Here is a 222,927-nt window from a genome sequence, read left to right as displayed (position 1 = left end):
CGCGACAGAATTGGACCGCCGGGAAGGGATGGCAAGGCATGGGAGTCATGCCCAGGGCGCGCGGCCCGGCAGCGCCGCTCCGGTACCATCCGATACAATCTTAGGGCATCGTGGCAACCGGCTCAACCACCCGGCAAGCGCCTCGCAATCGGGGAACACCGCGTCGGGCAGAGCGTTGGCGATCCCGCCGTCATGGCGGGCATCGCCGAGCAGCACGGCGCTGAGGCCGGAGGCGCGCGCTGCCTGCATGTCGAGCGCGGTGTCGCCGACATACCACACCCGCGCATCGCCTTCCGCGCCGCAGGCGCCGAGAGCCAGCCGGAACGGGGCCGGGTCGGGCTTGTCCGCGGCCGCGTCCCCGGCGCCGATGAGGGCACGGAACAGCCCCTCCCAGCCGAGATGCGCCGCCTCCGCCCGCAGCAGCGGCCCCTGCTTGTTGCTCACCACCGCCTGCGGGATGCCCGCGCGGGCGGCGGCGCGCAGCGCCTGCTCCGCCTCCGGCATCGGTGCGAGCACCGCAAGGTGGCGGGCGCGCACCTCGGCGTAGAAGATGTCGCGCGCCCTCGTCCACTCCGCGCCGAAGATCTCCGGGAAGCTCTCCCGCAGGGAGCGCCGCACCCTCGCCCGCACCTCCTCGAGGGTCCAGCGCGGCAGGCCGAAAGCGGCGAAGGCGGCGTTCAGCCCGGCGGCGATCGCCGCCCAGCCGTCCACCAGCGTGTTGTCCCAGTCCCAGAGGATCGCGGCCGGCGGGGGCAGCCTCTCCGGCGTCACGGCGCGTTCCTCGGGGCGCCCTGCACATGACGCGCGAACAGGTCGAACAGGCGCCGCACCACCGGGCCCACTTGGCCGTCGCCCACCGGCCGGTCGTCGATGCGCGTCACCGGCTTCACGAAGGAGGTGGCGGAGGTGAGGAAGGCCTCGCGGGCGCGGCGCAGCTCCTCGAGCGAGAAGGCGCGCTCCTCGAAGCCGATGCCGGCCTCCCGCAGCCTGGCCAGCAGCGCGTCGCGGGTGCAGCCCGGCAGGATCACCTGATCGAGGTGGTGGGTGCGGATGGTCCCGCCCTCGTCCACGATCCAGAAGGTGGTCGCCGCGCCCTCCGTGACCATTCCCGTGGCCTCGTCGAACAGGACGGCCTCGGCCGCCCCCCTCTCCCGCGCGGCCTGGCGGGCCAGGACGTTGGGCAGCAGGTTCACGCTCTTGATGTCGCGCCGTGCCCAGCGCTGATCGGGCATGGTGATGGCCGCGACCGCCCAGCGCTCCACATCGGTCGGGTAGGGCGGGATGCGCTTGATCGTCACCACCAGCGCCGGCGGCACCGCCGGCTCGGGGAAGGCGTGGTCGCGGCGGGCGACGCCGCGCGTCACCTGCATGTAGAGCAGCCCCTCCGCCACCCGGTTGCGCCGCGCGACCTCGCGCAGCACCACGCGCAGCGCGGCGCGGGGCAGCGGCATGGGCAGGCGGATCTCCCGCAGCGACCGCTCCAGCCTGTCGAGGTGGCGCGCCTCGTCGATGAAGCGGCCGCCATGGAGGTGGATCACCTCGTAGACGCCGTCGCCGAACTGGTAGCCCCGATCCTCGATGTTCACCTCCGCCCGGCGCTGGGGCAGGTAGCGGCCGTTGACATAGGCGATGCGCGACATGTGCTCTCCTGCGGAGGCGCCGGGCAGCGGCGGCGCGGGACGGATCCCGGGCGGATTCCCCCGGCAGATTACGGCCAATCGCCGAGCGCCGGAACCGCCGGCGGGCGGTACGGCGTCAGCGCGGCGGGCGGCGGCGCTCGCGCAGCGCGGCCTCGTAGTCGAAATCGCAGTGGCGGCCGACATGCGCGGACAGGATGCCGGTGGCGGCGGCGGCGTCGCCCCGCTCCAACGCCTCGACCAGGGCGAGGTGCTCGCGGGAGGAGACGGCGGCGTCCGGGCGCTGCCGCGCCAGCCCCCAGATCACCGCGAGCTGGCGCGCGAGGCTCTGCCACAGGGCAAGCAGTGGTGCGTTGCCCGAGGCGCGGCAGAGCTCGGCGTGGAACTGCTCGTTCGCCGCCACCCCTTCGGCCGGATCGGCGCTTCCCGCCGCCACGGCATGCGCCTCGGCGGCGCGGCGGAGGGGGGCGAAGCGCTCCGCGCCGCCGGGGGCGCGCAGCGCCTCCGTCACCGCCAGGGTTTCCAGCGCGAGGCGCACCCGCATGACCTCGGCGACACCGCGGTTGCTCACCTGCATCAGGCGCATGCCCTTGTAGGGCGTGCTGACGACGATGCCCTGGGATTCAAGCAGCCGCAGCGCCTCGCGCACCGGGACGCGGCTGATGCCGAGGTCGCGCGCGATCTCGGCCTCCACCAGGCGGTCTCCGGGCAGGAAGACGCCGCGGGCCGCGGCGGCGACGATGGCCTCGGCCGCCTGCTCCACCATGGTCCGCGGCTGCACGGGCAGCAGGCGGCGGGGCTCGGCCAGGGATGCCGTGCCCGCCAGCGCGTCCTCCCGCGCCCATCCCCCCCGAACAGCCACGGCCATGAATCCTTCCATCCTCGCGAACTGCTGAAAATTAGATTCGGATCCGTCATTTAGGAAGGGGGCCGAGGGCAAGATGGGCTATCCGTTCCGCCATTTATTGTTTCGATTACATTTCATTATCCGGCGGCAAGGGCTTGCCCCCGGTGCCGGGATGCCGGGCCTCCCGCCCTTCCGGCCCCGTCGCGCAGGCGCGACAATGCGCGGCGAGGCATCGGAGATCGCGCATGACACCGGATGAGCGGGACGCCTTCGGCGTGGAGGGGGAATGGGCGGTGGCGCGTCGCCACCGCATCCGCTGGGCGGAATGCGACATGTACGCCCATGTGAACCACGCCGCCTACCTGACGCTGTGCGAGGATCTGCGCGTGGCGCACTGGTCCTCGCTCGGCGGGCGCTTCCTGCCGAGCGAGCCGGGCCCCGTGGTGGCGCAGCTCGAGGCCCGCTACCTTCGCCCGCTCGGCTTCGAGGACGAAGTGCTGCTGACGCTGCGCGTCCCGAGCGTGCGCCGCACCAGCTATACGCAGGAATACGCGGTCTGGAAGCAGGGGCTGGTGTTCCGCTGCGCGGCCGTGCTGGTGCTGGTGCGCCAGGACAGCGGCGCGCGCATTCCGGTCCCGCCCGAGGTGCGGCGCGCGCTGCTCGCGCAGGGGGCGCGGGACGAGGCCGCCGGATGAGGCCGCCCCCAGCCGCGCCGTGAGGCTCTGGGCGATCAGCGACCTGCATCTCGGCGCCCCCGCGAACCGCGAGGCGCTGCGGGCGCTGCCCGCCTTCCCGGAGGACTGGCTGATCCTCGCCGGCGATGTCTGCGAGGACGAGGCGCTGTTCGAGGAGGCGCTCGGCTTCCTCGCCGGGCGCTTCGCGCGGGTGATCTGGACGGCCGGCAACCACGAGCTGTGGCTGACCAGGCGCCACCGCGGCGGTGCGCAGACCAGCCTCGCCAAATACGCGGCCCTGGTCGAGGCGGCGCGGCGCCGCGGCGTCGCCACGCCGGAGGATGCCTATCTGGTCTGGCCGCTGACCGGGGCGGTGATCGTGCCCCTGCTCACCCTCTACGACTACAGCTTCCGCCCGCCGGACGTGCCGCGGGAGCGGGTGCGGGGCTGGGCGGCGGAAGCGCGCTGCGTGCCGGCCGACGAGCACCTGATCCATGCGGCGCCGCTCTCCGGCATCGAGGAGTGGTGCCGCCGCCGCTGCGAGGCGACCGAGGCGCGGCTCGCGCGTGAGCTGCCGCCCGGAGCGGTGACGGTGCTCGCCGGCCATTACCCGCTGCGGCAGGACCTGGTGCGGCTGCCGCGCCTGCCCCGCTTCGCCCCCTGGTGCGGCACACGGCGGACCGAGGCGTGGCACCGGCGCTTCCGCGCCGTCGCCGCCGTCAGCGGCCACCTGCACCTGCGCCGCACCGACTGGCGCGACGGCACGCGCTTCGAGGAGGTCTCGCTCGGCTATCCGGCGCAATGGGACCGGCGGCGGGGCATCGCCGCCTATCTGCGGCAGGTGCTGCCGGAGCCGTCCGCCGCCTGAGCGGCCGCCTCCGAAGCCCCTTGCGCGCCGGTGGCGAGAGACGCGAGCATGGGCGCAACCGGGCCAGGACCCGGGCCGGGAAGGAGGATCCGAGAATGGAATTCGGCTATTTCGCCATGCCCTCCCATCCGCCGGAGCGGGGGCTGAAGGCGGGCCACGACTGGGACCTGCAGGTGCTCCGTTGGCTCGACGAGCTCGGCTACACCGAGGCCTGGATCGGGGAGCACCACACCGCGCCTTGGGAGCCGCACCCGGCGCCGGACCTTCTGGTCGCGCAGTCGCTGATGCAGACGAAGCGCCTGCGCATCGGTCCCGGCGGCTTCCTGCTGCCCTACCACCACCCCGCGGAGTTGGCGAACCGCGTGGCGATGCTCGACCACCTCTCGGAGGGGCGGCTGATGTTCGGCGTCGCCGCCTCCGGCCTCCCCTCCGACTGGGCGATGTTCAACGTGGACGGCATGTCGGGCCAGAACCGCGACATGACGCGGGAGGCGCTGGAGATCATCCTCCGCCTCTGGACCGAGGACGGCCCCTGGCACCATGAGGGCAGGTACTGGAAGGTGGACAAGCCGGACACGATGTTCGGCTTCCTCAAGCCCCACATCCGACCGCTGCAGCAGCCGCACCCGCCGATCGGCGTCGCCGGCCTGTCGAAGAACTCCGACACGCTGAAGCTCGCCGGGGAGCGCGGCTTCCTGCCGCTGTCGCTGAACCTGAACCCGGCCTATGTCTCCTCGCACTGGGACAGCGTCGAGGCCGGGGCACGCAAGACCGGGCGCACCCCCTGGCGCGGCGACTGGCGCCTGGTGCGCGAGGTGTTCGTCGCCGAGACGGATGCGGAGGCGTGGAAGCTCTCCGTCGGCTCCATGATGGGCCGCATGATGGGCGAGTACTTCCTGCCGCTGCTCTCCAACTTCGGCTTCAAGGAGTACCTGAAGCACAGCCCCGAGGTCGCCGACAGCGAGGTGACGGTCGAATACTGCGCAAGGCACAACTGGATCGTCGGCTCGCCCAAGACCGTGATCGAGAAGCTCGAGAAGGTGTATGAGGAGGTGGGCGGCTTCGGCCAGATCCTGGTGTTCGGCTTCGACTACGCCGAGAATCCGGAGGCGTGGCGCACCTCGCTCGGCCTGCTGCAGCAGGAGGTGCTGCCGAAGGTGAAGCATCTGGTGCCGCCGAAGCCCGAAGGGGCGCGGGCGGCAGCGGAATAGCGGGCCACGCCCGGTCGCCGTCGGGCGCGGCCGCCGCCTCCCGGAGGTGTTGACGGCCGCCCCGCACTGGCGGAGCCTCCCCGGCGAGGAGGAACGGCCCATGCGCATCACACCGAACAATGCCGGCCTCGGCGCCAGGGTGGAGGGGGTGGACCTCGCCCGCCCGGTCTCGCCGGGCGAGTACCGCACCATCCTGCGCGCCCTCGGCCAGTATGGCGTCCTCTGCTTTCCGGGCCAGGATTTGGACGCGGCGCAGCTCTCCGCCTTCGGTGCCCGCTTCGGGGAGCTGGAGGTGAACGTCGCCAACCTGTTCCACGCCCCGGGCCACCCGGAGGTGATGATCCTCTCCAACAAGCGCGACGCGGAGGGCAGGCCGGTCGGCCTCTCCGACGCCGGCCAGGGCTGGCACACCGACATGTCCTATTCGAAGGACATCGCGCTCGCCAACGTGCTGCACGCCAAGGAGGTGCCGCTGCGCGACGGGAGGCCGCTCGGCGACACTCAGTTCCGCAACATGCACGCCGCCTATGACGACCTGCCGCGCGAGGTGGTGGCGCGCCTGGAAGGCCGCGTCGCCATCCACGACTTCGAGAAGTTCTGGGACATGATGCGCATCCGCCCGGGCAGCATCCGCGGGCCGCTGACGCCAGAGCAGCGGGCGAAGAAGCCGCCCGTGCCGCAGCCGATCTTCCGCACCCACCCGATCACCGGGCGGCGCGTGCTCTACTGCAACCCCGGCTATGCCATGCATATCGAGGGGCTGGAGCGGGCGGAAAGCGACGCCCTGCTGGAATTCCTGTTCCGCCACCAGGCGCAGGAGAAGTACCTCTACTCCCACGCCTGGACGCCGGGCGACGTGCTGATGTGGGACAACATCGGCACGGTGCACAATGCCGTCGCCGACTACCGGCCGGACGAGCCGCGCTACATCCTGCGGGTGCAGGTGATGGCGACGCTCGACTACGCGGCGCTGGCGGCCTGAGATGCGGCTCGTCACCTTCCGCGCCGAGGGCGCGGAGCAGGTCGGCGGCGTGATCGGCGATGCGGTCGTGCCGCTGCGCCCGGCGCTCGCCGCCGCGCAGGCGGCGGCGGGCGAGCCCGACACCGCCGCCACGCTTCCTGCCGACATGGCGGCGCTGCTCGCCGCCGGCGAGGCGGCGCTGGTCGCCGCCGCCCGCGCGCTCGCCTTCGCCGCGCGTCCGGAGAGCACGGCGCTGCGCCGCCCGCTCGCCGCCGTGGAGCTGCTGGCGCCGCTGCGGCCGGGCAAGATCCTCGGCGTCGGCCGCAACTACCGCGACCATGCGCAGGAGGTCGGGGGGCCGCGGCCGGAGGCGCCGCGCATCTTCCTCAAGCCCGCCTCCTCGGTCTGCGGCCCGGGCAGCGTGGTGCGCCTGCCCCCCGCCGTCGCCAAGCCCGACTGGGAGGTGGAGCTCGGCGTGGTGATCGGCCGCCCCGCCTGGCAGGTCTCCGAGAGCCACGCGCTCGACCATGTCGCCGGCTATACGGTGCTGAACGACCTCACCGACCGGGCCCTGCAATTCGACCACCCCTTGCCGATGACGAGCTTCGCCAAGGGTCTCGACGGCTTCTGCCCGATGGGTCCCTGGATCGCCACGCCGGAGGAGGTGGGCGAGCCCTGGCGCCTCGGCCTGCGCTGCTGGCTGAACGGTGAGATGGTGCAGGAGGGCAACACGCAGGAGATGATCCACAGCGTGGCGGCGCTGATCGCCCATCTCAGCCGCTACCTGGTGCTGCAGCCGGGCGACGTGATCGCCACCGGCACGCCCGCCGGCGTCGGCCATTTCCGGAAGCCGCCGCGCTACCTGAAGCCCGGCGACCGGCTGCGGCTGGAGGTGGAACGCGTCGGCGTGCTGGAGCATTCGATCGGCTGAAACTGAAGACCGGGGGGAGACGATGCGACGGATGGCGATTCTCGGGGCCGCGGCGCTGGCCGCGCTCGGCCTCGCCGGCATGGCACAGGCGCAGCCCCGCGCGCCGGGGACGGACTACCCGAACCGGCCGGTGCGGGTGATCGTGGCCTTCGCGCCCGGCGGCAACGCCGACATCAACGCGCGGCTGGTCTCGACCGAGCTCGGCCAGCGCCTGGGCCAGCAATTCGTGGTGGAGAACCGCCCGAGCGGCGGCGGCACCGTGGCCTTCGAGACGGTGGCCCAGGCCCCGCCCGACGGCTACACGCTGCTGGTCGGCGCGCTCGGCTCGCATGCGCTGAATGTCGGCCTCTACGGCGAGCGGCTGCGGGTGCATCCGCTGACCGGAGTGGACCACATCACCATCAGCAGCCACTCCCCGATCGCGGTCGCCGTGCATCCCTCGCTCGGGGTGCGGACGGTGGCGGAGTTCCGCGACCTGCTGCGCGCCAACCCGGGCAAGTACGAGTTCGGCTCCTCCGGCAACGGCTCCACCGGGCACATCGCCGGGGTGATGCTGGTGCATCTGCTCGGCGTGCAGGCGCTGCACGTGCCCTACCGCGGCTCGGCCGCCGCCTTCACCGATCTCGCCGCCGGCCGCACCGCCTTCCAGGCCGACACCATCTCCTTCCTCGCCGAGCATTTCCGCGCCGGCACGGTGCGCGGCCTGGTGATCGCGGCGCCGGAGCGCTCGCCGCTCGCGCCCGAGGTGCCGACCAGCGCCGAGGCTGGCATCCCGGAATTCCAGGCCACCACCTGGACGCCCTGGTCCACCACGCTCGGCACGCCGCAGCCGATCCGGCAGTTCCTCTACGAGCAGATCGCCGAGGCGCTGCGCACCCCCGCGGTGCGGGACCGGCTGCTCGGTCTCGGCAACACCATCCCCGAGGGGATGACGCCCGAGCGCACACGGGCGTTCATCGCCGCCGAGATCGAACGCTGGGTGCCGCTGGTGCGCGCCACCGGCGCGCGCGTGGACTGAGACCGGCCATGGCGCGGAACGTCACCCAGGGCAGGCCGGTCGCGGCGGAGACGATCCGCGCGCAGATCCTCGCCATCCTCACCGCCTGGGGAATGCCGGGGGACATGGCGGAGACCACCGCGGACATCATGGTCGAGACCGACCTGATGGGCGTGGACAGCCACGGCCTCTCCATGCTGATGACCTACGAGGAAGGAGTGCGCGCCGGACGCATCAGACTCACCGCGCGGCCGCGCCTGGTGCGCGAGGCCGGGCCGACGGCGCTGCTCGACGCGGGCGACGGGCTCGGTCACCCGGTCTCCGTCATGGGCATGACCCTCGCCGTGGACAAGGCGTTGCAGCATGGCGTCGGCGTGGTGGGGGTGGTGAACAGCCACCATTTCGGCGCCGCCGGCGCCTATGCGCGCCTTGCTGCGGCACGCGGCGTGATCGGCATGGTGGCGAGCTCGACGCGCGGCGTCACCATGGTGCCGACTCGCGGCGCCGCCCCGGTGCTCGGCACCAACCCGCTCGCCTTCGCCGCGCCGGCGCGGCGCAACCCGCCCTTCGTGCTCGACATGGCGACCACCACCGTCGCCGCCGGCAAGGTGAAGGTGCATCACCTGAACGACGCGCCGCTGCCCGAGGGGTGGGTGGTGGACGGCGCCGGCCGCCCGGTCACCGACCCGCATGAGGCCAACGCCTTCGTCTTCCAGCGGGCGGAGGGCGGCATCACCCCGCTCGGCGGCACCGAGGAGGGAGGCAGCGCCAAGGGCTATGGCCTGGCGGCGATGGTGCACATCCTCGGAGGCACGCTGGTGGGGGCGAGCTTCTCGCCGATCCGCAACCGCACCCACGGGCCGGACCAGCCGCACAACATTGGCCATTTCTTTCTTGCCCTCGACCCGAGAGCGTTCCGCGAGGCGGGCGCCTTCGAGGGCGACCTCGACGATGTCATCGACGAGCTGCACGCCACGCCGCCCGCGAACCCGGCCGAGCCGGTGCTGGTCGCCGGCGAGCCGGAGGAGAGGATGCGCGAGCGCCGGCTGCGCGAGGGGGTGCCGGTGCCGGACAGCCTGGATGTGCTGATCCGTGGCATCTGCGAGCGCAGCGGCGCGCCCTACCTGCTGCGGCCGGGCGGCTGAGGGATGGCGGAGGAGGCCATGACGGGCGCGGCGGCGGTGATCGCCGCGCTGCGCGCCGCGGGGGCGGAGCGCCTCTTCGGCGTGCCCGGCGGCGGATCGAGCCTCGACCTGATCGCCGCGGCCGAGGCCTGCGGCCTGCGCTTCGTCCTTGCCCGACAGGAGACGGCCGCCGTGCTGATGGCGGCGGCGACGGCGGAGCTTTCCGGCCGCCCCTCCGCCGCCCTGGTCACCCGCGGCCCCGGCGTCGGCAATGCCGCCAACGGCATGGCCCATGCCGCGCTCGACCGCGCTCCGGTGCTGCTGCTGGCGGACGCCTTCACCGAGGCGGAGCGCGGCTTCGCCACCCACCAGTTCTTCGACCACGCCGCCATGCTGGCGCCAGTGACCAAGGCCGCGGCGCGGCTTCCCGCGCCGGGGATGGCAGCGGGCGCGGCCACCGCCGCTTTGCTCGACCAGGCGATGGCCGCCCCGCGCGGGCCGGTGCTGCTCGAACTCTCCGGCGCGGCGGCGCGCGCCCCCGCCGCCCCGCCGCCGCTCGCGGGGCAGGCGCCGCGCGCCGCCCCCCATCCGGAGGCGCTGGCCGCGGCCCGGCGCCTGCTTGCGAGGGCGCATCGCCCGGCGCTGGTCGCCGGGCTGGAGGCGGCGGAGCCGGCCGCCGCGGCCGCCCTGCGCCGCCTCGCCGAGGCGCTCTCCTGCCCGGCGCTCGTCACCTACAAGGCGAAGGGGGTGGTGCCGGATGCGCACCCGCTGTTCGGCGGCGTGTTCACCGGGGGCGAGGCCGAAACACCGCTGCTTGCGGAAGCCGACCTGATCCTGCTCGCCGGCGCCGATCCGGTGGAGTTCATCCCCCAGCCCTGGCGCTATGCCGCGCCGGTGCTCGACATCGCCGCCGCGCCGCGCCCCCTGCCCTACCGCGCCCCGGCGGTGGCGCTGCACGGCCCGCCCGCCCCGGCGCTGGCGGCGCTGGCCGAGGCGGCCGCCCCCTCGGCCTGGGAGCGCGGGGCGATCGCGGCGCACCGCGCCGCCTGGGCCGGACGGGTGGCCAACGCGCCGGGCGGCAACCGCGGCCTCTCGCCCCAGGCGGTGGTGGAGATCGCGCAGCGCGCCTGCCGCCGCGCCGGCGCCGATCCGCGCGTCACGGTCGACGCCGGCGCGCACATGTTCCCGGCGACCAGCTTCTGGCAGGCGGAGCGGCCGGGCGACCTGCTGATCTCGAACGGCCTCGCCACCATGGGCTTCGCGCTGCCCGCGGGCATCGCCGCGGCGCTGCACGATCCGGAACGCGGCGCGCTGGCCTTCACCGGCGATGGCGGGCTGCTGATGGCGCTCGGCGAGCTCGCCACCGCCACCGCCCTCGGCGCGAGGCTGGTGGTGGTGGTGTTCAACGACAGCCTGCTCTCCCTGATCGACATCAAGAAGGACCGGCGCGCCCTGCCCGAGGACGCGCTCGGCTGGCCGGAGGCCGATTTCGCGGGCGCCATGCGCGCCCTCGGCGGACTCGGCCTGCGGGCGCGGGACGAGGCGGAGTACGCGGCAGCGCTCGATCAGGCCCTCGCCGCGTCCGGGCCGGCGCTGGTGGATGTGCGCGTGGATCCCGGCAGCTATCCCGCGCAGATCAGGGCGCTGCGCGGGTGATCCGCGCGCCGCGCCGCCTCACAGCGGCGGGGCACGGCGGTGCCAGTCGGTCTCGCGCTGGAAGGCATCGGCGGCGCGCAGCACCGTCGCCTCGGCGAAGGGCCGGCCGGCGAGCTGCAGCCCCACCGGCAGGCCGCGATCGTCGAAGCCGCAGGGCACGCTGACGGTCGGCAGGCCGAGATAGTTGAACGGCCGCGTGTTCGCCGACACCGCCATGAAGCGCGACCAGTTGGCCGGGTCGGCATCCACGTTGGTTTCGGCCAGGGTCGGCACGCGGGTGCGCAGCGTGGGCGTTGCCACCAGGTCATGGCCGGTCAGCGCCTCGGCGACGAATTGCCGCAGCAGCGGGCCGCGGCGCGACAGCGCCTCCACGTAGTAGTGCGCCGGGATGGCGTAGCCGGCATAGAGCCGGGCGCTGAGATGGGCGGCATAGTCCGCCGCGCGCTCGCGCATCCACGCCGCGTGGATGGTCGCCCCCTCGACGCGGCTGATGATGGCCGTGTAGGCGTTCACCGCGGCGAGGCAGGGCACCCGGATCCGCGCGATGCGCGCGCCGCGCGCCCTCAGCGTCTCGAGCGCGGCCTCGAAGGCGGCGAGCACCGGCGCATCGGCGTCTTCCAGGAACCAGGTCTCGCAGACGGCGATGGAAAGGCCGCGCAGGTCGCCGGTCAGCGCCGCCTCGTAGTCCGGCACCGGCTCCCGGCTGCTGGTCGGGTCCTTGGGGTCGTGGCCCGCCGTCACGCGCAGGAAGCGCGCCGCGTCCCGCGCCGTCCGCACGAGCGGGCCGACATTGTCGCAGGAGAAGGAGAGCGGCATCACCCCGTGTCGGGAGACGCGGGTCTGCGTCCCCTTCAGCCCCGTCACGCCGCAGAGCGTCGCCGGCAGGCGGATGGAGCCGCCGGTGTCGGAGCCGAGCGCGGCATGGAAGAAACGCGCCGCCACCCCCGCCCCAGAGCCCGAGGAGGAGCCGCCGGGACAATGCTCCGGGTTCCACGGATTGCGGCAATGGCCGAAATGCGCGTTGTGGCCGGTCGGGTTCTGCGCGAACTCGGCCATGTTCAGCGTGCCCATGTCGATCGCCCCGGCCGCGTCCAGGCGCTGCAGCACGGTGGCCGTCGTTTCCGGCACGAAATCCCGGCGGATCCTCGAACCGCAGGTGGAGACCCTGCCGGCGCGATAATACATGTCCTTGTGCATCATCGGCACGCCGGCGAGCGGGCCGAGCAGCGCGCCGGCGGCGCGCTGGCGGTCGAGCGCCGCCGCCCGCTCCAGCGCCTCCTCCCGGTCCAGGCGGATGACGGCGTTCACCCGGCGATCATGCGCCTCGATGCGGGCAAGGCAGGCGCGGACCAGCGCCTCCGCCGTCACCTCGCCGCGGGCGAAAGCCTCCGCCGCCTCGGTCATGGAAAGGAAGGCGGGACCGGTGTCAAAGGCGGTCATCGGCCAGGCTCCTTGGTGTCGCGCAGCGCCGCCTCGAAGCCGCTCGGTTCGTCCTCGAAGGCCATGCCGGCGCGAACCTTCTCCACCTCGGCGATGATCGCCGTCAGGTCGGCGAGGCTGCGCCGCGCCGCCTCGTTGGGCATGGCGATGCCCGACCAGCGGCGGATCGCCTCCGCCGCCGAAGTGACGAGATCCGGTTCCATCATCCCCGCTCCCTCGCTGCGCATGCTGCGGCCAGCATGCCCCCTTCGCGCCGGGCGCGACAGGGGGTGCGCTTGCTCCCTCCCCGTCCGCGTGGCAGCCTGCGGCGGGCAAGCGGAGGAGCGTCCCATGAAGGTGACCGGCGTCGCCTGCCACCTGCTGCAGGCGAAGGTGGACAGGCCCTTCACCTCGGCGCGCGGGTGGCTCTACACCACCCGCTCCTCCTGCATCGTCGAGATCGCGACCGACGAGGGCATCACCGGCTGGGGCGAGTGCTACGGCCCGGCGGCTGTGAACAGGACACTGATCGAGACGCAGTATGCGCCCCGCCTGATCGGCCGCGACCCCTTCGACGTCGAGGTGGTGTGGGAGGAACTCTACAACCGCATCAAGGATTACGGGGCCCAGGGCTTCGCTATCACCGCGCTGTCCGGCATCGACATCGCGCTCTGGGACATCATGGGCCGCGCCACCGGCAAGCCGATCCACAAGCTGATCGGCGGCGCGCAGCGGGGGGAGATCGTCGCCTATGCCACCGGCCTCTACTTCACCGACATGGACCGGCTGGTCGAGGAGGCGGTCGAGGAGGCGCGGAGCTACGTCGCGCAGGGCTTCCGCGCCATCAAGATGAAGATCGGCCTCGGCGATCCGAAGCTCGACCGCCGGCGCGTCGCCGCGGTGCGAGAGGCGATCGGCCCCGACGTGGCGCTGGCGGTGGACGCCAACCACTGCCTCTCGGTGCCGCAGGCGATCCGCCTCGGTCGCATGCTGGAGCCGCTCGACATCCTGTGGTTCGAGGAACCGATCTCGCCGGAGGACCATGACGGCTACGTGGAGGTGACGCGCGCCCTCGACATGGCCGTCGCGGGCGGGGAGAACGACTTCACCCGCTGGGGCTTCCGCGACATCATCGCGCGGAAGGCCATGGACATCGTCCAGCCCGATGTCTGCGCCGCCGGCGGCATCAGCGAGATGCGCAAGATCGCCGCCCTGGCCAGCGCCTTCGGCGTGGAATGCGTGCCCCACGCCTGGGGCAGCGCCATCGGCCTCGCCGCCACGGTGCAGTTCCTCGCTGCCCTGCCCGACCAGCCGCCGGCGTTCCGCCCCATGCCTCCGATGCTCGAATTCGAGCAGACGCCGAACCCGCTACGCGATCTGCTGGCCAGGGAACCGATCGTGCAGCGCCGGGGCATCGTGACGGTGCCGCAGGGACCAGGCCTCGGCATCGAGGTGGACCGTACGGCGCTCGACCGCTTCCGGGTGGCCTGACATCGGGCCGCTATCCCCTCTTCGCCGGCATGGAGGCGTCCATGAAGATCCGCGAGATCAAGGCCTATCCCTCCAGCTTCCCGCTGCCCCAGGGTGGCGGGCCGCGCCTCGGCATCGGCCAGGCGGTGAAGCGCGACTGCGTGATGGTGAAGGTCATCACGGAGGACGGCATCGTGGGCTGGGGCGAAAGCCACCATGGCCGCGCCCACACCGCCATCGCCAAGCTGATCGAGACCACCCTCTCCCAGCTCGTCCTCGGCATGGATGCGGCGGACGTCACCGGCATCTGGGCCAGGATCTACAAGTACCAGCTCGGCAGCCACGGCATGGGCGCCGCGACCGCGATGGCGATGTCGGGCATCGACATGGCGCTGTGGGACATCCGCGGCAAGGCGGTGGGCTGGCCGCTCTGGCGCCTGCTCGGTGGCGCGCGGCGCCCGGTCGCCGCCTATGCCGGCGGCGTCTCGCTCGGCTTCCAGCCGCCGGCCAGCCTGATCGACGAGGTGCAGCCGCACATCGAGGCCGGCTACCGCGCGGTGAAGCTGCGCATCGGCGACACGGTGCGCGACGACATTGCGCGCATGGAGGCGGTGCGCAACGCCTTCGGAGACTCCCTCACCATCCTGGCGGATGCCAATACCGGCTACTCCATCGCCGATGTGCGCCAGGTGATGCCGGTGATGGACGGTCTGAACATCGGCTGGCTGGAGGAGCCCTTCCCCGCCCACGACCACCGCCTCTACGCCCAGGCGCGGGGCTGCGGCCGCACCCCGCTCGCAGCCGGGGAGAACCACTTCACCCGGTTCGAGTTCACCCGCGTGCTGGAGGACGGCGTCATCACCATCTGGCAGCCGGATCTCTCCAAATGCGGCGGCATCACCGAGGCGTTGCGCATCGCGGCGATGGCCGGCGCCTTCAAGATCCCGGTCAACCCGCACTCCTCCATGACCGGGGTGAACCAGGCGGCCTCGATCCACCTGCTCGCTGCGATCGAGAACGCCGGCTACTTCGAGGCCGACGTGTCGCGCAGCAACCTGTTCCGCGACGCGCTCGGCAGCGAGCCCTGGCGCATCCGCCCCGACGGCACCGTGCTGCCGCTCGACGCGCCGGGAATCGGCGTGGAGGTGGATGAGGCGTTCCTCAGGGCGCATCCGCCGATCGAAGGGCCGGGCTACGTCTAGAGCCGCCACCGCTCGGCCGTGCCCGCGGCAGCGCCTCCAGGCCCCACCACCCTCGCCAGAAGGGAGAAACCAGGGATGAGACGCCACCTGCTCGCCGCCCTCGCCGTGCTGGCCTTCGCCGCCATGCCGGCCAGGGCGCAGGAATTCCCGGGCCGCGAGGTCAGGCTGATCTGCCCCTTCTCGCCCGGCGGCACCTGCGACCTGCTCACCCGCATGCTGGCGGAATACCTGCAGCCGATCTTCGGCGTTCCGGTGGTGGTGGAGAACCGCACCGGCGCCTCGGGCATGATCGGCGCCGATCTCGTCGCCAAGTCGCCGCCAGATGGACATGCGGCGGTGCTCGCCACCATGGGCATCATGACCATCCTGCCGGAAATGCCCGGCGTGCGCATGCCCTTCGACCCTGACCGCGACCTGACGCCGATCACCAATGTGGTGAACGTCTACAACATCCTGGTGGCGGCGCCGAACGCGCCCTTCGATACGGTTTCCGGGCTGATCGAATATGCCCGCGCCAATCCGGGCCGGCTGAGCTACGCCAGCGCCGGCAACGGATCGAGCCAGCACCTTGCGGGCGAGCTGTTCAAGCGGCTGGCCGGTGTGGATCTCCTGCATGTTCCCTATCGCGGCGGGGCGCCGGCGATCATCGACATCGTCGCCGGCCGCACCACGATGATGTTCGGCAACCTGCCGGAGTTCATGGGCCAGATCCGCGGCGGCGGCCTGCGGCCCATCGCCTATGGCGCGCCGCGGCAGAGCCCGCTGCTGCCGGACCTGCCGCTGATCCGCGACACGCTGCCGGAATTCGCCATCCGCAACTGGTTCGGCCTCGCCGCCGCGCCCAACCTGCCGCGGCCGGTCCGCGACCGCTGGGTGGAGGCGATGCGGCGGGTGGACGCCAATCCGGACTTCCGGCGGCGGCTCGCCGAGAACGGCATGGAGAGCCTGATCGAGGGGCCGGAGGCCTTCCGCGCCATCATCGCCGAGGACCGCCGGCGCTGGGGCGAGGTGATCCGCGCCGCCGGCATCCGCGCGGACTGACGGGAGCACTCCGCGCCGCGGCGCGATCCGCACCGAAGGGTCATGCCGCCACTGCCGCCGGGCGGCCGCTTCACCGCCCCGGCAACCCTCCTCCGCCGGCCGGGTGCCGGGCCTCAGCTTGCGATCGCATAGGCGGGCCGGCGCGGATCGGCGCCGGCGGCGAGCATTCCCCGCCGCGGATCGGCCAGCACCACCTCCACCGCGCCGGCAAGCCATGTCCGGTCCGGCCAGTCCGTCACAGCGTGGCCGCGGGCGGCGAGCGCCTCGCTCGTGGCGCGGGGAATCGCGCCCTCCACGGCTAGGCGGCCTGGGAAATGCTCGAAGGGCGCGAAGGAGGAGGGGAAGGAATAGCTGGCGATGCGCGGCGCCTCGATCGCCTCCTGCACCTCCATGCCGAAATGCAGGATGTTCAGCAGCACCTGCAGCATGGCCTGCACCTGCACGTCCCCGCCCGGGGTGCCAAAGGGCATCACTCCGCCCTCGCGCGTCACCACCATCGCCGGGTTCGGCGTCAGGCGCGGGCGCTTGCCGGGCGCGACGCCGGCGGGGTGGGCAGGGTGGGGCCGGCTCTGGCTGCCACGCGGCGAGGGGATGAGGCCAAGGCCAGGCACCACCGGCGCGTTCCAGGACCCGTCCGAGGGCGTGGCGCTGAAGGCATTGCCCCAGCGGTCCACGGCGCAGCAGTAGGAGGTGTCGGCCTCCGCCGGAGGCGCGGCGGCAGGGGCGGAAGCGGGCGCCGTTGCCGCAGTGGGCAGCAGCGGCGGCGGCATGTCCGGCAGGGCACGGTCGCGCCGGATGCCACGCAGGCGCGCCGCGAGATGCGCCTCGGACAGCAGATGCTCAAGCGGCACCTCCACGAAGGCCGGGTCGCCGAAATGGTATTCGCGGTCCGCCATCGCCGCCTTCAGGCATTCGGCGAGCAGGTGCAGGTAGTCCGGGCCGTTGTGGCCGAGCCCGTCGAGCCCCGCACGCTCCAGCAGCAGCAGCGCCTCGAGCAGGGCCGGCCCCTGGCACCAGGGGCCGCAGGTGAGCACCTCATGCCCCCGCCAGCGCCGGCGCACCGCGGGCTCGAGCCGGGAGCGGAAGCCCTCCATGTCGCGCATGGAGAGGAAGCCGCCCTCGCGACGCACGAAGGCGGTGATCTCGCGCGCGATGTCGCCGCGATAGAAGGCGGCATGCGCGGCGGCGAGGCCGGCGAGCCGCCCTCCCCTGGCCGCCGCGCGCGCCTCCTCATCGGCCATGAACCGCAGGGTGCGGGCCAGATCAGGCTGCACGAAGCGCTCCCCCGGCTCCGGGCAGCGCCCCTCGGGGAGGAAGATGGCGGCATTCGCCGGCCAGCGCGCATATTCTGCCGCGTGGTCGCGGATGTTCGCGGCCAGGATGGCATGCACCGCGAAGCCGTCCTCAGCGTGGCGGATGGCGTGGCCGGCGACCTCGCCGAAGGACATGGTGCCGTGCCGCTCCAGCGCGGTGATCCAGGCATCCGGCGCGGCGGGCACGACGCAGCGCAGCACTCCCTGAGGAATCCGCCCGCCATGCGCGCGCAGGAACAGGTCGGGCGGCAGGTCGCGCGGCCAGTGGCCGAGGCCGGCAATGGTCTCCACCGTCCCGTCCGCCTTGCGGATCATGATCGGCGCCACGCCCGCGACATTGACGAGATCGGGCAGCACCACGCCGAGGACGAGGCCCATGGCGCAGCCAGCATCCACGGCGTTGCCCCCGGCCTCCAGCACCGAGAAGCCGGCGGCGGCGGCCAGGTAGTGGCCAGCCGAGACGGCATGGCGCGTGCCGTGCAGGGTAGGGCGGGTGGCAGGCATGGGCAGCGTCCCCGAACCGCGAGCGTGCCAGCCTCCCCGCCCGTGCGCCCCCCTGTCAACGCCGCGCGCACGGGGCGAGAATGCGGCGCCAGGAAGAAGGAAAGCACCATGGCCGAGGAGCCTGTGCTGATCGCGCGTGACGGGCGCGGCATCGCCACCGTCACGCTGAACCGGCCGCGGGTGGGCAACGCCTATGACGCGGCGCTGCTCGAGGCGCTGATCGCGGGGCTCGCGGACCTTGCGGGAGACGCCTCGCTGCGGGCGCTGGTGCTGCGCGGCGCGGGCCGGCACTTCGCCGCCGGCGCCGACCTCGACTGGCTGGCCAAGGTGGCGGAATACCCGCCGGAGCAAGCCTTTCAGGCCTCCCTCGCCACCACCACGGCGATGCAGCGGCTGAACGAGTTCCCCCGCCCCACCATCGCGGTGATCCAGGGTGCCTGCTTCGGCGGCGGCTGCGGCCTCGCCTGCTGCGTGGACGTGGCGCTGGCGGTGCCGGAGGCGGTGTTCGGCCTGACCGAGGTGCGCGTCGGCGTCGCCCCGACGCCGATCTCCACCCAGATGGTTCAGGCCATGGGGGTTCGGCACGCCCGGCGCTACGCGGTGACCGGGGAGCGCTTCGGCGCCGCCGAGGCGCTGCGCATCGGCCTGGTGCACGAGGTGGTGCCGGCGGCGGAGATCGAGGCCCGCCTGGAGGCGATCCTTGGCGAGGTGCTGCGGGCCGCCCCGGGCGCGGCAGCGGTGGCCAAAGCCTCGCTGCTCGGCGCCAACGGCCTCACGCTGGATGCCCGGCAGATGGCCCTGCTCGCGCATGAGGGCTGGATGCAGCGCGCCTCGGCCGAGGGCAAGGAAGGGCTGCGGGCCTTCCGGGAGAAGCGCCCGCCCACTTGGTGCGGCTGAGGGGGCGGACTGTCATGGAAGCTTCACCGGGCTGCAACATGGCTGTCGTGGCGAAGGTCTAAGCAGGGCGCCGCCGGCGGGGTCCGCCCCCCGGCCACCTCGTGCCGGAGAGAGACGCGTGAACCGACGCACCCTTCTTGCTGCCGCCGCGGCGGCCACGACGCTTCCCCTCCTGCCCCGCGCCGCACGGGCGCAGCAGGCGCAGATCACCGGGGCCGGCGCCACCTTCCCGCGTCCGCTCTACGAGCGCTGGGCGCAGGCGGCGCGTGAGGCGATTGGGATCCAGCTCAACTACCAGTCCATAGGCTCGGGAGGTGGCATCAATCAGATCACCAACCGTACTGTGGATTTCGGCGCTACCGATGCGCCATTGACTGTTGAGCAGCTCGCCGAGCGTAATCTGTTGCAGTTTCCAACTGTGCTGGGTTCGATTGTGCCGATTGTGAACCTGCCGGGCGTGCAGGACAGCCAAGTGCGCCTCTCGCCGGAGCTGTTGGCGGAGATGTTCCTTGGCCGCGTGCGTCGCTGGAACGACGAGCGGCTGGTTGAGCTCAACCGCGACCTGCGGCTGCCGAACCTGCCGGTGGCGCCGGCCTACCGCGCCGATGCTTCGGGCACAACCTGGGGCTTCACCACTTATCTCGCTCGTGTCTCCGAGGCATGGCGAAGCGGCCCTGGTGCTGGCACCTCGGTAAGCTGGCCGGCTGGCCAAGGGGCGCGAGGCAATGAAGGAGTATCGAACACGGTCCGAAACACCCCCGGCGCTATCGGCTATGTCGAGAACGCTTATGCGGTGGTGAACCGTCTAGTGCGCGTACAGCTTCGCAACCGCGCCGGCACCTTTGTGCGCGCCGAACGGGATGCATTCATCGCTGCAGCAGCGGCGGCCGACTGGTCGGTGCCGAACATGGCGCCTGATACCATTGACCTTCAGGGTGAGAAGGTGTGGCCGATCACCACCGGCACCTACATCCTGCTGCCGACCAACCCAACCGCGGAGCGCGTCGAAGCCAGCCGCAACACCATGCGTTTCTTTGACTGGGCTTTCCGTGAGGGTAGTCGCGCAGCGGAGCAGCTTGAATACATCCCGCTGCCTTCCGAAGTGCATGAGTTGGTGCGCAAGGCGTGGCGCGAGCGGATACGGACACCGGACGGCACCCCGGTCTGGTCTGCCTGAAACGACCGAGGTGGGGCGCAACCTCGATTTGCTGATCCCGGGAGTGCGCAGTGAGCCAAGCCACGATTGGCGCCATCACCCCCCCTACGGCGGTGCGACGCCGCGGGAGAGCCAGCACAGGCGATATTGTTTTTGAGGGTCTTTGCAGGGCAGCCGGCTTGGTCGTGCTGGTCCTGCTTGGTGGCATCATCGTCACGCTTTTTGTTGGCGCACTCCCGGCTTTCCAGGAGTTTGGTGTAGGCTTCATCACTAGTACGGAATGGGACCCTGTGGAAGGACGAGAGCGCTTCGGCGGCTTCGTTGCCATCTTCGGTACCCTGATCTCATCGCTCCTGGCCATCATTTTTGCGGTGCCGGTGGCTTTCGGCATTGCCTTCTTTCTGACCGAGCTCGCGCCCCTCTGGCTACGACGTCCAGTCGGCACTGCGATCGAGCTGCTGGCGGCAATTCCCTCCATCATCTACGGCATGTGGGGCCTGTTCGTGCTGGCCCCCTTCGTACAGCTGCGCATACAGCTCACTTTCGGCGACACTCTGGCCTCTCTGCCCCTGATCGGTTTCCTATTTGACAGCGTAAGCTTCGGCGGCACCAATTTGTTTACGGCGAGCTTGGTGCTGGCGATCATGATCCTACCCTTCATCGCAGCCACCATGCGCGACGTTTTCGAGCAGGTGCCACCGGTGTACAAGGAGAGCGCCTATGCTGTCGGTGCCACGCGTTGGGAGGTGGTGCGCAGCGTGGTGCTACCCTATACGCGCATCTCAGTCGCCGGCGGTGTCATGCTCGGCCTCGGTCGAGCGCTGGGGGAGACCATGGCTGTTACCTTCGTGATCGGCAACGCCAACCGCCTGCCGCAGTCGCTGTTTGATCCGACCAATACTATCGCTTCGGTCATTGCCATGGAGTTCCCTGAGAGCCTGATGGGCAGCCTGCAGCAGAGCGCGCTGTTCGCCCTCGGCTTCCTGTTGTTCGTCCTTTCCTTCCTCGTGCTTGCCCTGTCGCGCTGGCTGCTGCGCCCGCGCCTGAAGGTCTAAGACCCCTGATGAGCGCTGCCGCCACTGCCCTCGCTCCGGCCAAGGACCTCACTGTCGCCCGTGCGCTCGGGCGCCGGCGCCGGCGCACGGATGCCGCGATCCGCTGGCTGTGCATCGCCGCGACGTTGGTCGGGCTGTTCTTCCTGGCCTCGATCCTCGTCACCCTGCTCTGGCGGGGCCTGCCGATGCTCGACTGGCTGACGCTGACTACGGAGTTCCAGCCGACCCGCTACGGCGACGAGACCCTGCCCCGCGGCGGCCTCTCCCACGCCATCGTCGGCTCGCTGATGCAGGTCGGGCTGGCGACGCTGATCGGCACCCCGATCGGCCTCTTGGTCGGCACCTACCTCGCGGAGTATGCGCGGGATTCCGCCTTCGGCAGCGCGGTGCGTTTCGTCTCCGACGTGCTGCTCTCCGCGCCCTCGATCCTGATCGGGCTGTTCATCTACCAGCTCGTGGTGCTGCCCATGGGCGGCTTCTCCGGGCTTGCGGGGGCGCTCGCGCTCGCCATCATCGTCATTCCCGTGGTGGTGCGTACTACGGAGGACATGCTGCAGCTCATCCCGAACACGTTGCGCGAGGCGGTGATCGCGCTTGGCGCGCCGAAATGGAAGATGATCCTACTGGTCTGCTACCGCGCCGCGCTGTCCGGCATCATCACCGGCGTGCTGCTGGCGGTGGCCCGTATCGCCGGCGAGACGGCGCCGCTGCTGCTCACCTCCTTCGGCAACAACGTGATGAGCACCGATCTCGGCCGGGCCATGGCCAGCCTGCCGATCGCCATCTATCAGCAGGCCAACTCCGGCTTCCCCGACCTGATCCAGATTGCTTGGACCGGTGCGCTGCTGGTTACCCTGGGAGTGCTGGCCATCAACATCGCCGCCCGCATACTGTTGCGGCGCCGCCACTGAGGGAGCAGGCCATGAGCTCGACCACGGCAGAGACTGGCGCCCGCACGACGGGCAGCTTCGGCGGCATGCAGGCTCGCTCCGAAGCTGCCATCAACACGATCTCCCGCATCTCCATCCGCAACCTCGACTTCTATTATGGCGACTTGAAGGCCTTGAAGGGCGTCAGCCTCGAATTACCCGACCGCCAAGTGACCGGCATGATCGGTCCCTCGGGCTGCGGCAAGTCCACCCTGCTGCGGGTGCTGAACCGAATGTACAGCCTCTACCCTGGTCAGCGGGCGGAGGGGGAGGTGATCATGGACGGGCGTAACATCATCGCCCCCGACGTGGACCTGAACGAGCTGCGTGCGAAGGTGGGCATGGTGTTCCAGAAGCCCACCCCCTTCCCGATGACGATCTATGAAAACATCGCCTTTGGCGTCCGCTTGCACGAACGACTGTCCAAAGCACAGATGGACGAGCGCGTGGAATGGGCGCTTTCCCGTGCCGCCATCTGGGACGAGGTGAAGGACCGGCTGCAGCGCTCCGCCCTGGGTCTTTCGGGTGGGCAGCAGCAGCGGCTGTGCATCGCTCGCACTATCGCGGTACGACCGGAGGTGATCTTGTTCGATGAGCCAACTTCGGCACTTGACCCTATCTCCACCTTGAAAATCGAGGAACTGATAGACGAGCTGAAGCGCGACTTCACCATCTGCATCGTTACCCACAATATGCAGCAAGCGGCGCGCTGCGCTGATCAGGTGGCATTCTTCTATCTGGGTGAGCTGGTCGAGGTAGCACCTGCTGCGCAGCTATTCACTGCACCTCGTGAGCAGCGGACACAGGAATACATCACCGGACGCTTTGGCTGAGTCGACAAAAGGGAGGCACGCCAAGATGCCCGCGCACACTATCCGTAGCTACGAAGAAGAATTGAAGCGCCTCCGAGACATGATTGTGCGCATGGGTGGCCTGGCCGAGCGTCAGGTGGCAGACGCTACCGAGGCCCTAGTGCGTAGGGACACCGAGCTCGCCACTGAAGTCGTGCAGCGCGACGCCGAGCTCGATGCCATGGAGCGCCAGGTGGACGGATTCTGCGTCCGCCTGCTGGCGCTGCGCCAGCCGGTGGCCAGCGATCTGCGCCTCATCATCGCCGCGCTGAAGATCGCGCATGACCTCGAGCGCATAGGCGATTATGCGCGCAATGCCGCCAAGCGCAGCATCGTGCTCGCCGAACAACCGGCAATCGGGAGCCTGAACGGATTCCAGCGCATGGCCCGGCTGGTGCAGGAGAACCTTAAGGGTGCGATAGACGCGCTGGTTCATGACGACTCCGAAAAGGCCGACGAGATCTGGGCCGCTGACGAGCCGGTGGACGACATCTACAACGGCATCTTCCGCGAGATGCTGACCTTCATGATGGAGGATCCGCGCAACATCACCGCTGCGACCCACCTTCTGTTCGTTGCGAAGAACCTGGAGCGCATCGGTGACCACGCCACTAACATCGCCGAGACGGTCCACTTCGCGGTGCGCGGCGACGTGCTGGAGGAGGAGCGCCCGAAGGGCGACACCTCCGCCTACGCCGTGGTCCGCCCCCCCGAGTGAGACGCCTCCTGCTCTGGACCATCCGATGCCCGAGCTGATCACAGGCAGCGCCAAGCCCCTCATCCTCGTGGTCGAGGACGAGGCGCCGCTGCTGACGCTGCTGCGCTACAATTTGGAGAGACAGGGTTTCCGCGTCGAGGAAGCGGCGGATGGGGAGGAGGCGCTCGTTCGGGTTGCCGAGGCACGGCCTGATCTCGTGCTGCTCGACTGGATGCTGCCCTCCCTCTCCGGCCTCGAAGTGTGCCGCCAGATACGCCGTCGCCCGACGACGCGGGACTTGCCCGTCATCATGCTGACCGCGCGCACCGAGCAGCAGGATGCGGTACGCGCCCTCGATACCGGGGCGGATGACTACATCAGCAAGCCCTTCGACATGGAGAATCTGCTCGCGCGCATCCGCGCGCTGCTGCGCCGTTCCGGCACCATCGCTAGCAAGGGCGTCCTCGCCTACCAAGACATCCGCATGGATCAGGACGCGCATCGCGTCTTCCGTGGCGGGAGGCCGCTGCACCTCGGCCCCACCGAGTACCGGCTGCTCGAGTTTCTGCTGCAACATCCGGGACGGGTCTTTTCGCGCGAGCAGCTCCTCGATGCGGTTTGGGGCCGGGACATCCATGTCGAGCCGCGCACCGTGGACGTGCATATCCGCCGCCTGCGCAAGGCGATCAACGGGCCAGACGAGCCGGACCTGATCCGCACCGTGCGCTCTGCCGGCTACGCGCTGGATGCCGAGAGTCCCTGAAGGGGCGCGCGGGCGTTTCCGTTCAGAAGTCGGGGTCGGCGTAGTGCGGAGGCGGCGTCAGGCCGCTGACGCGCTCGGCCAGCAGGGCACGAAAGCAGGGGCGGGACTTCATCCTCGCGTACCATTCCTTCGCCGGATCGCTGAGCGACCAGTCAACATCGCCGATGTAGTCGAGCGCGGAGAGATGCGCCGCGGCGGCAAAATCCGCCAGGCTCACCCGCGGTCCGGCGAGCCAAGCCCGCGTTTCCGCCAGCCAGCCGAGATAGTCGAGGTGCGGGCGCAGATTGGCATAGCCCGCGCGGATCGCCGAGGCGTCCGGATTGCCGCGACCGAGCAGGCGCTTCATCTGCTTCTCGTAGAGAAGGTTCGCAGTCACCTCCTGGCCGAACTTGCCGTCGAACCAGGCGACTAGGCGCCGCACCTCGGCTCGCTCCGCGAGGGTGCGGCCGAGAAGGTCTATATCGGGATAGGCCTCCTCCAGGTATTCGCAGATGGCGTAGCTGTCGGAGATGGCAAGGCCATTCTCCTCGACGAGCACCGGCACGGTGCCGGCGGGGTTCAGCTCGAGGAACTCCGGCCGCCGCTCCCAGACTTGCTCGATTCGCAGCTCGTAGGGGATCCGCTTCTCGGCCAGCGCAAGCCGGACCTTGCGGGAGAAGGGCGAGAGCGGGAGATGGTAGAGGATTCGCACGGCGCGCGCTTATGGCACGCCGTGCGCCCGGGGCCAACCAGGAGTTGGCACAAAGGCGCCTCGGCGGCCGCTTCCTTGCCTACTCCGCCGCCACTGCCGCCGCTTCGCGCATCGGCACCGGCAAGTACTTGGCATACTCCCTGGGCACCACGTGCCAGAAGCGGCCACGCTCCTGGGTCCAGTCGTTCAGCAGCCGCGCCGCAAGGCGCGAGCCGGTCTCCCGCACATGGCGCGCGACAAGATCCCTCAGCACGCCCTCCCAATGGGCGGAGGCAAGGCGCGCCCACAGCAGCGTGTCGGGGTTCACCCGCCGCTCGAAGGTCTCGTCCGGGTCATAAAGGAAGGCCATGCCACCGGTAAAGCCGGCGCCGAAATTATCGCCGACCGGTCCAAGGATGACAACGGTGCCACCTGTCATGTACTCGCAGCCATTGGCGCCGCAGCCTTCCACGACCGCTACCGCGCCGCTGTTGCGCACGGCGAAGCGCTCACCCGCCTGGCCAGCGGCGAACAGCTCGCCGCCCGTGGCGCCGTAGAGTACGGTGTTGCCGATGATGGTGTTCTCGTTCCACACCAGGGTTGAGGAAGGCGCAGGGCGCACCACGATGCTGCCGCCCGAAAGGCCCTTGCCGACGTAGTCGTTGGCATCCCCCAGCACCTCGATCTTCAGCCCGCGCGCCGCGAAGGCGCCAAGAGACTGCCCGGCGCTGCCGCGCAGGCGCACCGTGAGGTGACCGGGCTGCAGCCCCTCCGCGCCGAAACGGCGCACGATCATGCTGCTGATCCTGGTACCGATGGCGCGATGAGTATTGCGGATGTTGTACTCGAGCTGCATCTTCTCGCCACGCTCGAACAGCGCCGCGGCGTCGCGGATCATGTCGGCGTCCAGCGTCTCCGGCACCTCGTTGCGGCCCTCCAGCGTGCAGTAGGGCGCGTAGGGGCCGGGATCGGCTTGCACCAGCAGGGGGTTCAGGTCGAGGTCGTCGAGATCCTCCGAGCCGCGGCTCACCTGGCGCAGGAGGTCGGTGCGCCCGATCACGTCGGTGAGGCGCCGGAAGCCAAGGGAGGCCAGGATCTCCCGCACCTCCTCGGCGACGAAGGAGAAGAGGTTGATCACCTTCTCCGGCGTGCCGGAGAATTTCTCGCGCAGCTTCTCATCCTGGGTGCAGACCCCGACCGGGCAGGTGTTGGAGTGACACTGCCGGACCATGATGCAGCCCATGGCGATCAGAGAGGCGGTGCCGATGCCGAATTCCTCGGCGCCCAGCATGGCGGCGATCACCACGTCGCGCCCCGTCTTGATGCCGCCATCGGTACGCAGCTTCACCCGGTGACGCAGGCGGTTTAGCAGCAGCACCTGATGCGCCTCGGAGAGGCCCATCTCCCAAGGCAGGCCGGCGTACTTGATGGAGGATTGCGGCGAGGCGCCGGTGCCCCCGGAATGACCGGAGACCAGGATGGCATCCGCCTTCGCCTTGGCGACGCCAGCCGCGATCGTGCCGATGCCCGAGCGCGCCACCAGCTTCACGCAGACCGTGGCATCCGGATTGATCTGCTTCAGATCGTAGATGAGCTGCGCCAGATCCTCGATCGAATAGATGTCGTGGTGCGGCGGAGGAGAGATCAGCGTCACCCCCGGGGTGGAATGGCGCAGCTTGGCGATCAGCCCCGTCACCTTGAAGCCGGGGAGCTGCCCACCCTCGCCGGGCTTCGCGCCCTGTGCGATCTTGATCTCGATCTCGCGGCAGTTGTTCAGGTACTCGGCCGTCACCCCGAAACGGCCGGAGGCGATCTGCTTGATCGCGCTGTTGGCATTGTCGCCGTTCGGACGCGGCCGCGCGCGCGCCGGATCCTCCCCGCCCTCGCCGGAGTCCGAGCGGGCGCCGATCCGGTTCATGGCGATGGAGAGCGTCTCATGCGCCTCCGGGCTCAGCGCGCCGAGCGAGATGCCGGGAGCGACGAGGCGCTTCCTGATCTCGGTGATGCTCTCCACCTCCTCAAGCGGCACCGGCACCCGCCCTTCGCTGCGAAAGTCGAGCAGGTCGCGCAGCGCCACGGGGGGCATGCGCCGCACGGCCTCGGAATACTTCTTGAAGGTCGAGTAGCTGTCGGTCTCCACCGCCTTCTGCAGGGTATGGATCAGCGCCCCGTCGAAGGCGTGGGTCTCGCCGCGCAGGCGGCGCTTGTAGAGCCCGCCCACGGGTAGCGTCACCACCTCGGCATCCCAGGCGGTGCGGTGCAGGGTGAGAACACGCCGCGCGATGCCGGAAAGCCCGATGCCGGAGATGCGCGAGGGCACGCCGGGGAAGAATTCCGCCACCAGGGCGCGGGAGAGGCCGATCGCCTCGAAATTCATGCCGCCGCGGTAGCTGCTCAGCACGCCGATGCCCATCTTGGACATCACCTTGAGCAGCCCCTTGTCCACCGCCTTCTTGTAGCGGGCGACGCATTCCTCGAGCGACAGGCTCCCGAACAGGCCGCGGCGGTGCCGGTCGGCGATGCTCTCCTGCGCCAGGTAGGCGTTGACCGTGGTGGCGCCGGCGCCGATCAGCACGGCGAAGTAGTGCACGTCCAGGCATTCGGCGACCCGGACGTTGAGCGAGGTGAAGGTGCGCAGGCTGTGCCGCACCAGATGCGTATGCACGCCGCCCACCGCCAGGATCATCGGGATCGCGGCGCGCTCCGGCCCCTGATGCTCGTCGGTCAGGATGACGTGGGTGCAGCCGGAGCGCACCCCCTCCTCCGCCTCCCTGCGGATGCGCTCGATGGCCCGGCGGAGCCCGGCCTCACCCTCGGTGGCGGGGAAGGTGCAGTCCACGACACAGGCGGTCGCGCCCATATAGTCGCGCATCGCCGCGAATTCGGCATTCGACAGCACCGGGCTGTCGAGCATCAGCATGTCGCACTGCGTCGGGTCCTCGTCGAGGATGTTGCCGAGATTCCCGAGGCGGGTCTTCAGCGTCATCACCCGCGTCTCCCGCAGGGAGTCGATCGGCGGGTTGGTGACCTGGCTGAAGCTCTGGCGGAAATAGTGGTGCAGGCCGCGATACCGGCCGGAGAGCACGGCGATCGGCGTGTCGTCGCCCATGCTGCCCACCGCCTCGTTCGCCTCCTCCACCATGGGATGGAGGATGGCTTCCAGCTCCTCCAGCGTATAGCCCACGGCGAGCTGGCGGCGGCGCAGCTCCTCGGCGCCGAACTGCACCGGCTCCCCGGTGCCGGCCTTGACGATTTCGTCGATGCGGGTGGTGCGCGCGGTCCATTGCCCGAAGGGCCGGCGGGCGGCGAGCATGTCCTTCAGCTCGCGGTCTCGGTAGAAGCGCCCCTCCTCGAGATCCACGGCGATGCACTGGCCGGGTCCGACGCGCCCCTTGGCGACGATCGTCTCCTCGGAGAGCTTCACCATGCCGGTCTCGGAGCCGACGACGAGCAGCCCGTCATTGGTCACGGTGTAGCGCATCGGCCGGAGGCCGTTGCGGTCCATGCCCGCGATCACCCAGCGCCCGTCCGTGGCGCAGAGCGCGGCCGGCCCGTCCCAGGGCTCCATCACCGCGTTGCAGTAGAGGAAGAGGTCGCGGTGCGCCTCCGGCATGGTGGCGTTGTTGCCGATGCTCTCCGGGATCAGCATCGCCTTGGCCATGGGCGCGTCGCGCCCGCCGCGCACCAGCAGCTCGAACACGTTGTCGAGCGTCGCGGTGTCCGACCCGCCGGCCTGGATCACCGGCTTGATCTCGTCGAGCCAGGGGTCGAGCAGGGGGTGGGAGAGCCGCGTCTCGTGGCTCTTCATCCAGTTGATGTTGCCCGAGAGCGTGTTGATCTCGCCGTTGTGGGCGATCATGCGGAAGGGTTGGGCCAGCCGCCAGGTCGGGAAGGTGTTGGTGGAGTAGCGCTGGTGGTAGATGGCGAAGCGGCTGACGAAGCGCTCGTCCAGCAGATCCGGGTAGAAGGCCGTCAGGTGCTCGGCCAGGAACATGCCCTTGTAGATGATCGAGCGGCAGGAAAGGGAGCAGAGATAGAGCTCGGGTATCTGCGCCGCGATCGCCTGCTTCTCGATCCTGCGGCGGATCACGTAGAGGTCGCGCTCGCAGACCGCCTCGTCGCGCTGCCGGGGGTCGAAGATCAGGATCTGCTCGATCTCGGGGCGCGTGGCGTTCGCCTTCTCCCCGATGCAGCCGACATTGATCGGCACCTGGCGCCAGGAGTAGATGGCGTAGCCGGCGGCGAGGATCTCCGCCTCCACGATCTGGCGGCAGCGCTCCTGCGCGCCGAGATCGGTCTTGGGCAGGAACACCATGCCCACCGCGATGCGCCCGGGGCGCACCCGGTCGCCGCCGCGCGCCACCACCTCGGCGAAGAAGTCCTGCGGGATCTCGATGTGGATGCCCGCGCCGTCGCCGGTCTTGCCGTCGGCGTCCACCGCGCCGCGGTGCCATACCGCCTTCAGCGCGTCGATGCCGGCCTGCACCACCTGCCGGCGGGGCCTGCCGTCGAGCGCCGCCACCAGGCCGACGCCGCAGGCATCGTGCTCCGTCACATCCACGCCGGCGGCGGCGAGGCGCGCGGCGTTCCGCCGCCAGGCTTCCGCGAAGGCGGCGCCGTTCTCGATCATGCCGTCCATCCCCCTCACTCCGCCGCCATCGCCGCAGGAGCCGCCTTGGCCCGCACATAGGCATCGATCCGGTCGGCCGCGTCGCGGCCGTCGCGGATCGCCCACACCACCAGGGAGGCGCCGCGCACGATGTCGCCGCCCGCGAAGACGCCCGGAAGTTCCGTCATCATCGTGCGGTGGTCCACCTTCAGCGTGCCCCAGCGCGTCACCGCGAGGGCCGGCTCGCCGAACATCGCCGGCACGTCCTCGGGATCGAAGCCGAGCGCCTTGATCGCCAGGTCGCAGGGAATGGTGAAGCCGCTTCCCGGAATCGGCGCCACCTGCTGGCGGCCGGTCGCGTCCGGCAGGCCGAGATGCATGCGCGTGGCGCGCACGCCGCTGACCCGGCCGTCGCCGAGGAACGCCTCCGGCGCGGCGAGCCAGGTGAAGGTCACGCCCTCCTCCTCCGCATTCGCCACCTCCCGCATCGAGCCGGGCATGTTCGCCCGGTCGCGGCGGTAGAGGCAGGTGACGGATCTCGCGCCCTGGCGCACCGCGGTGCGCACGCAGTCCATGGCGGTGTCCCCGCCGCCGATCACCACCACCTGCCTGCCGCGCGCATCAAGCGCGCCGGATTCGAATTCCGGCACCGGATCGCCGAGGTTGTGGCGGTTCGCAGCGGTCAGGTAGTCGAGCGCCGGCACGATGCCTTCAAGCCCCACGCCTGGGCAGGCGATGTCGCGCGCACGGTACACGCCGGTGGCGATGAACACCGCGTCGTGGCGGGCGCGCAGCTCCGCGAGCGTGACATCCTTCCCCACGGCGCAGTTCAGGTGGAAGCGGATGCCGCCCTCCTCGAACTGCCGCCAGCGGCGCAGCACCACCTCCTTCTCCAGCTTGAAATTGGGGATGCCGTAGATCATCAGCCCGCCGACGCGGTCGTAGCGGTCGTAGACATCCACCTGGTAGCCGCGCGTGCGCAGCCGCTCCGCGGCGGCAAGGCCGGCCGGGCCGGCGCCGATGATGCCGACGCTCCAGGGCAGCTCGCGCCGGGGCTTGGGTGGCCGCACCCAGCCGCGCTCCCAGGCGGTGTCGGTGATGTACTTCTCCACCGCGCCGATGGTGACGCTCTCGAAGCCCTTCTCGATGACGCAATTGCCCTCGCAGAGCCGGTCCTGGGGGCAGATGCGGCCGCAGATCTCGGGGAAGGTGTTGGTGGCGGAGGAGACCTCGTAGGCCTCCTCCAGGCGCCCCTCGGCGGTGAGCTTCAGCCAGTCGGGGATGTTGTTGTGCAGCGGGCAGTGCACCGAGCAGAAGGGCACGCCGCACTGGCTGCAGCGGCTGGCCTGGGCCGCCGCCGCATCGGCGGCGAATTCGCGGTAGATCTCCCCGAAATCGCTGCGGCGCGTGGCGGCGTCCCGCTTCTCCGGCGGCATCTGGGGCAGGCGCACGAACTGCAGCATCCGTTCGGCCATGGCAGCGGGTCCCGACGAGGTTCTGGAGGCGCGCGGATGGCCCCGGAGGCGCGCCCGCCGGGGGCACGCCCGGCCCCTCGCGGCGCCCTCGGCGGGTGCAGCAATACGGCGTCGCGCCCGGCCGCGCGAGTCTTTTCTCGCCGTCAGGACAGTTATTCTGACCTAAATTCCTGCCCGCTTGCGGCCCCCGCCTGCCTCGCCTGCCAAGCTTCAGTTCATATGGTCCGAATCGGTCGTATCATGCGGTGGCTGTCCGCCGTCCCCCCTTGCGGAACCGGACCAGATAGCCGGGCACCACCGCCTCCGGCGCCTTGGGGGAGATGCCGAGTTCCTTCAGCCCGGCCGCTCCCTCCGCCACCACGTTGTCGCGCTGCAGCATCAGAAGCTGGTCGCGGGTCAGGGGCGGGTTGGGCAGGAACTCCCCGAACCAGGCCTGCAGGCGGGCGAGGCCAAGCGGAATGTCCACCAGCGGCTTGCGCTGCCCGGTCACGTCCAGCACGAAGCGCAGCAGCTCGCGGAAGGTCAGCACCCGCGGCCCGCCCAGCTCGTAGATCCGCCCCGGCGCGTCCTCGCGCTCCGCCGCCGCCACCACCGCGTCCGCCACGTCCCCTACATAGACGGGCTGGAAGCGCGTCCCCCCCATGATCACCGGCATGAAGGGAAGCTGGCGCGACAGCGCGGCGAAGCGGTTGAAGAACTGGTCCTCCGGACCGAACACGATGGAAGGGCGGAGGATCACCGCCGCGGGGAAGGCGGCGCGCACCGCCTGCTCGCCCTCCCCCTTGCTGCTGCCATAGGCGGAAGGGCTGGCGGGGTCGGCGCCGATCGCCGAGACATGCACCAGCCGCTCCACCCCCGCCGCCGCGGAGAGGCGCGCGACCCGCCCTGCCCCCTCGGCATGGACGCGGCGGAAGTCTCCGCGGCGGCGCTCGTGCAGGATGCCGACCAGGTTCACCACCAGGCCGGCATCGGCCACCGCGCGCGCCACCGCCGCCTCGTCGGCCAGGCTCGCCGCCAGCGGCACGATCTGCCCGACCCTTCCCTGGGTCTGCAGGAAGCGCGCCCCGGCCGGGTCGCGCACCGCCACGCGCACCACGTAGTCGCGCTGCGCCAGGCGCTGCACGACGTAGCGGCCGATGAAGCCCGAACCGCCGAACACCGTGGCCACTTTCCGCACCGTCTGACCGCGCATGGGACAAGGCTCCGTTCCGAAGGCGGCGGACCATAGGAAGGGCAGCGCGCCCCGCCAAGCCGCCCCCCTACTTGACGACGGCCGGCGGCGCCTCTATCTGGCCGCCCTCACCGCACCGATGCCCAGGTGGCGGAATTGGTAGACGCGCAGGTTTCAGGTACCTGTGGCCGCGAGGCCGTGGAGGTTCGAGTCCTCTCCTGGGCACCACCCCCCGCGGCGGGGAGACCCCGTTGCCGCCCGCCCGCCCCACCACGCTGTTCGCCCCGGCGCCCCCCTCCCCCGGCCGCGCCGTGATCCACCTGCACCGCCACGACCTGCCCGCGGGGCTCGACCTCGGCCCCTTGGTCGCGGTTGACACCGAGACCATGGGCCTCAACCCGCACCGCGACCGGCTCTGCCTCGTGCAGCTCTCCGCCGGCGACGGCACGGCGCACCTCGTGCAGATCGTTCCACCCGCCCTCGGCGGCCGCGGCGCCGACTGCCCGAACCTCAAGCGCCTGCTCGCCGATCCGGGCGTGACCAAGCTGTTCCACTTCGCCCGCTTCGACTGCGCGGCGCTCCGACTGCATCTCGGCGTCACGGTGGCACCGGTGATCTGCACCAAAGTGGCCTCGAAGCTGGTGCGCACCTTCACCGACCGGCACGGGCTGAAGGACCTCTGCCGCGAGCTGCTCGGCATCGAGATCAGCAAGCAGCAGCAGACCACCGACTGGGGGGCGCCTGAACTCTCCGCCGAGCAGCAGGCCTATGCCGCCGCCGACGTGCTGCACCTGCACGCGCTCTGGGCGAGGCTCGAGGGGCTGCTACGCCGCGAGGGGCGGCTGGCCCTGGCCGAGGCCTGCTTCCGCTTCCTTCCCGCCCGCGGCGAGCTCGACCTCCTCGGCTACGCCGAGCCGGACATCCTGGCCCATTAGGGCGGATTGCGAGGGGCTGGGAACCGGCCGGACGCGAAGCTGCGGGGCACATGACGGGATGGGGCCGCCGCGGCCCCGGGGTCAAGGGCTGGCACGGTTCTTGTCCGGGAGCCGAAGCACCCCCGCGCCGCGTCGTTGACCGCCATCGCGCCCGGCACCATACATCGGCCCGTGGACATCCCTCCCTCCGACACCCTGCCGGGCAGCGACCTCGCCGTCGCCCGCCGCGTCCTCGCCACCGAGGCCGAGGGGCTCGGCCTGCTCGCCGCCGCGCTCGACGAGCGCTTTCCCCGCGCCGTCTCGCTGCTCGCCGGCACCACCGGCCGGGTGGTGGTCACCGGCATGGGCAAGTCGGGCCATGTGGCGCGCAAGATCGCCGCCACCCTCGCTTCCACCGGCACGCCGGCGCTGTTCGTGCACCCGGCCGAGGCCTCGCATGGCGACCTCGGCATGATGGTGCCGGGCGATGCCGTGCTCGCCCTCTCCAATTCGGGAGAGACGCCCGAACTCGCCGATCTCGTCGCGCACACCCGCCGCTTCGCCCTGCCCCTCGTGGCGATCACCGGCCGGGAGGCGAGTGCGCTCGCCCGCGCCGCCGACGTGGTGCTGCTGCTGCCCCCTGCGCCCGAGGCTTGCCCGATGGGCCTCGCGCCCACCACCAGCACCACGCTGCAGATGGCGCTCGGCGACGCGCTGGCGGTGGCGCTGCTGACGCGCCGCGGCTTCACCCCGGCCGATTTCCGCGTCTTCCACCCCGGCGGGCGGCTCGGCGCGCAGCTCTCCCGCGTGCGCGACCTGATGCATGGCGGGGCGGAGATGCCGCTCGCGCCCCCCGCGATGCGCATGGACGCCGCCCTGGTGGCGATGACGCAGAAGCGCTTCGGCTGCCTCGGCATCGTCGAGGGGGGGCGGCTGGTCGGCGTCATCACCGATGGCGACCTGCGCCGCGCCCTGCAGCCCGGAGGCCCCGGCGCCGCCACCTTCCTCGAGCGCCGCGCCGCCGAGGTGATGACGCGCACGCCCCGCACCATCGGCCCCGATGCCCTGGCCGGCGAGGCGCTGCGGCTGATGAACCAGCATGCCATCACCGCCCTCTTCGTGGTGGACCAGGCAGGCGCCCCGATCGGCATCCTGCATGTGCACGACCTGCTGCGCGCGGGCGTGGCATGAGCGGCGCCGTGCCTGAGGGCGCCCCTCCGGCCGGCCGCTCCCGCACGGCGCCCGGAGCGCGGCTCCTGCCGCCGCCCTCGCGCCGGCGCCGCCCGCCGAGCGCCGGCCAGCTTGCCCGCCGCCGCATCCTGATCCGCACCACCAAGTGGCTGCTGCCGCTGCTGGCGCTCGCCCTGCTCGCGGCCATCGCCTTCTGGCCGGAGATCGAGGGCGGGGGGGAGAGCGCCCGCGTCAGCTTCCGCCGCAGCGCCGAGCCGCGCGCCGAGGCGCTGCGCGTGGTCGAGCCGCGCTACCAGGGGGTGGACGACCTGAACCGCCCCTACACCATCACCGCCGACGCGGCGCAGCAGCGCGGCACGGAGGAGGTGCTCGATCTCGACCAGCCGCGCGCCGACATCCTGCTCACCGACGGAAGCTGGGTGTATCTGCGTGCCGATGCCGGGCGCTACGACCGCGCGGCGCGCCGGCTCGACCTCCGCGGCGCGGTGACCATCTACCACGACAACGGCACCATGATGCGCACCGAGAGCGCCGAGGTGCTGCTCGACACCAACAGCGCCATGGGCGAGGCGCCGGTCGAGGCCCAGGGACCCTTCGGCACCCTGGTCTCGGAGGGCTTCCGCCTGAGCGAGCGCGGCGCGCGGGTGGTGTTCACCGGCCGCGCCCGGGCGGTGCTGGAGGACCGGCCGTGAGCCGCCGCCTGCTGCCGCGCCTCGTCCTGCTTGCCGCCCTCTGGCCCGCCGCCGCCCTGCCCCAGGCGATCGACCTCTCCCAGGGCGGGCCGGTGGACGTCACCGCCACGGACGGCATCGAGTGGCGCCAGGCCGAGCAGGTGGTGATCGCCCGCGGCAACGCCCGCGCGGTCAAGGACGGGGTCACGGTGGATGCGGACCGGCTGCTCGCCCGCTACCGCCAGCCCCCCGGGCGGGAGCCGGCGCCGGGCGGAGCGGCCGAGCCCGCCCTCGGCGGCAGCAGCGAGATCTGGCGGCTGGAGGCGGAGGGGCGGGTGCGCATCGCCACCGCCACCGATACCGCGCGCGGCGACCGCGCCGTCTACGACGTGGACCAGGCGGTGCTGGTGCTGACCGGGCGCAACCTCTCCCTGGAGACCGGCCCGAACCTCATCACCGCGCGCGACAGCCTGGAATACTGGTCGAACCGGCGCATGGCGGTGGCGCGCGGCGGGGCGGTGGTGGTGGACCGCGAGAACGACCGCCGCATCGCCGCCGACACCCTCGTCGCCTACTTCCTGGAAGGCCCCCCCGGCACCGCCGCCCCGGCCGCCGCGGCGCCGCGCCCGCGCACCCCGGAGGGGACGGAGGTGCCGGGCGCCGGCCGCCTCGACCGGGTCGAGGCCTTCGGCGGCGTCGAGATCCGCACGCCGACCGAGGTGGTGCGCGGCGAGCGCGGCGTCTACAGCGCCGCCACCGGCATGGCGCGCCTTCTCGGCGGCGTGCGCATCACCCGCGGCGACAACCAGATCAACGGCCAGGAGGCGATCGTGAACCTGCGCACCGGCGTCGCCCGCCTCGTTTCCGCCCCCGGCGCGCGCGTGCAGGGGCTGGTGGTGCCGCAGCAGGCGGAGGAGGCGCGTCCCGGCGCCCAGGGAGGCGGGCGGTGAGCGGCCACGCCCCGGCGCTGCGCGCCATCCCCGGCGAGGGGGGGCTGGTCGCCACCGGCCTCGGCAAGCGCTACCGGAAGCGGCCGGTGGTGCGCAACGTCTCGATCAGCCTGCGGCGGGGCGAGGCGGTGGGGCTGCTCGGCCCCAACGGCGCGGGCAAGACCACCACCTTCTACATGATCATGGGCCTGGTGCGGCCGGACGAAGGCCGGGTGGTGCTGGACGGGCACGACGTGACCCATCTGCCCATGTACCGCCGGGCCCGCCTCGGCCTCGGCTACCTGCCGCAGGAGGCCTCGATCTTCCGCGGCCTGTCGGTGGAGGACAACATCCGCGCCGCGCTCGAGGTGGTGGAGCCGCAGCGCGACCGGCGCGAGCAGATGCTGGACGCGCTGCTGGCCGAGTTCGGCATCTCCCACCTGCGCCGCGCCCCGGCGCTCGCCCTCTCGGGCGGCGAGCGGCGGCGCTGCGAGATCGCGCGCGCCCTCGCCACCCACCCCTCCTACATCCTTCTCGACGAGCCCCTGGCCGGCATCGACCCGATCGCGGTGGGCGAGATCCGCGACCTGGTCCGGCACCTGAAGGACCGCGACATCGGGGTGCTGATCACCGACCACAACGTGCGCGAGACGCTGGAGATCATCGACCGCGCCTACATCCTGCACGACGGGAAGGTGCTGATGGAGGGCAGCCCGCGCGACATCGTGGCGCATGAGGGGGTGCGCCGCGTCTATCTCGGGGAGCGGTTCAGCCTGTGAGCCGGCCGGCACCGGTCCGTTCCGCGGCCGGTTATTTCGGCCGGCGCCCGTGATACCCTGGCACCATGGCGCTGACCCCCCGACTCGACCTCCGCCAGACCCAGTCGCTGGTGATGACGCCGCAGCTCCGGCAGGCGATCCGGCTGCTGCAGTCGAGCAACCTGGAGGTCGCGGCCTTCGTCGAGGAGGAGCTGGAGCGCAACCCGCTGCTGGAGCGGGACGAGACCTCCGCTGCCGACCCCGATGCCGCCCGGGCCGACCCCCTGCCCGCGGGCTCGGCGCCGCAGGACAGCCACGCCGCCGCGGTCTCCGAGACCCTGCCGAGCGAGGAGGCGGCGCCCCTCGATGCCGAATGGGACAATGTCTATGAGGCCGAGGCGCCCGGCCGGGGCGGCGGAGCCAATGGCGCCTTCGAGGATGATCCCGGCGGGGTCGAGGATCTCGCCGGCGCCGGGCGGTCGCTGCGCGAGCATCTCGGGGAGCAGATCCGCCTCTCCTTCGCCGCCCCGCAGGACCGGCTGATCGCCGCCCAGCTCCTCGCCCTGGTGGATCCGGCCGGGCGGCTCGCGCTGCCGGACGAGGCGATCGCCCGCGCGCTCGGCTGCGAGGCGGCGCGGGTCGCGGCGGTGCGCGCGCGGATGCAGCGCTTCGACCCGGTGGGAATGTTCTGCCGCGACCTCCGGGAGTGCCTGGCCGTCCAGCTCGCCGAGCGGAACCGGCTGGACCCGGCCATGCGGGCGCTGCTCGACAACCTTGACTTGCTCGCTCGGCGCGACAAGGCGGCGCTGATGGAGCGCTGCGGGGTGGACGCCGAGGACCTCGCCGACATGATCGCCGAGCTCCGCCGCCTCGACCCCAAGCCCGGCGCCGGCTTCGACGAGGCGCCGGCCCCGCCCGTGGTGCCGGACCTGCTGATGCGCCGGGCCCCCGACGGGGCCTGGCTTCTGGAACTCAACCCGGACACCCTGCCGCGGGTCCTCGTCAACCGAGGCTTCCATGCCCGGGCGCTGGTGGGGCTGCGCGGCCGGGAGGGGCGCGCCTTCCTCGCCGAGCAGTGGCAGAATGCCAATTGGCTGGTGCGCAGCCTGGAGCAGCGCGCCAGCACCATCCTGAAAGTCGCGGCCGAGATCGTCCGCCGCCAGGACGGCTTCTTCCGCCATGGCATCGGCCATCTCCGCCCGCTGATCCTGCGGGAGGTGGCCGAGGCGGTGGAGATGCACGAGAGCACGGTCAGCCGGGTGACGGCGAACAAGCACATCGCCACCCCCCGGGGCACCTTCGAGTTAAAGTATTTCTTCACCACCGCCATTCCCGGCACCGGAGGCGAGAGCCACAGCGCCGAGGCGGTGCGGCACCGCATTCGTGCCCTGATTGAGGCCGAGGATCCGGACGCGGTTCTGTCCGACGACGCAATCGTGGAACGGTTACGTCAGGAAGGCGTGGACATCGCCCGCCGAACCGTGGCCAAATACCGCGAGGCGTTGCGCATCCCATCATCGGTGCAACGTAGGCGGGAAAAGGCTGCCCTGGCCTGATCCGCGTCCCCCGGCCGCGAGGCCGCCGCGCCCGCGCCGGGTTGCCGCCGGAGCCGGGCGGGGCGGGCCTTCTCCCAGGCGAAGAAGGGGACGTGACTTCATGCACATCACGGTCGCTGGCAAGCAGGTTGACACCGGCGAGGCGCTGAAGACGCATGTGCGGGAGGGCCTCGCGGCCGTCGCGCGCAAATATTTCGATCATGCGCTCGAGGCCAATGTCACCTTCCGCCGCGACGCGAAGGGGCGGCAGGGGGCGTTCTTCCTCTGCGACATCAACCTCAAGGCCGGGCGCAACCTGTTCATGCGTGGCGAGGGCGAGGGCACGGACGCGCACCGCGCCTTCGAGGTGGCGGTCGAGCACCTGGCCAAGCAGCTCCGCCGCTACCGCCGCCGCGTGAACGACCATGCCCGCAGCCTCGCCGAGGTGCGCGAGACCGCCACCACCCTCGCCGCCACCCCGGCGCCCGAGGCGGAGGAGGCCGAGGAGGAACAGGCGCCGCTCAACGGCCAGCCGGTGGAGGGGGATGCCTTCGGCCCCATCGTCGCCGAGCAGCCGGCGGAGCTTGCCCGGCTGTCGGTGGAGGAGGCGGTGCGCCGCCTCGATGGCGGCCACACTCCCGTGGTGATGTTCCGAAACCGCGCCTCCGGCACGCTGAACGTGGTGTATCGCCGGCCCGACGGCTGCATCGGCTGGATCGACGCCCCGGCCGCGTGATCCGCGTCAGGCCGTGGCCGCGGCGCCCTCCATTGCCGCGGCCACGGCTGCGCGTTCGGCCGCGCTCATGTGCAGGCCGAGCTTGCTGCGGCGCCACAGCACGTCCTCGGCGCTGCAGGCCCATTCCTCCCGCCGCAGCCAGTCGAGTTCGCGCTCCGTCAGCCCGGCCCCGAGGTCGCGGCCGAGATCGGCGGCGGAGCGGGCGCCGCCCAGCAGCGCCTCGGTCTCGGTGCCGTAGGCGCGCAGCAGCCGGCGCAGGAGCGCCCTCTCCAGCCAGGGGTGGCGGCGCGCGATCTCCGCCTCCAGCGCCGCCAGGCCGCCCGTGAAGTCGCCGCCGGGCAGGGGGGCGGTGGCGGTCCAGGGCGTCCCGATGCGGCCGAGCGCGGCGCCGAGGCGTTCCATCGCCTCCTCCGCCAACCGCCGGTAGGTGGTGATCTTGCCCCCGAACACCGACAGCACGGGCGCGCCCGGCCCGGCCGTCTCCAGCTTCAGCACGTAGTCGCGGGTGACGGCGGAGGGATCGGCGGTGCCATCGTCGTAGAGCGGGCGGACGCCGGCATAGCTCCAGACGATGTTCTCCACCCGCGGCGCGGCGCGGAACTGCCGCGCCACGGCGGCGCAGAGATAAGCCGCCTCCTCCGGCGTGCAGACCGCGCTGCCGGGATCGCCCTCATGCGGCACATCGGTGGTGCCGACCAGGCTGAACCGCCCCTCGTAGGGAATGACGAAGACCACCCGCCGGTCGTCGTTCTGCAGGATGTAGGCCTGCTCCCCCTCGTAGAGCGCCGGCAGCACGATGTGGCTGCCGCGCACCAGCCGCAGCGAGGCGGCGGTGCTCCCCGCGCCGCAGGCCGCCGCGCGTGCCTGCAGCGCCCAGGGCCCGGCGGCGTTCACCAGCGCCCGCGCGCGCACCACCCGCTCCCGCCCCGCCCCGTCGCGCAGGCGGCAGGCCCAGCCCTGCGGCCCCGGCTCGGCGCCGAGGAAGGCGGTGCGCACGGCGATCTCCGCCCCGCGCCGCGCCGCGTCCCTGGCGTTCAGCACGACCAGGCGCGCATCCTCCACCCAGCAGTCGGAATAGGCGAAGGCGGCCGTGATCTCGGGGCGCAGCGGCGCGCCGAAGGGGTGGCGGGCGACAGGGACGGATTCCGCGCCCGGCAGGCTGACGCGGCGCGCCAGGTGGTCGTAGAGGAAGAGGCCGGCGCGGATCATCCAGCGCGGCCGCATCTCCGGCCGGTGCGGCAGCACGAAGCGCATCGGCCAGATGATGTGCGGGGCGATGCGCAGCAGCACCTCGCGCTCCGCCAGCGCCTCCCGCACCAGGCGGAACTCGTACTGCTCCAGGTAGCGCAGCCCGCCATGGATCAGCTTGGAGGAGGCGGAGGAGGTGGCGCCGCCGAGGTCGCCCCGCTCCGCCAGCACCACGGAGAAGCCGCGCCCCGCCGCGTCGCGGGCAATGCCGCACCCGTTGATGCCGCCGCCGATCACCAGCAGGTCGCACTCTTCGCGCATGGGGGCGCTCATATCAGCCTCGCCCTGATGCGGGTGACGAGGATCTCGGCGATCACCACCACGGCGAGGATCGCCAGCAGCACCGTCGCCACCCGGTCCCAGTGGAAGAAGTTGATGGCGTCGTCCAGCACCACGCCGATGCCGCCCGCGCCGACCAGGCCGAGCACCGCGCTCTCGCGCACGTTGATGTCCCAGCGGAACAGGGCGACGCCCCAGAAGGCGGGCTGCACCTGCGGCCAGATGCCCTTCAGCATCACCGACCCCCAGGGCGCGCCTGCGGCGCGCAGCGCCTCCGGCGGGCCGGGCGAGGTCTCCTCGATCGCCTCGGCCAGCAGCTTGCCGACGAAGCCGACCGAGCGGAAGGCGATGGCGAAGGTGCCCGCCGCCGCCCCCGGACCGAACACGGCGACGAAGATCAGCGCCCAGACCAGCGAGTTCACCGAGCGCGAGGAGACCAGGACGAGCTGCGCCAGCCCGTTCAGCGCCGGCACCCGGCAGACGTTGCGCGCCGCCAGCAGCGCCACCGGCACCGCGAGGAGGAAGGAGAGGATGGTGCCGAGGGTCGCGATGTGCAGCGTTTCCACCAGCGCCGCATGGACGGAGGGGTAGTAGTGCGCGAGGTCCGGCGGCCACATGCGCACCAGCAGGTCGGCCATCTGCTCCGGCGCGTCGGCGAGGAACTCCGGGATGATGTCGATGCTGCGCACCGCCCAGACCAGGGCGGCGACGACGAGCAGCCACACCGCCCAGCGCCCGATGCGCTGCCGCGGGGTCAGGCGCTGCCATTCCCGCCGCAAGGGGCGGAGCGGATCGGGCACCGCCTCGGCGGTCGCGCTCACTGCAGTGCCGCCCGGATGCGGCCGGAGACCAGCTCGGCCAGGAAGATCATGGCGATGATGGCGATCAGGATCGCCGCGACGAAGTCGTAGTCGAAGCGCTTGAAGGCGGCGAACAGCGTCCCTCCGATCCCGCCGGCGCCGACGATGCCGACCAGCGTCGAGTTCCGGAGGTTGGAATCGAGCTGGTAGAGGCAGAAGCCGAGGAAGCGCAAGGCCACCTGCGGCAGCACGGCGTAGAGCAGCACCGAGGCGCCCGGCGCGCCGGCGGCGCGCACCGCTTCCACCGGCTTCATCGAGATCTCCTCGATCGCCTCGGCGAAGAGCTTGGCGATGAAGCCCATGGAGGCGATGGTCAGCGCCGCGACGCCCGCCAGCGCCCCGAAGCCGATCGCCTTCACGAACAGGATGGCGACGATGACGTAGTGCAGCGAGCGGCAGAGGGCGATGAAGGCCCGCGTCGGGGCGGAGACGAACCAGGGCGAGAGGTTGCGCGCCGCCATCAGCCCGAGCGGCAGCGAGAGCAGGATGCCGAGCGCGGAGGCGAGGATGGCGATCTGCAGGCTCTCCAGCAGCCCCTCCACCAGCAGCTCCCAGCGCGCGAAGTTGGGCGGGACCATGCGGGCGAGGAACCGCCCCGCCTCGCCGAAGCCGACCATCAGGCGGGCCCAGGTGATGTCGAGCTGCGCCGCCGCATACACCGCATAGGCGGCGAGCGCGGCGAGGCCGGCGCGCCCCGCCCAGTTCGGCGCGAAGGCGCGCCGCGCAGCGGTCGCGGAGGCCGCGGTCACAGCCAGTCCTCCCCGCCGTAGATCTGGCGGAGGTGCACCGGCTCCAGCGCCTCCGGCGGGCCGTCGAAGACGATGGCGCCGCCGGCCATGCCGACGATGCGGCCGGCGAAGCGCTTCGCCAGCTCCACGTTGTGGATGTTGACGATCACCGGCACCCCGGCCTCGGCGGTCAGCCGCGCCAGCAGCTCCAGCACCTCCACCGCGGTCTTGGGGTCGAGGGAGGAGGTCGGCTCGTCCGCCAGCAGCAGCTCCGGCCGCTGCATCAGCGCCCGCGCGATGCCGACGCGCTGGCGCTGCCCGCCGGAGAGCGCGTCCGCCCGCCGCGTCGCGTGGTCCGGCAGGCCGACCGCGTCGAGCAGGGCGAAGGCGCGCTCGATGTCCTCCGCCGGGTAGCGGCGCAGCCAGGCGCGCCAGACCGGCACGTAGCCGAGCCGGCCGCAGAGCACGTTCTCCATCACGGAGAGGCGCTCCACCAGATTGTACTCCTGGAACACCATGCCGATGCGCCGGCGCGCCAGGCGCAGCGCCCGGCCGCGCAGCCCCGTCAGCGCCTCCCCGTGCAGGCGGATCTCGCCGCGCGTCGGCTCGACCAGGCGGTTGATGCAGCGGATCAGCGTGGACTTGCCGGTGCCGGAGGGGCCGATGACGGCGGTGATCCCCTCCGGCGCCACGTCGAGATCGATGCCGCGCAGCACCGGCTGGCCGGGCACGTACTCCTTGACCAGCCCGCGGATCTCGAGCCCCCGGCGCGCCCCGGTCGGCACCGGCGCCGTCGGGGCGCCAGCCGGCACGGTGGGCCGGGGCCGCACGGTGGCCGCGCCGCTCACTGCTGCGGGCGCGCCGCCGGCGCCTGCTGCTGTTGCTGTTGCTGTTGCTGCTGGCGCTGCGCGGCGCGGCGGGCGGCGGCCTCCTCCTCGCGCCGCGCCTCGGCGTCGAAATTGGCGCGGGTGTAGGGGGCGCCGGCGGCGTCGGCCACCTGCCGCACCGGCGCCCAGTCCTTCAGGTAGGTGGCCGGCCAGAAGCGGTCATTGCCGCCGAGGTCGCGCTGCATCGCCTCGGGGAAGCGGAAGTCGAAGAAGCACTGGCGGATGCGCTGCGCCAGTTCCGGCTTCAGGTCGTGCGCATGGGCGAAGCTGGAGGTCGGGAAGGGGTCGCTCTGCCAGATGATGCGGAAATTCTCGCGCCGCACCTGCCCGCGCTGCACCATGCGGTTGAACACGTCGGAGGCGACGGGCGCCGCGTCGTAGTCGCCCGCGTTCACGCCCATGACGCTGCGGTCATGGCCGCCGGAATAGACCACGCGGTAGTCCTGGTCCGGCACCAGCCCGTGCTCGGGGAAGAAGGCGCGCGGTGCGAGGTTGCCGGAGTTGGAGGTGGCGGAGGTGTGCGCCACCCGCCTGCCCTTCAGGTCCGCGAGCGACTGGAACGGGCTGTCGGCGCGCACCAGCACGGCGACGCGGTAGCTCTCGTATTCCTGCGCGTTGCCCTTCACCGCGAAGGGCACGGCGCCGGCGAGGTTCACCGCGAAGGCGGTGGGGCCGGTGGAGAAGCCGGCGATGTGCAGCCGCCCGCTGCGCATCGCCTCCACCTGCGCGGCGTTCGACGTCACCTGGAAATACACCACGCGCTTGCCGGTGCACTGCGAGAGGTAGTCGGTGAAGGGCCGGAACTGGCTGGCGTAGAGCGCGGGGTCCTCCACCGGCGTGTAGGCGAAGACCAGGGTGGAGGGGTCGCGCAGGCGCGCCGGATCGCGCGGCGGGTCGGCCACCAGGTCGCGGTCCTCGTCGCAATAGGCGTCGTCCAGCGCGCCGCGGTGGCAGTCGGCCGGCTGCGCCGCGACGGGCCAGGCGAGGCCGAGCAGCGCGGCCATCGCGGCGGCGCCGAGGATCGAGCGGGTCATGATGTTCCTCCCGGTTGGTGCCGCGCGGCCAGCACGGCGGTGGCGAATTCCACGAAGCCCGCCCCGGCCTCGGCGCGCGTGACGAAGGCGGGCGCGGCCGGCATGGCGGGCAGGAAGGGCAGCACGTTGGCGACGCCGACCGAGAGCGGCACGGCGGCGAACATCGGCGAATCGTTGGGGCTGTCCCCGCAGTAGGCGACCCGGTCCAGCACCTCGTCGAGCGGCCGCCAGAGCGTGGCGAAGAGGTGGCGGATGCCGGAAAGCTTGTCCCAGCGTCCGATCCAGGCGTTGACGTGGATGGAGGAGATTTTCGCCTCCGCCCCGCCGGCGCGGAAGATGGCGGCGATGCGCTCCGCGGCGTCGAGCCCGAGCGGCCCGGCATCCTCGCGGAAATCCACCGCGAGGTCGAACAGGCGGAAGGGCTGGTCGGCGGCGATGGCCGCGCCCGGCACGGCCGCCATGGCCTCCGCCGCCAGCGCCCGCAGCCTTGCCTGCGCCGCGATGCGCGCATCTTCCTCCTGCGCCTGGTGGCGGCGCATGCGCCGCGTGGCGTGGTCGTAGGCGTACCAGAGCGCGCCGTTCTCCCCCACCACCGCCGCCACCGGCCAGAAGCGGGCGATCATGTCGCACCACCCCGCCGGGCGGCCGGTCACCGGCACCACGCGGATCCCGGACCGCGCCAACGCCTCGAGCGCCGCATAGGCCTCGGCGGTCAGCCTGCCCCCGGTGGTGAGGGTGTCGTCTATGTCGGCGAGCAGCCAGCGCAGCGCGCGGAGGCGTGCGGGCGGCACCGCCGCCAGCGGCGCCGGGCCGTCGCCTTCCGCCCTGTCCCGGGTGCGCGCCTCGTTCATGCCACCTCCGCTGATGTGGAAGGTGCCACATCTGCATGTGGCAGGTCAAACATCCGGCGCGGGCGGTGCCACCCTCACCCGCACCCCCGCGCGCGCCAGCGCCGCCGCCAGCTCGGGCGGGGGCGGCGCGTCGCAGGCGAGGTCGGTCAGCGCGCCGAGGCCGCAGATCCGCTCCAGATGCGCCTTGCCGAACTTCCCCGAATCCACGAGCAGCACCCGCCGCGCCGCCCGTTCCAGCATGGCGCGCTTGATCCAGCCCGCCCGGCTCTCCACGTCGCTCGGCCCCTCGGCGGTGAGGCCGGAGGCGCCGATCAGGGCGATGTCGGCGTTGAAGCGGCCGAGGAAGCTCGTCGCCTCCGGCCCGTAGACGGCGCGTTCGACCGGGTGGAACTCCCCGGGGCAGAGCAGCACGCGCATCCGCGGCGCGGCGCCGAGCGCCTCGGCCACCGCGAGGCTGTTGGTCAGCACCGTGCCCTCCGGGTCGCGCGCCGCCAGCGCCCGGGCGAAATGCGCGGTGGTGGAGCCGGCATCCACCATCAGCACCGCGCCGGGCTCGACCAGCGCCGCCGCGGCGGCGCCGATCCGCGCCCGCTCGGCGACCGCCATGCGCTCGCGCTGGCCGAGCGCGGGCTGCACCCCGGCATGGACCACCGAGGCGCCGCCATAGGTGCGGCGCACCGAGCCCTGGCGGGACAGCGCCTCGATGTCGCGCCGCACCGTCTCGGGAGAGACGCCGAATTCGGCGGCGAGGGTGGAGATGCGCACCGTCGGATCGGTGGCGAGGGCGGCGAGGATGCGTTGGTGGCGCTGGTCCCGCGGGGGTGCGCCGGTGCTGCGGGGCGGCATGGCCGGGACTGTGCCACGCGTCCCGCGCGCGGCAATGCCCGGAGGGTCGGGTTCAGGCCGCCTGCCGCCTGGCGGCGATGATGCCGGCGAGGCGGCGCAGCAGCGGCGGCAGCCCCTCCCCGGTGACGCCGGAGATCAGGTGCACCTCGTCTCCCACGGCGCGCTGCAACGCCCTGAGGCGGCTGGCACGGGCCTGAGGGGTCATGGCGTCGGCCTTGTTCAGCGCCACGATCTCCGGCTTCTCAGCCAGGCCGTGGCCGTAGCCGGCCAGTTCCGCGCGCACGGTGCGCCAGGCGCCGACCGGGTCGGGCTGGGTGCCGTCCACCAGGTGCAGCAGCACCGCGCAGCGCTCGACATGGCCGAGGAAGCGGGTGCCGAGCCCCACCCCCTCATGCGCCCCCTCGATCAGGCCGGGGATGTCGGCCAGCACGAACTCCTCCGTCGCGGAGAGGTGAGATCCCCTCCCCGCGTGCAGGCGCACCACGCCAAGCTGCGGGTGCAGCGTGGTGAAGGGGTAGTCGGCGATCTTCGGCCGCGCCGCGCTGACCGCGGCGAGAAAGGTGGACTTGCCGGCATTGGGCAGCCCGACCAGCCCGGCATCGGCGATCAGCTTGAGGCGCAGCCAGATCCAGCGCTCCTCCCCCGGCCAGCCCTTGTCGGCGCGGCGGGGGGCGCGGTTGGTCGAGGATTTGTAGTGCGCGTTGCCGAAGCCGCCATCGCCCCCCTTCGCGATCACCACCCGCTTGCCGGGGGCGTCGAGGTCGGCGAGCAGCGTCTCCTTGTCCTCGGCCAGGATCTGGGTGCCGACCGGGACCTTCAGCACCACGGGCGGGGCGGCGGCGCCGGTGCGGTCGGAGCCGGCGCCATTGCCGCCCTTGCGGGCCCTGAAATGCTGAGCGTAGCGGTAGTCGATCAGGGTGTTCAGCCCCTCCACCGCCTCCACCACCACGTCGCCGCCCCTGCCCCCGTTGCCGCCGTCGGGGCCGCCGAATTCGAGGAATTTCTCGCGCCGGAAGGCGACCACGCCGTCGCCGCCGTCGCCCGCCTTCACCCAGACCTTGGCCTCGTCGAGGAATTTCATGACCGTTGTCCAACGCCGCCGGCGCGGAGGATGTGGTGCGGCGGCTGCGCGCCGGCGGCCTAAACGAAGCGAGGGCCCCGAGGGACCCCCGCCGTCACGCCTCCGGAGCGGAAGGCGCTACTCCGCCGCCTGCGGCGCCGGCACGACCGAGACGTGCACGCGCCCCTCGGCCTTGCGCTCGAAGCGCACCACCCCGTCCACGCGGGCGTGCAGGAAATGGGTGCGGCCGACATAGACATTGTCGCCCGGCCGCATCGTGGTGCCGCGCTGGGCGACGATGATGTTGCCGGCCTTCACCGCCTGCCCGCCGAACAGCTTCACGCCGAGCCGCTTGCCCGCGGAATCGCGCCCGTTGCGGGAGGAGCCGCCGGCCTTCTTGTGCGCCATAGCCCTGGATCTCCTTGCTCGTCAGGCGGCGGCGATGCCGGCGATGCGCAGCACGGTCAGGTGCTGGCGGTGGCCGCGCTTGCGCCGGTAGTTCTGCCGCCGCTTCTTCTTGAAGACGATGATCTTCTCGCCCCGCTTCTGCTCCAGCACCGTGGCGGTGACGGAGGCGCCCGGCACGGTCGGCGCGCCGAGGGTCAGCCCGCCCTCGCCGCCGAGCGCGAGCACCTCGTGGAAGGTGACGGTCGAGCCGGGCTCGGCCTCGAGCTTCTCCACCGTCAGCACGGCGTTCGGCGTCACCCGGTACTGCTTTCCGCCGGTGCGGATCACTGCGAAGGTCATCTGCGGCCTCGGTTGGTCGCCCCCCGGCGATGCGGCCGGGGCGGCGCTGCCCCGGGCTCCCGGCCCGGGAGGTCATGGTCCTGCTGACGGCCGGAAACGGCCGCCGGCGGCGCAGGGGCGCCGCCGGGAGGCGGGGGATATAGCGGCGCCGCCTGCGCCCCGTCAACGCCCCGCCGGGGCGGCGTCCCGCGCCAGCCGCTCCCGCTCGGCCGCCACCAGCGCCTGCAGGGTGCCGAGATCCACCGCGCCCGGGATCAGCGTCTCCCCGATCACCAGCGCTGGCGTGCCCTCGATGTTGAGCGCCCGGGCGAGGCGCATGTTCCCCTCCAGCCGCCGCTGGATGGCCGGCTCCTCCATGTCGCGGCGGAGGCGCGCCCAGTCGAGGCCGGCGCGCTCCGCCTCCCGCCGCAGCACCGGCTCGGTCGGCTCCTCGCGCAGGCGCATCAGCGCGTCGTGCAGGGCGGCGTACTTGCCCTGGCGCTGCGCCGCCAGCAGGGCGCGGGCGCCGAGGACGCTGTTCGGCCCGAGGATCGGCAGGTCCTTCAGCACCACCCGCGCATCCGGGTTGCGGCGCAGCAGCTCCGCCCGCACGGGATGGAGCTGCTTGCAGTAGCCGCAGCGTATGTCGAAGAACTCCACGAGCGTCACGGCGCCCGCCGGGTTGCCGAGCACCGGGGCCTCCGGGTCGCGGAACAGCGCCTCCGCCTCGGCGGCGATCGCCGCCCGCCGCGCCTCCTCCTGCGCCTCCGCCTCGGCGAGGCGCAGCGCCTCGAAGGCCTCGCGCAGGATCGAGGGGTCGGTCCGCAGCGCCTCGCGCAGGATGCCGATGATCTCCTGCCGCTGCTCGGGTGTGAAGGGCTGCGCCGCGGCCGGCGCGCCCCACAGGATGGCGGCGGCCAGCACCGCCCCTGGCCACAGCCTCATCGTCCCGGCCTCCGTCGCATGGCATCCTCCGCCTCGCGCTGCTCGCGCGTCATGTTCTCGCGCTGCACGGCGAAGCGCAGATCCTGCGCGCGCAGCCGCAGGGGGCCGGGGGGCAGCGTCGCCTCGGCCCGGGCGGCAAGGCGGCGCACTGCCGCGTAGTCGCCCCTGAGCATCGCCTCCTCGGCCAGCGCCAGCTCCGCCTCGGCCATCCGCCCGAGCCGCCCCTGGGCGGTGGCGAGAAGCCGCCAAGTGAAGGCCTGGGCGCGGTCGAGGCGCAGGCTGGCCTCGAAGGCTTCCACCGCCTGGCGCAGCCCTGCCTCGCCCCCCGCCTCCAGCAGCGCCCGGCCATGGGCGGTGCGGATCAGCGCCTCCCCGGGCGCGAGGCGCACCGCCTCCCCATAGGCGGCCGCGGCCTCGGCGGGACGGCCGGCCTCGAACAGGATCTGGCCCTTCAGCTCTCGCAGCCAGGGGCTGGCCGGCCGCTCGCGGATCAGCGGCTCGAGCAGCGCCAGCGCCTCCTCGCTGCGCCCGCTGCGGTGCCAGGCGATGGCGCGGGCATAGCGGGCCGGGGCCGAGGCGTCGCCCTCCCGGTAGCGGCGCAGGGTGGCGGCCGGCGGGTCTATGAAGCCGTCGAGCTTGGCCCGCACCATGGCGAAGCCCTGCTCGATCGCCGCCGGCAGCGCGGCGTCGCGGTGCGGGCTGCGCGCCAGGTGCTCGCGCAGGAACTCCAGCCGGTCGCGGGAGAGGGGGTGGGTGCGGAAATACGGGTCCTGCCGGCCGACCGCCAGCAGCTCCTGGTCCTGCAGCCGCTCGAGCACCCGCACCATGCCGCGCGCCGACCAGCCGAGCCGGTCGAGGTAGGTGACGCCCGCCTGGTCGGCCGCCTGCTCCTGGGCGCGGGTGAAGGCGTAGAGCTGGCCCATCGCCATGCTCTGGCTGCCGAGCACGAGGGCGCCCGCCGCGTCGGCGCCGCCGTGCCGCGCCCCCGCCGCCGCCGCGCCGGCCCCGAGCACCATGCCGGCGATGGAGCGGATCATGGCGTTGCGCAGCTCCTCCGGCAGGCGGGCGATGTGCCCGCCCGCCACGTGCCCGGTCTCGTGCGCCAGCACGCCGACCAGCTCCAGCGCCGTCTCCGACTGCTGGATCAGGCCGGTGTTGATGAACAGCCGGTTGCCGGTGGTGACGAAGGCGTTTATGGGCCGCGCCTGGACCAGCATGACGCGCATCAGCCCGGCATCCACCCCCGCCGCGCCGAACAGCGGGTGGAGGATGGCGCGGATGAGGCTTTCCGTCTCCGCGTCGCGCACCAGCACCAGTTCGGTCGCCGGGCCCTGGGCCCGCGCCGCAGAGGGGGCCAGGGACCCGAGCATGAGCATCAGCGCTGAGAGCAGGGCGAGCGCCTTTCGCATGGGCGGGGTTGTAGCGCGCCCGCGGGGCGGCGGGCCAGGATCCGCCCCCCGGCGCAACGGGGCGCGGGGGCGCGCCGCGCTGCTGCTCGCGGGGGCGCTCGTGCTCGGCGGCTGCGGCACGCTGTCCTCCCTCAACCCCTTCGCCCGCTCCGGGCCGGAGGCGGGCACGCCGGGCTTCGTCCGCGGCTTCCTCGGCGGGGTCGCGGCCGAGGACCCGGCGGCGGCGCTCGCCGCGCGCAACGTGCTCTCGGCCGGGGGCACGGCGGTGGATGCCGCGGTGGCGGCGGGCTTCGTGATGGCGGTGACGCTGCCCTCCCGCGTCGGCCTGGGCGGGGGCGGCGCCTGCCTGGTCTTCGACCCGGCGCGGCAGGGGGTGGAGGCGGTGCTGTTCCCGCCCGGCCCCCGCGCCGCCATCCCCGCCGGCGCCGACCGCCCGGCGGCGGTGCCGATGCTGGCGCGCGGCCTGTTCGCCCTGCACACCCGCCGCCCCGGCCGCCCCTTCGAGGAACTGGTGGCGGCGGCCGAGCAGGCCGCCCGCTTCGGCACCGAGGTCAGCCGCGGCCTCGCCGAGGATCTCGCCGCCGTCCACCGCCCCCTTTTCGCCGACCCGGCGGCGCGGGCGGTGTTCGGCCGGCCGGACGGATCGCCGAGGACGGCGGGCGAGCGGCTGGTGCAGCCGGAGCTGGCGGCGACCCTCGCCCAGCTCCGCATCCAGGGGGTGGGCGACCTGCACCAGGGTGCGCTGGGACGGCGGCTTGAGGAGGTCTCGCGCCTCGCCGGTGGCGGGCTGACCCTTGAGGAGCTGCGCGCCGGCCTGCCGCGGCTGGAGCAGCCGATCCTGCTGCCGGCGCGCGGCGGCGACCGCATCGCCTTCCTGCCGCCGCCGGCCGATGGCGGCCTCGCCGCCGCCGCAAGCTTCGGCGCGCTCGCCGCCGGGCAGTCCCTGGCCGAGGCGGAAGCGCGCGGCCTCGCCGTCGCCGCCGCCTGGCGCGAGCGCGGAGGGGATCCCCGGGCGCTGCTCGCCGCGCCGGCGCCGGCGGCGGCGGGCATGGCGATGCTGCCGGCCTCGGCCGCGCTCGCGGTGTTCGACCGCAACGGGGTGGCGGTCTCCTGCGCCTTCACCCTGAACAACCTGTTCGGCACCGGACGGATGGCGCCGGGCATGGGCTTCCTGCTCGGCGCGGCGCCGAATGCGGGGGCGGTGCAGCCGGCGCTGCTCTCGGCGGCCATGGCCTACAACCCGAACCTGCGCGCCTTCCGCATGGGTGTCGCGGGCTCGGGCCAGCGGGCGGCGCCGATGGCGGTGGCCGGCCCGGCGGCGCTGCACCTGCTGCGCGGCGCGGCGCCAATGGAGGCCGTGGCGGCGGGCGTGCCGCCACCGGGGCGGACGCAGTTCACCGCCTGCCTCAACTACCTGCCCGGGCGGCCGGAGCGCTGCACCGCGATCAGCGACCCGCGCGGCACCGGCGTGGCGGTGGGGACGCTCGACCAGTGAGGGCGGAGCACGGAGTGGCCGGGCCGGGTCCGGCCGGCCGGCGCGGCGCGCCGGTACCGCCCCCGGCGGGGAGGAGGCGCCCATGGCGCTGAAGATCGGGCGCGGCGCCGCGGCGCCGCCCTTCCTGGTGATGGACGTGATCGCGGCCGCCAATGCGCGCGCCGCCGCCCTGCCGCCGGGCACGCCCGGCGTGATCCGCATGGAGGTCGGCCAGCCCGGCACCGGCGCCCCGCGCGGCGCCGCCGAGGCCGCGATCCGGGCGCTGCGCGCCGGCGCGCCCCTCGGCTACACGGAGGCGTTCGGGCTGCGCAGCCTGCGCGAGCGCATCGCGCGCCACTACGCCGAGCGCTACGGCGCCACGGTCCCGGCGGAGCGGGTGGCGGTGACGGTCGGTGCCTCGGGCGCCTTCCCCCTCGCCTTCCTCGCCGCCTTCGATCCGGGCGACAGGGTGGCGATGGCATCGCCCTACTATCCGCCCTACGCCAACATCCTGACCGCGCTCGGCATGCGGCCGGTGCTGCTGCCCTGCGACGCCGCGACGCGCTGGCAGCCGACGCTGCCGATGCTGGAGGCGCTGGACCCGCCGCCCGACGGGCTGATCGTGGCCAGCCCCTGCAACCCCGCCGGCACCATGCTGGCGCCGGCGGAACTCGCCGCCATCGCCCGCTGGTGCCACGCCAACGGGGTGCGGCTGATCTCGGACGAGATCTACCACGGACTGACCTACGGCACGGTGCCCGAGGCGACGGCGGCGGCGCTCTCCGACAGCGCCCTGGCCGTGAACAGCTTCTCCAAGTACTGGTCGATGACCGGCTGGCGCGTCGGCTGGATGGTGTTGCCGGAGGACCTGGTCCGGCCGGTGGAGCGCCTGGCGCAGAACATGTTCATCAGCGCCCCGCACATCGCCCAGCTTGCCGCCGAAGCGGCGATGGACTGCACCGGGGAGCTGGAGGCGAACCGGGCCGCCTACGCGCGGAGCCGCGCCGCGCTGCTCGCGGGGCTGCCGCGTGCGGGCCTCACCTCGATCGCGGCGGCGGACGGCGCCTTCTACCTCTGGTGCGACGTCGGTCACCTGACCAACGACAGCGCGCGCTTCTGCGCCGAGATGCTGGAGCAGGCGGGGATTGCCGCAACCACGGGGCTCGATTTCGACCGCGAGCGCGGGGCGCGCTTCCTCCGCCTCAGCTATTGCGGCCCGGAGGCCGAGATGGCGGAGGCGCCGGAGCGGCTGGCGCGCTGGCTGGCGGGACGCGCGGGCGGGCGAAGCCGGCCCGAGGCGTGACGCCCCCGCCGGTCAGGGGCCGGACGCCGTCTCCGCCCGGCCGCGGCGGCGGCGCCAGCCGTTCCCGCCCTTGCGATCCGCCCTACCGTCCCGGCGACGGGTCGCGCTCGGGCAGGGGCGAGGCTCCCGTCTCGCCGCCGAACTGCCGCGGCGCGCGCGCCGCGGGTGCCCCCTCATCCCCCGCCAGCGCCTGGCGGGCGCGGTGCCAGAACTCCACGTCCCTGCCCTCCGGCCGGCCTTCCTGCTCCCAGAGCTGATAGGCGCGCTCCCGGATCCGCTGCTCGGGATCGTGCGCCTGGGGCTCGGCGGCACCGTATTCGCGGCAGGCGTCGAGGATCTGCCGCAGATGATCCTCCTCCACCCAGGCGACGAGCAGGATGCCGCCGCCGCGCATCCGTTCGGCATGGCGCCGGACCGCCTCCTCGGGCAGGCCGAGCTCGGCCAGGGAGGCCTCGAGGTCGTCATCCTGGGGCGAGCGCGCCTCCTCTCCGGCGGCGTCGAAGGCGTGGACCTGGATCCGCTCGCGGGGAACGTTGAACTCCTGAACCAGGTGCTCCACCACCAGATCCAGGTCGCGGCGTTTCTGGAACAGGCCGGTGACGATGCGCGTCATGGCGTGGCCTCCTGCGTCGGCGGGGCGAGGGCGGCAGCCCGGCCCCGCCCGGCACAACGGCCCGCCGCAGGCCGCGTTCCGCCGCCTGCCCACGCCCGCGCGGGGCTACACGTCGAGGTTGGCGACCCGGAGCGCGTTGCTCACGATGAAGTCGCGCCGCGGCTCCACCACATCGCCCATCAGGGTGGAGAAGATCTGCTCGGCGTCCTCCACATCCTCGATCCGCACCTTGAGCAGGGTGCGTGCCGCCGGATCGAGCGTGGTCTTCCAGAGCTGCTCCGGGTTCATCTCGCCGAGCCCCTTGAAGCGCTGGATGGTCAGCCCCTTGCGGCCCTGCGCCAGGATGCGCTCGAGCGCCGCCACCGGCCCGTGCACCGCGGCCTCCGTCCCGTCCAGCGTCAGCAGGGCGGGGGCGCCGAAATGGCGCTCCAGCAGCTCGCGCCGCTCGTCCAGCCAGCGCGCCTCGGCGCTGCGCAGCGCCGCCGGGCCGAGGGCGTGGCGCTCCGTCACCCCGCGCACCTGGCGCCAGAGCTGCAGGCCGCCGCCATCGGCGGGCAGCGCGTTCCAGTGCCGCTCCGCGGGCGGGGCGAGGGCGTTCAGCCGCTCGACCAGCCGCGCCGCGGCCGCCGTCGCGCGCTCGGGGTCGGCGGTCAGCGCGCCGGCCACCGCGGCCTGCTCGACGATCTCGGCCGGCACGCCGGCGGCCAGGCGGCGCACGCGGCGGGCGATCTCGCGCAGGCGGTCCGCCTCCGCGCGCAGCGCCTCGCCCGCGAGCTCCTGCCCGTCGGCGAGGCGCAGGACCGCGCCGCCGAGCGCCTTCTCGAGCAGGAAGTCCTCGAGCGCCCGCTCGTCCTTCAGGTAGCGCTCCTCGCCGCCGCGCTTGGCGCGGAACAGCGGCGGCTGGGCGATGTAGAGATGCCCCCGCTCGATGAGCTGCGGCATCTGGCGGAAGAAGAAGGTCAGCAGCAGGGTGCGGATGTGGCTGCCGTCCACGTCCGCGTCGGTCATGATGACGATGCGGTGGTAGCGCAGCTTCGAGATGTCGAAGCCCCCCTTGGCCGGGTCGCCCGGGCCGATGCCGGTGCCGAGGGCGGTGATCAGCGTGCCGATCTCGGCGGAGGACAGCATCTTGTCCACCCGCGCCCGCTCGACGTTGAGGATCTTGCCCTTCAGCGGCAGGATGGCCTGGAAGCGCCGGTCGCGCCCCTGCTTGGCGCTGCCGCCGGCGCTGTCGCCCTCGACGATGAACAGCTCGCTCCTTGCCGGGTCCTTCTCCTGGCAGTCGGCGAGCTTGCCCGGCAGGGTGGAGATGTCGAGCGCGTTCTTCCGCCCGACCTTCTCGCGGGCGAGCTGCGCCGCCTTGCGCGCCGCCGCCGCCAGCACGACCTGGTCGAGGACCAGCCTCGCCTCCTTCGGATGCGTCTCGAACCAGTGGGAGAGCGCGTCGGAGACGGCGGCCTGCACCACCGGCTGCACCTCGGAGCTGACCAGCTTGTCCTTGGTCTGGGAGGAGAATTTCGGGTCCGGCACCTTCACCGACAGCACGCAGGTCAGCCCCTCGCGCATGTCCTCGCCGGAAAGCTCCACCTTCTCCTTCCGCGCCAGCTCCTCGGCGTATCTCGCCACCACCCGCGTCAGCGCCTGGCGGAACCCGGCCTGGTGCGTGCCGCCGTCGCGCTGCGGGATGTTGTTGGTGAAGCAGAGCGTCACCTCGCGCGGGGAGTTGTTCCACCACATCGCCAGCTCGACGCGGATGCCGTCCTGCCCCCTGGACTGCACGCTGATCGGCGGGCGGAACAGCGGCTCCTTGCCCTGGTCCAGCCACTCGACGAAGGCGACAAGGCCGCCCTTGAACTGGAAGAACACCTCCTGCGCCGGCACGTGGCGGTCGTCCCTGAGCGCGATGGCGAGGCCGGAGTTGAGGAAGGCGAGCTCGCGCAGCCGCCGCTCGAGGACCGCGAAGTCGTACTCGGTCCTGCTGAAGGTGGCGGGCGAGGGCTTGAAGGTGACCTCGGTGCCCCCCGGCGCGTCGGAGGGGCCGACCACCGTCAGCGGCCGCACCGTCTCGCCATGCTCGAAGCGGATGACGTGCTCGAGGCCGCCGCGCCAGATCCGCACCTCCATCCACTCGGAGAGCGCGTTGACCACCGCCGCGCCGACGCCGTGCAGCCCGCCCGAGACCTTGTAGGAGTTCTGGTTGAACTTGCCGCCCGCGTGCAGGCGCGTCAGCACCACCTCGGCGGCGGAGACGCCCTCCTCCTCGTGGAGGTCCACGGGGATGCCGCGCCCGTCGTCGCGCACGGTGACGGAGCCGTCGCCGTTCAGCGTGACCTCGACGCGGGTGGCGTAGCCCGCCTGCGCCTCGTCCACGGCGTTGTCGATGATCTCGAACGCCATGTGGTGCAGGCCGGAGCCGTCATCGGTGTCGCCGATGTACATGCCCGGCCGCTTGCGCACGGCCTCGAGGCCGCGGAGGACGGTGATGGAGGCGCTGTTGTAGTCGGCCCCGCCGGTCGGCTCGGGGCTCATCTCGGCGCGCGCGGCGGCGTCGCTCATGCCGGCGGGAAACTCCTCGGGAATTCGGCTGCGGGAATCGGGTGGAATATAGGGATTGTCGGTGCTTACGGCACGGGCAAATCGGCATCCGGAACGAGCTGCCCGCCCCCCGCCCGGAACCCCTCCGCCACCCCCCGGAGCGGTGCGAACAGCGCCGCATCGGTGCCGGTGAGGAAGGACTGCGCGGGCAGGGCGGCGAGGGCGGCGAACAGCGCCTCGCGCCGCGGCGCGTCGAGATGCGCCGCCACCTCGTCCAAAAGCAGCAGCGGCGCGAAGCCGCGCGCCTCGGCGATCAGCGCCGCGTGCGCCAGCACCACCGCCACCAGCAGCGCCTTCTGCTCCCCGGTCGAGCACAGCGCGGCGGGCAGCTCCCTCGGCAGGTGGACGAAGCCGAGATCGGCGCGGTGCGGGCCGGCGAGCGTCGCCCCCGCCGCGGCGTCGCGGCCGCGGCTCGCCGCCCATTCCGCGCGCAGCCCCTCCTCCACCGCGAGCGCCGGCGCGGCGCCGAGCGCGGCCGAGACGGCGCAGGCGAGCTCCAGCCGCGCCGCCGGGAAGGCGCCGGTGATGCCCCGGGCGAGCGCCGCATTCAGCCGCGCCACCAGCCCCCGGCGCGCCGCGGCGGCGGCCACCCCGTGCCGCGCCATCGCCTCCTCCAGCGCGGCGAGCCAGGCCGGGTCGGCGCGCGCGCCCTCCCGCCGCTCGCCCGCGAGCAGCCGGTTGCGCTGCGCCATGGCGTGGTCGTAGGCCGCCACCTCGCGGGCGTGGTGCGGCTCCAGCGCCCAGACCAGCCGGTCGAGGAAGCGACGGCGGTCGCTCGCCGCGTCCTGGAACAGCCGGTCCATCTGCGGCGTCAGCCAGACCGCGGCCACCCGCTCGGCGAGGTCCGCCTGGCCGCGCAGGGGCAGGCCGTCGAGGCGGAAGGCGCGCCGGGCGAGCGGCCCGCCCTCCGGGGTGCCGGTGCCGATGTCGAACCCGCCCCAGGGCCCCTCGAAGCGTCCTGCCGCCGCCCAGGGCAGCGGCCCCTCCCCGTCCCCCTGCCGCGCCAGCTCGGCCGCACGCGCGCCGCGCAGGCCGCGGCCGGGGCCGAGCAGGCTGATCGCCTCGAGCAGGTTGGTTTTGCCCGCCCCGTTCTCGCCGGTGACGACGACGATCCCGGCCCCGAAGCGGGCGGTCAGCGCCGCCCAGCTCCGGAAGTCCCGCAGCCGCAGCCGGGTCAGGCGGAGCGATGGCGCCGGCGGCATGGTTCGCAGGCCAGGCCCGCGAGGGGGCGCCGGCTCAGCTCTCCTCGTCGCGGTCGGCCTCGACCTCGATCTCCTCGCCGAGGCCCTCGGCCTCGTCCTCCAGCTCCTCGGCGTCCTCGATGGTCTCGTCCGCCTCGACATCCTCGAGCTCCACCTCCTCCCCCTCGATGTCCGGGGCGAGAAGGCGCTTCTTCACCTTGTCCTCGGCCTGGGCGCCGCCGCTGGGGCGGCGCAGGCGCGGCTGCTCGGCCGGCTGCTCGGTGCCGCATTTCGGGCAGATCGCGGGCGCGCGCATCAGGTCGTAGAATTTCGTGTTGCAGGCGACGCAGACGCGCTTGAGGCCCAGTTCGGGCTTGGCCATCGGGAAACCTCGTTCGCCCCCGTGCCGGGGGTGGATGGGTCGGTCCCGCGCGCGGCGGAACCGGCGGGCTTCGGCGCCACGGCGACCGGCGGGACAGGCGCGGGCGGCCGGTGCGGGCGCCTCGGCCGGGGGGCGGCGATTGCCACGCGCTCCGCCCCGTGTCAAACGCGCGCCTCATGCCCCGTTCCGCCCCCGCCGACGGCCCCGCCGCGACGCCGCTCCGCGCCGGCCGGCCGGCCGCGCCCCTCTCCGGCCGCCTCGCCGTGCCCGGCGACAAGTCCATCAGCCACCGCGCCCTGATGTTCGGCGCCCTCGCGGTCGGCACCACCGAGATCACGGGGCTGCTGGAGGGCGAGGACGTGCTGCGCACCGCCGCCGCCATGCGCGCCCTCGGCGCCGAGGTGGAGCGGCTGGGCGAGGGGCGCTGGCGGGTGGCCGGGCGCGGCATCGGCGGCCTGGCGGAGCCCGCGGACGTGCTCGACATGGGCAATTCCGGCACCGCCGCGCGGCTGCTCTGCGGGCTGCTCGCCGGGCACCCGGTCTTCGCCGTCCTTACCGGCGACGCCTCGCTGCGCCGGCGGCCGATGCGCCGCGTTACCGAGCCGCTTTCCGCCACCGGCGCACTCTTCTGGTCGCGCGAGGGGGGGCGGCTGCCGCTCGCGGTGCGCGGCGCCTCCGACCCCCTGCCGCTCGACTACCGGCTTCCCGTCGCCTCGGCCCAGGTGAAGAGCGCCTGCCTGCTCGCCGGCCTCTGCGCCCCCGGCACGACGCGCGTGGTGGAGCCGGAGCCGACCCGCGACCACACCGAGAACATGCTGCGCCATTTCGGCGCCACCGTCCACGTGGCCGAGGCGGGCGGCGGGCGCGTCATCGAGCTGGAGGGCCAGCCGGAGCTGGCGGCGGCGCCGGTGCGGGTGCCGGGCGATCCCTCCTCGGCCGCCTTCCTGGTGGTGGCGGCGCTGCTGGTGCCGGGCTCGCGCCTCGTCGTCGAGAATGTCGGGCTCAACCCGCTGCGCGCCGGCCTGTTCGCCACGCTGCGGGAGATGGGCGCGGCGCTCACGGTGGAGAACGCCCGCACCGAGGGGGGCGAGCCGGTCGGGGACCTGGTGGTGGAGGCCTCCGCCCTGCGCGGCGTCGAGGTGCCGCCCGGCCGCGCGCCCTCGATGATCGACGAGTACCCGGTCCTCGCCGTGGCGGCGGCCGCGGCCGAGGGCACGACGCGGCTGCGCGGCCTCGCCGAGCTGCGGGTGAAGGAGAGCGACCGCCTCGCCGCCACCGCCGCCCTGCTCGCCGCCAACGGCGTGCGGGCGGAGATCGCGGGCGACGACCTCGTGGTGCACGGCGCGGGCGGCGCCGTTCCGGGCGGCGGCGTCGTGGCGACCCACATGGACCACCGCATCGCCATGAGCGCGCTGGTGATGGGCCTCGCCGCCCGCGCGCCGGTCGCGGTGGACGATGCGCGCTTCATCGAGACGAGCTTCCCCGGCTTCGCCGCGCTGGTGAACCAGGCCGCCGGCGGCGGGGCGATCGGGCCGGCGTGATGGCCGGGGCCGAGGAGAGGGCCCCCGGGGCGCCCCTGATCATCGCCGTGGACGGCCCGGCCGCCGCCGGCAAGGGCACGCTGGCCCGCCGCCTCGCCGCGGCGCTCGGCCTGCCCTATCTCGACACCGGCCTGCTCTACCGCGCCGTCGGGCGCCGCGTGCTCGACCGCGGCGTGGACCCGCGCGACGCGCGGGTGGCCGAGGCCGAGGCGCGGGCCCTGCGGCCGGCCGACCTCGAGCGCCCCGACCTGCGCAGCCCGGAGGCCGACATGGCGGCGAGCGCGGTCGCCGCGATCCCCGGGGTGCGGACCGCCCTGCTCGACTTCCAGCGGGAGTTCGGCCGGCGCCGCGGCGCGGTGCTGGACGGGCGGGACATCGGCACGGTGGTCTTTCCCGACGCGCCGGTGAAGCTGTTCGTGACCGCGAGCCTCGAGGTGCGCGCCCGCCGCCGCTTCGAGGAGCTGCGCGGCCGCGGCGTCGAGGCCGATCCGGGCCAGGTGGAGGCCGAGCTGAGGGCGCGGGACACGCAGGATTCCAGCCGCGCCGCCGCGCCGCTGCGGCCGGCGGCGGACGCCCTGCTGCTCGACACCACCGCCCTCGACGCCGAGGCGGCCTTCGCCGCGGCGCTGCGGCTGGTGCGGGCGCGGCTCGCGGAGGCGGGGGCGCCGCTTTCCGCTTGACCTCGGGCGGCGGAGCGCCTAGGCCGATGCTGCCGTGACCTCTCGCCGGGGCGCGGTGTTCGCGCTTGCAGGAAACGGGTGGCACCTCGTGCCGCCCTCGCTCCGATTGCGGGACCGGAAGCGGGCGGGCCGTCACGCCGCCCATGCCATCAGGGTCGCCGGGCACCGGAATGGGGAAGGTGCCGGACCAAGTCGTGCCCGCCGGCCGACGGCCCGCCGTCGCCGACCGCGGGGGCGCAGGCCTTGGCCCGCAGCGCGGGCCCATCAGGAACACGGAACTCCATGGCATCTGCCACCAGCCTCGCCACGCACGACCACGCGGGAGCCGAGGATTTCGCCGCCCTCCTCGACGCCACCCTAGGCCCGGACACCGGCTTCGCCGGCTCGGTCGTGACCGGCAGGGTCATCCGCGTGGATGACGACTACGCCATCGTGGATGTGGGGCTGAAGAGCGAGGGGCGCGTGCCCCTCAAGGAATTCGCGCCGCCCGGCCAGAAGCCCGAGGTCAAGCCCGGCGACGTGGTCGAGCTGTTCATCGAGCGCTACGAGGACCGCGACGGCTCGATCGTGCTGTCGCGCGAGAAGGCGCGCCGCGAGGAGGCCTGGACCAACCTCGAGAAGGCGTTCCAGGCCGGCCAGCGCGTCACCGGCACGATCTTCGGCCGCGTCAAGGGCGGCTTCACGGTGGATCTCGGCGGCGCCGTCGCCTTCCTGCCGGGCAGCCAGGTGGACATCCGCCCGGTGCGCGACGTGCAGCCGCTGATGGGCACGCCGCAGCCCTTCCAGATCCTCAAGATGGACCGCGCGCGCGGCAACATCGTCGTCTCCCGCCGCGCCGTGCTCGAGGAGACGCGGGCCGAGCAGCGGGCCGAGCTCGTGCAGGGCCTCAAGGAGGGCATGGTCCTCGAGGGCGTGGTGAAGAACATCACCGACTACGGCGCCTTCGTGGACCTCGGCGGCGTGGACGGGCTGCTGCACGTCACCGACATCGCCTGGCGGCGCATCAACCACCCCTCCGAGGCGCTGGAGATCGGCCAGAAGGTCAAGGTGCAGGTCATCCGCTTCAACCCGGAGACCCAGCGCATCTCTCTCGGCATGAAGCAGCTCATGGCCGACCCGTGGGACGGCGTGGCGCTGAAGTACCCGGTGGGCGCCAAATTCTCCGGCCGCGTCACCAACATCACCGATTACGGCGCCTTCGTGGAGCTGGAGCCGGGGGTGGAGGGGCTGGTCCACGTCTCCGAGATGTCCTGGACCAAGAAGAACGTCCATCCGGGCAAGATCGTCGCGACCAGCCAGGAAGTGGACGTGATGATCCTCGACGTGGACGAGCCGAAGCGGCGCATCTCGCTCGGCCTCAAGCAGGCCCAGGGCAACCCCTGGGAGCTGTTCGCCGAGGCGCATCCGCCCGGCTCGATCGTCGAGGGAGAGATCCGCAACATCACGGAGTTCGGCCTGTTCATCGGCCTTGGCCCGGAGCTCGACGGCATGGTGCACATGTCGGACATCTCCTGGGACCTGCCGGGCGAGCAGGCCATGGCCAGGTACCACAAGGGCGACGTGGTCAAGGCCAAGGTGCTCGACGTGGATGTCGAGAAGGAGCGCATCTCCCTCGGCATCAAGCAGCTCGAGGCCGACCCGGCGGCCGAGGTGCTCGACCGCGTCCGCAAGGGCGACATCGTCACCTGCGTCGTCACCGCGGTGCAGTCGAACGGCATCGAGGTGAAGGTGGACGACGTGCTCACCGGCTTCATCCGCCGCGCCGAACTGGCGAAGGACCGCGCCGACCAGCGCCCCGAGCGCTTCGCCGTGGGCGAGAAGGTGGATGCCAAGGTCACGGCGGTGGACCGCGCCGCCCGGCGCCTCGCCCTCACCATCAAGGGCAAGGAGGTGGACGAGGAGCGCGAGGCGATGAAGGAGTACGGCTCGACCGACTCCGGCGCCTCGCTCGGCGACATCCTCGGCGCCGCCATCCGCCGCCGGCGGGAGATGGCCGGCGAGGAGTGATGATCCGCGACACCGCGGACACGCGACGGGGGGGAGGGGCCGGGCGGTCCCTCCCCCCTTCGCATGTCCCCCCCGGACTCGGCAAAGCGTGTACAAGGCGCGGCACGATGCTCGGGATGGAGAGGACATGGCGTTCGAGACCGACCTTCTGATCGACCGCCGGCGGCTGAAGCGCCGGCTCGCCCTCTGGCGCGGCGCCGCCGTGCTGCTGCTCGCCGCCGCGGCGGCGGTGCTGTTCTGGGGCCGCGGCGAGGAGGGGCTGCTGCCCGGCCGCGGCCATGTGGCGCGGGTGGAGGTGGAGGGCTTCATCAGCGACGACCGCCGGATGATCGAGGCGCTGGACCGTGTGCGGCGCGACGCCGCCGCCCGGGCGGTGATCCTCGCCATAGACAGCCCGGGCGGCAGCGTCGCGGGGGGCGAGGCGCTGCACGCCGCGATCGCCCGGCTGCAGGCGCGCAAGCCGGTGGTGGCCGTGATGCGCGGCACCGCCGCCTCGGCGGGCTACATGGTGGCGCTGCCGGCCGAGCGGATCTTCGCGCGGGAGGCGACCGTCACCGGCTCGATCGGCGTGCTGCTGCAATCCCCCGACGTCTCGGACCTGATGGCGCAGCTCGGCGTGCGGGTGCACGTCATCGCCTCCGGTCCGTTCAAGGACCAGCCGAGCCCCTTCCGCCCGCTCACCGACGAGGGGCGGGAGGAGCTGAACCGCGTCGTGGTGGACCTGCACGAGCAATTCGTGGCCAAGGTGGCGGCGGGGCGGCGGATGGACCCGGCGGCGGTGCGCCCCCTCGCCGACGGGCGGATCTTCACCGGCCGCCAGGCGCTCGCCGCGGGCCTCGTGGACGCGATCGGGGGAGAGGCGGAGGCGCGCGCCTGGCTCGCCGCGGAGCGCCAGGTGCCGGAGACCCTGCCGGTGCGCGACGTGCGGGTGCGCACCACCACCGACCGGCTGCTCGGGGCTGCCCTCGGCTCCCTTGCAAAAACCGTGATTTCAGAATGGCTTGGCGTTGACGGGCCGCGCCTGCTCTGGCAGGCTCCCCGCTGAGCGACGGAGCATCCATGACGAAGAGCGAGCTGATCGCGCAGCTGGCGGCGGCGAATCCGCATCTCCGCCAGCCCGATGTCGAGCTGATCGTGGCCACGATCTTCGACGAGATCACCGCCGCGCTGGCACGCGGCGACCGCGTGGAGCTGCGCGGCTTCGGCGCCTTCTCGGCCAAGCGGCGGGAGCCGCGCACCGGGCGCAACCCGCGCACCGGCGCGGCGGTGGCGGTCGCCGGCAAGGCGGTGCCCTACTTCAAGCCGGGCAAGGAGCTGCGCGAGCGCATCAATGGCGGCCCGCCGCAGAAGGCCACTTCTCCGGCGCAGGGCGCCGCCTCGGCGCGGGTGGCGTGATGCGCTGGCTGCTGCTGCTCCCCCTGCTCGTGGTGCTGATCCTGTTCGGCCTGTCCAACCGGCAGGAGGTGGCGCTCGGCCTCTGGCCCTTCGATGTCGCCTGGGTGGTGCCGCTCTCCGTGGCGATGCTGGTCTTCGGCGCGCTCGCCTTCCTGTTCGGGGCGCTAGTCGCCTGGCTCGGCGCGCTGCAGTACCGCCGCCGGGCGCGGCGGCTCGAGGAGGCGGCGCGGGTGCTGGAGGCGGAGCTTGCCGATCTCCGCGCCCGCACCGCGCGCGAGGTCGGGCCGGTGCCGCCGGTCGCCGGCGCCGGCACGGGCGTCGTGCGCCTGCACCGCCCGGCGGCCTGAGGCGGGTGCCGCCAGGCGCGCCCCACCGATGGCCGCCCTCCTCCTGGAACGCCCGCGAAGCGCCGCGGCGCGGATCGTCGCGGCGCTCGACACCGCCGACCTCTCCCGGGCGGAGCGCCTGGCGGAGGCGCTGGCGCCCCGCTGCGGCCTGCTGAAGGTCGGGCTCGAACTGTTCGGCGCGGCGGGGCCGGAGGCGGTGCGCCGCATCGGCGCGCGCGCCCCCGTCTTCCTCGACCTGAAGCTGCACGACATTCCGAACACCGTGGCCGGCGCGGTGCGCGCCCTGTCGCCGCTCGGCCCGGCCATGCTCACCCTGCATGCCGCGGGCGGCGCCGCCATGCTGGAGGCGGCGCGGGAGGCGGCGGAGCGGGCGGGCGGGCGGCGCCCGGCCCTGCTCGCGGTGACGGTGCTGACCAGCCTCGACTCCGCCGCGCTGGCGGCCACCGGCGTCGCCGACGCGCCGGTGGCGCAGGTGTTGCGGCTGGCCCGCCTCGCCCTCGCCGCCGGGGCGGACGGGCTGGTCTGCTCGCCGCGGGAGGTGGCGCCGCTGCGCGCGGAATTCGGCCCGGCCCCCTTCCTGGTGGTGCCGGGCGTGCGGCCGGCGGGCAGCGCCGCCGGCGACCAGGCCCGCACCGCCACCCCGGCCGAGGCGCTGGCGGCCGGGGCCGACTGGATCGTGCTCGGGCGGCCGGTCACCGGCGCGGCGGATCCGGCGGCGGCGGCGGCGGCGATCGCCGCCGGGATCGCCGGATGACCACCGTGAAGATCTGCGGCGTCAACGACGCCGCTTCCTTCGACGCGGCGGTGGCGGCCGGGGCCGACATGCTCGGCTTCGTCTTCTACCCCCCCTCCCCGCGCGCGGTGACGCCGGCGCAGGCGGCGGCGCTCTCGGCGCGGCATCCGGGCGGGCCGCTGCGCGTCGGGCTGTTCGTGGACCCGGCCGAGGCGACGGTCGCGGAGGTCCTGGCGGCGCTGCCGCTCGACCTGATCCAGCTCCACGGCACCGAGGAGCCGGCCCGCTGCGCCGTCCTCCGCGCCCGCTTCGGCAGGCCGGTGATGAAGGCGATCGGCGTCGCGGCGCCGGAGGATCTGGAGGCGCTCGCCGCCTATGCGCCGGCGGTGGACCGCTTCCTGCTCGACGCCCGGCCGCCGCCGGGGGCCGCGCTGCCCGGCGGCAACGCCGCGGCCTTCGACTGGTCGCTCACCGCCGGCCGCGCCATTCCCCGCCCCTGGCTGCTGGCCGGCGGGCTCACGCCCGGAAACGTCGCCGAGGCGCTGCGGATGAGCGGCGCGCCGGGGGTGGACGTGTCCTCGGGCGTGGAGCGGGCGCGGGGCGTGAAGGACCCGGCGCTGATCCGCGCCTTCGTCGCCGCGGCGCGGGGCCTTCCCGGCTGAGCCGCCTCCGGTCCGGGAGCGGCCACCCTACCCGCCCCGGCGCTCCGGCGCTATGTCAGCCCGGCAACCGGGGAACCATCGTGAGCAAGCCGCTGCCCAACTCCTTCCGCCAGGGTCCCGATGCCCGCGGCCGCTTCGGCGAATTCGGCGGCCGCTTCGTCGCCGAGACGCTGATGCCGCTGATCCTCGAGGTCGAGCGCGCCTATGACGAGGCGAAGCGCGACGCCGCCTTCATGGCGGAATGGCGGCGGCTGCTGGCGCATTACGTCGGCCGCCCGAGCCCGCTGTGGTTCGCCGAGCGGCTGACGCGGCACCTCGGCGGCGCGAAGGTCTACTTCAAGCGCGACGAGTTGAACCACACCGGCGCGCACAAGATCAACGCCGTGCTCGGCCAGATCCTGCTGGCCAAGCGCATGGGCAAGCGGCGCATCATCGCCGAGACCGGCGCCGGCCAGCACGGCGTCGCCACCGCCACCGCCTGCGCGCTGTTCGACCTGCCCTGCACCGTGTTCATGGGCGCTACGGATGTGGAGCGGCAGCAGCCCAACGTGTTCCGCATGAAGCTGCTCGGCGCCGAGATCCGCCCCGTCACCTCCGGCGCGGCGACGCTGAAGGACGCGATGAACGAGGCGCTGCGCGACTGGGTGGCGAACGTGGCCGACACCTACTACTGCATCGGCACCGTCGCGGGCCCGCACCCCTATCCGATGATGGTGCGCGACTTCCAGAGCGTGATCGGCGAGGAGGTGCGCGCGCAGCTCGAGGCCGCCGAGGGACGGCTGCCGGACGCGCTGGTCGCCGCGATCGGTGGCGGCTCGAACGCCATGGGGCTGTTCTTCCCCTTCCTCGACGATCCCTCGGTGCGCATGTTCGGCGTCGAGGCGGCGGGGCGCGGGGTGGAGACGGAGGAGCACGCGGCCTCCCTCAGCCGCGGCCGGCCCGGCGTGCTGCACGGCAACCGCACCTACCTGCTGCAAGACGGGGACGGGCAGATCCGCGAGGCGCACTCGATCAGCGCCGGGCTCGACTACCCCGGCGTCGGACCGGAGCATGCCTGGCTGCACGAGCTCGGCCGGGTGGAGTATGTCAGCGCCACGGACGAGGAGGCGCTGGCCGCCTTCCAGCTCTGCGCACGGCTGGAGGGCATCATCCCGGCGCTGGAGCCGGCGCACGCGCTGGCGCATGTGGTCCGCCTCGCGCCGACCCTGCCGGAGGACCGGATCATCGTGATGAACCTGTGCGGCCGCGGCGACAAGGACATCTTCGCCGTCGCCCGCCATCTGGGAGTGGAGATGTGAGCCGGCCCGATCGCGGAGCGCCGCAGGCCTCCGGAGAGCGGGGCGCGGGCCCCACCGCGCCGGCGGGCCGCATCGCCGCCCGCTTCGCCGCGCTGCAGCGCGAGGGGCGCGGCGCGCTGGTCACCTACCTGCAGGCCTACGACCCGGACCGGGAGACCTCCCTCGCCATCCTGCGCGGCCTGCCGGAGGCGGGGGCGGACGTGATCGAGATCGGCGTGCCCTTCACCGACCCGATGGCGGATGGCCCCTCCATCCAGCGCGCCGCGCTGCGGGCGCTGAAGGCGGGGGCGACGCTCGCCGGCGTGCTCGGCATGGTGCGCGAGTTCCGCGCCGGCGACGCCGCCACCCCGGTGGTGCTGATGGGCTACTACAACCCGATCTTCGCCTATGGCGTGGCGCGCTTCTGCGCCGATGCGGCGGCGGCGGGGGTGGACGGGCTGATCGTGGTGGACGTGCCGCCCGAGGAGGCGGACGAGATCGAGCCGCATGCGAAGGCGGCGGGCCTCGACCTGATCCGCCTGGTGGCGCCGACCACGGACGAGGCGCGGCTGCCGCGCGTGCTCGCCGCCACCAGCGGCTTCGTCTACTACGTCTCGATCACCGGCATCACCGGCACCCGCAGCGCGACGCGGGAGGCGCTGGCGGCGGCGATTCCGCGCATCCGCCGCCACACCGGCCTGCCGCTGGCGATCGGCTTCGGCATCCGCACGCCGCAGCAGGCGGCCGAGGCGGCGCGCCTCGCCGACGGCGCGGTGGTGGGCACGGCGCTGGTGGACACGCTCGCCGCCTCCCTGGACGAGCAGGGGCGGGCACGGCCCGACACGTCCCGGCAGGTGCTCGACCAGGTGCGGGGCCTCGCCCTGGCGGTCAGGGGGGCGCGCCAGGCGGGCTGAGCCGCGGCCGCCCCTCCCCGCGCGCATGCGGGGCCTTGCGTCCCGTCCCGCCGCCTTCTACTCTGCCGCCACCCCCGCCGCGGCCCCGGTCACGCCCCGCGGGGCAGGATGCGCGCATGAACTGGATCAGCGAATGGGCGCTGCCGAAGATCAAGACGCTCTTCGGCGGCCCCCGCGAGGTGCCGGACAACCTCTGGCACAAATGCCCCGCCTGCGAGCAGATGATCTTCCACCGCGACCTCGAGCGCGCGCTGCATGTCTGCCCGCATTGCGGCCACCATCTGCGCATCGGTGCGAAGCAGCGGCTGGACATCACCTTCGATCCCGGCTGGCAGCGGATCGAGCTGCCCAAGGCGCCGATGGACCCGCTGCGCTTCCGCGACCAGCGCCGCTATGCCGACCGGCTGAAGGAGGCGCAGGCGCGGGCCGGGCAGGAGGACGCGGTGATGGTGGCGCACGGGGCCATCGAGGGTCACCGCGCCGTCATCGCGGCCTTCGAATTCTCCTTCCTCGGCGGCTCCATGGGCGCCGGGGTGGGGGAGGCGCTGGTCACGGCGGCGAAGCTCGCCGTGCTGCAGGACGCGCCGCTGATCGTCTTCACCGCCTCGGGCGGGGCGCGGATGCAGGAGGGCGCGATCAGCCTGATGCAGATGCCGCGCACCGTCATCGCCACGCGCATGGTGAAGGAGGCGGGGCTGCCCTTCATCGTCGTGCTCTGCGACCCGACCACGGGCGGGGTGACGGCGAGCTTCGCCATGCTCGGCGACCTCCAGCTTGCCGAACCTGGGGCGCTGATCGGCTTCGCCGGCGCGCGCGTGATCGAGCAGACGGTGCGCGAGAAGCTCCCCGAGGGCTTCCAGCGCGCCGAGTACCTGCTGGAGCACGGCATCCTCGACATGGTGGTGAGGCGAAGCGAGATGCGTGCCACCCTCGCCCGCCTGATCGGCCTGCTGCGCATGCCCGAGGCGGCGGCGGAGGTCGCGGAGGGCGAGCCCGTCCCGGCCCTGCCGCCTCCGGCGCCCGCCGGCGCGCAGGCCTAGAGCCGCTTCCGCCCGGCCATGCGCGCGGCAACGGCCCTGGAGCCGTTTCCCACCCGGCCGTGATCGCGGAAACGGCTCCGGCCCCTTGTTCGTGGAGCGGGGTTACGCTTTCGGCTGCTTCCAGCCCCCCGCGATCAAGGCGCTTCCCTTGCGGCCGGGGCGCGACCCCGGCAAGGCCATGCCCCGTTCCGAAGCCATCATAGATCGCCTGCACGCCCTGCATCCGAGGCTGATCGACCTCAGCCTCGGCCGGATGGAGCGCTGCCTCGCCGCGCTCGGCCATCCGGAGCGGCGCCTGCCGCCCGTGGTGCATGTGGCGGGCACCAACGGCAAGGGCTCCACCTGCGCCTTCCTGCGCGCCATCGCCGAGGCGGCCGGGCGGCGCGTGCACGCCTACACGTCTCCGCACCTGGTGCGCTTCCACGAGCGCATCCGCCTCGCCGGCACGCTGGTAGAGGAGGAGGCGCTGGCGGCGGCCCTGGAGGAGGTGGAGCGGGCGAATGCCGGCGCGCCGATCACCGTGTTCGAGATCACCACCGCCGCTGCCCTGCTGCTGTTCAGCCGCGTCCCCGCCGACCTGCTGGTGCTGGAGGTCGGGCTCGGCGGCCGGCTGGACGCGACCAATGTGGTGGCACGGCCGGCGGCGACCGCGATCACCAGCATCTCCATGGACCACATGGACTTCCTCGGCGACACCCTGGCGCGCATCGCCGCCGAGAAGGCCGGCATCCTCAAGCCCGGCGTGCCCTGCGCCACCGGCGCGCAGCAGCCGGAGGCGCTGGCGGTGATCGCGGAGCGGGCACGGTCGCTCGGCGCGCCGCTGCTCGCGCGCGGCGAGGCCTGGAGCGTGACGCCGCGCGCGGGTGGGTTGCGCTATGCCGATGCGGAGGGCGCGCTCGACCTGCCCCTTCCCTCCCTTCCCGGCGCGCACCAGGCCGACAATGCCGGCATCGCCATCGCCGCGCTGCGCGCCTGGAACCCGCCCTGGCTGGATGGCGCGGCCATCGCGGCGGGGCTCGTGCGGGCGGAATGGCCGGCGCGGCTGCAGCGCCTGGCCGGGCGGCTCGCGGCGGGCCTGCCGCCCGGATGGGAGCTCTGGCTGGACGGAGGCCACAATCCCGGCGCGGGCCTTGCCCTTGCGGCGCACTGCGCCGCCTGGCGGGAGGCGGAGCCCGGGCGGCCGCTGCACCTGCTGGTCGGCATGAAGCAGGGCAAGGGCGCGGCGGAATTCCTGCGCCCCCTGCTGCCGCTCGCCGACACGCTCTGGGCGGTGGCGGAGCCCGGCCAGCACCTGGCGATGCCGGTGGAGGCGATCCGCGCCGCCAGCGGCGGGGCGGCACGGCCGGGACCAAACGTGGCCGGGGCGCTGGCGGCGCTGCCGCGGGAAGGGCCGCCGGCGCGGGTGCTGATCTGCGGCAGCCTGTACCTCGCGGGCGAGGTGCTGAAGGCGGACGGTGTCGGTTGACGGCGGAAGGCGCGCAGGCCGAGACTCGCGCCGCCATGCCCTGCTTCCTCTGCACCGCCTGCGGCACGCAATTCGCCGAGACGGAGGCGCCGCCACCCGCCTGCCCGATCTGCGAGGACGAGCGGCAATTCGTTCCTGCCACCGGCCAGGGCTGGACCACGCTCGATCGCCTGCGCCAGACCCATACCAATGGCTGGCGGGCGCTGGGCCCTGACCTGCTCGCGCTGCTCACCTTCCCCGCCTTCGCCATCGGCCAGCGCGCGCTGCTGCTGCGCACGCCGGCGGGCAACCTGCTGTGGGACTGCGTGGCGCTGCTCGACGCGGCGACGGAGGCGGTGCTGCGCGCGCTCGGTGGCCTGGCCGGCATCGCCATCTCGCATCCGCACTACTACACGACGATGGTGGAATGGGGCCGCGCCTTCGGCTGCCCCGTCTGGCTGCACGCGGCGGACCGCGCGCATGTCATGCGCGACGACCCCGCCGTGCTGCGCTTCTGGGAGGGCGAGGCGCAGGAGGTGCTGCCCGGGGTCACGCTGCACCGTCTCGGCGGGCATTTCGCCGGCGGCACCGTCGCGCACTGGCAGGGCGGCGCAGAGGAGCGCGGCGCGCTGCTCTCGGGCGACATCCTGCAGGTGCTGCCGGACCGGAAGCATCTCGGCTTCATGCGCAGCTATCCCTGCCTGATCCCGCTGCCGCCCGAGGTGGTGGAGGGCATGGCGGCGCGGCTCGCACCGCTGGAATTCGAGGCGATCTACGGCGCCTTCCACGAGCGCGAGATCCCGCACGGCGGCAAGGCGGCGCTGATGCGGTCGGTGGAGCGGTACCTGCGCTGGAGCCGGTCCATGCCCGCGCCCTGAGGCGGCGGACGTATTGCGCCGCAGCATCGCGCGCGGCGCGGCACACTATTTCGCAAGTGCCGCCGCGCGCGGGGTGACGTGCCGGCGGCGACGGATTATGTTGCCGCCGGGGCCGGATGCCGCAGCTCCGCAGCCACGGCTCCGGCCTGCCTGAAAAAGAAGAACGAAGCGGCGAATGCCGCGATCCGGGAGGCACGACATGACGCGATCTCCGACCAGGAGGCGATCCTTCCTTGGCGCCGTCGCGGCCGGCGTCGGCCTGATGGCCGGCGGGCTGCCGCGGGTGCATGTGGCGCGCGCGCAGCAATTGCGGCCGGTGGTGATCCGGCTGGCCGCAGACCATTCGCCGCCGCCGCATCCGGCGGCCCTCGCGCAGGAATTCTTCCGCAGGCGGCTGCCGGAAGTGATCCCGGGCAGCGAGCTGCGCGTCTATCACGCCGGGGCGCTCTACACGATTCCCGAGGCGGTGGAGGCGATGGCCGAGGGCAATCTGGAGATGGCCTGGGGCCAGTTCGGCAAGACCGCCTCCGTGGACCGCTGGATGAACGTGGTCGCGGGCCCGATGCTGCTGACCACGCCGGGAGCGATGGAACAGCTCGACAATTTCGAGACCATAAAGATGCTGCGCCAGCGCTTCGCCGACCTGCACGGCATCGAGGTGCTCGGCACCGCGCATCTCAGCATGTTCATGGGCGTCGGGGCGCGGCAGCGGCTGGTCTCCCCGGAGGATTTCCGCGGCAAGAAGATTCGCAGCATGGGCCCGGCGGAGAACGCCATGCTGGAGGCCTGGGGCGCCTCCCCGGTGGTAATGGCCTTCGGCGACGTGCCTCCGGCGATACAGACCGGGGTGATCGATGGGCTGCTCACCAGCCTCGGCGGCTTCAACGTCACGCGCGACCAGGCGCCCTTCTACACGGTGGCCGGCATCAACGGCATCGTCGGCGACTACTACTGGGTCGGGGTGAGCCGGCGGTGGTGGGGCCGCTTGAACGAGCCGACACGCGAGGCCTTGCGCAAGCTGATCGTGGAGGAGGTGATCCCGCTGTCGAAGCAGCTCAACTGGTGCAACGACCAGCGGCTGCTCGCCCAGTACCGCACGGAGGATCCGGGCCGGCCGGGCATCTACGTCCTCACCGAGGAGGAGCGGCAGCGGCTTGCCGAGGCGCTAGGGGATGCGACGACGCGCTGGGTGAAGGCGAACACCCCGCGGGACGCGCACAAATGGGTGGACCGGTTCATCGAGGAGGCGCGGGCCGCCTCGCAGGCGCATCCGCTCGGCTCCTCCTGGATCGAGCAGACCGACTGCACCACCCTGGCAGGGCATTTCCAGCGCTCCTGAGGTGAGGGCCGGCTGGAAGAGCGGACGGGGGCCTGCGCCCCCTCCGCCCCCATGGCTCCGATCGTGGCGGAGGAGGCATGAACCAACTCTACCGCGGCTGGCGGTTCCTGCAGGACCGGATCTTCGGCACCCTCGCCGCGGTGACGCTGTTCTGCGCGACGCTGCTCGCCGTCATCGAGATCTTCCGCCGCTACCTGTTCGGGCAGACCTTCTACTGGGGCCAGGACGCGGTCACCTACTTCCTGATCGCGGCGACCTTCCTCTACTTCGGCACCGCGCAGGCCCAGCGCACCCATCTCGCCGTCACCGTCCTGCCGGAATGGCTGATGCGGTCGGGACGGGTGCGGTTCGCCTTCGCCGTGCGCGCCGCGGCGAGCCTGCTGGGCGCGCTGTTCGCCCTGGCCTTCATCTGGTGGGGCCTGCCCGCGGCGGAGCGCACGATGCGGATCGGCCGCATGACCGAGAGCATGATCATCCCGCTCTGGCCGTTCCAGTACGTGCTGCTGGTCGGCATCGCGTCGCTCGGGGTGACGCTGCTGTTCCAGTTCTACCGCGACTTCCTCCTGGCCCTGACGGGACGAGACCCGTTCCCCTGGGATACGCCGCACGACGATTTCGAGCTCTGACATGAGCCGGCTGGCATGGCGAGGAGGCATCGCGGCCCGGCGGGCGCGCCGGCACCGCAGGGGGAAATGAGGGCATGGCGATCCTGACCGGCTCCTTCATCGTGCTGCTCGCCCTCGGCCTGCCGATCGGCATCGTGCTGGCCGGTGCGAGCCTGCTCTTCATCATGCAGGATCCGCTGCTGAGCGAAGCGACGGTGTTCCGCTCCTTCTTCAACTTCGTCAGCAAGTACACGCTGATGGCGGTGCCGTTCTTCATCTACGCCGGCTTCCTGATGGAGCGCACCGGCCTGATAGACCGGCTGTTTCGCTTCGCCGACGCGCTCATCGGCTGGGTGCCGGGCGGCTTCGGCTTCGCCACTCTGCTCGCCGCGATCATCTTCGGGGCCATTTCCGGCTCCAGCACCGCCATGGCGGCAGCCATGGGCGTGATTGCCTATCCCGAGATGCGCCGGCGCGGCTATCCCGCCTGGCTCGCCGCCGGGCTGATCGCTTCGGGCGGCGGCATCGCCATCCTGATTCCGCCGAGCATCACCCTGATCCTGTATGGGGTGATGACGGAGACCTCGATCGTCTCGCTGTTCTTCGCCGGCGTGGTGCCAGGGCTGCTGCTCGCCCTCGGCAACGCGGTGGCGCTCGTCTTCTTCGCCCTCTACCTGAAGCTGCCCTCGGGAGAGTTCCGCTGGCGCGCGCTCCTGGACGCGACGAAGGAGGCCTGGCCCGCGCTGTTGATGCCGGTGCTCATCCTGGGCGGTCTCTATGGCGGCCTGTTCACCCCGACCGAGGCCGGCGCCGCCGCCTGCGGCTATGCCCTCATCTATGGTGCGATCGCCCGGCGGCGTGCCTTCCTGGCGGATCTGGTGGCGGTGACGCAGCGCTCGCTCAACCTGACCGCGGTGATCATCTTCCTGCTCGGCTGCGTCGGCGTGTTCCAGTTCGTGCTCGCCAACCAGGGCTGGGCGCAGCACCTGACGCAATGGGCCGGCAATCTCGGCCTCTCGCCGCTCGGCTTCCTGGCGGTGCTGATGCCGATCCTGCTGTTCCTGTCCATGTTCCTCTCCGGCATCGCCATCGTGGTGCTGACGGTGCCGCTGTTCTTCCCGATCGCCATGGCGCTCGGCATAGATCCCATCTACCTCGCCATCCTGGTGGCGTTGGCGATGGAGATGGGGGTCATCATCCCGCCCGTGGGGCTCAACCTGTTCGCCGTCGCAGGCACCACGCGGGTGCCACTGCACGAGGTGATCTGGGGCTCCTCGCCCTTCCTGCTGGCGGATGGCTGCGTGCTGCTGCTGGTGATGTTCTTCCCGATCCTGGCGCTATGGCTGCCGGGCCAGCTCGTGGTGCCGGTGTTCAACTAGCGTCTGATCCGCAGGAGCGAACCCGCCGGAGCGGTGACTCGGCCATCTGGCAAGAAGCGGAAGCGCGATCCACCAAGGTGGATCACGCTGTCGACGCGGCGTCGGCCGGCTCCGCCTCGGCCGGCGCGAGGGGCTGGCGGCCGCGGATCAGGTCGGCCGCCTTCTCCGCGATCATCAGCGTGGTCGCATAGGTGTTGGCGGAGGGCATGCTCGGCATGATGGAGGCATCCACGACACGCAGCCCTTCCATTCCGTGCACCAGAAGCCGATCGTCCACGACCGCGGTCGGATCGGTGGCCGGCCCCATGCGGGCGGTGCCGATCAGGTGATAGGTGGTCGAGCCGTTGCGGCGGGCGAAGTCCAGCAGTTCGTCGTCGCTCTGCGCCTTCGGGCCCGGCAGCGTCTCGCGCTCCACATAGGGGGCGAGCTGAGGGGTGGAGAGCAGGCGCCGCACCAGCCGCATGCCGGCGAGGTGCACGCGCCGGTCCATGGGATGCGAAAGGTAGTTCGGCTGTATCTCGGGATCCTCGAACACATCGGTGCTGCGCGCCCGCACCCAGCCGACGCTCTCCGGCCGGTGCTGCCAGGCGCCCGCGGTCATGCCGGGGTAGTCGTCCAGCACGTAGACCTTGCCCTCGGCGTAGCTGCCCGGGGTGAACACGCATTGCAGGTCGGGCGCATCCAGCCCTTCAAAGGACTTCCAGAACACGTGCACATGCGACGGCGCCGTGGCGAGGATGGAGGGGCGGCGCAGCCCCCAGCGCAGGATCTCCACGCCGAGGCGGAGCCCGCGCGAGAGTTCGTTCAAGGTGGGCACGCCGGGCCTGGCGCGGACCACGAAGCGGGAGGCGTAATGGTCGCGGAAATTCTCGCCCACGCCCGCAAGCGCGTGCACCACCCCGACGCCCAGGCGCTGCAGCAGCGGCGCCGGGCCGACGCCCGAGACCTGCAGAAGCCGCGCCGTGTTCACCGTGCCCGCCGAGAGGATCACCTCGCGCCGCGCCCGCACCTCCCGCGCCGGCACGCCCCGCGCATGGAGGTAGCGCACGCCCACCGCGCGGCGCCCTTCGAACAGGATGGCGGCGGCGCGGGCGTTGGTGCGCACCTCGATGTTGGGACGCGACAGGGCGGGGCGCAGGAAGGCCCGCGCGGCGCTGACCCGACGGCCGTTGCGTATGGCCCGCTGGAAGTAGCCGACCCCCACCTGGTCGCCGCTGTTGTAGTCCGGGTTGCGCGGGATGCCGAGGGCGACGCAGCCGGCGATGAAGGCCTCCGATATCGGATGGATCCAGTCCATGTCGGTGATCGGGATGCCGTCGACCTGGCGGCCGCGCCTCGTCTCGTCGCAGAGGCCGATGCGGTTCTCGCTGCGGCGGTAGTAGGGAAGGCAATCCGCGTAGCTCCAGCCGCGATTGCCGCGCTGCGCCCAGCTATCGAGGTCGGCGGGCTGCCCGCGGTTGTAGATCATGCCGTTGATCGAGCTGGACCCGCCGAGGGTGCGCCCCTGCACCGTGGCGATGCGTCGCCCTGCCGTGTTCTCCGTGGGTTCGGTGCGGAACTGCCAGGTGATGGCGGGATCGTGCAGCGTCTTGATGAAGCCGGCGGGGATGTGGATGAAGGGGTTGCGGTCGGGCGGCCCGGCCTCGAGCACGCAGACCGTGACGCCGGGATCCTCGGTCAGCCTGTTGGCGAGCACCGAGCCTGCGGCGCCGGCGCCGACGATGACGTAGTCGAAGCTGTCGGCGTCGCGTGCCGTATCCGTCATCGGGGTGCGCCACGCCATGCCATGGGAAGCGCCGGTGGCACCTCCCGGCCTGCGCACGAGACGAGCTGCATGATTCTCTCTCCTGGGAGTTCGCGCGGATGGCGCGCGCATGGCAGGCCGCCCGCACCCTTCGGGGTTGCACGGCCAAGGGCATTTTGCAAAGCTCGACGGCAAATACAACAACTCGGCTCCCGCAACGACATGGGCGCGGGGCCGGGAACCACGGAGGAGACGGGGCATGTACCGACGGGACCTGATCAGGACCGGGGCGCTGGCCGGGCTTGGCGTCGCCCTTGGCGGCATCGGCCGCACCGCGCACGCCCAACAGGGGACGGTCCGCCTGCTGACGCCCGAGACCGACCCGAGCCAGATCCGGGTATGGCAGGCGCTGGGAGCCGCCTGGACCGGCGAGCGGCGGGGCGTGACCTATCAGCCGGAATACGCCTCCTGGGACGATCTGGTGCGCAAGATCTCGGCCGACCTGATGGCCGGCACGCCCCCCGAGATCGTGGCGGGATCGAGCCGCGTCGGCTTCATGGCCAGCGCCGCGCGCCGCAACCTGCTGATGGACCTTTCCTCCATCGTGGACGAGCTGGGGCGGGAGGATTTCCACCAGCCGAGCCTCGCGGCCTGGAACTTCAACGGCGTGCAGGCCGCCATCCCCTACGGGGCACAATGGCCCGTGCTGTGGTGCCGCACCGACCTGTTCGAGGAGGCGGGGGTGCCGCTGCCGAGGACATGGGACGACTACCGCGCCGCGGCCGAGAAGATGACCAAGCCCGCCCAGGGGATCTTCGGCGCATGCTTCCCGGCGGGGCGCACCTGGAACACCCAGATCCAGGCCAGCATCTGCATCTGGAGCGCCGGCGGACAGATCTTCGACGAGAAGCTCAACGTCACCCTCGACACGCCCGAGGTGCGGCGGGCGATGACCTACTACGCGGAGATGTGCCGCTTCTCGCCGCCCGACATCGGCCAGTACGGCTTCCGCGAGGCCTCGGCCGCCTACACCTCGGGCAAGGCGGCGACCACCTTCTACTGGGGGCGGGTGCTGTCCCACCTCTACCAGCAGGCGCCGGATCTGCTGCCGAAGACGCGCACCGTCCACATCCCCTACGACAAGCGTCCGGCGACCGCCTATGGCTGGGACGAGTTCGTGGTCTATCGCGGACGCAACGCGCGCCTGGCTATGGATTTCGTCAAGTACATGCTGCAGCCGCAGCAGATGTTCATGCTGATGGAGCCGGTGATCGCGCATGTGGTGCCGACGCGCAACTCGGTGATGCCCATGCTCCACCAGCATGAATGGATACGAAAGCATCCGGAGATCGTGACCACGCTGATCGAGCCGATCGATTTCGGCATCTCCGCCGCCTACGAGGGACCGAATCATCCCTTCAACTACAAATGGGACGCCTTCGAGGCCCGCAACATCATCCCCGACATGGTGCAGCGCATCGTGCTGGGGCGGGAGCCCGTCGCGATCTCGGTCGAGAAGGCGCATAGGGAGGCGGTCGCCGTCACCCGCGACATCAGGCCCTGAGCCGGGCGCGGCGCAGATGGCCTCCGACACCCCCCAGGGCGCCGTCCGGACCTTCGAGGACGGCGCGGTGCGGGAACGGGCCGGGGCGGCCCGCACCCTCGCCTCGACGCTGCTCGATCGCCACCTCGGCATCATCCTGCTGCTGCCGAGCGCGCTCACCTTCCTGGTGCTGCTGGTCTTCCCGCTGGCCTACGGCATCTACACCAGCTTCTTCGAGCGGCATGTCCTCGACCCCGAGGGCACCTGGGTGGGGCTCGGCAACTACGTCTGGCTGTTCACCAACCCGAATTTCTGGCACTCGCTGCTGATCTCCACCTTCTGGGCGGGCGCGACGGTGGGGCTGCAGATCGTGCTCGGCACCGCGGTGGCGCTGCTGCTGCACCAGTCCTTCCAGGGCCGCTCCCTGGTGCGCGGGCTGGTGCTGTTCCCCTACATGATGCCGGTGGTGTCGGTCATCCTGGTGTGGATGCTGCTCTACAACGCGCTCTATGGCGTGATCAACTATGTGCTGGTGCAGACCGGCATCGTCAGCCGGCCCATCGCCTGGCTGTCGCAGCCCGACAGCGCCTTCTGGAGCGTGGTCTTCGTCGGCGTCTGGAAGTACTTCCCCTTCGTGGTGGTGATCGTGCTGGCGCGGCTGCAGGTGATCCCGCAGGACCTCTACGAGGCGGCGCGCATAGACGGCGCCGGCCCGATCGCGCGCTTCTTCGACATCACCCTGCCGCAGCTCCGCGACGTGCTTCTGGTGGTGGCGCTGCTGCGCACCATCTTCATGTTCAACAATTTCGAGATCGTCTTCCTGCTCACGGGCGGCGGCCCGCTGCGCGCCACCATGACCCTGCCCATCCTGGTCTACGAGCAGGCCTTCGGCGTGTACGAGCTCGGCCGGGGCTCGGCCATCGCCGTGGTGATGTTCTTCATCCTGATCGCGGTGATGTCGGTGTACTTCGCCTTCCTGCGTAAGGAGAACGACTGATGCTGCGGGCGCTGCGCATCTACGGGGCCGCGGCCCTGCTGCTGATCTTCGTCGCCTTCCCGCTCTACTGGATGGCGATCACCTCGCTCAAGCCGCAGACCGAGGTGTTCCGCGTCCCTCCCACCTGGCTGCCGGAGCGGTGGACGCTCGAGCATTACGTGGAGCTGTTCCTGCTCACCGATTTCGGCAGGCTGTTCCTCAACAGCCTGCAGGTCTGCCTGATGTCCACCTTCATGGCGCTGGCCGTGGGCATCCTCGGCGCCTATGCGCTCGCGCGCCTGAAGGTTCGCGGCAAGGAGGCGTACGGGCGGATGGTGCTGCTCGCCTACATGTTCCCGGGCGCGCTGCTGATCATCCCGCTGCTGCTGCTGTTCCGCCAGCTCGGCCTCACCAACAGCCATCTCGGCCTGTCGCTCGCCTACCTCACCTTCGCGGTGCCCTTCGTCATGTGGGTGATGCGCGACTTCTTCGCCTCCATCCCGATCGACCTGGAGGAGGCGGCGCTGATCGACGGCGCCTCGCGCCTCGGCGCGCTGTGGGACGTGGTGCTGCCGCAGGCGGTGCCGGGCATCATCGCCACCGGCATCTTCGCCTTCCTGTTCGCCTGGAACGAGTACCTGTTCGCGCTGATCCTGATCTCGGACGAGGCGCTGCGCACCCTTCCGCCCGGCATGATGCGCTTCGTCTCCACCACCGACACCAACTGGGGACTGATCATGGCGGCCTCCACCCTCGCCACGCTGCCGATGGCCCTCGCCTTCGGGCTGATCCAGCGCTACCTGGTCACCGGCCTCGGCGCCGGCGGCGTGAAGGGCTGAGCGATGGCCACGGTCCGCCTCGACCGCCTGCACAAGGAGTTCCGCAGCATCGGCGGCGCGGTGCACGCGCTGCGCGACCTCACCCTCGACATCGCCGACGGCGAGTTCGTCTCCCTGGTCGGGCCGAGCGGCTGCGGCAAGTCCACGGCGCTGCGCATCATCGCCGGGCTGGAGACGCCCACCTCCGGCCGCGTGCTGTTCGACGGGCAGGACATCACCGGGCTGGAGCCGCGGGACCGCAACATCGCCATGGTGTTCCAGAGCTACGCGCTCTACCCGCACATGTCGGTGCGGCAGAACCTGGAATACGGCCTCAGGAAGCGCGGCGTGCCGCGCGAGGAGCGGGAGCGCAAGGTGGCGGCGATCGGCGCCATGCTGCAGATCACCCCGCTGTTCGACCGCCGGCCGCGCCAGCTTTCCGGCGGGCAGCGCCAGCGCGTGGCGCTGGGCCGGGCGCTGATCCGCGATCCGGCGGTGTTCCTGCTCGACGAGCCGCTGTCGAACCTGGACGCCAAGCTGCGCGTGCACATGCGCGCCGAACTCGCCGCGCTGCACCAGAAGGTGCGCACGACGATGATCTACGTCACCCACGACCAGCTCGAGGCGATGACGCTGTCGGACCGCATCATCGTCATGAACCATGGGGTGATGCAGCAGGTCGGCACGCCGGAGGAGGTCTATTCCCGCCCCGCCAACCGCTTCGTCGCGGAGTTCATCGGCACCCCCTCCATGAACATGATCGAGGGCACCCTGCGTCCGGAGGGCGGCCGCCTGCTCTTCTCCGCCCCCGGCATCACCGTGCCCGTCCCCCCGGCCGCGGCGCGGCAGGGGACCACGGGCCAGGCGACGCTCGGCATCCGGCCGGAGGACATCTCCCTGGTGCCGCCGGGCACGCCGGGCGCCATTCCGGCGCAGGTCACGGTTTCCGAGCTGGCCGGAGCGGAGCGCTTCCACTTCATCGCCCTGAACGGCCACTCCGTCATCGTGCGCACGCCGGCGGCGACGGTGCTGCATCCGGGCGAGACGGTCGCCCTCGGCCTCGATCCCGAGCGCCTGCACCTGTTCAGCGGCGCCGGCGAGGATGCGGCGGCCATCCGGTAGGGCGCGGCCCACTCCCGCGTGCGGGAGGCGGGGTCTCCGCGCTCAGTGGACCAGCGCGGGTTCCATGTCGTGCTGGCGGATGGCGGCTGCGGCAAGCTGCGCATCCGGCGCGGCGCCGATCTGCGTGCCGTCGGCGGCATGGATCGCCATGATGCGGACCCCGTTCACCACCACCGGGCGGATATAGGCGATCTCACCGGTCCCGAAGCGGGCCCAATCCGCCTTGGAAAGCTGGCGAAGGCTGACCAGGGGCGCTTGCCCCGGCGACCCATCCGAGAAATCGTTCCCGTTCATGTTGTTGTCTCCTTCCTGCACGGCACGCTGGCCCATGCGGGACACGACGCCCCTGGAAGCGGTCGGGGGACGCTGACCGGAACGCGCCGTCCGGCGCTCCGATCCCGCGCCGCTACCGCTTCTCGGCACGTCCCTCGACAACGGTCCGCGTGGCCCCGTTGCCCTGGTTCCTGATCTCGATCGTCCTGACCCGGACCTCTGGCTGCGGGCGGCGCAGGTCCACGTGCAGCAGGCCGTTGTCGAGCCAGGCGCCCTCCACCTCGATCCCCTCGGCGAGCACGAAGGCACGCTGGAATTGCCGCGCCGCGATCCCGCGGTGCAGGAACACGCGCCCCTCCTGCTCCTCCTTCTGCTTGCCGCGGATCACGAGCTGGTTGTCCTCCTGCGTGATCTGCAGGTCGTCCATGCCGAAGCCGGCAACGGCAAGGGTAATGCGCAGCCGGTTCTCGCCCGTCTGCTCGATGTTGTAGGGAGGATAGCCGTCGGCGTTCTTCGCCACCCGGTCGAGCATCTGCTCGAGATGGTCGAAGCCCAGGAAGAGCGGGGAGCCGAACAGGGGGGAGCGCGACACGATCCGAGCCTCCTCGTCCAGAGCGAAGCGTCCGGCGGGACCCGAAGCACCCCGCCTGTGTCCCCTGATCTTGTCGGCCGGCCATGCCGTTGCAAGGGGGTCACACGGGCCCTACATGCGCCCCCCGACATGAGCGACGACGCCCTCCTGCCCATCCTGCTGGTGCCCGATGCCAGGCTGCGCGCCAGGGCCCGCCCGGTCGGCCCCGGCGATGCCGACACGGTCCGCGACCTGGCGCCGCGCATGCTGGCCAGCATGTACGCCGCGCCGGGGATCGGCCTCGCCGCCCCGCAGGTGGGGGTGGGGCTGCGCCTCGTGGTGGTGGACCTGCAGAAGGACGAGGCGCGCGACCCGCTGGTGCTGGTGAACCCCGAGATCGTCGCCACGAGCGCCGAGCAGGCGACGCGGGAGGAGGGCTGCCTCTCCCTCCCCGGCCAGTATGCCGAGGTGACGCGTCCGGCCCGGGTCAGGCTGCGCTATCAGGACCTCACCGGGGCGCGGCGGGAGATCGAGGCGGAGGGGCTGCTCTCCACCTGCCTGCAGCATGAGGTGGACCACCTGGACGGGGTGCTGTTCGTGGACCATCTGAGCCCGCTCAAGCGCAACATGATCCTGCGCAAGCTGGCCAAGGAGCTGAAGGCGAAGGCGCGGGAGAGGGCGTGAGCCGGGCCGCCGCCAAGCTGCGCCTCGCCTTCATGGGCAGCCCGGATTTCGCCGTGCCGGCGCTGCGGGCGCTGCACGGGGCCGGGCACGAGATCGCCGCCGTCTACTGCCAGCCGCCCCGCCCGGCCGGGCGGGGGCACCGCGAGACCCCCTGCCCCGTCCACCGCGTCGCGCTCGAACTCGGCCTTCCCGTCCGCACCCCGGCGCGGCTGCGGCGCGAGGCGGCGGAGCACGCGGCCTTCGCGGCCCTCGGCCTCGATGCGGCGGTGGTCGCGGCCTATGGGCTGATCCTGCCCCGCCCCATGCTTGACGCGCCGCGCCGCGGCTGCCTCAACATCCATGCCTCGCTGCTGCCGCGCTGGCGCGGCGCGGCGCCGATCCAGGCCGCGATCCTGGCCGGCGACGCCGAGACCGGCGTCACCATCATGCGGATGGAGGAGGGGCTGGACACCGGCCCGATGCTGCTCAAGGCCGCCGTCCCGATCGGCCCGCGCAGCACCACGCCCGAGCTGCACGATGCGCTGGCCGCCCTCGGCGCCCGGCTGATCCTGGAGGCGCTGGAAACCGATCCGCCCGCCACCCCGCAGCCCGCGGAGGGCGCGACCTACGCCCCCAAGCTCGGCAAGGAGGATGGGCGGCTCGACTGGCGCCAGGACGCGGCCGCGCTCGACCGGCGCGTGCGGGCCCTGAACCCCTGGCCCGGCACCTTCTTCGACCATGCCGGCGAGCGCATCCGGGTGCTGGAGGCCGAGCCCGTCCCCGGCGCCGGCCGGCCGGGGGAGGTGCTGGACGGCGCGGCCACCATCGCCTGCGGCGGGGGTGCGCTGCGCCTGCTCCGCCTGCAGCGCCCCGGCCGCGCGCCGCTGCCCGCCGCGGCCTTCCTGCGCGGCTTCCCGCTGCCGCCCGGCACGCTGCTTGCCCCATGCCCCTCTACGCCCTGACCCTGGAGTATGACGGCGCCCCCTTCGTCGGCTGGCAGCGGCAGGAGGAGGGGCTCTCCGTGCAGCAGGTGCTGGAGGCGGCGGCGGCGCGGCTGAATGGCGGCGCCCCGGTCCAGGCCGTCGCCGCCGGCCGCACCGATGCCGGCGTGCATGCCGAGGGCCAGGTGGTGCAGATCGGGCTCGCCCGGGACATGCCGCCCGAAAGGCTGCGGGAGGCGCTGAACTACCACCTCAGGCCGCATCCCGTCGCGGTACTTCGCGCTGCCCTGGCGCCGCCGGGCTGGCATGCCCGCTTCTCCGCCACCCGGCGCGGCTATCGCTACCGCATCCTGAACCGCCCCGCCCGGCCGGCGCTGGACCGCGGCCGGGTCTGGCACCTGCAGCACCCGCTCGACGCCGAGGCGATGCATGCGGCGGCGCAGACGCTGCTGGGCCGGCACGACTTCTCCGCCTTCCGCGCCGCCGCCTGCCAAGCGAAGAGCCCGCTCCGCACCCTCGACCGCCTGGAGGTGTCCCGCCAGGGGGAGGAGGTGGTGGTGGTGGCCGAGGCGCGCAGCTTCCTGCACCACCAGGTGCGCAACCTGGTCGGCACGCTGGCCGAGGTGGGGCTCGGCCGGCGGCCCGTCTCCTGGCCTCGGCAGGTGCTGGAGGGGCGGGACCGGACCCGCGCCGGGCAGACTGCCCCCGCCGCCGGCCTCGTCCTCGTCTTAATCCGCTACGACCCGGAGCCGGGCTGGGTGTGATGCCCGGGGCCGTTTCCGGGATCGCCCCCGGGCATCCGGGGTGGGGGTATCAGGCGAAGCCCAGCCGGTCCGCCAGGCCGGAGGCCTCGGCCAGCCCACGCAGCTTCGCCCAGGTGGCCTCCTCGATCTCGATCCCCTCGACGGCGCGGCTTCGCGCCGCCAGGTGCTCGACCTCCCCGGGGTAGAGCACGCCCTGGCTGCCCCTGGCCGGCGGCGTCGCCTTCAGGTAGCGCGCGAATTCCGCGACCTCCCTGCGGAACGCCGCCAGCGGGCGGAACGCCTCCACCTTGATGGCAAGGAGGAAGCAGCCGTCATTGTGCCGTCCCGAAGGCTCCACGCCGAAGCCGAGGCCGGTCAGGATCCCGCAGAACACCTCGCCCATGGCGGCGAGGGCGGTGCCCTTGTAGCCCTCCCCCGGCCCGCCGAGGGGCAGCAGCGCGCCACCCGCGAGCTTCTTCGGGTCGGTGGTGAGCTCCCCCTCCCCGTCCACCACCCAGCCGCGCGGAATCTCCTGCCCGCGCGCCTCGGCGAGCTTCACCTTGCCCATCGCCACCGCCGAGGTGGCGAAGTCCATGCAGAAGGGCCCCTCCAGGTCGGAAGGCACGGCGATCGCCCAGGGGTTGGTGCCGAGCCGCGCCTCGCGCCCGCCGAAGGGAGCGACGGATTTCGGCGAGCGGCCGGAATCCGCCCAGGCCATGCCGATCATCCCGGCCTCGGCGGCCATCAGCGGATAGCTCGCCAGCCGCCCGACATGGCCCTGGCGGAACACGGTGGTGGCGGCGATGTCCTGCGCCGCGGCCTTCTCGATCGTCAGCCGCATCGCGCGTTCGTTGACGACGTAGCCGAAGCCCCAATTGCCGTCCACGACGGTGGTGGTCGGGCTCTCCCGCACGATGGTGAAGGGCGCGCCGGGAAGGATGTGGCCGACCTTCACCCGCTCGATGTAGTTCGGGATCATGATGACCCCGTGGCTGTCATGGCCGGCGAGGTTGGCGTTCACGCAATGGCGCGCCACCGTCGCCGCCTCCTCCTCCGGCACGCCGGCGGCGACGAGCAGCGCCTGCCCGATCTCCCGCAGCCGCTCCGCCTGGACCTTGGGCATGGTGGTTCTCCCCCTTCCGCAGCGGCGGCGATGATGGGCGCAATTCCGCCGCCCCGGTAAGCCCCCGGGGCGCGATTGACGCGCCTCGTCCCCCCTTGGCAGGCTGGGGCGGCGGCGGCGATCCGGGGCCGCCCCATGGGACGGCCGGGCATGGCGAAGCGCATCCTGCTGATCGAGGGCCATCCGGATCCCGACCCGGCGCGCTACCTGCGCGCGCTCGCCAATGCCTACGCCGAGGGCGCGCAGGCAGCCGGGCATGAGGTGGAGCGCATCGCCGTCGCCACGCTCGAAATCCCCTTCCTGCGCAGCCAGGCCGAGTGGCAGGCGGCGGAGCCGCCCGCCGCGTTGCGCGCCTGCCAGGAGGCGATCCGGCGCGCCGAGCACATCGTGATCCTCTACCCGCTCTGGCTCGGCACCCTGCCGGCCATGCTCAAGGCCTTCCTCGAGCAGGTGCTGCGGCCGGGTTTCGCGATCGGCTCCGCCGGCCGCCTCGGCCACGCGCCGCTGCTGAAGGGGCGCAGCGCCCGCATCGTCATCACCATGGGCATGCCGGCGCTGGTCTATCGCTGGTGGTTCGGCGCCCACAGCCTGCGCAGCCTGGAGCGCAACGTGCTGCGCTTCGTCGGCCTCGGCCCGATCCGTGAGACGCTGATCGGACCGGTTGAGGCCATGGGCCCGGCAAGGCGCGCCGCCTGGATCGGGACGCTGCGGCGGATCGGCCGGCAGGGGCGCTGACCGCGACCGCCCGTGCAACCGCGGGGCGGGAGCGCCGCTGGAAGGAAAGGAAGGAGACCCGATCATGCGGCGAGCCATGGCGGTCGCGCCCGCGGCGCGTGCCGAAACGCCTTTCCTGATGCTGATGGCGCTGGCCCTGCTCTCGCCCCTTGCGGTGCTGGCCCAGGGCGGCGGCCTCGTACTGGCGCTGCTGTCCTTCCCGGCGGTGCTGGCGGTGCCCTGCGGCGCCGTGGAGGCGATGCTCGCCCTGGCGCGGGCGGTGCTGTGGGTGGAGGGTGGCGGGCGCTGACCCCTCCGGAGGAGAGGCGCCTCGCTCAGGGGCGCGCCTCGCCCTGGCCGCCCCTCGCCTCGCGCGCCAGCCGGTGGATGAGGCCGATCCGGGACAGGGCCTCGGACGGCGGTGCGGCCTGATCGTGCCCCGGCGCGCCCGCGCAGCGGTTCAGCCCCTCCAGCGCCCGCGCGAGGTGCCGCCACGGCGCCGCCAGCGCTTCCGCATCGGGCGCGGCATAGGGATCGAAGCCGCGCGCCGCCCAGGACTCGCCCTCTCCGGAACCGAGGCAGAGTTCGAGCGACGCCGCCATCTCGAGCATGTCCAGCATCTGCAGCCACTGCGCCCAGCTCCGGGCGAAGGCCTCCCGCGGCGCGTCCCCCGCCTCCTCCCCCCGGGCCCGCGCGGGGCGCCCCCCGGCGAAGGCGGCCTGGAAGGCGGAGAGCCGCCCGCCATCCCGCACCAGCAGGTCCCAGTAGTAGTGCCCGCTCTGCTGGCGCAGGCGGCACAGCAGGGTGGAGCCAGGGCCGCCCGGTTCCCCGCCGGGGCGAGACCCTGCAGCCGCCTCCGCCTCGGCCAGGGCGAGGGTGATCACGCCATCGGCGTGTCGCGACACCACGGGCGGGCCGCCGGGCGGATCGGGAAGGATGTCGAAGGCGAGGCCGCGCGCCGGATCCTGCCGGCGATCCGGCATCGGAAGGTTGAGGCGGCGGAGGGTGTAGATCAGGCGCCGCTTCGCCTCCTCCCAGCGGCGCCAGGGCGGAAGGTTCTCCGGCGCCGCCAAGTCGGGCAGGGTGCGGTTGTGCCGGCAGGCGAGGCAGAGCGAGTCCTGCGAGCGGGCGGGCAGCAGCCAGTTGCAGGCCTCATGGTCGGCATTCGCGCAGTAGCGGAAGCGCCCCTCCGGCATGGCCAGGGCCCGCCAGGCGCGGCCATCGGGCTCGAGCGCGCTCAGCGTCTCGGCGCCCGGCAGGTAGCCGAGCGCGTGCCCGCAGCGCCCGCAGCGCCGCTCCTCGAAATGCAGCCGATGGCCGCAGGCCTGGCAGCGGAACAGCCTCATTGTCGGCCCGGACGCATGGCGCGCCGCAAGGTTTCGTCACCGATTCGCGGGCGGGAATGCGGGGCGGGACGCTGCCCGCTCGCGCCCCCGCGCGGACCGCCCTAAGCTTTCCCCAAACCATGGAGGGAACGCGGGACCGATGGCGGGACGAGGCAAGATCCTCGGCAGCTTCGCCGAGGCGGTGGCGGACATGCCGGACGGGGCGGTGATCGCCTTCGGCGGCTTCGCCGGGCCGGGCACGCCCTACAACCTGATCCGGGCGCTGCTGGCCCAGGGCGCGAAGGACCTCACCTGCGTCGCCAACACCACCGGCGGGGCGCACCAGCCGCGCATGCCCGACGTGGCGATGCTGGTCGAGAACCGGCAGGTGCGGAAGGTGATCTGCAGCTTCACCGCCGCCAATCGCCCGACCGACGTGATCCCCTTCACCCGGTATTACGAGGCCGGCGAGGTGGAGGCCGAGCTGGTGCCGCAGGGCACGCTGGCCGAACGGCTGCGCGCCGCCGGCGCCGGCATTCCGGCCTTCTACACGCCGACCGCGGTCGGCACCGAGCTGGCGGAGGGGCGCGAGACGCGGGTGATCAACGGCCGCGAATACCTGCTGGAATACGCGCTGCCGGTGGACGTGGCGCTGATCCGCGCCTGGAAGGCCGATGCCGCGGGGAACCTGGTGTTCCGCCTGGCGCAGCGGAATTTCTGCCCCATCATGGCGATGGCGGCGAAGCTGACGATCGCCGAGGTGGAGGAGGAGATCCTGCCCGTCGGCGCCCTCGACCCCGACCACATCCACCTGCCGGGAATGTTCGTGCAGCGCATGGTGAAGGTCCCGCCTCCGCCCGAGGGGCTGTGGACCGTCCGCCGGGTGGAGCGCGCGCGATGAGCCGGCCCCTGTCCGGCGGGCCGGCTCAGGCCCCCACGCCCGCGAGCGCCCCGGCCACCGGCTGGAGCCGCCAGCAGATGGCCGACCGGGTGGCGCAGGAGTTCCAGGACGGCTGGGTGGTCAATCTCGGCATCGGCATCCCGACGCTCTGCTCCAATACCGACATCGGGGGCCGCGAGGTGACCTACCACGCGGAGAACGGCGTGATCGGCTACGGCCCGGTGCTGCCGCCGGGCGAGGAGGACCTGCACTTGGTGAATGCCGGCGGACAGAACGTGTCGCTGCGCCCCGGCGCCTCCATCGTCCACCACGCCGACAGCTTCGCCATCATCCGCAGCGGCCGCATCGACGTGACCGTGCTCGGCGCCTACGAAGTCTCCTGCCGCGGCGACTTTGCCAACTGGAAGCTCGCCGGCGCCAAGGGCGGCACCATCGGCGGCGCGATGGACCTGGCCGCCGGGGCGAGGCGGGTGTTCGTCATCCTCGAGCACACGCAGAGGAACGGGGCGCCACGGCTGGTGCGCGACTGCGCCCTGCCGGTGACGGCGCGCGGGGTGGTGACGCTCGCCTGCACCAATCTCGGCCTGTTCGAGCCGGTGGGCGAGGGCTTCCGGGTGCGGGAGCTGGCACCGGGCATTTCGCTGGAGGCGGCGCGGGCGGCCACCGGCGCCCCGCTTCTCGCCGGGTGAGCCAGCCCTGCTTCGCCACGCCGCGCCTCCGCCTGCGCCCCCGGCGCCTGGCGGATACCGAGGCCTGCCTGGCGATGGACCGCGAGCCGGGGGTGACGCGCTTCGTGGACGGCCCCTGGAAGGATCCGGCGGGTCACCGCGCCTTCATCGAGGCGCGCACCCTCGGCCCCTGGCCGCCGGGCCTCGGCTACTGGAGCGTGCTGGACGCCGCCGCGGGCGGCTTCCTCGGCTGGGTGCTGCTGATCCCGGAGGATGGCGAGGGGCCGGAGATCGAGATCGGCTGGCGGCTGCGCCCCGCCGCCTGGGGCCGCGGCATCGCCACCGAGGCCGCGGCGCCCGTGCTGCGCCACGGTTTCGTCGCCCTCGGCCTGCCGCGCATCGTCGCCGGCATCCATGCGGAGAACGCCGCCTCGCTGCGCGTCGCCGCCAAGCTCGGCCTGCGGCCGCGCGGGACGGCGGGGCATGAGGTGCGGTGCGCGCTGGACCGCCGGGAGTTCCTTGCCTTCCAGGAGAGACCCGATGGCCCGCCACATTGACTACTACGTCTCCCTCAACTCGCCCTGGACGCATCTCGGCGCGGCGCGCATCGAGGCGATGGCGGCGCGGCACGGCGCCGGCCTGCGCGTGTTCCCCGTGGATTTCGGCGCCATCTTCGCCGGCTCGGGCGGGCTGCCGCTGCCGAAGCGCTCGCCGCAGCGCCAGGCCTACCGGCTGCAGGAGCTCAGGCGCTGGCGCGACCGCCTCGGCATCCCGATCCAGCTGCAGCCGAGGCACTTCCCGGCCGACGAGCTGCCCGCCGCCTGCTGCGTCATCGCGCTGCGCGAGACGCAGGGCGATGCGCCGGCCCTCCGCCTTGCCCACCGCGTCCTGAAGGCGCTGTGGGAGGAGGAGAAGGACACGGGCGATCCCGCCACCCTCTCGGCCCTGATCGCCGAATGCGACCTGGACGCTGAAGCGGTGATGCGCCTCGGCGCCGAGCCGCGCTGGCGGGAGAGGCGGGAGGCCGACACGCAGGCGGCGCTCGGGCGCGGCGTGTTCGGCGCGCCGAGCTACGTGATCGGCGAGGAGATCTTCTGGGGACAGGACCGGCTCGACTTCGTCGAGGAAAGGCTCGCATCCTGAGCGCAGGCGGCTGGCGCGCGGCCACGCCCGGGCCCTACTCTGCGCGCGCACCGGAGAGGGGGAGGCATTATGGCGGAGCTGCCGGAGGCGCGCCGGACGGCGCTGGACTGGATCGCGGCGAACGAGGCACGGCTCTCCGCCTTCAATCGGCGCATCTGGGACTACGCCGAGCCCGCCTGGCGCGAATACAAATCGGCCGCCGCCTACGTGGCGCTGCTGCGCGAGGAAGGCTTCGAGGTCGAGGAGGGTTCGGGCGGCATGCCCACCGCCTTCTGCGCCCGCTGGGGCCAGGGACGGGGCAATGGCGGCCCGGTGCTGGCCAGCTTCGCCGAATACGACGCGGTGCCGGCGCAGTCGCAGCAGGTGGTGCCCTGGAAGGCGCCGCGGGAGGGTCTGCATCCCTGGGCGGCAGGGCATACTGACCCGCACTCCTCCCTCGGCACCGCGGCGCTGACCGGCATCCTGGCGGCCAGGGCGGCGATGGAGCGGCACGGCATTCCCGGGCAGCTCGTGCTGTTCGGAGAACCGGCGGAGAAGGTGTGCGGCTCCAAGCCGGTGCACGCCGCCAAGGGCTATTACGACGGGCTCGACGCCGCGGTGGTGTACCACCCGCACGCCACCAGCACCGTCACGGCGGAAACGCAGTTCGGCGCCTACTGGTCGGCGGTCTTCACCTTCGAATGCCTCGCCCCGGAGACCTGGATAGACAAGACCCTGCTGCCGATCCGCGACATCGGCCACGCCGCGGCGCGCGCGCCGGGCGCGATCGACGCGCTGATGCTGATGTACATGACCACCAAGACCACCAAGGAGGCGATGTTCCCCCACACGGGGGCCTGGACGCTGAACGAGTTCATCCTCGCCGGCGGCGACGCCACCTCGGACAACCTGGCGCCGCGCTTCGCGCAGATCCAGTATTCCTGGCGCTCCCCCTCGCTGGCGCTGCAGCAGCGGATCGCCGACATCCTCGTCGCCAACGCGCGCAGCGCGGCGGCGGCGACGCATTGCGTCGCCTCGCTGCGCTGGGTGACCAAGACCCGGGTCGGCCTGCCCAACGCCGTGCTGACCGAGGCCACCTGGGCCAATCTGCAGGAGGTGGGGCCGCCCGCCTATGGGAAGGAGGCCGTCTCCTTCGCGCGGGAGATCCAGAAGACACTCGGCCTCGCGCCGATGGAGGATCCCTTCGCCCCGGCCAACACCCGCCTGACCTCGCCGCAGGAATTCGAGGCCGGCCTGCGCGCCTTCCTGCCCGCCTGGCAGAAGCATCTCTCCGCCGACGACTACGTGGAATTCTGCTGGCACTGCCCGACGGTGCGGCTGCTGACGGCGCGGCCGCGGCTGCGCCCGCCCGAGCCGGGCTACGAGTATCCTGCCTGGGCGCACAACGCCCTCGGCGGCCTGCCGGCGGCGATAGATCCGGGCATGTTCGTCGCCGGCCGCACCATGGCGCTCACCTTCCTTGACCTCGCTTTGAAGCCGGGCCTGCTCGAGGCGGCGCAGGCGGAGTGGCGGCGCCGCACCGGCGGCGGCATCGGCGGCACGGAGTGGGTGGCGCCGCTGCTGCCGCGCGATTTCCCTCCGCCGGTGGACCTGCGCTGGCCGGAATACGTCACCACCGCGCGCGGCGAGGAATGGTGGATCCCGACGCCGCGGGACGGCGCGGGCACGGGCGAGCGGCTGTAGGAGGGGCGGATGCCCGAAGGCTTCGTCGGCCGCGGCCTGCGCCGCGTGGAGGATGCGCGCTTCCTCACCGGTCGGGGGCGCTATGTCGCGGATCTCCAGGAGCCGGGACAGCTCCATGGCGTGGTGCTGCGCTCCCCACACGCCCATGCCCGCATCGCCGCGCTGGATGCCGAGGCGGCGCGCGCCATGCCGGGCGTGCGCGCGGTGCTGACCGGGGAGGATCTGGCGGCGGAGGGGCTTGGTCCCTTGCCCTGCCCCGCGACGGTGCAGACCGTTGGCGGCCCGCTCATCATCCCGCCGCGCCATGCCCTGGCGCGGGAGCGCGTGCGCCATGTGGGCGAGGGCGTCGCCTTCGTCGTCGCTGACAGCGCGGCGGCGGCGCGCGACGCGGCGGAGGCGATCCGCGTCGCCTACGAGCCTCTGCCCGCGGTGACCGAGGCGCCCGCGGCCCTCGTCCCCGGCGCGCCGCTGCTGTGGGAGGAGGCGCCGGGCAACCTCGCCTTCCGCTTCGAGAAGGGCGACCGCGCCGCCACCGAGGCGGCCTTCGCCGACGCCGCCCATGTGGTGGCGCTCGACCTCGTCAACCAGCGCGTCCACGCCGCGCCGATCGAGCCGCGCGCCGCCATCGCCCGCCACGATCCGGCGACGGGCGGCTTCGACCTGCTGCTCGCCGGCCAGTCCGTGCACAACATCCGCGACCAGCTCGCCGATGCCGTGTTCCGCCTGCCGCGCGAGCGCATCCGCGTGCACTGCCCCGATGTCGGCGGCGGCTTCGGTCTGAAGAACTTTCTCTTTCCCGAATACGTGATGCTGCTCTCCGCCGCGCGCCGCCTCGGCCGGCCGGTGAGGTGGGTGGCGGACCACACCGAGGAATTCCTCGCCGCCGTGCATGGGCGGGCGGTGCAGGGGCGCGGGCGGCTGGCGCTGGACGCGGAGGGGCGCTTCCTGGCGCTGCACGCGGAGATGATCGCCGACCTCGGCGCCTACTGCTCGCCGGCCGGGCCGGCCTGTCCGACCAACTCCTTCTCCACCGCCGTCGGCGGCCCCTACGCCATCCCGGCGATGCTGGTCGAGGTGCGCGGCGCCTTCACCAACACCGCGCCGGTGGACGCCTATCGCGGCGCCGGCAAGCCGGAGGCGAACTACCTGACCGAGCGGCTGGTGGAGGAGGCGGCGCGGCGCTGCGGCTTCGATCCGGTGGAGCTGCGCCGGCGCAACCTGGTGCGGCATTTCCCCTACCGCAGCGCCCTCGGCATGATGATGGATTGTGGGCGCTTCGCCGAGAACCTGGAGGAGGCGGCGCGCCTCGCCGACCGTCCCGGCTTCGCCGCCCGCCGCGCGGAGAGCGAGGCGCGCGGCCGGCGGCGCGGCCTCGGCCTCGCCTGCTTCCTGGAGACGGCGCGCGGCGCGCCGCAGGAATGGGGCGGGCTGCGCTTCGAGGCGGACGGCACCGTGTCCATCCTGCTCGGCACGCAGTCCAACGGCCAGGGGCACGAGACGAGCTTCGCCCAGGTCGCCGCGGACCGCCTCGGCCTGCCGGTGGAGCGGTTCCGGCTGGTGCAGGCCGACACCGCGGCGATTCCGCGCGGCGCCGGGCATGGCGGGGCGCGCTCGCTGCATCTCGGCGGCGGGGCGCTGGTGCTGGCGGCGGAGGCGCTGCTCGGCAAGGCGCGCGCCATCGCCGCGCATCTGCTGCAGGCGGCGCCCTCCGAGCTCGACTTCGCCGCCGGGCGCTTCACCGTGCGCGGCACCGAGCGCGGCGTGACGCTCGCCGCCGTCGCCGAGGCGGCGCGCGACCCCGCCAGCCTGCCCGAGGGCATGGCGCCGGGCCTCGCGGCCGAGGCGCTGAACCCGGAGGACCGTGTCACCTTCCCCGCCGGCTGCCATGTGGCGGAGGTGGAGGTGGACCCCGAGACGGGGGCCATCGCCCTGCTCCGCTACCAGGCGGTGGACGATTACGGGCGGCTGGTGAACCCGCTGCTCACCGCGGGGCAGGTGCAGGGCGGCGTCGCCCAGGGCATCGGCCAAGCGCTGATGGAGGCGGTGGCCTACGAGGCGGGCTCCGGCCAGCTCCTCAGCGCCTCCTTCATGGATTACTGCCTGCCACGGGCGGCGGACCTGCCGGCGCTGGAGATCGGCTTCGGGGAATGCCCCACCGCCTCCAACCCGCTCGGGGTGAAGGGCTGCGGCCAGGCCGGCGCCATCGCCGCGCCGCAGGCGGTGATGGCGGCGGTGCTGGACGCGCTGGCGCCGCTCGGCGTCACCGCGCTCGACATGCCGGCGACGCCGCTCCGGGTCTGGCAGGCGATCCGCACGGCACGGGACGGATAGGGGGAGCCACACTTCCTCAGAAGCGCCACTGCGCCCGCAGGGCGAGGGCCTGGAAGCTGCGATCGGTCCCGCCGCCGCGCACTTGGCCGTACTGGTACTGGGCGAGGAGGCGCAGGCTTTCCACCGGCCACCAGCCGAGGCCGGCGCTCCAGACCCGCTGGCGCCCGCCGCGGATGTCGCCATCGTTCAGGTCGAGCACGGAATAGCGCGCGCCGATCTCCACCGCTCCCCACCGCCCGGCGGCGGGGTCGAAGCCGCCGGACGGCTTCGGGGCGCCCCAGGCGCCGAGGGTGGGCTCCCATTCCCGCGGCTGGCCGATCAGGGCCCAGGCAGCCTGCGCGTACCAGCCGGAGAAGCGCAGCGTACCGCCGCCCGCGCGTTCCACCGCGATGCCATGCCATTCACCCTGTGCCCAGAGGCGGCCATGGGCCAGGCCGGCCTCCACGCCGCCGCTGCGCGCGGCGCCGGCGCGGATCGCCCCGGTGTCCAGGGGAGGGTCGGTGCGGTCGAGGGCCAGCTCGGGCGGTTCGGACAGCTCCACCGCCCTGCCCAGGCCCCCGCGCGGCGGCCGGAAGGACCAGGAGGCCGACAGGCCAAGGTGCAGGGCCGGCCCTTCCTCCCGCCTGACCGGCAGCCCGGCGAGGCGGGCGGTCGCGCCGCGCTGGGTGCTGTCCTCGCCCGGGCCGGTGCGTCCGCCGGTCAGCGCCGCAGCGGCCATCCACCTTTCCCCCTCGGCCCGGAGTTCCGCCGCGACCCGGCCGGAGCCGGCGGCGAGGGAGCTTGCCGCGCCGACGATGGCGGCGCGTTCCAGGAACAGCGTTTCCGCTGCGCGCTGAGAGCCTTCCAACGTCAGGCGGGGCCGGAACACGCCGACGGTGAGGGTGAAGGGATCGAGGCCGGAATAGGCGATGCTCGCCTCATGCAGGCGGGAACGGCTGCCCGGAGTGCCGCCGAAATCCCAGACGAGGATCAGGGTGAGGTCCTCCCGCCACTCCGCCTGCAGCCCCAGGCGCAGCCGGCGCGGATTGAGGCCCCCATCCGGGGCGTCGGACGGCGTCCTGCCGAAGACGCTGCCGGCATCGAGCTGCAGCAGCCCGGTGGGACGCAGCGTCAGCGTGTCGCCGAATAGGCGGAGCTGCGGCTTCCCCTCTTCCGCCCCCAGGGGGCGGGGTGGGAGCAGCAGCGCCCCGGCCACCAGCAACCCGACCGACCCACCCGCCCGAGATGCCACGACACCCCCTCCGCGCGGATGGGCGCTCCCAGGATCAGCGGAAGCGACCGGCCGCCGCCCGCCGACGATGCCTCAGTTGGCGGCCTGCTGCGTCACCGTGCCGGTGGAGGTGTCGACGCGCAGCCGCACCTCGCGGCCGTCCCGCTTCGCCTTGGCGGACACCGTGTCGCCGTCGCGCTCGACATCGCTGATGTCGGTGTAGCCCCGGGCGCGCAGCAGGCTGCGAACCTGGTCCTCATCCATCTGGGCGGCGCGTGCCGCCGGAGCCCCCGCCTGCCCCGCGCTTGGCGCCGGCTGGCCCTGCGGTGCCGGTCCGGTCTGGGCCATCACGCCGCCGGAGGCGCTGCCGGGCGCGGAGGGGTCCACCGCCTGCGCCATCACGCCGCCGGAGGCGCTGCCGGGCGCGGAGGGGTCCACCGCCTGGGCCGCCAACGGGGCGTGGAAGCCCAGCATCAGGAAGGAGACGGCCATTGCCGCCGGAACGAGCTTCTTCACGTCTTGCCTCCGCTGCGGCAGCGGCCGGTCGGCACGCGCGCCGCGTATCCGTTGCTCCGTCCCTAAGGACATTCCGCCCCGAGGGGCCACCTGCCGATGCAACGCCCCGCGTCGCGGAGAGGTTCACGAAAAATGGGAGGGGATGGCGCGAAGCCGCCCCGCGCTCCCGGCTGTTTCCCGCCCGCCGCCACCCGCTCTGGGCCCCGATCCGCGCAGGCGGGAGCACCGGAGCGGAGAACCGGCCGCTCAAAGGGCGGAGGCGTGATCCGTCACCGCGGATCACGCTGTGGGGCAGATGCCGTTCAGGCGGATCCGCCCGAACGGGTGAAGATGCCCGCACGTCGAAGGACGAGAAGCGTTCGTCGTGAGCCAGGGCGAACGGAAGACGCGCTAGGCCGCCTGCGGCAGCGGCGCGGCGCGGGGTGGCGCCGCGCCTTCGAGCATCCGGCGGAAGCGGCCGTGCCGCCAGCGCAGCAGCCGCCAGGCGCCACGCGCCGCGAGCGCGGAGAGCCTGCCGCGCGGCTCAAGCCCGATCGCCTTGAAGATCATGCCCATGCCGCGCTCGATGTGGTGGAAGCGGTAGAACGCCATGGCACGGGCCATGTAGGCGGCGGTGCAGCGGCGATGATCGTAGGGGGTGGCGGGATCCTCGTTGCCGCAGTGGAAGGCGAAGGCGAGCTCGTCATCCTCCGTCTCGCCGATCCGCCCCGCGGCGACGCGCAGGCGCTGCAGGAAGGAGAGGTTCTCCCGCGCCAGGTAGCGCTTCATGTGGTCGTAGAACAGCTTGAAGTGCCGGTACTCGTCCGCCGCGATCAGCCTGCAGATCTGCTTCAGCACCGGCTCCTGCGTCGCCTCGCCGAGGGCGGTGTAGTAGGAGGAGGTGCCGGTCTCCACCATGCAGCGGGCGATCAGCTCCCCCGTGCGGCTGCCGCGGACGGAGGCGTCGGCATTGATGTTGATCTTGAACCCGCTGCGGTAGCGCTCGAAGGCGGCGGCGTAGTCCCAGGACGGGTCGGCGAGCGTCGCCCAGCGCCCGAGCGCGTCGCCGTGCTGGATCTCCTCCACCGCCCAATTGTCCGCGGCCTGCCGGAAATCCGGATCGTCATGGAAGACGCGGTTGAGATAGAGGGCGTAATCGCCGCCGTTGCGCTCCACCATGGCCGCGGCCTTGACCAGCGGGATGATCTGCGGGTCCACGGCCGACGGGTCGAAGCGGTCCCAGGCCACCTGCTCGATACGCCAATGCTTCATGCATCCCCCACGCGCCCGGCTCGCGCGGCGGCCCGGATCGTGCCGGCCCGGACCGCAACGCCCAGGAGCCGCCCGCGCCCGCGGCGACGGCTCCGAATCCTTGCCTGCGGGACGGAGTCGCGCGCCCTGGCCGCTTCCGGCCATCCGCGATCCGCCCCGGGCCCATTTTCGTCGTGGAAATGCGCGTTTCAAGCAGTGCGCGCATGGCGGGAGGCGCGCGCCACCCGCGGATGCCGCGGCGCTGCCTTCCGGCTCCTGGCGCCGGGCTCAGGCCGCCTCGGCGGCGTCGCGCATGGCACGCATGGAGAGCACGCGGTTCATCGCCGCCTCGCGCTTCTCCGGCGGGTCCTCGGCGGTGATGGCGGCGTAGGCCTCCTCCGCCTCCCTCACCCGCCGCTCCGCCTCGGCGCGCGAGAGGCTGGCAAGGGGCGTCGCCTCGTCGGCGAGCACCGTGCAGCGCGTCTCCGTCACCTCGGCGAAGCCGCCGGCGACGAACAGGCGTTCGGTCTCCGCGCCGTTCTCGCGCACGCGGATGACGCCGCCCCGCAGCGCGACCATCATCGGCGCGTGGCCGGGCAGCACGCCCATCTCGCCATCCGCGGCGGGGATCACCGCCATCTCCACCTGGCGGGAGAGCAGCAGCCGCTCCGGGGAGACGAGTTCAAGCAGGAAGGTGGCCATCTAACGCTCCTTGCCTCGCCCGCGGCGGCAGGCACGGGCGCGAGGCCCGCGCCGGCCGCCGCAGCGGCGCCGGACGGCTGGATCAGGCGGCGGCCTTCAGGGACTCGCCCTTCTTCACCGCATCCTCGATGGTGCCGACCATGTAGAAGGCCGCTTCCGGCAGGTGGTCGTACTCGCCGGAGACGATGGCGGCGAAGGAGCGGATGGTGTCCTCGAGCCGCACGAACACGCCGGGCGAGCCGGTGAACACTTCCGCCACGTGGAAGGGCTGGGAGAGGAAGCGCTGGATCTTGCGCGCGCGCGCCACCACCAGCTTGTCCTCCTCCGACAGCTCGTCCATGCCAAGGATGGCGATGATGTCCTGCAGCGACTTGTAGGTCTGCAGGATGCGCTGCACCTCGCGCGCCACCCGGTAGTGCTCCTCGCCCACGATCCGCGGGTCGAGCGCGCGGGAGGTGGAGTCGAGCGGGTCCACGGCGGGGTAGATGCCGAGCTCGGCGATCTGCCGCGACAGCACGGTGGTGGCGTCGAGGTGCGCGAAGGAGGTGGCCGGCGCCGGGTCGGTCAGGTCGTCGGCCGGCACGTAGATCGCCTGCACCGAGGTGATCGAGCCCTTCTTGGTGGAGGTGATGCGCTCCTGCAGCGCGCCCATGTCGGTGGCGAGCGTCGGCTGGTAGCCCACCGCCGAGGGGATGCGGCCGAGCAGCGCCGACACCTCCGCGCCCGCCTGCGTGAAGCGGAAGATGTTGTCCACGAAGAACAGCACGTCCTGGCCCTGCTCGTCGCGGAAGTACTCGGCGAGCGTCAGGCCGGTGAGGCCGACGCGGGCGCGCGCGCCCGGCGGCTCGTTCATCTGCCCGTAGACCAGGGCCACCTTGGAGCCCTCGGTGGAGCCGTTCTCGCCGAGCTTGATGACGCCGGCGTCGATCATCTCGTGGTAGAGGTCGTTGCCCTCGCGCGTGCGCTCGCCGACGCCGGCGAAGACCGAGACGCCGCCATGCGCCTTGGCGATGTTGTTGATCAGCTCCTGGATCAGCACGGTCTTGCCGACGCCCGCGCCGCCGAACAGGCCGATCTTGCCGCCCTTGAGGTAGGGGGCGAGCAGGTCCACCACCTTGATGCCGGTGACCAGGATCTCGGCCGAGGTCGCCTGCTCCTCGAAGGGCGGGGCCTCGCGGTGGATGGTGTAGGTCTTCTCGCCCTTGACAGGGCCGCGCTCGTCGATCGGCTCGCCGATGACGTTGAGGATGCGCCCGAGCGTCGCCTCGCCCACCGGAACGGCGATGCCGGCACCGGTGTCCACCACCTCCTGGCCGCGCACCAGCCCGTCGGTCATGTCCATGGCGATGCAGCGCACGGTGCGCTCGCCGAGGTGCTGCGCCACCTCCAGCACCAGCGTCTGGTCGCCGTTCTTGGTATGCAGCGCGTTCAGGATGTTCGGCAGCTCCCCCGGGAACTGCACGTCCACGACCGCGCCGAGCACCTGGCTGATGCGTCCGACGTTGTTCTTCATCCTTCGTGCTCCTCAGACCGCCTCGGCCCCGGAGATGATCTCGATCAGCTCCTTGGTGATGTTGGCCTGGCGCGTGCGGTTGTAGTTGAGGGTCAGCTTGTTGATCATCTCGCCGGCGTTGCGCGTGGCGTTGTCCATCGCCGTCATCTGGCTGCCGTAGAAGCCCGCGTTGTTCTCGAGCAGGGCGCGATAGATCTGGATCGCCAGGTTGCGCGGCAGCAGGGTGGAGAGGATCTCCTCCTCGGCCGGCTCGTACTCGTAGAGGGCCTGCGGGCCAGCGGCGGCGGGCTGGCCGGCGGTTTCCGGGATCGGCGCCGGGATCAGCCGCTGCTCGGTCGGGATCTGGCTGATGACGCTGCGGAAGCGGTTGTAGATCAGCGTGCAGACGTCGAAGGCGCCGTCCTCGAGCAGCGCCACCACGCGCTGCGCGATCTCCTCCGCGTCGGCGAACTCGATCCGCTTCTTGCCCATGAAGGAGATCTCGCCGACGAAACGGCTGGCGAACTCCCGCCTCAGATAGGCCGCGCCCTTGCGCCCGACCGAGAGGATGCGGACGGTCTTGCCCTCGGATTCCAGGCGGCGGATCACCAGCCGGGCCATGCGGCTGACATTGGTGTTGAACGGTCCGGCGAGGCCGCGATCGGCCGTCACCACCACCAGCAGATGCGCGCGGTCCTCGCCGGTGCCGACCAGCATGCGCGGCGCGTCGGGAGAGGAGGCGACGGCCGCGCCCAGCGAAGCGAGCATGCGCTCCATCCGCTCGGCATAGGGCCGGGCGGCCTCGGCCTGGGCCTGGGCGCGGCGGAGCTTGGCCGCCGCGACCATCTTCATGGCCTGGGTGATCTTCCGCGTGGACTTCACGCTGTTGATGCGCCCACGCAGGTCCTTCAGGCTCGGCATCGCCCTCTGCCCCCGTGCCGCCCGCTCAGGCCGCGAAGGCCTTGGCGAAGCTGTCGAGGAAGGCGACCAGCTTGTCCTCGGTCTCCTTCTTGATCTCGCGGTCGGTGCGGATCGCCTCCAGGATCTCCGGCCTGGCCGCCTTCATCTCGGAAAGCATCCGGCGCTCGAACTCTCCGACCTGGTTCACCGCGATCCTGTCGAGGTAGCCGCGGGTGCCGGCGAAGATCACCACCACCTGCTCCTCGACCGGCATGGGCTTGAACTGCGGCTGCTTCAGGAGCTCGGTCAGACGGGCGCCGCGCGCGAGCAGCGCCTGGGTCGAGGCGTCGAGGTCGGAGGCGAACTGCGCGAAGGCGGCCATCTCGCGATACTGGGCGAGCTCGAGCTTGATGCGCCCCGCCACCTGCTTCATCGCCTTGATCTGCGCCGCGGAGCCGACGCGGGAGACCGAGATGCCCACGTTCACCGCCGGGCGGATGCCGCGGTAGAACAGCTCCGTCTCGAGGAAGATCTGGCCGTCGGTGATGGAGATGACGTTGGTCGGGATGTAGGCCGAGACGTCGCCCGCCTGCGTCTCGATCACCGGCAGGGCGGTCAGCGAGCCGGCGCCGAAATCGTCGTTCATCTTCGCCGCACGCTCGAGCAGGCGGGAGTGCAGGTAGAACACGTCGCCCGGATAGGCTTCGCGCCCCGGCGGACGGCGCAGCAGCAGCGACATCTGGCGGTAGGCGACGGCCTGCTTCGACAGGTCGTCGTAGAAGATCACCGCGTGCATGCCGTTGTCGCGGAAGAACTCGCCCATGGTGCAGCCGGTGTAGGGGGCGAGGAACTGCATCGGCGCCGGATCGGAGGCGGTGGCGGCGACGACGATGGAGTACTCCATCGCGCCGTTCTCCTCCAGCGTCTTGACGAGCTGCGCGACGGTGGAGCGCTTCTGCCCGACCGCGACGTAGATGCAGTAGAGCTTGCGCTTCTCGTCGCCGGAGGCGTTGACCTCCTTCTGGTTGATGATCGTGTCGATGATCACCGCGGTCTTGCCGGTCTGGCGGTCGCCGATGATCAGCTCGCGCTGGCCGCGCCCGATCGGGATCAGGGCGTCGATCGCCTTGATGCCCGTCTGCATCGGCTCGTGCACCGACTTGCGCGGGATGATGCCGGGCGCCTTCACCTCGACGCGGCGGCGGGTCTCGTACTGGATCGGTCCCTTGCCGTCGATCGGGTTGCCGAGGCCGTCCACCACGCGGCCGAGCAGCCCCTTGCCCACCGGCACGTCCACGATGGCGCCGGTGCGCTGCACCGTGTCGCCCTCGCGGATCGCCTTGTCGTCGCCGAAGATGACGACGCCGACATTGTCCACCTCGAGGTTCAGCGCCATGCCGCGCAGGCCGGCGCCGGGGAACTCCACCATCTCGCCGGCCATGACGTTCTGCAGGCCGTAGACGCGTGCGATCCCGTCGCCGACGGTCAGTACCGTGCCCACCTCGGCCACGTTCGCCTCGGTGTCGAAGCCGGCGATCTGCTGCTTCAGGATCTCCGAGATCTCGGCGGGACGGATGTCCATTTCAGGCGGCCCCCTTCATGGCGTACTGCAGGCGCTGCAGCTTGGACTTGATCGAATTGTCGTAGAGGCGCGAGCCGATCCTGACGATCAGCCCGCCCAGGATGGACGGGTCCACCTGCTCGACGAGCCGGACGTTGGAATGGCCCGCCTCGGTCAGGCGCGCGACGATCTGCGCGCGCTGCGTGTCGCTCAGCGGATGCGCAGTGATCACCGTCGCGGTCTGCTGGCCGCGGCGCTCCGCGAGCAGCGCGCCGAAGGCCTGCGCCACGCGCGGAAGCTGGGAGAGGCGGCGGTTGTTGATCAGCACCCCGACCAGGTTGCGCACCTCCGTGCCCACGCCGACCTTCTCGAGCACGGCGAAGGCGCCCTTGCGCTGCGCCGCCGCGTCGAGCCGCGGATCGGCGACGAAGGCGCGGAAATCGGCGTCGTCGCGCCAGAGCGCGAAGAGGCGGTCGAGATCGGCGGCGATGCGGTCCGTGGCGCCCGGATCGGCCTGCCGCTTCTCGTCGGCGAGGGCGAGCAGCGCCAGCGCGTAGCGCTCGGCGAGGCCGGTCGGGTTCGGCGGATGGGGCGAGGCAGAGGTGATGGTCTCGGCGGAGGCCACGGGCAGTCCCGGTCCTGTTCCTGGTGGCGCGATGAACGCAGGCACGGTCGGGGACGCGCGGGCGCCCCGCCGACGGCGCGCGGGCTCTAGCATAGGCATCCCGCCCCCGCAACCGAGCCACCTTTCGCCTCCGGACGGAGCGCGCCCCGCCGCGCCGCGCTAGGCTGCCGGACGCGACAGCCGGGAGCGAAGGGCGATGCGGCGCGATGGCATGTTCTTCGGCTGGCAGGTGGTCGCCGCCGCCTTCGTGCTGGCCGTCTTCGCCTGGGGCATCGGCTTCTACGGGCCCGGCATCTACCTGCACGCGCTGCATGCGCGCGAGGGATGGCCGGTCTCCCTCATCTCCGCCGCGATCACGCTGCACTTCCTGGCCAGCGCCCTGCTGGTCACCGCGCTGCCGGCGCTGCACCGGCGCTTCGGCCTCGTCGCGGTGACCCGGGGCGGCGCGCTGGCCTCGGCGGCGGGGGTGCTGGGCTGGGCCCTGGCCTCGCAGCCCTGGCACCTGGCGCCGGCGGCGCTGCTCACCGCCATCGGCTGGTCGGTGCATGGCGGCGCGGCGATCAATGCCATGGTCTCGCCCTGGTTCGACCGGCGCCGGCCGGCGGCGCTCTCCCTCGCCTACAACGGCGCGAGCGTCGGCGGCGTGCTGTTCGTCCCGCTCTGGGCGGCGCTGATCGCGGCCCTCGGCTTCGGCGGCGCCGGGGCGGTGGTGGCGGCGGCGGCGCTCCTGGCGCTGTGGCCGCTGGCCGGGATCTGGCTGCGGCCGACGCCGCAGGAGAAGGGCCTGTTTCCCGACGGGGCCGAGGGCCCGCCGCCGCCGCGCCCGGCCCCGCCGGCGGCGGGGCCGCTGTGGCGGCAGGGGCGGTTCCGCAGCCTTTCCCTCGCCTTCGCTATCGGGCTCACGGCGCAGATGGGGCTGCTGACGACGCTGTTCTCCATCCTGGCGCCGGCGCTCGGGACGCGGGGCGCCGGCTTCGCCCTCTCCCTCGCCACCGTCTGCGCCATCATCGGCCGCACCGCGACCGGGGCGCTGCTGCCGCCGGGCGCGGACCGGCGGGTGGCCGGCATGCTGAACTTCCTGCTGCAGGCGGCGGGCTCGGCCCTGCTGGCGCTGGCGGCGGGAGAGGGCGTGGCGCTGCTGCTGCTCGGCGCGGTGCTGTTCGGCCTCGGCATCGGCAACCTGCTGTCGCTGCCGCCGCTGATCGCGCAGAGCGAATGGCCGCCTGGAGAGGTCGCGCGCGTGGTGGCGATGGTCACGGCGGTGAACCAGGGCTTCTACGCCTTCGGACCGGCACTGTTCGGCGCGGCGCTCGATGCCTTCGGGCCGGCCGCACCGCCGGCGCTGGCGGGCCTCCTGCAGATCGCCGCCGCCGCGGTGCTGATGGGCGGGCGGCGTCAGCCCCGCCGCAGCCCGGTGGGGTAGAGCCGGCCTGCCTGCCGCGCGGCCTCCAGCACGAAGCCGCGGGGCAGGACGATCCTCTCCGCCTCGGGCGGGGCATCGGCCGCCGCCTCCCACCCCTCGCGCAGGACCCGTCCCCGCATCTCCCCTGCCGCCAGGCCGAGCAGGTGCAGCAGGGTCGGGGCGATGTCGGCGAGGTCGCAGGCGGCCCGCACGGTGGCGGCGGGGCGGAAGGGGCCGCCCTCGGCGACCAGCACCGTCGCCAGCTCCCGCCGGTGCAGGCCGCCATGCATCCCGCCGCCCTCGGGAACACTGGGGGCGTCGAAGGGCGCCCGCCCCGGCAGGCCCCAGGCGTCCGGCCCCTCCTCCCCGGCCAGCAGCAGGACCAGGTCCGGGCTGCGCGGATGCGCCGCCTCCAGCAGCGCGAGCGGCAGCGCCTCCGGCAGCAGCGCCGCGTCGCGCGCCAGCAGCGGGCCGGCCCAGGGCTGCGCCGCCAGGAAGGCGGCGAGGCGCGGCGCCAGCGCGGCGTCGCGCAGCCACAGGCCCGGCGCGGCGGCGGGCGCGACCACCACCTCCACCTCCCCCGCCATCCCCTGCCCGGCCGCGAAGCCGCCGCGCCGCAGCTCCGCCGCCACGTCCAGCCTGCGATGGCCGGTGACGTGACCGTGATCGGAAAGCGCCATCACGACGATCTCCGCCGCGTCCGGCTGCGCCTCCCGCCAGGCGAGCACACGGCCGAGCGCGGCATCGGCGGCGGCGAGCGCCGCCCGCGCCTCGGGCGCCAGCAATCCCCGGTAGTGGAAGCTGAGGTCGGGCTCCGAGCACCAGAGCAGGGTGATGTCGGGAGCGAGGCCGGGCAGCACCACCTCGGTGAGCGCCCGCGCCGCATGGGCGATGCGGGCGAGGTTGGGCACCGCGGCGGGCGGGGTGGGGCCGAGCCGCGCGGCGATCAGGCGCGCCGCCTCGGTCTCTGTGTCCTCGGCGTTCCACCGGAAGGCCCCGAGCGCCTCCGCCTGCGGATGGGCGAGCAGCGTCTGGCCGGGCGTGCCGGTGGAGACGACGGCCAGGCTCCGCCCGGCCGCGGCCAGCACCTCCCCGAGGCCGGGCCGCCGCAGCGGCGAGGGCGCGCCGCCGGCCAGCAGGCGGAGGTCGGCGGGGCGGTCGGTGCGGAGCAGCCGCTCCGGCGTCAGGGCGGCGTCGAACAGCGTGTTTGCGACGAGGCCATGGCCGTCCGGACGGCAGCCGGTGACCAGTGAGGCCGTGGCGACCCGCGTCTCGCTCGGGAAGACGCTGCGGGCCGCAGCGAAGCGCGTCCCCCGGCCGGCGAGGCGCGCCAGGTGCGGCATCAGCCGCGGGGTGACGAGGTCGGGCCGGAGCCCGTCCAGCACGACCAGGACGCAGCGCATGCCGCGCATCCTGGACGCGATGCGGGGCCCCTTCCAGAGGCGGCGGCCCCGTCCGGAGCCGGGCCGCTACCCCTCGTAGGCCACCGTGCGTTGCACCTGCTCGCCCAGGCCCTCGATGCCGAGGCGCAGGGTCTGGCCCGGCTTCAGGAACACCGGCGTCGGCTTCTTGCCGAGGCCCACGCCGGGCGGGGTGCCGGTGAAGATCACGTCGCCGGGATGGAGCGTGATGCACTGGCTGACATAGCTGATCAGCGTCTTCACGCCGAAGATCATGGTGCGGGTCGAGCCGTCCTGCATCCGCACCCCGTCCACCTCGCAGAACATGGCGAGGTTCTGCGGGTCCGGCACCTCGTCCTTCGTCACCAGCCAGGGGCCGAGCGGCCCGAAGGTGTCGAAGCCCTTGCCCTTGTCCCAGGTCATGCCGCGCTCGGACTGCCACTCGCGCTCCGAGACGTCGTTGCCCACGGCGTAGCCGGCCACGTGGTCCAGCGCCTGCTCCTCGGTGACGTACTTCGCCCTGGTGCCGATGATGACCGCGAGCTCCACCTCCCAATCGGTCTTCACCGAGTTGCGGGGGATCACGATGTCGTCGTTCGGCCCGCTCAGCGCGCCGAGCGACTTCAGGAACACGATCGGCTCCTTCGGCACCGGCGCGCCGGTCTCCGCCGCGTGGTCGGCGTAGTTGAGGCCGATGCAGACCAGGTTCTTCATCCCCGTCACCGGCGGCCCGAGGCGCGGCGTGCCGCTCACCGCCGGCAGGCTCGCCGGATCGAGCGCGGCGATCCGCGCGAGGCCCGCGGGCGACAGCGCCTCTCCCGCCAGGTCGGGGATCACCCCGGAAAGGTCGCGGATGGTGCCCGAGGCATCGAGCATCCCGGGGCGTTCCTGGCCCGGCGGGCCGTAGCGCAGCAGCTTCATGTGGTGTCCTCCTGAAAAGGGGGTCCGCGTCGGCGCGGACGCTGCAGAATGGTCCACTCTCGTGGATCATGCGCCCGCCCCTGTCGAGCGACCGGTGTCACCGCCCCGGCGGGTCCGCCCTTGCGCATCGGGCGCCGGGGGCAGCCCCCGTTCGGGTGGACCCGCCGGAACGGGCGGGAATGCTCGCGCATCAAGGGCCGGGGCATTCGCCGGGAGTCGGGGCGGGCGGAGAATGCCCTAGAGCGTCCAGCCTCCGTCTATGACGATCGCCTGGCCGGTGAGGAAGGCGCTCTCCGCCGAGGCAAGATAGACGACCAGCGCCGCGATCTCCTCCGGCGTCCCCAGCCGGCCCATCGCCTGGCGGGCGACGAAGGCGGCGCGCGCCGCCTCTTCCCCACCTGCGGCGGCGGCGTTGGCGGCGATGCGCTCCCGCAGCGAAGGCGTGTCCACCGTGCCGGGGCAAATGGCGTTGCAGCGGATGCCCTGCGTCACATGCTCGGCGGCGACGGACTTCGTCAGCCCGATCACCGCCGCCTTGGTGGTGCCGTAGACGAAGCGGTTCGGCACGCCCTTCACGCTGGAGCAGGCGGAGGCCATGTTGACGATGCTGCCCCCGCCGCGCGCCAGCATCCCCGGCAGCGCGGCGCGGATGCACCGCCACATGGCGCGCACATTGAGCGCGAAGGCGAGGTCCCACTCCGCCTCCGTGCAGGTCAGCGCCGTGTTCTGGTGCACGACGCCGGCGCAATTGAACAGCGCGTCCAGCGGCCCGGCCGCCGCGAACGCCGTCTCCACCGCTGCGTCGTCCAGCACGTCGAGCGGCCGCGTCTCGATGCCCCGCGCGGCGAGGCCCTCGAGCTTCGCCGCGTCGCGGTCGGTGGCGAGCACGCGCGCGCCCTCGGCCGCCATGGCGAGCGCGGCGGCGCGGCCGATGCCCTGCCCGGCCGCCGTCACGAAGCAGCGCCTGCCCTCGAGCCTGCCGGCCATCCCCTGGCTTCCCTCGAACTGCCGGCCACCATCATCGCGGCGGCCATGCCGCCGTCAACCGCCGGGAATGCGGGTCAGCCCCCGCCGAAGGGGAGGCCGAAGACGCGCGCCTCGGGCATGTCGCGCAGCAGCGCCGCGGCGAGCGCGGGCGGCAGGAACACCGACCAGCGCGTCAGGATGCAGTCGTCGAACAGGCAGTCCTCGAGCAGGATCGCCCCCGGCACCGTGGCGGGGTCCGCGGCCAGGGTGAAGCTGCAGGCGGAGAAGATGCAGTCGGCGAAGCGGCTGCCCGTCCCGAGCGCGACCAGCGCCGGCCCCGCCAGGTTGCAGCGCAGGAAGCGCCGCCCCGTCAGCCCGACCCGGCCCGCCGCCCCGGGCCGGTAGAAGACGTCGAAGGCGAGCGTCACCTCCGCGAAGATCGCCGCGCCGAGGTCCAGATCCGGCGCGGGGGGTGGCAGGCCCTTGCCACTCATCCCCGGGCGTCCGGTGGGTGGCAGGAGGGAGGGCGGTGGCGGAGCGCGGCCATGCCGCCACCTTCCATGAACAGGCCGGGAAATTCAACTTAAAGTTGATTGTCTCCCCCGCGCAGACCCCTCCCGTTCCGCACCGGCCGCCGATTTCGCCCGCGGCGGCCACAGGCTAGGATGCGCCGCATGAGCATGACCCTCGCCGAGCTGCTCGCGCCGATGCCGCCCGAGCAGTTCTTCGCCGAGTACCACGACCGCCAGCCCCTGCACCTGCGGGGCGATCCGGCGAAATTCGCCTCCGTCCTGTCCTGGCGCCAGATCAACCGCCTGCTCGACATGAGCCACATCTGGTCCGCCCACTCGCTGCAGCTGGTGCTGGATGGCACGCCGGTGCCGCCCGAGCAGTACTGCGTCCGCGCCACTAGCCGCGACAACGACCAGGTCTGGCAGCCGGTGGCGGCGAAGGTGCAGGACTGGGTCCGGCGCGGCGCCTCGGTGGTGATGAACGACGTGGACAGCCTCACCCCCGGCCTCGCCGCCGTCTCCGCGGCGCTGGAGGGGGCGGGGCTCGGCAAGGCGCAGGCCAACGTCTACATCTCCTGGCAGAGCCACAAGGCCTTCCCCGCGCATTTCGACACCCACGACGTCTGGGCGGTGCAGGTCGAGGGCGAGAAGACCTGGAACATCTGGGAAGGCCGCGCGGAGTGGCCGATCGCCCATCCGGTGTTCCGCAACCTCCCCCAGGCGCATCACGAGCAGGCCAAGCGCGGGCTGCACGCGAAGGTGCTGCTGAAGCCCGGAGACCTGCTCTACCTGCCGCGCGGCTGGTATCACGACGCGCTGGCCGAGGCGCCCTCCTCCGTGCACATCGCCTATGGCGTGCACGCCCCGCTCGGGATGGACTTCCTGAACATCCTGGTCGAGCGCGTGCTGTACGACCCGGAGTTCCGCAAGCCGCTGCCGCGCCAGGACGGGGGCGCGGCGGCGAAATTCGCCCTCACCTCCCGCGCCGCGCAGCTCGGCCAGCGCCTGGCGGAGCTCGCCCGCGATCCGAAGGTGATGGAGGTGCTGGAGCGCTTCGTCGCCGAGTACCGCTTCCGGCGCGGCGGCTACGATCTCCTGGCCGCGCGCGGCCTCGCCCCCGCCGCGGCGGCGCCGGCCGCGGAGGAGGCGCCCGCCTTCCGCGTGCTGGCGCGGGGCGCCAAACCGGTGCGCCGCGGCGCCGAGTGGGTGCTGAAGACAGCGCAGGGCGCGCTGCCGCTCGCGCCGCAGGAGGCCGAGGCGGCGAGCTGGGTGCTCGCCCGCCCGGACGTCGCCGAGCCTGAACTGCGCGCCGCCCATCCCGGCGTGGACGCCGCCGCGCTGCTCACCCGGCTGCGCGAGGCCGGGCTGCTGGCCGCCGCATGATCCCCGCTGCGGTCCTGCTCGGCGCCCTGCTGCTGCCCACCGCCGCCGGCGCCCAGCCGCGCCCCTTCAGCTGCGTGGGCGCCGAACGGCTCGAGGACGACGTCTTCGCCATTCCCTTCCCGCGCGGCGCCGACGCGCCGGGCGAGGCGGCGCGCGCCGGGCTCGACGCCGCGGCGGACCTCGCGAAGCGCGAGCCGGAGCGGCTGATCTGCGTGCTCGGCCATGCCGGCCCGCAGGAGGGCGGGGCGCAGACCGGCCTGCAGCTCGCCGCCCGCCGCGCCGGCGCGGTGGCCGAGGCGCTGGCGAAGCGCGGGGTGGAGCGTGACCGCATCCGCGCCGAGGCCCGCCGCGCCGCCTTCGCCCGCGGCGCCCAGCCCGAGGAACGGAGCGTGACGGTGGTGCTGCTGCCGGTGCCGTAGGGCGGATCCCGGCCGGGCGGCCTCGCCTGCGGGATCCGCTCTGGCGCCTGATCCGCGGAGGCGGGATTGCCGGAGCGGTGAGCCGGCTATCCGGCGGCTACCAGAAGTTCACCCGCTCCCACACCGCGATCACCTCCGTCCCGCCATCCACCACGTAGTAGCGCTCATGCGCCGCCGCGGTCAGGCAGGTGTGGTTGGGCGCGATCCGCACTCGGGCGCCGACGGGCAGGCGGGCGAAGGGAAGCGGGCCGTCGCCACGCGCCTCGCCATGCTCCTGGTGGGTGCGCAGAACGATCGCCTCGCCGAAGGCGGGCCTTCCCTCGCGGTCCAGCACCAGGCCGAAGCCGTAGTCCTTGGGCGCTGCCTGGGTGCTGCGGTCCTTGGACAGCGCCAGCGCCCCGGCATCCAGCAGCACCGCGTTGCGCTCCGGCTTGCGGCCGATGACCGATGCCAGCACCGTCACCGCGATGTCCGCCATGCCATGCGTGCCGAGCTGCGCCTGGAACAGGTCGCCGAACATGTAGACGCCGGCGCGCACCTCCGTCACCCCGCGCATGTCGCGGGCGTGCAGCGCGGTCGGCGAGGAGCCGAGGGAGACGATGCCCGGCTCCAGTCCCGCCTCGCGCAGCCGCGCCGCGGCGGCGGTGATGCCGGCGCGCTCCTGCTCCGCGACCGCTTCCATCTCCTGCACGCTGCGGCCGTTGTAGCTGTGGCCGGAATGGCTGAGCACGCCGGCGAGGCGCGGGCCGAGCGCGCGGGCGATGGCGGGCAGCGCCTCGTCCCCCGGCGGCACGCCGCCGCGGCCCTCGCCGATGTCCACCTCTACCAGCGCGCGCAGCGGGCCGGGATGGGCGGCGATGGCGCGGGCGGCGTCAAGGTCGTCGGTGATGACCTTCACCTCCGCGCCCTGCGCGTTCAGAGCCGCCACGGCGTCGAGCTTCTGCGGCGTGATGCCGACGGCGTAGATCTGGTCGCGCCAGCCGCCCTCGGCGAAGTGGCGCGCCTCGGCCAGCGTGCTGACGGTGATCGGCCCGTAGTCCGGCGCGGCGAGGGCGGCCACCTCCCGGCATTTGGCCGTCTTCAGGTGCGGGCGCAGGACCAGACCCGGATGCCGCGCCAGGGCGGCGCGCATGGCGGCGAGGTTGCGCTTCAGGATGCCGAGGTCGAGCACCAGGCAGGGGGTGGGCAGGTCGTCCAGCGTCATGCGGCGGAGCCTACCGGCGCCGCCTCCCCGCGGCCACCGTCCCAGCGCGTCTCGGGATCGAGCGGCAGGACCGGGCGCGGCAGCCTGGTCCAGGCGAAGCGCGACAGGATGGGAGAGGTGAGGCCGGGGCAGTCCACCTCCACCACCTGGTCGTGGCCGAAGAACTCGTCGAAGCCGCCGCGGAAATGCCCGCGCGACTTCACCACCACCGCCCGCGCCGCGCCGATGTCGAGGCCGAGATGCTCGAAGAAGGCGGGGTCCGCGCATTGCGTGCGGTTGGAGATCACCACCACGGTGATGCCGCCGATCCTGAGCGCGGCGGTGGGGCCGAGGCGCATCGCCGTGCCGGCATAGATGCCGCGCCGCCCCGTCACCTGCCCGTCGGAGAGCGCCGCCACCTCCGCCTCCGCCGCGAAGGGGCGGCTGAACGGATCCTCGGCGGTGAGCGTGCCCTGCGGGCGGTTGAAGCGCGCGATGAAGCGGGCGCCGTGCCCGAGCCGGTGCGCTTCCCCGGCCAGCAGGGGGTCGTGGATCACGCCGACCAGGCAGTCCCGCACCCCGGCGGTGTGGAAGGCTTCCAGGAGGAACATGGTGTTGCCCCGCCCGCCCCCGCCCGGATTGTCGGCGACATCGGCGAAGACCAGCGGCACGGGGCTCTCCTTCGCGCGCCGCACCGCCTCCTCCAGCGGGGTGAGGTGCGCGACGAAGCGGTGGCGCCGCTCCCAGGCCGCGTCGGCGAGGGTGTCGGCCAGCGCCTCGGCGGCGTCGCGCTCGGTGGCGGTGACGATCACCGCCAGGCCGTTGAAGGGCGTGTCGCCATAGGCGAAGCCGCCCATCACCGAGACGTTGAGGATGCGCGGGTCCTGCGCCTTCAGCTCCTGGCCGAGGTCGATCACCTCCGCATAGGGTCCCCGCGCCGTCAGCAGGGAGACGGTCGGCGCCACGATGGGCAGGCGGCGGAAGGCGAGATGCGTGCGCGTGCCGGACATCAGCCGGCGCAGGAGCCGCGCGCTCTCCGCCCCGCGCTCGCGCATGTCGAGATGCGGGTTGGTGCGGTAGCCCACGAAGGCGTCGCAATGCCGCACCATGGCGTCGGAGACGTTGGCGTGCAGGTCGTAGCTGCACACCAGCGGCACCCCGGGCCCCAGCACCTCCCGCACCAGCGCCTGCAGCGCGCCCTCCGGGTCGTCGAGTTCGGTGGTGAGGCCGGCGCCGTGCAGCACGCAGTAGGCGCCGTCCACCTCTCCGCGCAGCGCCTCCAGCCCGCGGCGCCAGGTGGCCATCATCGTTGCGAACAGCGGCTGCTCCACCGGCCCGTTCGGCTCGGCCATGGCAAGCAGGACCGGCAGCGGCCGCCACGGCCCGGCGGCGTCCATATCGGCGACGAAGCCCGGCATCTCGCCGAGCGCGCGCGGCGTCGGGCTGCGGGCATCGGCGAGGATCGCCTCGCCCTCCAACCAGCAGCGGCAGGCGAAGTCGTCGCGCCCCGCCGGCGGGGCGAAGCGGTTGCACTCGATCGAGAAGCCGAGCAGCGCGACGCGCGGCCCCTGCCCTTGCTGACCCATCTCCTCCCTCCACGGCCGGGATGGGAGGGGTGAACCACGTTTCGCCGCCCGCCGCCATGCCCGCCGAACCACCCGCGGCCCGGCCCGTTCCCGTCGCGGAGGCCGGCGGGAGACGCGCCGCCGGCAGTAGGGAGGAAGGCGATGAGGCTACGCGGTCTTGCGGGCGCCGCCCTGGCGGCGGCGCTGCTCGGCCCCGGCGCCGCGGCGGCGCAGCAGGGCGCGCCCCCGGCCGCCGCGCGCATCCAGGCCCAGGGCGGGCAGCAATGCCTGCAGGAGCTGGCCGCCTTCGGGCGGCAGATGGAGCAGGATGGCTACTGGCTCGCCGGCTATCGCCGCCACTACGGCTGGGGCGTCTATGGCGCCCGCCCGGTGGAGCCGGCCCTGCGCGCCCCGGGCGTCGCCCCGGCACCGGGCACGGAGGCGGCCGATCCCTGGCGCGGCCTTCGCTGGCGCATGGCGCCGGGGCAGGAGCTGAGCGCGCTGTTCCGCGCTGCCGCGGTGCTCGCCCAGCGCGGTGAGGGCCATCTCTGCCACGCCGTGCTGACCGAGCTGCGCGACATCTATGCCGAGTATGTGCAGCAGCTCCGCCAGGCCGGGGTGCAGCCGGGCGAGGTGCTCTCCTATCGCCAGCAGCAGGTGGCGCTGGCGCGGCCGGTGACCGAGGCGCCGCGCAGCTTCCGCGCCGATGCCATCACCGGCGCCGACGTGCGCAGCCCGCGCGACGAGCGTCTCGGCAGCATCGAGGACGTGGTGGTGCACCCGGTCTCGGGGCAGATCACCCATGTCATCCTGGCCCGCGGCGGCTTCCTCGGCCTCGGGCAGGATCACGTGGCGGTGCCATGGGAGAGGCTGCGCGTGGCGCCGGCGATGGACGTCTTCGTGCTCGATGTCGCGCCGGAGCGGCTGGAGGGCGCGCCCCGCCTGGACCCCGACGCCCTCGCCGACGCCCAGGCCTTCGAGCGGCGGCGCCAGGAGATAGACCGCTACTGGCAGGAGGAGCGGCCGCGCGGCGGCTGAGCCGCAGCCGTTCAGCCGCCGCGCGCCGCGGCGATCAGGCCCTTCATGCGGCGCACCGCGGCGGGCAGCCCCTCGAACAGGGCCTGGCCGACGAGGAAGTGGCCGATGCTCACCTCCTCCACCTCCGGCATGGCGGCAACGGGACCGATGCTGTCATAGGCGAGGCCATGGCCGGCATGGCAGGCGAGGCCCGCCGCCCGCGCCGCCGCCGCGCCCTGCCTCAGCCGCGCGAGGTGCGGGCCGCGCGCCGCCTCGGGAGCCTCCGCATAGGGGCCGGTGTGCAGTTCCACGGCCTGGGCGCCGAGCCGCGCCGCGGCCTCGATCTGCGCCGGATCGGGCTCGACGAAGAGGGAAACCTCGATCCCCGCCCCGGCCAGGCGCCGCACCGCCTCGCCGAGCGCCGGGCCGGCGCCGAGGACGTCGAGCCCGCCCTCGGTGGTCAGTTCCTGGCGCCGCTCCGGCACCAGGCAGCAGGCGGGCGGGCGCAGGCGGCAGGCGATCGCCACCATCTCCTCCGTCGCCGCCATCTCCAGGTTGAGACGCGTCTCCACCTCGGCGGCGATGCGCTCCACGTCGCGGTCCCGGATGTGGCGGCGGTCCTCGCGCAGATGCACGGTCACGCCGTCGGCGCCCGCCTCCATCGCCACCCGCGCCGCCTCCACCGGGCAGGGGAAGGCGCCGCCGCGCGCGTTGCGCAGGGTGGCCACGTGGTCCACGTTCACGGAGAGGCGGAGCGGCGTCAGGGGCATCGGGCGCGGTTCCTCGCGATCTCGGCGGCCAGGCGCAGCGCGGCGACCAGCGAGGAGGGATCGGCCCGCCCGGTGCCGGCGATGTCGAGCGCCGTCCCATGATCCGGGCTGGTGCGGACGATGGAAAGCCCGAGCGTCACGTTCACCCCGCCCGCCATGTCCAGCGTCTTGACCGGGATCAGCGCCTGGTCGTGGTAGAGGCAGATGGCGGCGTCGTAGCCCGGCCGCGCCAGCGCGGTGAACATGGTGTCCGGCGGCAGCGGGCCGCGCGCGGCGATGCCCTCGGCGCGCAGCGCCGCGACGGCCGGGGCGACGATGTCGCGCTCCTCGGTGCCGAGCGCCCCCTCCTCTCCCGCATGCGGGTTCAGCCCCGCCACCGCGAGGCGCGGCGCGGCGATGCCGAAATCGCGGATCAGCGCCGCATGGGTGGTGCGCGCCGCCTGCACGATCATCCCAGGGGTCAGGCGGGCGATGGCGCGGGCCAGTGGCTCGTGCACCGTCACCGGCACCGTCCGCAGCCCCGGGCAGGCGAGCAGCATCACCGGCGGGACGCCGGTGCCGGCGAGGTCGGCCAGGAACTCGGTATGGCCGGGATGGGCGAAGCCGGCGGCGTAGAGCGCGCCCTTCTGGATCGGGTTGGTGACGACGCCGGCGGCCCGGCCGGCGCGGGCGAGCGCCACCGCCTCCTCGATCGCGGCGATCACCGCCGGGGCGTTGGCGGGGTCGGGCCTTCCCGGCACGGACGGGCGGGGCAGAGGGCGGTGCAGCACCGGTAGCGCCTCCGCGAAGGCCGCGGCCGCTTCCTCCGGCGCCGCGATGCGCCGCGCCGGCACGCCGGGGACGCGCTCCGCATCGCCGATCAGGAAGAAGGCCGGTCCCTCCGCGCGCAGGGCGCGCCAGGCGCCGGCGGCGATCTCGGCGCCGATCCCGGCGGGCTCGCCCATGGTCAGGGCCAGGGGGGGCGGGAGGGATGACATGACTGGATAGTAGGGGCGACGGCACGGTTCGCGGAGTCCGCCACGGCTTGACGCGGCGCAAGGCGCGGGCGCGGCGGGGGGGATAGGGCAGGATCCGCCTTGAGACTCGCGCGTCCGCCCTTCCCTGAGCCACCGATACGGCCGGCGGTATCGCCGGACGCCTCCGCGCGCGGGGTGGCCGCCATCCCGCCGCGGCCGGCCATGGGGGGGCCCGGAGTGGCGGCCACCCCATGGCCATGTGGGCCGGCGCATGCGGCAGCCGGCAGGAGGCGCCGCTCCGGCGGGTCCGCCTCCGCGGATCGGGCGCCGGGCGGGGCTGTGCCGGGGCCATGGCGGAGGCGCCTTCTCCCTGCCCGTCCGGGAAGGGAGGCCGGGGCGGTTCCGCCGCGCCGGCACGGGGCGGGGCGGCCCTAGGCGTCCGCCATGCTGGCCGATTGCCTGCACGGCCTGGCTGCCCTCGGCCCAGGGGGCCTCGCCTCGGTGATGGGGGCGCTGTTCCTGGCCGGCCTCGCGGGCGGGGCAACGCATTGCGCGGGCATGTGCGCACCCTTCGTGCTGGCGCAGTCGGCGGCGCGGGCCGGCCGGATGGCGGAGGGGGGGATGCTGCGCCGGCTGGGCGGCGCGGCGCTGCTCCCCTACCATCTCGGCCGGGCGCTCGGCTACGCGGCGCTCGGCGCCCTGGCCGGCGGCGCGGCGGGGCTGCTGGTGCTGGGCAGCGGGCTGAAGCCGCTGCTGGCGGGACTGCTGGCGCTGGCGGCCCTCCCCATGCTCGCCCAGGCGGCGCAGCGCCTCGCTCCCTCGCTGCCCCGCCTGCCCCTGCCCTCCCCGCCGATGCCGGAGGTGCTGCGGCGCCGGCTTGGCGGCCTGCTCGCCGCGCCGGTGGGCGGGCGGGCGGTGCTGCTCGGCCTGCTGCTCTCCGCCCTGCCCTGCGGCCTGCTCTACGGGGCGCTGGCCGCCGCGGCGGCGACCGGCAGCGCGCTCGGCGGGGCCCTGGCCATGGCGGCCTTCGTCGCCGGCACGGTGCCGGCCCTGACCGGGGTGGCGCTGCTCGGGCGCCTGTTCGGGCGCCGCCACGGGCGGAGCATGGAGATGGCCGGGGCGGTTCTGTTCGGGCTGAACGGCGTGGCGCTGCTGGCTCTGGCCGCACGGCTGGTCGCCTGACACGGCCGGCGGTCCCCGCGCCCAGGGTTGCCGGGATCCCATGGCGGCCGGCCGCGACGGGGCCCGGCGTGGCGGCCGCGCGCAGACTGAAGGGGATACCGGCGGCGGCATCCACGGACCGAGGTGACTGTGGCGCGGCCGGCGCCGTTCAGGCTTCGGCAAGTCCTGTCGCGCCTCCGTGAAATCCGGGCGCGGATCCTCTAAGGCGGAGACGCATCCCGTTCACCGATCCGAAATCGCCACCCCCCATGGTCCGTATCAATATATGGACCATGGGTCGAAAGATGAGCTTCGTCCAGTTCACCGGCATCCTCCCCGCCTCCATGACGGAGGGCAGCCGCCCCGGCGACTGGGCCGCCACGCTGAGCGTGACCGGGCAGACCGACCGGGTCGCCGCGATCGAGGCGGTCGGGCCGGGGGCCTCCTACGTCGCGCTGCACTGGGACAAGGAACAGGCGCTGCTGTTTCTCAGCCCCGGCGCGGTCGCCGATTACGAGGCCTTCATCGCCGCCGGGCTGGAGCCGGAAATCGCCTTCTCCCTGCATGTTCGCCTGGACGACGGCACGGTCTGGCAGGACCCGGCCGTCTTCCGCGTCGCGCTGCTGGACGTGGACGATACCCCACCCGCCCTGCGGGGCTTCGCCAGCGGCGGCAGCGTCGCCGCCGGGGCGATCGGCGCCGTGATCGGCACCCTCTCGATCACCGATCCGGATTCGGCCGGCCCGTTCCACATCCGCTTCACCCCCGAGGAGGAATGGCGGTTCGAGGTGGTGGGGAACACGCTGAAGCTGCGCGAGGGCATCAGCCTCGGCCTCGACGAGATCGGCACCCTGCCGCTGCTGGTCGAGGTGTCGGACGGGCGCAACAGCGCCGGCTTCGTGCTGGAGGTCAGCGTCACCGAGCCGGGCGGCCCGCCCTTCCGGCCGCCGGCCATGGAGCCGGGCGAGATGCTTGGCCCCATCGCCCTCGCCGATGGGGCGCGGGCGGTGGTGGTGCAGGAAGCCCACGCGCTCGCCGCGCTGCGCCCGGCGGCGGGTGGGGACCGCCAGGTGGCGCTGCGCGACGGGAACGAGGCGCTGATCCCCGGCACGGTCCGGCGGGTGGAATTCGCCGACGGCTTCCTCGATCTCGACCCGCGGGGTGCGGCGGCCCAGGCCGCGGCGCTGCATCGCGCCCTGCACGGCACCGAGGCCGGCGGCGCGGCGCTGGGCGAGGCGGTGCTGGCGCTGCAGCGGGGCGAGACGCTGGCCGACCTCGCGGCGGGCGCGGTGGCGGCGCTGCCGGCGGAGGAGGCGGCCTTCGTCGCCGGCCTCTACCAGGGGGCGCTGGGGCGCGCGCCGGAGGGGGCGGAACTTGCCCTGCAGCTCGGGCGGCTGGGCTCGGGCACCAGCCGGGCGCAGATCGCCATCGATGTCGCCCTCTCCGCCGCGCCGGCCGAGAGGCCCCTGTGGGTGGCCCTGCCGCCGGGGCGCGAGGCGGCGACGGGGCGGGCCGGGCCGGGCCTGGACGACCCGCCCCCTCCCCCGCCGCCCTTCGCGGCGGATCTCCTGCTTCTCTAGCGCCTGATCTGCGGAGGCGGGAGCGCCGGAGCGGTGCGCCGGCCGCCCGAAGAAGGGCGGAAGCGCGATCCGCCAAGGCGGATCACGCCGTAGCGTCCGAGAGCCGGCCGCTCCCTCGCCGCCCGCCCTGCGTCACCGCGCCACGAGATCGCGGTAGGCGTGCCAGGTGGCGTGCCCGATCAACGGCATCACCACCACCAGCCCGAGGAAGAAGGGGATCAGCGCCAGGCCGGTGAACAGCACGATCAGCCCGGCCCAGAGCGCCATGGCCCGCCAGTTCTCCAGGACCGCCTGGATGCTCACCGTCACCGCCTCCGGTGCGGTGACCTCGGGCCGGTCGAGGATCATCGGGATCGAGACGGCGGAGACCATGAACGCCGCTGTCGCCAGCAGGAAGCCGAAGCCGGTGCCGACCACCAGGAAGGGCAGGAATTGCTCCGACCGGAGCATCGCCATCGGCAGCTCGGCGAGGCCGGGCACGAAATTGACGCCGAAGAACAGCGCAAAGAGCAGCCCCGCCACCCGCACCCAGACCAGGTGGATCAGCAGCAGCACCACGCCCATGAAGGCGAGCTGGCCGGCATTGCGCCGGAACGCGCCCAGCGCGTCGCCGAGGGTGGGCGCCCGCCCCTCCTGCCGCAGCCGGCTGGTCTCGTAGAGGCCCGCGGCGAGCAGCGGCGCCACCAGGAAGAAGCCTGCCGTCGCCGGCAGGATCGCCCAGGGGGTCCCGGCCTCGAAGAACAGCAGCGCCAGCGCCCAGCCCGCGAGGGTGATCGCGCCGCCATAGGCCAGCGCCACCGGGCGCGCGGCCTGCAGGTCCCGCCACCCGGCGGTGAGCCACACCCAGGGCCGGTCCGTCGTCACATGCCGGATCCGCCCCGCCGCGGCAGGGGCGGCCGGCACATCCCCCATCAGGTCGCTGCTCATGCGGGCGGTTCCTCCTGTCTGGCCGGGGCGGCGCGGAGCAGCCTAGCCGCCGTCGCCCCTTCCGCCCTTGATCCGGATCAAGGACGCAATGCTGCGGCTGCCGCATGAGCAGGAGGCGCGCCCGGGGCCTTCCACCGGACCGCGCCTCTGTTGGGAGAACCATCCATGGCCGCAGACGGCGCCGCCGCCGCCCTGGCGCCCCCCCGCATCGGGGCGGGCACGACGACCCATGCGACGCCCTATGTGGAGGGCCCGATCCGGGCCTTCGCCATCGCCACCGTGTTCTGGGGCATCGCCGGCTTCCTGATGGGGGTGCTGATCGCCTCCCAGCTCGCCTGGCCGGCGCTGAACCTCGGCCTGGAATGGACCACCTTCGGGCGGCTGCGGCCGGTGCACACCTCGGCGGTGATCTTCGCCTTCGGCGGCAACGCGCTGCTCTGCACCAGCCTCTACGTGGTGCAGCGCACCTGCCGCGCCCGGCTGTTCGGCGGCGAGGACATGGGCTGGTTCCTGTTCTGGGGCTACCAGTTCTTCATCGTCGCCGCCGCCCTCGGCTATGTCTTCGGCGTCACGCAGAGCAAGGAGTACGCCGAGCCGGAGTGGTTCGTGGACCTCTGGCTCACCGTGGTGTGGGTCGCCTACCTGATCGCCTTCGGCGGCACCATCCTGCGGCGCGAGGAGCCGCACATCTACGTGGCGAACTGGTTCTTCCTCGCCTTCATCATCACCGTCGCCATGCTGCACATCGGCAACAACGTCGCGCTGCCGGTGGAGTGGGGCTCGGCCAAGTCCTACGTGGTCTGGGCGGGCGTGCAGGACGCGATGATCCAGTGGTGGTACGGCCACAACGCGGTGGGCTTCTTCCTGACCGCGGGCTTCCTCGGGATCATGTACTACTTCATCCCGAAGCAGGCGAACCGGCCGGTCTATTCCTACCGCCTGTCCATCGTGCACTTCTGGACGCTGATCTTCCTCTACATCTGGGCCGGCCCGCACCACCTACACTACACGGCGCTGCCGGACTGGGCGCAGACGCTCGGCATGGTGTTCTCGGTCATGCTGTGGATGCCCTCCTGGGGCGGCATGATCAACGGGCTGATGACGCTCTCGGGCGCCTGGGACAAGCTGCGCACCGATCCGGCGCTGCGCTTCTCGGTGGCCGCGGTGGGCTTCTACGGCATGTCCACCTTCGAGGGGCCGGTGATGTCCATCAAGGCCGTCAACGCCCTCTCCCACTACACCGACTGGACCATCGGCCACGTGCATTCCGGCGCCATGGGCTGGGTCGGCTTCATCACCTTCGGCGCCATCTACTACCTGGTGCCGGTGCTGTGGCGGAAGCCGCGCATGTACAGCGAGGCGCTGATCTCCTGGCACTTCTGGATCGCGACGCTCGGCATCGTGCTCTACATCACCGCGATGTGGGTCTCGGGCATCATGCAGGGGCTGATGTGGCGCGCCTACGACGAGCTTGGCTTCCTGCAGTACAGCTTCGTCGAGACCGTCTCCGCCATGTACCCCTACTACGTGATCCGCACGCTCGGCGGCGTGCTCTACCTGAGCGGGGCGCTGATCATGGCCTACAACATCTGGATGACCGTGCGCTCCGCGGGCGTGGCCGAGGAGGCGCCGCGCGCGGTGCCCGCCGGCGCGGTCGCGGCGCCGGCCGCGCAGTAGGGAGGGCGCCTCCATGTTCCGCTGGCTCCGCGACCACGGCGTCATCGAGCGCAACCTGGTGCTGATGGGCGTGCTGACGCTCATCACCGTCTCCATCGGCGGGCTGGTGCAGATCGTGCCGCTCTTCGCCCTGGAGACGACCATCGAGCGGGTGCAGGGCGTGCGCCCCTACACCCCGCTCGAGCTCGCCGGGCGCAACATCTACGTGCGGGAGGGCTGCTACACCTGCCACAGCCAGATGGTGCGCCCCTTCCGCGACGAGCTGGAGCGCTACGGCCACTACAGCCTCGCTGCCGAGAGCATGTACGACCGCCCCTTCCAGTGGGGCTCCAAGCGCACCGGGCCGGACCTCGCCCGCGTCGGCGGCCGCTACTCGGACGACTGGCACGCCGCCCACCTGCGCGACCCGCGCTCGGTGGTACCGGAGAGCATCATGCCCTCCTACGCCTTCCTCGACCGCCCGCTGAAGGCGGACAACATCGCCTCGCACCTCCGGGCGCTGCAGCGGCTGGGCGTGCCCTACACCGACGAGATGATCGCCAACGCCCGCGCCGACCTGATCGCGCAGGCGCGGCCGGACCGCGACCCCTCCGGCCTCCAGTCCCGCTACGCCCGCGCCCGCCAGGCCGCCTTCGACGGCAATCCGGGCGTGGTGACGGAGATGGACGCGCTCATCGCCTACATGCAGATGCTCGGCACGCTCGTGGATTTCCGCGACGTCACGCCCGAGCAGCTCCGCCAGCAATAGGGGGCGGGCCGTGATGGACTGGCTGGTCTCCGTCTACCCGACGCTCCGCGCGCTCTGGGTGCTGTGGTTCTTCCTGCTCTTCGTCGGCGTGGTCCTCTGGGTGATGCGCCCCTCGAAGCGCCGCGAATACAGGCGCGCCGGCGAGATCCCGCTCCGGGACGACGCGCCGCCAACTGGCCGCAACGGGAACGCCTGACGATGCCGACCAAGATCGAGAAGGACGCCCTGACGGGCCGCGAGACCACCGGCCACGAATGGGACGGGCTGAAGGAGCTGAACACGCCGCTGCCGAAGTGGTGGCTGTGGGTGTTCTACGCCACTATCGCCTTCTCCGTGCTGTGGGTGATCCTCTACCCCGCCCTGCCCTTTCGCGGCGCCACGGGCCTGACCGGCTGGGTGGCGCGGGAGGCGGTGGTGCCGGTGATGGAGGCCGAGCGCGCGCGGCAGGAGCCGATGCTGGCGCGGCTGCGCGCCGCTGGCCCGGCCGGCATCGCCGCCGACCCGGAGCTGCGCGCCTTCGCCCTGGCCGGCGGGCGCATCGCCTTCGCCAACAACTGCGCCGGCTGCCACGGCGCCGGCGGCCAGGGCGCGCCGGGCGGCTTCCCGAACCTCGCCGACGACGACTGGATCTGGGGCGGCGACCTCGAGGCCATCCGCCACACCATCGCGCACGGCATCCGCGCCGGCGAATCGGCCGAGGAGCGCATCAGCATGATGCCGCGCTTCCTTGCCGACGGCATGCTGACCGCGGCGCAGGTGAACGACGTGGCGGAGCACGTGCTCTCCCTCTCCGGCCGGGCCACCGACCGGGCGGCGGCGGAGCGCGGGGCCGCGCTCTACGCCGAGAACTGCGCGAGCTGCCATGGCGCGCGCGGGGAAGGCAACCGCGAGGTCGGCGCACCGCGGCTCAACGACCGCATCTGGCTTTACGGCGGGGACAAGGCCGCGGTGGTGCGCAGCATCGGCTCGCCCCGCATGGGCGTGATGCCGGCCTGGGAGGGGCGCCTCGATCCGGCAGTGGTGAACATGCTCGCCGTCTATGTCCACGCCCTCGGCGGCGGGGAGTGACGGCGGGCACCGGGAGCACGGGATGAGCAGGATCGAGCCCCCCGCGCGTGTGAAGCCCGCCGCCGAGACGGCGGGCGCCCCGGCGCCGCTCTATGCCAGCCGCCAGAAGGTCTATCCGAAGGCGGTGAGCGGCAGGGTGCGGCGCGCCAAATGGGCGATCCTCGCGCTCTGCCTCGGCCTCTACTACCTCCTGCCCTGGATCCGCTGGGACCGCGGGCCGGACGCGCCGAACCAGGCGGTGCTGGTGGACATGCAGCACGCCCGCCTGTTCTTCTTCTGGATCGAGATCTGGCCGCAGGAGGTCTACTACCTCACCGGCCTGCTCGTGCTCGGCGCCATCGGGCTGTTCGCCGCCACCTCGCTGTTCGGCCGCGTCTGGTGCGGCTTCGCCTGCCCGCAGACGGTCTGGACCGATCTCTTCCTGTGGGTGGAGCGGCGCATCCAGGGCGACCGCAACGCGCGGATGCGCCTCGACCAGCAGCCCTGGAGCGGCGAGTGGCTGCGCCGGAAGGCCGCCACCCACGCCGCCTGGCTGCTGATCGCGGCGGCCACGGGCGGCGCCTGGATCATGTACTTCAACGACGCGCCGACCGTGGCGCGCGAGCTGCTCACCCTCCAGGCCAGCGGCACCGTCTGGTTCTTCTTCGGCCTGTTCACCTTCACCACCTACCTGCTGGCCGGCTGGGCGCGGGAGCAGGTCTGCACCTACATGTGCCCCTGGCCGCGCTTCCAGGCGGCGATGCTGGACGAGAACTCCCTCGTCGTCTCCTACCGCGCCTGGCGCGGGGAGCCGCGCGGCAAGGCCAAGGCGGCGGGCGTCGGCGACTGCGTGGACTGCCGCGCCTGCGTGCATGTCTGCCCGACCGGCATCGACATCCGCGACGGCCAGCAGCTCGAATGCATCGGCTGCGGCCTCTGCATCGACGCCTGCGACGACATCATGCGCAGGCTCGGCCGGGAGAAGGGGCTGGTCGCCTTCGAGACGCTGGCCAACATCGCCGCCAGCGAGGCCGCGACGGCGGGCCGGGCGCCGGGGCCGGAGCGGCTGGCCCGCGGCATGGCGGCGCGCCGCGCCCCGCGCTTCCTCCGCCCGCGCACCATCGTCTATGCCGGCGTGCTGGCGCTGGTCTCGGCCGTCATGCTGGGCAGCTTCCTGCTGCGCGAGACGGTGGGCCTCGCCGTGCAACGGGACCGCGCGCCGCTCTTCGTCGAGCTCTCCGACGGCGGCATCCGCAACGCCTACACGCTGAAGCTCTCCAACCGCACCCGCGGGACCCCCGCCTTCGCCGTGGCGCTCGACGGCCCGGCCGGGCTGCGCCTGGTGGTGCAGGACGCCGAGACCGATGCCGGGGGGCGCCCGGTGCTGACCACGCGGCCGGACGGCATCACGCAGTGGCGGGCGCTGGTCACCGCGCCGCCGGGGCTCGGCCTGTCCGACTCCACGCCGATCGCCTTCCGCCTGCTCGACGCGCGGGGCCGCGCCGTCGAGTCCGCGCGCAGCGTCTTCCTGGGACCGAAGCCATGAGCACGACCGAAAGCCACGACCCCCGCCGCGGCCGCTGGATCCCCTGGGTGTTCGTCGGCGGGATGCTGACCGTGGTGGCGGTGAACGGCGTGATGGTCACCGCCGCCCTCACCACCTTCACCGGCGTCACCGTCGGCCGGGCCTATGAGCGCGGCCGCGCCTACAACGCGGTGCTGGAGGAGGCGGCGCGTCAGGATGCCCTCGGCTGGGGGGCCCAGGTGGCCCTCGCCGGCAAGGTGCTGCGGGTCCGCGTGCTCGACCGCGAGGGGAACCCGGTTCCGGGGCGGCTCTCCGGCCGCATGGTCCGCCCGGTCGAGGGCACGGCGGAGCCGCTCGACTTCGTCGCCGTCGCGCCAGGACACTGGATCGCCACCGCCGCCGGGCGTCCCGGCCAGTGGGAGGCGCGGCTGACCCTCGCCGGGCCGGAGGGGCGGCACCTCGACATCCGCCACCGGTTCCTGCTGCCGTGAGCCTGATCGGGCGCATCCGGCCCGAGGCCGCGCCGGCCAGCCCCGCCGCCGCCTGCGCGCATTGCGGCGCGCCCGCACCCGCCGGCGCCGCCTTCTGCTGCGCCGGCTGCGAGGGCGCGCACGCGCTGGTGCGGGGTCTCGGCCTCGACGCCTTCTACCGCCGGCGCGAGGCGGCCGAGGGCGGGCTGCGCCCGGCGGAGTCGCCTACCCTCGACTTCGCCCCGCATGCGCGGGAGGAGAAGGGCGGCACGCGCTCGCTCGAGCTGATGGTCTCCGGCCTCACCTGCGGCGCCTGCGTCTGGCTGGTGGAGCAGGCGCTGGCGGCGGAGCCGGACGTGCTCTCGGCCCGCGTCAGCCTCTCCGCCCGGCGCCTGCGCGTCGCCTGGCGCGGCGAGGCGGGGCGGGCGAACGATCTCGCGGCGCTGCTCGCGCGCCTCGGCTTCCGCGTCGCGCCCTTCTCGTCCGCCTGCCTGCGCGCGACCGAGGATGCGGAGGGGCGGGCGCTGCTGCGCGCCCTCGGCATCGCCGCCTTCGGCTCGATGAACGTGATGCTGGTCTCGGTCGCCGTCTGGGTCGGCTGGGACATGGGCGAGGCGACGCGCCACGCGCTCCACTGGGTGGCGGCGGCGATCGCGCTGCCCGTGGTGCTGGTGGCCGGGATGCCCTTCTACCGCAACGCGCTCGCGGGTGTGCGGGCGGGGCGGCTGAACATGGACCTCGCCGTCTCGCTCGGCGTGATCGCCACCACGCTGATGTCGGTGAGCGAGACGCTGCGCAACGGACCCTACACCTGGTTCGACGGCGCCACCGCCCTCCTCGCCCTGCTGCTCGCGGGGCGGGTGCTGGACCGCGCCGCGCGCCGCCGCGCCCGCCAGGCGGTGGCGGAGCTGCTGGCGCTGCAGGAGGGGATGGTGGCGCTGCTGCGGCCGGACGGCGGCACGCGCATGGTGCCGATGGAGAGCGTCCGCGCCGGCGAGCGCATCCTGGTCGCCGCAGGCGAACGGCTGCGCCTCGACGCGGTGCTGGAGGCGGGCGAGGCGCTGCTCGACACCGCCGCCACCACGGGCGAGAGCCTGCCGCGCCGCTTCGCCCCCGGAGCGGCGCTGCCCGCGGGCGCGGTCAACCTCGGCGCCCCCTTCACCGCCCGCGTCACCGCGGCGGCGCGGGACGGCTCCCTCGCCGCCATGGGGCGGCTGCTGGAGCGGGCGGAGCAGGCGAAGGGCCGCTTCGTGGACGTCGCCGACCGCGCGGTGCGCTTCTACGTGCCGATCGTGCATGCGGTCGCGCTCGCCACCTTCCTCGGCTGGTGGCTCTGGATCGGCGTCTCCTGGCAGGAGGCGCTGGTGCCGGCGGTGGCGGCGCTGATCGTCACCTGCCCCTGCGGCTTCGCCATCGCGGTGCCCGCGGTGCAGGCGGTCTCGGTGGGCGCGCTGTTCCGCCGCGGCGTGCTGGTGGCGAACGGCACCGCGCTCGAACGCCTGGCCGGCGCCGACCGCGCCGTGCTCGACAAGACCGGCACCCTGACCGAGGGCCGCCCCAGCCTGCTGCCCGGCGAGTGGGATGCGGCCGGGCTGCGCGCGGCGGCCTCGCTCGCCCGCGCCAGCCGCCACCCGCTGGCCCGGGCGCTGGCCACCGCCTGCCCGGAGGCGCCGGCGGCGGACGGCGTGCGGGAGGTGCCCGGGCGCGGCCTGATGCACGGCGAGGCGCGGCTCGGCAGCGCCGCCTTCCTCGGCCTTCCCGGCGAGGATGCCGGGCTGACCCTGTGGTACCGCGCCGCGCCGGGCGCACGCCCGGTCGCCTTCCGCTTCGCCGACCGGCTGCGGGAGGATGCGGCGCCGACGGTGCGCGCCCTCGGCGCGCTCGGCCTGGAGGCGGAGCTGCTCTCGGGCGACGCCGCGCCCGCCGTCGCCGCGGTGGCGCGGCAGGTCGGCATCGCGGAATGGCGCGCCGGCGCCGACCCGGCGGCCAAGGCCGCGCGCATCGAGGCGCTGCGCGCCGGGGGGCACCGCCCGCTGATGGTGGGCGACGGCATCAACGACGCCGCGGCGCTCGCCCTCGCCCATGTCTCGGCCTGCCCGGCCGAGGGCACGGATCTGGCGCAGACCGCCGCCGATCTGGTGCTGCAGAAGGAGGGGCTCTCGGCGCTGCCCGCCGCCATCGCCACGGCGCGGCGGGCGCAGCGCCTGGCGCGGCAGAACATCGCCTTCTCGCTGGTCTACAACGTGGTGGCGGTGCCGATGGCGATCCTCGGCGTGGTGACGCCGCTGATCGCGGCGCTGGTGATGGCCTCCTCCTCCCTGGTCGTGATCCTGAACGCGCTGCGCGCCGAGGGCGCGGCGAGAGAGGCCGGCTGATGGACGTGCTGATCTTCCTGGTGCCGCTGGCCCTGCTGATGGGGCTGCTCGGCCTGCTCGCCTTCCTGTGGAACCTGCGCGCCGGGCAGTACGAGGATCTGGACGGCGCCGCCTCCCGCATCCTGTTCGACGACGAGACCCGCAAGGAGACCAAGCCATGATGAGCGGCCGCACCTGGTTCTTCATCGCCTTCTCCGCCCTGATCGCGCTGGTCGGGCTGCTGGCCGCCGCCGCCTCGGAGGACGCGCTGCAGCTCTTCGGTCTGGGGCTGGTCGGCTTCGGCGTGCTGTTCGGCCTCTCCTGCGTGAAGCGGCATTTCGACGCGGCGGAGGCGGCGCGGCGCTGAGCGCCGCCGGGCGGGTCATCCCCCTGTGGCATGATCCGCCTTGGCAGATCACGCTTCCACCCTGCATCGGGCGGCTGCTTCACCGCTCCGGCGCTCCCGCCTCCGCGGATCAGGCGCTAGAGCCGTTTCCTCTCGGCCGCGATCGCGGGAACGGGTGCGGAGTCTCGCTTGCGGAGCGGAGTCGCGCTTCCGGCCGTTTGCCGCCCTCCGTGATCCGCTTCGGCCGCCCGCTCGACGATCTCGCAGAAGCGCACCGCCAGCAGCCGCCGGTCCCAGCGGCGCACCGCCTGGGCACGGCCCGCGGCGCCGAGCGCGGCGCGGCGGGCAGGGTCGGCGGCCAGCGCCGCCAGCGCGGCGCCGAGCGCGGCCGCTTCGGCCGGCGGCACGACGATGCCGCAGGGCCCCTCGGCCAGCAGCCTGGCCGCCCGGCCGGGCAGGTTCGCCACCACCGGCAGGCCGGTGGCGAGGTAGTCCATCAGCTTGTTCGGCGCCGTCCACTCGGCGAAGGCCGGCTGGTCGGCCAGGCACTGCACGCCGATCTGGCTGCCGGCCAGAAGACCGGCGAGCAGCGGCTTCGGCAGCGGGTCGAGGAAGGTGACGTTCTCCAACCTCTCCGCCGCGGCGCGCGCCATCAGGCGCGGCTTCTCCGCCCCCTCGCCCACCAGCACCAGCCGCACCCGCCGCTCCTCGCGCGCGAGGAGCCAGGCGGCGGCGTCGAGCAGCAGGTCGAGCCCGTTGGCGCGCCCATGCGCCCCGGCATAGACGGCGAGCGCCTCGGAGGAGCGCGCCTGCTCCGGCCGCCAGGCCGCAGCCTGCGGGCCGAACAGGTCGAGGTCGCAGCCATTCGGCACCACATGCACCCGCGCCGGGTCGGCGCCATGCGCCACCGCCGTCTCCGCCATGCCTTCCGAGAGCGCGATGACGGCGGCGGCGCGGCGGCAGGCGGCGTCGGCCAGCCGGTCCATCGCCCACCACAGCGGCGGGGCGCCGATCCCCATGGCGCGCGGCAGTTCCGGCCAGGGGTCGCGGATCTCGAAGACGAAGGGCAGGCCGCGCCGCCACGCCGCGGCGAGCGCCGGCAGCGCCACGCTGAGCGGCGTCGAGCTGGCGATGGCGACATCCCACCCCTCCCGCAGGGCGAGCGGCGTCGCCCGCGCGGCGTAGCGCAGGTAGGAGAGGCAGCGGGCGGCGGTGCCCTGGGCATTGCCGGCGGAGATGGCGAATTCGGTCACGCGGAAGGAGGCGACCTGCCCCTCGCGCCGGCCGCGGCGGAAGGGGCCGGCAAGCCCGGTCTCGGCCCCGGCGTAGCGGCCGCAGGCGACGGTCACCGCATGGCCGCGCGCCGCGAGGGCGCGGGCCATGGCGAAGCTGCGGGTGGCGGTGGCGCCGGCCGGGGTGGAGAAGTGCTGGTGCAGGTAGAGGATGCGCAGGGGGCGTTCCGCCCGTCCCCTGCCGATCCATGGGCGTCCCCCCTCATCCGCCCATGCGCCGGGCGGCGTCATGCCCGGAAGCAGTCGCGGATCGCGGCGATCACCCGCCGCTGCTGCTCCGGCGTCATGGCGCTGCCGGAGGGCAGGCACAACCCCTGCTCGAACAGCCGCGCCGCCACCGCCCCCCCGGCATGGGGGGCGCGGCGGAAGGCCGGCTGCAGGTGCAGGGGCTTCCACACCGGGCGGCTCTCGATGCCGGCGGCGGCGAGGGCCCGGCGCACCGCCTCCCGGTCGGTGCGGGCGCGGCGCGGATCGATCAGCGCCACGCTGAGCCAGCGGCTGCTGCGCCCCCAGGCGGGCTCGGGCATGAAGCGGAGGCCGGGCAGGTCGCCGAGGCCCTGCACATACCGCTCGAAGACGGCGCGCCGCGCCGCCACCCGGGCGGCGAGGGCAGGAAGCTGGGCCAGGCCGATCGCCGCCAGCACCGAGGACATGCCGTAATTGTAGCCCGTCGTCTCGTGCTGGTAGTGCGCCGCCGGCTCCTTCGCCTGCGCCGCCAGCATGCGGGCGCGCGTGGCCAGGGCGGCGTCCTCCGTCGCCAGCGCCCCCCCGCCGCCGGCGGTGACGATCTTGTTGCCGTTGAAGCTGAAGCTGGCGAGGCGGGCGCCGCGCCCGGCATGACGCCCGCGCTGAGTGGCGCCGAGGGCGGCGGCGCTGTCGCTCAGCACCGGCACGCCCCAGCGGTCGCAGGCGCCGCGGATGGCGTCGAGGTCGCTGCACTGTCCGAACAGATCCACCGGCACCACCGCCCGCGGCAGCCGGCCGCGCCGCGCCGCCCGCGCCAGCTCGCGCTCGAGCAGCGCCGGGTCGAGGGTCCAGCTCTCGGGGCAGACGTCGAGGAAGCGCGGCAGGGCGCCCATCTGCACCGCCGGGCCGATGGTGGCGACGAAGGTGAGGGTGCTGGTCCAGACCTCGTCCCCCGGCGCCACGCCGAGGCAGCGGTAGCCGAGATGCAGCGCCGCCGTGCCGGAGGCCAGGGCGAGGACGTGCGGAAAGCCGGTGGCCTCGGCCAGCGCCGCCTCGAAGGCCGCGACGGTCGGCCCCGCCGGGGCGAGCCAGCCGGAGTCGAGGGTGGCCTGCAGCGAGGCCATCTCCCCGCCCGCGAGGTGGGGCGGCGAGAGCAGCAGGTCGGGCGGCGGCGGCGGCGCCCGGCGCCCGCCGCGGGGGAAGGCCAGCACGGGGGGCGCCGCCGCCGCTTCCTGGCCTTGGCCCATCCTCGTCTCTCCGCCAGAACGAATTCGTAATAGATTGGCGGGGAGGGCAATTCAAGCGTGAAGAGAATCTCCCATCCCGTCACGCAACCATTTCGAGTGCTTGCCGTCCCACGCAACGGTCCGGCTGTCCCACGCATCCGGGCAGGCGCGCGGTATGGGCCATGGGCCGTGCTCCCGAAGAGGCGCGGCAGCTTGGATGGGCATCCGTCCGCGGCCTCGGCACCGGTCGAGGACCGGTGCCGCCGGCATCAGGCGGTGCCGACCGGCCCTGCCGGGCCGCGGCGGGCCTGCCACAGCGCGACGAAGTCGATCGGCGCCAGCAGCACCGGCGGGAAGCCGCCGTCGCGCGTCACATCGGCCAGGATGTTGCGCGCGAAGGGGAAGAGCAGCCGCGGGCATTCCACCAGCAGCACCGGCTCCAGCGCCTGCGGGTCCACGTTGACGGTGAAGATGCCGCAATAGACCAGCTCGGCGATGAAGCAGGTCTGCTGCTGCCCCTTCACCTGCGCCTGGGCGTCGGCGCGGATCTGCAGTGACACCTCGTAGACGTTGCCCTGCACCCCCTCGCCCTGCAGGCCGCGCGCCTGGACGTCGAGCTTGAGGTCGATCCGCGGCTGCTCGCGCAGGATCGCGAAGATCTCCGGCGCCCCCGGCACCTCGAAGGAGAGGTCCTTGGTGTACTGCAGGTTCAGCACGAGCGGCCCCTGGGCGGGCGGCGGCGCGCCGGCGGCGGGGTCGTTCACGGGCGACTGGTCGGACATGCGGGAGCCTTTCGCGCGAGGTGCGGGGCAGGCGGCGGAAGGGGCGGCCCGGCCCCGCGGCCGGAGAGCCTCCGGAAGCGGGCGCGCTCTAGCACGCGCCCCGCCCCGAGTCAGGGCTTGACGACGCTCGGGTGCGGGGCCCGCCAGGCGATGCCGCGCGGCGCCGGCAGGGTGGGGTCGCAGCGCCGCCACTCGCCGTTCAGCAGCCGCTCTCCTGTCATCGCCAGGATGAAGCCCCAGTGCGAGACCACCAGCGTGTCCCGCCAGTCGGGCAGCGCGGCCATCTCGGCCCGGAACAGGGCGGCGCGGGCCTCGATCTGCTCGTCCGGCTCCTCGACCGCGGGCCACCACACCTCCTCGACCTGGCTGAAGTCGAGCTCCGGCCAGGCGAGGGCGAGTTCGGTGCGCGGGGTGCCGATGTCGCAGACGAAGGCGTAGCGCTCCCGCACGATCGGGTTGATGATCACCGGCAGGCCGAGCCGCCGCGCGATCGGCGCCGCCGTCTGCAGCGCGCGGGTATATGGGGAACAGATGATGCGCCGGATCCGTTCTCCCGCCAGGGCCTCCGCCGCCGCCTCGGCCTGGCGCATCCCCGCCTCGGTCAGGCGCGGGTCGGGAATGCCCGGGTCGCGCCGGGTGGCGGTGAAATGCAGGTTGAACTCGCTCTGCCCATGGCGCAGCAGGATCATCGCGGCAATGGTCCGGAAGGCGCCCCCGGGCCGGCCGGGCCGGAGGACGGGAAGGGTGGCGCGGAACGGCGCCGAGGGCGATAGCCGGGGGGCGGGGTGGTGACAAGACGGCGGCGTTGCGGCCATCCGCCCGGCCCCCTAAGTAGGTAAAAAGGAGTCCACGATGTCGGGCGGCTTCCCCGTTGACCTGATCCTCTTCGCGATGGTGGCGGCATTCCTGGTGCTGCGCCTGCGCAGCGTGCTGGGCCGCCGCACCGGCTTCGAGCGGCCGCCCCAGGCGGAGGGCCGCCCCGGCGGCTACGATCCGCGCGCCGCCCGGCAGGCCGAGCCGGAGGCGGAGGCGCAGCTTCCCCCGCCCGCCACCGGCCGCGCCCGGCGCATCCTGCCCGACCCGCGGACCCCGCCCGGCCAAGCGCTGGCACGCATCGCCGCCGCCGACCCCTCCTTCGAGCCGCAGCGCTTCCTCGACGGCGCCGAGGCCGCCTTCGGCATGATCGTGCAGGCCTTCGCCGCCGGAGACCGCCAGACCCTCCGCGCCCTGCTCTCCGACGACACCTATGCCGGCTTCGAGCAGGCCATCACCGCGCGGGAGCAGGCCGGGGAGCGCCAGCGCACCGAGCTCCGCGCCATCACCGAGGTGGCGATCGAGTCGGCGGACCTGCGCGGCAGCGTCGCCGACGTGACCGTGCGCTTCGTCTCCGACCAGATCAACATGACCACCGGCCGCAACGGCGAGGTGGTGGCGGGCAGCGACGCGGTCACCGAGCTGACCGACATCTGGACCTTCCAGCGCGACCTGCAGGCCGCCGATCCCACTTGGCGCCTGGTCGCGACCCGCAGCGCCTGATCCCGGCGGGTGCCGCAGCACAAGCGCCGCGGCGACAGGCGCCGCTTCCTCGCCGCCTTCCTCCTCCTCATGGGGGGCGGCGCGGCGCAGGCCTCCTCCCCTCGTCCCGTTCCCCACGTCGCCCTGCCCGGCTGGACGGAGGACAGCCCGAGCCGGGCGCTGCCCCCTCTCCTCGCCACCTGCGCCCGCCTCGACGACACCCCGGCGCGGTCCCTGGGCGGCGCCGGCATCCTGGCCCAGCGCGGCGGCGCCCCCGCGCTGTGGCGGGAGGCCTGCGCCGAGGCCGCCTCGCTCGCCGCCATCCTGCCCGAGGCCCCGCCGGCGCGCGAGGCGGCGGTGCGCGCCTTCCTCGAACGCCGCTTCGAGGCCTTCGCCCTCGGCACCGGCCTGCTCACCGGCTACTACGAGCCGGAGCTGCGCGGCGCGCTGCGCCCCGGCGGCCCCTATCGCGTCCCGCTCCGCGCCCCGCCCCCGCCCGGCACGCCGCTGCCGGAACGGGCCGCCATCGAGGCGGGGGCGCTGGACGGGCTGGGGCTGGAACTCGCCTGGGTGGACGACCCGGTGGACGCCTTCTTCCTGCAGATCCAGGGCTCCGGCCGGGTGCGGCTGGCCGAGGGAGGGGTGCTGCGCCTCGGCTATGCGGGGCGGAACGGCCACCCCTACCGCAGCATCGGCCGGCTGTTGATCGAGCGCGGGGAGATCGCGCGCGAGGCAATGTCCATGCAGGCGATCCGCGCCTGGCTCGCCGCCGCCCCGCCGGAGCAGGCGCGGGCGGTGCTGCACCACAACCCGGCCTACATCTTCTTCCGCCCCGTCGAGGGGCTGGCGCCGGAGCAGGGGCCGGTCGGCACCCTCGGCGTGCCGCTGACGCCGCGGCGCTCCCTCGCCGTGGATCCCGCCTTCGTGCCGCTCGGCGCGCCGGTCTGGATCGCCGCGCGCGACCCGCTGGACGGGGCGCCGCTGCGCCGGCTGGTGGTGGCGCAGGACACCGGCAGCGCGATCCGCGGCCCTGCGCGCGGCGACCTGTTCTGGGGCTGGGGGGAGGAGGCGGAAGCCCGCGCCGGGCTGATGCGCGAGCCGGCGGAGATGTTCGTGCTGGTGCCCCGGCCCTCCGTGCCTTCCGCGGCGGAGGGCGGGGGCCTAGATTGAAGCCATGCCCCTCCACCGGCCGCGCATCGCCCTGTTCGTCACCTGCCTCGTGGACCTCTACCGGCCGGCCGTCGGCTTCAGCGCCATCCGGCTGCTGGAGGCAGCGGGTTGCACGGTGGAGGTGCCGCGCGGCCAGACCTGCTGCGGCCAGCCCGCCTACAATAGCGGCGACCGCGCCACCACCCGCGACCTGGCGCGGCGGGTGATCGACGACTTCCTGCCCTACGACCACACGGTGGTGCCCTCGGGCTCCTGCGGCGGCATGATCATCCGCCACTATCCGGGCCTGTTCGCCGACGACCCGCACTACCGCGCCAGGGCCGAGGCGCTGGCAGCGAAGACGCACGAGCTCGTCTCCTTCCTCACCGACGTGATGGGGGTGGAGCGGGTCGCGGCGCGCTACGACGGGGTGGTGGCCTATCACGATTCCTGCTCGGGCCTGCGCGAACTGGGCATCCGCGCGCAGCCGCGCCGGCTGCTCGGCACCGTGCAGGGGCTGACCCTGCGCGAGCTGAAGGACCCCGAGCTGTGCTGCGGCTTCGGCGGCACCTTCTGCGTGAAGTATCCGGACATCTCCACCCGCATGGTCGCCGACAAGGCGAGGGATGTCGCCGCCAGCGGCGCCGACACGCTGCTCGCCGGCGATCTCGGCTGCCTGCTGAACATCGCCGGGCGGCTGAAGCGGGAGGGCGCGCCGGTGCGGGTGCGCCATGTCGCCGAGGTGCTGGCCGGCGGCACCGCCGAGGCGCCGCCGATCGGGGATGCGTCGTGAGCGCGGCCGTGCCCCCCCTCGCGCCGGCGCTGTCCGAGGCGGTGCGCGCGCGGGGCTTCGCGCTGCTGCGGGGGGCGGAGATGGCGGCGGGGCTCGGCTGCACCGCCGCCGAGCTCGACGGCTTCGCCGCGAGCTGGGAGCGGCTGGAGCTGGACCGCCACATGGCCGATGGCGGGCGCTACCGCCGCCGCCGCCACGCCAATTTCAGCCAGCGCGCGGGAGTGGCCCGCACCATCCGCAACCCGCACCGGCCGCATTTCCAGTCCGTGGTGCACAACCGCCTGCATGGCGGCGTGGACCGCTGGTTCGCCCCGGTCGAGGAGGCGGTGGCGGAGAGCGCGCCGGTGCAGGGGCTGCTCGGCCTCGGCCGCGGGGTCGCGGAAGCGCTCCGGCCGGACCGCGACTGGTTCGTGGAGATGCATCAGTTCCGCATCGAGGCCCAGGCGGGCGCCCCGGGCTACCCCACGCCGGAGGGCGTGCACCATGACGGTGTGGATCTGGTGCTGATCGCCCTGATCGCGCGCATCAACCTCGAGGGTGGGGAGACGCTGGTGACCGACCCGGAGGAGCGGGAGCTCGCCCGCTTCATCCTGCGCGAGCGGCTGGACACTGCGGTGCTGGACGATGCGCGCGTCAAGCACGGCGTCACCCCGGTGCGGCCGGCCGACCCGTCCCTCCCCTCCTGCCGCGACGTGCTGGTGCTGACCTGGAAGCACGGTCCGCCGCCCGGCTGAGCCCGGCCCCGCGCCCCCGCCCCGGGGCGCGGCCCGCATTGCGCCGATTTAAGCCTTCTCCCACCCGCCGTTGAGGCTGCCCGCTCCAGGATCCTTCTAGCCGTTCCTGATACCCTTCCGGGTCCGGACGGACGGCGTTCCGACGGCGGCTATTTCCCGGCAAGTCGTCGTCAGACTGGTGGCCTGCGAAGGCTGCCGGCGGGCCGGCCGGATCATTCCGGCCGGCCCGATTTTTCTCGCACCTCGCGGAGGAGCGCGCAGCCTCGCCCCCCGGGCATTCACTCCCGGCGGCAGGCATGATTGAATGCCGCGGCGGGGCCTGCCCCGATCCGGCCTCCGAAGCGGGCAGCGGCGGCGTCCCGGAAACGCCGCCCATGGGACGCGGGCGCGGTGCGAGGCGCCGCGTGCAGCCGCGGTGCAGCTTGGCCGTTCTTTCGGCACCGCGCGGCGCCGCACCGCATCCTGGCCTCCGGCCGGTCCCGGCACCCCCGCCACGCCCCGGACCGCATGAGGAGGCATCATGGAGTACCGCAACAGGCTCCTGGTGGCCCTGCCCCCGGAGGAGCAAGAGCGGCTGCGCCCCCATCTCGAGCCGGTCGCCCTGCGCAGCGGGCAGACCCTGCACTGGCGGGGCGCGCCGATGCTGCACGTGCACTTCGTCGAGGAGGGCCTCGTCTCCGTCCTCGCGCCGGCCGGGGGGCGTGACGAGGTGGAGGCGTGGCAGGTCGGCACCCAGGGCCTAGTCGGGCTACCCCTGATCCTTGGCGGCCATACCTGCCCCTACCGCCATCTGGTCCTGATCGGCGGCCGGGCAATGCGCATCCCCGCCGCGGCGCTGCGGCGCGCCTGCGAGGCGCGGCCGGCGCTGCGGCACGCCCTGCTCGCCCATGCCCGCGCCGCCATGCTGCAGGCGGCGCAGAACACCGTCTGCGCCGTGCGGCACAGCCTGCGCCAGCGCCTGGCCCGCTGGCTCGCCCAGGCCCGCCGGGAGCTCGGCCGCGACGAGCTCGGGCTGACGCACGCAATGTTGTCGCACGTCCTGGGCGCCCGCCGCGCCAGCATCACCACCGCTGTCGGAGAGCTGGAGGATGCCGGTATCCTGCGCCAGCGCCGGGGACGGATCCTGGTCCTCGACCGGGAGGGGCTGGAACGGGCGGCCTGTGGCTGCCACCGCTTCTGCTGCCGCTGCCGCCACGCGCCGCCCACGGCCTGAGACGCGCCGGACGGCGCGCGAATTCCCGTCCCCCACCTCGGGAACGCGACCGCCGGTGCCGCGCGTTCAGCCTCTGCCCGGCGCGCCCAGGAACGGGCCCGGCGCCGGGGTGAGGAGCGGCGTCCCGGCCATGCGATCCTCGACACGCGCCGCCGAGACAGGCCCCGCGGCACCAGGCGCGTCGCCGCGCCCCCGCCGCGGCATGCCGCGGCCGCGCTTCCGCCGACCTCCCCCTCCGCCAGCAGCCCGGGGATCGGCCGCCGGCCCGATCTCCCGCCCGCCTCCCGCCGGCCTCGTTCCTCCTCGCCTGGATGAAGGGAGTTCCCCATGACCCTGGACCTGCGGCTGCAGCGTGCCTTCGACAACATCGAGCTGGTCAGCGGCATCGGCGATCCGCGGCTCGGCCAGATGTGCATCATGTCCCTCGTCGCCTGCCTGGCGGGGGAGGAGCACACGGATTCGCCCGCCACCGCCTCCCCCCTGATCCGCAGCTTCGCCATCCCGCTGAACGACCACCTGCCGCGGGAGGCGCGGCAGCGCCTGAAGCCCTTCGCGCCGCGCATCATCGGCACCAATGACGGCCTGGACGCGCGGCGCGCCGAGATCCTGCGCACCACGCTGGTGCAGGAGATCCTGCCGCGCCTGTCCCACCACTGCCGCCGCCCGGCCGGCGCCCGGCGCGGGCGGCTGGGCCGGGTCTGGGCCGGGCTGCGCCGGCACTACCTGCGCCGCCAGATCGCCCGGCTCCATGCCCAGGCCGAGATGGGCGGCGGGCGGCCGGTGCTCGACCTGCAGATGGCCGGCATGGGCGGCCGGCTGCTCGGCCTCTGCGCGCAGGAGGCCACCGACCCGCGCGAGGCGGACTGGTTCTGGAACCAAGCCATCGGCCTGCTCGACCGCATGTGCGAGGTCGGCCTCGAGGAGGGCCGCCGCCAGCCCGGCACGCCGCGTCCCGACCGGCTGGAATGGCTGGAGGCGACACTGCAGGCGCGCGGCCCGCGGCCGGAGACGCCGGCCGGCGCACAGCCCTTCTGGCTCGCCTTCGCCGGCCTCTCGGCCAAGCCCGGCGCCCCCGGCAACTGAGGCGCCGGGCCCCGCGCCCCGTCTCGGGCCGGGGACGGTGGCGCGACCGGAAGGTTGCTGCTAAGCGCCCCCGAGGGGGTTCCGCCGCCGCGCGGCGCTGCATGACGCCGATCGGATCCCGTCCGGCCCGCCGGCCTTCCCGGCGGCCGGGCGGCCTTCCGCCGCGCGGAGGCGGGCGCCGCGGGCCCTCCGGCGAAGCCCCGCCGGGGGTCGGCCGCCCCCGGACACAGGCCTTGGGAGCGCGTCGCAGCCCGCATGACACTCGCCCTGATCGCGCTGATTCCCCTGCTCGGCGCCTGCCTGCCGCCGCTGACCACCCGTTCGAGCCGCACCGTCACGGCCTGGGCCGCGGCGGCGCCCACCCTGCTCGCCCTGCTGATCCTGGCGGCGCAGGCGCCCGCCGTGTTCGGCGGCGAGGTGGTGCGCACCAGCGCCGAGTGGGTCCCGCGCATCGGCCTGTCCTTCTCCTTCATGCTGGACGGGCTCGGGCTGTTCTTCGCCGGGCTGATCCTCGGCATCGGGCTGCTGATCATCGCCTATGCGCGCCACTACCTCGGCCGGCGCGACCCGATCGGGCGCTTCTACGCCTACCTGCTGCTGTTCCAGGGCGCGATGGTCGGCATCGTGCTCAGCGACAACATCCTGCTGCTGGTGGTGTTCTGGGAGCTGACCAGCCTCAGCTCCTTCCTGCTCATAGGCTACTGGAACCACCTGCCGGAGGGGCGGCAGGGCGCGCGCATGGCCCTCGTCGTCACCGGCGGGGGCGGGCTGGCGCTGCTCGCGGGGATGCTGCTGCTCGGCCAGGCCGCGGGCAGCCACGAGCTGTCGGAGATCCTGGCGCGCGGCGAGGAGGTGCGCGCCTCGCCGCTCTACATGCCGGCACTGCTGCTGGTGCTGCTCGGCGCCTTCACCAAATCGGCGCAATTCCCCTTCCACTTCTGGCTGCCGCACGCCATGGCGGCGCCGACGCCGGTCTCGGCCTACCTCCATTCGGCCACCATGGTGAAGGCGGGGGTGTTCCTGCTGGCGCGCCTCTGGCCGGCGCTGGCCGGCACCGACGCCTGGTTCGTCCTCGTCTCGCTCACCGGCCTCGCCACCATGCTGGTCGGCGCCTGGATCGCGCTGTTCAAGGACGACCTGAAGGCGATCCTCGCCTATTCCACGGTCAGCCACCTCGGCATGATGACCATGCTGCTCGGCTTCAACACCGGCATCGCCGTCATCGCCGCGGTGTTCCACATCCTGAACCACGCCACCTTCAAGGCGGCGCTGTTCATGAGCGCGGGGATCGTGGACCACGAGACGCACACCCGCGACATCCGCAAGCTGGGCGGGCTCTACTGGCTGATGCCCGTCACCGGCACGCTGGCGCTGATCGCCGGCGCCTCCATGGCCGGGGTGCCGCTGCTGAACGGCTTCCTGTCCAAGGAGATGATGTTGGACGCGGCGGCGGAGGCGACGCTCGCCGGCAATGGCTGGGTGGTGGCGACGCTCGCCACCCTCGCCGCCCTGCTCTCCGTCGCCTACTCGGCGCGCTTCGTCTTCGGCACCTTCTTCGGCCGGCCGCGCACCGCCTTCGAGCATCCGCCGCACGAGCCGCCGCCCGGCCTCTGGCTGCCGGTCGCGGTGCTGGTGGTGCCGGTGGTGGCGATCGGCCTGCTGCCGGGCCCGCTCGCCGGCCCGATCGTGGAGATGACCGCGGCGGCGGTGGCGGGCCCGGCGGGGCTGCCGCCGGTGAAGCTCACCCTCTGGCACGGCATCACCCCCGCCCTGGTGATGAGCGTCGCGGCCTTCGCCGGCGCGGCGCTGCTGCTGCTGCTGATCCACCACGTGGAGCGCGCACGCCTCCGCCTCTGGCGCCCCGAGGCCAAGGCGATGTTCGACGCCACGGTCGCCGCCGCGGTGGCCGGAGCGCGGCGCCTGAGCGGGGGGCTGCACACCGGCTCGCTGCCGCGCGACCTCGGCGTGATTGTGCTGGCCATCCTCGCCGTCGGCCTCGCCGGCTTCCTCGGCGCCACCCACGCCCCCGGCGCGCGGGAAGTGCAGCCGACCGGAATCCCGGCGCTCGCCGCCTGGGTCATCCTCGTCGCCGCCTGCGCGGGGCTCGCGGTGGCGCACCGCAACCGGCTGCTGACGCTGATCCTCACCAGCGTGGTGGGGCTGATCGTCTCCCTCGCCTTCCTGCAATTCTCCGCTCCCGACCTGGCGATGACGCAGATCTCGGTCGAGGTGGTCACCACCATCCTGCTGCTGCTCGCGCTCAACCTTCTGCCCAAGACCACCCCGGCGGAACCCGGCACGGCGCGCAAGCTGCGCGACGGCGCCATCGCGGCGGCCGCCGGCCTCGGCGCGGCCGCCCTGGCCTTCGCCGCCATGACGCGGGATTTCGAGACGATCTCCACCTACCACATCGAGCAGTCGAAGCCGGGCGGCGGCGGGACCAACGTGGTGAACGTCATCCTGGTGGATTTCCGCGGCTTCGACACCTTCGGCGAGATCATCGTACTCGGCATCGCGGCGCTGGCGATCCACGCCCTGCTCGCCACCGCGCTGCGCGGCGCCGCGGCGCGGCGCCTCGACGCGATGCGGATGGGCGAGGTCTCGGGAGACGCGCACCCGCTGATGCTGGTGGTCGCCACCCGCGTGCTGCTGCCGCTGGCGCTGACGCTGGCCGCGTACATCTTCCTGCGCGGGCACAACCAGCCGGGCGGCGGCTTCATCGCCGGGCTGATCGCGGCGATCGCGCTGATCATGCAGTACATGGCGAGCGGCCACGCCTGGGCCGCCGCCCGCGCCCGGCTGCAGCCGCTGACCATGATCGGCGCCGGAGTGCTGATCGCGGGGCTGACCGGCATGGGCTCCTGGGCCTTCGGGCGTCCCTTCCTGACCAGCACCTTCGGCTATTTCCACCTGCCGATCGCGGGCGAGGTGGAGCTCGCCTCCGCCATGGCCTTCGACCTCGGGGTGTTCCTCACCGTGGTGGGGGCGGTGGTGCTGGCGCTGTCGCACATCGCGCGCGTGGAGCAGCGGGCGGAGCGGAGCGGCCACGCGCCGGAGGACGCCGCGCTGCCGCCCGGCCCGCCCACCGCAGCACCCCGGATCGGCCTGCGCACGCCGGCCTATGGGCGGGAGGACTGAGATGGAATACCTGGTGGCCAGCGCCATCGGCCTGACGACGGCGGTGGGCGTCTACCTCGTGCTGCGGCCGCACAGCTTTCCCGTCGTGATCGGGATGGCGCTGCTCTCCTACGCGGTGAACCTGTTCATCTTCGCCATGGGCCGGCTGGTGGTGCACCAGCCGCCGGTGCTGCAGCCGGAGGCAACCGGCTACGCCGACCCGCTGCCCCAGGCGCTGGTGCTCACCGCCATCGTCATCTCCTTCGGCATGACGGCGCTGTTCGTGGTGCTGGCGATGCGCGGCTATCTCGAGAGCGGCTCGGACCGCGTGGACGGGCGCGGCCGGCGCACGCCCCCCGCCGTGGAGGAGACGCGATGACCGGCTGGATCGTCCTGCCGATCGTGCTGCCGGCCGCGGTCGCGGCCTTCCTGCTGCTGGCGCTGAGCCGCGATCTGCAGCGCCAGCGCATCGTTTCCGCAACCGCGTCGCTGCTGCTGCTCGCGATCGCGGTCCACCTGCAGGCGCTCGCCTCCGACGGGGTGACCCGGCCCTACTTCGTCGGCGCCTGGCCCGCGCCCTTCGGCATCACCCTGGTGCTGGACGGGCTGTCGGCGACGCTGGTGCTGCTGAACGCCGCGCTCGCCGCCGCGGTGGTGATCTACGCCGCCGGCGGGTGGGACGCGCGCGGGCGGCACTTCCACCCGATGTTCCACTTCCTGATGATGGGGGTGAACGGCGCCTTCCTCACCGGGGACGTGTTCAACCTGTTCGTCTTCTTCGAGGTGATGCTGATCGCCTCCTACGGGCTGATGCTGCACGGGGGCGGGGCGCCGCGGCTGCGCGCCGGCTTCCACTACGTCGCCATCAACCTGACCGGCTCCACCCTGTTCCTCTTCGCGGTCTCGCTGATCTACGCGGTAACCGGCACGCTCAACATGGCCGACCTCGCCGTCAAGATCCCGGCCGTGCGGCCGGAAGACGCGGCGCTGCTGCGCACCGGGGGCCTGCTGCTGATCGTGGTGTTCGCCATCAAGGCGGCGCTGGCGCCGCTGCACTGGTGGCTGCCCAACGCCTATGCCGCAGCGCCTGGCCCCTCGGCGGCGGTGTTCATGATCATGACCAAGATCGGGGCCTACGCCATCCTCCGCGTCTCGACCCTGATCTTCGGCCCCGAGGCAGGGGCGGTGGCGGGGCTGGCGGCGCCCTGGATCCTGCCGGCGGCGCTCCTCACGCTCGGCATCGGCGCCGCCGGGGTGCTGGCCGGGCGGCGGCTCGTGGACATCGCCTGCTTCGCGGCCCTGTGGTCCATGGGCTCGCTGCTCGTCGCGGTCGGACTGCTCGACGGGCCGGGGATCAGCGCCGCGCTCTACTATACCGTGCACAGCACCCTCGCCGGCGCCGCGCTGTTCCTGCTCGCCGATCTGGTGGCGGAGCGCCGCGGCCGGTGGCGCGACCGGCTGGCGATGGCGCCGCCCATAGCCCAGGCGCTGCCGCTCTCGGCGATGTTTTTCGTCGCCGCCATCGCCGTCGCCGGCCTGCCGCCGCTCTCGGGCTTCCTCGGCAAGGTGCTGATCCTGGACGCGGCCCGCGCCTCCGCCTGGGGCGTGTGGGTGTGGGCGGTGCTGCTCGGCACCAGCCTCGTCGTCATCCTCGGCTTCAGCCGGGCTGGCAGCGCGCTGTTCTGGAAGACGCGGCCGGCGGAGGCCGGCGCCGCCGGGGCGGCGGAGGCGCGGGCGGGGCTGCGCCTCGGCGTGGTCGGGGTGCTGCTCGGCGCGACGCTGCTGCTGAGCGTCTTCGCCGGCCCTCTCACCCGCGGCTTCGACGCGGTGGCAGCGCAGGTCCTCGCGCCTTCCGGCTATGTCGCCGCGGTGCTGGGCGGCGCGCCCGCCGCGCCCGGAATGAGGCGGTGACCATGCTGCAGCGGCTGTTTCCGCACCCGGTCCTGAGCCTCGTCGTGGCGGTGGTGTGGCTGATGCTCGCCAACGACCTCTCCCCCGGGCACGTGCTGCTGGCGATCGCCTTCGGCGTCGCGGTACCCAAGCTCACCGCCGCCTACTGGCCCGACCGGCCGCCGCTGCGCCGGCCGGCCATGGTGCTGGAATACTGCCTGGTGGTGCTGTGGGACATCATCGTCTCCAACATCCAGGTCGCCTACCTGGTGCTGTTCCGGCGCGGCGATTCGCTGCGTTCCCGCTACATCACCGTGCCGCTCGACATCACCGTGCCCGAGGCGATCGCGACGCTTGCCGGGACCATCACCATGACGCCCGGCACGGTCAGCGCCGACCTCAGCGCCGACGGCCGCGCGCTGCTGGTCCACTGCCTCGACACCGACGACCCCGAGGGCACGGTGGCGCAGATCAAGCAGCGCTACGAGCGCCGTCTGAAGGAGATCTTCTCATGATCATGGTTGCCTGCGCCATCGCGCTCGCGGTCGTCGCCGCGGGGATGCTGCTCAACCTCTACCGCCTCGCCGCCGGCCCGGACGCGCTGGACCGCGTCCTGGCGCTCGACACCATGGCGATCAACGCCATCGCGCTGGTGATGCTGCTCGGCATCTGGTTCGAGACCCACATCTACTTCGAGGCGGCGCTGCTGATCGCGGCGGTCGGCTTCCTGGCCACCGTGGCCTTCTGCAAGTACCTGCTGCGCGGCAACGTGATCGGCTGAGCCCGGCCATGCCCGCAGCCCTCGAAATTGCCGTCACGGTGCTGATCCTGGCCGGCGCCTTCTTCATGTTCGTCGGCTCCTACGGCCTGGCCAAGCTGCCCGACATGATGCGCCGCCTGCACGGCCCCACCAAGGCGACGACGCTCGGCGTGGGCGCGATCCTGGTGGCCTCGATGCTGGACGCGCTGCTAGTGACCGGCGACCTGTCCATGCACGAGCTGCTGATCGCGGTGTTCCTGTTCCTCACCGCCCCGGTGACGGCGAACATGATCGCCAAGGCGTACATCCTGCGGAATCGCGCCGAACGGGCGGCGCTGCCGCCCACCGGCAGGCCCGCGGGCTGGGCCACCCTGGTCCGCGGCGAGGTTCCCCCGGTGCCGGAGGGATCCATCCGGCCCTGAGGAGGCCTCCCGCGGATCCCGAGCGGACAGGAGGCGGCAATGCGCGTGATCATCTGCGGCGCGGGGCAGGTCGGCTCCACGATCGCGCGGCACTTGGCCTCGGAAGGCATCGACATCACGGTCATAGACGTCTCGCCGGAACAGGCGCGGCGCGCCGACGAGAGCTACGACGTCCGCGGCATGGTGGGCTACGCCTCGCATCCGGAGGTCCTGGCGCGGGCGGGAGCGCAGGACGCGGACATGCTGATCGCCGTCACGCGCTCGGACGAGGTGAACATGGTGGCCTGCCAGGTCGCCTACTCGCTGTTCCGGGTGAAGCGGCGGATCGCGCGCGTGCGCCACGCGGGCTATCTGGAGCCGATCTGGCGCGGCCTGTACGCCGACCAGCAGCTTCCGATCAACGTCATCATCTCTCCCGAGGTGGAGGTGGCCCGCGGCATCGCGCGAAGGCTGCGCACGCCGGGGGCCTTCGACATGGTGCCGCTGGCCGGCGGGCGCGTGCAGCTCCTCGGCATACACTGCACCGACGCCTCCTGCCCCATGGCCGGCCTCGCGCTGCGCGACCTGCCCGGTCGCCTGCCGAACCGGAACTTCGTGGTGGTGGCGATCCTGCGCGAGGGCCATGCCTTCGTGCCCGGCGGTGACGATCGCGTGCAGTGCGGCGACGACGTCTACGTCGTGACGGAGCCCGCCGCAGTCGAGGGAGTGATGGCCGCCTTTGGGCACCGGGAGCGGGTGGCGCGCAGGGTGGTTCTCGTGGGGGGCGGCAATGTCGGCCTGCACCTCGCGCGCATGCTGGTGCGCGAGGCGCCGCTGGTCTCCCTCAAGATCGTGGAGATGTCCCGCGCCCGCGCCGACGAGATCGCCCGCGAGCTGGGCGGCCGGGCGGTGATCCTGCACGGCGACGCGCTCGACGTGGAGGTGCTGGAGGAGGCGAACGTGCAGGCGGCGGAGACCGTGGTCGCCGTCACCAACGACGACGAGACCAACATCTTCTCCTCCATCCTCGCCAAGCGCGCCGGCTGCCAGCGGGCCATCACGCTGGTCAACAAGGCGTCCTACGAGCCGCTTCTCCCCACCTTCGGCATCGACGCGGTGGTGAGCCCGAGCGCCATCACCATCTCCACCATCCTGCGCCATGTCCGCCGCGGCGCCATCGCCGCCGTGTACACGCTGCGGGAGGATTTCGGCGAGGTGATCGAGGCCGAGGCGCTGCCGGGCTCGCGCCTCGTCTCCGGCCCGCTGCGCGCGGTCGGCATGCCGGCGGGGATGCTGGTCGGCGCCATCGTGCGCGCGGGCGAGGTGATCATCCCGACGGCGGAGACCGCGATCCGCCCAGGCGACAGCGTGATCGCCATCGTCTCCTACAACGCCCTGCACGAGGCGGAGAACATCATCGCCGGCGAGGCGCCCGCGGGCGAGCCGGCCGCGAGCCCGTCCTGAATGGATCCCGCGTCCGACGCCCCGCGGCGGCCCGCCTGGTCTCCGCCGCAGCTACGCCCGGTGCTGCATCTCGTCTCGGGGATGCTGCTGGCGCTGGCGGGGCTGATGCTGCTGCCGGTGCTGGTGGACGCGGCGGCCGGGAATCCGGACTGGCAGGTCTTCGCGGTCTCCAGCGCCGTGACCTTCCTGGTGGGGGGCGTCCTGTTCCGCGCCTCCCGCTGCCGGCTTTCCGGCGGGCTGACGCTGCGCCAGGCCTTCGTGCTGACGCCGCTGAGCTGGGCCACCGTCTCCGCCTTCGCCGCGCTGCCCTTCTTCCTCTCGGCGCATGAGGGGCTTGGCGGCAGCGCCACCCACGCCTTCTTCGAGGCGGTCTCCGGCCTGACCACGACGGGCGCGACCGTGGTGACGGGGCTCGACCACGCGCCGCCCGGCATCCTGCTCTGGCGCGCGCTGCTGCAGTGGATGGGCGGCGTCGGCATCATCGCCACCGCGGTGGCGATCCTGCCCGCGCTCGGCGTCGGCGGCATGCAGATGTTCCGCACCGAATCCTCCGATCGGTCGGAGAAGGTGATGCCGCGGGTGCGCCAGATCGCGGTGGCGATCGGCCTCGTCTATCTCGGCCTCACCGTCCTCTGGGCCTTCGCCTACTGGGCCGCCGGCATGACGCCCTTCGACGCGGCGGCGCACGCGCTCACCACCATCTCGACGGCGGGGTATTCGACCTCCGACGCCTCGCTCGGCAACTGGGACGTTCCGGCGATCCACTGGATCGCCACCTTCGGCATGATCGCGGGGGCCGTGCCCTTCGTACTGTACGTGCGGCTGCTGCAGGGCGGGTGGGACGCGCTGCGCGACAGCCAGGTGAGGACGCTGCTCGCCTTCCTCGCCGCGGTGGTCTGCGCGCTGACCCTCTACCTGGCCGCCACCGGCCAGTACGGCCTGGCCGACGCGCTGCGCCACGCCGCCTTCAACACCGTCTCGGTGGTGACCACCACGGGCTACGCCAGCGCCGACTACGCCGCCTGGGGCAACGCGGCGGTAGGCCTGTTCTTCGGCCTGATGTTCGTCGGCGGCTGCACCGGCTCGACCGCGGGCGGCATGAAGATCTTCCGCTTCGAGGTGATGGCGATCATGCTGCGGGCGCAGTTCCTGCGCCTGGTCTTCCCCCGCGGCGTGTTCCCCCGCGCCTATGCCGGCCGCCTCCTGCCCGACGAGGTGGTGGGCTCGGTGGTGGTGTTCTTCTCGCTCTACTTCATCTGCTACGGGGCGCTGACCATCGCCCTGATGGCCCTCGACCTCGACTTCCTGACCAGCGCCTCGGCCGCGGTCGCGGCGCTGTCCAATGTCGGCCCCGGCCTCGGCGAGACGATCGGCCCGGCGGGCAGCTTCGCGCCCCTGCCGGCGGCGGCGAAGTGGCTGCTTTCCTTCGCCATGCTGCTCGGCCGGCTGGAGCTGTTCACCGTGCTGGTGCTGTTCATGCCGCGCTTCTGGCGGGGATAGGGGCGGGACAGCGGCGGCGGCCCGCGCTACTGTTCCGCCATGCTCACGGGCAAGCACATCCTGCTGGTGGTCTCGGGCAGCGTCGCCGCCTACAAGGCGCTGGAGCTGGTGCGGCTGCTGCGCAGGGACGGCGCCGCCGTCACCGCCATCCTCACCGCCGCCGGCGCGCGCTTCGTGACGCGGGAGGCGCTGGCGGCGATCACCGGCGCCCGGGTGCACGACGACCTCTGGGCGGCGGAGGCCGAGATCGGTCATATCCGCCTCGCCCGCCTGCCCGACCTGGTCGTGGTGGCGCCGGCCTCGGCCGACCTGCTGGCGAAGATGGCGCTCGGCCTTGCGGACGACCTCGCCTCGACCGTGCTGCTGGCCACTCGCGCCCCGGTGCTGGTGGCGCCGGCGATGAACCCGGCGATGTGGGAACACCCGGCGACGCGGGCCAACCTCGCCAGCCTCGCCGCGCGGGGCGTTCATGTTGTCGGTCCCGGAGAGGGGCCGATGGCCGAGCCCGAGAGCGGGCCGGGCCGCCTCGCCGAGCCGCCCGAGATCCACGCCACCATCGCCGCGCTGCTGGCCCCGGCGGCGCGGCCGCTCGCCGGCCGGCACGCCCTCGTCACCTCCGGCCCGACGCACGAGCCGATCGATCCGGTGCGCTACATCGCCAACCGTTCGAGCGGCAGGCAGGGCCACGCCATCGCGGCGGCGCTGGCCGCGCTCGGGGCGCGGGTGACGCTGGTCTCCGGGCCGGTGGCGATTCCGGATCCGCCCGGCGTCACGGTACGGCGCGTGGAATCGGCGCGGGAGATGCTCGCCGCCTGCGAGGCGGCGCTGCCCGCCGACATCGCGGTGATGGCCGCCGCCGTCGCCGACTGGCGGGTGGCGCGGGAGGCGGCGCAGAAGCTGAAGAAGGAGGCCGGCGCCCCGGCCCCCACCCTCGCCATGGCGCTCAACCCCGACATCCTGGCCACGCTTTCGGCCCATGCGCGGCGACCGGCGCTGGTGGTGGGCTTCGCCGCGGAGACCGAGCGTGTGGTCGAGCACGCGGTGGCGAAGCGCGCCCGCAAGGGCTGCGACTGGATCGTGGCCAACGACGTCTCCGGCGGCGTCATGGGGGGTGCGGCCAACCGCGTCCACCTCATCACCGAGGCAGGGGTCGAGGACTGGCCGGAGATGCCGAAGGAGGAGGTCGCCGCACGCCTCGCGCGGCGCATCGCCGAGCATCTGCGCTGATCGGCCCGCCGCGGCGGACCGGAGGCGACGCGGGCGCGGCCAGGGAACGGGGCCGGTGGCGGAGGCTCTCCGCCGCGCCTATGCTGCGGGGTCGATCGCATGGCCTGCGCCGGCCGCTTCCGGCCCGGCGGCAGCCCCCTTCCTCCTGTCCAGAGCAGCCTTGGAACCAGCGCTTCCCATGACCCCGCTCGCATCGCTTGCCGAAGCCGTCGGCCCCCGCCACTGCCTGCACGAGCCGGAGGACATCGCCGCCTATGTCGCCGACTGGCGCGGCATCCGCGGCGGCACGCCGATCGCCGTGCTGCGCCCCGGCAGCACGGCGGAGGTCGCGGAGATCCTCCGCCGGTGCGACGCGCACCGCCTCGCCGTGGTGCCCGCGGGCGGACGCACCGGGCTCTGCGGCGGGGCGATCCTGCCCCCCTCGGCTCCGCCCGCGGTGATCCTCAGCCTGGAGCGGCTGAACCGCATCCGCGACGTGGATGCGCGCGACTTCTCCATCGTCGCCGAGGCCGGCTGCGTCGTGCAGCAGGTGCAGCAGGCGGCGCTGGAAGCCGACCGGCTGTTTCCCATCGCCTGGGGCGCGCAGGGCAGCGCTCAGATCGGCGGCATGCTCTCGACCAATGCGGGCGGCATACGCACCATCCGCTGGGGCAATGCGCGGGACCTGGTGCTGGGGCTCGAGGTGGTGCTGCCCGACGGGCGGGTGCTGGACGACCTGCGGCGCGTGCGCAAGGACAACAGCGGCTACGCGCTGCGGCACCTGTTCATCGGCGCCGAGGGCACGCTCGGCGTCATCACCGCCGCGGCGCTGCGCCTGGTGCCGCGGCTGCGCGCGGTGGAGACGGCCTTCGTCGCCGTGTCCTCGCCCGACGCGGCGCTGGCGCTGCTCTCGCGGGTCATGGCGAGCGGGGCGGAGGTGATCGGCTTCGAGCTGATCAAGCGCGTCTGCCTCGAGATCGTCGCGCGCCACGGGCCGCATCTGCGCCTGCCGCTGCCGCTCGATTCGCCCTGGTACGTGATGGTGGAACTCGCCGCCGCGCACCCGGCGGTGCCGGTGCGGCAGATGCTGGAGGCCGCGCTGTTCGAGGCCAGCGAGGCCGGGGAATGCACCGATGCCGTGCTGGCGGAGAGCGAGGCGCAGCGCGCCGCCTTCTGGCGCATCCGCGAGGACTTCCCCGAATTCTCGCGCGCCGCCGGCCCCGCGATCAGCACCGACACCGCCGTTCCCGTCTCCGCCGTGCCGGAGTTCCTGGCCCGTGCCGAACGCGCCCTGGCGGAGCGCTGGCCGGAGGGCGAGATGGTGGCGCTCGGCCATGCCGGGGACGGCAACATCCATCTCGGCCTGAAGGCGCCCGCCGGCGTCACGCGCGAGGAATGGGTGGCGCGCGCCGGCGCGGCCGACATGGTAGTGAACGAGATCGCCGTCGCCCTCGGCGGCAGCTTCAGCGCGGAACACGGCATCGGTCTTTCCAAGCTGCACGTCATGTCGGCGCTGAAGGACCCGCTGGCCATCGAGGTGATGCGCGGCATCAAGCGCGCGCTCGACCCGCGGGGCCTGATGAACCCCGGCAAGGTGCTGCCGCCCAACTGATGCCAGGCCCCGCGGATCGCAACCGATCCGCCCTCGGGCGGCGGCATGGTGCCGGTGCGGGCGGTCGCGCCCGGTGGGATCTGCATGAACCGGCCGCCGCGCGGGCGGGAAGCGTGCGGCCTCAGGGCAGCGCCGCCGCCACTTCCCGGAACAGCAGCGCCGGCAGGGTGCCGCCCCGCACCTCCTCCATCGGTCTGCCGTCGTCATTGCCGAGCCAGACGCCGATCACCGCCGGCCCCGCGAAGCCGACGAACCAGGCGTCGCGGAAATCCTGGGTGGTCCCGGTCTTGCCCCCGACCGCCCGCCCCGGCACCGCGGCGGCGCGGCCGGTGCCGCGCGCCACCACCGCAACGAGCATCCGCCTGAGCGCCGCCGCATCCTCCGCCGCCACCACCCGCCGCGGCCCCGGGCGCGCCACGGGCAGGGCGCGGCCCTCGGCGCTGGCGGCGGCGATGCCGAAGGGCTCCACCCGCAGCCCGCCATTGGCGATGGCGGCATAGGCCGCGGCGAGGTCGAGCAGCGTCACCTCTCCCGTGCCCAGCGCCAGCGAGGCGTCGTTCGGGAATCGTCCGGAGAGGCCGAGCCGCTCCGCCACCTCGGCCGCGGCGCGCGGCCCGCCGGCGCGCAGCAGCACCCGCACCGCGGCGGTGTTCACGCTCTGCGCCAGTGCCTCCTCCAGCGTGATCTCGCCGCGCGTGCGCCAGGCGCCGTTGCCCGGCGACCAGCCGCGCAGCGACAGCGGCGCGTCGGAGACGGCGTCCTCCGGGCGCATTCCCCGCTCCAGCGCGGCGAGGAAGACGAAGGGCTTGAAGGCGGAGCCGGGCTGGCGGCGGGCGCTGGCGGCGCGGTTGAACTGGCTCGTCCGGTAGTCCCGCCCGCCCACCATGGCGCGCACCGCCCCGCTTCCCGCCTCCAGCACCACCACCGCGCCCTGGGTGACGCCCGCCCGCGCCCCCGGCCCCTCCAGCAGCGCCGCGAGGCGCGCCTCCGCCACCGCCTGCAGGCGGGGATCGAGCGTGGCGCGCAGCGTCAGGTCGGCATTGCCGGGGAAGCGCTCCGCCAGCCCGTCCAGCGCCCAGTCGGCGAACCAGCCGGCGCCGAGCGGCGGGCGGTCCGGGATGCGCATCCGGGCAAGCTCCGCCTGCATCTGCGCGGCAGTGAGGACCCCGGTCTCCACCATCGCCTCCAGCACCTCGGCGGCGCGGGCCATGGCGAGATCGGGCGAGGCGCGGGGGTTGTAGCGCGAGGGCGCCTTGGGCAGCCCGGCCAGCATCGCCGCCTGCCACACCGAAACCCGCGCGGCGGGAAGGCCGAAATAGAGGCGCGCCGCGGCATCCACCCCATAGGCGCCGGCGCCGAGATAGACGCGGTTGAGATAGATCTCGAGAAGCTGGTCCTTGGTGAAGCGCCGTTCCAGCCACAGCGCCAGCAGCGCCTCCTGCACCTTGCGGCGCAGGCTGCGCTCCGGCGTCAGGAACAGGTTCTTGGCGAGCTGCTGTGTCAGCGTGGAGCCGCCCTGCACCACCTCCCCCGCCCGCCAATTCGCCCAGGCGGCGCGGGCGAGGCCGGCCGGGTCGAGGCCGGGATGGCGGTGGAAGCGCCGGTCCTCCACCGCGAGCAGCGCCGCCGGCAGGTGCGCGGGCAATTCGCGCAGCCGCACCGTCCGCCCATAGAGGTCGCCCTGCGTGGCAAGAAGGGAGCCGTCCGCCGCGAGCAGCGTGACCGAGGGGCGCCGCGTGGCGGCGAGCGCCGAGTCGGGCCGCGGCATGTCCCAGGTGAACCAGAGCAGCGCGACCCCGAGCGCGAGGCCGCCCCAGACTGTGGCCAGCACCAGCCAGGAGAGCAGGCGCCGCCAGCCGCCCCGGCGCGGCGCCCGGGCGGTGGCGGGAGGGGAGGAGGCGGAGGTGCCGGCACGGCGCGGCGGAGCCTTGGGCCGGGGGGCGGCCTTCCGGCTGCGCGCGCGGCCGACCTTGGCGGGCGGCATGCGCGGCGAAGCTAGAACAGATCGCGGACGGATGGAAACAGCCGGAAGCGCGCAGGCGCCAGGGCGTTTTCCGTCCGCCCCGGCGCGCGGCAAAGGTGCCGGCTTCTCGATGTGCGGGCATCCTCACCCGATCAGGTGAGGCCACCCGAACGGGATCCGCCCTACGCCTTCTCCGGTGCCCCCTCGGCGAAGCCGAGCACCAGCTCGTGGATCCGCGCCGGGTCGGACTGCTCCATCACTCGGCGCGCGAAGCGCGCGCAGTCGGCGATGTCGAGGGCGCGCACCGCCTGCTTCACGCGCGGAATCGCGCTTGCGTTCATGGACAGGCAGCGGATGCCGAGGCCCAGCAGCAGCGGCACCAGGCGGGGATTGCCCGCCATCTCGCCGCAGACCGAAACCGGCATGCGCAGCCTGAGCGCCGCCTCGGTGGCGAACTGCACCAGCCGCAGCACCGCCGGGTGCAGCGGGTCGTAGAGATGCGCCACCTCCGCCTCGCCGCGATCCACCGCCAGGGTGTACATGGCGAGGTCGTTGGTGCCGATGGCGAAGAAGTCGGCCTCGAGCGCGATGGCGTCGGCGGCGAGCGCGGCTCCCGGCGTCTCGATCATGGCGCCGATCTCGGGCAGCTTGTCCGGCAGCGCCACGCCGCGCCGGCGCAGGCGGCGCGCCACGCGTTCGTAGATCTCGCGCGTCTGCTTCACCTCCTCGGGCGTGGTGACCAGCGGCAGCAGGATGCGCACCGGCCCCCTCTCGGCGACGCGCAGGATGGCGGCGAACTGCGCCTCCAGCAGCTCCGGCCGCTTCAGCAGCAGCCGGATGCCACGCAGGCCGAGCGCGGGGTTGGGCCCGGCATGCACCGGCTCGATCCCCTCGGCCAGGGCCTGCATGTCCTTCTCCCCGCCCCAGTCGAGTACGCGGATGGTGACCGGGGCGCCACCCATCGCCTCCAGCACCTGGGCATAGGCCCCGACCTGCGCCTCCTCGTCCGGCAGGTCCTCGCGGTTCATGAACAGGAACTCGGTACGCAGCAGGCCGATGCCCTGGGCGCCGGATTGCTGGATCAGCGGCAGCTCGGCCGGGATCTCGAGGTTGGCCTGCAGCTCCACCTCCTCCCCGTCCGTGGTCACGGCCGGCAGGCGGCGCAGCTTGCCGAGCCGCGCCCGCTCCCGCGCGAAGGCGGCGAGCGCCTCGCGCCCCTCGGCCAGCGCCTTCTCGCCCGGGCGCAGCACGATGGTGCCAGCGCTGCCGTCCAGCACCGCCATGTCGCCGCGCGCCGCGCTCTCGGTCAGGCCCTGCGCGCCGAGCACGGCGGGGATGCCGAGGGCGCGGAGCATGATCGCGGTATGCCCATCCGCGCCCCCCTCCTCGGTCGCCACACCGGCGATGCGCGAGGGGTCGAGCAGCGCCGCGTCGGCCGGCGTCAGCTCCTCGGCTACCAGGATCGAGCCGGCGGGCACCTCCTTCAGGCTGCGGAAGGGGGTGGCGGTCAGGTTGCGGGTCAGCCGGCGGGCGATCTCCCGCACCTCGTCGGCGCGGCGGCGGAGGCCGGCTCGGTCGTCGTCGCGCGCGGCGAGAATGGCGGCGGCGATCGCCTCCGCCTCGTCCTGCACCGCCGTCTCGGCCGCGGTCAGCTCCTGCTCGATCCGCTTGCGCGCGCCGCGCAGCAGGCGGGAGTTGCCGAGCATGAGCACATAGGCGTCGAGCAGCGGCGCCAGCTCCTCCTGCGCCTCCTCGGGCAGCACGCCGAGGCGGTTCTTCAGCTTGCCGAGCTGCTTGCGCGACAGCGCCACCGCCTCGGCCAGGCGCTGGCGCTCCGCCTCCACCTCGCCCGGGGCGATGTTGCGGCGCGGCGCCTCCGCCGGGACGTCGGTGGTGTCGTAGATCGGGCCGATGGCGATGCCGGCGGAGACCGGGATCCCCCGGACCACCGCCTCCCTCGCCCTGCGCCCGGTGCGCCCCGGGCCGGCGCCGCGGCTTCCCTCGGTGCCCTTCTCGTCCTGCCGCTCGGCCTTCTCAGTCTTCATGGAAGCCGGCCTCGACCAGGCCGGCGACAGCCTCGAGCGCTTCCTTGGCGTCCCAGCCCTCGGCCTCGATGGTGATCTGGCTGCCCGGGCCCGCCCCCAGCATCATCAGCCCCATGATCGAGCAGGCGGGCACCCGCTGCCCGTCGCGCAGCACGGAGAGGCAGGCGGAGTAGCGCTCGGCCAGCGTCACCAGCTTGGCCGCGGCGCGGGCGTGCAGGCCGCGGCTGTTGCGGATGGTGAGGGTGCGCCGCAGCACGAGGCCGGAGGGATCGCAACCGCACTCGCCCATGCCGCCCCGCACCGTCTGGCTTCCCGCTCCGCTCACGGCTTGTCCTCCCCATTGGCCCGGCCGTTCACCCGGGCGGGCATGTTCGGCATGTCGCCGGTGGCGGCGATGTACTTGCGCCCGGCGGCGGCGGCGTGGCCCACCGCCTCCGCCAGCCGCTCCGTGCCGCGGATCTTCGCCAGCTTGACCAGCAGGGGCAGGTTCACACCCGCGATCACGTCCACATGCGTCCGGTCGGCGAGGGAGACGGCGAGGTTGCAGGGGGTGCCGCCGAGGATGTCGGTCAGCACCACCACCCCGTCCCCCTGGTCCACGGCGGCGATGCACTCCTTAATGTCCTGCCGCCGACGCTCCATGTCGTCGTCGGGGCCGATGCAGACGGTGGCCACGGCGCGCTGCGGCCCCACCACATGCTCCATGGCGGACCGGAGTTCCTCGGCCAGCCGGCCGTGGGTCACCAGAACAAGACCGATCATGGGGTGCGTGTCAGGGCCTCCCGACCCTCGGGCTGGACGCTTCGCTCCGGCGCGGCGTCCCGCCCGACGCCGGCATCCCTGTGGGCCACCTCGGCCCGCCAGCCTAGGCCACGAAAATGGTCCGCCAGGCGCTCCGCCACAAGGACCGACCGGTGCCGCCCCCCGGTGCAGCCGATGGCGACCGTCAGGTACTTCTTGCCCTCGGCGGCATAGCGCGGCAAGAGCGGATCCAGGAAGCCGGTGAGGCGCTGCCAGAAGCCGGGGAAGTCCGGATCGGCCTCGATATGCGCCGCCACCGCGGGGTGCCGGCCGGTGAGCGGCCGCAGCTCCTCCACATAGTGCGGGTTGCGCAGGAAGCGGAGGTCGAAGACCAGGTCGGCTTCCCGCGGCAGGCCCTTGGGGAAGGCGAAGGACTGCAGCAGGATCGAGAGGCCGGGGCCGCCCTCCAGGGCGAAGCGGGCCTCGATCAGCCGGCGCAGCTCCGGCAGCGGCAGGTCGGAGGTATCCACCACCAGCTCGGCCGCGTCGCGCAGCGGTTCGAGCAAGGCCCGCTCCCGCGCGATGCCGTCCGCCACCCGGCTGCCGAGCGAGCCACCGGGGGCGAGGGGGTGGCGGCGCCGCGTCTCGGTGTAGCGGCGGAGCAGCACGCCCTCCTCGGCCGTGACATAGACGAGGGTGACGGCGACATCGCGGCGGGCGCGCAGCCGCACCAGCATCGCCAGCGCCTCGGCGGCGCCGAAGCCGCGGGTACGGGTGTCGATGCCGGCGGCGAGCGGCCCCTCCCCGTCCCCGACCAGTTCCTCCAGCACCTTGAGGGGGGGGTTGTCCACCGTCTCGTAGCCGAGATCCTCGAGCACCCGCAGCACCGAGGCCTTGCCGGCCCCCGACAGGCCGGTGACGAGCACGAGCGGGCGGCGGGTCATGCCCCCTCCTCCGCGGTGAAGGCGCCGGCGCGCTGCCGCAGCCGTCCCGTCGCCGCGCCGAGGGCGAAGGCGATGCGCGCAGGCGCGGAGGCGTCGAGGCCATGCAGCGCCACCGCCGGCACGGCGATGCCTGCCGCCCGCCAAGTGGCGGGTTCGGGCAGGCGCGGTACCCCCTCCCGCGGCGCGAGGTGCACGGCGAGCCGCAGCGCCGGCGCGGGCTCGGCCACCGGCAGGCTGCGGAAGATGCCGAGGCCACGCACCTCGAGCATCCCGGCCAGGGCCGGCGGCGCCGAGGCGAGCAGACCTCCCTCCTCCACCCTCAATGCCACCTGATCGTCCGCCACCAGCCGCCAGCCCTCATGGATCAGGCGCAACGCGAGATCGGACTTGCCGCTCCCGGACGGACCGAGGAGCAGCACGGCATCGCCCCCGAGGGCCACGCAGCTTCCATGCACCAGCATCCCTGCCGCATCCCGGAGTGGCGCACCATTGCAGAAAGGCGGCACGCCGGAAAGGGACCGGAGGTTGCCTCGCCCCCCGGCCGATCCACCGTGGCGGCAGAGGCCGGTTGCGGGGCGCCAGGGCCGGTGCCAAGGTCCGCGCCCATGCGCCCGCCCGACCGAGAGGCCATCGCCGCCGCCGCCGCCCGCATCGCCCCGCATATCCGCCGCACGCCGCTGCTGCGCCTGCCGGCCGGGGCGCTCAGCCCCGGCCACTCGCTGACGCTGAAGCTCGAACTGCTGCAGGCCAGCGGCAGCTTCAAGCCGCGCGGCGCCTTCAACCGCATGCTCTCCTCGCCCCCCCCGCCCGCCGGCGTGGTCGCCGCCTCGGGCGGCAATCACGGGGCGGCGGTGGCCTATGCGGCGTGCGCCCTCGGCGTGCCGGCGGAGATCTTCGTCCCCGAACTCACCGGCCCCGCCAAGCGCGCCCGCATCGAGGGCTATGGCGCGCGGCTGCGGGTGGCCGGGGCCGCCTATGACGAGGCGCGGGCGGAGAGCGAACGCCGCGCGGCGGAGACCGGCGCGCTGCTGGTGCATGCCTACGACCAGGCGGAGGTGCTGGCGGGCCAGGGCACGGTGGCGAGGGAGTGGCAGGAGCAGGCGCCGGAGCTGACGCATCTGCTGGTGGCGACCGGCGGCGGCGGGCTGATCGGCGGCATCGCCGCCTGGCATGCCGGCGGCGATGTGCGGGTGATCAGCGTGGAGCCCGAAGCCTGCCCGACCCTTGCCGCCGCGCTGCAGGCAGGCCGGCCGGTGCCGGTGCCGGTCGGCGGCCTCGCCGCGGACAGCCTGGGGGCCCGCCAGGTGGGCGGGCTGATGTTCCCGCTGGCGCAGCGCCATGTCGCGGAAGCGGTGCTGGTGCCGGACGCGGCGATCCGCGAGGCGCAGCGCCGGCTGTGGGAGGCGTGCCGCATCCTCGCCGAGCCCGGCGGGGCGACGGCGCTGGCGGCGCTGCTGAGCGGCCGCTGGCAGGCGCCCGCCGGGGCGCGGGTGGGGGTGCTGGTCTGCGGCGGCAATTGCGATCCGGCGAGCCTCGCCTGAAGCGCCCGCCCATGCCCGCGGCCGCCTTCGCCCGCTCGCGCGGCCGCCGGCCGCGTCAGCCGAAGCTCAGCCAGAGCAGCATCACCGTCCCGATGCCGATACGGTACCAGCCGAACGGGGTGAAGCCGAGCCGCGCGATCACCTCGAGGCCGACGCGCACCGTCACCAGCGCCACCGCGAAGGCGGTCACGAAGCCGACCGCGATCTGCCCCATGGCCGAGAAGTCGAGCGCGTCCCGCGCCATCCACAGGCTGTAGACCGTGGCCGCCAGCATGGTCGGGATCGCGAGGACGAAGCTGAACTCGGCCGCCGTGCGGCGCTCCACGCCGAGCAGCAGCGCGGCGATGATGGTGGCGGCGGAGCGGGAGGTGCCGGGGATCATCGCCAGCACCTGGCCGAAACCGATCAGCAGCGCCGCCAGGGGGCCGATCTCGGGCACCGAGCGGATGCTGGGCCGCCGGCGGGCCCGCTCGATGCCGATGATGGCGATGCCGCCGACGATGAGGGCCATGGACACGACCCAGGGGTTGAACAGCGCCGTGGTGATCGGTTTGTACAGCGTGGCGCCGATCACCAGCGCTGGCAGGAAGGCCAGCGTCAGATTCACGGCGTAGTAGCGCGCCGGCCCCGGCCGCCACATGCCGAGGGCGATCTGCCACAGCATGCGGTGGTAGATCAGCACCACCGCCAGGATGGCGCCGAGCTGGATCGAGATCTCGAAGGCCTTCCCCGGCGGTCCCTCGAAGCCGATGAGTTCCCCGAGCAGGATCAGGTGCCCGGTGGAGGAGACGGGAAGGAACTCGGTCAGCCCCTCCACCACCCCCATCAGGAAGGCGGAGAGCAGCGCGGCAGACTCCATGTGGCGAGGAACCCCTTGGCGGATCGCGGGGGCATAGCCGAAAGCCGCGCAAGGCGACATGAAGGCGAGGTTAAAATCTGTGTCGTGGGCCCGGGGCGGGCGGGAAGGGATCCCTGCCCGCCCCGTTCCGGCTCAGCGCTGCTGCTGCTGCGCCGCCGCCACGAAGGCGAAGTTGTCGAAGCTGTTCTCCGCCACGCGGAACCACTGGTACAGCTCGTCCCGGTAGGCGCGGTAGGAGGTCCAGATGCGGCGGAAGCGCTCGTTGCGGGCGGAGAGGTCCTCGTAGAGGCCGTTGGTCTCCCGCCAGGCGGCCTGCATGATGTCCCGCGGCCAGAAGCGGAGCTGGGCGCCGGCGGCGACCAGGCGGCGCAGCGCCTGCGGGTTCAGGTGGTCGTAGCGGGCCACCATCTCGGCATTGGCCTCGCCGCAGGCGACCTCCACCGCCTCCCTGTAGGTCTGCGGCAGGGCGTCCCAGGCCCGCTGGTTGGCCATGAAGTGCAGTCGCGCCCCCGCCTCCCAGAAGCCGGGGGCGTAGTAGTTGCGGGCGACGCGCACGAAGCCGAGCTTCTCGTCGTCGTAGGGACCGACGAACTCCACCGCGTCCAGCGTGCCCCGCTCGAGGGCGGGGTAGATGTCCCCGGCGGCGATCACCGTCGGCACCGCGCCGAGGCGCTGGAACACCTGCCCCGCCAGGCCGGCGATGCGGAATTTCAGCCCGTTCAGCTCCTGCAGCGAGCGGATCTCGCCGCGGAACCAGCCGCCCATCTGCGCGCCGGTATCGCCGGCCGGGACGGCGTGGATGTTGTAGTCTCGGAACAGCTCTGCCCCGAGCTGGTTGCCCCCGCCCTGGGTCAGCCAGGCGGTCAGCATGCGCGTGTTCAGCCCGAAGGGCACGGCGGTGAAGAAGGCGAAGCTCGGATCCTTGCCGATGTAGTAGTAGGCGGCGGTGTGGCCTGCCTCCAGCGTGCCCGCCTGCACCGCGTCCAGCACCTGCAGCCCGGGCACGATCTCGCCCGCGGGAAAGACCTGGATGCGGAAGCGCCCCTCGGTCAGGGCCGCCACCCGTGCCGCGATGCGCTCCCCGGTGCCGTAGAGCACGTCGAGCGAGCGGGGGAAGGAGGAGGAGAGGCGCCAGCGCACCTCCGGCATGGTCTGGGCGATGGCGGGGGCGGCGAGGGCGACGGGCGCCGCCGCTGCGGTGCCGAGCAGGGCACGACGGTTCATGGCGAATCCTCCGCGAGGGGTTCGGCCATGTAATGCCGTCCGGAGACGGAAGGAAGTCCGGAAAGGGGGGCGGCGCCCCCTCCCCGCCGCCTCAGTAGCGGTAGTGGTCCGGCTTGAACGGCCCCTCCGGCGGCACGCCGATATAGGCCGCCTGCTCGGGGCGCAGCCGCGTCAGGGTGGCGCCCACCTTCTCGAGGTGCAGCGCCGCCACCTTCTCGTCGAGGTGCTTGGGCAGGGTGTAGACCCTGCGCTCGTACTTGCCCGGATTGGTCCAGAGCTCGATCTGCGCCAGCGTCTGGTTGGTGAAGCTCGCGGACATGACGAAGCTCGGGTGGCCGGTGGCGTTGCCGAGGTTCACGAGCCGCCCCTCGGAGAGCAGGATGATGCGCTTGCCGTCGGGGAACTCGATCTCGTCCACCTGCGGCTTCACGTTGTGCCACTTGTAGTTGCGCAGCGCCGCCACCTGGATCTCGGAGTCGAAGTGGCCGATGTTGCAGACGATGGCGCGGTGCTTCATCCGCCGCATGTGCTCGACGGTGATGACGTCCACATTGCCGGTGGCGGTGACGAAGATGTCGGCGACGGGCGCCGCCTGCTCCATCGTCACCACCTGGTAGCCCTCCATCGCCGCCTGCAGGGCGCAGATCGGGTCCACCTCGCTCACCATCACGCGGCAGCCGGCGTTGCGCAGGCTGGCGGCGCTGCCCTTGCCGACATCGCCGAAGCCGCAGACCATGGCGACCTTGCCGGCCATCATCACGTCGGTGCCGCGGCGGATGCCGTCCACCAGCGATTCGCGGCAGCCGTAGAGGTTGTCGAATTTCGACTTGGTGACGCTGTCGTTGACGTTGATGGCGGGAAAGAGCAGGCGGCCCTCCTTCGCCATGACGTAGAGGCGGTGCACGCCCGTCGTCGTCTCCTCGGAGACGCCGCGGATCGCCCCGGCCAGCCGCCCGAACCAGCCCGGCTTCGCCTTCAGCGTGTCCTTGATGAGGGCGAAGAAGACCTCCTCCTCCTCGTTGGAGGCGCGGTCGAGGAAGGCGGTGTCGCCCTGCTCGGCGCGCACGCCGTGGTGGACGAGGAGCGTCATGTCCCCGCCGTCGTCGAGGATCATGTTCGGCTCGCCGCCGTCGCCCCATTCCAGGGTGCGGCGCACGTACTCCCAGTATTCCTGCAGGGTCTCGCCCTTCACCGCGAAGACCGGCGTGCCGGCGGCGGCGATGGCGGCGGCGGCGTGGTCCTGGGTGGAGAAGATGTTGCAGGAGGACCAGCGGACATCGGCGCCGAGATGCTTCAGCGTCTCGATCAGCACCGCGGTCTGGATGGTCATGTGCAGGCAGCCGGCGATGCGCGCGCCCCTGAGCGGCTGGGCGGGGCCGTATTCGCGGCGCACCGCCATCAGGCCGGGCATCTCGTCCTCGGCGATGGCGATCTCCTTCCGGCCCCACTCGGCCAGGGAGAGGTCCTTCACCTTGTATTCGCTCGCAACGGGCATCGCGCTCCTGGTCCCTGGCGGCATTCCGCGCCCGCCTAGCACGCGGCGGGCCGGGAGGCCAGAGCGGTCGAACGAAGCATAAGCATGTCTTTATGCCCTGCCCGGCCGGGAGGGCGAGTTTACCGCAGGGGCGCAACGGGCTATCCCGCCCGACCGATGCACGCTCCGCTCTCCGCGCCACCCGCCGCCGGGCCCACGCCGGCCGAGGGGCCGCTCCACGCCTACCGCGCGCGCGTCGCCGCCGGCGCGCTGCGCCACGATCAGGCCCAGGCCCTGGCGGCGGAGCGGCTGCAGGACCTCTGGCGGCGGCTGCGTGGCTACGACCCGCGGCCGGAGGCGCCGGAGGCGCCGACCGGCTTCCTCGCCCGCTTCTTCCGCCGCAAGCCGGTGGAGGAGGCGCCGGCCGAGGCGCCGCAGGGCCTCTACCTGGTCGGCGAGGTCGGGCGCGGCAAGTCCATGCTGATGGACCTGTTCTTCGACTGCGCCGAGGTCGCGCGCAAGCGCCGGATCCACTTCCACCAGTTCATGCAGCAGTGCCACCGGCGCATCCATGCCTGGAAGAAGGCGCACCCGGCCGAGGCCGACCCGATTCCCCCCCTCGCCGAGTCGATCGCCGCCGAGGCGGCGCTGCTCTGCTTCGACGAGTTCCAGGTCCACGACATCACCGACGCCATGATCCTCGGCCGCCTGTTCGAGGCGCTGTTCGCCCGCGGCGTGGTGGTGGTCGCGACCAGCAACACCCTGCCCGACGACCTGTTCAAGGGAAGGCCGGGGCGCGACGCCTTCCTGCCCTTCATCGCGCTGATCAAGAAGCGCCTCGAGGTGCTGGTTCTGGAAGCGGAGCGCGACTACCGGCGCGACCGCATCCGCGGCATGCCGACCTGGCACTGCCCGGCCGACGCGCGGGCCGAGCAGGCGCTGGACCGCGCCTTCCTGGAGCTGAGCGGCGAGCCGCACGGCAGGCCGGCGCGCCTCGCCGTGCTCGGCCGCTGGCTCGAGATTCCGCAGGCGGCGCGCGGCGTGGCGCGGGCGGATTTCGAGACGCTGTGCGGCCGCCCCCTCGGCCCCGCCGACTACCTGGCGCTCGCCACGCATTTCCACACCCTGGTGCTGGATGGGATTCCCCGCCTGGGCCCCGAGAATTTCGACAGGGCCCGCCGCTTCATCACCCTGGTGGACGCGCTCTACGAGCACCGCTGCAAGCTGGTCGCCTCCGCCGAGGCGGCGCCCGACCTGCTCTACGAGCGCGGCGAGAATGCGGCGATGTTCGAGCGCACGGCGAGCCGCCTCATGGAGATGCAGAGCCAGGACTACCTGGCGTTGCCACACCTGACCTGAAGGCCGCGCGGCACGTGGGGGCTGGCCAGCGCGGGCTGGGCTGCTGTAACACGGCGCAACACGCATCACGGAATCAAGGGGGATCCTGAATGCGCGCCTTCCCGCTCGCCTTGCTCGGACTTCTTCTCGCCGCCGGACCGGCCCTCGCCACCTCGGGCAAGGACGGCGCCGGCATCACCCGGGGCAAGGTCGCCGCGTCTTCGGCGCCGGCCCGCGCCGGCGCCGTGCCCAAGCCGGACCAGGCGCGGCGCGGCGTGAAGGAGCCCCGCTCCGCCACCCAGACGCAGCGCGCCGCCACCTGCGCGCGGGGGCGGGGCGCGTGCGGCGGACGCTCCTTCGACTGGACGGCGGGCCTGCCACCGGCCATGGGCGTGCAGATGGCCGGCTGCCCCGCCGGCACCATGGCGACCCTCGCCACCGGCCACAGCGACGTCGTGCGCTGCATGCCCTTCTGACGCGGGGTGTCGGGCGGCGGATCCGGGCGCGGAAGGGGGCCGCGCCGGGTGCGCCTTGCCGCCCCGGACGGGGCGGAGTAGGAAGCCGCCGCCCGTCCATTCCCCAGCGACAAAGGCAAGCCCATGGCCCGCAAGAAGATCGCGCTGATCGGCGCCGGCAACATCGGCGGCACGCTCGCCCACCTGATCGGGCTGAAGGAGCTCGGCGATGTCGTGCTGTTCGACGTCTTCGGCGGCGTCGCCGCGGGCAAGGCGCTCGACATCATGCAGTCGGGACCGGTGGAGGGGTTCGACGCCGACATGACCGGCGGCTCGGACTACGCCGCCATCGCGGGCGCGGACGTGGTGATCGTCACCGCCGGCTTTCCCCGCACCCCGGGGATGAGCCGAGACGACCTGCTGACCAAGAACGCCGGCGTCATCGCCCAGGTGGCGGAAGGCATCCGCACCCACTGCCCGGACGCCTTCGTCATCGTCATCACCAACCCGCTCGACGTGATGGTGTGGGTGATGCAGCAGAAATCCGGCCTGCCGCCGCACCGCGTGGTAGGCATGGCCGGGGTCCTGGACAGCGCCCGCTTCCGCCTGTTCCTGGCGCAGGAGTTCAAGGTCTCGGTCGAGGACGTCACCGCCTTCGTCCTCGGCGGCCATGGCGACACCATGGTGCCGCTGGTCCGCTACTCCACCGTGGCGGGCATCCCCGTGCCCGACCTGATCCGCATGGGCTGGACGACGCAGGAGCGCATCGACGCCATCGTCAACCGCACCGCGAATGGCGGCGGCGAGATCGTGAAGCTTCTGGAGAAGGGCAGCGCCTTCTACGCCCCGGCGGCCTCCGCCATCGCCATGGCCGAGAGCTACCTGAAGGACAAGAAGCGCGTCCTGCCCTGCGCCGTGCTGCTGAACGGCGAGTACGGCATGAAGGACCTCTATGTCGGCGTGCCGGTGGTGATCGGCGCCGGCGGCGTCGAGCGCATCGTCGAGGTGCAGTTCACGCCCGAGGAGAAGGCGGCCTTCGAGAAGTCCTGCGACTCCGTCAGGAAGCTGATCGAGGACTTCAAGAAGCTCGGCGTCTGAGCGGAACCGGCCGGGACCGGCGCCCCGGCCGTTTTCCTTATGGGGCGTTCCGGCTCCGGATCCGCTAGGCTGTCGGCCCGGCAGGGCTCCCAGGGCGGGCCGGTGCGAAGGGTGAACGGATGAACATCCACGAATACCAGGCGAAGGAGCTGCTGCGGCGCTACGGCGTCGCCGTGCTCGACGGACATGTCGCCTTCACGGCCAGGGAGGCGGCGGAAGTGGCCCGCACCCTGCCGGGGCCGGTCTATGTGGTGAAGGCGCAGATCCACGCCGGCGGGCGCGGCGCCGGCCGCTTCCGGGAGGATCCGGGCGGCAAGGGCGGCGTGCGCGTGGTGCGCAGCCTCGAGGAGGTGCGCGAGGCCGCCGCCGCGATGCTCGGCAAGACCCTGGTCACCAAGCAGACCGGGCCGGGTGGCAAGGTGGTGCAGCGCGTCTATGTCGAGGATGGCTGCGACATCGCCCGCGAGCTCTACCTCTCGCTGCTGGTGGACCGCGAGACCTCGCGCGTCACCGTCATCGCCTCCTCCGAGGGAGGGATGGAGATCGAGGAGGTGGCGGCGAGCCACCCCGAGAGGATCCTGCGCGCGGCGATCGACCCGGCCACCGGCATCTCCGGCTTCCACTGCCGCAAGCTCGGCTTCGGCCTCGGCCTGTCCGGCCCGCAGCTCCGAAGCTTCGAGAAATTCGTCACCGCCATGTACCGCGCCTTCGTCGAGCTCGACTGCGCGATCGTCGAGGTGAACCCGCTGGTGGTGACGAAGAAGGGCGACGTGGTCGCGCTCGACGCCAAGGTCTCCTTCGACGACAACGCGCTGTTCCGCCACAAGGAGCTGGAGGGGCTGCGCGACGAGGCGGAGATGGACCCGAAGGAGCTCGAGGCGGTGCGCCACGAGCTCAACTATGTCGCGCTCGACGGCGAGATCGGCTGCATGGTGAACGGCGCCGGCCTCGCCATGGCGACGATGGACATCATCAAGCTCTACGGCTCCTCCCCGGCCAATTTCCTCGACGTCGGCGGCACGGCGACGGCGGAGCGGGTGACCCAGGCCTTCCGCATCATCACCTCCGACCCCAACGTGAAGGCGATCCTGGTCAACATCTTCGGCGGCATCGCCAAGTGCGACATGATCGCGACCGGCATCGTGGAGGCGACCAAGACGCTGCACCTCAAGGTGCCGCTGGTGGTCCGCCTCGAGGGCACGAATGTCGAGCTCGGCAAGAAGATCCTGGCCGAGAGCGGCCTCGCCATCATTCCCGCCGACAACCTGGCCGACGCCGCCGAGAAGGTGGTGCGCGCGGTGAAGGAGGCCGCCTGAGCATGGCCATCCTGGTCAACGAGAACACGCGGGTGATGACCCAGGGCTTCACCGGCGCCCAGGGCACCTTCCACGCCGCGCAGGGCATCGCCTACGGCTCGAAATACGTGGGTGGGGTGACGCCGGGCAAGGGCGGCACCACGCATCCCGAGCTCAACCTGCCGGTGTTCGACACGGTGGCGGAGTGCCGGGAGAAGACCGGCGCCGACGCCTCGGTGATCTACGTTCCCGCCCCCTTCGCCGCGGACGCGATCCTGGAGGCGATCGACGCCGAGGTGCCGCTGATCGTCTGCATCACCGAAGGCATCCCGGTGCTCGACATGGTGCGGGTGAAGCGGGCGCTGGACGGCTCGCGCTCCCGGCTGGTCGGGCCGAACTGCCCGGGCGTGATCACCCCGGAGGCGTGCAAGATCGGCATCATGCCGGGGCACATCCACCGCCGCGGCTCGGTCGGCATCGTCTCCCGCTCGGGCACCCTGACCTACGAGGCGGTGGCGCAGACCACCGCGGCGGGGCTCGGCCAGTCCACCTGCGTCGGCATCGGCGGCGACCCGGTGAAGGGCATGGACTTCATCGAGGTGCTGGAGATGTTCCTGGCCGACGAGGAGACGAAGTCCATCATCATGATCGGCGAGATCGGCGGCCAGTCCGAGATCCAGGCCGCCGAGTTCCTGGCGCGGGAGAATCGGGGCCGCAAGCCGGTTGTGGGCTTCATCGCCGGCGCCACCGCCCCGCCCGGGCGGCGCATGGGCCATGCGGGGGCCGTGATCTCCGGCGGCCGGGACACGGCGGCGGCGAAGATGGAGGCGATGCGCGAGGCCGGCATCCACGTGGCGGACAGCCCGGCGGCGCTCGGCTCCACCATGGTGAGGGCGCTGAAGGGCTGAGGCTTCGGGGGGCGCGCCCCGAGGCGGTCCCCCCCGCACAGCGGGAGACTGCCGCAACCGCGCCACAGGCCCTATGTATGCCGCCGCCGGCCCGCTATGCAGGGCTGGCGCCAGCCGCGCGCCCAGCAGCGCAACAACCCGAGGACGCCGCCGGCCGTCGTGCCGGCCAGGAGAGACGCATGGCCGGAGTGGACATCCTCGCGACCGCGATGACAGGGGCGAACGCCGCCTTCCTCGCCGACCTCTACGCCCGATGGGTGGAGAAGCCGGACAGCGTGGACCCCTCCTTCGCCGAGCTCTTCGCGGCGCTGAACGACGACGCGCGGGCGGTGCTGACCGATGCCCTCGGCGCCTCCTGGGCTCCCCGCCCGCGTGGCGGCTTCGCGCCCGAGCCCGAGCCCCGCGGCAAGGCCGCGCCGGCGCCGGACGCCGAGGCCGCGCGGCGCCAGGTGCTCGACAGCCTGCGGGCGCTGATGCTGATCCGCAGCTACCGCGTGCGCGGCCACCTCGAGGCGCGGCTCGACCCGCTCGGCCTGCAGCAGCCGAAGCCGCATCCGGAGCTCGATCCGAAGACCTACGGCTTCACGGAAGCCGACATGGACCGGCCGATCTTCCTCGACATGGTGCTGGGGAAGGAGACGGCCACGCTGCGCGAGATCCTGGCGATCTGCCGCGCCAGCTACTGCGGCCCGATCGGCGTCGAGTTCATGCACATCCAGGATCCCGGCCAGAAGGACTGGATCCAGCGCCGCATGGAGGGCGCGCCATGGGTCGGCGCCTTCGGCCGCGACGAGAAGCGGACTATCCTGCAGCAGCTCACCGAGGCGGAGGGGTTCGAGGCGTTCTGCGCCCGCAAATTCGTCGGCACCAAGCGGTTCGGCCTGGAGGGGGGCGAGAGCACCATCCCCGCCCTCGAGGCGGTGATCGAGACGGCGGCGAAGGCGGGGGTGCGGGAGATCGCCATCGGCATGGCGCATCGCGGCCGGCTGAACGTGCTGGTCAACGTGATGCGCAAGCCCTTCGTGCAGGTGTTCTCCGAGTTCCACGGCGTGGCCGCGCATCCGAACGATGTGCAGGGCTCGGGCGACGTGAAGTACCACCTTGGCACCAGCACGGATGTCGAGATCGCGGGGCGGCTGGTGCACCTCTCCCTGCAGCCCAACCCCTCGCACCTCGAGGCGGTGGACCCGGTGGTGGTGGGCAAGGTGCGCGCGCGGCAGGACATGGCGGGCGACACCCGACAGCGCAGGTCGGTGATGGGCGTGCTGCTGCACGGCGACGCCGCCTTCGCCGGCCAGGGCGTGGTGTACGAGACGATGGCGATGAGCCAGCTCATCGGCTACCGCACCGGGGGCACGGTGCACATCGTCACCAACAACCAGATCGGCTTCACCACCGTGCCGGCGCACGCCTATTCCGGCCTCTACTGCACCGACATCGCCAAGGCGGTGCAGGCGCCGATCTGGCACGTGAACGGCGACGACCCGGAGGCGGTGGTCTTCGCCGCGCGCCTTGCCGCCGAGTTCCGGCAGGAATTCGCCACCGACGTGGTGCTGGACATCGTCTGCTACCGCCGCCACGGCCACAACGAGAGCGACGAGCCGGCCTTCACCCAGCCCATCATGTACAGCCGCATCCGCGAGATGAAGACCACGCGGACCCTCTATGCCGAGCGCCTGGCGCGGGAGGGCGCGGTGCCGGCCGAGGAGGCGAAGGCGATGCTCGACGCCTTCACCGCCACGCTGGAGGAGGCGCACCAGGCGGCGCAGAACTTCAAGCCGAACAAGGCCGACTGGCTGGAAGGGCACTGGAGCGGGCTCAGGGCCGTCGATTCCACCGGCGAGGTGGAACGTCTGCACGCCACCGCCGTGCCGCTGGAGACGCTGCGCGAGGTGGGCGCGGCGCTGGCCCGCGTGCCGGAGGGCTTCGCCGTCAACCCCAAGATCGCGCGCCAGCTCGAGGCGAAGCGCCAGGCGATCGAGGCCGGCGAGGGCATAGACTGGGCGACCGGCGAGGCGCTGGCCTTCGGCACGCTGCTGCTGGAGGGCCACCGCGTGCGCCTCTCCGGCGAGGACGTGCAGCGCGGCACCTTCAGCCAGCGCCACGCCGTGCTGGTGGACCAGCGGACCCAGGCGGAATACGTGCCGCTGAACAACATCCGCGAGGGTCAGAAGCGTTTCGAGGCGTTCAACTCCCTGCTCTCGGAATTCGGCGTGCTCGGCTTCGAGTACGGCTACTCCCTGGCCGACCCGCACACGCTGGTGCTGTGGGAGGCGCAGTTCGGGGACTTCGCGAACGGCGCGCAGGTGATCATAGACCAGTTCGTGGCCTCGGCCGAGACCAAGTGGCTGCGCATGTCCGGCCTCGTCATGCTGCTGCCGCACGGCTACGAGGGCCAGGGGCCGGAGCATTCCTCGGCGCGGCTGGAGCGCTACCTGCAGCTCTGCGCCGAGCGGAACATGCGGGTGTGCAACTTCACCACCCCGGCCAACTACTTCCACGGGCTGCGGCGACAGCTCAAGGCCAACTACCGCAAGCCCCTGGTGCTGATGACGCCGAAATCGCTGCTGCGCCACAAGCTCGCCGTGTCCTCGCTGGCCGAATTCGGCCCCGGCAGCGCCTTCCGCTACGTGATCCCGGAGGTGGACGCGATCGCGCCGGAGGAGAAGGTGCGGCGCGTGGTGCTCTGCACCGGCAAGGTCTATTACGACCTGCTGGCGGAACGGCGCGAACGCGGCATCGGGGACGTGGCGATCATCCGCGTCGAGCAGCTCTACCCCTTCCCGGCGAACAGCCTGGCCGGCGCCCTCGCCCCCTACCGCAACGCGGAGGTGGTGTGGTGCCAGGAGGAGCCCGAGAACATGGGCGCCTGGGGCTTCATGGACCGGCGGATCGAGAAGGTGCTCGCCGGCCTCGACATCAAGGCGAAGCGCCCGCTCTATGTGGGGCGGGAGGAGGCGGCGAGCCCGGCCACGGGCCTCGCCAAGGTTCACCAGCAGCAGCAGGAAGCATTGGTGCGGCAGGCGCTCGCGCCCTGACCGCAGGAAGGCGATAGGACGATGACGGAGATCCTCGTGCCCTCCCTGGGCGAGAGCGTGAGCAGCGCGACCGTGGCACGCTGGCTGAAGAAGGCCGGCGAGGCCGTGGCGGCGGACGAGCCGGTGGTCGAGCTCGAGACCGACAAGGTGACGGTGGAGGTGAACGCGCCCGCCGCCGGCGTCATCGAATCCATCGCCGCGGAGGAGGGGGCGGAGGTGACGCCGGGCGCCGTGCTCGGCAGCATCGCCGCCGGCGCCGCGGCCGCCCCGCCAAAGCCTGCGGCCGCGGCGCCGGCGCAGCCGAAGGTGGAGGAGAAGCGCGTGCCGGCCGGGCCGGTGGCGGTGCCGGGGGCGCACACGCCGGAACCCCTCCGGAGCGTCCCGCCGATGCCCGCCGCGGCGAAGCTGATGGAGGAGAACCGCCTCACCTCCGAGCAGATCGGCCCCGGCACCGGCAAGGACGGGCGCATCACCAAGGGCGACGTGCTGGCCTTCCTGCAGCGCCCGGCCGCCCCTGCCGCCCCGCCCGCGGCGAAGCCCGCCCGCGCGCTGGAGGAGGGCGAGGAGCGGGTGCGGATGACGCGCCTGCGCCTGACCATAGCGCGCCGCCTGAAGGAGGCGCAGAACACCGCCGCCATGCTCACCACCTTCAACGAGGTGGACATGGGCGCGGTGATGGCGCTGCGCAGCGAGTATCGCGACTCCTTCGAGAAGCGGCACGGCGTGCGCCTCGGCTTCATGTCCTTCTTCGTGAAGGCCTGCGTCGCCGCGCTGAAGGAATTCCCCGCCGTCAACGCCGAGATCGAGGGCGAGGACATTATCTACAAGAACTTCGTGCACATGGGCATCGCGGTCGGCGGCCCCTCCGGCCTGGTGGTGCCGGTGCTGCGCAATGCGGACCGCATGGGCTTCGCCGAGATCGAGAAGCGAATCGCTGATTTCGGCCGGCGCGCCCGCGACGGCGCGCTGAAGCTGGAGGAGCTTGCGGGCGGCAGCTTCACCATCACCAACGGCGGCATCTACGGCAGCCTGATGTCCACGCCGATCCTCAACCCGCCGCAATCCGGCATCCTCGGCATGCACAAGATCCAGGACCGCCCGATGGTGGTCGGCGGCAAGATCGAGGTGCGGCCGATGATGTATCTCGCCCTCTCCTACGACCACCGGATCGTGGACGGGAAGGAGGCGGTGAGCTTCCTGGTCCGCGTGAAGGAGGCGATCGAGGATCCGAGGCGGCTGATGCTGGAGGTGTGAGCGGTGCCGCGGGCTCCGCGCGGCTGGCCTGGCCGCCCGCGGCGCGGGGCCTTCATGGGGCTTGCGTCAGTCGCCGCGCTTCACCTCCTGGCCGCCATGGCCTCGCTGGGGACCGATCTGCTGACGGAGGCGTTTTGCTGTTCGTCGCCTGGGCCTGGCTGATCCGCGGCTGTCCCGCTGCCCTGCCGATCGGCTTGGTGCTGCTGCTGCCCTGGAGCTTCGGCATGCTGGTGCTGACCATGCCGCCCTTCTTCGGCGAACCGGGGATGGAGGAGGCGCTGCCCGGCCCGCCTGTCTTCCTCATGCTTGCCCTGGCCTGAGACCTTGCAGGCCTCGGTAGCCTGGGCACCATCGGCGACGACACACTGGCCCGCTGAACCGCCCCTTCTGCTAGACTGCGGAATCAGGCGCAGGCCGTCCCGGCCTTTCAATTCGAGGAACTCCCATGCGCTCCTATGAAGGCCAGTTCTCCGACAACCGTCCCCTCAGGCGCACGCGGGAGGAGAAGGTGCGCCAGCTCGCCGAGCTGAAGGAGACGCTGCGCGGCATGAAGCCGCATACCTCGCCCACGCTGCGCACCTCGATCGCCGCCAAGATCAAGGAGCTGGAGGCGGAGCTGGCCGCGCCGCCGCCGCAGCGCCGTCCCCCGCGCGAGGAAGGCTTCGGGGCCGGCCCGCGCCCGCCCCGCCGCCCGCGGCGCGAGGGGATCTAGCCAGCGGCGCCAGGGCCGCGCACCCTGCCGCCCGGACCACGAAGGGAGGGCGGACAGGATGCGCCTCAAGGACAGGATCGCGCTCGTCATCGGTGCCGGCCAGGGACCGGGCCAGGGTATCGGCAACGGCCGCGCCACGGCGCTGCGCTTCGCGCAGGAGGGGGCGCGCGTGCTCTGCGCCGACCGCGACCTCGCCTCGGCCGAGGAGACGGTGCGCATGATCGCCGAGGCGGGCGGCGAGTCCGCCGCCTTCGAGGCCGACGCCACGCGGGAGGCGACGCTCGCCGCCGCGGTGGCGGAGGCGGTGCGGCGCTGGGGCCGGCTCGACGTGCTGCACTACAATGTCGGCGTCTCCATCGCCGGGGGCGATGCCCCGCCCGAGGAGATCACCGAGGAGGCCTTCGACCGCATCACCGCCATCAACCTGCGCGGCTTCGTGATGAGCGTGAAGCACGCCCTCCCGGTGATGCGGCGCCAGCAGTCGGGGGTGATCCTCTCCATCTCCTCGGCCGCGGCGGTGGAGAGCTATCCCTATGTGGCGTACAAGTGCACCAAGGCGGCGATGGTCGCCTTCACCGAGCAGGTGGCGATCCAGAACGCCGAGTATGGCATCCGCTGCAACACCATCCTGCCCGGGCTGATGGACACTCCCATGGCGGTGGACACCCGCGCCCGCGCCACCGGGCGCCCGCGCGAGGAGGTCGCCGCCGAGCGCGACGCCAAGGTGCCGCTGCGCCGCCGCATGGGCACCGCCTGGGACGTGGCGAACGCCGCCCTGTTCCTGGCCAGCGACGAGGCGGGCTTCATCACCGGCGTCGCCCTGCCGGTGGATGGCGGGCGGCTGGTCAGGATCGGGTAGCGGAGTGCCGCTCACGCGGTGCGGCGGATCATCTCCGCCGCCCGCTCCGCCGTCATCAGCACCGCGGGATGGATGTTGGAGGAGGGCATCAGCGGGAAGACCGAGGCGTCCACCACCCTGAGGCCCTGCGTGCCGCGCACCCGAAGCTCGGTGTCCACCACCGCGCGGTCGTCGGTGCCCATGCGGTTGGTGCCGCAGGGATGATAGACGGTGGTGCCGCTGCTGCGCAGATAGGCGAGGAATTCCTCGTCGCTCCGCGTTTCGCGGCCCGGCGCCACCTCCTCCTCTACCAGCCCGGCGAAGGGCTGCGTCTCCGTGATCTTCCGCGCGAGCTGCGCCGCCGCCAGCATCACCCGCACGTCGGTCGGGTGCGTCAGGTAGTTGGCGCGGATCGCGGGCTTGTCCTCGGCGCGTGGGGAGCGCAGCGTGATCTCTCCGCGGCTGTCCGGGCGGCACTGGCAGAAATTGAAGGTGAACCCGGGGTACTTCGCCAGCCTCGCCGCCGACATCGCCTGGTTGGAGGTGTCGAGGCTGAAATTGACGAACTGGAACTGCACCTCCGGCTCCTCCGCACCCGGCAGCACGCGGGCGAAGAGGCTGGCCTCGGAGGCGCCGACCGTCATGTGCCCGCGCCGGCGCAGCATCCAGTCGAGGCCCATCCTCGCCGTGCGCACCGGGTTGGCGAGCGTCTCGTTCAGCGTGTCGCAGGGACGGGTGCGGAAGGCCATGCGGACCATGAAGTGGTCCTGCAGGTTCCTTCCCACCTCCGGCGCGTGCACCCGCGCCTCGATGCCGAGCGCCTGCAGCGCCGCGCCGTCGCCGATGCCGGAGAGCATGAGCAGCTTCGGGCTCTCGATCGCGCCGGCCGAGACGATCACCTCGCGCCGCGCCCGCCAGGTCTCCTCCTGCCCGTCCGGGCGGCGCACCACCACGCCCGTGGCACGGGTGCCGTCGAAGACCAGGCGGAGCGCGAGCCGCTCCGTCTCCACGCGCAGGTTCGGGCGCTTCAGCGCGGGGCGCAGATAGGCGACCGCCGGGCTCCAGCGCCGTCCGCGATGCACGTTGAGCTGGTTCGGCGCCACGCCCTCGTACCACTCGCCGTTGTTGTCGGGATTGCGGGGGAAGCCGAGCCGCACGCAGGTCTCGACGAAGGCGCGGCAGCCGGGGGTGGGCTCGGGCACCTCGGCGATCTGCATCGGACCGTCCTTGCCGCGGAAATCACTGGCCGGTCCGTGGAAGGTCTCGAGGCGGCGGAAGGCCGGCAGGCAGTCCTCGTAGGACCAGCCGCGCGCCCCGGCCTGCGCCCAGCGGTCGTAGTCGCGCGGGCTGCCGCGCAGGAAGACGAGGCCGTTCACGCTGCCCGAGCCGCCGATGACCTTGCCGCGCGGCCAGTACACGCTGCGCCCGTTCAGCTCCGGCTCGCCCTCGGTCTGGTAGTTCCAGTCGAATTTCCGGGTCACGTAAAGGCGTGCGAAGCCCATGGGGATGTGGATCCAGGGGTTGCGGTCCCACGGCCCGGCCTCGAGCACCACCACCTTCGCGCCCGGATCCTCGGAGAGGCGCCCGGCCAGCACGCAGCCGGCCGAGCCGCCGCCGACGATGACGTAATCCGCTTCGCGCATTCCTGGCTTCCCCACCCGATGCCGGCTATCACGCCATGGACGGAAGGAGGCGGCAAGACGGCGCGCCACCCCAATTCCGCCACGCTCCGCCGCCACAAGCCCCGCTGTGGATCAGCCCGCCTTCCCGCCACGCCGCCTCGCCTTTGCGACCCTCGTGCTGGCCATCGCTGCCCTGCTGCTCTGGCTCGCCTGGCGGGTCATGGCACCGGGCGGGTGGACGACGTGGGAGGCGCTGGCCTTCCTCTGTCTCGCCGGGACCGCGCCCTGGACCGCGCTCTGCGCCGCCAACGCGCTGACCGGCTTCGCCATCCGCCTCGGGGCGGGCGATCCGGCGGCGGCGGTGCTGCCGGCGCTGCGTCAGGCGCCGCCTGGGCCGCCGCGCCTTTCCACCGCCATCGCCGTCTGCGTGCGCAACGAGGACATGGCGGCGGTGCTGCCCCCGCTCGGGCGGCTGCTGGACGGGCTGGCGGCGGCGGGCGCGGCGGAGCGGTTCACGCTGTGGATCCTCTCCGATACCCGGCACCCCGCCCTGGCGCTGGCGGAGGAACGGGCGGTGCAGGCGTTCCGGTCCGGACGGCCGGACGCGGCGCGCATCCGCTACCGCCGGCGGGCCGAGAACACCGGCTTCAAGGCCGGCAACGTGATGGACTTCCTCGACCATCACGCGGCCGGGCACGACCTCATGCTCTGCCTCGACGCCGACAGCGAGATGAGCGCCGGGGCCGTGCTGCGCCTGGTCGCCTGCATGGAGGCGGATCCGCGCATCGCCGTGGTGCAGCAGCTCATCGTCGGCCGGCCGGCGACGGCGGCCTTCCCGCGGCTGTTCCAGTTCGGCATGCGCGCGGGGATGCGGAGCTGGGCCACGGGCCAGGCCTGGTGGCAGGGGCCGGAGGGCCCCTATTGGGGCCACAACGCCATCCTCCGCATCGCCCCCTTCCGCGCGCATTGCCGGCTGGAGGCGCTGCCGGACGGGCGCCCCATCCTCTCCCACGACCAGGTGGAGGCGGTGCGGCTGCACGCCGCCGGCTGGGGCGTGTGGTGCCTGCCGGAGGAGGAGGGCAGCCTCGAGGGCAATCCTCCCGCCCTGCCGGAGTTCATGGCGCGCGACCTGCGCTGGGCGGCGGGCAACATGCAGTACTGGCACCTGCTGCGCCTGCCCGGGCAGACCCCGATGGGGCGCTGGCAGCTTGCGCAGGCCATCCTGCTGTTCCTGGGCGCGCCGCTCTGGGTGGGGGTGCTGGTCTTCTCCGCGCTGAATGCCGCGACCGGAGGGGCGGCGGAAACCCCGCGGGGCGCGCTGCTGGCGCTGATGCTCGCCACCTGGGCGGCGCTGCACGCGCCGAAGCTGCTCGGCTACGCCGAGGTGCTGCTCCGGCGCCGCCTCGCCGCGCGCTATGGCGGCCGGGCGGCCTTCCTGCGCGGGGCGCTGGCCGAGATCGGCTTCACCACCCTGCTCGACCCGGTCAGCGTGCTCAACAAGGCGATGTTCCTGCTGGCCTTGCCCTTCGGGCAGCGGCGGGCGGGCTGGGCGCCGCAGAACCGGGCCGATCGCGGCGTCTCCTGGGCGGATGCGGCGCGGCTGCTCTGGCCGCACACCCTGTTCGGGGCGCTGGTCTTCGGCCTGCTGCTGGCGACGGCGCCCATGGCGGCGCTTTGGGCACTGCCCTGGGCGGGGGGGCTGCTGGCGGCGATCCCCTTCTGCGTGGCCACCGCCTCGCCGCGCCTTTCCGCCGCGCTGCGTGCGCGGGGGATCGCGGCGACGCCCGAGGAACTGGCCGGCCGGGGCTGACCGGGGCGGTCCTGCTATCCGGCGACGCCGGACAGGCTCCGCTGCCGGGCCGCGTCCCGGGAAGCCGGCTCGATCTCCGCCCGGCGGCGTGGCAGCGCGCCGGGATGCTCGGCCTGCAGCCAGATAATGATTCTCTCCCGCACCTCGCAGCGCAGGTCGAAGGCCCGCCCGGCATTGCCGGCGCTGACCAGCATGCGCACCTCCATGGTGTCCTGCCGGAAGTCGGTGACCTGCAGGGTCACCACCTGGCCGTCCCAGTTGGGGGAGGAGCGGACGATCTCCCGCAGCTTCGCGCGCATCTCCTCGAGCGGCGCGGTGTAGTCGAGGTAGAGGAGGACGCTCCCGATCAGCGACGCGCCCTCGCGCGTCCAGTTCTGGAACGGCTGCTCCAGGAAGTAGCTCAGGGGCAGGATCATGCGCCGCCAGTCCCACAGCCTGACGACGACGTAGGTGGAGCTGATCTCCTCCACATTTCCCCACTCGCCCTCGACGATGACGGCGTCGTCGAGGCGAATCGGCTGGGTCACGGCAAGCTGGATGCCGGCGAACAGGTTCCTCAGCAGCGGCTGCAGCGCCAGGCCGAGCACGATGCCGGCCGCGCCGCCTGCGGCGAGCAGGCTGACCCCGTATTGCCGCACGCCATCGAAGGTCATCAGCGCCGCGGCGACGGTGAAGAGGATGATCACCGTGCCCGCGACCCGCTTCAGGATCCGCGCCTGGGTCGCGTGCTTACGGGCGAGGAGGTTGTCCTCCGCCTCCAGCCGGAAGCGACGGAGGTGGACCGTGGTCCAGATGTGCAGGGCGGTGAGCGCCACCCAGCCGAGCAGGCAGATGAAGCCGACCAGCAGGAGATGCCGCAGCCCCGACCGCCCGGCCGGCGCCAGCGGGGCGAGCTCCGCGGCGATGGCCAGGACGAAGGTGATGATCCCAAGCCGTACCGGCCCGGAGGTGCGGGCGACCAGGGACCGCCAGAACAGGTCGCGCTCCTGGACCAGCCGCGTGGCGAGGCGGAACAGCACCCGGTGCAGCAGCAGGGCCAGGATGGCCGCGCCAGCCAGGATCAGCAGGTTGGCGAGCCATGGCGGCATCCAGCCCAAGGCGATGGGGAGGTCCCGAGCGATGCGCGTGATCCCTTCCGGCAATGATTCCTCCGTCCCGATCCGGTGGCGCGGCGGCATGCCGCGCCCCGCCCCGGCGGAGCCCGGCATCCGCGGAAGGAGAACCCGCCGGAAGGGGAATGGTTGAGCAGCACCCGGCCCGGCACTCGCACAGGTTACTGCTTCGGACCGGCCATCGCCGCTCGCGCGGCGAGCCAGACGCGCCGAGGCGCGCACCGGCGCTCGAGGGCGGACCGGTCACGATCCGCGAGGCCGGCGTCAGTCCAGCCGCGACCAGCCCTCGAACACCGTCTCGCGCGCGATCCTTCCCGCCCGCATCTCGAAGACGTGCAGCAGGCGCAGCTCCACCCGCGCGCCCTTGCCATAGGGGGCATTGGCGAAGCCGTCGCCGGTGGTGCGGAAGCGGACGCGGCAGTCATCCACCACCCGGTCGGCGGTGGCGAAGCGGTCGAGCGGCTCGATCTCGACCTCGGCCATGGAGGCGAACATGCGCCGGTAATTGGCCTCGATCTCCCCATGCGAAGCGAGGCGGAGGCGGCGCGAGGGGACCTCCAGCACCACGTCGTCCGTATAGAGCGCGAGCACCGCCTTGGGGTCCTGGGCCTCGCCGCGGATATGGGCATCCACGATGGCGAGGTTCTCGGCAATCGGGTCTGGCACGGAATGGCCCTTTTCGTCATATGGACTGACTAAAATAGGCAGGATATCTGACGGCATGTCAAGCGCTGTCTCCCTCAGGCATCCCCCGCCGGGCCGCAACGCCCCCGAATCGCACCGGACCCTCGGCTGGCTGCTCCGCCTGCCCTACGCCGTGCTGGCCGAGCGCGTGTACGGCGGCCTGGCCGCGCGCGGCTTCCCCGACATCCGACCCGCCCATGGCAGCCTGTTCCGCCACATCCGCCCCGAGGGCTCGCGCCTCACCGAGCTTGCCGAACAGGCGCAGATGACCAAGCAGAGCATGGCCTACCTCGTGCAGTCCCTGAGCGAGGGCGGCTATGTGGAGACGGTGCCGGACCCCGAGGACGGCCGCGCCCGGCTGGTGCGCCTCACCCCGCGCGGCCGGCAGGTGCTGGAGACGCTGCTGGCGCTGAGCGCCGAGGCGGAGGCGGCGCTGGCGGCGCGGCTCGGCGCGCGGAAGATGGCGCGGCTCCGCGGCCTGCTCGAGGAGCTGGCGGAACGGCTGGAGGCGGAACGCTGACCCCGTCGGGCCGCTACCCCTCCCTGCAGGCGGGGTCGCGACTTGCGGCGCGCCGGCGGGGTGGCAAGACTGGGACGATGGCTCCCACCCCCCAGGACGAGGCCCGCGCCGCCCTCGCCGCGGCCGGGCAACTGCCCGATTCCGAGATCGAGATCGCCGCCGTCGCCCTGCAATTCGCCCGCATCGACGCGCCGGAGGCCGACTGGCGGGAGGCCGCGCGCCTGCTCTCCGCCCTGGCCCAGGACGCCGTCGCCGCGGCGGCGGCGGACCGCGCGGCCGATGCCGGCGACCCGGACCGGCGCCGCGCCGTGCTGGCCGGGGTGATCCATGGCCGCCACGGCTTCGCCGGCGACAGCCTCACCTACGACGACCTCGCCAACGCCAACCTGATCCGCGTGGTCGAGCGCCGGCGGGGCCTGCCGGTCGCGCTCGGCATCCTCTGGCTGCATGCGGCGGAGGCGGCGGGCTGGGCCGCCCATGGCGTGGACTTCCCCGGCCATTTCCTGGTCGCCCTGGAGGGGGAGCGCGGCCAGGCGCTGGTCGATGTCTTCGCCGGCGGCACGCCGCTGGCCGCCCCCGAGCTGCGCGCGCTGCTCAAGCGCTTCGAGGGCGAGCGGGCCGAGCTGCGCCCCGGCCTGCTGCGGCCGATGGACCGGCGCGCGGTGCTGCTCCGGCTGCAGAACAACATCAAGCTGCGCCGCCTGCGCGCGGGGGACGTGGCGGGGGCGCTGACCTGCACCGAGGACATGCTGCGCCTCTGCCCCGACCATGCGACGCTGTGGCGCGAGGCGGGGCTGATGAACCGGCGGCTGGACCGCATCGGCGCCGCGCTGCACTGCCTCGACCGCTCGCTGGAGCTGGAGCCGCGCGGCGAGGCGGCGGAGCGCACCCGCGCCGTCGCCGAGGAGCTGCGCCACCGGCTGAACTGAGCGAAGGCCCGCCCGCGCGTCGCCACGGCGGCAGCGCACCGGAGGAAGGAACCCGATGTCACGCACCCTGCGGGTAGCGGTCCAGATGGACCCGATCGAGACCATCAACATAGACGCCGACAGCACCTTCGCCCTGATGCTGGAGGCGCAGGCGCGTGGCCACGCGCTGTGGCACTACCTGCCGCGTGACCTGGCGCTGACCTCCGGCCGCGTGCTCGCCGCCGCCCGCCCGGTCACGGTGGAGCGCATCAAGGGCGCGCACTGGCGCTTCGGACCGGAGGAGGAGCTCGACCTCTCCGCCATGGACGTGGTGCTGATGCGCCAGGACCCGCCCTTCGACATGGCCTACATCACCGCCACCCACATCCTGGAGCACATCCATCCGCGGACGCTGGTGGTGAACGACCCCGCCGCGGTGCGCAACGCGCCGGAGAAGCTCTACGTCACCCATTTCCCGGACCTGATGCCGGAGACGCTGGTGACGGCCGACCGGCGCCAGATCATGCGCTTCCGCGAGAGGCACGAGACCATCATCCTGAAGCCGCTGTTCGGCAATGGCGGCGCCGGCGTGTTCCTGGTGAAGCCGGACGACATGAACCTCAACGCCCTGCTCGAGATGTTCACCGAACGCTCGCGCGAGCCTCTGGTGGTGCAGAAATACGTCCCCGCGGTGCGCCAGGGCGACAAGCGCATCATCCTGGTGGACGGCGAGGCGCTCGGCGCCATCAACCGCGTCCCCGCCGAGCGCGAGGCGCGCTCCAACATGCATGTCGGCGGCAGGCCGGAGAAGACCACCCTGACGGAGCGCGAACGCGAGATCTGCGCCCGCATCGGGCCGGAGCTGAAGAAGCGCGGCCTGATCTTCGTCGGCATCGACGTGATCGGCGGCTACCTGACCGAGATCAACGTCACCTCCCCGACCGGGCTGCAGGAGATCGCGCGCTTCGACGGGGTGCACCTGGAACGCGCGATCTGGGACGCGATCGAGGCGAGGGTGGTGCTCCGCGCCTGACCCGTCCGGCGGGCGCCGCTCAGCCGGCGAGCGCCCGCTCCGCCGGCAGCAGGTCGAGACCGAGCGCCGCCGCCACCGCCGGGTGCGTCACCCGCCCGGCATGGACGTTCAGCCCGCCGGCGAGGTGCGGATTCTCCGCGCAGGCGCGCTTCCAGCCCTTGTCGGCGAGCTGCAGCGTGAAGGGCAGGGTGGCGTTGTTCAGCGCCACCGCCGAGGTGCGGGCCACCGCCCCCGGCATGTTGGTCACGCAGTAATGCACCACCCCGTCCACCACATAGGTCGGATCGGCATGGGTGGTGGGGCGGGAGGTCTCGAAGCAGCCGCCCTGGTCTATCGCCACGTCCACCACCACGCTGCCCGGGCGCATGCGCCGCACCATCTCCCGCGTCACCAGCCGCGGCGCCGCCGCGCCCGGCACCAGCACGGCGCCGATGACGAGGTCGGCCTCGATCACCGCCTCCTCGATGCTGTCGCTCGTGGCGAACAGCGTGTCCACGGCGCCGTTGAACTCGGCGTCCAGCGCCTGCATCACGCGCGGCGACTTGTCGAGCACCGTCACCCGCGCGCGCATGCCATGCGCGATGCGCGCGGCGTTCGAGCCCACCACCCCGCCGCCGATGATCGCCACCTTGGCCCCCGGCACGCCGGGCACGCCGGAGAGCAGGATGCCGGCCCCGCCTGCCTCCTTCTCCAGGCAGCGGGCGCCGACCTGCACCGCCATGCGCCCGGCCACCTCGCTCATCGGCGCGAGCAGCGGCAGGCCGCCCTGCGCGTCCGTCACCGTCTCATAGGCGATGGCGGTGCAGCCGCTCTCCATCAGCCCCTTCGCCTGGTCGGGGTCGGGGGCGAGGTGGAGGTAGGTGAACAGCACCTGGCCGGGGCGGAGCTGCGCCCATTCCCGCGGCTGCGGCTCCTTCACCTTCACCACCAGCTCCGCGCGGGCGAAGACGGCGGCGGCGTCCGGCACGATGGCGGCGCCGGCGGCGCGATAGGCCTCGTCGGGGAAGCCGATGGCGGCGCCGGCGCCGGTCTCCACCAGCACCTCATGCCCGTGCGCGACGAGTTCCCGCACCGAGGCGGGAACCAGGCCCACCCGGTATTCGTGGACCTTCACCTCCTTCGGGACCCCGACCAGCATGGCGCGCCCTCCCTTCCAACACGCCCGTCATGTGGGCAGCCGCCGCGGCGGCACCACCCGCCGCTCAGTCCACCGGCAGGAAGATGAACACCACCGCCGCCACCAGGCAGCCCATGGCGGCGAAGTAGGTCCAGCGCAGCCCCTCCCCCAGCCACAGCACGCTGAAGACGGCGAAGACCGAGAGGGTGATGACCTCCTGCATGATCTTGAGCTGCTGGCCGGTGAAGGCGCCGGAGGCGTAGCCGATCCGGTTGGCCGGCACGGCCAGGCAGTATTCGAAGAAGGCAATGCCCCAGGAGACGAGAATGGCCATCCACAGCGGCCAGGCGGGCACCTTCAGGTGGCCGTACCAGGCGAAGGTCATCAGCACGTTGCTGCCGACCAGCAGCAGCGGCGTCAGCACCGGGGCATTCGTCATCGGGCGGCGCGGTCCTCGGGGGGCAGGCGGCGCAGCAGCCAGAGCATGATGCCCATGGCCGGCAGGGCCGCGACGGTGGTGAGCAGGAAGAAGGGCGTCCAGCCGAGCCCCTCGGCCAGCCAGCCGGCCGAGGCGCCGACGGTGCGCAGCGGCACCGCGGCGAGGGAGGAGAGCAGCGCGTACTGCGTCGCCGTGAAGGCGCGGCTGGTCAGGCTCGAGAGGTAGGCGACGAAGGCGGCATCGGCCAGGCCGTCGGTGAAGTTCTCGACCCCCACCTGGGCCCACAGCATGGGCACGCTGTGCCCGGCCTGGTCGAGCGCCACGTACATCAGGTTGGAGAGCATCTGCAGCATGCCGGTCAGCACCAGGGCACGCCCGATGCCGATCCGCGCCACCAGCCAGCCGCCCGCCAGCGCCCCGCCGAGCGTGGCGAAAAGGCCGAAGACGCCGGCCACCGCCGCCACCTCGGTGCGCGAGAAGCCGAGCGAGCGGTAGAAGGGCGCGGTCATCACCCCCGCCAGCGCCTCCCCCAGCTTGAACAGCGCGATGAACAGCAGGATCGCGAGCCAGTGGCGGCGGCGCACGAAATCCGCGAAGGGGTCGATCACCGCGGCACGGATCCGCGACGCCCAGCCGCCGCGGTGCGGCGGCGGCGCCGCCGGTTCGGGGGCCAGCATGACGGCGAGGAAGCCGACGCCGATCAGGGCGGCGCAGTAGGCGAAGGCCACCGGCCAGCCCGCCACCTCGGCCACCGCCAGCGCCCCGGCATTGCTCGCCAGCAGCGCGCCGCGATAGCCCCAGACATAGACGGCGAGGCCGTAGCCCTGGTTGCGCTCCTCCAGCACCTCGATGCGGTAGGCGTCCACCACGATGTCCTGGCTGGCCGAGAGGAAGGCGACCAGCACGGCGAGGGCGACCGTCAGCGTCGCATCCACCGAAGGGTCGGTCAGCCCCATCGCCAGGATCGCCAGCGCCAGCACGGGCTGCAGGCTGGCGAGCCAGCCTCGCCGCCGTCCCAGCCCGCGGAAGGCCGGCGGCGGCGCGTGGTCGAGCAGCGGCGACCAGAGAAACTTCAGGGAATAGGCAAGCCCGATCAGCGCCGTCAGCCCGATCGCGGTCAGCGACACCCCGACCTCGGAGAACCACTGCCGCAGCACGAAGGCGGTGAGGGGCAGCGGCACGCCGGCCGAGAAGCCAAGCGCCAGCAGAACCAGGAAGCGCCGGTCCCGCCAGGCGCGCGCCGGCGCCCCGGCTGCCGCGAGGGCCATCCGCTCCCCGTCAGGGCCGCCCATGCCCGCCTGTGCTCGCCGCAACGGCTCCAACCCTTCGCTGGCAGGGCGGCCTCATGTCTCCGGTCGGAGCCCGGCCGTCCACGATCCACGACGGAGACGTCTCCGCTCGCCCCTGCCTGCGGCAAGCGGCTCCAAGCCTTCGCTGAGTGAATTCGCACTCCCGGCCGAGTCCGGCCTCGGCGATCCGCTTAGCAGAGGAGCGGCAGCGCGGCCAAGCACCATGCCGGGCCCTCGCCCGCCCCGGCCGCGTCGCGTGGCGGTGCGGGCACAGGGCGCCTGCGCGGCGCGCCGCGTCCTATGCCTTGCGCGTCTCCGCCTCGTAGCGCGCCCTGTTCTCGGCATTGGGCGGGTAGAGGCCGGGCAGCCTCTCCCCCGCCTCTACCTTCGAGACGATCCAGGCCTCGAGGCGCTCCTGCTCCTCCCCCGTCGCCGCTACCTCCCGCACCAGGGCGGCGGGAATGCAGACCGCCCCGTCCTCGTCGCAGACGATCACGTCGTCGGGGAAGACCGCGACGCCGCCGCAGCCGATCGGCTCCTGCCAACCGACGAAGGTGAGGCCGGCGACGGAGGGCGGCGCCGCGCCGCCGCGACACCAGACCGGCATCCCGGTGCCGTTCACCCCGGCGACGTCGCGCACCGCGCCGTCCGTCACCAGCGCCGCGACGCCGCGCCGCACCAGCCGCGCGCAGAGGATGTCGCCGAAGATGCCCGCATCGGTCACGCCCATGGCGTCGGCAACCGCGATGCAGCCCTCCGGCATCTCCTCGATCGCGGCGCGGGTGGAGCGGGGGGAGGACCAACTCTCGGGCGTCGCCAGATCCTCGCGCGCCGGGACGAAGCGGAGGGTGAAGGCAGGCCCGACCAGGCGCTTCCCCTTGGCCGAAGGGGTGAAGGGCAGCGGCCCGCGCATCCAGATGTTGCGCAGCCCCTTCTTGAGCAGGACGGTGGTGATGGTGGCGGTGGAGATCCGCTGCAGCGTCTCGCGCAGCGCGGGGTCGAGGGCCATGCCGTTCCTCCTTCGGTCGGTGCGGAGTGCTTACCCTATCGGGCGGCGCCGTCCAGGAAGGCGAGGAGGTCCGCCGCCACCTCCTCCGGCCGCTCCTCGGGCAGGAAATGGCCGCAGGCGAGGCCGCGGCCGGTGACCGGGCCGCTGGCGAAGCGCCGCCACACCTCGACCAGGCCGCCGCCGCTGCCCTGCCCGCTGCCCGCGCCCCACAGCACGTGCAGCGGGCAGGCGACGCGCCGCCCCGCCTCGGCGTCGGCGCGATCGTGTTCGAGATCGAGGGTGGCGCCGGCGCGGTATTCGGCGCAGGTGGCGCGGATGGTGCCGGGGGCGCGGAAGCAGCGCAGATACTCGGCCATCGCCTCCGGCGCCGCACCGGCGCCGGGGCCGAACCAGGAGCGCAGGGTGTGGCGCAGGAAGAACTCGGGCTCGGCGCCGATCAGCCGCTCCGGCAGGCCGCCCGGCTGGGCGAGGAAGAACCAGTGGTAGGCGCCGAGCGCGCCCGCCCGGTCGATGGTGTCGAAGCGGTGCAGCGTCGGCACGATGTCCATGGTGCAGAGCCGCAGCACCGCGCCGGGATGATCCAGCGCCAGCCGGTGCGCGACGCGCGCACCACGGTCATGCCCCGCGAGGAGGAAGCGCTCGTGGCCGAGCGCGGCCATCACCTCGACCATATCGGCGGCCAGGGCACGCTTGGTGTAGGCTTCGCAGCGCGGTCCCGGCTCGGGCTTGCCGCTGTCGCCATAGCCGCGGAGATCCGGCAGCACCAGGCTGAAGCGCCCGGCCAGCAGCGGCGCCACGCGGTGCCAGCAGACATGGGTCTGCGGATAGCCGTGCAGCAGCAGCAGCGGCGGGCCGACGCCGCCGAGGCGGAGATGGATCCCCTCCGGGCAGCCGGCGGTGGCGATGCGGCGCGTGGCGAATCCCTCGAACATCACCCCTCCCCCGGCGCGGCTTGCCGCCGGCATCCCTGCCCGTCCGCAATCCGCTCCAGCGCCGCCCGCACGATCTCCTCCGGCGCCGCCGCCACGGAGAGGACGATCGGCCGCTCCTCGGGGCCCGGCTCCTCCAGCGCGGCGAACTGGCTCGCCATCAGCGAGGGCGGCATGAAGTGGCCCTCGCGCGCCGCTTGCCGCGCCGCGATCAGCGCCGGATCGCCCTGCAGGTAGAGCAGCCGCACGCCGGGGCGCGCGCCGAGCAGCCGGGCGCGGTAGGCGCGCTTCAGCGCCGAGCAGGTGGCGACGCCGCCCTCGCCCGCCGCCGCGCGCGCGTCGAGCCAGGCACCGATGGCGTCGAGCCAGGGCCAGCGGTCCTCGTCGGTGAGCGGGGTGCCGGCGCGCATCTTCCGGATGTTGGCCTCAGGGTGGAACCCGTCCGCGTCGGCGAAGGGCACGCCGAGTGCCGCGGCCAGGCGCGGCGCGACCGTGCTCTTGCCGGCGCCGGAGACGCCCATGACCAGAAGGAGCGGCCTCATCCCCGCTTCGGCGGCTCGAGATGCCCGCCGAAGCCCTTGCGCATGGCGGAGAGCACCTTGCCGGAGAAGCGGTCTTCGTCGCGGCTGGCGAAGCGGGCCCAGAGCGCGGCGGCGAGCACATGCGCCGGCACGCCCGACTCCACCGCCGCCTGCACCGTCCAGCGCCCCTCCCCCGAATCGCCGACATGGCCGGAGAAGCCGGCGAGGTCCGGATCCTGCGCCAGGGCCTGGGCGGTGAGGTCGAGCAGCCAGGAAGCGACGACGCTGCCGCGCCGCCAGGCCTCGGTGATGTCGGGCAGGTTCAGGGAAAGGCGGTGCGCCTCCGGCAGGGCGGGGCTGTCGGCATGGGCGAGCAGGTCGAGCCCCTCGGCCATCGCCTGCATCATCCCGTACTCGATGCCGTTGTGGACCATCTTGGCGAAGTGGCCGGCGCCGTTCGGTCCGGCATGGACGTAGCCCTCCTCCGGCCGCGGATCGCGCCCCTCGCGCCCCGGCGTCGGCGCGGCGCTGGCGCGGCCGGGCACCAGGGCGCGGAAGATCGGGTCGAGCCGCTCCACCACCGCCGATTCGCCGCCGATCATCAGGCAGTAGCCGCGCGCGAGGCCCCAGACGCCGCCTGATGTGCCGATGTCGAGGAAGTGCAGCCCCTTCGCGCGTAGCGCCGCGCCACGGCGGATGCTGTCCTTCCAGAAGCTGTTGCCGCCATCGATGGCGACGTCGCCGGGGGAGAGCAGCGCGCCAAGCTCCTGCAGCGCCGCCTCCGTCGCCTCCCCGGCGGGGAGCATCACCCAGACCGCGCGCGGCGCGTCGAGCGCGGCGACCAGCGCCGCCAGGCTTTCCGCCGCCTCGGCGCCCTCCGCCGCCAGGGCGGCGCGGGCTTCCGGATCGCGGTCGAAGACGACGCAGCGGTGCCCGGCGCGCAGCAGGCGCCGCACGATGTTCCCGCCCATGCGGCCGAGGCCGACCATTCCGAGCTGCACCGCAGCGCCTCCTCCCTCCTGCCTGCCGGGACTCTAAGGGGAGCGGGACCCGGGGAGGAAGCCACGGGCCGTACCTTGCGGAGTCAGCACCAGGAAAATCATGCGAAAGAACATGAAAGAATTTGCATATCGCATTGCCAACATATTTGTGGCATCATTGTGGTTTGTGTAAGGAAATTTAGGGGCATGACAAATTGAGGGATTGCCCCTCACGGCTTTGTTGATAACGTCCCGTCCCGCCTGCTGTGGCATGCCCGCCCCGCAAGGAATGCGGGCATTGAGTACTTGGCGCTTACTGGCGCCAATACTGCATTCATCCAACATGTTCTGGGGGACAAAAAATTGGCGACACTCACGGTTGGCCCCGGCAAGCAATTCGCCACCATCGCCGCCGCCGTTGCCGCGGCCGGCAGCGGGGACGTCATCGAGGTGCAGGCGGGGACCTACACCAACGATTTCGTGACCATCTACAAGAACCTCACGCTGAAGGGCGTGGGCGGCATGGTGAACATGGTCGCCACCCAGTCGCCGCCGAACGGCAAGGCGATCATGACGGTGAACGGCAACATCACCGTGGACGGATTCTCCTTCTCCGGCGCCAAGGTGCCGGACATGAACGGCGCCGGCATCCGCTACGAGGGCGGGCACCTCACCATCAGCAACAGCCACTTCCACAACAACCAGATGGGGCTGCTGAGCGCCGATGCGCCTAGCGGCAGCATCACCATCAGCAAGAGTCAGTTCAACAACAACGGCATCGGAACCGGCGTCGCCCACAATCTCTATGTGAGCAGAGTCGGAGAGCTGACCATCACCGACAGCTACTTCCACGACGCCTCGGTGGGGCACAACATCAAGAGCCGCGCCTACACCACCACCATCACCAACACCCGCATCTACGACAACAACAGCACCACCAGCTACAGCGTGGACCTGCCGAACGGCGGCAAGGCGGTGCTCAGCAACAACATCATCGAGCAGGGTCCCTACTCGCAAAACCCGGCCATCATCCACTTCGGCGGCGAGGGCGCCGCACATGCCGGATCGAGCCTGCAGATGACCGGGAACACGGTGATCAACAAGCTCTCTTCCTGGCCGACCCTGCTCTACAACCAGACCGGCGTGACCGCCGAGATCACCGGCACCAAGGTCTACGGCCTGACATCGAGCCAGATGACCTCCGGCCCCGCCTCGGTGTCGAACACCACCTTCCTGAGCGCGGCCCCCGCGCTGGATACCTCGGCGCCCTGGACGGGATCTTCCGCGCCGCCGCCCGCCCCGCCGCCCGCCGAGCCGCCGCCGCCCACCTCCGGCGCCACGCTCAGCGCCGGCACCGGCCCCGATGCGCTGGTGCTGAAGATCAGCCAGGACCACTACCTCGGCGACGCGCAGTACATCGTGAAGGTCAATGGCGTGCAGATCGGCGGCACCTTCACCGCCTCGGCCACCAAGACCTCCGGCCTGCACGACACCCTGACCCTGCGCGGCGACTGGGCGCCGGGCACGCACAAGGTCGAGGTGGTGTTCCTCAACGATGCCTGGGGCGGCAGCAAGGCGCTCGACCGCAACCTCTACGTCGAGGGCGCCAGCTTCAACGGCCAGGCGGTCGCAGGCGCCAGCCTGGCGCTGGAGCGCAACGGACCCGCCTCCTTCTCCTTCATCGAGACGGCCGGCGGCAGCGCCACGCCCCCCGCCTCCGGCGCCACGCTCAGCGCCGGCACCGGCCCCGATGCGCTGGTGCTGAAGATCAGCCAGGACCACTACCTCGGCGACGCGCAGTACATCGTGAAGGTCAATGGCGTGCAGATCGGCGGCACCTTCACCGCCTCGGCCACCAAGACCTCCGGCCTGCACGACACCCTGACCCTGCGCGGCGACTGGGCGCCGGGCACGCACAAGGTCGAGGTGGTGTTCCTCAACGATGCCTGGGGCGGCAGCAAGGCGCTCGACCGCAACCTCTACGTCGAGGGCGCCAGCTTCAACGGCCAGGCGGTCGCAGGCGCCAGCCTGGCGCTGGAGCGCAACGGACCCGCCTCCTTCTCCTTCATCGAAACGGCGATGCAGTCGGCGAGCCACGCCGACTACATCATGCCCTGAACGGCGCGGGGCGGTCCCCGGACCGCCCCCGCCATGCTCCCTCTGTCGGTCCGGCCGTGGCATGGTATCGCTCGCGGCATGCCGGCGGCGCCACCGCCGGCCCCGTCGGAGTCCCTTCCCATGCGCGCCCTGCTCGCCGCCCTTCTCCTGGCCCTCGCTGCGCCCGCCCAGGGCCAGCAGCCGCAGCCGCCCCGGGAGGTCACCGTCGCCAACGAGACGGACCGCGCGCTGCACCAGATCTTCCTCTTCCGCCCCGGCGCGGCGGAGCCGGGGCCGGACCGCCTCGGCGCGCATGTCCTGCCGCCACGCGCGGCCCTGCGCATTCCCCTCGGCCGCACCTCCGCCTGCGCCTTCGAGCTGCTCGCCGTGCTGGAGGATGGGGAGGAGATGCGCCGCCGCCTCGACATCTGCCGCACCTCCCGCATTCTGCTGGCCGAGCCCGGCCCGCGGCGGGAGGTGGAGGTGGCGAACGACTCCGACCTCGACCTGCGCGAGCTCTACGTCTGGGCCCGCGGCACGGCGGAGCAGGGGCGCGACCGCCTCGGCGCATCCGTTGTGCCGGCGGGGGAGAGCCTGCGCCTGCGGCTGCACGGGCTTGCCGGCTGCCTGGCGGATCTGCGCGCCGTCTTCGCGGACGGGACGGAGGAGCGGCGCCAGGGGGTGGATCTGTGCCGCGCGCCTCGCCTCGGCTTCGGCGACCCGACCCTGCCGGTGCGCGAGGTGCCGGTACTGAACCGCGCCCGCCGCGCCATCCACGAGCTCTACGCCGCCCCTCCGGGCCAGGCGCATTGGGGGCCGGACCGGCTCGGCGCCGCCCTGCTCGAACCGCGCGCGAGTTTCCGCCTGCGCCTGCGCGGGCAGGACTGCGCCTTCGACCTCCGCGCCGTGTACGAGGACGGGCAGGAGGAGGTGCAGCGCGGCCTCGACCTCTGCCTGGTGCAGGGCGTGGTGTTCGGGGACCAGGCGCTGCCGCCGCGCCGCCTGACGCTGGCGAACGAGCACCGGCGGCAGATCCGGCAGGCCTTCCTCGTCCCCGCCGGTCTCCGCGACTGGGGCCAGGATGCGCTGGGCGGGGCGCTCGCCCCCGGCGACCGGCGGGACCTGACCCTGGAAGGCGGGTGCCACGCCGGGCTGCGCATCGTCTTCGATACCGGCGCGGCGGAGGAGCGGCGCGGCCTCGACATCTGCGCCGCGCCTCTGCTGGTGCTGCGCCCAGGCTGGACAGTGGAGGAGCCGCCCGCCGCGGAGGGCAAGGCGCCGCCGCAGGCCGGCATCCGCCTGCGCAATGCCGCGCCGTTGCCGGTGGTGGAGCTCTACGCCGATCCGGCCGGGGCGCCGCGCGGCCCGGACCGGCTGGGCCGCACCATACTCGGCGCCGGGCAGAGCATGGCCTTCGCCCCGCCCGAGGACCTGCCGGAGGCGAGCCGCTGCCGCGCCGACCTCCTCGCCGTGTTCCGCGACGGAAGGGAGCTGCGCCTGCCCGGCACCGACCTCTGCAGCGGCGAGGAGGTGGTTCTGCGATGAGGCGCCGCCGCGCCCCGCTCCTCGCCGCGGCGCTCCTGCTGCCGGCGGGCGGCGCCCCGGCGCAGGGGGTGCCGGAGGCGCTGCGCGGCCCCTGGTTCCAGGGCGATTGCGCCCGCCCCGCGGCGATGCTCCACCTCACCGCCCGCGCCGCCGCGCGGGTGCCGGAGCAGGGCGAGGGCATGCTGATCCGGTTCGCCGCCATGGGGGAGGCGGCGGGCTGGACGCTCGGCACCGGCGCCGGGCCGGAGGCGCCGCGCCTGCTGCTGCGCCAGGCCGGCGCGGCGCTGGAAAGCGTGCTGCCCGATCCCAAGACCCGCGATGATCGCCTGCCGGGCGAGGCGCCGGTCGAGCGCTGGCACCGCTGCCCCACCGTACCGCCAGGGATCGCCGCCCTGCATGGCGAGGGGGTGGCGGCGCTGGCGGCGCTCGAGCATCTGGAGGCCGCCTGCGGCGCGCCGGACACCGCCGCCTGCCTCGCCGCCATCCTCGAACAGGGCGAGGTGGCGCGCGACGGGGGCCTGAGCGCGGCGGAGCTGGCGAGGCTCGCGCGCGGCGCCGCCTGGATCCTCGCCGTGCAGGAGGGCGCGTCGGGGGAGAGGTTGGCGGCGGCCTCCGGCCTCGCCGCGCTGGCCGCGGCGGCGGCGGCGCGGGCGCTGCTCGAGAGCCTGGACTATGATGGGGACGGCAGGCTCTCCGCCGCCGAGCTGGCGCAGGACCGGATCGGCTTCGGCGCCGCCTCCGGCACCGCGGCCGGCCGGCCGATGCGCGGCGAATGGCTGGCGCCGGGGCTCGACGCGCTGCGCGAGCTGCTCGGCGGCATCGGCATGGGGCGCTGAGCCGCGCCGGTCAGCGCCCGGTGTAGTAGAGCGTGACGGTGTGCGTCGCCTCGGCGAACATCAGCCAGCGCTCCACCAGCAGGCCGAGGATCGCCAGCGTCGCCGCGGCGCTCAGCAGCACCACCGGCAGCAGCGTGCCGCCGGCGAGCAGCGCCAGCACCGCCAGCGCCAGCGGCGCGGCGAAGCCGGCGCCGAGGGCGATGCGCCGCAGCTTCGCCGCATGCTTGCGGGCGATGCGGAAGCCCATCTCGCGCAGCAGGTAATTGGTCTCGGTGTGGGGGGGGTCGAGCGGCCGGGTCGGGCCGATGGCGCCGAGGCCGGTCGCGCTCTCCACCGTCGCCACGGGCGGGGCCGTGTCTATGTCCCGCCAGTAGGCGCGCTTGAGCAGGATCGCGGCGGCGGCGCCGAGCGCGGCGAGCAGCGCCGGGGCGGCAGCCCGTCCCCAATAGGCCGCCGTCATCGCCAGCAGCGTCGCGCCGCTGAAGGCCGAGAGCAGCAGGTAGCCCGGCACCACCAGCGGGTGCCGCCACTGCCGCACCGGCCTGAGAGAGGCATAGATCATGCCGGTGCAGTACACCGTGGCGGCCGCGCCGGCCGCCGCGAGCAGCCCTGCCACCGCCGCCATCCCCTCCCAGCCGAGCAGTACCGCCAGGCCGAACAGGCCCGCCAGGGGGTAGGTGGCGATCGCCGCCACCCCCTCGCGCGACAGCCAGGAGGAGCGCCACTGGCTGAAGGCCCGCCACGCCCGCTCCGGCCGGCCGAGATGCGCGGTGGAGGACAGGAGGCCGAGCGTGACCAGGAACAGCGCGATGCCGAGCGCGATCAGCCCGAAGGCGGTCCCCCCTGGCACCAGCCCCAGCGGGCGCAGCAGGCCGAGCCAGAACAGCATGCCGTAGCCGGCGCCCGCGGCGGTGGTGAAGAGGATGATGGATGCGGAGGGCCTCATCGCGACAGTACCCGGTCCACCCAGCGCAGCAACGGGTTCGTCACGTCCATCGGCGTCGGCGTGTCCTCCCGGGGGGCGGCGCCGGCGTCGGCGGGCCGGCGCGGCGGCAGGTAGCGGTTGACCGGGGCATAGCCGAGCTCCGGCATCAGCGCGTAGCCGCCGCGCTCGCGCACCAGGCGCGAGACCTCGCTCTCCGGGTCACCGAGATCGCCGAAATGCCGCGCCCTGGTCGGGCAGGTCAGCACGCAGGCGGGCTGGCGCTGCGCCTCGGGGATGGTCTCGTTGTAGATGCGGTCTATGCAGAGGGTGCATTTCTTCATCACCCCCTCATCCTCGTCCAGCTCCCGCGCGCCATAGGGGCAGGCCCAGGCGCAGAGCTGGCAGCCGATGCAGAGATCGTGGTCGACCAGCACGATCCCGTCCTCGGCGCGCTTGTAGCTCGCCCCGGTCGGGCAGACGGTGACGCAGGCCGGCGTCTCGCAGTGCAGGCAGGAGCGGGGGAAGTGCACGGTGCGGCCCCTCTCCCCCTCCCCCGCCTCGAAGGAATGGACGCGGTTGAACCACACCCCTTCGGCGCCGGCGGAATAGGGGTGAAGGTCGGGCAGCGGCCCCGAATGGCCGCTGGCGTTCCACTCCTTGCAGTTGGTGGCGCAGGCCTGGCAGCCCACGCAGGTGTCGAGGTCTATGACCAGGCCGAGCTTCTTCTGGCCCGGCACGATGTCCGGCAGGCAGGTCACGGGACTCAGTCTCCGATCGTCTCGCGGCTGCGCCGGCCGCCGCGGCCGCGCCGCGCGGAGGCATCGTAGCGCAGGATCTCGGGGCGGGGCGGGGCGCCGGGCGGCTCGCGCAGCGGCGGCAGGCGCGGCTCGGTCGCCCCCGCCTCCTCCGGCGCCGCGCGGGTGACGCGCACGCGCAGGTCGTACCAGGCGGCCTGGCCGGTGACGGGGTCGGCATTGGCCAGGCGGTGGCCGGGCGCGGAGGCGGCCTGGGCCGGCAGCCATTCGCTGATCACGTGGTTGAGCAGGAAGCCGCGCACCGCCTCCGGGCTGTCGGGGCTGAGGCCCCAGGCGCCGGCGCGCTTGCCGATGGCGTTCCAGGTCCAGACCGTGTCGGGGTTCACCCCCTCCATCAGCTTCACCTGGCATTTCAGCCGTCCCGCGCGGCTTTCCACCCACACCCAGTCATCATCCTTGATGCCGAGCGCCTCGCCGCGGGCGCGCGCCATGTAGAGCCGGTTCGCGGCCATGATCTGCCGCAGCCAGGCGTTCATGGAGCCCCAGGAGTGGTACATCGGCATCGGCCGCTGGGTGATGGCGGAGAGCGCGAAATGCTCCGTGTCCTGCCCGGCATGTTCGAGCGGGGCGTACCAGAAGGGCAGCGGGTCGCAGTAGCGCGCCACCCGCGCGCGCAGGTGCATGGGCGGCTGCCGCGGCCCGTGGCCCTGCGCGGCGAGGCGGAATTTCTGCAGCGGCTCCGACCAGATCTGCAGCACGATCTGGTTCTCGTTGGGCACCAGCCCCATTGCCTTGGCGCCCGCGAGGTAGTCGCGGTTGGCATGCTTGAAGTAGGCCTGCTCCGGCGGCAGGTGGTCGCGCCAGAAGCAGCCGTTCTCGATGTAGCGGCGGAGCTGGTCCGGGTTCGGCTCGCCCACGCCCTTCTTCGTGCCGTCCGCGCCGCGCCAGCCGGCCAGCGGCCCGACGCCCGGCGCGCGCTGGTGGTTCACGATGTAGTCCGGGTAGTCCCTGAAGCGCGGCGAGCCGTCCTCCTTCACGAAGGCGGGCAGGCCGAGGCGGGCGCCGAGCTCGATCAGCACGTCCTGGAAGGGCCGCACGTCGCGGTCGGGGGGCAGCACCGGCTGGCGGATGGAATCGCCCGCGCCGTGCGCGCTGCCGATCGGGCGGTCGAGCAGGGAGATGCAGTCCCAGCGCTCCAGGTAGGTGGTGTCGGGCAGGATCAGGTCGGCATAGGGCACGGTCTCGGAGAAGAAGGCGTCCGAGTAGATGACGCGCGGGATGCGGTACTCCCCGTCCTCCCGCTTCTCCGTCAGGATGCGGATCACCTCGCCCGGGTTCATCGCGCTGTTCCAGGCCATGTTGGCCATGAACATGAACAGCACCTCGATCGGGTAGGGATCCCCGGCCCCGGCATTGCCGATGACCGTGTGCATCATCCCGTGCAGGGCGAGCGGCGCTTCCCAGGAGAAGGCCTTGTCGATGCGCAGCGGGTTGCCGGCCTCGTCCACCAGCAGGTCGTCCGGCCCCTGCGGGAAGGCAAGCAGGTTGCCGGCGAGCGGCGTGTTCGGCTTCGCTCCCTTCCCCGCCGGCGGCGGGCCGGGCGGGATCGGCCGCGGGAAGGGCGACTTGTAGCGCCAGGAGCCCGGCGTATCCACGGCGCCGAGCAGCATCTGCAGGAGGTGCAGCGCCCGGCAGGTGTGGAAGCCGTTGGAGTGCGCCGAGATGCCGCGCATCGCGTGGAAGGCGACCGGGCGGCCCACCATCCGCTCGTGCCGCCGGCCCCACACGTCGGTCCAGGGCTGCTCGAGCACGACCGGGCGGTCGAAGGCGACCTCCGCGATCTCGGCGGCGATGCGGCGGATGCGCTCCGCGGGGATGCCGCAGCGCTCCGCCACCGCCTCCGGCGCGTAGTCCGCGCCGAGATAGCGCTCCGCCATCAGGTGGAAGACGGGTTTCGCCTTGCGCCCGTCCGGCAGCGCGACCTCGCCGACCAGCACGGGCGAGAGGTCGGCGAGCGAGGCGTCCACCACGCCGCGCGCGCGGTCCCAGGCGAGCGGCCTGCCGTCCCCGCCGCGGGCGAACAGCCCGTCATCGGGGCCGCGCGGGTTGCGCACCACGAGCCAGGGCGCGTTGGTGTAGCGGGCGAGGAAGTCGAGATCCACGCGGTCGTTGCGCAGCAGCTCGTGGATCAGCGCCATCGCGAACAGCCCGTCCGTGCCCGGGCGGATGCCCACCCATTCGTCGGCGATGGCGGAGTAGCCGGTGCGCACCGGGTTGACGGAGACGAATTTCGCGCCCCGCTCCTTCAGCCTCGCCAGGCCGAGCTTGATCGGGTTGCTGTCGTGGTCCTCGGCGACGCCGAACATCAGGAAGTACCTGGCGTGGTCCCAGTCCGGCTCGCCGAACTCCCAGAAGGCGCCGCCGATGGTGTACTGCCCGGCCGCCGCCATGTTGACCGAGCAGAAGCCGCCATGGGCGGCGAAATTCGGCGTGCCGAACTGCGCCGCCCAGAAGCCGGTGAGCGACTGCGACTGGTCGCGGCCGGTGAAGAAGGCGAGCCTGCGGGGATCCGTCTCCCGCACATTCCGCAGCCAGCCGGTGGCGATGTCGAGCGCCTCGTCCCAGGAGATCTCGCGGAACTCGCCCGAGCCGCGCTCGCCCACCCGCAGCAGCGGCGCGCGCAGCCGCGCCGGGGCGTAGTGGGTCATGATCCCGGCGCTGCCCTTGCCGCAGAGCACGCCGCGGTTCACCGGATGGTCCGGATTGCCCTCGATGTAGCGGATCCGCCCGTCCTTCAGGTGCACCCTGATGCCGCAGCGGCAGGCGCACATGTAGCAGGTGGTGGTCTTCACCGTGTCGCCGACGGGGGGCGAATAGTCCACGCGCGGATCGGCTCCCGGGGCGGCGGCCGGCATGGGACGCGATGGCGTGGGGGCTTCCGGCATCGGGCGGCTCCGGCGTTCTTCCTGCTGTATGAGGCGGCAATTAGGCATGGCGCGGAGGCGAGGGCAAATCCCGCCCCCGCAGCGCCGTCACGCCTGCCGCACCGCCGCCAGGTTGCCCACCCGGCCCGCCGTCATGCCGCCATCGATCACCAGCTCCGCCCCCGTCATGTGCCGCGAGGCGTCGGAGGCGAGGAACAGCACCCCGTCGGCGATGTCCTGCGCCTGGCCCGGCACGCCGAGCGGCACGCCGGCGGCGGCGAGCGCCCTGGCGTCGATCGGCGCGTTGCGCCCGCCGCCCTGCCCCGCCGGCAGCTTCTCCCAGATCGGCGTCTCGATGACGCCGGGATGCACGCTGTTCACCCGGATGCCGTCGCGCGCCATGGCGCATTCCAGCGCCACCGACTTGGCGAAGAGCCGCACCGCGCCCTTGGTGGCCGAATAGCCCGCGAGCCCGGCCGAGCCGCGCAGCCCCGCGACCGAGGACATCAGGATGACGGAGCCGCCGCCCGAGCGCCGCATCGCCGGGATGGCGTGCTTCACCGAGAGGAACACCCCGTCCACGTTCACCGCCATCTGCCGCCGCCAGTCGGCCAGCGACATCTCCACCGTCATGCCGATGATGCCGATGCCGGCGTTGGAGACGAGGATGTGCAGCCCGCCGAAGCGGCGCTCCGTCTCCGCCACCACCTCGGCCCAGCGTGCCTCCTCGGTGACGTCCTGGTGGAGGTACAGGGCCTCCCCGCCCCGCTCGCGGATGCGCGCCGCCACCGCCTCGCCGCGCGGATCGTCGAGATCGGTCAGCACCACCCGCGCGCCCTCGCGCGCCAGCGTCTCGGCGCAGGCGGCGCCGATGCCGGAGGCGGCGCCGGTGACGAGCGCGACCTTGCCCTGGACCTGACCCATGTCTCCCCCCATCCGATGGTTCCGAAGGGGAACAGGCTACAGCCTCCGCCAGCCCCTGCCACCCGTCCCCGCGCGCCGCGCCAGCAGCCGCTCCGCCCCGAACAGCAGCCCCGCCCCGGCCAGGGCGTAGCCCGCGAGGCGCAGCGCCGGCGGGGAGGCGCCGCGCCGACGGCCCCGCCAGCCGCCGCTCGCCGCCGTGCCCTCCGGCACCGGGGCGAGCAGCGCCCCCTCCCGCCGCGGCGCGGGGCGGGCGCGGCGCAGGAAGCACCGCATCGCCACCCCGCCCGCCCGCTCCGTCAGCCGCGGCGCCAGCGCGTAGGCGAGCCGCGCGGCGGCGGAGGGCCAGCCCACCGCCACCTCGTCGCGCGGGCGCAGCGCCAGCCGCAGGATCACCTCCGCCACCTTCTCCGGCGCCAGGAAGGGGCCGGGGGGCTCCAGCGCCCGGCCGGAGACATTGGCGGCATGGGCGAAGCCCGGCGTGTCCACCAGCGCCGGAAACACCGCCGAGACGCGGATGCCCGGCCGGTCGGCAAGCTCGGCGCGCAGGCTGGCGGTGAAGCCGCGCAGGCCGAACTTGCCGGCGGCGTAGGAGGCGGCGAAGGGCACCGGCGCCCAGCCGCCCATGGAGACCATGTTGATCAGCACGCCCCCGCCCTGGCGCAGGAACACCGGCAGCGCCGCGGCGGCGCCGTGCATCGCGCCGAGCAGGTTGGCCTCGATCACCCGCCGGTGCAGCGCCACCGGCGCGTCCTGGAAGGCGCCGAAGACGCCGGTACCGACATTGTTCACCCAGACGTCGATGCGGCCATGCGCGTCGAGCGCCGCCTGCGCCAGGCGCCGGACCGCCGCCTCGTTGGTGACGTCGGTCGGCACCGCCAGCCCCTCCCCGCCCAGCGTCCGGCAGCCGCGCGCCACCGCCTCCAGCGGCTCCGCCCGGCGCGCCGCCACCACCACCCGCGCGCCGCGGCGGGCGAAGGCGAGCGCCGTGGCGCGGCCGATGCCGGAGGAGGCGCCGGCGATGACGACGACGGCGTTGCGGAGGCTGCGCATGCGGGCTGCTCCCTGTGCTGGTGGCGAGGCGAAGAAGCCGCCCCTCGCGGCCCGGTTCCGCGCCCCGGCGGCGTCCGCCCCGCGGAGCGAACGCTATTCCGCCGCCTCGGCGGGGGCGAAGGGCGGCCTGAGCCAGAGCGGATCCTTGAGCCTGCCGAGGAAGGCGGCATGGGCGGCGAGTTCGGCCTCGCTCGGCACGATCGGGCGCGGCGTGCGCTCCCGCGCCGGGCCGCCGAGCGAGGCCGCCGCCGGCGCCGCCACCGCGGCGGCCAGGGAGAGCCCCGGCTGCCGCCCGCCCATCAGCTCCAGATAGACCTGCGCCAGGAGCTGCACGTCGAGCAGCGCGTTGTGGCTGGTGCGCATCGAGTTGTCGATGCCGAAGCGCCGGCACAGCGCGTCCAGGTTGTTCGGCAGGCCGGGGAAGCGGCGCTTCGCCAGCTCCAGGCTGTCCACCATGCGCGCCCGGTCGAGCGCCGCCCGCCCGCAGCGCTGCAGCTCGGCGTCGAGGAAGCCGAAATCGAAGGGCGCGTTGTGCGCGACGATCGGCGAATCGCCCAGGAAGCGGAGCAGCTCCTCGGCGATCTCGGCGAATTTCGGCTTGCCGCGCAGCATCTCGGTGGTGAAGCCGTGCACGCGCGTGCTCTCGGGCGGCACCTCCCGCTCGGGATCCACCAGAACGTGCCAGCTGCGCCCGGTGGGGACCAGGTTCACGATCTCGATCGCCGCGATCTCGATGACGCGGTCGCCGAGCAGGGGGTCGAGGCCGGTGGTCTCGGTGTCGAGCACGATCTGGCGCGTCATCGGCCGCGTATCTCCCTGACGATGCGGCGGATGCGCCGCTGTGCCTGGTGGCGCGAGAGGGAGGTCGGCACCACGTGGTCGGCGCGGCGGCGCTTCTCGGCGTCCGGGGTCTGCCGCGCCAGGATGGCGCGCAGGCGCTCCTCCGTCATGCCGGGGCGGCGCAGCACGCGCCAGCGCTGCACCGAGGCGGGCGCGGTCACCACCAGCACCGCGTCGCAGCGCCTGGCGCCGCTGGTCTCGAACAGCAGCGGGATGTCGAGCACCACCAGCCTCTCGCCCCGCCGCCGCGCCGCGGCGAGGAAGCGGCGTTCCTCGTCGCGCACCAGCGGGTGGACGATGCGCTCCAGCCGGCGCAGCGCCTCCGGGTCGCCGAGCACGGCCCGGCGCAGCGCCTCGCGGTCCACCGCGCGCCGCCCTCTCACCTCCCGCACCGTGCCGGGGAAGGCGGCGGCGATCGGGGCCACCGCCCGCCCGCCCGGCCCCTGCAGCCGGTGCACGGTGGCGTCGGCATCGAACACCGGCACGCCCAGGCGGCGGAAGGTGGCGGCGGCGGTGGACTTGCCCATGCCGATGCTGCCGGTGAGGCCGAGCACCTTCACCGGGCGGCGCTCCGCGGGATATCAGCGGCGACGAAATCGCGCAGCGCCGCGTCCACCACGGGGGCCACGCCGAACCAGGCCTCGAAGCCCGGCCGCGCCTGGTGCAGCAGCATCCCGAGCCCCTCCACCGCGACGAGACCGCGCGCCCGCGCCCGCGCCAGCAGCGGCGTCTCCAGCGGCACGTAGACGATGTCGGCCACCACCGCCCTCTCCGGCAGGGGCGCGAGGTCGAGGTCGAGCGGTGGATGACCCTGCATGCCGAGGCTCGTGGTGTTGACCAGCAGCGCCGCCCCCTCGAGCGGCGGGCGCTCCGCCACCGCCACCGGCCCGCCGAGCGTCCGCGCCAGCGCCTCCGCCCGCGCACGCGTGCGGTTCACCAGGGTCAGGCGCGGGCAGCCGGCGTCGAGCAGCGCCGCGGCGATGGCCCGCGCCGAGCCGCCGGCGCCGAGCACCACCGCCGGCCCCGCCTCCGCCCGCCAGCCCGGCGCCGCGGCGCGCAGGTTTTCGAGGAAGCCGAAGCCGTCGGTATTCGAACCCTCGATCCGCCCCTCTCGGAACACCAGCGTGTTCACCGCCCCCGCCCGGCGGGCGCTGCGGTCCACCCCATCGCAGACGGCGAAGGCGGCCTCCTTGTGGGGAATCGTCACGTTGGCGCCCCGGAAGCCGAGATCGGCCAGCGCCCGCACGGCGTCCGCGAAGCGTTCGGGCCGCACGGGCAGGGGCAGGTAGGCGCCGTCGATCCCATGGCGCTCCAGCCAGAAGCCGTGCAGCCGCGGCGAGCGGGAATGGGCGACGGGCCATCCCAGCACGCCGGCGAGTCGGGCATGACCGGTGAGGATCGGCATGGCGTCCAGACAAGCCGCGGCAGGCCTGCCCGGTCAATGGCCGGAGAGCGGGCGAGCCATCACGCGCCCGCTGCCATCGCCTGCGCTACACCCCGCCCGATGCACGGCATGGAACGGGGGAGCGCCGCCGCGCGCGGGAGGCGGGGCTGGCGGGCGGAGGCGCGGGCGACGCTCGCCCTGGCTTGGCCGCTGGCGCTGACCAATCTCAGCCAGTTCGCCCTGGGTCTGACCGATACGGTGATCCTCGGCTGGCTGGGGACGGAGGCGCTGGCGGCGGCGACGCTCGGGCTCAACCTGCACTGGGCGCTGCTGGCGCCGGCCTTCGGCATCTCGCTGGCGGCGGCGCCGCTGATGGCCCAGGCGCGCGGCGCCCGGCACCTCGGCGGCGGGCGGGGCCGCGGCTGGATGCGGGAGGTGCGCCGCGCCGCCCGCCAGGGGCTCTGGGCCGCCGCCCTGCTGACGCTGCCGGCCTGGCTGGTGCTGTGGCACACCGAGACGGCACTCCGTGCCCTGGGCCAGGACCCGGCGCTGGCGGAGGGGGCGGGCACCTATGTCCGCCACGCGATGTGGGGGATGCTGCCCTTCTGCGGCTTCGTCATCCTGCGCGGCTTCCTCGCCGCGATGGAGCGGCCGGGGCCGGCGCTGAAGGTCACCGCGGCGGCGATCGGGGTGAACGCGGCGCTCGACTGGGTGCTGGTCTTCGGCGCCTTCGGCTGGGGGGGGCATGGGCATCGCCGGGGCGGGGCTCGCCAGCACGCTGGCGAACCTGTTCATGGCCGGGGCGCTGCTGGCGCTGGTGGCGCGCGAGCAGGTGCTGCGCCGCTTCCGCCTGCTCGGCCGCATCTGGCGGGCGGACCGGGCGAAGCTCGCGGAGGTGTTCCGCGTGGGGCTGCCGATCGCGGGCGCGATGCTGCTCGAGATCGGCGTGTTCAGCGCCGCGGCGCTGGCGATCGGCTGGCTCGGCGCGGTGGCGGTGGCGGCGCATGCGATCGCGGTGCAGACCGCCACCATGACCTTCATGGTGCCGATGGGCATCGGCCAGGCGGCCACCGCCCGCGTCGGGCTGTTCGCCGGCGCCGGCGACCGCGCGGGGGCGGCGCGGGCGGGCTGGGTGGCGGTCGCGCTCGGGGCCGGCTTCATGGCGGCGATGGCGCTGCTGCTGGTGCTCGGGGCGCGGCCGATCGCCTGGGCGTTCCTCGACCCCGCCGACCCGCAGGCGGCACAGGCGGCGGCGCTCGGCGCCACGCTGCTGACCATCGCCGGGCTGTTCCAGCTCGCCGACGGGGTGCAGGCGGTGGCGGCGGGCGCGCTGCGCGGCCTCAAGGACACGCGGGTGCCGATGCTGCTGGCCGCGCTCGGCTACTGGGGCATCGGCCTGCCGCTGGGCCTGGCGCTGGCGCTGCCTGCGGGGTTCGGCGCGGCCGGGATCTGGGCCGGGCTGGCGGCGGGACTCGGCGTGGTGGCGGCGCTGATGCTGGCGCGCTGGCGGCGCATGGCGCAGATGCGCCGCCGCGCGGCGCTCAGTCCGCCTCGGGCGGGATGACGTTGGTGCGCCTGCCCTCCACCAGCACGTCGCGCATCGTCTCCGCGCTCTTGAGGCGGATGTCCTCCCAGGCCTCCGGCGTGTGGAAGGCGATGTGCGGCGTGACGACGAGGCGCCCGCGCAGCCATTCCTCCTGCGCGCGATAGGCGCGGAGCAGGGAGGGTATGGGCTCGCGCGGCGGCTCCTCCGGGATCACGTCGAGGCCGGCGCCGGCGATGTGCCCGTCGCGCAGGCAGCGCTCCAGCGCCGCGATGTCGAGGATCGGGCCGCGGGCGGTGTTCACCACCACGGCGTTCCTGGGCAGCAGGCGCAGCTCGCGCTCCCCGATCAGGCCGCGCGTCGCGCGCGTCAGCGGCGCGTGGATGGAGAGCACGTCGGACTGCGCCAGCAGCTCCTCCAGCGTGCGGCAGCGCGCCACGCCGAGGGCGCGGTCCGCCCCGTTCGGAAGGTGCGGGTCGAAGAAGGCGATGCGCCAGCCGAAGGCCCTCGCGCGCAGCGCCGCCGCCGTGCCGATGCGGCCGAGGCCCAGGATGCCGAAGGTCTGCACCTCCTGCCGCCGGTGCAGGGGCGAGGGCATCACCCCCCAGGGCGCCGGCTCCGGCCCGCGCTGGGTGTCGTGGTAGAGGATGAGGCCGCGGCGCAGGGCGAGCGCGAGCAGCACCGCGAACTCCGCCACCTCCTGCGTGCCGTAATCGGGCACGTTGCAGACGGTGATGCCGCGCGCGGCGCAGGCGGCGCGGTCCACGCGGTCGTAGCCCACCCCCATGCGCACCACGACCTTGAGCTTCGGGAAACGCGCGAGCTGCTCCCCCGGCACGGCCATGCGGAGCGTCATCAGCCCGTCCGCCTCGGCGCAGAGCGAATCCGGCAGATCGGCAAGGCCGGTCCGCGCATTGCCGCGCAGGATGCGCACGCCGGGGCCGAGGATCCGCTGCTCGAGATCCGTGTCCGGATAAAGCCCCTCGGGCTCCAGCACCGTCAGTGTCACGCCGCATCCCCCTTCCGTCGGTGGCGGCGGAGGATGGGCGGGCGGCGGCAAACGCGCAAGCGCCCTCCCCCGCCGGCGCGGGGGAGGGGAAGGCGGGTCAGAACATGGCCACCGGCGCCACGGTGGAGCCGGTGCCGCCGCGCACCTTCAGCGGCTGCATGATGAAGGCGAACTCGGACTGGCGCCGCTGCACCAGCTCGTCGAGCTTCATGTTCTCCAGCAGGTGCACGCCATGCACCACCAGCGCGATCTGGTGCACGGGCAGCGAGGCGTGCGGCATGGTCTTGGACGGCGCGACCTCCACCGGCCAGTTGTCGGCGCCGAGCAGGATCGGGTTGCGCTGGATCAGCCACTCCGCCGCCTCGACGCCGATGCCGGGGCAGGAGCGCACGTAGCGCGCGTTGTCCTGGCCCCAGAGCCGGCCCCAGCCGGTGTGGATGATGATGGCGTCGCCCTCCTCGATGCTCGGGTTGTTCTGGCGCTGCAGCGCCTGCTGGATGTCGGCGACGGTGATCTCGTAGTCGTCGGGCAGGGTCTCCACGCCGCGCGCGCCGGCGATGTCGAGCAGCAGGCCGCGGGTGAAGACGGTGCCCACCGTCTCGATGCCCATCTCGGTGAAGCCGCCGCGGCTGCTGATCGAGGGCACGTTGACGCAGTTGTAGGCCTGGTCGCCGATCGTCTGGTGCGGGAAGCCGTCGAGCTGCGTGCCGACCTGGCCGATCTCGGTGATGACGATCTCCTCGTTCGAGCCGCGCCGGTTGGGTTGCGGGTTCATGAACATCTGCTTCAGGTGCACGTCGAAGCGGCGCGTGCCGAAGACGGGGATGTTCTGGTGCAGCACGTGGCCGAGTTCCACCTTCTCGCCGCTGCGGATGAGCTGCGCGGCGCGCCTGGCACGCTCGGGCGTCATCAGGTTCATGCTGCCCCGGCGGTCGTTCGGCCCCCAGCGGGAGGGGCAGCGCTGCTCGGGCGCCGGCGGGCTCCAGGCCTGCTGCGCCTGCACGGGCGTGGCGGTAAGGCCGAGATGCGCCCCGCCGCAGGCAAGGCAGGCACCGGCGCCGAACAGCGCACGACGCGACAGAGATTTCATGGTGTTTCCCCGATGTTATAGTGTTGCATGGCGACGCGCGTCGCCGCGCGATGCTGGCACAGGGGATGGGGCGGAGGCGATGACGGAACGCAGGATTCTGGTCACGGGCGCGGCAAGTGGCATCGGCGCCGCCACCTGCCGCCTGCTGGCGGCGCCCGGCACCGCCATCGCCGTGCACACCCGCCGCAACCGCGAGGGGGCGGAGCGCGTCGCCGCCGCGGTGCGGGCCGCGGGCGGCGCCGCACATGTGCTGCTCGGCGACCTCGCGGAGGCGGGCGTGCCGGAACGGGTGGTGGTGGAGGCGGGCGCGGCGCTCGGCGGGCTCGACGTGCTGGTCTCCAACGCCGGCTTCGCCGACCGCACGCCGGTCGAGCGGCTGACGGACGCCGCCTTCGCGGCGAGCTTCGACGCCATCGCCTTCGCCTTCCTCCGCCTCGCCCGCGCCGCGGGGCCGCTGCTGCGGGCGGGCGAGGCGCCGCGCGTCGTCGCCGTCTCCTCCTTCGTCGCGCATGTGTTCCGGCTGGAGGCGCCGGTCTTCCCCGCCTCGGCCGCCGCCAAGGCGGGGCTGGAGGCGCTGGTGCGCGCGCTTGCCATCGAATGGGCTCCCGACGTCACGGTGAACGCCGTTGTGCCAGGCTTCACGCGCAAGGATCCGGGCGCGCATGCCGCGCTCGACCCGAAGCAGTTCGAGGAGCGCGTCTCGCGCATCCCGCTGCGCCGGCTCGGTACGCCGGAGGATGTGGCGGCGGCGATCGCCTTCCTCGCCTCCCCTGCCGCCGGCTACATCACCGGGCAGCTGCTGCACGTGGACGGGGGCATCACGGCCTAGCCGGGCGCCACGCCGGCGATGCGCGCCCGCAGCGCGAGCAGCGCCATCACCGCGTCTATCGTCGGCGTCTCCATCCCGGCGATGGCGCGCATCTCGATGATGGAATCGTGCAGCACGCCGTACTCCAGGGCGCGCCCGCGCTCCAGGTCCTGCAGCATGGACATGCGGTGCCTGGAAAGGGAGAGCGTCCAGGCGATGCGCTCCTCCGCCGGCGCGGGCAGGCTCGCGCCGACCGCCCGCGCCACCGCCTCGGCCTCCGCCATCATGCGCCGGGCGAGCGCCACCGCGTCGGGCGCGGCGCCGATCTCGCCGAGGGTGGCGAGCGTCAGCGTGGCGATCGGGTTCCAGACCAGGCTGTTGATCATCTTGGTCCAGATCTCGCCGCGGATGTTGTCGCGCACCGGCGCGCGCAGCCCGGCGCGCGTCATCGCCGCGTGCAGCCGCTCGAGGCGCGGCGAGCGGGTTCCGTCCGGCTCGCCGATCGGGAAGCTGGCCGCGCCCTCCTGCCGCACGGCGCCGGGGCCGAGCGAGTCCGTGCCCACCCAGAAGGCGCAGCCGATCGCGCGCTCCGGCCCCAGCACCGCCCATTGCCGCCCGCCCGGATCCAGCCGTTCCAGCCGCCGCCCCTGATGCGGGCCCGGCAGGCCGTGGAAGTACCAGTAGGGGATGCCGGTGGTCGGCGGCACCACCGCCGTCTCCGGCCCGAGCAGCGGGGCAATGCCGTCCAGCGCCCCGGGCAGCTGATGCGCCTTCAGGGTGATGAACACCACCTCCTGCGTCGGCAGCGAGGCCGGCGCATCGGTCGCGCGCACCGGCACCGCCTGCCGCCCCTCCGCCGTCTCCAGCCGGATGCCGTCGCGGCGGAGCGCCTCCAGCGTGGCGCCGCGGGCGATGATGGTCAGCTCCACCTCCGGCAGGCGGGCGAGATGCGCGCCGAGGAAACAGCCGATCGTGCCGGCGCCGTAGATGCAGATGCGCATGCGCTTCGCTCCCTCATCCCCGGCCGGTGACGCCAGGGTGCGGCCGAGCCTACAGCATGATCCACCCTGATGGATCATGCCTGCGCCCTTCGTGGAGCGTCCGATTCACCGCTCCGGCGGTTCCGCCCTCGCGGATCAGGCGCTAAGGTCCGATGCGGCACCGTCATCCGGGAGGGACGCCATGGCAACGAGCGCGCGCCCGCGCTTCGCCTACCAGATCGGCGCCGTGGGCGAGGAGGGAATGACCGACCGGCAGCTCTACCGGGAAGCCGTCGCGGACGCCGAGCTGGTGCACGCGCTGCGCTACGACGCCGCCTGGATGGTGGAGCACCATTTCAGCGACTACTATCCGCAGCCCAACCCGCTGCTGTTCCTCTCCCACATCGCCGCTGCGTGCCCGGGGCTCGGCCTCGGCACGGCGGTGATGGTGCTGCCCTGGTACGACCCGGTGCGCTTCGCCGAGGATCTGGCGATGCTGCAGACCCTGTCGGAGGGCGAGCTGCACATCGGCATGGGCCGCGGCACCGCGAAATCCGAATACGACGCCTTCGGCATCCCGATGGAGACGGCGCGCGACCGCTTCCGCGAGTGCTGGGAGTTCACGCGTCAGGCGCTGGAAGGCCGCCCCTTCACCTTCGAGGGGCGCTACGCCCGCTTCGCCGAGCCGACGACGCTGCGCCCGGTGCTGGACGGGCGCCGCCCGCATTTCTACGGCGCCATCGGCAGCCCGGAGAGCGCCGCCATCATGGCCGAGCTCGGCCTGCCGCCGCTCTGCCTCTCCAGCTTCCCCGATCACCTGCTGCGCCGGATCCTCGACACCTGGAAGGCACGCACAACAGAGGCAGGTGGCAATCCGGAAGCGACCATGCCGCTCTCCGTCAAGTGCTTCGTCGCCGAGACGGACGAGGCGGCGCGGGAGCAGGCCCTCGCCTACCTGCCGAAGTTCTTCGCGCTGCAGGTGCGGCACTACCAGTCCGACAACGCGCCCTGGGGCGACATCCCGGGCTACCAGCAGTTCAACAGGATGTTCGCCAACCTGCGCAAGCTCTGCGACCCGGCGAACCTCGGGGACTACATGGCGCAGAACCTGGTCGGCTCGCCGGAGACGGTGGCGCGGCGGCTGCGGCAGCTGGCGGAGATCGGCTTCAACTACTTCATCGTCAGCAACGCGACCTATGGCGTGCCGCGCGCGGTGCGCCACCAGACCATCCGCCTCTTCGCCGAGGAGGTGGTGCCGCGCGCGCTGGAAGCGATGCCCGCCGCCGCCGAGTAGCGCGGCCCGCGCCCCGCCCGGCGCTCCGCGGCCGGCAACTCAGGCCGGCCACAGCACCCAGACATAGGCGGCATAACCCGCTAGCAGCGCCGTGCCTTCGCGCCGGCCGATGCGCCAGCCGGTGCGCGCCACCACCAGCAGCAGCAGCGAGGCGCCGAGCATCAGCAGCGCGTCGAAGCGAGCGATCTCGGGCGGCACCTGCGTCGGCGCGATCAGCGCCGTGACGCCGGCGATGCCGAGGATGTTGTAGATGTTGGAGCCGAGCACGTTGCCGAAGGCGACGTCGGCGTGCCGGCGGATCGCCGCGACCACGGAGGTGACCAGCTCCGGCATCGAGGTGCCGACGGCAACGATGGTCAGGCCGATCACCGCCTCCGCGATGCCGAGGCTGCGCGCCAGGGCGATGGCCCCGTCCACCAGCAGCCTGCCCCCGAACAGCACCAGGGCGAGGCCGCCGAGGGCCACGACGGCCGAAAGCAGCATCCTGCGCAGCCGCGCCTGCGACATCGGCGCGCCGGCCCGGCGCAGGCCGTGCCGGTGCGCCTCCTCGAAGGCCTGGGCCTTGTGATAGGCCGCCCCGTGATCCTCCTGCGCCCGGCTCTCCTCCCGCCAGGCGTGCAAGAGATAGGCCCCGAGGCCGGCGACGAAGACCACGCCGACCAGGCGGTCCAGCGTCCAGGCCAGGCCGACGCCGCAGAACACGGCCGCCACCACCGCGCCCAGCACCCCGTCGCGCCGCAGCGCCGCGGAGGAGACGGCGATCGGCAGCAGCAGCGCCGAGACGCCGAGGATCAGCAGGATGTTGGCGATGTTCGAGCCGACGATGTTCCCGACCGCGATCCCCGGCGAGCCGCGCAGCGCCGCCTGCACGCTGGTGACGAGTTCCGGCGTCGAGGTGCCGAAGCCGACCAGGGTGAGGCCGATCAGCAGCGGCGAGATGCCGAGGCATTCCGCGACCCGCACGGCGCCGCGCACCAGCAGCTCGCCGCCGAGCGCGAGCAGCAGCAGGCCACCGACCAGGAAGAGGGCAATGTCCATGAGGACCCTGGGAGGAAGGGCAAGGGGCAGGGATGTGACGCGCCGGCGGAGGGCAGAGTGCCCCTCCGGACCGCCGCCACAACACCGCTTCGCCGCGCGGGATGCAAGGGCCCGCCGCGAAAGGCCGGGCATCCCGCCTCCGCCCGGCTATAAGCGGCGGGGAATGCGCGAAGCGGACCAAGACACCACGCCGGAGCCGCCGCCTCCGGCGGCACGGCGCGCGCAGCGCCTGATGCTGCTCGGCGCCGGCCATGCCTGCCTCGGCCTGGCCGTGCTTGGCGCGGTGCTGCCGCTGCTGCCGACCACGATCTTCCTGATCCTGGCGGCCTGGTGCTTCGGCCGCGCCTCCCCCGCGCTGCGGCAGCGGCTGCTCGCCCATCCCCGCTTCGGCCAGGCGCTGCGGGCCTGGGAGGAGCACGGCGCGGTCAGCGCGCGGGGCAAGCGCGCCGCCGTGCTCGCCATGGCGCTGAGCTGGACGTTGCTGACCCTGCTGCTGCGCGACCCCCTCGCCTCCGGCCTCGCGGGCGCCTGCATGATCGGCGTCGCCGCCTACCTGCTCACCCGCCCGTCCCCGCCGCCTGGCGACGGGCAGGCGGCAACGCCGGAGCGGTGACCGGGGCATCCTCACCCGTTCAGGCGGGTCCACCCGAACAGGAGCCGCTCCAGGCCGCTCGGCGCGGGGCGGAGGCGTGATCCGCCGAGGTGGATCGCGCCGCGGGCCGGGACCGGATCAGGCCGTGGCCGGGGTCGTGGCCAGCGCCTCGCGCAGCGCCGCCAGCGCATCCTCGGCCCGGGCCGCATCCGGCCCGCCCGCCTGAGCCATGTCGGGCCGCCCGCCGCCGCCCTTGCCGCCGGCCGCCGCCGCAGCGGCGCGCACCAGCGCCACCGCATCCGCCCGGCCCCGTGCCGCCTCGCCGAGGGCGACCACGATGCTCACCTTGCCCTCGGCGGTGGAGACCAGGGCGGCGATGTCGGCGGTGCCCCCCTTCAGCATCGCCTCGGCGAGCCCCTTGAGATCGCGCGCCGGCACCTCGCCGAGATTGCGTGCGGCGAGGCGCAGGCCCCCCACCTCCTCGACCTGCCCGCCCCCGCCGCCGGTGGCGAGCTGGCGGCGCAGATCGGCAAGCTCGCGTTCCAGCCTGCGGCGCTCCTCGAGCAGGGCCGCCACGCGGGCAGGCACCTCCGCCGGCGGGACGCGCAGCGCCGCCGCCGCCTCCTCCAGCCGCCGCTCCGTGGCCTCGACGGCGCGCAGCGCCGCCTCCCCGGTCAGCGCCTCGACCCGGCGGACGCCGGCGGCCACCGCCCCCTCGGAGACGATCTTGAACAGCCCGATATCCCCGGTGCGGCGCACATGGGTGCCGCCGCAGAGCTCGAGCGAGTAGATGCCGCCCTTCTCGGTCGCCGTCGGGTCGTGGCCCATGCCGACCACCCGCACCTCCTCGCCATACTTTTCCCCGAACAGCGCCATGGCACCGGCGGCGACCGCCTGCTCCGGCGTCATCAGCCGCGTCACCACCTCTGCGTTCTCGCGGATGCGGGCGTTCACCTCGCCCTCCACCCAGGCGATGTCCTCCCCGCTCAGCGGGGAGGGGTGGGAGATGTCGAAGCGCAGCCGGTCGGGGGCGTTCAGGCTGCCCTTCTGCGTCACATGGCTGCCGAGGCGGCGGCGCAGCGCCTCGTGCAGGAGATGGGTGGCGCTGTGATGGGCGCGGATGGCGCTGCGCCGCGCGTGGTCCACCTCCGCCTGCACCGCGAGGCCGACTGTCGCCTCGCCATGCGCCACGGTGCCGTGGTGGACGATCAGGTCGCCGAGCTTGCGCTGGGTGTCGCGCACGACGATGCGGCAGGCCTCGCCGGCGGAGATCAGGCCGGTGTCCCCGACCTGGCCGCCGCTCTCGCCGTAAAAGGGGGTCTGGTTGAGCAGAACCGTCACCTCCTGGCCGACGGCGGCGTGGTCCGCCACCTTGCCGTCCACCACCAGGGCGAGGATCTCCGCCTCCGCCGTCTCGGTGGTGTAGCCGAGGAATTCGGTGGCGCCGAACCGCTCCCGGAGATCGAACCAGAGCCCCTCGGTCGCCGCCTCGCCCGATCCCGCCCAGGCGGCGCGGGCGCGGCGCCTCTGCTCGGCCATCGCCGCCTCGAAGCCGGCGACGTCCACCTGGCGCCCCTCGGCGCGCAGCGCGTCCTGCGTCAGGTCGAGGGGAAAGCCGTAGGTGTCGTAGAGGCGGAAGGCGACCTCGCCGGGCAGGATGCCGCCCGCGGGCAGGCGCGCCGTCTCCTCGGCCAGCAGGTGCAGGCCGCGCTCGAGCAGGGAGCGGAAGCGGGTCTCCTCCAGCTTCAGCGTCTCGGTCACCAGCGGCTCGGCGCGTGCGATCTCGGGGTAGGCGCCGCCCATCTGGCGCACCAGCACCGGCACCAGGCGGTGCAGCAGCGGCTCGCGGGAGCCGAGCATGTGCGCATGCCGCATGGCGCGGCGCAGGATGCGGCGCAGCACGTAGCCGCGCCCCTCATTGGAGGGCAGCACGCCGTCGGCGATCAGGAAGGTGCCGGCGCGCAGATGGTCGGCGATGACGCGGTGGCTGGCGCGCCACGGCCCGTCTGGCTCCTGGCCAGTGGCCTCGGCGGAGGCGAGGATCAGGGCCCGCAGCACGTCGGTGTCGTAATTGTCGTGCTTGCCCTGCAGGATGGCGGCGATGCGCTCGAGACCCATGCCGGTGTCGATGGAGGGCCTGGGCAGCGGCACGCGCACCCCCGGCGGCCCCTCCTCGTACTGCATGAACACGAGGTTCCAGATCTCGATGAAGCGGTCGCCATCGGCATCCGGGCTGCCGGGCGGGCCGCCCGGGATGCCCTCGCCATGGTCGTAGAAGATCTCGCTGCACGGGCCACAGGGGCCGGTGTCGCCCATGCGCCAGAAATTGTCGCTGGTCGGGATGCGGATGATGCGGCTGTCGGGCAGGCCCGCCACCTTCTTCCAGTAGCCGGCGGCGTCGTCATCCTCGGCGAAGACGGTGACCAGCAGCCGGTCCTTTGGCAGGGCGAAGTCCTTCGTCACCAGCTCCCAGGCATAGGCGATGGCCTGCTCCTTGAAGTAGTCGCCGAAGGAGAAATTGCCCAGCATCTCGAAGAAGGTGTGGTGCCGGGCGGTGTAGCCGACATTGTCCAGGTCGTTGTGCTTGCCCCCCGCCCGCAGGCATTTCTGCGCCGTGGTGGCACGGAGATAGGGGCGCTTTTCCTGCCCAGTAAAGACGTTCTTGAACTGGACCATGCCGCTGTTGGTGAACAGCAGCGTCGGGTCGTTGCGCGGCACGAGCGGCGAGCTTTCCACCACCGCATGGCCGTTGCGGGCGAAATAGTCGAGGAAGGTCGCGCGGATGTCGTTGCTGCTGGTCATCGCCGGTCTCTCGCCGCCCGCGGGGGCGTCCTTCTCCTGGCCCTGCGGCGGGCCCCTTGCCTCCTGCCCGCGCACCCCCCGGCCGCGGCCCAAATCAGAGCCTTAGCCCGAGCGACCGGAAGCGTCGAGGGGAGGGGCGGCAGGTTACATCGAGTCCATATGGGCAACCGCCCCCGCGCGCGCTCCGTTGGCAGCGGGTCAGACGAAGGAGGACAGCGTGGCCAGCAGCATCAAGGAATTGCTCACCATCGAATTGCAGGACACCTACAGCGCCGAGACCCAGATCCTCAAGGCACTGCCGAAGATGGAGAAGGCGGCCAGCGCGGCAAGCCTGCGGCAGGCCTTCCAGGAGCACCGCCAGCAGACCGAGCGTCAGGTGGAGCGCCTGAAAGAGGTCTGCCAGATGCTCAAGATCAAGCCCGAGGGCGAGACCTGCGAGGCGATGCAGGGGCTGATCGAGGAGGGCGAGGAGCTGGTCGAGGAGCTCGACAAGGGGCCGGTGCTGGACGCTGCCCTGATCGGCGCCGCCCAGAAGGTCGAGCACTATGAGATCGCCGCCTATGGAACGATCTGCGCCATGCTGAAGGCCATGGGTGAGAGCAAGGCCGCCGACCTGATGGCGCAGACCCTGAAGGAGGAAAAGGACACCGACGAGCTGCTGACCGAGGTCGCCGAGGGGGAGGTCAACCCCGCTGCGCTCGGCCAGAAAGCCGCGAACGACCCTTCGGGCGGCAAGGCGGGCGCGGCCTGAACGCCGCGCATCGCCGCAAGGGGGCGGGCCGCCGCCCCCTTTTCGTCGCCGCGGCAAGGCCGCCCCTGTTTCCCGCAGCGTGATCCAGCCTGATGGATCACGCTTTCGCTCCCTCTTGAGCGATCGATCGCCGTTCCGGCGCTCCCCTTTCGGTCAGGCGCTATTCGGCCGCCGCAGCGTCTTCGCTCTCCTCGCCCACCAGCATGGCGTTGGCGACGATGCCGGCCTGGGCGCGGACGCGCTGCTCGATCGCCGCGGCGACCTCCCTGTTCTCGCGCAGGAACTGCTTGGCGTTCTCCCGGCCTTGGCCGATGCGCTGCCCGTCGTAGCTGAACCAGGCGCCGGACTTCTCGACGATGTTGGCCTTGACGCCGAGATCTATCAGCTCGCCGAGCTTGGAGATGCCCTCGCCGTACATGATGTCGAAATCCACCTGGCGGAAGGGCGGCGCCATCTTGTTCTTCACCACCTTCACTCGGGTCTGGTTGCCGACCGTGTTCTCGCGGTCCTTGACCGAGCCGATGCGGCGGATCTCCATGCGGATGGAGGAGTAGAACTTCAGCGCGTTGCCGCCGGTGGTGGTCTCCGGATTGCCGAACATCACGCCGATCTTGAGCCGGATCTGATTCAGGAAGATCAGCAGGGTGTTGGAGCGGGAAACCGAGCCGGTGAGCTTGCGCAGCGCCTGGGACATCAGCCGGGCGTGCAGGCCGACATGGCTGTCGCCCATCTCCCCCTCGAGCTCGGCGCGCGGCACCAGCGCGGCGACGCTGTCCACCACCAGCACGTCCACGGCGCCGGAGCGGACCAGCGTGTCGCAGATCTCGAGCGCCTGCTCGCCCGCATCGGGCTGGCTGATCAGCAGGTTGTCCACATCCACCCCGAGCTTGCGCGCATAGCCGGGATCGAGCGCGTGCTCGGCGTCAATGAAGGCGCAGGTGCCGCCCTTCCTCTGCGCCTCGGCGATGGCGTGCAGGGCCAGGGTGGTCTTGCCCGAACTCTCCGGCCCGAAGATCTCGACGATCCGCCCCTTGGGCAGCCCGCCGATGCCGAGCGCGATGTCGAGGCCGAGCGAGCCGGTGGAGATGACCTCGATCTCCTCCTGCTGCTGGCGCGCGCCCATGCGCATGATGGAGCCCTTGCCGAAGGCCCGCTCGATCTGGCTGAGCGCGGCGTCGAGCGCCTTTCCCTTGTCCATCCTGGGTATCCCTGCCTGTGGCCCGACGGCCCGCAACTTCCGCGTGCATACCGCGCAGCGCCTCGCAACACGCTAGCACGCCCCCCTGATTCGGCCAGAGAGGCTCTGGAGCCGCGTCCGCTCGGCTGCGTGCGGCAACAACCCCCTCTCCCCGCTTGTGGAGCAGGGTCACAGTCCCGCCTGCGATCCGCTCCAAGCAGGGCTCCCGCTCCTGCCGCTGTCGGGACGGTCCCTTATGGACCGGCGAGGGCCGGAATACAAGAACATTTAGCAAACATCGCCCCTTGGCCTACAGGTCAGGCGGCCACTCCGGCAGGGGAGGCCAGCAGCGCCGCCACCGCCTGCAGCAGGTCGCCGGGGGCGAAGGGCTTCGCGAGCAGGCGGAACCCCTCCGCCTCCGCCTCCCGCCCCGCCGCGCCCGCGTAGCCCGAGAGCAGCAGCACCGGCAGCCCCGGCCAGCGCGCCCGCAGCGCGCGGGCGAGCGCGACGCCGTCCGCCCCGGGCATCGCGATGTCGCTGACCAGCGCCGCGGGCCGCTCCACGACCAGGTCGAGCGCGGCCTCGGCGCTCGGCGCCGCCGCCACGGCATAGCCGGCCCGGCGCAGCAGGCGCTCAGCCAAGCGGCGCAGCGGCGCCTCGTCCTCCACCAGCAGGATCGCGGCATCCACGGCCGCGCGCTCCCCGGCGGCGTCCGGCCGCGCCGGCGCGGCCGGGGCGGTCTCCGGTGACGCGCCCTCATGTCGCGGGAGGTGAATGCGGAAGGTGGTTCCCTTGCCCGGCCGGGTCTCCACCGCGATGTGCCCCCCCGATTGCGCCACGATGCCCTGCACCGTGGCCAGACCGAGCCCCGTGCCCCCGCGCTCGGGCCGGGTGGTGAAGAAGGGTTCGAACAGCCGCGGCAGGGCTTCCGCCGGGATCCCGGTGCCGGTGTCGCTCACCTCCAGCACCGCGTAGCGGCCGGGCGGGAGGGCGGCCGCCCCCTCCCCCTCCGGCCGCAGCACCACCCTGTGCCCGGTGGCGATGCGCAGGGTGCCGCCCTCCGGCATCGCTTCCCCCGCATTGGCGGCAAGGTTGAGCAGCACCTGATCGAGCTGGGCGGGGTCGGCCAGCACCGTCCGCCCCGGCTCCTCCAGCGCCAGCTCGATCGCGATCCCGCTGCCCAGCAGCCGGCGCAGCAGCGGCGCGATGCCGCGCACGGCGGCATTGAGGTCGAGCACGCGCGGCCGCAGCCGCTGCCGGCGGGCGAAGGCGAGAAGCTGCCGCACCAGGGCGGCGCCGCGCTGGGCGGCATCCTCGATGGTGCGCAGCTCCTCCGTCGCCGCCTCCGGACAGGCGGCGCGGATCGCCTCCACGGACCCCAGGATGGCCGCGAGCAGGTTGTTGAAATCATGCGCGATGCCCCCGGCGAGGCGGCCGATCGTCTCCAGCCGTGCCGCCGAGGCCGAGCGGGCGGCGGCGCGGCGCTGTTCCGTGCGGTCGGCGATGCGCAGCAGCAGCAGGGGGGCCTCTCCGGCCTCCGGGGGGAGGAGGTGGCATTGCACGGCCCATTCGGCATCCTCCGGCGCCGCGGGATCGGCCGGGATGGCCGGGAAGGGCGCCGGGTCCGCGCCACCGGCAAGCGCCGCGGCAAGATGCCCGGTGAGGACCTCCCGGCTCTCCGGCGCCAGCAACGCCGCCGCGGAAAGGCCGGGTCGCAGCGGCACCGCCGGCCCTGCCAGGCGGGCCAGCCCGGCATTGGCCTGCAGGATCCGCCCCTCGGCGTCGAGCAGCGCCAGCCCGTCCGGCACCGCCGCGAACAGCCGGTCGAAGGCCCGCCGCAGCGGGTCCGGCCGGCGCGGCCGGTGCCAGGCCTCCATCTCAGCCATGCCCCGGCGCGGCGCCCTGACCGCGCAGGCGCCAGACATAGGCGATGATCTCCGCCACCGCCTGCCAGTGCTCGGCGGGAATCTCGGTATCCGGCTCCAGGCGGTAGAGGGCGCGGGCCAGGGGAGGGTTGCTGACGATGGGCACGCCATGCTCCTCCGCCACCGCCCGGATTCGCGCCGCCATCGCATCCACCCCTTTCGCCACCAGCCGCGGCGCCGCCGCCTGCCCCTGCTCATAGCGCAGGGCGACAGCGTAATGGGTCGGATTCGTTATGACCACCGTTGCCTTCGGCACCGCCGCCATCATGCGCTGGCGGGCCCGGCCCTCCTGCAGCCGGCGGCGGCGCGCCTTGAGGTGCGGGTCGCCCTCGGTGTCCTTCAGCTCCTCGCGCAGCTCCTGGCGGGTCATGCGGAGCTGGCGCAGATGGCGCCAGCGCACCCAGAGCAGGTCGAGGGCGGCCAGCACCGCGAAGGCCAGCAGCGCCGCGACCAGCAGACGCATCGCCCCCTCCGACGCCGTCCGCAGCAGCAGGCCCGGCGGGCGGTGCAGCGCCGCCGCCAGGGTCGTGAGATCCACCGCCAGCCACAGCGCCCAGCCGACGCCAAGCAGCTTCAGCAGGGTGCGGAGCAGCTCGAAGGCGCCCTGGGGGCCGAGGATGCGCTTCAGCGCGGCAAGGGGGTTGAGGCGTGCCAGGCTCGGCTTCAGCGGCTTGGCGCTGCGCGGCAGCCCGGTCTGCGCCAGCGTCGCCAGCACCGCGGCGAGCGCCGTCGCGCCCAGCACCGGCAGCAGGAGCAGGGCCGCCTTGCCCGCGAGCGCCAGGGTGAGCCGCCCCGTCTCCGCCTCGGGCCCGGCGATCAGGACCGCCCGCATGGCACGCAGCAGGTCGAGGCCCAGCGCCGGCAGGGCGAGGGCCGCGGCGAGCGTCGCCGCGAGCAGGGTGGCGAAGCCGGTGACGTCGCGGGAGAGGGCGACCTGCCCCTCCGCGCGTGCCCGTTCGAGCCGCCGCGGTGTCGGCGCTTCCGTCCTGTCCTCGGCGTCCTTGCGCTCGCCTTCCGCCATGGCTCAGCGCAACCCCGGCAGGGCCGAGAAGCCCTCCCGTACCCCCGCGGTCCAGACGCCGAGCAGCGACGGCAGCAGCAGCGCCAGCAGCAGCAGCCCGGCCAGGATCTGCGCCGGCGCGGCGATGAGGAACACCTGCACCTGCGGCGCCACCCGCGCCAGCAGCGCCAGCCCGAGATTGCCGAGCATGGCGAGCAGCACCAGCGGCGCCGCCAGGCGGAGCGCCAGCGCCAGGCTGTCCGCCACCGCGCCGGCCACCGCCTCGGCCACCGCGCCGGCCGGCAGCGGCGCGCCGGCCGGCAGCACGGCGTAGCTCTCTGCCAGGGCGCGCAGCGGCACGGCATAGAGGCCGGTGCCGAGCACCAGGATGGCGGCCAGCAGGCCGAAGAGGCGACCCAGCGCCGTCGCCTGGGCGCCGAGCATCGCATCCCCCTGCAACGGGCTCGCCAGCCCGATCAGCAGCGCCATCATCTGCCCGGCCTGGGCCAGCGCCAGCGCGAGCAGCCTGGCGAGCAGGCCGAGCCACAGCCCGATCGCCGTCTCGATCAGGATGAGCCGCAGCATCTCCGGCACCGCCTCCGGCGGTGGAGGCAGCGCCGGCGCCAGCACCGGCAGCAGCATCACCACGAGGGCCAGGACCAGGGAAAGGCGGAGCCGCGCGGGCACCTCCGCCTCGCCGATGCCCGGCAGCAGCATCACGGCGCCGCCGATGCGGGCGACCAGCAGCACCGCCTGGAAGGCCAGCGGCGCCAGCGCCTCCAGGATCACGGCAGCCCGCCGACCGCCACGACCCGGTCGAACAGCAGCTCCGCATAGCCGCGCAGCGCCTCGGCCATGCCGGGACCCAGCAGCAGCAGCAGCACCCCCAGCACGGCCAGCTTGGGCAGGAAGGCCAGCGTGGCCTCCTGTACCTGGGTGAGCGCCTGGATGACCGAGACCAGCAGGCCGATGGCAAGCATCGCGAGCAGCGGCGGCCCGCCGATGCGCAGCGTGAGCCAGAACGCCTCGCGCGTCGCCTGGCCGACCGGATCCTCGAGCATCCCTGCGCCTCCTGCGCCTGTCCGCCGCCAACCGCGCGGCATGATCCCGGAGCGTTCCCCTCCGGAGCGGGCATTCCCGCGGCGGCCCGCGGCCGCGCGTGCCTTGCCCCGAAACCGTCAGATGGGCATGCGCATCACGTCCTGATACGCGGTGACGACGCGATCGCGCACCGCGACCGCCGTCTGCAGCGCGAGCTCCGCCCTGGCCACGGCGAGCACCACGTCGGTCACGCTGCCCTGGCCGAGGAGCGCCTGGGTCGAGGCCGCATCGGCGCTCCGGCCGAGCTCGACGGCGCCCTCGACGGCACGCCTCAGCGCCGCGCCGAACCCGCCTTCGGGGGCGGCGTCCGGTGCGGGCGAGGCGGAAGCGCGATAGGCGGCGGCGACCTGCGCCGCGCTGACGGCGGCCGGCATCAGCGCAGCGCCTCGATGGTGCGCATCAGCATGCCGCGCGTGGTGTCGAGCACGGCCAGGTTGGCGTTGTAGCTGCGCTGCGCCTCGCGCATGTCCATCATCTCCACCAGGCTGTCCACGTTCGGCGTCTTGACGTAGCCGCGCTCGTCGGCCGCCGGGTGCGCGGGGTCGTAGCGCTGCGGCAGGTCGCCATGCTGTCGGCCGATGCGGGAGACCTGCACCGTCTCCGCCCCCAGGGCCCGGTCGAGCCGGCGGGCGAAGGTGATGGTCTTGCGCCGGTAGGCCTCGGCGCCCGGCGCCTCTCCGGTGCTGTCGCGGTTGGCGAGGTTCTCCGCCACCACCCGCAGCCTCGTGGACTGCGCCTGCATCCCCGAGGCCGATATGCGAAGCGCGCGATCAAGATCCATGTCCCGCCTCCCTGGCTTGTCACATGCGGCCGAGCGCGGCGCGGAACAGGCCGAGGTAGCGCCGGTGCAGACCCATGGCGAGGGCGTGCGCCGTGTCCGTTTCCGCCACCTTCACGGCCTGCTCGTCCAGCGAGACGGCGTTGCCGCTGACCGAGAGGTCAGAAGGCCTGCGCTCGGCAACCGCGCGCGGATCGGAGCCGCCCGCAGGACCGACATGCCGCGCATCGGTGCGCGCCAGCGCCACGCCCGCGGCCCGCGATGCGAGGAGCTGCGCGAAGGAGCGCAGATCGCGCGGGCGGTAGCCGGGCGTGTCGGCATTGGCCACGTTCTGCGCCAGCACCTTCTGGCGCGCGTCCAGCCAGGCGAGCCGGCGTTCGGCGAGGGCGATCGGCGTGCTGCGCGTCGGATCCATGGCCGGCTTGTGCCCCGACGGCCGCAAAGATTCGGTAAACCGGCCCGGAAAGGCGGCATTAACCTTTCGGCCTCAGGCTCCGCTCATGGGCAACGCGGCCAAGGCCAGTCTCGCAACCATAGAATCGCTGCAGGCCATGCTGCGCGTCGCGACCGCCCTGGTCGAGGCGGGCCGGCGGATCGACCTGTCCGGCCTGGAGGTGGAGGCGGCGCGGCTGTGCTCGGCCATCGGCGTGATGGCGCAGGGCGAAGCACGCCCCCTGCGCCCGGCGCTGGAGGCGTTGCTGCGGGACCTGGACCGGCTCGCCGCGGCGCTGCCGCGCCCGCCGGAGGGCTGACCAAGGCCGAACCCAAGCCCCCAGAACGGGAGCACATGATGACCCTGGGACCCGACACCTGGCTTCAGGCCGCCGCAGTGCTCGGCGCGGTCCTGCTGCTGATCTGGCTGGGCGCGCGCGCGCTGCGCAACACGCCGCTGGCCGCCGCGGGCGGCCGGCGGCTCCAACTCCAGGAGACGCTGATCCTCGATTCGCGGCGCCGCGTGCTGCTGCTGCGCTGCGACGGCCGGGAGCTTCTGCTGCTGACGGGCGGCGGAGGGGACCAGATGCTCGGCTGGCTGCCGCGGCAGGATGCGCCATGAGGATGGCGGCATGGCTCCTGCTGCTGCCGGTCGCGCTGCTGGCCGGAGCGGCCGGCGCCGCGGCGCAGAGCGTCAGCATCGACCTCGGCGCCGCCGGCTCGGCCGGAGCGACCTCGCGCCTGGTGCAGCTCACCGCGCTGATCGGGCTCCTGGCCCTGGCGCCGTCCCTGCTCGTGATGGCGACGGCCTTCGCGCGCATCGTCATCGTGCTGGCGCTGCTGCGCACCGCCATCGGCGCGCAGGGCGTGCCGCCCAACCCGGTCCTGATCGGCCTTGCCCTGTTCCTGACCCTCTTCGTCATGCAGCCGGTGCTGGAGGAGAGCTGGCATGCGGGCCTCGCACCGCTGATGGAGAACCGCATCGGCGAGCTCGAGGGGCTGGCCGCGGCGGCGGAGCCCTTCCGGACCTTCATGGCGGCGCAGGTCCGGGAGAGCGATCTGGCGCTCTTCCTGGACCTCGCCCGCCTCCCGATGCCCGAGGCGACGGAACAGGCGCCCTGGCGTGCCCTGCTGCCGGCCTTCCTGGTGGGAGAGCTGAAGCGCGCCTTCGAGATCGGTTTCCTGCTGTTCCTGCCGTTCCTCGTCATCGATATGGTGGTGGCCAGCCTGCTCATGTCGCTCGGCATGATGATGCTGCCGCCGAATGTGGTGGCGCTCCCGTTCAAGCTGATCTTCTTCGTGCTGGTCGACGGCTGGAGGCTGGTGGCGGGCAGCCTGGTGCAGGGCTTCGTGCCGGGTTAGGGCAGACCCCGTTCAGGTGGCCTCGCCCGAACAGGCGAAGAGGCTCGCACGATCAGCGAGCCGGAGCATTTGCCGTGAACGGGGCGAACGGAACATGCTCTGGCGCCCGATCCGCGGAGGTGGACTTGCCGGAGCGGCGACTCGGCCACCAGCAAGGAGCGGATCACGTCCAGGCCCCTCCCGTCCGCCACGGCCCCCGCCCAACGCTTCGTCGCGGCGAGGATCTTCATCCGTCCGGGTGCTTCCACCCGCGCGCGCCCGACCACCCATCCGGCTCCCCTCGCCGATGGCAAGGGCTGTGGCAGTTCCTGCCAACCGCATCGGATATGGATGGCGCGGCCCGCCCTGCGCGGCGACGTGCCGGGCGCCGCCATGCGGGACGCCTCGAGCGTCGCCGATCCTGGCCTGCTCCATTCGATCGGCGAGGTGGGGTGCAGATCGCGATGCATTTCTCCACCACGCCCACGACGCGCCTCCTCGACCTCGGCTGCGGATGCGGCGCGCGCTGGTCTCCATCCACGACGGGCCGGCCAATGGGCGCTTTTCCGGAGACGAGACGGGCATCGACATCCCGCGCGCCTTGTTCGCCGAAATCGTCGCGGCGAGCCGGCTGCGCGTCGTCGGGCATGTTGGGCAGGTATTCGGCCAGCAGGTCTTCGTCCTGGAGCGGCGCTGGCAGCGGCATAGGGCGGCCTTGCCGGCGCGGGCGGCGGAGCCGCTTCAATCCTCGGTGCCTGCGCCTTCCCCGCGGCGCACCGCATGCGCTTCGCCCGACCCTGCACGCCCCTATGGCTCGCCTGTCCCGCCCCTCGCGCCGGCGATGCCTATGCCGCCGGCCCCAAGCCACGGAAGCCGGTGGCCACCACGTAGAGCTCCGCCGAATCCTTCCGGCTCGCCGGGGGCTTGGCATGGCGCACGGCGGCGAAGTTGCGCTTCAGCGCCTCGAGCAGCGACCTCTCGCTGCCGCCCTGGAACACCTTGGCGACGAAGGCCCCGCCCGGTGCCAGCACCTTCAGTGCGAAATCGAGGGCAAGCTCGGCCAGGGCCATGATCCGCAGATGGTCGGTGGCGGCGTGGCCGGTGGTGTTGGGCGCCATGTCGGACAGCACCAGATCGGCCGGCCCGTCCAGGGCGGCGAGCACCGCTGCCTCCGCCTCCGGCTCCTGGAAGTCGCCCTGCAGCACGGTGGCGCCCGGCAGGGGATCCATGGGCAGCAGGTCGAGCGCCACCACCCTGCCCTTCGGCCCCGCCTTCCGCACCGCCACCTGGGTCCAGCCGCCGGGTGCGGCACCGAGATCCACCACCCGCGCCCCCGGGCGCAGCAGGCCGAAGCGTTCGTCGAGCTCGATCAGCTTGAAGGCGGCACGGGAGCGCAGGCCCTGTTCCTTCGCCGCGCGCACATAGGGATCGTTGAGCTGGCGCTCGAGCCAGCGCTGGCTGCCCGTGCTGCGCCCTCTCGCGGTGCGCAGCCGCGTGCGCAGCCCGCGCCCCGCGCCGGGCGGTCCCTTGGCCGGCATCGGTTCAGGCCTCCGGTGCCAGGCGGTGGGGCGGGTGGTGCCGCGGCTCGCGCCCCCAATGGCGATCGGCGCGGATCATGCGCAGCAGCATGCCCTCGCGCAGGCCGCGATCGGCGACGGTGAGGCGCGGCACCGGCCAGACCTGGCGGATGGCCGCGTAGATGGCGCAACCCGGCAGCACGAACTCCACCCGCTCCGGCCCGACGCAGGGATGCGCCGCGAGCCCGGCGCGGCCGAGGGCGAACAGGTCGCCCAGCGCCTGGTCGGCCACCTCGGCATCCAGGGTGCGCCCGTCCACGAGCGGGCGGCGATAGCGCGGCAGGGCCAGCGCTACCCCGGCCAGGGTGGTGACGGTGCCGCTGGTGCCGATCAGCCGCACCCCGCCGGCGCGGATCTCCTGGCCAATGCAATGCACCCGGTCGAAGGCGAGCAGATGCGCCACCACCTCCTCGACCACGGCGCCGAAGCCGGCGGCGGTGAAGCAGCTCGCCCCGGCGCGCTCGGCCAGGGTGACGACGCCGAGCGGCAGCGAAACATAGCCGATCAGCTCGGCCGGCGGCCGGCCGAGGCCGCGGCGCGGGGGTACGCGGATCCAGGCGATCTCCGTGCTGCCGCCGCCGATGTCGAACAGCAGCGCCCGCCGATCCCCGGCCTCGAACAGGGGCGCGCAGGATTCCATCGCCAGCTCCGCCTCCTCGCGGGCGGAGATGATGCGCGGGCGGAGCCCGGTCTCCGCCTCGACGCGGGCCAGGAAGGCGGCGCCGTTCGCCGCCCGCCGGCAGGCCTCGGTCGCCACCGCCTGGAAGCGGCGCACGGGTCGGCGGCCGAGCTTGTCCGCGCAGGCGCCGAGCGCGGCGAGCGCGCGGTCCATGGCGGCCTCGGAAAGCCGCCCCGTGGTGGCCAGCCCCTCGCCGAGGCGGACGATGCGGCTGAAGCTGTCCACCACCCGGAAACCGCTCGCGGTGGGAGCGCCGATCAGCAGGCGGCAGTTGTTGGTGCCGAGATCGAGCGCGGCATAGGCAGGGACGAGGCCTGGACGCACGCAGGCCTCCCCGTGCCGCCCGCCCGTCAGGGAGGTCGTGCCGGTGAGGGCATGGGATGCGGCGTCATCGGGCATCGCGGCGGGTGCGAGACCCCTCCATCCGGGCAGGCCGTGACCAGGGCCGTGCATCATGATCCGGTGACATGCCCGAAGGGGCAAGCGCTTTCCATGGCAGCACGGTTGCGGAGCACCGCCCGCCATGGTAGCCCCCTCCCCGCCAGCGGACGGCACGTCCTGGCCCCGCTTGGGGGATAGTTTAGCGGTAGAACTCCCGGCTCTGAACCGGGCAGCCCTGGTTCGAATCCAGGTCCCCCAGCCACCCCTCGGGATTCCCAGTCATCCGCAGCGGTCGTTGCTCCCGCGAACCTGAGCGGGACACACCAGGGGGCCACATCCCGCCGTCCCGCCGAACGGAGACGGCGCGAATGACCGGGCGCGTGCAACATCTCGTTCAGCATTCCGGGGCATACCTGTTCCGGCGCAGGCTCCCCGAACCGCTCGCGCGCCTGATGGGGCGCACGCACATCAAGCGCTCGCTCGCCACGCGCGACCGCCGTCAGGCCATCCGCCTCGCGCGGGAGGCCTCGGCACGGGTCGAGCGTCTGCGCGCGGAGGTGGAGCAGGCGATGAGCGAGGGACGGCTCCCGACACGCGAGGAGCTGACGGCGGTGCTGGCGGCGTTCTTCCGCGACCTCCTCGAGGTGGGCGAGCGGCGGCGCGACCGCACCCGCGGTATCCCCTACTGGGAGGAGTTCCGGCACGCGACGGAGGATCTCGGCGAGGATGCCGACCCCGACACCATCGCGGCCCGCCTCGCCACCCTGCCGCCCCTGGAACCCGAGAATGACCCGGAGGGGCGCGTGGTGATGGCGGAGCTCGACGCGCGCCACAACCGCCGCGAGGCGGTGGAGAAGCGCCTGGACCTGATGCTCGCCCGCGCGGGCGTCGCGCTGCCGCACGACCACCCCGCCTATGCCCGGCTCTGCCGCCTCGCGCTCCGTGCGCGCGTGGAGGCGGCGGAGATCGACGCGGCGCGGGACTATGGCGACTACAGCGGCGGCTCTCCTCAGTCGCCGACGACCATCGCGGCGGAGGAGGTGCCGGATCCGGCGCGGGAGGCTGGTCTTGTCGTTCCCCCCCCAAGCCCTGCGCCGCCCGCCGAGGTGACACCGCAGGCGTCGCAAGCCGACAGCCTCACACCCGCGACCCCGCTGCTCTCCGAGGCCTGGCGGGAGTTCTGCGTGGCCAAGCAGGCGGATGGTGAATGGCGCGACCACAAGACCGCGCTCGACGCTCAGCGCGCGCTGCGCCTGTGGCTCGACCTGATGGGGGATACGCGGACGGGCGAGATCGACCGCAGGATGGCGCTGGCCTTCCGGACGAAGCTGCGCGACCTCCCCGCCCGCAACGGCAAGAGCGTCTATGTCGGCCTCTCCCCGAGCGCAGCCATCGTGCTCGCCAAGGACATCGCCGCGCAGCTCGAGCGGGGCGAAAGCGTGATCCGGCTCGGACCGCGCACACTGCGCGCCGCCGAGGCGTCGGCGATGGTCGAGCCCATCAGTTTCAAGTCCTGCAACAAGATCCTGACCTTCTTCACCGCCTTCGGCAGTTGGGCCGAGCAGAACGAGCGGCGGGAATGGTTCGGCCCCAGCGGCAATCCCTTCACGCGGCTGCTCTACCGCAAGCAGATCATCCGCGCGCACCGCGACAGCGACAAGGCGCGGCAGGCTATGCCTGATGAGGTGCTGCGCCTGCTCTTCTCCTCGCCCGTATGGGCGGGGCGCGATCCGCATGCCGACATCCTCGAAGGCACCCACCGACCGCGCGACGCCAAGTTCTGGTTGCCTTTGATTGCGCTCTATTCAGGGATGCGCCTGAGCGAGATCGCGCAACTGCGTCTGTCTGACATCCGCACGGAGCAGGGCGTCGCCTTCTTCGCCGTCCTCAACACCGCCGAGACATCAACGAAGACGCCAAGCAGCGAGCGCTTCGTCCCGATTCACCGGGAACTGATTCGCCTCGGCCTGATGGACCGCGTGGCCGAACTGACGCGGCGCGGGGAGCGGCGCCTCTTCCCCGAGATCGTCGCTCGCGCGACGCAGGGCGACGACTACGGCGCGACGTTCTCACGCTGGTTCTCCCGCTACCGCTACGGCCTGGCGGAACGCGCAGATCCAGCGGGGCTGCGATTCAAGCCGCTCGGCAGGAAGGGCTACGATTTCCACGCCTTCCGCCACACCTTCATCACGCGCGCCGTGCGGACAGGAGTAGGGAGATCAGGCCGCGATCCGGCTGTCGGCGTCGCCCGCGCTGAACGCCGCCGTTCGGCCTCTCACGGGAACGGTGCGCCAACGCGGGGGAGCGCGGCATCCATGGCGCTGCGCTCCGAGAGTGGAGTCGCCATTGCTGGCGCCTCCTTGTGCCCTCAGGGTGCGGGCGGGACGTGGGCGAACTTCTTCCCGCTCAGCACCTCCGAGACCCTTCCCTGATTGATATCCAGCTGGGCCGCGATCTGGTGCTGCGCGAGATCGGTCGTCATTGCCAGCTTCTTGATCTGAGCCGCCACAGAGGCGGTCAGCTTCCTGCTTACACGCCGCTTGCGCATACCTCTCCACCTCCTTTCAGGGCGGCTTGTTCAGCTGGTCATCCGTCTGTATCGTCGGATTGCGCTGACCATCTGCGGTCCAGCCGCGCCTTGGATTTGGACCGATGCGACGCGGGAGCGACCTGGCAGGGTGGCTCCCGTTTTCGTTCAGGCGTCCTCCGGCTGGTGCTCGACCGCGGCGGCGTCGCCCTCGGCGGGTTCCGCCACCTCGCCCAACTTCGCCAGGTCAATGGCAGCCCGGACCCTATCGACTGCGACGCGCATCAAAGCCTGCTGGCTGATGATCCTGCCGCCGGAAACAACGTTCCCCTGCCAGATCTGGCCGCTGTTTCGCCAATCCAGAGCGGCCAGCCGGCCGGCGTAGGGCTGCCAGTCCGTGCCATCGACCTTGAAAAGCTCGTGGCCGATGCGCGCGATGATGACCAAGCCGACGGCGGTGAGGCACACGTAGCCCTCCTGGCGCAGGTCGCGGATCTGGGCGGCCGTCGTCCCCCCAGCGGGAAGGTGGGCGATCTGTCGCCAAACTGGGATCCGCTCAGCCAAGTAATTGACGAACTCGATTGCCTTGCCGAGCTCGCGCTCGAATACACCCTCCTCGACATCCAGTAGATCGTGGGCAGTCTTCTCGAAATCGACCGAGCCCATCTGCCAGCTGCCAGTCAGGAAAACCTTTACGAACTGGCGCAGCTGGTTCGCCGTGTAGAGCAGCGAGCTGTTCTTGGAGAGCGTCTTGCTGGTGGAATCGATGCGCCCCCTGAACAGCGCGACGTTCCGCTCAAGCTCGATCACCACCCGGTTAGCTGGGTTGCGCATGTCGTAAACGGCGAGTAGGCTCGGCGGCAGCGGCTTCGTCTTGCTTGCGTCCGCGAAGTCCTGGTGGATCTGCGAAATGTCCATCTCGCAGGTGATGAGAACCGAGATGCTCTCGCTGGCGAACTCTTGAAGCTGGTCGGGCGGAAGTCGGTCGAGTGCTTTCTTAATGGCGCTCTGACGATGCTGGCCATCAGTGATGCTGATGCGAGCCGTCTTCGGCAGCACCAGATAGGCCAGCTGCATCTTGGACTCAGCCTTGGACGTGTATAGGGTCAGTGGTTCTTGGATGTTGAGGCTGAGGGTGCCGAGATAGTACTTCGACTTCCGATTCGCAAGGATGTAATCAGCAATCTCGTCGCTGTGCTTCTTATCCTCAGGACGGTTCGTGGTCGCCACCACACCCTCGATAGTGTCCCGCTGCTTAGCCGAGCGGCTGTAAAGGAGCTGGGAGACCATACCGAAGGTCATGGCTCCCGAGAGATTCACCCGGTTGCCCTGCCGGAACAGGATCACCGGAATCACCTGACCGAGGGTATTGAGGGCCTCCTCCATCGCCTGCTGCTGCGCTGCGGCGAATGACTCGGCTCGCCTGATCGTCAGGTTGCCGATCACCTCTGAGTTCATTGTCCGCTCCTTGATGCCGCTCCCCGGCATCAGGGAGGGGAGAGGCTACCTCTCGACGCGCATCAGGCACGATCTTCCGCACTCCATCAATATTTTTCCGCGCTTTTTTGCACGTAAGATTCTCCATTTTCCGCGTATCGCCACCGAAGTGCCGCGAGGTCGGGCTCGTGAGCGGTCGCGCAAGGCGATCCGTGGGAGGTGGCCCGCCTCGGGCGTGCCGCGGCGCGGCACGCACCCCAAGCCCTCGCCGCCGCCCGCCGGGCCGGTCAAGGCGGCGCCCGCATGGGCGCCCCGCCGCAAGCGGCTTGGCCTTGACGGGGCCGCCGGGCGGGGGCCGCTGCTAAGCCGCGTGGACAAACCTGATCCACAG

211 protein-coding genes, 2 tRNA genes and 1 pseudogene are annotated in these 222,927 nt (G+C 73.1%); 119 read left to right on the top strand and 95 right to left on the bottom strand.

The window, feature by feature from the left end:
• Nucleotides 1–45: 45 nt before the first annotated feature.
• The 3 genes from ET526_RS06170 to ET526_RS06160 all read right to left on the bottom strand — a co-directional run bounded on the left by ET526_RS06170 (nt 46) and on the right by ET526_RS06160 (nt 2,505).
• Nucleotides 46–771, bottom strand: coding sequence for an HAD family hydrolase (locus ET526_RS06170; RefSeq protein WP_135466795.1), 726 nt, complete (start codon nt 769–771; stop codon nt 46–48).
• Complete coding sequence (locus ET526_RS06165) at nt 768–1,640, bottom strand: D-amino-acid transaminase (RefSeq protein ID WP_135466794.1); 873 nt, start codon at nt 1,638–1,640, stop codon at nt 768–770. Before ET526_RS06165 ends, ET526_RS06170 begins: the two co-directional genes overlap by 4 nt.
• A 115-nt stretch (nt 1,641–1,755) precedes the next feature.
• Nucleotides 1,756–2,505 (bottom strand): GntR family transcriptional regulator, encoded by a 750-nt coding sequence (locus ET526_RS06160; RefSeq protein WP_158295509.1) that lies wholly within the window; start codon nt 2,503–2,505, stop codon nt 1,756–1,758.
• A 224-nt stretch (nt 2,506–2,729) separates the two neighbouring features.
• Here ET526_RS06160 and ET526_RS06155 point away from each other — a divergent pair, with 224 nt between their 5' ends.
• From ET526_RS06155 to ET526_RS06120, 8 genes are all read left to right on the top strand, one after another.
• On the top strand, nt 2,730–3,179 hold the full coding sequence (locus ET526_RS06155) for an acyl-CoA thioesterase (RefSeq protein ID WP_135466792.1): 450 nt from the start codon (nt 2,730–2,732) through the stop codon (nt 3,177–3,179).
• A gap of 19 nt (nt 3,180–3,198) precedes the next feature.
• Complete coding sequence (locus tag ET526_RS06150) at nt 3,199–4,026, top strand: metallophosphoesterase family protein (protein ID WP_135466791.1); 828 nt, start codon at nt 3,199–3,201, stop codon at nt 4,024–4,026.
• Between the two features lie 95 nt (nt 4,027–4,121).
• Nucleotides 4,122–5,237, top strand: a complete 1,116-nt coding sequence (locus tag ET526_RS06145; protein ID WP_135466790.1) for an LLM class flavin-dependent oxidoreductase — start codon at nt 4,122–4,124, stop codon at nt 5,235–5,237.
• Between the two features lie 100 nt (nt 5,238–5,337).
• Nucleotides 5,338–6,219 (top strand): TauD/TfdA dioxygenase family protein, encoded by an 882-nt coding sequence (locus ET526_RS06140; protein WP_135466789.1) that lies wholly within the window; start codon nt 5,338–5,340, stop codon nt 6,217–6,219.
• Nucleotide 6,220: 1 nt separating this feature from the next.
• Nucleotides 6,221–7,129 carry a fumarylacetoacetate hydrolase family protein gene (locus tag ET526_RS06135; protein WP_135466788.1) on the top strand — a complete coding sequence of 303 codons (909 nt, stop codon included), beginning with the start codon at nt 6,221–6,223 and terminating at the stop codon, nt 7,127–7,129.
• Nucleotides 7,130–7,160: 31 nt separating this feature from the next.
• Complete coding sequence (locus ET526_RS06130; RefSeq protein WP_158295508.1) at nt 7,161–8,147, top strand: Bug family tripartite tricarboxylate transporter substrate binding protein; 987 nt, start codon at nt 7,161–7,163, stop codon at nt 8,145–8,147.
• 8 nt (nt 8,148–8,155) lie between these two features.
• Nucleotides 8,156–9,271, top strand: a complete 1,116-nt coding sequence (locus ET526_RS06125) for an Ldh family oxidoreductase (protein WP_135466786.1) — start codon at nt 8,156–8,158, stop codon at nt 9,269–9,271.
• Between the two features lie 18 nt (nt 9,272–9,289).
• Complete coding sequence (locus tag ET526_RS06120) at nt 9,290–10,906, top strand: thiamine pyrophosphate-dependent enzyme (RefSeq protein WP_204623508.1); 1,617 nt, start codon at nt 9,290–9,292, stop codon at nt 10,904–10,906.
• An 18-nt stretch (nt 10,907–10,924) separates the two neighbouring features.
• Here the strand turns inward: ET526_RS06120 and ET526_RS06115 are convergent, their stop codons facing one another.
• Complete coding sequence (locus tag ET526_RS06115) at nt 10,925–12,346, bottom strand: amidase (protein WP_135466784.1); 1,422 nt, start codon at nt 12,344–12,346, stop codon at nt 10,925–10,927.
• Nucleotides 12,343–12,552 (bottom strand): hypothetical protein, encoded by a 210-nt coding sequence (locus tag ET526_RS06110; protein WP_135466783.1) that lies wholly within the window; start codon nt 12,550–12,552, stop codon nt 12,343–12,345. The genes ET526_RS06115 and ET526_RS06110 overlap by 4 nt, the downstream gene beginning before the upstream one ends.
• 124 nt (nt 12,553–12,676) lie before the next feature.
• Between ET526_RS06110 and ET526_RS06105 the strand changes: the two genes are divergently transcribed.
• From ET526_RS06105 to ET526_RS06095, 3 genes are all read left to right on the top strand, one after another.
• Nucleotides 12,677–13,816: a mandelate racemase/muconate lactonizing enzyme family protein gene (locus tag ET526_RS06105; RefSeq protein ID WP_135466782.1), complete on the top strand. Its 1,140-nt coding sequence runs from the start codon at nt 12,677–12,679 to the stop codon at nt 13,814–13,816.
• A 41-nt stretch (nt 13,817–13,857) separates the two neighbouring features.
• On the top strand, nt 13,858–14,997 hold the full coding sequence (locus tag ET526_RS06100; RefSeq protein WP_135466781.1) for a mandelate racemase/muconate lactonizing enzyme family protein: 1,140 nt from the start codon (nt 13,858–13,860) through the stop codon (nt 14,995–14,997).
• A gap of 75 nt (nt 14,998–15,072) precedes the next feature.
• Nucleotides 15,073–16,038, top strand: coding sequence for a Bug family tripartite tricarboxylate transporter substrate binding protein (locus tag ET526_RS06095; protein WP_135466780.1), 966 nt, complete (start codon nt 15,073–15,075; stop codon nt 16,036–16,038).
• 113 nt (nt 16,039–16,151) lie between these two features.
• Here ET526_RS06095 and ET526_RS06090 read toward each other — a convergent pair whose 3' ends face one another.
• Nucleotides 16,152–17,855 (bottom strand): gamma-glutamyltransferase family protein, encoded by a 1,704-nt coding sequence (locus ET526_RS06090; RefSeq protein WP_135466779.1) that lies wholly within the window; start codon nt 17,853–17,855, stop codon nt 16,152–16,154.
• Between the two features lie 108 nt (nt 17,856–17,963).
• Here ET526_RS06090 and ET526_RS06085 point away from each other — a divergent pair, with 108 nt between their 5' ends.
• The 7 genes from ET526_RS06085 (at nt 17,964) to phoB (ending at nt 24,203) form a co-directional block, all read left to right on the top strand.
• The gene (locus ET526_RS06085) at nt 17,964–18,752 is read left to right on the top strand and encodes an enoyl-CoA hydratase-related protein (protein ID WP_158295507.1); all 789 of its coding nucleotides are present in this window, start codon (nt 17,964–17,966) and stop codon (nt 18,750–18,752) included.
• Nucleotides 18,753–18,870: 118 nt separating this feature from the next.
• Nucleotides 18,871–19,929, top strand: coding sequence for a phosphate ABC transporter substrate-binding protein PstS (gene pstS, locus ET526_RS06080; RefSeq protein WP_240048279.1), 1,059 nt, complete (start codon nt 18,871–18,873; stop codon nt 19,927–19,929).
• A gap of 50 nt (nt 19,930–19,979) precedes the next feature.
• Entirely contained in the window at nt 19,980–20,963 is a 984-nt protein-coding gene (gene pstC / locus ET526_RS06075) for a phosphate ABC transporter permease subunit PstC (RefSeq protein ID WP_135466776.1), read from the top strand.
• 8 nt (nt 20,964–20,971) lie between these two features.
• A complete protein-coding gene (gene pstA / locus ET526_RS06070) occupies nt 20,972–21,874 on the top strand; it encodes a phosphate ABC transporter permease PstA (protein WP_135466775.1) in 903 nt (300 codons plus the stop codon).
• Between the two features lie 65 nt (nt 21,875–21,939).
• Nucleotides 21,940–22,725: a phosphate ABC transporter ATP-binding protein PstB gene (gene pstB / locus ET526_RS06065; protein ID WP_135466819.1), complete on the top strand. Its 786-nt coding sequence runs from the start codon at nt 21,940–21,942 to the stop codon at nt 22,723–22,725.
• 25 nt (nt 22,726–22,750) lie between these two features.
• Nucleotides 22,751–23,461, top strand: a complete 711-nt coding sequence (gene phoU / locus ET526_RS06060; RefSeq protein ID WP_135466774.1) for a phosphate signaling complex protein PhoU — start codon at nt 22,751–22,753, stop codon at nt 23,459–23,461.
• A 25-nt stretch (nt 23,462–23,486) separates the two neighbouring features.
• On the top strand, nt 23,487–24,203 hold the full coding sequence (phoB, locus tag ET526_RS06055) for a phosphate regulon transcriptional regulator PhoB (RefSeq protein WP_135466773.1): 717 nt from the start codon (nt 23,487–23,489) through the stop codon (nt 24,201–24,203).
• Between the two features lie 22 nt (nt 24,204–24,225).
• On the opposite strand, the gene fzlA is transcribed toward phoB, so the two are convergent.
• From fzlA to ET526_RS06035, 4 genes are all read right to left on the bottom strand, one after another.
• Nucleotides 24,226–24,894, bottom strand: a complete 669-nt coding sequence (fzlA, locus tag ET526_RS06050) for an FtsZ-binding protein FzlA (protein ID WP_135466772.1) — start codon at nt 24,892–24,894, stop codon at nt 24,226–24,228.
• A 79-nt stretch (nt 24,895–24,973) separates the two neighbouring features.
• On the bottom strand, nt 24,974–29,512 hold the full coding sequence (gene gltB / locus ET526_RS06045) for a glutamate synthase large subunit (RefSeq protein ID WP_135466771.1): 4,539 nt from the start codon (nt 29,510–29,512) through the stop codon (nt 24,974–24,976).
• 5 nt (nt 29,513–29,517) lie between these two features.
• Nucleotides 29,518–30,957, bottom strand: coding sequence for an NAD(P)-dependent oxidoreductase (locus tag ET526_RS06040; protein ID WP_135466770.1), 1,440 nt, complete (start codon nt 30,955–30,957; stop codon nt 29,518–29,520).
• Between the two features lie 238 nt (nt 30,958–31,195).
• Nucleotides 31,196–32,149, bottom strand: coding sequence for a complex I NDUFA9 subunit family protein (locus tag ET526_RS06035; RefSeq protein ID WP_135466769.1), 954 nt, complete (start codon nt 32,147–32,149; stop codon nt 31,196–31,198).
• Between the two features lie 120 nt (nt 32,150–32,269).
• Between ET526_RS06035 and ET526_RS06030 the strand changes: the two genes are divergently transcribed.
• The 8 genes from ET526_RS06030 to hpf all read left to right on the top strand — a co-directional run bounded on the left by ET526_RS06030 (nt 32,270) and on the right by hpf (nt 38,862).
• Nucleotides 32,270–32,356 (top strand) — tRNA-Leu (locus tag ET526_RS06030).
• A gap of 47 nt (nt 32,357–32,403) precedes the next feature.
• Nucleotides 32,404–33,063, top strand: coding sequence for a ribonuclease D (locus ET526_RS06025; RefSeq protein WP_192898662.1), 660 nt, complete (start codon nt 32,404–32,406; stop codon nt 33,061–33,063).
• Nucleotides 33,064–33,234: 171 nt separating this feature from the next.
• A complete protein-coding gene (locus tag ET526_RS06020; RefSeq protein ID WP_240048278.1) occupies nt 33,235–34,233 on the top strand; it encodes a KpsF/GutQ family sugar-phosphate isomerase in 999 nt (332 codons plus the stop codon).
• Nucleotides 34,234–34,241: 8 nt separating this feature from the next.
• A complete protein-coding gene (gene lptC / locus ET526_RS06015) occupies nt 34,242–34,925 on the top strand; it encodes an LPS export ABC transporter periplasmic protein LptC (protein ID WP_240048277.1) in 684 nt (227 codons plus the stop codon).
• Entirely contained in the window at nt 34,922–35,854 is a 933-nt protein-coding gene (locus tag ET526_RS06010) for an LptA/OstA family protein (RefSeq protein ID WP_135466768.1), read from the top strand. Before lptC ends, ET526_RS06010 begins: the two co-directional genes overlap by 4 nt.
• Nucleotides 35,851–36,612: an LPS export ABC transporter ATP-binding protein gene (lptB, locus tag ET526_RS06005; protein ID WP_135466767.1), complete on the top strand. Its 762-nt coding sequence runs from the start codon at nt 35,851–35,853 to the stop codon at nt 36,610–36,612. Before ET526_RS06010 ends, lptB begins: the two co-directional genes overlap by 4 nt.
• Before the next feature lie 65 nt (nt 36,613–36,677).
• On the top strand, nt 36,678–38,147 hold the full coding sequence (rpoN, locus tag ET526_RS06000) for an RNA polymerase factor sigma-54 (protein WP_135466766.1): 1,470 nt from the start codon (nt 36,678–36,680) through the stop codon (nt 38,145–38,147).
• Nucleotides 38,148–38,247: 100 nt separating this feature from the next.
• A complete protein-coding gene (gene hpf, locus ET526_RS05995; RefSeq protein ID WP_135466765.1) occupies nt 38,248–38,862 on the top strand; it encodes a ribosome hibernation-promoting factor, HPF/YfiA family in 615 nt (204 codons plus the stop codon).
• A 6-nt stretch (nt 38,863–38,868) separates the two neighbouring features.
• Here hpf and glpD read toward each other — a convergent pair whose 3' ends face one another.
• From glpD to ET526_RS05935, 12 genes are all read right to left on the bottom strand, one after another.
• Nucleotides 38,869–40,371 (bottom strand): glycerol-3-phosphate dehydrogenase, encoded by a 1,503-nt coding sequence (glpD, locus tag ET526_RS05990; protein WP_135466764.1) that lies wholly within the window; start codon nt 40,369–40,371, stop codon nt 38,869–38,871.
• A gap of 8 nt (nt 40,372–40,379) precedes the next feature.
• The gene (gene phnE / locus ET526_RS05985; protein ID WP_204623506.1) at nt 40,380–41,210 is read right to left on the bottom strand and encodes a phosphonate ABC transporter, permease protein PhnE; all 831 of its coding nucleotides are present in this window, start codon (nt 41,208–41,210) and stop codon (nt 40,380–40,382) included.
• A complete protein-coding gene (gene phnE / locus ET526_RS05980; RefSeq protein ID WP_135466763.1) occupies nt 41,207–41,998 on the bottom strand; it encodes a phosphonate ABC transporter, permease protein PhnE in 792 nt (263 codons plus the stop codon). The genes phnE (ET526_RS05985) and phnE (ET526_RS05980) overlap by 4 nt, the downstream gene beginning before the upstream one ends.
• Nucleotides 41,995–42,807, bottom strand: a complete 813-nt coding sequence (gene phnC, locus ET526_RS05975; protein ID WP_408869752.1) for a phosphonate ABC transporter ATP-binding protein — start codon at nt 42,805–42,807, stop codon at nt 41,995–41,997. Before phnC ends, phnE (ET526_RS05980) begins: the two co-directional genes overlap by 4 nt.
• A 14-nt stretch (nt 42,808–42,821) precedes the next feature.
• Nucleotides 42,822–43,898 (bottom strand): phosphate/phosphite/phosphonate ABC transporter substrate-binding protein, encoded by a 1,077-nt coding sequence (gene phnD, locus ET526_RS05970; protein ID WP_135466762.1) that lies wholly within the window; start codon nt 43,896–43,898, stop codon nt 42,822–42,824.
• Nucleotides 43,895–44,749 carry an HAD family hydrolase gene (locus tag ET526_RS05965; RefSeq protein WP_135466761.1) on the bottom strand — a complete coding sequence of 285 codons (855 nt, stop codon included), beginning with the start codon at nt 44,747–44,749 and terminating at the stop codon, nt 43,895–43,897. The genes phnD and ET526_RS05965 overlap by 4 nt, the downstream gene beginning before the upstream one ends.
• 45 nt (nt 44,750–44,794) lie before the next feature.
• Nucleotides 44,795–45,595 carry a DeoR/GlpR family DNA-binding transcription regulator gene (locus ET526_RS05960; protein WP_135466760.1) on the bottom strand — a complete coding sequence of 267 codons (801 nt, stop codon included), beginning with the start codon at nt 45,593–45,595 and terminating at the stop codon, nt 44,795–44,797.
• A 52-nt stretch (nt 45,596–45,647) separates the two neighbouring features.
• Nucleotides 45,648–46,676, bottom strand: a complete 1,029-nt coding sequence (gene obgE, locus ET526_RS05955) for a GTPase ObgE (RefSeq protein WP_135466759.1) — start codon at nt 46,674–46,676, stop codon at nt 45,648–45,650.
• A gap of 117 nt (nt 46,677–46,793) precedes the next feature.
• Nucleotides 46,794–47,063 (bottom strand): 50S ribosomal protein L27, encoded by a 270-nt coding sequence (gene rpmA, locus ET526_RS05950; RefSeq protein WP_135466758.1) that lies wholly within the window; start codon nt 47,061–47,063, stop codon nt 46,794–46,796.
• 21 nt (nt 47,064–47,084) lie between these two features.
• Complete coding sequence (gene rplU / locus ET526_RS05945; protein ID WP_135466757.1) at nt 47,085–47,402, bottom strand: 50S ribosomal protein L21; 318 nt, start codon at nt 47,400–47,402, stop codon at nt 47,085–47,087.
• Between the two features lie 162 nt (nt 47,403–47,564).
• Nucleotides 47,565–48,326, bottom strand: a complete 762-nt coding sequence (locus ET526_RS05940; RefSeq protein ID WP_135466756.1) for a DsbA family protein — start codon at nt 48,324–48,326, stop codon at nt 47,565–47,567.
• Complete coding sequence (locus ET526_RS05935) at nt 48,323–49,696, bottom strand: M48 family metalloprotease (RefSeq protein WP_158295506.1); 1,374 nt, start codon at nt 49,694–49,696, stop codon at nt 48,323–48,325. Before ET526_RS05935 ends, ET526_RS05940 begins: the two co-directional genes overlap by 4 nt.
• On the opposite strand from ET526_RS05935, the gene ET526_RS05930 reads away from it, so the two are divergent.
• Together ET526_RS05930 and ET526_RS05925 are read left to right on the top strand one after the other, a co-directional pair.
• Nucleotides 49,695–51,230 (top strand): gamma-glutamyltransferase, encoded by a 1,536-nt coding sequence (locus ET526_RS05930; protein ID WP_158295505.1) that lies wholly within the window; start codon nt 49,695–49,697, stop codon nt 51,228–51,230. The two genes, ET526_RS05935 and ET526_RS05930, sit on opposite strands and share 2 nt — an antisense overlap.
• A gap of 82 nt (nt 51,231–51,312) precedes the next feature.
• Entirely contained in the window at nt 51,313–52,512 is a 1,200-nt protein-coding gene (locus tag ET526_RS05925) for a pyridoxal phosphate-dependent aminotransferase (RefSeq protein ID WP_135466753.1), read from the top strand.
• Nucleotides 52,513–52,594: 82 nt separating this feature from the next.
• On the opposite strand, the gene ET526_RS21895 is transcribed toward ET526_RS05925, so the two are convergent.
• From ET526_RS21895 to ET526_RS05905, 4 genes are all read right to left on the bottom strand, one after another.
• The gene (locus ET526_RS21895) at nt 52,595–53,125 is read right to left on the bottom strand and encodes a DUF2934 domain-containing protein (RefSeq protein WP_240048276.1); all 531 of its coding nucleotides are present in this window, start codon (nt 53,123–53,125) and stop codon (nt 52,595–52,597) included.
• A gap of 105 nt (nt 53,126–53,230) precedes the next feature.
• Nucleotides 53,231–55,681 (bottom strand): DNA topoisomerase (ATP-hydrolyzing) subunit B, encoded by a 2,451-nt coding sequence (gene gyrB / locus ET526_RS05915; protein ID WP_135466752.1) that lies wholly within the window; start codon nt 55,679–55,681, stop codon nt 53,231–53,233.
• Nucleotides 55,682–55,746: 65 nt separating this feature from the next.
• Entirely contained in the window at nt 55,747–56,922 is a 1,176-nt protein-coding gene (gene recF / locus ET526_RS05910) for a DNA replication/repair protein RecF (protein WP_135466751.1), read from the bottom strand.
• A 34-nt stretch (nt 56,923–56,956) separates the two neighbouring features.
• Nucleotides 56,957–57,283, bottom strand: coding sequence for a TIGR02300 family protein (locus ET526_RS05905; RefSeq protein WP_135466750.1), 327 nt, complete (start codon nt 57,281–57,283; stop codon nt 56,957–56,959).
• A 176-nt stretch (nt 57,284–57,459) separates the two neighbouring features.
• On the opposite strand from ET526_RS05905, the gene aroA reads away from it, so the two are divergent.
• The 16 genes from aroA (at nt 57,460) to ET526_RS05825 (ending at nt 73,524) form a co-directional block, all read left to right on the top strand.
• Nucleotides 57,460–58,824 carry a 3-phosphoshikimate 1-carboxyvinyltransferase gene (aroA, locus tag ET526_RS05900; protein WP_135466749.1) on the top strand — a complete coding sequence of 455 codons (1,365 nt, stop codon included), beginning with the start codon at nt 57,460–57,462 and terminating at the stop codon, nt 58,822–58,824.
• Nucleotides 58,824–59,504, top strand: coding sequence for a (d)CMP kinase (gene cmk, locus ET526_RS05895; RefSeq protein WP_135466748.1), 681 nt, complete (start codon nt 58,824–58,826; stop codon nt 59,502–59,504). The genes aroA and cmk overlap by 1 nt, the downstream gene beginning before the upstream one ends.
• Nucleotides 59,505–59,786: 282 nt before the next feature.
• Nucleotides 59,787–61,511 carry a 30S ribosomal protein S1 gene (gene rpsA / locus ET526_RS05890; RefSeq protein WP_135466747.1) on the top strand — a complete coding sequence of 575 codons (1,725 nt, stop codon included), beginning with the start codon at nt 59,787–59,789 and terminating at the stop codon, nt 61,509–61,511.
• Nucleotides 61,512–61,638: 127 nt separating this feature from the next.
• Complete coding sequence (sppA, locus tag ET526_RS05885; RefSeq protein ID WP_135466746.1) at nt 61,639–62,556, top strand: signal peptide peptidase SppA; 918 nt, start codon at nt 61,639–61,641, stop codon at nt 62,554–62,556.
• Nucleotides 62,557–62,570: 14 nt separating this feature from the next.
• The gene (gene ihfB, locus ET526_RS05880; protein WP_135466745.1) at nt 62,571–62,906 is read left to right on the top strand and encodes an integration host factor subunit beta; all 336 of its coding nucleotides are present in this window, start codon (nt 62,571–62,573) and stop codon (nt 62,904–62,906) included.
• Entirely contained in the window at nt 62,906–63,253 is a 348-nt protein-coding gene (locus tag ET526_RS05875) for a lipopolysaccharide assembly protein LapA domain-containing protein (protein ID WP_240048275.1), read from the top strand. Before ihfB ends, ET526_RS05875 begins: the two co-directional genes overlap by 1 nt.
• 28 nt (nt 63,254–63,281) lie before the next feature.
• Entirely contained in the window at nt 63,282–64,007 is a 726-nt protein-coding gene (gene pyrF, locus ET526_RS05870; protein WP_135466743.1) for an orotidine-5'-phosphate decarboxylase, read from the top strand.
• Nucleotides 64,004–64,648 (top strand): phosphoribosylanthranilate isomerase, encoded by a 645-nt coding sequence (locus ET526_RS05865; protein ID WP_135466742.1) that lies wholly within the window; start codon nt 64,004–64,006, stop codon nt 64,646–64,648. The genes pyrF and ET526_RS05865 overlap by 4 nt, the downstream gene beginning before the upstream one ends.
• Before the next feature lie 80 nt (nt 64,649–64,728).
• The gene (gene trpB, locus ET526_RS05860; RefSeq protein ID WP_135466741.1) at nt 64,729–65,946 is read left to right on the top strand and encodes a tryptophan synthase subunit beta; all 1,218 of its coding nucleotides are present in this window, start codon (nt 64,729–64,731) and stop codon (nt 65,944–65,946) included.
• A 71-nt stretch (nt 65,947–66,017) separates the two neighbouring features.
• Nucleotides 66,018–66,839, top strand: a complete 822-nt coding sequence (trpA, locus tag ET526_RS05855; protein WP_240048280.1) for a tryptophan synthase subunit alpha — start codon at nt 66,018–66,020, stop codon at nt 66,837–66,839.
• 116 nt (nt 66,840–66,955) lie between these two features.
• Nucleotides 66,956–67,879: an acetyl-CoA carboxylase, carboxyltransferase subunit beta gene (gene accD, locus ET526_RS05850; protein ID WP_135466739.1), complete on the top strand. Its 924-nt coding sequence runs from the start codon at nt 66,956–66,958 to the stop codon at nt 67,877–67,879.
• Nucleotides 67,880–68,057: 178 nt separating this feature from the next.
• Nucleotides 68,058–69,344, top strand: coding sequence for a bifunctional folylpolyglutamate synthase/dihydrofolate synthase (locus ET526_RS05845; protein WP_135466738.1), 1,287 nt, complete (start codon nt 68,058–68,060; stop codon nt 69,342–69,344).
• Complete coding sequence (locus tag ET526_RS05840) at nt 69,341–70,201, top strand: MBL fold metallo-hydrolase (protein ID WP_204623504.1); 861 nt, start codon at nt 69,341–69,343, stop codon at nt 70,199–70,201. The genes ET526_RS05845 and ET526_RS05840 overlap by 4 nt, the downstream gene beginning before the upstream one ends.
• Before the next feature lie 199 nt (nt 70,202–70,400).
• On the top strand, nt 70,401–71,540 hold the full coding sequence (locus ET526_RS05835; RefSeq protein WP_158295510.1) for a TRAP transporter substrate-binding protein: 1,140 nt from the start codon (nt 70,401–70,403) through the stop codon (nt 71,538–71,540).
• A 77-nt stretch (nt 71,541–71,617) separates the two neighbouring features.
• Nucleotides 71,618–72,166 (top strand): TRAP transporter small permease, encoded by a 549-nt coding sequence (locus tag ET526_RS05830; protein ID WP_135466736.1) that lies wholly within the window; start codon nt 71,618–71,620, stop codon nt 72,164–72,166.
• 74 nt (nt 72,167–72,240) lie between these two features.
• Nucleotides 72,241–73,524 carry a TRAP transporter large permease gene (locus ET526_RS05825; RefSeq protein WP_135466735.1) on the top strand — a complete coding sequence of 428 codons (1,284 nt, stop codon included), beginning with the start codon at nt 72,241–72,243 and terminating at the stop codon, nt 73,522–73,524.
• Nucleotides 73,525–73,606: 82 nt separating this feature from the next.
• On the opposite strand, the gene ET526_RS05820 is transcribed toward ET526_RS05825, so the two are convergent.
• Entirely contained in the window at nt 73,607–75,289 is a 1,683-nt protein-coding gene (locus tag ET526_RS05820; protein WP_135466734.1) for a GMC family oxidoreductase, read from the bottom strand.
• 238 nt (nt 75,290–75,527) lie between these two features.
• Here ET526_RS05820 and ET526_RS05815 point away from each other — a divergent pair, with 238 nt between their 5' ends.
• From ET526_RS05815 to ET526_RS05800, 4 genes are read left to right on the top strand one after another with little or no spacing between them, the layout of a single operon-like run.
• Nucleotides 75,528–76,832: an ABC transporter substrate-binding protein gene (locus ET526_RS05815; protein WP_158295504.1), complete on the top strand. Its 1,305-nt coding sequence runs from the start codon at nt 75,528–75,530 to the stop codon at nt 76,830–76,832.
• Between the two features lie 16 nt (nt 76,833–76,848).
• Nucleotides 76,849–77,808 (top strand): carbohydrate ABC transporter permease, encoded by a 960-nt coding sequence (locus ET526_RS05810; RefSeq protein ID WP_135466732.1) that lies wholly within the window; start codon nt 76,849–76,851, stop codon nt 77,806–77,808.
• Nucleotides 77,808–78,626, top strand: coding sequence for a carbohydrate ABC transporter permease (locus tag ET526_RS05805; protein WP_135466731.1), 819 nt, complete (start codon nt 77,808–77,810; stop codon nt 78,624–78,626). Before ET526_RS05810 ends, ET526_RS05805 begins: the two co-directional genes overlap by 1 nt.
• A gap of 3 nt (nt 78,627–78,629) precedes the next feature.
• A complete protein-coding gene (locus tag ET526_RS05800; protein WP_135466730.1) occupies nt 78,630–79,727 on the top strand; it encodes an ABC transporter ATP-binding protein in 1,098 nt (365 codons plus the stop codon).
• 42 nt (nt 79,728–79,769) lie between these two features.
• Here the strand turns inward: ET526_RS05800 and ET526_RS05795 are convergent, their stop codons facing one another.
• Both ET526_RS05795 and ET526_RS05790 read right to left on the bottom strand, forming a co-directional pair.
• Entirely contained in the window at nt 79,770–80,057 is a 288-nt protein-coding gene (locus ET526_RS05795) for a DUF1150 family protein (RefSeq protein ID WP_240048274.1), read from the bottom strand.
• Nucleotides 80,058–80,133: 76 nt separating this feature from the next.
• Nucleotides 80,134–80,532: an Hsp20 family protein gene (locus tag ET526_RS05790; RefSeq protein ID WP_135466810.1), complete on the bottom strand. Its 399-nt coding sequence runs from the start codon at nt 80,530–80,532 to the stop codon at nt 80,134–80,136.
• Between the two features lie 189 nt (nt 80,533–80,721).
• Here ET526_RS05790 and def point away from each other — a divergent pair, with 189 nt between their 5' ends.
• Genes def through truA form a run of 3 tightly spaced genes read left to right on the top strand, consistent with a single transcriptional unit; the run spans nt 80,722 to nt 82,939 of the window.
• Nucleotides 80,722–81,255 carry a peptide deformylase gene (def, locus tag ET526_RS05785; protein ID WP_135466729.1) on the top strand — a complete coding sequence of 178 codons (534 nt, stop codon included), beginning with the start codon at nt 80,722–80,724 and terminating at the stop codon, nt 81,253–81,255.
• Nucleotides 81,256–81,272: 17 nt separating this feature from the next.
• Nucleotides 81,273–82,196, top strand: coding sequence for a methionyl-tRNA formyltransferase (fmt, locus tag ET526_RS05780; protein ID WP_135466809.1), 924 nt, complete (start codon nt 81,273–81,275; stop codon nt 82,194–82,196).
• Nucleotides 82,178–82,939, top strand: coding sequence for a tRNA pseudouridine(38-40) synthase TruA (gene truA / locus ET526_RS05775; RefSeq protein ID WP_135466728.1), 762 nt, complete (start codon nt 82,178–82,180; stop codon nt 82,937–82,939). The genes fmt and truA overlap by 19 nt, the downstream gene beginning before the upstream one ends.
• A 49-nt stretch (nt 82,940–82,988) precedes the next feature.
• On the opposite strand, the gene ET526_RS05770 is transcribed toward truA, so the two are convergent.
• A complete protein-coding gene (locus tag ET526_RS05770; protein WP_135466727.1) occupies nt 82,989–84,041 on the bottom strand; it encodes an Ldh family oxidoreductase in 1,053 nt (350 codons plus the stop codon).
• A gap of 150 nt (nt 84,042–84,191) precedes the next feature.
• Here ET526_RS05770 and ET526_RS05765 point away from each other — a divergent pair, with 150 nt between their 5' ends.
• Nucleotides 84,192–84,776, top strand: coding sequence for an NAD(P)H-dependent oxidoreductase (locus ET526_RS05765; protein WP_135466726.1), 585 nt, complete (start codon nt 84,192–84,194; stop codon nt 84,774–84,776).
• A 64-nt stretch (nt 84,777–84,840) separates the two neighbouring features.
• Nucleotides 84,841–85,065: a hypothetical protein gene (locus tag ET526_RS05760; RefSeq protein WP_135466725.1), complete on the top strand. Its 225-nt coding sequence runs from the start codon at nt 84,841–84,843 to the stop codon at nt 85,063–85,065.
• A 25-nt stretch (nt 85,066–85,090) separates the two neighbouring features.
• Here the strand turns inward: ET526_RS05760 and ET526_RS05755 are convergent, their stop codons facing one another.
• Nucleotides 85,091–86,101, bottom strand: a complete 1,011-nt coding sequence (locus tag ET526_RS05755) for a putative zinc-binding metallopeptidase (RefSeq protein WP_135466724.1) — start codon at nt 86,099–86,101, stop codon at nt 85,091–85,093.
• Nucleotides 86,102–86,240: 139 nt separating this feature from the next.
• On the opposite strand from ET526_RS05755, the gene ET526_RS05750 reads away from it, so the two are divergent.
• The 6 genes from ET526_RS05750 to ET526_RS05725 all read left to right on the top strand — a co-directional run bounded on the left by ET526_RS05750 (nt 86,241) and on the right by ET526_RS05725 (nt 92,806).
• A complete protein-coding gene (locus ET526_RS05750) occupies nt 86,241–86,981 on the top strand; it encodes a CoA transferase subunit A (protein WP_135466723.1) in 741 nt (246 codons plus the stop codon).
• Nucleotides 86,978–87,670 (top strand): 3-oxoacid CoA-transferase subunit B, encoded by a 693-nt coding sequence (locus ET526_RS05745; protein WP_135466722.1) that lies wholly within the window; start codon nt 86,978–86,980, stop codon nt 87,668–87,670. The genes ET526_RS05750 and ET526_RS05745 overlap by 4 nt, the downstream gene beginning before the upstream one ends.
• Nucleotides 87,667–88,206 (top strand): GNAT family N-acetyltransferase, encoded by a 540-nt coding sequence (locus ET526_RS05740; protein ID WP_135466721.1) that lies wholly within the window; start codon nt 87,667–87,669, stop codon nt 88,204–88,206. The genes ET526_RS05745 and ET526_RS05740 overlap by 4 nt, the downstream gene beginning before the upstream one ends.
• The gene (locus tag ET526_RS05735; RefSeq protein WP_158295503.1) at nt 88,190–88,792 is read left to right on the top strand and encodes a 2-hydroxychromene-2-carboxylate isomerase; all 603 of its coding nucleotides are present in this window, start codon (nt 88,190–88,192) and stop codon (nt 88,790–88,792) included. Before ET526_RS05740 ends, ET526_RS05735 begins: the two co-directional genes overlap by 17 nt.
• A gap of 69 nt (nt 88,793–88,861) precedes the next feature.
• Nucleotides 88,862–90,475, top strand: coding sequence for a zinc-binding metallopeptidase family protein (locus ET526_RS05730; RefSeq protein ID WP_135466719.1), 1,614 nt, complete (start codon nt 88,862–88,864; stop codon nt 90,473–90,475).
• Between the two features lie 9 nt (nt 90,476–90,484).
• Nucleotides 90,485–92,806 (top strand): xanthine dehydrogenase family protein molybdopterin-binding subunit, encoded by a 2,322-nt coding sequence (locus tag ET526_RS05725; protein ID WP_135466718.1) that lies wholly within the window; start codon nt 90,485–90,487, stop codon nt 92,804–92,806.
• Nucleotides 92,807–92,822: 16 nt separating this feature from the next.
• On the opposite strand, the gene ET526_RS05720 is transcribed toward ET526_RS05725, so the two are convergent.
• From ET526_RS05720 to ET526_RS05685, 8 genes are all read right to left on the bottom strand, one after another.
• The gene (locus ET526_RS05720) at nt 92,823–94,037 is read right to left on the bottom strand and encodes an OprO/OprP family phosphate-selective porin (protein WP_158295502.1); all 1,215 of its coding nucleotides are present in this window, start codon (nt 94,035–94,037) and stop codon (nt 92,823–92,825) included.
• A gap of 72 nt (nt 94,038–94,109) precedes the next feature.
• Nucleotides 94,110–94,532, bottom strand: a complete 423-nt coding sequence (locus tag ET526_RS05715; protein ID WP_158295501.1) for a PepSY domain-containing protein — start codon at nt 94,530–94,532, stop codon at nt 94,110–94,112.
• A 390-nt stretch (nt 94,533–94,922) separates the two neighbouring features.
• Nucleotides 94,923–95,783, bottom strand: coding sequence for an acyl-ACP desaturase (locus ET526_RS05710; RefSeq protein ID WP_135466715.1), 861 nt, complete (start codon nt 95,781–95,783; stop codon nt 94,923–94,925).
• A 267-nt stretch (nt 95,784–96,050) separates the two neighbouring features.
• On the bottom strand, nt 96,051–96,464 hold the full coding sequence (gene atpC / locus ET526_RS05705) for an ATP synthase F1 subunit epsilon (RefSeq protein ID WP_135466714.1): 414 nt from the start codon (nt 96,462–96,464) through the stop codon (nt 96,051–96,053).
• Nucleotides 96,465–96,546: 82 nt separating this feature from the next.
• On the bottom strand, nt 96,547–97,977 hold the full coding sequence (gene atpD, locus ET526_RS05700) for a F0F1 ATP synthase subunit beta (protein ID WP_135466713.1): 1,431 nt from the start codon (nt 97,975–97,977) through the stop codon (nt 96,547–96,549).
• A gap of 12 nt (nt 97,978–97,989) precedes the next feature.
• Complete coding sequence (locus ET526_RS05695) at nt 97,990–98,877, bottom strand: F0F1 ATP synthase subunit gamma (RefSeq protein ID WP_135466712.1); 888 nt, start codon at nt 98,875–98,877, stop codon at nt 97,990–97,992.
• Between the two features lie 25 nt (nt 98,878–98,902).
• Nucleotides 98,903–100,438, bottom strand: coding sequence for a F0F1 ATP synthase subunit alpha (gene atpA / locus ET526_RS05690; protein ID WP_135466711.1), 1,536 nt, complete (start codon nt 100,436–100,438; stop codon nt 98,903–98,905).
• Nucleotide 100,439: 1 nt separating this feature from the next.
• Nucleotides 100,440–101,042 carry a F0F1 ATP synthase subunit delta gene (locus ET526_RS05685; RefSeq protein ID WP_240048273.1) on the bottom strand — a complete coding sequence of 201 codons (603 nt, stop codon included), beginning with the start codon at nt 101,040–101,042 and terminating at the stop codon, nt 100,440–100,442.
• A gap of 196 nt (nt 101,043–101,238) precedes the next feature.
• On the opposite strand from ET526_RS05685, the gene ET526_RS05680 reads away from it, so the two are divergent.
• A complete protein-coding gene (locus ET526_RS05680) occupies nt 101,239–102,465 on the top strand; it encodes an MFS transporter (protein ID WP_135466709.1) in 1,227 nt (408 codons plus the stop codon).
• Here the strand turns inward: ET526_RS05680 and ET526_RS05675 are convergent.
• The 4 genes from ET526_RS05675 to ET526_RS05660 form a co-directional block, all read right to left on the bottom strand.
• On the bottom strand, nt 102,438–103,847 hold the full coding sequence (locus ET526_RS05675) for an alkaline phosphatase family protein (RefSeq protein WP_158295500.1): 1,410 nt from the start codon (nt 103,845–103,847) through the stop codon (nt 102,438–102,440). The genes ET526_RS05680 and ET526_RS05675 overlap by 28 nt on opposite strands.
• Before the next feature lie 66 nt (nt 103,848–103,913).
• The gene (locus ET526_RS05670) at nt 103,914–104,765 is read right to left on the bottom strand and encodes a fumarylacetoacetate hydrolase family protein (RefSeq protein ID WP_135466707.1); all 852 of its coding nucleotides are present in this window, start codon (nt 104,763–104,765) and stop codon (nt 103,914–103,916) included.
• A 237-nt stretch (nt 104,766–105,002) separates the two neighbouring features.
• Entirely contained in the window at nt 105,003–105,752 is a 750-nt protein-coding gene (locus ET526_RS05665) for an SDR family oxidoreductase (protein WP_135466706.1), read from the bottom strand.
• Nucleotides 105,753–105,826: 74 nt separating this feature from the next.
• Nucleotides 105,827–106,225 (bottom strand): hypothetical protein, encoded by a 399-nt coding sequence (locus ET526_RS05660; RefSeq protein ID WP_135466705.1) that lies wholly within the window; start codon nt 106,223–106,225, stop codon nt 105,827–105,829.
• Between the two features lie 180 nt (nt 106,226–106,405).
• Here ET526_RS05660 and ET526_RS05655 point away from each other — a divergent pair, with 180 nt between their 5' ends.
• A complete protein-coding gene (locus ET526_RS05655) occupies nt 106,406–107,626 on the top strand; it encodes a cupin domain-containing protein (protein ID WP_135466704.1) in 1,221 nt (406 codons plus the stop codon).
• Nucleotides 107,623–108,045, top strand: coding sequence for an OmpA family protein (locus tag ET526_RS05650; RefSeq protein ID WP_135466703.1), 423 nt, complete (start codon nt 107,623–107,625; stop codon nt 108,043–108,045). The genes ET526_RS05655 and ET526_RS05650 overlap by 4 nt, the downstream gene beginning before the upstream one ends.
• A 97-nt stretch (nt 108,046–108,142) precedes the next feature.
• Here the strand turns inward: ET526_RS05650 and ET526_RS05645 are convergent, their stop codons facing one another.
• Both ET526_RS05645 and ET526_RS05640 read right to left on the bottom strand, forming a co-directional pair.
• Nucleotides 108,143–109,249 carry an alanine racemase gene (locus ET526_RS05645; RefSeq protein ID WP_135466702.1) on the bottom strand — a complete coding sequence of 369 codons (1,107 nt, stop codon included), beginning with the start codon at nt 109,247–109,249 and terminating at the stop codon, nt 108,143–108,145.
• Nucleotides 109,246–110,814, bottom strand: a complete 1,569-nt coding sequence (locus ET526_RS05640) for a M81 family metallopeptidase (RefSeq protein ID WP_135466701.1) — start codon at nt 110,812–110,814, stop codon at nt 109,246–109,248. Before ET526_RS05640 ends, ET526_RS05645 begins: the two co-directional genes overlap by 4 nt.
• Nucleotides 110,815–110,955: 141 nt before the next feature.
• Between ET526_RS05640 and ET526_RS05635 the strand changes: the two genes are divergently transcribed.
• On the top strand, nt 110,956–111,831 hold the full coding sequence (locus ET526_RS05635) for a PRC-barrel domain-containing protein (protein WP_135466700.1): 876 nt from the start codon (nt 110,956–110,958) through the stop codon (nt 111,829–111,831).
• Nucleotides 111,832–111,842: 11 nt separating this feature from the next.
• Here ET526_RS05635 and ET526_RS05630 read toward each other — a convergent pair whose 3' ends face one another.
• Nucleotides 111,843–112,580, bottom strand: a complete 738-nt coding sequence (locus tag ET526_RS05630; RefSeq protein ID WP_135466699.1) for a pyridoxine 5'-phosphate synthase — start codon at nt 112,578–112,580, stop codon at nt 111,843–111,845.
• Nucleotides 112,571–113,557: a 4-hydroxythreonine-4-phosphate dehydrogenase PdxA gene (gene pdxA, locus ET526_RS05625; RefSeq protein ID WP_135466698.1), complete on the bottom strand. Its 987-nt coding sequence runs from the start codon at nt 113,555–113,557 to the stop codon at nt 112,571–112,573. The genes ET526_RS05630 and pdxA overlap by 10 nt, the downstream gene beginning before the upstream one ends.
• A 423-nt stretch (nt 113,558–113,980) precedes the next feature.
• Between pdxA and ET526_RS05620 the strand changes: the two genes are divergently transcribed.
• Nucleotides 113,981–114,718, top strand: coding sequence for an urease accessory protein UreH domain-containing protein (locus ET526_RS05620; RefSeq protein WP_135466697.1), 738 nt, complete (start codon nt 113,981–113,983; stop codon nt 114,716–114,718).
• Between the two features lie 284 nt (nt 114,719–115,002).
• Nucleotides 115,003–116,277: a DUF4214 domain-containing protein gene (locus tag ET526_RS05615; RefSeq protein WP_135466696.1), complete on the top strand. Its 1,275-nt coding sequence runs from the start codon at nt 115,003–115,005 to the stop codon at nt 116,275–116,277.
• A 132-nt stretch (nt 116,278–116,409) separates the two neighbouring features.
• Here ET526_RS05615 and ET526_RS05610 read toward each other — a convergent pair whose 3' ends face one another.
• On the bottom strand, nt 116,410–117,204 hold the full coding sequence (locus ET526_RS05610; protein ID WP_240048272.1) for a DUF2189 domain-containing protein: 795 nt from the start codon (nt 117,202–117,204) through the stop codon (nt 116,410–116,412).
• Between the two features lie 165 nt (nt 117,205–117,369).
• Between ET526_RS05610 and ccoN the strand changes: the two genes are divergently transcribed.
• Genes ccoN through ET526_RS05565 form a run of 9 tightly spaced genes read left to right on the top strand, consistent with a single transcriptional unit; the run spans nt 117,370 to nt 125,392 of the window.
• The gene (ccoN, locus tag ET526_RS05605; protein WP_135466695.1) at nt 117,370–118,881 is read left to right on the top strand and encodes a cytochrome-c oxidase, cbb3-type subunit I; all 1,512 of its coding nucleotides are present in this window, start codon (nt 117,370–117,372) and stop codon (nt 118,879–118,881) included.
• A 13-nt stretch (nt 118,882–118,894) separates the two neighbouring features.
• Nucleotides 118,895–119,629 carry a cytochrome-c oxidase, cbb3-type subunit II gene (gene ccoO / locus ET526_RS05600; protein ID WP_135466694.1) on the top strand — a complete coding sequence of 245 codons (735 nt, stop codon included), beginning with the start codon at nt 118,895–118,897 and terminating at the stop codon, nt 119,627–119,629.
• A 13-nt stretch (nt 119,630–119,642) separates the two neighbouring features.
• The gene (locus ET526_RS05595) at nt 119,643–119,825 is read left to right on the top strand and encodes a cbb3-type cytochrome c oxidase subunit 3 (RefSeq protein WP_192898659.1); all 183 of its coding nucleotides are present in this window, start codon (nt 119,643–119,645) and stop codon (nt 119,823–119,825) included.
• 2 nt (nt 119,826–119,827) lie between these two features.
• Complete coding sequence (gene ccoP, locus ET526_RS05590) at nt 119,828–120,697, top strand: cytochrome-c oxidase, cbb3-type subunit III (RefSeq protein WP_135466692.1); 870 nt, start codon at nt 119,828–119,830, stop codon at nt 120,695–120,697.
• Nucleotides 120,698–120,719: 22 nt separating this feature from the next.
• The gene (gene ccoG / locus ET526_RS05585) at nt 120,720–122,222 is read left to right on the top strand and encodes a cytochrome c oxidase accessory protein CcoG (RefSeq protein WP_135466691.1); all 1,503 of its coding nucleotides are present in this window, start codon (nt 120,720–120,722) and stop codon (nt 122,220–122,222) included.
• Complete coding sequence (locus tag ET526_RS05580; RefSeq protein WP_135466690.1) at nt 122,219–122,692, top strand: FixH family protein; 474 nt, start codon at nt 122,219–122,221, stop codon at nt 122,690–122,692. The genes ccoG and ET526_RS05580 overlap by 4 nt, the downstream gene beginning before the upstream one ends.
• The gene (locus tag ET526_RS05575) at nt 122,689–125,046 is read left to right on the top strand and encodes a heavy metal translocating P-type ATPase (protein WP_240048271.1); all 2,358 of its coding nucleotides are present in this window, start codon (nt 122,689–122,691) and stop codon (nt 125,044–125,046) included. Before ET526_RS05580 ends, ET526_RS05575 begins: the two co-directional genes overlap by 4 nt.
• Nucleotides 125,046–125,207: a cbb3-type cytochrome oxidase assembly protein CcoS gene (gene ccoS, locus ET526_RS05570; protein WP_135466689.1), complete on the top strand. Its 162-nt coding sequence runs from the start codon at nt 125,046–125,048 to the stop codon at nt 125,205–125,207. The genes ET526_RS05575 and ccoS overlap by 1 nt, the downstream gene beginning before the upstream one ends.
• The gene (locus ET526_RS05565; protein WP_135466688.1) at nt 125,207–125,392 is read left to right on the top strand and encodes a hypothetical protein; all 186 of its coding nucleotides are present in this window, start codon (nt 125,207–125,209) and stop codon (nt 125,390–125,392) included. The genes ccoS and ET526_RS05565 overlap by 1 nt, the downstream gene beginning before the upstream one ends.
• Before the next feature lie 116 nt (nt 125,393–125,508).
• Here the strand turns inward: ET526_RS05565 and ET526_RS05560 are convergent, their stop codons facing one another.
• The 4 genes from ET526_RS05560 to ET526_RS05545 form a co-directional block, all read right to left on the bottom strand.
• A complete protein-coding gene (locus ET526_RS05560; protein WP_240048270.1) occupies nt 125,509–126,894 on the bottom strand; it encodes a glycosyltransferase family 4 protein in 1,386 nt (461 codons plus the stop codon).
• Nucleotides 126,891–128,096 carry a DegT/DnrJ/EryC1/StrS family aminotransferase gene (locus ET526_RS05555; RefSeq protein ID WP_135466687.1) on the bottom strand — a complete coding sequence of 402 codons (1,206 nt, stop codon included), beginning with the start codon at nt 128,094–128,096 and terminating at the stop codon, nt 126,891–126,893. The genes ET526_RS05560 and ET526_RS05555 overlap by 4 nt, the downstream gene beginning before the upstream one ends.
• A 248-nt stretch (nt 128,097–128,344) precedes the next feature.
• A complete protein-coding gene (secB, locus tag ET526_RS05550; RefSeq protein WP_135466686.1) occupies nt 128,345–128,857 on the bottom strand; it encodes a protein-export chaperone SecB in 513 nt (170 codons plus the stop codon).
• A gap of 110 nt (nt 128,858–128,967) precedes the next feature.
• Complete coding sequence (locus ET526_RS05545) at nt 128,968–129,546, bottom strand: histidine phosphatase family protein (RefSeq protein WP_135466685.1); 579 nt, start codon at nt 129,544–129,546, stop codon at nt 128,968–128,970.
• Between the two features lie 163 nt (nt 129,547–129,709).
• On the opposite strand from ET526_RS05545, the gene ET526_RS05540 reads away from it, so the two are divergent.
• From ET526_RS05540 to ET526_RS05465, 16 genes are all read left to right on the top strand, one after another.
• Nucleotides 129,710–130,393, top strand: a complete 684-nt coding sequence (locus ET526_RS05540) for a Tim44/TimA family putative adaptor protein (protein ID WP_135466684.1) — start codon at nt 129,710–129,712, stop codon at nt 130,391–130,393.
• 9 nt (nt 130,394–130,402) lie between these two features.
• Nucleotides 130,403–131,542, top strand: a complete 1,140-nt coding sequence (gene mltA, locus ET526_RS05535; RefSeq protein WP_240048269.1) for a murein transglycosylase A — start codon at nt 130,403–130,405, stop codon at nt 131,540–131,542.
• A 4-nt stretch (nt 131,543–131,546) separates the two neighbouring features.
• Nucleotides 131,547–132,314, top strand: coding sequence for a (Fe-S)-binding protein (locus ET526_RS05530; RefSeq protein WP_135466683.1), 768 nt, complete (start codon nt 131,547–131,549; stop codon nt 132,312–132,314).
• Complete coding sequence (locus tag ET526_RS05525; RefSeq protein ID WP_240048268.1) at nt 132,311–133,048, top strand: 2OG-Fe dioxygenase family protein; 738 nt, start codon at nt 132,311–132,313, stop codon at nt 133,046–133,048. The genes ET526_RS05530 and ET526_RS05525 overlap by 4 nt, the downstream gene beginning before the upstream one ends.
• A gap of 520 nt (nt 133,049–133,568) precedes the next feature.
• Complete coding sequence (locus ET526_RS05520; protein ID WP_135466682.1) at nt 133,569–134,261, top strand: Crp/Fnr family transcriptional regulator; 693 nt, start codon at nt 133,569–133,571, stop codon at nt 134,259–134,261.
• A gap of 327 nt (nt 134,262–134,588) precedes the next feature.
• A complete protein-coding gene (locus ET526_RS05515) occupies nt 134,589–135,344 on the top strand; it encodes a hypothetical protein (protein ID WP_135466681.1) in 756 nt (251 codons plus the stop codon).
• 255 nt (nt 135,345–135,599) lie between these two features.
• Nucleotides 135,600–138,482 (top strand): monovalent cation/H+ antiporter subunit A, encoded by a 2,883-nt coding sequence (locus tag ET526_RS05510; protein WP_135466680.1) that lies wholly within the window; start codon nt 135,600–135,602, stop codon nt 138,480–138,482.
• Nucleotide 138,483: 1 nt separating this feature from the next.
• Nucleotides 138,484–138,840, top strand: a complete 357-nt coding sequence (locus ET526_RS05505) for a Na+/H+ antiporter subunit C (protein WP_135466679.1) — start codon at nt 138,484–138,486, stop codon at nt 138,838–138,840.
• Nucleotides 138,837–140,372, top strand: a complete 1,536-nt coding sequence (locus tag ET526_RS05500) for a monovalent cation/H+ antiporter subunit D (protein WP_135466678.1) — start codon at nt 138,837–138,839, stop codon at nt 140,370–140,372. The genes ET526_RS05505 and ET526_RS05500 overlap by 4 nt, the downstream gene beginning before the upstream one ends.
• Before the next feature lie 2 nt (nt 140,373–140,374).
• Nucleotides 140,375–140,866 carry a Na+/H+ antiporter subunit E gene (locus ET526_RS05495; RefSeq protein ID WP_135466677.1) on the top strand — a complete coding sequence of 164 codons (492 nt, stop codon included), beginning with the start codon at nt 140,375–140,377 and terminating at the stop codon, nt 140,864–140,866.
• Nucleotides 140,863–141,132, top strand: coding sequence for a K+/H+ antiporter subunit F (locus ET526_RS05490; RefSeq protein ID WP_135466676.1), 270 nt, complete (start codon nt 140,863–140,865; stop codon nt 141,130–141,132). Before ET526_RS05495 ends, ET526_RS05490 begins: the two co-directional genes overlap by 4 nt.
• Before the next feature lie 8 nt (nt 141,133–141,140).
• Nucleotides 141,141–141,533: a Na+/H+ antiporter subunit G gene (locus ET526_RS05485; protein ID WP_135466675.1), complete on the top strand. Its 393-nt coding sequence runs from the start codon at nt 141,141–141,143 to the stop codon at nt 141,531–141,533.
• Nucleotides 141,534–141,572: 39 nt separating this feature from the next.
• Nucleotides 141,573–142,976 (top strand): Trk system potassium transporter TrkA, encoded by a 1,404-nt coding sequence (trkA, locus tag ET526_RS05480; protein ID WP_135466674.1) that lies wholly within the window; start codon nt 141,573–141,575, stop codon nt 142,974–142,976.
• Nucleotides 142,977–143,036: 60 nt separating this feature from the next.
• Nucleotides 143,037–144,476 carry a TrkH family potassium uptake protein gene (locus ET526_RS05475; RefSeq protein ID WP_240048267.1) on the top strand — a complete coding sequence of 480 codons (1,440 nt, stop codon included), beginning with the start codon at nt 143,037–143,039 and terminating at the stop codon, nt 144,474–144,476.
• Nucleotides 144,477–144,515: 39 nt separating this feature from the next.
• Nucleotides 144,516–145,703 carry a bifunctional phosphopantothenoylcysteine decarboxylase/phosphopantothenate--cysteine ligase CoaBC gene (coaBC, locus tag ET526_RS05470; protein WP_135466672.1) on the top strand — a complete coding sequence of 396 codons (1,188 nt, stop codon included), beginning with the start codon at nt 144,516–144,518 and terminating at the stop codon, nt 145,701–145,703.
• A gap of 178 nt (nt 145,704–145,881) precedes the next feature.
• Nucleotides 145,882–147,294, top strand: coding sequence for an FAD-binding oxidoreductase (locus ET526_RS05465; RefSeq protein WP_135466671.1), 1,413 nt, complete (start codon nt 145,882–145,884; stop codon nt 147,292–147,294).
• A 121-nt stretch (nt 147,295–147,415) separates the two neighbouring features.
• Here the strand turns inward: ET526_RS05465 and ET526_RS05460 are convergent, their stop codons facing one another.
• From ET526_RS05460 to ET526_RS05435, 6 genes are all read right to left on the bottom strand, one after another.
• Nucleotides 147,416–149,278, bottom strand: a complete 1,863-nt coding sequence (locus ET526_RS05460; protein WP_135466670.1) for a transglycosylase domain-containing protein — start codon at nt 149,276–149,278, stop codon at nt 147,416–147,418.
• A 161-nt stretch (nt 149,279–149,439) separates the two neighbouring features.
• Complete coding sequence (ptsP, locus tag ET526_RS05455; protein WP_135466669.1) at nt 149,440–151,302, bottom strand: phosphoenolpyruvate--protein phosphotransferase; 1,863 nt, start codon at nt 151,300–151,302, stop codon at nt 149,440–149,442.
• The gene (locus ET526_RS05450) at nt 151,292–151,591 is read right to left on the bottom strand and encodes an HPr family phosphocarrier protein (protein ID WP_135466803.1); all 300 of its coding nucleotides are present in this window, start codon (nt 151,589–151,591) and stop codon (nt 151,292–151,294) included. The genes ptsP and ET526_RS05450 overlap by 11 nt, the downstream gene beginning before the upstream one ends.
• Nucleotides 151,592–151,623: 32 nt before the next feature.
• Nucleotides 151,624–152,064, bottom strand: coding sequence for a PTS sugar transporter subunit IIA (locus tag ET526_RS05445; protein WP_135466668.1), 441 nt, complete (start codon nt 152,062–152,064; stop codon nt 151,624–151,626).
• On the bottom strand, nt 152,061–152,987 hold the full coding sequence (gene rapZ / locus ET526_RS05440) for an RNase adapter RapZ (RefSeq protein ID WP_135466667.1): 927 nt from the start codon (nt 152,985–152,987) through the stop codon (nt 152,061–152,063). Before rapZ ends, ET526_RS05445 begins: the two co-directional genes overlap by 4 nt.
• On the bottom strand, nt 152,984–153,448 hold the full coding sequence (locus tag ET526_RS05435; RefSeq protein WP_135466666.1) for an HPr kinase/phosphorylase: 465 nt from the start codon (nt 153,446–153,448) through the stop codon (nt 152,984–152,986). The genes rapZ and ET526_RS05435 overlap by 4 nt, the downstream gene beginning before the upstream one ends.
• A 144-nt stretch (nt 153,449–153,592) precedes the next feature.
• Here ET526_RS05435 and ET526_RS05430 point away from each other — a divergent pair, with 144 nt between their 5' ends.
• Complete coding sequence (locus tag ET526_RS05430; RefSeq protein ID WP_135466665.1) at nt 153,593–154,528, top strand: threonine/serine dehydratase; 936 nt, start codon at nt 153,593–153,595, stop codon at nt 154,526–154,528.
• Between the two features lie 55 nt (nt 154,529–154,583).
• On the opposite strand, the gene ET526_RS05425 is transcribed toward ET526_RS05430, so the two are convergent.
• From ET526_RS05425 to ahcY, 3 genes are all read right to left on the bottom strand, one after another.
• A complete protein-coding gene (locus tag ET526_RS05425) occupies nt 154,584–155,387 on the bottom strand; it encodes an undecaprenyl-diphosphate phosphatase (protein ID WP_135466664.1) in 804 nt (267 codons plus the stop codon).
• Between the two features lie 132 nt (nt 155,388–155,519).
• Nucleotides 155,520–156,611, bottom strand: coding sequence for a TRAP transporter substrate-binding protein (locus ET526_RS05420; protein ID WP_135466663.1), 1,092 nt, complete (start codon nt 156,609–156,611; stop codon nt 155,520–155,522).
• A 91-nt stretch (nt 156,612–156,702) separates the two neighbouring features.
• The gene (gene ahcY, locus ET526_RS05415; protein WP_135466662.1) at nt 156,703–158,106 is read right to left on the bottom strand and encodes an adenosylhomocysteinase; all 1,404 of its coding nucleotides are present in this window, start codon (nt 158,104–158,106) and stop codon (nt 156,703–156,705) included.
• Nucleotides 158,107–158,262: 156 nt separating this feature from the next.
• Here ahcY and zapE point away from each other — a divergent pair, with 156 nt between their 5' ends.
• The 10 genes from zapE to ET526_RS05365 all read left to right on the top strand — a co-directional run bounded on the left by zapE (nt 158,263) and on the right by ET526_RS05365 (nt 169,042).
• Nucleotides 158,263–159,444 (top strand): cell division protein ZapE, encoded by a 1,182-nt coding sequence (gene zapE, locus ET526_RS05410; protein ID WP_135466661.1) that lies wholly within the window; start codon nt 158,263–158,265, stop codon nt 159,442–159,444.
• An 89-nt stretch (nt 159,445–159,533) separates the two neighbouring features.
• Nucleotides 159,534–159,899, top strand: a complete 366-nt coding sequence (locus tag ET526_RS05405; RefSeq protein ID WP_135466660.1) for a hypothetical protein — start codon at nt 159,534–159,536, stop codon at nt 159,897–159,899.
• Nucleotides 159,900–160,022: 123 nt separating this feature from the next.
• Complete coding sequence (mdh, locus tag ET526_RS05400) at nt 160,023–160,976, top strand: malate dehydrogenase (protein ID WP_135466659.1); 954 nt, start codon at nt 160,023–160,025, stop codon at nt 160,974–160,976.
• 119 nt (nt 160,977–161,095) lie between these two features.
• Nucleotides 161,096–162,292 (top strand): ADP-forming succinate--CoA ligase subunit beta, encoded by a 1,197-nt coding sequence (gene sucC, locus ET526_RS05395; protein WP_135466658.1) that lies wholly within the window; start codon nt 161,096–161,098, stop codon nt 162,290–162,292.
• Between the two features lie 2 nt (nt 162,293–162,294).
• Nucleotides 162,295–163,179, top strand: coding sequence for a succinate--CoA ligase subunit alpha (sucD, locus tag ET526_RS05390; RefSeq protein WP_135466657.1), 885 nt, complete (start codon nt 162,295–162,297; stop codon nt 163,177–163,179).
• Nucleotides 163,180–163,358: 179 nt separating this feature from the next.
• Nucleotides 163,359–166,217 carry a 2-oxoglutarate dehydrogenase E1 component gene (locus ET526_RS05385; protein ID WP_135466656.1) on the top strand — a complete coding sequence of 953 codons (2,859 nt, stop codon included), beginning with the start codon at nt 163,359–163,361 and terminating at the stop codon, nt 166,215–166,217.
• Nucleotides 166,218–166,238: 21 nt separating this feature from the next.
• Nucleotides 166,239–167,471, top strand: a complete 1,233-nt coding sequence (odhB, locus tag ET526_RS05380) for a 2-oxoglutarate dehydrogenase complex dihydrolipoyllysine-residue succinyltransferase (protein ID WP_135466655.1) — start codon at nt 166,239–166,241, stop codon at nt 167,469–167,471.
• A gap of 134 nt (nt 167,472–167,605) precedes the next feature.
• A complete protein-coding gene (locus ET526_RS05375; RefSeq protein ID WP_135466654.1) occupies nt 167,606–167,791 on the top strand; it encodes a hypothetical protein in 186 nt (61 codons plus the stop codon).
• Nucleotides 167,792–167,916: 125 nt separating this feature from the next.
• Nucleotides 167,917–168,183: a hypothetical protein gene (locus ET526_RS05370; RefSeq protein WP_135466653.1), complete on the top strand. Its 267-nt coding sequence runs from the start codon at nt 167,917–167,919 to the stop codon at nt 168,181–168,183.
• Between the two features lie 58 nt (nt 168,184–168,241).
• Complete coding sequence (locus ET526_RS05365) at nt 168,242–169,042, top strand: SDR family NAD(P)-dependent oxidoreductase (RefSeq protein ID WP_135466652.1); 801 nt, start codon at nt 168,242–168,244, stop codon at nt 169,040–169,042.
• Between the two features lie 11 nt (nt 169,043–169,053).
• Here the strand turns inward: ET526_RS05365 and ET526_RS05360 are convergent, their stop codons facing one another.
• Nucleotides 169,054–170,664: a GMC family oxidoreductase gene (locus tag ET526_RS05360; protein WP_135466651.1), complete on the bottom strand. Its 1,611-nt coding sequence runs from the start codon at nt 170,662–170,664 to the stop codon at nt 169,054–169,056.
• Here ET526_RS05360 and mdoH point away from each other — a divergent pair.
• Nucleotides 170,663–172,453 carry a glucans biosynthesis glucosyltransferase MdoH gene (gene mdoH / locus ET526_RS05355; protein ID WP_338025330.1) on the top strand — a complete coding sequence of 597 codons (1,791 nt, stop codon included), beginning with the start codon at nt 170,663–170,665 and terminating at the stop codon, nt 172,451–172,453. The two genes, ET526_RS05360 and mdoH, sit on opposite strands and share 2 nt — an antisense overlap.
• 14 nt (nt 172,454–172,467) lie before the next feature.
• Here the strand turns inward: mdoH and ET526_RS05350 are convergent, their stop codons facing one another.
• On the bottom strand, nt 172,468–173,595 hold the full coding sequence (locus ET526_RS05350; RefSeq protein ID WP_240048265.1) for a mechanosensitive ion channel family protein: 1,128 nt from the start codon (nt 173,593–173,595) through the stop codon (nt 172,468–172,470).
• Between the two features lie 234 nt (nt 173,596–173,829).
• Nucleotides 173,830–174,288 (bottom strand): nuclear transport factor 2 family protein, encoded by a 459-nt coding sequence (locus ET526_RS05345; RefSeq protein WP_135466648.1) that lies wholly within the window; start codon nt 174,286–174,288, stop codon nt 173,830–173,832.
• Here ET526_RS05345 and ET526_RS05340 point away from each other — a divergent pair.
• From ET526_RS05340 to gshB, 3 genes are all read left to right on the top strand, one after another.
• Complete coding sequence (locus ET526_RS05340) at nt 174,287–174,769, top strand: MarR family winged helix-turn-helix transcriptional regulator (protein ID WP_135466647.1); 483 nt, start codon at nt 174,287–174,289, stop codon at nt 174,767–174,769. The two genes, ET526_RS05345 and ET526_RS05340, sit on opposite strands and share 2 nt — an antisense overlap.
• 77 nt (nt 174,770–174,846) lie before the next feature.
• Entirely contained in the window at nt 174,847–175,698 is an 852-nt protein-coding gene (locus ET526_RS05335; protein ID WP_135466646.1) for a SirB1 family protein, read from the top strand.
• 55 nt (nt 175,699–175,753) lie between these two features.
• Nucleotides 175,754–176,710: a glutathione synthase gene (gshB, locus tag ET526_RS05330; protein ID WP_135466645.1), complete on the top strand. Its 957-nt coding sequence runs from the start codon at nt 175,754–175,756 to the stop codon at nt 176,708–176,710.
• Nucleotides 176,711–176,729: 19 nt separating this feature from the next.
• Here gshB and ald read toward each other — a convergent pair whose 3' ends face one another.
• The 7 genes from ald to gnd form a co-directional block, all read right to left on the bottom strand.
• Complete coding sequence (gene ald, locus ET526_RS05325) at nt 176,730–177,848, bottom strand: alanine dehydrogenase (protein WP_135466644.1); 1,119 nt, start codon at nt 177,846–177,848, stop codon at nt 176,730–176,732.
• Nucleotides 177,849–177,912: 64 nt separating this feature from the next.
• Nucleotides 177,913–178,266: a DMT family protein gene (locus tag ET526_RS05320; protein ID WP_135466643.1), complete on the bottom strand. Its 354-nt coding sequence runs from the start codon at nt 178,264–178,266 to the stop codon at nt 177,913–177,915.
• Nucleotides 178,263–179,558 carry an AmpG family muropeptide MFS transporter gene (locus ET526_RS05315; RefSeq protein WP_338025324.1) on the bottom strand — a complete coding sequence of 432 codons (1,296 nt, stop codon included), beginning with the start codon at nt 179,556–179,558 and terminating at the stop codon, nt 178,263–178,265. The genes ET526_RS05320 and ET526_RS05315 overlap by 4 nt, the downstream gene beginning before the upstream one ends.
• A 295-nt stretch (nt 179,559–179,853) precedes the next feature.
• Nucleotides 179,854–180,564, bottom strand: a complete 711-nt coding sequence (locus ET526_RS05310) for a ribonuclease activity regulator RraA (RefSeq protein ID WP_135466642.1) — start codon at nt 180,562–180,564, stop codon at nt 179,854–179,856.
• Nucleotides 180,565–180,599: 35 nt separating this feature from the next.
• Nucleotides 180,600–181,496 carry an alpha/beta fold hydrolase gene (locus ET526_RS05305; RefSeq protein WP_135466641.1) on the bottom strand — a complete coding sequence of 299 codons (897 nt, stop codon included), beginning with the start codon at nt 181,494–181,496 and terminating at the stop codon, nt 180,600–180,602.
• Nucleotides 181,496–182,035: a gluconokinase gene (locus ET526_RS05300; protein ID WP_135466640.1), complete on the bottom strand. Its 540-nt coding sequence runs from the start codon at nt 182,033–182,035 to the stop codon at nt 181,496–181,498. Before ET526_RS05300 ends, ET526_RS05305 begins: the two co-directional genes overlap by 1 nt.
• Nucleotides 182,032–183,015 (bottom strand): phosphogluconate dehydrogenase (NAD(+)-dependent, decarboxylating), encoded by a 984-nt coding sequence (gene gnd, locus ET526_RS05295; RefSeq protein WP_135466639.1) that lies wholly within the window; start codon nt 183,013–183,015, stop codon nt 182,032–182,034. The genes ET526_RS05300 and gnd overlap by 4 nt, the downstream gene beginning before the upstream one ends.
• Before the next feature lie 342 nt (nt 183,016–183,357).
• Between gnd and ET526_RS05290 the strand changes: the two genes are divergently transcribed.
• The 3 genes from ET526_RS05290 (at nt 183,358) to ET526_RS05280 (ending at nt 187,472) form a co-directional block, all read left to right on the top strand.
• Entirely contained in the window at nt 183,358–185,112 is a 1,755-nt protein-coding gene (locus ET526_RS05290) for a carbohydrate-binding domain-containing protein (protein ID WP_135466638.1), read from the top strand.
• A gap of 120 nt (nt 185,113–185,232) precedes the next feature.
• On the top strand, nt 185,233–186,636 hold the full coding sequence (locus ET526_RS05285) for a hypothetical protein (protein ID WP_135466637.1): 1,404 nt from the start codon (nt 185,233–185,235) through the stop codon (nt 186,634–186,636).
• The gene (locus ET526_RS05280) at nt 186,633–187,472 is read left to right on the top strand and encodes a hypothetical protein (RefSeq protein WP_135466636.1); all 840 of its coding nucleotides are present in this window, start codon (nt 186,633–186,635) and stop codon (nt 187,470–187,472) included. Before ET526_RS05285 ends, ET526_RS05280 begins: the two co-directional genes overlap by 4 nt.
• 10 nt (nt 187,473–187,482) lie before the next feature.
• Here ET526_RS05280 and ET526_RS05275 read toward each other — a convergent pair whose 3' ends face one another.
• The 8 genes from ET526_RS05275 to ET526_RS05240 form a co-directional block, all read right to left on the bottom strand.
• Nucleotides 187,483–188,418, bottom strand: a complete 936-nt coding sequence (locus ET526_RS05275) for a dimethyl sulfoxide reductase anchor subunit family protein (RefSeq protein WP_135466635.1) — start codon at nt 188,416–188,418, stop codon at nt 187,483–187,485.
• Nucleotides 188,415–189,155 carry a 4Fe-4S dicluster domain-containing protein gene (locus tag ET526_RS05270; RefSeq protein ID WP_135466634.1) on the bottom strand — a complete coding sequence of 247 codons (741 nt, stop codon included), beginning with the start codon at nt 189,153–189,155 and terminating at the stop codon, nt 188,415–188,417. The genes ET526_RS05275 and ET526_RS05270 overlap by 4 nt, the downstream gene beginning before the upstream one ends.
• A 5-nt stretch (nt 189,156–189,160) precedes the next feature.
• Entirely contained in the window at nt 189,161–192,034 is a 2,874-nt protein-coding gene (locus tag ET526_RS05265; protein ID WP_240048264.1) for a molybdopterin oxidoreductase family protein, read from the bottom strand.
• Nucleotides 192,035–192,184: 150 nt separating this feature from the next.
• Nucleotides 192,185–193,000, bottom strand: a complete 816-nt coding sequence (locus tag ET526_RS05260; protein ID WP_135466632.1) for an SDR family NAD(P)-dependent oxidoreductase — start codon at nt 192,998–193,000, stop codon at nt 192,185–192,187.
• A 36-nt stretch (nt 193,001–193,036) separates the two neighbouring features.
• Nucleotides 193,037–194,050 (bottom strand): SDR family oxidoreductase, encoded by a 1,014-nt coding sequence (locus ET526_RS05255; RefSeq protein WP_135466631.1) that lies wholly within the window; start codon nt 194,048–194,050, stop codon nt 193,037–193,039.
• 93 nt (nt 194,051–194,143) lie between these two features.
• Nucleotides 194,144–194,851 carry a DNA polymerase III subunit epsilon gene (dnaQ, locus tag ET526_RS05250; protein WP_135466630.1) on the bottom strand — a complete coding sequence of 236 codons (708 nt, stop codon included), beginning with the start codon at nt 194,849–194,851 and terminating at the stop codon, nt 194,144–194,146.
• Complete coding sequence (coaE, locus tag ET526_RS05245) at nt 194,848–195,450, bottom strand: dephospho-CoA kinase (protein WP_135466629.1); 603 nt, start codon at nt 195,448–195,450, stop codon at nt 194,848–194,850. Before coaE ends, dnaQ begins: the two co-directional genes overlap by 4 nt.
• Complete coding sequence (locus ET526_RS05240; RefSeq protein ID WP_135466628.1) at nt 195,447–196,295, bottom strand: shikimate dehydrogenase; 849 nt, start codon at nt 196,293–196,295, stop codon at nt 195,447–195,449. The genes coaE and ET526_RS05240 overlap by 4 nt, the downstream gene beginning before the upstream one ends.
• Here ET526_RS05240 and ET526_RS21885 point away from each other — a divergent pair.
• Together ET526_RS21885 and ET526_RS21880 are read left to right on the top strand one after the other, a co-directional pair.
• Nucleotides 196,194–196,928: pseudogene (locus ET526_RS21885) on the top strand (MATE family efflux transporter); the annotation flags it as partial. The gene ET526_RS05240 and the pseudogene ET526_RS21885 overlap by 102 nt on opposite strands.
• A 91-nt stretch (nt 196,929–197,019) precedes the next feature.
• On the top strand, nt 197,020–197,838 hold the full coding sequence (locus tag ET526_RS21880) for an MATE family efflux transporter (protein ID WP_240048263.1): 819 nt from the start codon (nt 197,020–197,022) through the stop codon (nt 197,836–197,838).
• Here the strand turns inward: ET526_RS21880 and ET526_RS05230 are convergent.
• On the bottom strand, nt 197,816–198,826 hold the full coding sequence (locus tag ET526_RS05230) for a C-terminal binding protein (protein WP_240048262.1): 1,011 nt from the start codon (nt 198,824–198,826) through the stop codon (nt 197,816–197,818). The two genes, ET526_RS21880 and ET526_RS05230, sit on opposite strands and share 23 nt — an antisense overlap.
• Nucleotides 198,827–198,923: 97 nt before the next feature.
• Complete coding sequence (locus tag ET526_RS05225) at nt 198,924–199,916, bottom strand: cyclase family protein (protein ID WP_135466627.1); 993 nt, start codon at nt 199,914–199,916, stop codon at nt 198,924–198,926.
• A 79-nt stretch (nt 199,917–199,995) separates the two neighbouring features.
• Here ET526_RS05225 and ET526_RS05220 point away from each other — a divergent pair, with 79 nt between their 5' ends.
• On the top strand, nt 199,996–200,745 hold the full coding sequence (locus tag ET526_RS05220; protein WP_135466626.1) for an SDR family NAD(P)-dependent oxidoreductase: 750 nt from the start codon (nt 199,996–199,998) through the stop codon (nt 200,743–200,745).
• Here ET526_RS05220 and ET526_RS05215 read toward each other — a convergent pair.
• Nucleotides 200,742–201,725: a ketopantoate reductase family protein gene (locus ET526_RS05215; protein WP_135466625.1), complete on the bottom strand. Its 984-nt coding sequence runs from the start codon at nt 201,723–201,725 to the stop codon at nt 200,742–200,744. The two genes, ET526_RS05220 and ET526_RS05215, sit on opposite strands and share 4 nt — an antisense overlap.
• 181 nt (nt 201,726–201,906) lie before the next feature.
• Between ET526_RS05215 and ET526_RS05210 the strand changes: the two genes are divergently transcribed.
• The gene (locus ET526_RS05210; protein ID WP_158295499.1) at nt 201,907–202,998 is read left to right on the top strand and encodes an LLM class flavin-dependent oxidoreductase; all 1,092 of its coding nucleotides are present in this window, start codon (nt 201,907–201,909) and stop codon (nt 202,996–202,998) included.
• Between the two features lie 39 nt (nt 202,999–203,037).
• Here ET526_RS05210 and ET526_RS05205 read toward each other — a convergent pair whose 3' ends face one another.
• Nucleotides 203,038–204,036: a calcium/sodium antiporter gene (locus tag ET526_RS05205; protein ID WP_135466623.1), complete on the bottom strand. Its 999-nt coding sequence runs from the start codon at nt 204,034–204,036 to the stop codon at nt 203,038–203,040.
• 163 nt (nt 204,037–204,199) lie between these two features.
• On the opposite strand from ET526_RS05205, the gene ET526_RS05200 reads away from it, so the two are divergent.
• A complete protein-coding gene (locus tag ET526_RS05200) occupies nt 204,200–204,649 on the top strand; it encodes a YbaN family protein (protein ID WP_135466622.1) in 450 nt (149 codons plus the stop codon).
• Between the two features lie 117 nt (nt 204,650–204,766).
• On the opposite strand, the gene alaS is transcribed toward ET526_RS05200, so the two are convergent.
• On the bottom strand, nt 204,767–207,430 hold the full coding sequence (gene alaS, locus ET526_RS05195; protein ID WP_135466621.1) for an alanine--tRNA ligase: 2,664 nt from the start codon (nt 207,428–207,430) through the stop codon (nt 204,767–204,769).
• A gap of 217 nt (nt 207,431–207,647) precedes the next feature.
• On the opposite strand from alaS, the gene ET526_RS05190 reads away from it, so the two are divergent.
• Nucleotides 207,648–208,181 carry a YciE/YciF ferroxidase family protein gene (locus ET526_RS05190; protein ID WP_204623500.1) on the top strand — a complete coding sequence of 178 codons (534 nt, stop codon included), beginning with the start codon at nt 207,648–207,650 and terminating at the stop codon, nt 208,179–208,181.
• A 160-nt stretch (nt 208,182–208,341) separates the two neighbouring features.
• On the opposite strand, the gene recA is transcribed toward ET526_RS05190, so the two are convergent.
• The 8 genes from recA to ET526_RS05150 form a co-directional block, all read right to left on the bottom strand.
• A complete protein-coding gene (recA, locus tag ET526_RS05185; protein ID WP_135466620.1) occupies nt 208,342–209,379 on the bottom strand; it encodes a recombinase RecA in 1,038 nt (345 codons plus the stop codon).
• A 296-nt stretch (nt 209,380–209,675) separates the two neighbouring features.
• Nucleotides 209,676–211,244: an ATP-binding response regulator gene (locus ET526_RS05180; RefSeq protein WP_158295498.1), complete on the bottom strand. Its 1,569-nt coding sequence runs from the start codon at nt 211,242–211,244 to the stop codon at nt 209,676–209,678.
• On the bottom strand, nt 211,237–212,304 hold the full coding sequence (locus ET526_RS05175) for an EscU/YscU/HrcU family type III secretion system export apparatus switch protein (protein ID WP_135466618.1): 1,068 nt from the start codon (nt 212,302–212,304) through the stop codon (nt 211,237–211,239). The genes ET526_RS05180 and ET526_RS05175 overlap by 8 nt, the downstream gene beginning before the upstream one ends.
• Before the next feature lie 3 nt (nt 212,305–212,307).
• A complete protein-coding gene (locus ET526_RS05170) occupies nt 212,308–213,072 on the bottom strand; it encodes a flagellar biosynthetic protein FliR (RefSeq protein WP_240048261.1) in 765 nt (254 codons plus the stop codon).
• Entirely contained in the window at nt 213,069–213,344 is a 276-nt protein-coding gene (locus tag ET526_RS05165; RefSeq protein WP_135466617.1) for a flagellar biosynthetic protein FliQ, read from the bottom strand. The genes ET526_RS05170 and ET526_RS05165 overlap by 4 nt, the downstream gene beginning before the upstream one ends.
• 117 nt (nt 213,345–213,461) lie before the next feature.
• Complete coding sequence (locus tag ET526_RS05160) at nt 213,462–213,758, bottom strand: flagellar hook-basal body complex protein FliE (RefSeq protein WP_135466616.1); 297 nt, start codon at nt 213,756–213,758, stop codon at nt 213,462–213,464.
• A complete protein-coding gene (gene flgC, locus ET526_RS05155; RefSeq protein ID WP_135466615.1) occupies nt 213,758–214,165 on the bottom strand; it encodes a flagellar basal body rod protein FlgC in 408 nt (135 codons plus the stop codon). Before flgC ends, ET526_RS05160 begins: the two co-directional genes overlap by 1 nt.
• Nucleotides 214,166–214,184: 19 nt before the next feature.
• Nucleotides 214,185–214,577 (bottom strand): flagellar basal body rod protein FlgB, encoded by a 393-nt coding sequence (locus tag ET526_RS05150; protein ID WP_135466614.1) that lies wholly within the window; start codon nt 214,575–214,577, stop codon nt 214,185–214,187.
• A gap of 136 nt (nt 214,578–214,713) precedes the next feature.
• Between ET526_RS05150 and ET526_RS05145 the strand changes: the two genes are divergently transcribed.
• The 3 genes from ET526_RS05145 to fliP are packed head-to-tail and all read left to right on the top strand — an operon-like array spanning nt 214,714 to nt 215,956.
• Nucleotides 214,714–214,914 (top strand): hypothetical protein, encoded by a 201-nt coding sequence (locus tag ET526_RS05145; RefSeq protein ID WP_135466613.1) that lies wholly within the window; start codon nt 214,714–214,716, stop codon nt 214,912–214,914.
• A gap of 38 nt (nt 214,915–214,952) precedes the next feature.
• A complete protein-coding gene (locus ET526_RS05140) occupies nt 214,953–215,216 on the top strand; it encodes a flagellar biosynthetic protein FliO (RefSeq protein WP_135466612.1) in 264 nt (87 codons plus the stop codon).
• Between the two features lie 2 nt (nt 215,217–215,218).
• The gene (gene fliP / locus ET526_RS05135; protein WP_135466611.1) at nt 215,219–215,956 is read left to right on the top strand and encodes a flagellar type III secretion system pore protein FliP; all 738 of its coding nucleotides are present in this window, start codon (nt 215,219–215,221) and stop codon (nt 215,954–215,956) included.
• An 824-nt stretch (nt 215,957–216,780) separates the two neighbouring features.
• Here the strand turns inward: fliP and ET526_RS05130 are convergent.
• Both ET526_RS05130 and ET526_RS05125 read right to left on the bottom strand, forming a co-directional pair.
• Nucleotides 216,781–217,473 carry an RlmE family RNA methyltransferase gene (locus ET526_RS05130; protein ID WP_135466610.1) on the bottom strand — a complete coding sequence of 231 codons (693 nt, stop codon included), beginning with the start codon at nt 217,471–217,473 and terminating at the stop codon, nt 216,781–216,783.
• Nucleotides 217,474–217,477: 4 nt separating this feature from the next.
• The gene (locus tag ET526_RS05125; RefSeq protein ID WP_135466609.1) at nt 217,478–218,590 is read right to left on the bottom strand and encodes a Ppx/GppA phosphatase family protein; all 1,113 of its coding nucleotides are present in this window, start codon (nt 218,588–218,590) and stop codon (nt 217,478–217,480) included.
• Nucleotides 218,591–218,760: 170 nt separating this feature from the next.
• On the opposite strand from ET526_RS05125, the gene ET526_RS05120 reads away from it, so the two are divergent.
• Nucleotides 218,761–218,834 (top strand) — tRNA-Gln (locus ET526_RS05120).
• Between the two features lie 106 nt (nt 218,835–218,940).
• A complete protein-coding gene (locus ET526_RS05115) occupies nt 218,941–221,004 on the top strand; it encodes a site-specific integrase (RefSeq protein ID WP_135466608.1) in 2,064 nt (687 codons plus the stop codon).
• Nucleotides 221,005–221,267: 263 nt separating this feature from the next.
• On the opposite strand, the gene ET526_RS05110 is transcribed toward ET526_RS05115, so the two are convergent.
• Nucleotides 221,268–222,557 (bottom strand): DNA sulfur modification protein DndB, encoded by a 1,290-nt coding sequence (locus ET526_RS05110; protein WP_158295497.1) that lies wholly within the window; start codon nt 222,555–222,557, stop codon nt 221,268–221,270.
• Between the last annotated feature and the right edge of the window lie 370 nt (nt 222,558–222,927).

The organism is Crenalkalicoccus roseus (assembly GCF_004761865.1).
Lineage (GTDB): Bacteria > Pseudomonadota > Alphaproteobacteria > Acetobacterales > Acetobacteraceae > Crenalkalicoccus > Crenalkalicoccus roseus.
Note: the sequence above shows the minus strand (reverse complement) of the source record. Positions and strands in the feature narration are given on the sequence as shown.

Excerpts from the sequence above, each read along its gene's own strand:
- ET526_RS05435 (WP_135466666.1), bottom strand. The coding sequence starts at position 153,448 with ATGCTGGTGCATGGAAGCTGCGTGGCCCTCGGGGGCGATGCCGTGCTG.
- ET526_RS06145 (WP_135466790.1), top strand. The coding sequence starts at position 4,122 with ATGGAATTCGGCTATTTCGCCATGCCCTCCCATCCGCCGGAGCGGGGG.
- ET526_RS05115 (WP_135466608.1), top strand. The coding sequence starts at position 218,941 with ATGACCGGGCGCGTGCAACATCTCGTTCAGCATTCCGGGGCATACCTG.
- ET526_RS21895 (WP_240048276.1), bottom strand. The coding sequence starts at position 53,125 with ATGACGCGCATCGTCACCGGCCTGTTCCAGAAACGCCGCGACCTGGAT.
- ET526_RS06135 (WP_135466788.1), top strand. The coding sequence starts at position 6,221 with ATGCGGCTCGTCACCTTCCGCGCCGAGGGCGCGGAGCAGGTCGGCGGC.
- ET526_RS05385 (WP_135466656.1), top strand. The coding sequence starts at position 163,359 with ATGGCCGGAGTGGACATCCTCGCGACCGCGATGACAGGGGCGAACGCC.
- ET526_RS06035 (WP_135466769.1), bottom strand. The coding sequence starts at position 32,149 with ATGCGCGGTCAGACGGTGCGGAAAGTGGCCACGGTGTTCGGCGGTTCG.
- ET526_RS05200 (WP_135466622.1), top strand. The coding sequence starts at position 204,200 with ATGCGCGAAGCGGACCAAGACACCACGCCGGAGCCGCCGCCTCCGGCG.
- ET526_RS05150 (WP_135466614.1), bottom strand. The coding sequence starts at position 214,577 with ATGGATCCGACGCGCAGCACGCCGATCGCCCTCGCCGAACGCCGGCTC.
- ET526_RS05305 (WP_135466641.1), bottom strand. The coding sequence starts at position 181,496 with ATGTTCGAGGGATTCGCCACGCGCCGCATCGCCACCGCCGGCTGCCCG.
- fliP (WP_135466611.1), top strand. The coding sequence starts at position 215,219 with ATGGCGGCATGGCTCCTGCTGCTGCCGGTCGCGCTGCTGGCCGGAGCG.
- ET526_RS05755 (WP_135466724.1), bottom strand. The coding sequence starts at position 86,101 with ATGAGGCTGTTCCGCTGCCAGGCCTGCGGCCATCGGCTGCATTTCGAG.
- ET526_RS05675 (WP_158295500.1), bottom strand. The coding sequence starts at position 103,847 with ATGCGCTGCGTCCTGGTCGTGCTGGACGGGCTCCGGCCCGACCTCGTC.
- ET526_RS05670 (WP_135466707.1), bottom strand. The coding sequence starts at position 104,765 with ATGAAGCTGCTGCGCTACGGCCCGCCGGGCCAGGAACGCCCCGGGATG.
- ET526_RS05665 (WP_135466706.1), bottom strand. The coding sequence starts at position 105,752 with ATGGCCGGCAGGCTCGAGGGCAGGCGCTGCTTCGTGACGGCGGCCGGG.
- ET526_RS05760 (WP_135466725.1), top strand. The coding sequence starts at position 84,841 with ATGCGGCGAGCCATGGCGGTCGCGCCCGCGGCGCGTGCCGAAACGCCT.
- ET526_RS05240 (WP_135466628.1), bottom strand. The coding sequence starts at position 196,295 with ATGCCGATCCTCACCGGTCATGCCCGACTCGCCGGCGTGCTGGGATGG.
- ET526_RS05595 (WP_192898659.1), top strand. The coding sequence starts at position 119,643 with ATGGACTGGCTGGTCTCCGTCTACCCGACGCTCCGCGCGCTCTGGGTG.
- ET526_RS05825 (WP_135466735.1), top strand. The coding sequence starts at position 72,241 with ATGGCGATCCTGACCGGCTCCTTCATCGTGCTGCTCGCCCTCGGCCTG.
- ET526_RS06120 (WP_204623508.1), top strand. The coding sequence starts at position 9,290 with ATGACGGGCGCGGCGGCGGTGATCGCCGCGCTGCGCGCCGCGGGGGCG.
- ET526_RS05495 (WP_135466677.1), top strand. The coding sequence starts at position 140,375 with ATGCTGCAGCGGCTGTTTCCGCACCCGGTCCTGAGCCTCGTCGTGGCG.
- ET526_RS05160 (WP_135466616.1), bottom strand. The coding sequence starts at position 213,758 with ATGCCGGCCGCCGTCAGCGCGGCGCAGGTCGCCGCCGCCTATCGCGCT.
- ET526_RS05645 (WP_135466702.1), bottom strand. The coding sequence starts at position 109,249 with ATGACGCTGGACGACCTGCCCACCCCCTGCCTGGTGCTCGACCTCGGC.
- ccoN (WP_135466695.1), top strand. The coding sequence starts at position 117,370 with ATGGCCGCAGACGGCGCCGCCGCCGCCCTGGCGCCCCCCCGCATCGGG.
- ET526_RS05580 (WP_135466690.1), top strand. The coding sequence starts at position 122,219 with ATGAGCACGACCGAAAGCCACGACCCCCGCCGCGGCCGCTGGATCCCC.
- ET526_RS05545 (WP_135466685.1), bottom strand. The coding sequence starts at position 129,546 with ATGATCCTGCTGCGCCATGGGCAGAGCGAGTTCAACCTGCATTTCACC.
- pyrF (WP_135466743.1), top strand. The coding sequence starts at position 63,282 with ATGGCCGCCCTCCTCCTGGAACGCCCGCGAAGCGCCGCGGCGCGGATC.
- ET526_RS05680 (WP_135466709.1), top strand. The coding sequence starts at position 101,239 with ATGCGGCGCGATGGCATGTTCTTCGGCTGGCAGGTGGTCGCCGCCGCC.
- ET526_RS05835 (WP_158295510.1), top strand. The coding sequence starts at position 70,401 with ATGACGCGATCTCCGACCAGGAGGCGATCCTTCCTTGGCGCCGTCGCG.
- ET526_RS05660 (WP_135466705.1), bottom strand. The coding sequence starts at position 106,225 with ATGAGTGGCAAGGGCCTGCCACCCCCCGCGCCGGATCTGGACCTCGGC.
- ET526_RS05130 (WP_135466610.1), bottom strand. The coding sequence starts at position 217,473 with ATGCCGGCCAAGGGACCGCCCGGCGCGGGGCGCGGGCTGCGCACGCGG.
- ET526_RS05255 (WP_135466631.1), bottom strand. The coding sequence starts at position 194,050 with ATGCGCAGCCTCCGCAACGCCGTCGTCGTCATCGCCGGCGCCTCCTCC.
- glpD (WP_135466764.1), bottom strand. The coding sequence starts at position 40,371 with ATGCGCGAAGAGTGCGACCTGCTGGTGATCGGCGGCGGCATCAACGGG.
- ET526_RS05460 (WP_135466670.1), bottom strand. The coding sequence starts at position 149,278 with ATGCCGCCCGCCAAGGTCGGCCGCGCGCGCAGCCGGAAGGCCGCCCCC.
- ET526_RS06115 (WP_135466784.1), bottom strand. The coding sequence starts at position 12,346 with ATGACCGCCTTTGACACCGGTCCCGCCTTCCTTTCCATGACCGAGGCG.
- ET526_RS05555 (WP_135466687.1), bottom strand. The coding sequence starts at position 128,096 with ATGGGCCAAGGCCAGGAAGCGGCGGCGGCGCCCCCCGTGCTGGCCTTC.
- ET526_RS06085 (WP_158295507.1), top strand. The coding sequence starts at position 17,964 with ATGGCCGAGGAGCCTGTGCTGATCGCGCGTGACGGGCGCGGCATCGCC.
- ET526_RS06105 (WP_135466782.1), top strand. The coding sequence starts at position 12,677 with ATGAAGGTGACCGGCGTCGCCTGCCACCTGCTGCAGGCGAAGGTGGAC.
- ET526_RS05925 (WP_135466753.1), top strand. The coding sequence starts at position 51,313 with ATGGCGCTGAAGATCGGGCGCGGCGCCGCGGCGCCGCCCTTCCTGGTG.
- ET526_RS05695 (WP_135466712.1), bottom strand. The coding sequence starts at position 98,877 with ATGCCGAGCCTGAAGGACCTGCGTGGGCGCATCAACAGCGTGAAGTCC.
- ET526_RS05310 (WP_135466642.1), bottom strand. The coding sequence starts at position 180,564 with ATGGCCCTCGACCCCGCGCTGCGCGAGACGCTGCAGCGGATCTCCACC.
- ET526_RS05865 (WP_135466742.1), top strand. The coding sequence starts at position 64,004 with ATGACCACCGTGAAGATCTGCGGCGTCAACGACGCCGCTTCCTTCGAC.
- ET526_RS05465 (WP_135466671.1), top strand. The coding sequence starts at position 145,882 with ATGACCCCGCTCGCATCGCTTGCCGAAGCCGTCGGCCCCCGCCACTGC.
- coaBC (WP_135466672.1), top strand. The coding sequence starts at position 144,516 with ATGCTCACGGGCAAGCACATCCTGCTGGTGGTCTCGGGCAGCGTCGCC.
- gshB (WP_135466645.1), top strand. The coding sequence starts at position 175,754 with ATGTCACGCACCCTGCGGGTAGCGGTCCAGATGGACCCGATCGAGACC.
- ET526_RS05345 (WP_135466648.1), bottom strand. The coding sequence starts at position 174,288 with ATGCCGTCAGATATCCTGCCTATTTTAGTCAGTCCATATGACGAAAAG.
- ET526_RS05110 (WP_158295497.1), bottom strand. The coding sequence starts at position 222,557 with ATGAACTCAGAGGTGATCGGCAACCTGACGATCAGGCGAGCCGAGTCA.
- ET526_RS05520 (WP_135466682.1), top strand. The coding sequence starts at position 133,569 with ATGGAGTACCGCAACAGGCTCCTGGTGGCCCTGCCCCCGGAGGAGCAA.
- ET526_RS05340 (WP_135466647.1), top strand. The coding sequence starts at position 174,287 with ATGTCAAGCGCTGTCTCCCTCAGGCATCCCCCGCCGGGCCGCAACGCC.
- ccoO (WP_135466694.1), top strand. The coding sequence starts at position 118,895 with ATGTTCCGCTGGCTCCGCGACCACGGCGTCATCGAGCGCAACCTGGTG.
- ald (WP_135466644.1), bottom strand. The coding sequence starts at position 177,848 with ATGCTGGTCGGGGTCCCGAAGGAGGTGAAGGTCCACGAATACCGGGTG.
- ET526_RS06140 (WP_135466789.1), top strand. The coding sequence starts at position 5,338 with ATGCGCATCACACCGAACAATGCCGGCCTCGGCGCCAGGGTGGAGGGG.
- ET526_RS05405 (WP_135466660.1), top strand. The coding sequence starts at position 159,534 with ATGCGCGCCTTCCCGCTCGCCTTGCTCGGACTTCTTCTCGCCGCCGGA.
- phoU (WP_135466774.1), top strand. The coding sequence starts at position 22,751 with ATGCCCGCGCACACTATCCGTAGCTACGAAGAAGAATTGAAGCGCCTC.
- ET526_RS05530 (WP_135466683.1), top strand. The coding sequence starts at position 131,547 with ATGCCCCTCCACCGGCCGCGCATCGCCCTGTTCGTCACCTGCCTCGTG.
- ET526_RS05370 (WP_135466653.1), top strand. The coding sequence starts at position 167,917 with ATGCGCTCCTATGAAGGCCAGTTCTCCGACAACCGTCCCCTCAGGCGC.
- ET526_RS05655 (WP_135466704.1), top strand. The coding sequence starts at position 106,406 with ATGAGCATGACCCTCGCCGAGCTGCTCGCGCCGATGCCGCCCGAGCAG.
- ET526_RS05505 (WP_135466679.1), top strand. The coding sequence starts at position 138,484 with ATGGAATACCTGGTGGCCAGCGCCATCGGCCTGACGACGGCGGTGGGC.
- secB (WP_135466686.1), bottom strand. The coding sequence starts at position 128,857 with ATGTCCGACCAGTCGCCCGTGAACGACCCCGCCGCCGGCGCGCCGCCG.
- ET526_RS05515 (WP_135466681.1), top strand. The coding sequence starts at position 134,589 with ATGACCCTGGACCTGCGGCTGCAGCGTGCCTTCGACAACATCGAGCTG.
- ET526_RS05540 (WP_135466684.1), top strand. The coding sequence starts at position 129,710 with ATGTCGGGCGGCTTCCCCGTTGACCTGATCCTCTTCGCGATGGTGGCG.
- ET526_RS05225 (WP_135466627.1), bottom strand. The coding sequence starts at position 199,916 with ATGAAATCTCTGTCGCGTCGTGCGCTGTTCGGCGCCGGTGCCTGCCTT.
- truA (WP_135466728.1), top strand. The coding sequence starts at position 82,178 with ATGCCCCTCTACGCCCTGACCCTGGAGTATGACGGCGCCCCCTTCGTC.
- ET526_RS05615 (WP_135466696.1), top strand. The coding sequence starts at position 115,003 with ATGAGCTTCGTCCAGTTCACCGGCATCCTCCCCGCCTCCATGACGGAG.
- ET526_RS05125 (WP_135466609.1), bottom strand. The coding sequence starts at position 218,590 with ATGCCCGATGACGCCGCATCCCATGCCCTCACCGGCACGACCTCCCTG.
- flgC (WP_135466615.1), bottom strand. The coding sequence starts at position 214,165 with ATGGATCTTGATCGCGCGCTTCGCATATCGGCCTCGGGGATGCAGGCG.
- accD (WP_135466739.1), top strand. The coding sequence starts at position 66,956 with ATGAACTGGATCAGCGAATGGGCGCTGCCGAAGATCAAGACGCTCTTC.
- ET526_RS05280 (WP_135466636.1), top strand. The coding sequence starts at position 186,633 with ATGAGGCGCCGCCGCGCCCCGCTCCTCGCCGCGGCGCTCCTGCTGCCG.
- ET526_RS05960 (WP_135466760.1), bottom strand. The coding sequence starts at position 45,595 with ATGCCGCCCCGCAGCACCGGCGCACCCCCGCGGGACCAGCGCCACCAA.
- ET526_RS05145 (WP_135466613.1), top strand. The coding sequence starts at position 214,714 with ATGCTGCGCGTCGCGACCGCCCTGGTCGAGGCGGGCCGGCGGATCGAC.
- ET526_RS06160 (WP_158295509.1), bottom strand. The coding sequence starts at position 2,505 with ATGGCCGTGGCTGTTCGGGGGGGATGGGCGCGGGAGGACGCGCTGGCG.
- ET526_RS05360 (WP_135466651.1), bottom strand. The coding sequence starts at position 170,664 with ATGCGCGAAGCGGATTACGTCATCGTCGGCGGCGGCTCGGCCGGCTGC.
- obgE (WP_135466759.1), bottom strand. The coding sequence starts at position 46,676 with ATGAAATTCCTCGACGAGGCCAAGGTCTGGGTGAAGGCGGGCGACGGC.
- rpsA (WP_135466747.1), top strand. The coding sequence starts at position 59,787 with ATGGCATCTGCCACCAGCCTCGCCACGCACGACCACGCGGGAGCCGAG.
- ET526_RS05795 (WP_240048274.1), bottom strand. The coding sequence starts at position 80,057 with ATGGGCCAGCGTGCCGTGCAGGAAGGAGACAACAACATGAACGGGAAC.
- ET526_RS05830 (WP_135466736.1), top strand. The coding sequence starts at position 71,618 with ATGAACCAACTCTACCGCGGCTGGCGGTTCCTGCAGGACCGGATCTTC.
- pstB (WP_135466819.1), top strand. The coding sequence starts at position 21,940 with ATGCAGGCTCGCTCCGAAGCTGCCATCAACACGATCTCCCGCATCTCC.
- ET526_RS05820 (WP_135466734.1), bottom strand. The coding sequence starts at position 75,289 with ATGACGGATACGGCACGCGACGCCGACAGCTTCGACTACGTCATCGTC.
- ccoG (WP_135466691.1), top strand. The coding sequence starts at position 120,720 with ATGAGCAGGATCGAGCCCCCCGCGCGTGTGAAGCCCGCCGCCGAGACG.
- ET526_RS05485 (WP_135466675.1), top strand. The coding sequence starts at position 141,141 with ATGCCCGCAGCCCTCGAAATTGCCGTCACGGTGCTGATCCTGGCCGGC.
- ET526_RS05635 (WP_135466700.1), top strand. The coding sequence starts at position 110,956 with ATGAGGCTACGCGGTCTTGCGGGCGCCGCCCTGGCGGCGGCGCTGCTC.
- ET526_RS05560 (WP_240048270.1), bottom strand. The coding sequence starts at position 126,894 with ATGACGCCGCCCGGCGCATGGGCGGATGAGGGGGGACGCCCATGGATC.
- def (WP_135466729.1), top strand. The coding sequence starts at position 80,722 with ATGAGCGACGACGCCCTCCTGCCCATCCTGCTGGTGCCCGATGCCAGG.
- dnaQ (WP_135466630.1), bottom strand. The coding sequence starts at position 194,851 with ATGACGCGCCAGATCGTGCTCGACACCGAGACCACCGGCCTCGACCCC.
- ET526_RS05725 (WP_135466718.1), top strand. The coding sequence starts at position 90,485 with ATGCCCGAAGGCTTCGTCGGCCGCGGCCTGCGCCGCGTGGAGGATGCG.
- ET526_RS05180 (WP_158295498.1), bottom strand. The coding sequence starts at position 211,244 with ATGGCTGAGATGGAGGCCTGGCACCGGCCGCGCCGGCCGGACCCGCTG.
- ET526_RS05430 (WP_135466665.1), top strand. The coding sequence starts at position 153,593 with ATGCGCCCGCCCGACCGAGAGGCCATCGCCGCCGCCGCCGCCCGCATC.
- ET526_RS05815 (WP_158295504.1), top strand. The coding sequence starts at position 75,528 with ATGTACCGACGGGACCTGATCAGGACCGGGGCGCTGGCCGGGCTTGGC.
- ET526_RS05810 (WP_135466732.1), top strand. The coding sequence starts at position 76,849 with ATGGCCTCCGACACCCCCCAGGGCGCCGTCCGGACCTTCGAGGACGGC.
- ET526_RS06090 (WP_135466779.1), bottom strand. The coding sequence starts at position 17,855 with ATGCCTGCCACCCGCCCTACCCTGCACGGCACGCGCCATGCCGTCTCG.
- odhB (WP_135466655.1), top strand. The coding sequence starts at position 166,239 with ATGACGGAGATCCTCGTGCCCTCCCTGGGCGAGAGCGTGAGCAGCGCG.
- ccoP (WP_135466692.1), top strand. The coding sequence starts at position 119,828 with ATGCCGACCAAGATCGAGAAGGACGCCCTGACGGGCCGCGAGACCACC.
- ET526_RS05320 (WP_135466643.1), bottom strand. The coding sequence starts at position 178,266 with ATGACGAATGCCCCGGTGCTGACGCCGCTGCTGCTGGTCGGCAGCAAC.
- ET526_RS05935 (WP_158295506.1), bottom strand. The coding sequence starts at position 49,696 with ATGCTCGGGTCCCTGGCCCCCTCTGCGGCGCGGGCCCAGGGCCCGGCG.
- ET526_RS05140 (WP_135466612.1), top strand. The coding sequence starts at position 214,953 with ATGACCCTGGGACCCGACACCTGGCTTCAGGCCGCCGCAGTGCTCGGC.
- ET526_RS05510 (WP_135466680.1), top strand. The coding sequence starts at position 135,600 with ATGACACTCGCCCTGATCGCGCTGATTCCCCTGCTCGGCGCCTGCCTG.
- ET526_RS06130 (WP_158295508.1), top strand. The coding sequence starts at position 7,161 with ATGGCGATTCTCGGGGCCGCGGCGCTGGCCGCGCTCGGCCTCGCCGGC.
- ET526_RS05770 (WP_135466727.1), bottom strand. The coding sequence starts at position 84,041 with ATGCCCAAGGTCCAGGCGGAGCGGCTGCGGGAGATCGGGCAGGCGCTG.
- ET526_RS05165 (WP_135466617.1), bottom strand. The coding sequence starts at position 213,344 with ATGCTCGAGGATCCGGTCGGCCAGGCGACGCGCGAGGCGTTCTGGCTC.
- ET526_RS05425 (WP_135466664.1), bottom strand. The coding sequence starts at position 155,387 with ATGGAGTCTGCCGCGCTGCTCTCCGCCTTCCTGATGGGGGTGGTGGAG.
- recF (WP_135466751.1), bottom strand. The coding sequence starts at position 56,922 with ATGCCGCCGGCGCCATCGCTCCGCCTGACCCGGCTGCGGCTGCGGGAC.
- hpf (WP_135466765.1), top strand. The coding sequence starts at position 38,248 with ATGCACATCACGGTCGCTGGCAAGCAGGTTGACACCGGCGAGGCGCTG.
- ET526_RS21880 (WP_240048263.1), top strand. The coding sequence starts at position 197,020 with ATGGGCATCGCCGGGGCGGGGCTCGCCAGCACGCTGGCGAACCTGTTC.
- zapE (WP_135466661.1), top strand. The coding sequence starts at position 158,263 with ATGCACGCTCCGCTCTCCGCGCCACCCGCCGCCGGGCCCACGCCGGCC.
- ET526_RS05210 (WP_158295499.1), top strand. The coding sequence starts at position 201,907 with ATGGCAACGAGCGCGCGCCCGCGCTTCGCCTACCAGATCGGCGCCGTG.
- gyrB (WP_135466752.1), bottom strand. The coding sequence starts at position 55,681 with ATGAGCGACGCCGCCGCGCGCGCCGAGATGAGCCCCGAGCCGACCGGC.
- ET526_RS05735 (WP_158295503.1), top strand. The coding sequence starts at position 88,190 with ATGGCCCGCCACATTGACTACTACGTCTCCCTCAACTCGCCCTGGACG.
- ET526_RS06110 (WP_135466783.1), bottom strand. The coding sequence starts at position 12,552 with ATGATGGAACCGGATCTCGTCACTTCGGCGGCGGAGGCGATCCGCCGC.
- ET526_RS05710 (WP_135466715.1), bottom strand. The coding sequence starts at position 95,783 with ATGAAGCATTGGCGTATCGAGCAGGTGGCCTGGGACCGCTTCGACCCG.
- pdxA (WP_135466698.1), bottom strand. The coding sequence starts at position 113,557 with ATGTCATCCCTCCCGCCCCCCCTGGCCCTGACCATGGGCGAGCCCGCC.
- trkA (WP_135466674.1), top strand. The coding sequence starts at position 141,573 with ATGCGCGTGATCATCTGCGGCGCGGGGCAGGTCGGCTCCACGATCGCG.
- ptsP (WP_135466669.1), bottom strand. The coding sequence starts at position 151,302 with ATGAAGACTGAGAAGGCCGAGCGGCAGGACGAGAAGGGCACCGAGGGA.
- ET526_RS06040 (WP_135466770.1), bottom strand. The coding sequence starts at position 30,957 with ATGGCCGAACGGATGCTGCAGTTCGTGCGCCTGCCCCAGATGCCGCCG.
- ET526_RS05800 (WP_135466730.1), top strand. The coding sequence starts at position 78,630 with ATGGCCACGGTCCGCCTCGACCGCCTGCACAAGGAGTTCCGCAGCATC.
- pstA (WP_135466775.1), top strand. The coding sequence starts at position 20,972 with ATGAGCGCTGCCGCCACTGCCCTCGCTCCGGCCAAGGACCTCACTGTC.
- ET526_RS05620 (WP_135466697.1), top strand. The coding sequence starts at position 113,981 with ATGCTGGCCGATTGCCTGCACGGCCTGGCTGCCCTCGGCCCAGGGGGC.
- phnD (WP_135466762.1), bottom strand. The coding sequence starts at position 43,898 with ATGACCCGCTCGATCCTCGGCGCCGCCGCGATGGCCGCGCTGCTCGGC.
- ET526_RS05610 (WP_240048272.1), bottom strand. The coding sequence starts at position 117,204 with ATGAGCAGCGACCTGATGGGGGATGTGCCGGCCGCCCCTGCCGCGGCG.
- ET526_RS05765 (WP_135466726.1), top strand. The coding sequence starts at position 84,192 with ATGGCGAAGCGCATCCTGCTGATCGAGGGCCATCCGGATCCCGACCCG.
- ihfB (WP_135466745.1), top strand. The coding sequence starts at position 62,571 with ATGACGAAGAGCGAGCTGATCGCGCAGCTGGCGGCGGCGAATCCGCAT.
- ET526_RS05205 (WP_135466623.1), bottom strand. The coding sequence starts at position 204,036 with ATGGACATTGCCCTCTTCCTGGTCGGTGGCCTGCTGCTGCTCGCGCTC.
- rpoN (WP_135466766.1), top strand. The coding sequence starts at position 36,678 with ATGGCGCTGACCCCCCGACTCGACCTCCGCCAGACCCAGTCGCTGGTG.
- ET526_RS05220 (WP_135466626.1), top strand. The coding sequence starts at position 199,996 with ATGACGGAACGCAGGATTCTGGTCACGGGCGCGGCAAGTGGCATCGGC.
- ET526_RS05640 (WP_135466701.1), bottom strand. The coding sequence starts at position 110,814 with ATGGGTCAGCAAGGGCAGGGGCCGCGCGTCGCGCTGCTCGGCTTCTCG.
- ET526_RS05750 (WP_135466723.1), top strand. The coding sequence starts at position 86,241 with ATGGCGGGACGAGGCAAGATCCTCGGCAGCTTCGCCGAGGCGGTGGCG.
- ET526_RS05365 (WP_135466652.1), top strand. The coding sequence starts at position 168,242 with ATGCGCCTCAAGGACAGGATCGCGCTCGTCATCGGTGCCGGCCAGGGA.
- mdh (WP_135466659.1), top strand. The coding sequence starts at position 160,023 with ATGGCCCGCAAGAAGATCGCGCTGATCGGCGCCGGCAACATCGGCGGC.
- cmk (WP_135466748.1), top strand. The coding sequence starts at position 58,824 with ATGGCCGGGGCCGAGGAGAGGGCCCCCGGGGCGCCCCTGATCATCGCC.
- ET526_RS06155 (WP_135466792.1), top strand. The coding sequence starts at position 2,730 with ATGACACCGGATGAGCGGGACGCCTTCGGCGTGGAGGGGGAATGGGCG.
- ET526_RS06100 (WP_135466781.1), top strand. The coding sequence starts at position 13,858 with ATGAAGATCCGCGAGATCAAGGCCTATCCCTCCAGCTTCCCGCTGCCC.
- ET526_RS05930 (WP_158295505.1), top strand. The coding sequence starts at position 49,695 with ATGAGCATCAGCGCTGAGAGCAGGGCGAGCGCCTTTCGCATGGGCGGG.
- ET526_RS05315 (WP_338025324.1), bottom strand. The coding sequence starts at position 179,558 with ATGGGCGGCCCTGACGGGGAGCGGATGGCCCTCGCGGCAGCCGGGGCG.
- sppA (WP_135466746.1), top strand. The coding sequence starts at position 61,639 with ATGGCGTTCGAGACCGACCTTCTGATCGACCGCCGGCGGCTGAAGCGC.
- atpD (WP_135466713.1), bottom strand. The coding sequence starts at position 97,977 with ATGAAGAACAACGTCGGACGCATCAGCCAGGTGCTCGGCGCGGTCGTG.
- atpC (WP_135466714.1), bottom strand. The coding sequence starts at position 96,464 with ATGGCCACCTTCCTGCTTGAACTCGTCTCCCCGGAGCGGCTGCTGCTC.
- rapZ (WP_135466667.1), bottom strand. The coding sequence starts at position 152,987 with ATGACCCGCCGCCCGCTCGTGCTCGTCACCGGCCTGTCGGGGGCCGGC.
- sucD (WP_135466657.1), top strand. The coding sequence starts at position 162,295 with ATGGCCATCCTGGTCAACGAGAACACGCGGGTGATGACCCAGGGCTTC.
- phoB (WP_135466773.1), top strand. The coding sequence starts at position 23,487 with ATGCCCGAGCTGATCACAGGCAGCGCCAAGCCCCTCATCCTCGTGGTC.
- ET526_RS05940 (WP_135466756.1), bottom strand. The coding sequence starts at position 48,326 with ATGAGGCTGTGGCCAGGGGCGGTGCTGGCCGCCGCCATCCTGTGGGGC.
- ahcY (WP_135466662.1), bottom strand. The coding sequence starts at position 158,106 with ATGCCCGTTGCGAGCGAATACAAGGTGAAGGACCTCTCCCTGGCCGAG.
- ET526_RS05175 (WP_135466618.1), bottom strand. The coding sequence starts at position 212,304 with ATGGCGGAAGGCGAGCGCAAGGACGCCGAGGACAGGACGGAAGCGCCG.
- alaS (WP_135466621.1), bottom strand. The coding sequence starts at position 207,430 with ATGACCAGCAGCAACGACATCCGCGCGACCTTCCTCGACTATTTCGCC.
- aroA (WP_135466749.1), top strand. The coding sequence starts at position 57,460 with ATGCCCCGTTCCGCCCCCGCCGACGGCCCCGCCGCGACGCCGCTCCGC.
- ET526_RS05650 (WP_135466703.1), top strand. The coding sequence starts at position 107,623 with ATGATCCCCGCTGCGGTCCTGCTCGGCGCCCTGCTGCTGCCCACCGCC.
- ET526_RS05565 (WP_135466688.1), top strand. The coding sequence starts at position 125,207 with ATGAGCGGCCGCACCTGGTTCTTCATCGCCTTCTCCGCCCTGATCGCG.
- ET526_RS05445 (WP_135466668.1), bottom strand. The coding sequence starts at position 152,064 with ATGATCGGTCTTGTTCTGGTGACCCACGGCCGGCTGGCCGAGGAACTC.
- rplU (WP_135466757.1), bottom strand. The coding sequence starts at position 47,402 with ATGACCTTCGCAGTGATCCGCACCGGCGGAAAGCAGTACCGGGTGACG.
- ET526_RS05420 (WP_135466663.1), bottom strand. The coding sequence starts at position 156,611 with ATGAACCGTCGTGCCCTGCTCGGCACCGCAGCGGCGGCGCCCGTCGCC.
- ET526_RS05215 (WP_135466625.1), bottom strand. The coding sequence starts at position 201,725 with ATGCGCATCTGCATCTACGGCGCCGGCACGATCGGCTGTTTCCTCGGC.
- ET526_RS05965 (WP_135466761.1), bottom strand. The coding sequence starts at position 44,749 with ATGAACGAGGCGCGCACCCGGGACAGGGCGGAAGGCGACGGCCCGGCG.
- atpA (WP_135466711.1), bottom strand. The coding sequence starts at position 100,438 with ATGGACATCCGTCCCGCCGAGATCTCGGAGATCCTGAAGCAGCAGATC.
- ET526_RS06165 (WP_135466794.1), bottom strand. The coding sequence starts at position 1,640 with ATGTCGCGCATCGCCTATGTCAACGGCCGCTACCTGCCCCAGCGCCGG.
- ET526_RS05260 (WP_135466632.1), bottom strand. The coding sequence starts at position 193,000 with ATGGGTCAGGTCCAGGGCAAGGTCGCGCTCGTCACCGGCGCCGCCTCC.
- ET526_RS05335 (WP_135466646.1), top strand. The coding sequence starts at position 174,847 with ATGGCTCCCACCCCCCAGGACGAGGCCCGCGCCGCCCTCGCCGCGGCC.
- recA (WP_135466620.1), bottom strand. The coding sequence starts at position 209,379 with ATGGACAAGGGAAAGGCGCTCGACGCCGCGCTCAGCCAGATCGAGCGG.
- ET526_RS05845 (WP_135466738.1), top strand. The coding sequence starts at position 68,058 with ATGCCCCGTTCCGAAGCCATCATAGATCGCCTGCACGCCCTGCATCCG.
- ET526_RS05805 (WP_135466731.1), top strand. The coding sequence starts at position 77,808 with ATGCTGCGGGCGCTGCGCATCTACGGGGCCGCGGCCCTGCTGCTGATC.
- ET526_RS05905 (WP_135466750.1), bottom strand. The coding sequence starts at position 57,283 with ATGGCCAAGCCCGAACTGGGCCTCAAGCGCGTCTGCGTCGCCTGCAAC.
- ET526_RS05490 (WP_135466676.1), top strand. The coding sequence starts at position 140,863 with ATGATCATGGTTGCCTGCGCCATCGCGCTCGCGGTCGTCGCCGCGGGG.
- ET526_RS05450 (WP_135466803.1), bottom strand. The coding sequence starts at position 151,591 with ATGGGCGAGTGCGGTTGCGATCCCTCCGGCCTCGTGCTGCGGCGCACC.
- ET526_RS05275 (WP_135466635.1), bottom strand. The coding sequence starts at position 188,418 with ATGAGGCCCTCCGCATCCATCATCCTCTTCACCACCGCCGCGGGCGCC.
- ccoS (WP_135466689.1), top strand. The coding sequence starts at position 125,046 with ATGGACGTGCTGATCTTCCTGGTGCCGCTGGCCCTGCTGATGGGGCTG.
- ET526_RS06125 (WP_135466786.1), top strand. The coding sequence starts at position 8,156 with ATGGCGCGGAACGTCACCCAGGGCAGGCCGGTCGCGGCGGAGACGATC.
- ET526_RS06095 (WP_135466780.1), top strand. The coding sequence starts at position 15,073 with ATGAGACGCCACCTGCTCGCCGCCCTCGCCGTGCTGGCCTTCGCCGCC.
- ET526_RS05500 (WP_135466678.1), top strand. The coding sequence starts at position 138,837 with ATGACCGGCTGGATCGTCCTGCCGATCGTGCTGCCGGCCGCGGTCGCG.
- ET526_RS05790 (WP_135466810.1), bottom strand. The coding sequence starts at position 80,532 with ATGCTCGACCGGGTGGCGAAGAACGCCGACGGCTATCCTCCCTACAAC.
- rpmA (WP_135466758.1), bottom strand. The coding sequence starts at position 47,063 with ATGGCGCACAAGAAGGCCGGCGGCTCCTCCCGCAACGGGCGCGATTCC.
- sucC (WP_135466658.1), top strand. The coding sequence starts at position 161,096 with ATGAACATCCACGAATACCAGGCGAAGGAGCTGCTGCGGCGCTACGGC.
- ET526_RS05285 (WP_135466637.1), top strand. The coding sequence starts at position 185,233 with ATGCGCGCCCTGCTCGCCGCCCTTCTCCTGGCCCTCGCTGCGCCCGCC.
- ET526_RS05730 (WP_135466719.1), top strand. The coding sequence starts at position 88,862 with ATGGCGGAGCTGCCGGAGGCGCGCCGGACGGCGCTGGACTGGATCGCG.
- ET526_RS05875 (WP_240048275.1), top strand. The coding sequence starts at position 62,906 with ATGCGCTGGCTGCTGCTGCTCCCCCTGCTCGTGGTGCTGATCCTGTTC.
- ET526_RS05300 (WP_135466640.1), bottom strand. The coding sequence starts at position 182,035 with ATGAGGCCGCTCCTTCTGGTCATGGGCGTCTCCGGCGCCGGCAAGAGC.
- gltB (WP_135466771.1), bottom strand. The coding sequence starts at position 29,512 with ATGGACGGCATGATCGAGAACGGCGCCGCCTTCGCGGAAGCCTGGCGG.
- ET526_RS05745 (WP_135466722.1), top strand. The coding sequence starts at position 86,978 with ATGAGCCGGCCCCTGTCCGGCGGGCCGGCTCAGGCCCCCACGCCCGCG.
- ET526_RS05630 (WP_135466699.1), bottom strand. The coding sequence starts at position 112,580 with ATGCCCCTGACGCCGCTCCGCCTCTCCGTGAACGTGGACCACGTGGCC.